Below are 230,686 nucleotides of genomic sequence, written 5' to 3'. Positions count from 1 at the left end.
GAAGCCCAGTTGTGCTCCTTGGATTCCCAGTTGTCCAGGATGTCCTCGTTGGCGAACTTTTCCGTACCGACCAGGTTGACGTGGCGAATCTTGGCCGCCTTGCCTTCCTTGATCGCGATGGCTACATCAACGCGGTTGCGGTCCAGCGGGCTCACCGTCGGAGTGATCTCCACGTTGTACTTGCCGCGGTTGTTGTACTGGCGGGTCAATTCCTGGGTGACGCGATCCAGGCTTAGACGGTCGAAGGTGCCGCCCTCGGTCAGGCCGATGTCGCCCAGGCCCTTGAGCAGTTCCTCGGACTTGATGTCCTTGTTGCCGGTTACGGTGAGCTTGTTGATCGCCGGGCGCTCCTTGACCGTGATCACCAGGATGTTGCCCTGGCGGTCCAGTTGCACGTCCTCGAAGAAGCCGGTGCGGTAGAGCGCACGGATCGAGTCGGCCACCTTGGCATCGTCCACGGTGTCGCCGCGGTTCACCGGCAGATAAGTGAACACGGTGCCGGAGGCAATGCGCTGCAGGCCGTCGACGCGGATGTCGCTGGCAACGAACGGCTCGGCGGCCAGGGCAACGGCCGGCAGGCTGAGGCCGGCGGCAAGAGCGAGGGCAAGCAGGCGGCGAGTGGGAAGACGCGTCATGTCACATCCGGTTGGAGTCGTATTCGGGTGTTGCTGGATGCCGGCGTATGACGACGACAACAGGCGGAAAGAGTGGAGCAGCTTCATCGTGGAACCAAGCCGAGGATGTCGTTGTAGAACGCCAGTCCCATCAACCCGGCCAGGACCGCCAGGCCGACGTATTGTCCGGCAATCATGGCCCGTTCGCTGATCGGGCTGCCCTTGATCAACTCGATAAGGTAATACAGCAGATGCCCCCCGTCCAAGATCGGGATGGGCATCAGGTTGATGATCGCCAGGCTGAGCGACAGCAATCCCAGAAAATACAGGAACCAGTCGAGCCCGCGTTCGGCCGAGGCATTGGCGGCGCGCGCAATGGTGACCGGGCCGGAAATGTTCTTGACCGAGGCCTGGCCGGTCAGCATGCGCTTCATCATGCCCAGCGAATCGGCCGTCATCCTGCCGGTTTCGCGGATCGCCGCCGGCACGGCGGCGAACAGCCCGTATTGCTGACGGGTGTCGTATTCCGGGGCCACAGTGGCCGCAAATCCCACGCCCAGCATCCACTGGCCTTCGGGCGACTTGCGCGGCACGATTTCCAGCGCCAGCCGGTCCTCCTGACGTGCGACCTCGATCATGCCGGCGCCCCCGTGTGTGCCCAGCGCCTGGAGTTGGGCAGGCACGTCGCTGGCCGAGCGGATCGGCTGGCCGTCGATGGCCACAATGCGGTCACCGGGCTTGAGCAGGCCATCTGCCGCCGAGCCGGCGACCACCTTGTCCACGACCGGCGGCTGCAGCATGAACTGCCAGCCGATGCCGGCAAGCGCAGCCACGCGGCGCTCGTCGAAACCCGCCGGCAGCTGCGACAGGCGCAGAGTGTGTTCGGCACTGCTTGCCGTGTCGGAAGCGGTCAGGACGCGGACATCGCGCTTGTCCATCGCCGCGGTGGTGAGCTGCATGCTGGCATCGCTCCAGCTGCTCACGCTGCGGCCGTCGATGCGCACGATGCGCTCGCCCGGCGTCAGCCCGGCTGCGGCGGCCAGACCATCGGCGCGGCCAACGGTCGCCGAATAATCCTGCTTGCCCACCACAAACATCGCCCACAGCATTGCCATGCACAGCAACAGGTTGGCGATGGGGCCGGCCGCAACGATGGCGATGCGCTGCCACACGGTCTTGTGATTGAAGGCCTGGTCCAGCTCGGCCGGATGCACGTCGCCTTCGCGCTCGTCGAGCATCTTGACGTAGCCACCCAGCGGAATCGCGGCAACCACGAACTCGGTGCCATGGCGGTCGCGGCGCATCCACAACGGTTTGCCGAAGCCCACCGAAAAACGCAGCACCTTGACCCTACAGCGTCGCGCGACCCAGAAGTGCCCGAATTCATGGAAAGTCACCAACACGCCCAGGCTGACGATCATCCACCAGACCGAACCGATGAAGTCACCCATGTGTGCAGCTCGCGGACGTGGATCGATCAGGCATGAAGGGCGTGGTGGGCGAGGGCGCGTTCAGTGATTTGCCGGGCTTGCGCATCGGCAAAAAGCAGGGTGTCGAGGGTGTCGGCATTGTGCCGCGGCAGCGTTGTCAGCGTGTGTTCGATCAACGCATGGATCGCTAGGAAACCCACCTGGCCCTGAAGAAACGCTGAAACCGCCACTTCGTTGGCCGCGTTCAGTATTGCCGGCGCGGTGCCGCCAGCGCGTAATGCGTCCCAGGCCAGGCGCAGGCACGGGAATGCGGCGGTGTCGGGCGCCTCGAAATCCAGTCGCCCCTGGGCCAGCAGGTCCAGCCCGCCGACCCCGGATTCGACCCGCTCCGGCCACGCAAGGCCTACCGCCAACGTGGTGCGCATGTCCGGCAGGCCAAGCTGGGCCAGGGTGGAACCGTCGACGAATTCCACCAGCGAATGCACCAGGCTTTGCGGGTGCACCAGCACATCGATCTGCTCGCCAGGCAGGCCGAACAGGTAATGCGCCTCGATCACTTCCAGGCCCTTGTTCATCAGGGTGGCCGAATCCACCGAAATCTTCGGACCCATCGACCACTTGGGATGCGCCACCGCCTGCGCAGGCGTGACCGCTGCCAGCGCGGCGCGGTCCCAGCCGCGGAACGGGCCGCCGGAGGCGGTCAGGATCACCCGCCGCACGCCGCGGCTGGCGTCGCAGGAGCGTAGGCACTGGAAGATGGCGCTGTGTTCGCTGTCGATCGGGATGATTTCAGCGCCAGCGGCGGCTGCGGTGCGGGTCAGCAGCTCGCCGGCCAGCACCAGCGATTCCTTGTTGGCCAGCAACAGGCGCTTGCCGGCGCGCGCTGCGGCCAGGGTAGAGGGCAGCCCGGCCGCGCCAACAATCGCTGCCACCACGGTGTCGCAGGCGTCGCTGCCGGCCAGTGCGTCCAGCGCCTCGGCGCCGGCGTGCGCCTGCGTCGCCAGGCCAAGCGCGCGCAGGCCATCGCGCAGCGCCGGATACAGCGACGCCTCGGCGATCACCGCATGCGCCGGCCGGTGGGTGGCGCAAAGGGCCAGCAGGTCATCGACCTTGCTGCCGGCCGAGAGAACGCTGGCGCGCAGCCGCTCGGGGTGGCGCGCGATCACGTCCAGCGCCGATGCGCCGATCGAGCCGGTGGCGCCGAACACGGCGACCTGACGAAGAGAAGTGCCCGTCATGCCTAGAATCCGAGAATCTCCTTGCCGAGCGCGAACACCGGCAGGGCGGCGAGCACGCCGTCGATACGGTCCAACACGCCGCCGTGGCCCGGGATCAGGGTGCCCGAGTCCTTGGCGCCGGCGTGGCGCTTGAGCAGGCTCTCGAACAAGTCGCCGAGCACCGATGCCAGCACTGCCAGCGCGGAAACCAGCACCAGCTGCGGCACATGCGCCAGCGTCAGCCCGGCCAGCCAACCAAACGCGCAGGCCACCGCAACGCCGGCGAGCAGGCCGCCGAGCAGGCCTTCGATGGTCTTGTTGGGGCTGACCCGCGGCGCGAGCTTGCGCTTGCCGAACGCGCGGCCGGCGAAGTAGGCGCCGGAGTCGGCCGCCCACACCATGGTCAGCGACGTCAGCAGCCACAGGTTGCCCTTGTCCGGGCTGGCATGCAGTAGCACCAGCGCCGCCCATGCCGGCAGCACCGCCAAAGTGCCGGCGGCCAGCTTGAGCGCACGTGCCTGGCCGTTGCCATGATCGGCGCCGAAGGTGAAAAAGCGCAGCCACAGCAGCGCCAGCAACCACCACGCCACGCCCACGAGCGATGCAATCTGGAACAGCACCATGGAGCCGGCCGAGGCCCACACCATCAGCACCATCAGCAGCAGATTGAGCATCAGCAGCACGGTGCGCGGCAGGCTGTCGTCGATGCCGGAGAGCTTGAGCCACTCCCACAGGCCGGTCAGGAACAGGATCGCCGCCACCGCTGCCAGCCATTGGGTGGGCAGCAGCACGATCGCGCAAATCGCGAGCGGCGCCATGATCAGCGCGGCAATCACGCGGGTCTTGGTCATGCGGAGGACGTCTCCGTCGCCTTGTCGGCGATCTGTGCGCTGGTCAGGCCGAAGCGGCGTTCGCGCCCGGCATAGTCGTCCAGCGCTTGCTGCAGCACGCCGGCATCGAACTCCGGCCACAGGGTTTCGGTAAACCACAGCTCGGTGTAGGCCAGCTGCCACAACAGGAAATTGCTGATGCGGGTATCGCCACCGGTGCGGATGAATAGATCCGGCGCCGGCAGGTCTGCCAACGCGACCCGGCTGGACAGCAGCGCTTCGTCGATCTGCTCTGGCTGCAAGCGGCCGGCGGCCACGTCTTCGGCCAATGCGCGGGCAGCCGCGGCAATGTCCTGGCGGCCGCCGTAACTGGCCGCGATGCTCAGCACCAGCCGCGAATTGGCGGCGGTGCTGCGCTCGGCGCCAGCCATCCGGTCGCGCAAGGGTGCGGCGAAGCGGCTGCGGTCACCAATGAAGCGCACCTGCACGCCACGCCGCTGCAGTTCTTCAACCTCGCGGTCGAGCGCATGCAGAAACAGCTTCATCAGCGCATCGACCTCATCCTGCGGACGGCCCCAGTTTTCACTGGAGAACGCGAACAGGGTGAGCGCCGAAACGCCTTTTTCCAGGCAGAAATCGATCGTGCGATTGACCGCGCGCGCGCCGGCACGGTGGCCGATCACGCGCGGACGCCGCCGGCGCTGCGCCCAACGCCCGTTGCCATCCATGATGATGGCAATGTGGCGCGGTACGTCTGCGGCAGAAGGGACTGGATGCATGGCAGGCGATGCCACGATCAGACCGTCATCAATTCCTGTTCCTTGGCCTTGACGACCTCATCCACATCCTTGATGGCCTTGTCGGTGAGCTTTTGAATATCGTCTTCGGCGCCGCGGGCTTCGTCTTCGGTGACGGCCTTGTCCTTGAGCAGATCCTTGACCTGCTGGTTGGCATCGCGACGGATGTTGCGGATGGCCACCTTGCTGTCTTCGCCTTCGCCATGCACGGACTTGCTGAGCTCCTTGCGGCGCTCCTCGGTCAGCGGCGGCAGGTTCAGACGGATCACGGTGCCGACCACGGTCGGGGTCAGGCCCAGATCCGAGGCGTAAATGGCTTTTTCCACGTCCTTGATCATGCCCTTGTCGAACAGGCTGATGACCAGCGAGCGGCCTTCGGACACGCTGATGCTGGCGACCTGATTCAGGGGCGTGTCGGTGCCGTAGGCCTTGACCTTGATACCGTCCAGCAGCGCCGGCGAGGCACGGCCGGTACGAATGGTGGTCAGGGAATGGCGCAGAGCATCGATGCTCTTGGTCATGCGCGTCTGCGCGTCTTGTTTGATCTGGTTGAGCATCGCCGGAATCCGTGTGGAGCTGAATCCGGGGATTATAGCCGGGACTGGGGTTCCCGACTCGCAAGCCGCCAGGACCTGGGCAGCCGGTTCACTTGCAGCAGCGTTTCACAGCGGCTACCGATCTTGATCAGCCATCAGCGCAGTGCATCGCACCACGCTTTTACGAATCCCAATCCCGACTCTCGAACCCGAACCTCAGCTACGGCCCTGCACCAACGTGCCGATCTGTTCGCCGTGCAGGATGCGCAGCAGCACGCCCGGCTCGCTCATGCCGAAGATGCGCAACGGCAAGTCGCTGTCGCGTGCCAGTGCGAAGGCGGCGGTGTCCATCACTTCCAGGCCCTGCATGATCACCTGATCGTAGGTCAGGCTGTCGTAGCGCACCGCGTCGGTGTGCTTCTTCGGGTCCTTGTCGTACACGCCGTCGACCTTGGTTGCCTTGAGCAGCAGATCGGCACCGATCTCGATCGCGCGCAGCGCTGCGCCCGAGTCGGTGGTGAAGAACGGGTTGCCGGTGCCGGCGGCGAAGATCGCGATGCGGCCCTTTTCCAGATGACGGATTGCGCGACGACGGATGAAGTCTTCGCACACGTCGTTGATCTTGATTGCGCTCATCACGCGCACCTTGGCGCCGAGCTTTTCCAGCGCATCCTGCATTGCCAGCGCATTGATCACGGTGGCCAGCATGCCCATGTGGTCGCCGGTGACGCGGTCCATACCGCTGGCAGCCAGGCCGGCGCCGCGGAAGATGTTGCCGCCGCCGATCACCAGTGCCACCTGCGCGCCGGCCTGCTGGGCTTCGATCACTTCGTGTGCAAGGCGATTGATCACCTTCGGGTCGATGCCGTAATCCCCGTCTCCCATCAGCGCCTCCCCGGAAAGTTTGAGAAGAATGCGGCGATAGGAAAGTTCAGACATGGGGAGGCCTCGGGGTAGGGGATCTGCAAACGCCGGCAATTCTAGCGGAAGCCCGTCACCTGGCGTGGTAAAAATTCCTTTGTTGGCAGCGGCGTGATCGGCTGCTCAGTGCGCGCGCGAGTTTGGCGGTGTGGCGACGTCGTTCGCATCGTACGCAGTGACGCGGTTGCGGCCGCGATGCTTGGAGCGATACAGCGTGCTGTCTGCCGCCTGCAACAAATGGTCGATGCTTTCGAACTGGCGCTCAACACCGCCGTGCGTGGCAAGGCCTGCAGAGAAGGTGATGTGCAATGGGCCGCCCGGCAGTTGCGCCATCGGCGTGCGTGCGGTTTCGGTCAGGATGCGTTCGATCACCATCAGTGCCGCATCTGCAGGTGTCTTGGGCAGGATCACCAGAAATTCTTCGCCGCCGTAGCGGGCAACCAAATCGCTGGTGCGGACCATGCGTTGCAGCGTCTGCGCGAAGTTGCGCAACACTTCGTCGCCGACCAGATGCCCGTGCGCATCGTTGACGCGCTTGAAGTCGTCCAGGTCGATGAAGGCGATCGACAGCGGCCAGCCCTGGCGCGAGGCCAGTTCGAATTCATGCGTCAGCGCGGTGCCGAGTTGATGCCGGTTAAACACCCCGGTCAGCGCATCGCGGCTGGCCTGTTCGGCCAGATGGCGCATGCGGTTTTCCGATTCGCCGGCATGCCGGCGCGCCTCTGCCACATCCTGCAATTCACGCAGATTGCGCAGCATTGCCAGCTCGCGCGCCTGCTCGAAGATCATCTGGATGTGCTCGGGTTGCGGCACGCGAATGTCGAACAGCGCTTCCAGTTCCGGCAGCGATTCGGCGATGCGTTCGATCACTTTCTCGAAGCGCTCGGCATCCAGCTCCAGCACATCCTGTGCCTGCCGCTGCGCATGTTCGGTGGCGGTGACCGCGCCGGCCGAGAGCCAGATATCGGCCAAGCGTCCGGACAGCGCCACGCAGGCCATAAAAGGCTCCAGACCCGCCGGTTCTTCTTCGCTCTGTGCGATCGCATTCTGCAGATACGGCGGCAATTGCCACTGATGCGCGAGCCACGCGCCGACTTCGGCATGGGTGGCGCCCAGGTGCTCGCGTTCGGCGTCCAGCAATGAGGCGTTGTCGGGCGCCTGTTCCAGCAGCGGTCCGTACAGTTCCGGCGCGCCTTCCAGCAGGGCTAGCTTGCCGATGTCCTGCAGCAGCCCGGCCAGCATCAATTCTTCGGGTTTGCGGATGCCGTAAGCCTGGCCAAGGATGCGGCTGGCCAGCGCGCACAGGCCGGCGCGACGCCAGATACGCTCATGCAATGGATGCGCGATGAAGGTGCTGCGCACGCCGTGCACCATCGAAAACCCTAGTGCCAGGCTCAGGGTTGCGTTGAGGCCGAGCATGGTGAGCGCTTGGCCGAGGTTGTCGATGCGACGTCGGCTGGCGTACAGCGGCGAATTGGCCACCCGCAGCATGCGCGCGCTCAATGCCATATCCATGCCGATGACGTTGGCCGTGGTGGTCATGTCCACGTCCGGGTCCTGCGCAAGTTCGATGATGCGCAGCGCAACGCCGGGCGGCGATGGCAGGTTACGGCAGTAGTGCAGGGCGGCCTGAAGATCTGGTTGCATTGAGTCATCGCCGACAGTGACCGCAAGCATACAGCTGCGGTCGTTGAGTGGGGCGCGCCATGCTCCGCCATTGCCACACGGCAATATGGACGCTCAAAGCCTGGTCGGTGTCTTGAGGTAACGGCAACGCCGACCACATCTGTAGAGTTGGGGGCGCGTGATGGCGTGGCGGACGCGTTCGCTTCAGGATCGCGCCGCGCTGCGGATGCGTGACGTGCAGGCAAAAAAAAACCGCGGCATGCCGCGGTTTTTTCTGAGTGGCGAAGATCAGGCCAGACCGGCCTGCTTCATCACTTCGGCGGCGTAGTCTTCCACCACCTTCTCGATGCCTTCGCCAACGGCTAGGCGTTGGAAGCCTATCACTTCGGCGCCAGCGGCCTTGACTGCCTGCTCGACGGTCTGGTCGGTGTTCAGCACGTACGGTTGGCCGTACAGCGTCACTTCGTTGACGATCTTGCTGATCTTGCCGCTGATGATCTTTTCCAGGATCTCGGCCGGCTTGGACTTGTCCTTCTCGGACATCTTGGCCAGTTCGATTTCCTTTTCCTTGGCAACGAATTCGGCCGGAACGTCGGAGGCCTTGACGTGCGGCGGGTTCATCGCCGCGATGTGCATGGCAATGCCGCGCGCCAGCTCGATATCGCCACCCTTCAGCTCGACCAGCACGCCGATACGGCCGCCGTGCACATAGGCCGCGACGTTGTTGGCGCTGTCGATACGGACCAGGCGACGCACCTGCAGGTTTTCGCCGACCTTGGCGATCACCGCAGCGCGACGCTCTTCGATGGTCTCGCCGCTGTCGAGCTTGACGCTCTTGAGCGCTTCGGCATCGGCAGCGTCCGAGTTCAGTGCGGCATTGGCCACAACCTGGGTGAAGGCCAGGAAGTTCTCGTCCTTGGCAACGAAGTCGGTCTCGGAGTTGACTTCGACCAGTACGGCCTTGCCGCCGGCCTGTGCGGTGGCGATGCGGCCTTCGGCGGCAACGCGGTCGGCCTTCTTGTCAGCCTTGGCAAGACCCGACTTGCGCAGCCACTCGGCCGCGGCGTCGATGTCGCCTGCGTTTTCGACGAGTGCCTTCTTGCACTCCATCATGCCGGCGCCGGTGCGCTCGCGCAGCTCTTTGACCAGGGAAGCAGTGATTTCCATGGAATTACCTCATATGGACGAATGCGTGCGGCGGAAGTGTTTCCGCCAGTAGGAGACGGTGCAGCGTGCCGCCGCCCCCGTAGATGTAGTCAGTGGCCTCAGCGACGGGCCGCGAGGGCGCCGTCGGGGCTGCGGCCGCACAGCATGGTGCGGCCGCATTGCATGCCGATTACTCGGCAGCCGGAGCGTCTGCCTTCTTCTCGCCCTTCTTGGCCGGAGCGCGACGGCCCTTGCCTTCGTCGGCGGCTTCGGCCGAAAACTCTTCTTCACGCACCGACGCCGAGTTCGGCGCAGCAGCCTTGCCTTCCAGCACGGCATCAGCAGCGGCGCGTGCGTACAGCTGCACGGCACGGATGGCGTCGTCGTTACCCGGGATGGCGTAGTCGACCAGGGCCGGGTCGTAGTTGGTATCGACCACAGCGATCACCGGAATGCCGAGCTTCTTGGCTTCCTTGATGGCGATGTCTTCATGGCCGATGTCGATCACGAAGATCGCGTCGGGCAGACGGTTCATTTCCTTGATGCCACCCAGCGAGGCGTCCAGCTTTTCGCGCTCGCGACGCAGGCCCAGCACTTCGTGCTTGACCAGCTTTTCGAAGGTGCCATCGGTCTCGGCTGCTTCCAGTTCCTTCAGGCGGGCGACCGACTGCTTGACGGTACGGAAGTTGGTCAGCGTGCCGCCCAGCCAGCGCTGGGTCATGAACGGCATGTTGCAACGCTCGGCTTCTTCCTTGATGGACTCGCGCGCGCTGCGCTTGGTGCCCAGGAACAGCACGGTGCCGCGCTTCTGCGCGATCGAGGAGAGGAAGTTCATCGCGTCATTGAAGAGCGGAACGGTCTTCTCGAGGTTGATGATGTGGATCTTGCCGCGCGCGCCGAAGATGTACGGCGCCATCTTGGGGTTCCAGTAGCGGGTCTGGTGGCCGAAATGGACGCCGGCTTCCAGCATCTGACGCATGGTGACTTGGGGCATTGCAGTAACTCCTGAGAGCGGAATCGCTATGCGCGGACCTGACTTTTTGAAGAGTCCGCACATGGATGTGCGGGCCCTTGCGATAAGGATGCGCACACGATTCCGGGGTTGGGCTTCCCTGTTGCCTCCGCGACGAACCCTTTGTGAGGGCACCCCGGCGCGGATGGCGGCAGCAGGTGTGAATTCGTCGGTGACGTCCGACGTAAACGACGCAGTGCGTGAGAGACGCAAAACAGCCGGCGGAGTATAGCGGGCGGCGTGGTCTGGTGCAATTGGCCTGGTTCTAAGGCAGCTGACAGTGATCGCTGGGCGATTCGGGAGTCGGGATTAGAGATTGGTTTAGAGCGGATCGCGAATGACCGGTTGTGTCGCACAGCCGAAGGACGGTGAGGCCAGCAACGCTTTTGCGAATCCCTGATCCCGGATTCCCGATCTCAGCCCTCAGGGCTCCAACGCCAGCGTGGTTTCGATATCGCTATTGATACGCGCGACAAAGCGGCCGCTGCCTGCGGGCAGGTTGGCGGGCAGGGCCCATTGGCGGGTCTGGCCGGGCAAGACGTAGCCGGCCAGGTCGTTGCGGATGCTGCGGCGGGTGCCGCCGGCGTCGATATAGGCAAGATCGGCCAGGCGTGCATGGCTGACCCCGGGATTGTAGATGCGCAGCGTGCGGTCGCTACCATTCCCGGCGAGGGTGGCCTGCAGTGCCGGTTGCTGTGCGCTGGCTTGGCTGGGCTGTGCAAACACCGGGGTGGAATAGCGCAGCAGTTCGGTCTCGTTGCCGATGGCGTGCTGGGTGACGACGAGGCGGTAGCTTTCTTCGGCCTGGGTGGGGCTGGGGCCGAGGCGGATCACGCGCAGCAGCTGCCGGCCTTGCGACGGAATTTCGAAATGCGCCGGGCTGACGGTGATGCCGGTCGCCGGCTCAAGCAGTTCGCGTTCGCCGTCCTGACGCCAGCGGTAGAGCTTGGCATCGGCACGCCATGGTTGCGCGGCCTGGTTGTAGAGCCAGACGGTGGCCTGGTCACTGTCAGCCGGAATATGCGCGGTGGTCGGGGCGATGGCGATCTCGGCAGCGCCGGCGGCGCCGCTTCCTGCCGCACCGGCCATGACCAAGAGCGAGGTCAGCAGGGCGCGAAGGTGGCGGGGCGCGGCCATGCTCAAAACGCGATGGTGGTGATGCGCGCGCTGCCGGCGGGCGCCGGCCCGGCGAGTGCGCTGGCGTCCTGGCCCGTGCTGGTGACAGAGGGGGCTTCGCTGCTGCCGACCGGCGCGGCGATTGCCATCGGCGTGCCCCTGGAGCAACTGGCGCGCGGCGGCGTGGTGCGCAGTTCGCAGCCGCTGAGCAGGCGCAGGCCGATGTGCAGCGTGGAGTTTTCCGGCCCCTTCGCGGTGGTCGCGCTCGCTGCAGTCGAGGTAGCGGCGCAAGCGAGGGCAACCAGAATCAGGCGCTTCAGTAAGGTGACCAGCGTCATGAAAGCAATCGTTTGCATTGGAGACGTAACAAATAGCGACGCCCCCGATGTGAACTTTATTAATTGTCAGTAAGTGATCGAGACAGTCACCGTGTCGGTGTAGGCGCCGGCAATGGGCAGTTGTGGGGCCGGCGCGCGGCCGTAGACCGTGACTGTCTGCGCCGTGCCATTGCCGGTGCCCGATAGCGTGTCCACCCCGGTGACGGTGCCCCACCGCGTACTGCGGCCGGCGTTGCTGTAGAGCTCGTAGGTAATGTAATTGGCGCTGCTGGCGTGGCGCATGCGTCGGACGCTGCCGGTAGCATTGCTGCCATTGTCCAGCCCGATATTCCAGGCGGTGCGGTTGGTGCAGGCCAGGCTGATGGTGGAGGTGCGATCAATGGCGGCGTCGATGGTGCCGGCGATGCTGCCGAAATCCAGGTCGGTGGTGACGTAGGTATCGCAGCGTGCCGGCACGTTGGCCGAAGCGGTGAACGGAAATGCGTTACTGGCAGTCTTGGAGCCGCTGCCGCCAGCTGTGCAACTGCTCGGCGCAAGCGGCACACCGGTGATGCTTTCGTTATAGGAATAGCGCAGCACGGTGTCGGCGCCGCCAAAGTTGCTGGTGTGGTTGCCGACCGACAGAATCTGGCTGGCCGGAATTCGCCCGTACACGGTAATGGTGGCCGTCTGCGAGCCGCCGGTGATCACCGGGACGTTATAGGAAAGTGTCAGCGTGCGTGGCGAGGGTGCTGCTGACCCGGTGGCGCCCCAGATCTGCGTACGCGTTGCCTCGCTGTAGATCTGAAAGTCCAGACCGTCGCTGGTGGAGTTGAGCATGCGGCGTGGTGCGTACACGCCACTGCTGGCACTGCCCGGGCCAAGGTCCAGGCAAAGGCTCACTTGTGCATAGCCCAGCACGCTGAGCGCGGCGGTCGCGCAGGACACAGTGAGCGTTGCCACTGCATCGGTGGTGCCGTTGGCCGCCACGTTGCCAAAGGCCAGTGGAGTGCCGAGGGTGACAGTACACGTGGTGTCCGCGTGCGCACGCTCGCTGGGCGCGAGCCATGACAGCGCGATCATCAGCGCAAGCGCCAGGTGCCAAAGCGTGGACATCTTCATGGCGTTGTCTGCTCAAGGATGCACGGCAGCGGACCTACCCGCGGAATGCCGCCCGGGTCGACCGGATACGCGAACTGCGCGACACAACGGCCCTGCGGCAGGTCCACCAGAATGCGGTTGTCGCGTTGCAGGTTGTCCAGATAGGTTTCGCCGTCGTAGCCGACCACGACGCGTTCGGAACTGCCGTCGCGCTGCACCACGCTGCCAACTGGCAGCGGCGCGCCCTGCACATCGTGCAGCACGACGATGGCGGCGCGCACGCGGGTGATGCCGAAGTGCACGGCGACGCCGGATTGCTGGCGCGGCGTCACCGCCGTGTCGACACGGTCCACGCGCAGGTCCGCCGGCAGGGTCAGGGTATCGATGGATAACTGGTTGCGCTGCCACGATTGCAACGGCGTCACCAGCAGGGTGCCGCGTGCATCGGTGACCCCGATCAAGCGGTTTTCCAGCCGCACCGGAATGCCGGGCTGGCCGTCGGTGGAGACCACCGCGAAGGCGTCCTGAATATCGCGCGCGGCGAAGGCGCGTCCGTTCATCCATACCAGGCTGCCGCTGGCGCTGGCATAGCCGAAACTGTCGCCGTCCTGGGTTGCTGCGCCGAAGTTGTAACGGCCGACCCGGTTCAACCAGCCCAGTTCGGCCAGTCCGCCGCTGGCATCGTCGCCGGCACGTCCCTGCAGGCGCCAACCAATGCCGCCCAGATCGCCATCGCCGGGCAGTGGCTGGCTGATATCGGCCACAAAGCCGGTGCGGTTGCCGTTGCGCTGCATCGATGCGCTGGCCTGGCGCAGTTCGCCGAAGGTGGTCGACAGTGACAGGTACAGGCTGCGATCACTGGACACATCCAGATTCTGATTGCCCGACAGGTTGGCAGCCCAGTTGCGCCCGAAGTTGCGCGACCAGAACACGCTGGCATAGCGCGAGGTATCGCCCTGCGGATAGCTCAGCCGCACATAACTGGTGCCGAGCGAACCGATCTGGCCGACGTTGACGCCCAGCGCTGCACGGTCGCTGACGCGCGCCGGCAATGCGCCTTGCAACGCGCCCAGGTCGCGGTAATCGCCATGGGTGCGCTGGGTGCCCAGATTGACGTTGAAACGCCGGTTGTTCCAGCCGTAGCCCAGCACGTACTGGCCACCACGCAGCGCGTCCATCCGGCTGTGCGCGTAGGCGGCATTGAACACACCGCCTATGCCCAGCAACCACACGCCGCCTGCGCCGGCATTGATCACGCCGCCGCCGGTTTCGGCATGCGCTTCGATCGTGAAATCGTCGCGTAGGCCTTTGCGAAACGTGGCACTGGCCACACGACGTGGATCATAGGAAAACGAGCGCACACCGTATTCGCGGCGCAGATGGCCGATGCCGGCCGACCATTCGGAAATGCCGCGTGCCAGCAACTGCGGTGTGCCATAGAACGCGAAATCCAGCCGGCGCACGCGGCCGAAGGCATCGGTCACCACGATCTGCGCCTGACCGGTGCCGCTGATGCCCGGCTGCGCTGCCAGCTGAAATGGGCCGGCCGGCACCTGGCCGCTGTATTGGCGCAGCCCGTCCACGTACAGCTCCACGGTGGAGGGCACTGTCGCTTCGCCGAGAAAGCTCGGCGTCGGCGTCAGCACGCGATACGGCTGCAAGGCGTAATTGCGGCCGATCTGCACGCCGCCCAGGCGGAGCGAACGGCTCCAGTCGACAAAGCCGCTATAGAAATCGCCCACGCTGAGGCTGGTGGCGCTGTCCGGGAAATCCATTTGCCAGGCGCTGTCCAGACGCACTGCTTCGGTCCGCCAGCGTTCGTCCTCTGGGCGGTCGTAGGCCAGGAAAATGGCGGTAGTGTCGACCATGCCGCGGCCAATGCCGAAGGCGCGCAGTTCGGTCGCCAGCGACGCGCTGCTGGTGCCGGCATTACGGGTGGCATACAGGTCGTAATTGAGCAGCAGGCCCGGCGATGCGGTGGCGCTGGGCGGGGCCACTTGTTCGGCTTTCAGCACCGTGGTGGACAGCGACAGCTGCGCCAGTGGCACCTGCAGCGCGAGCCGCTGCAGCGCGGCGTCGTAACGCACTTCCACATCGGGCAGGCGGTCCAGATCGACCAAGTCGGCAGGCGCGCGGTCGGCCAGGATAAAGCCGAGTTTGCGCAAAGTTTCCACCGAGCCGCGCAGCCGGCCATCGACCAGTTCGAATGGCGCCAGGCCGCGGTCGGCCTGGTTCAAGGTGACGTCCAGATACAGTGTTTGCGCCTGTAGCGTGGCGCCTGGCGGCGGCTGATCGGGAAGCGATGTCACATCGGCCAGATCGCCGGCTGCGGCGGTGCCCAGGCAGGTGGCGGTCGCCAGCAGCGTCATCGCCAGCCGAACCGCATCACGGCGCCGTCGGCGTAGCCAACAGAGTGCGTTCGTCAGCCTCACCATTGATCCTTGCGATGATGGTGCCGCGGCCGAACTGCGCCAGCGGCGCACCTAGCGACCAACGCATGGTCTGACCGGGCAGCACATAACCAACCAAACCATTCAATGTGGTCTTGGTCGCGCCATCGATTTGGTGCCGCAGGTCGGCGACTTGGGCATGTCCGTTGCCTGTATTGCTGATCTGGATCTGCGCCTTGCCATCGCTGCCGGCAACCACTTGCGCGCTCAATGTTGGTGTGGGTTCGGTGGTGCCGGGTGGCAGCAGGAAGATTGGCACCGAATAACGCAGCACGAACTGCATGCCCTTGCGGTCGGCATCGGCGCTGGGCAGCTCGTCGACGATGATGCGGTAACAGTGCTCCTGCCCGGTGGGCGCAGGTCCGGCGCGGATCACCCGGATCAACTGGCGCTCGCCGGCGGCCAGGGTGCGCATCGGTGGGCTGACCAGCAGGTCTTGGGTGGGTTCCAGCTGATCCTGCCCATCGCGCTGGGTCCAGCGATACGCGCGGGTCTGCACCTGTACCGGCGCGCTGCCGCTATTGCTTAGCCATAAGCCGTCGGCGGCCTGCTGCGCGTTCAGGCTCAGCGAGGTCGGCGCCAGCTGCAAGCTGGCGGCGTGTGCCGGCGTCAGCAAGACGCCGTTGACCATGACCAGCGTCATCGCCAGTCCGGCTGACGTCAGCCAGGCGGGGAAGCGTGACAACAGGCGGTGATGCACAAGCATGCGCGTGCTCAATAAACGATCGTGGCAGTGATCGTGTCCTGGTAACTACCGGTCGCGGCATTGCTGGCTGCCGGGTTGGTCACACGACCGTAGACCGGGTAGACCTGGTTGATACCGGTGGCGGTACGACTGAGCGTATTGGTGCCGGTGGTGCTGCCCCAAACCGTGCTGCGAGTTAAGTCTTGGTAGAGCTGGTAGGCGATGAAGTTGTTGGTGGTCACCAGCGGGTCCGTATTTTTCATGCGGCGGGTGGTGACGTCATTGGCAGTGCCGGCATTGCCACCGGCGCTCAGTGCGATGTTGTAAGGCGTCAATGCGGTGCATTGCGCGGTGACGCTGCCGTTGGCGTCGACGTTGGTGGTGGAGGTGGAGAGCACCGAACCGAAGTCGACGTCCGTGGCGGACGCGGCGGTGATCGTGCAGGCCTTGGTGACCGCGATCTTGACGTTGAAGGTGGTGGTATCTGCCGCGCTCGCCATGCCAATGGTCGAGAGGAGGCCGAGGGACAACAGGACAGGGCGGACAGTGCGCATGGACATTTCCTTGACCGTTCTGGTCATCGATGACGCGACGACTCGTCGCATCGCCTGTAATGCATCAGCTGTGCCAAACATAACGCTGAATTCACATGCTATCTAGTTGCCTCAGCTGGTTTTTTTCGTGAAATTGCGATGTCCCACGGATGACTCCGTTAATGCAAGTTTTGACGCTAAATGGACTGCGTCACACATGAATAGGCGAGCGCGACGGTTTTCTGCCGTTCCGTCCGCGTGCGCCCAGCTGATGCGTTCTACAAAAAACCCAGACGCGGGTCGTTCAGATTAGCCCGAATCGGCGATAATCGCGGCCATGAGCGTCAATCTAAAAACTAAAGAAGAAATCGAACTGATGCGCGTCGCCGGCCGCCTGGCCGCCGAAGTGCTCGATGTTGTGGGCCCCCACGTCCAGCCGGGCGTGACCACGGCCGAGCTGGACCGCATCTGCCACGACCACATCGTCAACGTGCAGGGCACCATTCCTGCCAATGTCGGCTACCGCGGCTTCCCCAAAAGCGTGTGTACCTCGGTCAACAACGTGATCTGTCACGGCATTCCGAGCGCCGCCAAGGTGTTGAAGGACGGCGACATCGTCAATATCGACGTCACCGTCATCAAGGATGGCTGGCACGGCGACACCAGCCGCATGTACTACGTGGGCACCCCGTCGGTGATGGCCAAGCGTTTGGTCGAGACGACGTATGAAGCGATGTGGCGCGGCATCCGCGCGGTCAAGCCGGGCGCCACCCTGGGCGATGTGGGCCATGCCATCCAGAAGTTCGCCGAATCCGAGCGCTTCAGCGTGGTGCGCGATTACTGCGGCCACGGCATCGGCAAGGTCTATCACGACGAGCCGCAGGTGATGCATTACGGCCGTCCGGGCGAAGGGCTGGTGCTCAAGCCGGGCATGACCTTCACCATCGAGCCGATGATCAACGAAGGCACCTATCACCATAAGACGCTGCCGGACGGCTGGACCGTGGTCACCAAGGACCGCAAGTTGTCGGCGCAGTGGGAACACATGGTGGCAGTCACCGAAGACGGCGTGGATGTGCTGACGCTGTCGGCCAATTCGCCAGCGCCGGTATGACGGAGACGCCGGCGGAGCGACCCGACCCGGGCGTCGCCGGCGACGCGGAATGGGCCGCGCAGGCCCGTCCGCTGCTGGTGCATGCGGACATGCGCCTATGCAAACGCTTCGATCAGGGCGAACCGATCGAGCGGCTGGTCGCTCTGCGCGCACGCGCGGTCGACCAATTGATGCGCAATGCGTGGACCCGCTGCATTCCGGCCGATAGCGGTTTGTCGCTGCATGCGGTCGGCGGCTATGGGCGCGGCGAACTGTTCCCACGCTCGGATGTGGATGTGTTGGTGCTGGGCGAAAGCGTCGCGCAGCAGCAGCACGAGCAGGCCCTGGCGCGCTTGTTTGCGCTGCTGTGGGATGTGGGCCTGCCGATCAGTCATGCGGTGCGCTCGCCAGCGCAGTGCACGGCGGCAGCGGCCGACCAGACCGTGCTCACTGCCTTGATCGAATCGCGCGCGCTGGTGGCCGATGCCGCCGCGCGCGCTGCACTGGCCGCGGCGATCGCGCCGCCACAGGTGTGGCCGCCGCGCGATTTCTTCCAGGCCAAGCGCGAGGAATTACTGGCGCGCCATCAGCGCTTCGGCGACACCGCCGACAACCTGGAACCCGACATCAAGGATGGCCCCGGCGGCCTGCGCGATCTGCAGACGCTCGGCTGGATGGCGCTGCGTGCGTTCGGGGTCAAGGATCTGGAAGCCTTGGTCGGGCTGGGCCATGTCGGTTTCGACGAAGCCGCCGCATTGCGTCGCGAGCGCGAAGAGCTCGCCCGCCTGCGTTTCGGTCTGCACATCGTGGCCAATCGGCCGGAAGAGCGCCTGCGTTTCGACTACCAAAAGACCCTCGCCGAACGGCTGGGGTTTGCTGACGACCTGGAAAGCCTGGGTGTGGAAAAAATGATGCAGCGCTTTTATCGCAGCGCTGCGTTGATTCGTCGCATCAGCGACCGGCTGCTGCAGCGCTTCGAAGAACAGTTCGATGGCGAAGCGACACCGGAACCGCTGCGCGACGGCTTCAGCCTGCGCCGCGGCTATTTGGCTGCCGACTCGGACAGCTGGCCGGGCGATGATGTGTTGCAGGTGTTTGCACTGTTCGCGCAATGGGCGGCACACCGCGAGGTACGCGGCCTGCATTCGTTGACTGCGCGCGCGCTGGCCGAGGTGCTGCGCGAGTTGCCGGCGTACGACGTGGCAGATGCCACTGCCCGCGAGCGCTTTATGGCGCTGTTGCGCGGCCCGCGTGCGGTGGAAACGCTCAATCGCATGGCGCGGCTCGGTGTGTTGGGGCAGTGGATTCCGGCATTCGCCAGCGTTTCCGGGCGCATGCAGTTCGACCTGTTCCATGTCTATACGGTGGATCAGCACACCCTGATGGTGTTGCGGAACATCGCGCTGTTTGCCGCCGGCCGCGCCGACGAGCGTTTTTCTATTGCGCATGAAGTCTGGCCGCGTCTGCGCAAGCCGGAACTGCTGCTACTGGCCGGCCTGTTTCACGATATCGCCAAAGGCCGTGGCGGCGATCATTCCGAACTGGGCGCGGTGGATGCGCGCGCGTTCTGCCTTGCGCATCGTCTGAGCGAAGGTGATACCGAACTGGTGACCTGGTTGGTGGAGCAGCATTTGCGCATGTCGGTTACCGCGCAGAAGCAGGACATCTCCGACGCGGAAGTGATCCATCGTTTCGCCACTCTGGTCGGCACACGCGAGCGTCTGGATTATCTGTATCTGCTCACCTGCGCCGACATCGCCGGCACCAGTCCCAAACTGTGGAATGCATGGAAAGACCGGCTATTGGCGGATCTGTATTTCGCTGCACGCCGCGCCTTGCGCGAAGGCCTGGAACATCCGCCGCCGCGCGAAGAACGTCTACGCGAAGCACGCGAATCCGCACGTGCATTGATGCAGGCGCAAGGGCATGACGATGCCACCATCGACCGGCAATTCGCCGGCATGCCGGACGAAAACTTCCTGCGCTTCCGTCCCGAGCAATTGGCCTGGCAGGCAGCGTCGCTGATCGAAGTGGACATCGGCCAGACCCTGGTCAAGGCGCGGCGTGCGGTGCCGGACAACGATGCACTGGAAGTGTTCGTGTATTCGCCGGACCGCGATGGACTGTTTGCGGCCATCGTGGCCACGCTCGATCGCAAGGGCTACGGTATTCACCGCGCACGCGTGCTGGACGCGCCGCACGATGCGATCTTCGACGTGTTCGAAGTGCTGCCGCAGGAAACGTATGCCGACGGCGACCCGCAGCGGCTGGCGGCAACGCTGCGCCAGGTGCTTGCCGGCGACCTGCAGAAGGTGCGTCCGGCACGGCGCGCAGTGCCGCGCCAGCTGCGGCATTTCCGCTTTGCACCGCGGGTGGAGTTCAGCGAAAGCGCCGGCGGCCGCCGCACCCGCATCAGCCTGGTCGCGCCCGACCGTCCCGGCCTGCTTGCCGATGTGGCGCATGTGCTGCGCATCCAGCACCTGCGTGTGCACGATGCGCGCATCGCCACCTTCGGCGAGCGCGCCGAAGACCAGTTCCAGATCACCGACGAGCACGACCGCCCGTTGTCCGAATCCGCCCGGCAGGCACTGCGCGATGCGCTGTGTGCCTGCCTCGACCCTGTCTAGCACTCCGGAGAACCCCATGGCCACCAGCAAGAAGACCGCGCGCAAGCAGAGCGCGACCACCGCGACCACTCCCACCAGCGCAACGCCCAAGCGCGTGAGCGCCACAAGCGGCAAGGCTGCGAAGGCGCCCATTGCGGCCGCCTCCAAGCCGGTCGCCGGCGCTGGCAAGAAGAATGCCGCTGGCGCTGCCGGCAACAAGGCCGTTGCATCGAGCGCAGCACGCCAGAAGACCGCTGAGAAGAAGATAGTCGGCAAGACCGCGACTGCCGCTGCGCCGCGCGTGGCCAAGCAGCCGACCAAGGTGGTTGCTGCACCGGCCGCAAAGAAGGCGGCGGCGGCAAAGAAGCTGCCGATTGCCGAGCAGGCCGTGCACAGCGCCGCAGTGCAGGTCGGCAACGATGAACTCAAGTTCGGTATCGAAAGCGCGTTCGAACGTCGCGCCACGCTGACCATGGACGAGATCGACGGCTCCACGCGCGCAATGGTCACGCGCGTGATCGACGGCCTGGAAAGCGGCGAGTTCCGCGTCGCCGAGCCGAACGGGCAGGGCGGCTGGACCGTCAACGAGTGGTTGAAGAAAGCCGTGCTGCTGTATTTCCGCGTCAACGAGATGGCGGTGATCGATGCCCAGCCCGCGCCGTTCTGGGACAAGGTGGAATCGCGCTTTGCCGGCTTCCATGAAGCCGAATTCCGCAAGGCCGGCGTGCGCGTGGTACCGGGTGCGGTGGCGCGTCGCGGCAGTTACTTCGGCAGGGACGTGGTGCTGATGCCGAGCTTCACCAACATCGGTGCGTATGTCGGCGAAGGCACCATGGTCGACACCTGGGCCACGGTGGGTTCGTGCGCGCAGATCGGCAAGCATTGCCATCTCTCCGGCGGCGCCGGCATCGGCGGCGTGCTCGAACCGCTGCAGGCCAGTCCCACCATCATCGAAGATCATTGCTTCATCGGCGCACGTTCGGAAGTGGTGGAGGGCGTGGTCATCGGCCACCACAGCGTGATCGGCATGGGCGTGTTTATCGGACAGAGCACGCGCATCTATAACCGCGCCACCGGCGAGATTTCCTATGGATACGTGCCGCCGTACAGCGTGGTGGTGTCCGGCCAGTTGCCCTCGAAGGACGGCTCGCACTCGCTGTACTGCGCAGTGATCGTCAAGCAGGTCGATGCCAAGACGCGCAGCAAGACCAGCGTCAACGAGTTGCTGCGCGGTCTGGCAGATTGAGTGCCACGCAGCCTGTCGGCGCCATGCTGTCGCGTTCGCCCGGTGGCTGGATCCGTTGGGGCATCCCGACCCTCCGGTTGGGATGGGTGGCGGTCTACATCGCCGGCTCGCTGATGCGCGATGGCATTCCGCAGCAGCTGGACATTCTGCGTTGGCTGGCGCCTGCACTCGTTCCGCCGCTGCGGATGGCGCTGAAATTCCATGGCGAACGCGCCGATGTCGTGTTTCTCCCCGCACGCGGCCTTGAACACCATCAATTGGCAAACACCCTGTCGGCGAGCGCAAGCGTGCGCCGCGCAGTCCAGAAGGGCACACCATGACCACGCTGTACGGATTGAAGAATTGCGACACCTGCAAGAAGGCAACCAAGTGGCTGGATCGCTTCGGCGTGGCCTACACGTTCGTCGATTACCGCGAGCAAAAACCCGAGCCGGAAACGCTGGTCGCCTGGGCCGAACAGGCCGGCGGATTCGATGCATTGATCAACAAGTCCTCGACCACCTGGCGCCAGTTGCCGGACAACAAAAAGACGCCTGGCTCGCAGGCCGAATGGAAGCTGCTGCTGCGCGAGTATCCGCAGCTGATCCGACGGCCCGTGGTCGTCACCGACGACGACGCGTTGAGCCAAGGATTCTCCGATAACGGCTTCAAGAAGCGGTTCGACATCGAGTGAACGTGCGGCCCTACCAGGCCGAGGACTGGCTCACGCTGTGTGCCGTACACGATGCGGCGCGGCAGCAGGCGCTGCGGGCGGCCGGCTTGCCGAAAGCGTTTCTACCCCTGCCGATCGCCGCCGAGCGTGAGTCACCGTTCGACTATATGTTGCGCGTGGCGAGCTCGACGGACGCGTGGTGGGATGCGTGGCCTACGATGCGCAGGAACTCGCCTGGCTGTCTGTGGCGCCGGACGCGCAACGACGCGGCGTGGGCGCAGCGCTGGTTGCAGCGGTCCCGCAGGACCGCCCGAACGTCCTTTCGCTGGAATTGCTGCAAGGAAATGACACGGCACTGGCGTTCTACCAACGCTGCGGCTTTGGCATCACCGGCCGCCACGGCGGCCGTATGCCGGGACACGAGCGTTTTGCGGTGCGCGTGCAGGCGATGCAGTGGCATGGCCCGGATGCTGCCCCAGCGACGCATAAATCAACCGTGTGATCAAAAAGGCCTGACGACATGAACGATGTGCTGAAGCTGACCTGCGATCTGATCGCACGCGCCTCGGTGACCCCTGACGATGCTGGTTGCCAAGCGCTGCTTGCAGAGCGCTTGACTGCCGCCGGCTTTGCTTGCGAGTACTTGCGACTGGGCGAGGTCGACAATCTATGGGCCACGCATGGCAGTGGCGCGCCGGTGCTGGTGCTGCTGGGGCATACCGATGTGGTACCGCCGGGCCCGCGCGAAGTGTGGACCAGCGATCCGTTCGATCCGCAGATCCGCGACGGCGTGCTGTATGGGCGCGGTACGGCTGACATGAAAGGCAGCGTCGCTGCGTTCGTGGTTGCCGCAGAGCAGTTCGTTGCCGCGCATCCCACGCATGCCGGCACGCTGGCAGTGTTGCTGACTTCTGATGAGGAGGGCGATGCCATCGATGGCGTGCGCCGTGTCGCTAACCTATTTCGCGAACGCGGGCAGGCGATCGATTGGTGCATTACCGGGGAGCCATCGTCTACCGAGCGCTTGGGTGATCTGTTGCGCGTCGGTCGTCGCGGCAGCCTGTCCGGTACGCTCACCGTCAAGGGCGTGCAGGGGCACGTGGCGTACCCACAGAAGGCGCGCAATCCGATTCATCTGGCAGCGCCTGCGCTGGCCGAATTGGTCGCGCGGCAATGGGACGATGGCTTCGAAAGTTTTCCGCCGACCAGTCTGCAACTCTCCAATATCCACGCCGGCACAGGCGCCAATAACGTGATCCCCGGCGAGCTGCAGGTGGCCTTCAATCTGCGCTACACGCCCCACTGGGACGCGCCGCGCCTGGAGGCCGAAATCACTGCACTGCTCGATCGGCATGCGCTGGACTATGCGTTGCGCTGGCATCGCAGCGGCGAGCCGTTCTACACACCGGAAGGGCGCTTGCGCAGTGTCGCGCGTGAGGTGTTGGGTGAGTTCGCCGGTGCGCCGCCGGAAGAGAGCACCGGTGGCGGTACTTCCGACGCGCGGTTCATCGCACCGCTGGGCGCGCAGTGCATCGAAGTCGGCCCGGTCAACGCCAGCATCCATCAGGTCGACGAGCACGTGCGTGTGGCCGATCTGCAGGCGCTGCCGGCGCTGTATCGCACGCTGATCGAGCGCTTGCTGGTCGGGTGATCGGGTCACGTGCACGCCGTCGTTGCCGCTGAAACAGTTGCGCCGATGAAACCGAACGGTTAGCGTCGGCCACATGGTCATTCGCTTTGCCAACCTCAATAACGCCAACCGCAACAATCTGCGCACGAATAATCGTGCGCGGCCGATGCGGGTCTGCGACTAGGCGAAATCCACCAATCGCCCAGGAATCAGAAAACCCGCATCGGCCGATGCGGGTTTTTTTTGGGTGTCATTTTCATGCAGCACGGTCTCTCACCGGCCGCCAACCCCCGCAGTTTTTCAGGAGTGTCTCCATGTGTTCCATCTTCGGTATTTTCGGCCTGCAACCCGGTGACGATCTGCAGGCGCTGCGCCGGCAGGCACTGGAATGTTCGCAGCGGCAGCGTCATCGCGGGCCCGACTGGAGCGGCGTCTACGTCGATACCGGTGCCATTCTGGTGCACGAGCGCCTTGCCATCGTCGACCCGGCCGGCGGCTCGCAGCCGCTGCTATCCGAAGACGGGCAGCTCGCCTTGGCGGTCAATGGCGAGATCTACAACCATCGCGAACTCAAGGCCGAACTGCTGCACCCGTACGCCTTCCAGACCGGCTCCGATTGCGAGGTGATCAATGCGCTGTATCGCGAAGATGCGCCGGCCTCGTATCTCAACCGCCTCAACGGCATCTTTGCGTTCGCGCTGTGGGACAAGACGGAAGGGCGGGTGATCATCGCGCGCGACCCGATCGGTGTGGTGCCGCTGTACTGGGGGCACGACCGCGAAGGCCGCCTGCGGGTGGCATCTGAATTGAAATCGCTGGTGGACGATTGCGCCGACGCGGCGCAGTTCCCGCCGGGTCATTGGTACGACAGCGCCACCGGGGTGCTGAGCCGTTACTACGAACGCGCCTGGCGCGAATATGCCGAAGTGGAAGGCGTGCAGGTGCAACTGCAGGAATTGCGCGAAGCCTTCGAGCGTGCCGTGCACCGCCAGCTGATGACCGACGTGCCGTACGGCGTGTTGTTGTCGGGCGGGCTGGATTCCTCGTTGGTTGCAGCAGTTGCTTCGCGCTACGCCCGTCACCGCGTCGAAGAAAACGACACCACCGAAGCGTGGTGGCCGCGCCTGCATTCGTTCGCGATCGGCTTGAAAGGCTCGCCCGATCTGGCTGCGGCGGAAGTTGCTGCCGCAGCGCTGGGCACCGTGCACCACGGTTTCGAATACACCTTCGAAGAAGGGTTGGATGCGTTGCCCGACGTCATTCGCCACATCGAAACCTACGACGTCACCACCATTCGCGCTTCCACGCCGATGTTTTTGTTGGCGCGGCGGATCAAGGCGATGGGCGTCAAGATGGTGCTCTCCGGCGAAGGCAGCGACGAGATCTTCGGCGGCTACCTGTACTTCCATAAGGCGCCGAACGCGCGTGAATTCCATGAAGAGCTGGTGCGCAAGCTCGAGGCGCTCAACAACTACGATTGCCTGCGCGCAAACAAGTCGATGATGGCCTGGGGCGTGGAGCCGCGCGTGCCATTCCTGGACCGCGAATTCCTGGATGTCGCAATGCGCATGGACGCCAGTTTCAAAATGATCGACAAGACCAGCAGCGGCGCCACGCGCATGGAAAAGGGCGTGCTGCGCGAAGCATTCGCGGGCTATCTGCCGGAATCGATTCTGTGGCGTCAGAAGGAGCAGTTCAGCGACGGCGTCGGCTATGGCTGGATCGACGGATTGAAAGCGCACGCCGCAGCGCAGGTGAGCGATCGCGAACTTGCCGCTGCCGATCGACGCTATCCGGTCAACCCGCCGCAGACCAAGGAAGCGTATTTCTATCGCACCTTGTTCGAGCAATTCTTCCCCAGCCAGGCGGCGGCGGAAACGGTGCCGGGTGGCAAGTCGATCGCCTGTTCGTCGCCAACCGCGATCGCCTGGGATGCGAGTTTTGCCGCGATGGCAGATCCATCGGGCCGCGCAATTGCCGGGGTGCACGAGCAGGCGCTGGCCTCGTAAGGCTGCCGTAACTGCAGCGGCCGGGCGTGCATTGCTGCACGCCTGGCCGCTGTTCTTAGTGCACGCGTCTCATTGCTCCAGACGCACGCAGTACCCATAGCGCTGCGGATCGATATCCACACCGGCCATGTCGGCCTGGTTGTTGCGCCATAGATTCGGCTTGAAGTCGGCCGCCGTGCAGTTGGCTGCCCGGTCCACGCCGATGGTGTAGGTGAACGGCATGTTGGCGAAACGGTTGTTCTCGAATACGTTGTCCTGGCTCATGCTGTTGTCCCAGCACAAAATTTCCGGTGTGCGATAACGAATCGCGCAGGCCAGAAACACGCCAGCCACTTTGTTGCCGTCGAATTGATTGTTGCTAAAGCGATTGCGCCGTGCATCCGAGAGATAGATACCTTGGCTGCCATTGCGCTCGAAGCGGTTGTTGCGAATCTCGCTGTCTTCCAGGTGTTCGGTGGTCAAACCAGCAGCCACGTTGTCGTGGATGTAGTTATTGACCATCGTGACCTTGGCGGTGCGGTTGAACGACACGCCGTCCCAGATTGCGCCAGACACATCGTTGTTTTCGATGGTGATCTCACGAGTGTCATACTCGCTCAGCAAGCACGCGCTACGGCACTTGTTGACCTGCAGGCCGGCAAGCCGGATGCCTTGCCCGGACCGCACCACTACTGCGCTATTGCTTAGATAGGGGCGCTCGGGCATGAATTCTTTGTCGCCAGTGCTGGCGACGATCTGCATGTCTTCGATGCTGACATTGCGGATCACGCCGGTGGGCTGCTGGTTTTCGTAATCGCCGACCACCAGAACCGGCTGCTGCACGCCGTCGGCCATGCGCACGATGGTGCTGGGGCCTTGACCGCGCAGGGTGAGGTTGCCGCGGTGGATCGATACCAGGCCATTAAGCGGGAACTCGCCTTTTTCCAGGCACAACACCGCCGGCGTATCGCTTTGCGGCAACTTGTCGATGGCTTTTTGCAGGTCCTGGCCAGGACGTGCTTTGGCGGTGCATGCAGCCACAGGCGCAGCCGGCGGGCCGGATTTGGCTGGCGGCGCGGCAGAGCAGGCAGTCGCAAACATCAGTGGCAACAGGGCGGAAACGGAGCGGGCAAGCGAAGGCATGCGGATTCCGGTCAGTGGGGGGAAGAGGGCGATGTGTGGAGCGAGGCTCGACATCGCGACGGGCTCTAGTGTGTCCCACCGGACGTTAAATTCCAGCCCACATGTGCCTGCGCGATTCGGTACAGGTTCATTCCACTGCTGCAGCCGAGGCTGCATTGGCCATAGCACACAGTCGCATCGGTTGACGTGCGTCACAGTGCTGACGGAACAAGGTGATTTGCGCGATCATCTATCGAACAACGGTGCTGGCAGTCGTGGTGCAGTGTTTGCATGCTGTTTTCGCATGCGTCTGCATGCGCCCAGCCGCAGCCCGTGCGTTATTCGACGCCTGAAGCGAGCGTCATGCCGGTGCTGCGTCAATGCGTATCGCACGCGTGATGCGTGATGCTTGCTGACATCGCAGGTGCCGGCGGATGCAGCGCGTACACCAGCTGCGCCACCGTCAAAAGCTGTATGCCAACTGCGCATAGATGCGGCGCGGCTCGCCAGGGAAATGCCCGGCGCGGGTGTTGAAACCGCTCACCGCATACACCTTGTCGAACAGGTTCTTGACGTTGATCTGCAGTTTCCACGCGTCCCATTGCGTCTGCCAGCTGATGTCGTAAATGGCATACGGTTTGACGCGCTGCCCGTCCAGGCTGACGCGTTCGCCCACGTAGTCGGCACCAAAGGCGATTGCCGAGCGCCACACCGGCAGGTCGTAGCGTGTCCATAAACCGAAGGTGTTGCGCGGCGCATTGGCGAAGCGATCGCCGGCCGCATTGGTGATGCCGTCGGTGCCTGCATCGAGCACGCGTGCATCGTTGTAAGCGTAGGTGAGGTTAAGTACCCAGCGCTCGGTGAGATCGGCCAGCAGGTCTACTTCCAGACCTTCGCTGCGCACCAGGCCAAGTGCAGAGAGCTGATTGACGCCATCGACGATGCGGCCGTTGGCCTGCACGATGTTGCTGCGCTCGATGCGATACAGCGCCGTGTGGAGGGTCAACCCACCGTCGTTGAGGGCAGTCTTCAGGCCCACTTCCCATTGCGTGCTGCGTTCCGGGTCGAACGGGCCGCCCACGCTGCTGTCCTGATTGGCGGCGTCCTGCGGCAAGAAACCGCTGGCGTAACTTGCGTAGGCATTGATGCCCTCGCGCAGCACGACAGTGCTGCCGACGCGCCAACTCATATCGTTGCCGGTAACGCGTGAGCCGTCCAGCAGGTTGTCGTCCCTGAAGCCATCCCAGCGTAGCCCGGCCATTGCATACCAGCGCGGGGTCAGTGTGAGTTCGTCCTGCAGATATGCGCCATAACGTTGACCGCGCGTGCTGGTTGCGCGCCATGGCAAGGTGTCCAAGCCGTAATCGTAGAAGCCGCTGCGCCCGTACACGGGGTTGAACAGATCGATACCCGGCACTGGGCCACGTACGCGGCCGGTGTCGGCGGTATTAGCGGTTTGCGCGCGGAAATCAGCATCCAGGCGGTAGTAGTCCGCGCCCATCAGCAGCTTGTGCTCGATCGCACCGGTGCTGGTGCGGAACACCGCATTGACATTGCTGGAGATCGCATCGTTGTCGCGGTACTGATTGCGCAACTGTCGGGTCATCCATTCGGCAGTGCCATCGCGATCGCGGTCGATCAAGCCCATCGGCTCGTGATAGATCTGATGCTCGTCGTTCTTGAACCAGCGCAGCGCCATGTCCACCTCCCACGCGCTGGACGGTGCGAACCGGTACTGCGCAAACGCCACCTTTGCGCGCATGTCCAGGAAGTCGGTGGGCTCGTTGTGATTCCAACGCCGGTCGGTAAGGAAGTTGCCGGCGTTATCCACCGGCACCCCGCGCAGGCGATTGCCGCCCAGGTTTTGGGTGATGTCGGTGTACTGCAGGGTTAGCTCGCCAGTGTCGCCGATATCGAAGGCCACTGACGCATCGCCGATCTGGCTTTGGCTATCGGTGTTCCAGCGAAACCCATCTTCGCCATCGGCATAGGCGCCGATGCGGTAGCGGACACGGCCATCTTCGCGCACCGGCCCGGTGGCTTCGAACGAGGCCGCGCCGAAGGATTGATTGCCGACCTGCAGTTCTATGCGCCGCTCAGCCTGATGGCCGGGTTTGCGCGTGACATAATTGATGACGCCGCCCGGTTCGCCACCGCCATACAGCGCGCCGGCCGGGCCTTTGAGCACTTCCACGCGCTCTATGTTGAACAGCTGCGGCACTGAGAAGCCGGCATACGGGTCGCCGCGCAGACTATCGTACAGCACGTTTTCCTGGCGGAAACCGCGCAAGGTCACACCGGCATAGCTGAAGAAGCTGATGCCGCTGATGCTGCGATACAAATCGGTGATCTGACGCGCAGCCTGGTCGTCGATCAACTCGCGCGGCAACACCTGCACCGACTGCGGCACCAGCGCCAATGGCGTATCGGTGCGCGTGGCAACGGCAGCGTCTTCGGATTTGTAGAGCGTCTGCGCACGGCCGACGACATCCACGCCGTCCAGCTCGGTTACGGCGGGACTGGCGGTATGTTGAGCGAAGGCAGGCTGGGTATGCAGAGCGAGCGCAGCGGCGAGCGCGGTGACAAGAAGCGTGGGGCGCATTGGTCACTAATGGGAATGGTTATCAAATGCATCTTAGCATGGTGTGTTCGTTGAATTGCAGAGGCCGCTGCAATGATGGGCACGAGGCTTTGTAGTGGAGGTGCGATGTGCTGTGCGCAAATGCACGTACAGGTGCGGAGGTATGCACGCGAGACGCGGAGTCGTAGAAGCCAGAAAATGCAGAAGGCAAGGCGGGTAAGGCAGTCAAATAAGGCAGAGCAGGCAAAGCAGAACGTACGAGAGCGTGGTCTCGCTTTTCCCGCTGGGACATTGTCCTCTTCATGGGGGAGAAGGTGTCCGAAGGGCGGATGAGGGTACGTGCGAAGTCTCATGCGCTTGTGTGCCGAGCGTTTTTGAATGACTAAGGGCAGGGCCACCTTGCGCACTAATCCAATGCTGCGTGATGGCCGTACCCTCACCCCAACCCCTCTCCCGAGGGGGAGGGGCTTTTGCGGAGCGGCGATGCTTGATCGCCTTCGTCCTTCTTCCATTCTCAGGCCGCTGCGTAGCAGAGGGGCTAGCCGCTTTTACTGCGGACGCAATTGCAGCGTGTAGCGCGTGGCAGTGGGCAGAAACGGTGTTGGTCTTCCATGCACCCAATCGTCGTGGCCTGCGCCCCAGAACGGCGATAGCGGGTGTCCGCTCTGGCCGCCGGGCATGTGCACGATGCCGTCCTGCTCGTGGCCGGGCGAGACCACCATGCGTTCGGAGGCGCCAAAAGCCGGGCCTTGCACGCGCGGCATGTCGCGGTCGCCCGGTAGTTGATCCGGCGGCATGCACAGCCAACGCTTGGCGAGGGCGGGCAATGCGCGCGCGATGGGATGGCAGATGGCAGCGGTGTTGCGCTGGCCCCAGGTGTGTTGGCCGCGGTGCTCGCTCTGTGCGTCTTCTGCGATCACGTCTGATTGCGCGTTGCGCGCGGCATCGCTGAGCAATTGATCCCAACTTGCGAAGGCTGGCGGTAGCAGGTTGGCCGGGCGCTGTTGCAGCAACGGCCAGACGATGCCTTCCAGCTGCGCGCGACGTGGCATCAAGAAATCCTCGCCGAGTGCGGCGTGGGCGGGTGCCAGCAGGCCGGCTTCCACGGCATCGATGGTCTTGGTACGGAATTCGCGCACGATGCGATAGCTGGCCGACTGGCTGGAGGCATGCCCATCCCAATCGCGTGTGACGAGGGCGATCTGTTGCAGCGCCGGATCCTTGCTGTGGTCGACCACCCTGCGCAGCAAGTGCCACCAACGCGTAAGCAGCACGGCGCGATTGTCGAGCTGGATGGCAAGCAGATCACGTTCGTTGAAGCGCTGCTTTGCAAAGAGATCATCGCGAATCTGCTGCGCGCGCGCGCCAAGGTCGTAACCGGCACTGCCAAGCGTGGCCAGTTGCTGCGCATCAACGATACGGCTATTGGCGGTCCAGAGCCGGTGCGACGGCGGGTCGATCAGCGCAGGCGCCGCATCGCTGCGCAGCGACCACGGCAGGCAAATGCCTGGCATGGACGGCGTTGCAGCCGTATCCGCAGGTGCGCTGGTTGCTGCGTTTGGCACAGGCGCCGACGTTGCAAGTTCGGCAATCCCACTTGGGCTGCATCCTGCATTGCGTTCTGGGCGCGCACCGATCAGACGCCAGGCGATACGCCCGCTGCGATCGGCCAGCAGCAGGTTCTGCGTCGGAATGCCGGAGCGGTCGGCCACCGCGAATGCAGCTTGCAGATCGCCCGCTGTGCTCATCTGTGCGAAGTCCAGCCGAATCGCCCCCGGGAGCTGCGCGGCCCAGCGCAACGCCAGCACACTGCCGTCCGCGTTGGTGTGCAACACCGGTCCCCACGCCGCTTCGCGCACCTCGAAACGCATCGGCGCCGCGCCAGCCACGCGAATGGTTTCCACATGCGTGGTCAGCGCTTGCCGATGGCCCGGCGTGGGCGCAGGAATGCGTGCGAAATCCGCGGTGTCGATGTAGCTGTTGGTGAACGCCCAGGCCACATGCCCGTTGCTGCCGACCACCACCGCCGGCAGGCCGGGCAGGGTGAATCCGGTGACATCCACCTTGCCATCGGCTGCATTGCTGTCTGCATAGCGCAGGCGTGCGCGGAACCAGATGTTGGGCGCGCACAGGCCCAGGTGCATGTCATCGGCAACGATGGCGCGGCCGTCGGCGGTGAGGCTGCCGTCTACCGCGAAGTTGTTGCTGCCTGGTGTCGGCGTTTCCGCGTGGGGTGCGGTCGCCGGATGCGGCAGGCGCCGTAAGTCCAGCGTGGCGGCATCCGGTAAGCTGGCGTCGCCCTGCGGCGGCCCGAACAACGGCGCGTCCCAGCTGGAGCCCTGATGGTCGAGCAGCGCCGCCAGCGCAGGCGGCACCACGGCGCGGATGCGCGCAGCAGCCAATTCGGTCTGGTTGCTGTTGTCTTGCAGGTCCGCGTACATCGCCAGGCCGGTGAGGATGGAATCGTCCAGCGTCCATGCGCGCGGTGTCTGGCGCAGCAGCAAGTAGGGCCAGGGCCGCACGCGGAGCGCGGCAAGCCCAGCGTTGACGCCATCCGTATAAGCCTGCAATGCGGCGTGCTGGCTGCCGGCGGCGATGTCCAGGTTGGCATGCACGCGGGCGCGCAGGCGGTGCACGCGGTTGCGCTTGTCCAGGTCCACGGCCTTGGGGCCGAACAGTTCGGATAACTCGCCGGCCGGCGCGCGGCGCATCAGGTCCATTTCGAAATAGCGTTCCTGCGCGTGCACGTAGCCGAGCGCCCGCATCACGTCGAGCTGGTTTGTGGCATCGATGGTGACCACGCCCAGCTGATCGCGCTGCACACTGACCGGCGCAGCCAGGCCGCTCAGGGCGGCGTCGCCATCCAGCTGCGGCAAGCTGCCGCGCATCAATAGATAGAGCGCAAGGCTGGCCGTCAGGGCCAGCAGCACGATTGCCAGCAGCAGCCGGCCCAGCCATTTACGCATTGTCGCTTCCTTGAGCCCGGTTGAAGTGTGGCCGGCGGACATGACCGTGGCGGGTCTGGCCGCAAGCGCAACTGAAAGTGATTCCGATTAGATCATTGCCCGCCGGCTTAGGGCACCATGCGCGCATTGCGTCGCTGGAGCACATCATGAAAGGCCATCCCGAAGTCGTCGATTACCTCAAGCAGCTGCTGCGCGGCGAATTGGCGGCACGCGATCAATATTTCCTGCATTCGCGCCGTTACGAGGATCAGGGCCTGATGGCGCTGTACGAGCGCATCAACCACGAGATGGAAGAGGAAACCGAGCACGCCGACGCGCTGCTGCGGCGCATCCTGTTCCTGGAAGGCGACCCGGACATGCGCCCGGCCGAATTTTCGCCCGGCAAGACCGTGGTGGAGATGCTCGAGCGCGATCTGGTCGTCGAATACGAAGTGCGCGCCGCGCTCGCCGCCGGCATGAAATTGTGCGAGGACCACGGCGATTACGTCAGCCGCGACATGCTGCTCAAGCAGCTGCAGGACACCGAAGAAGATCATGCGTGGTGGCTGGAGCAGCAGCTTGGCTTGATCAAGCGCATTGGTCTGGAGCTTTACCAGACCTCGAAGATCGACAAGGGGCACGTTGCAGGTTAAGCCGGTGACCGACGCTGCGTAGCCGCCTGGCTGACGCAGCGGGGGTATCGGCTCGGCATTTAATACGAGTGCTTTGCCATTCCCGGTTATTGCCCGTGCGACCTGCCGGCTATTTGCTGCAGCTGTTTGCCGGATTTATTTTCATTGCTTTGCTATGCAGAACCACCATGTGGCGCGATGCCGCGCGGTCTTGCTTGGCTAGCGGCACTTGCTCCATGCAAACTACTGAGAGCAGCTAACAAAGCGACTGCGCATTCGCCAGACGGTCACCGCCGGCGCTCGGAATCGGCATGTACCGCTCGTACACTGCGGTTCCTCCGCGCCATCCGCGCCCACCGACGACTGCTACGTTTTGTTACCCACTCTTAGCCACCAGCGTCAGTCGCCATGCAGCGTTCGACCACTGCGTTCAGTGGCGTTGCAGGCGATAGACAGCAGTCGATAACCCAGTGACGCCCTCAGCGCGGAAGCGTGGTTCCTGATTGAGGATGTCGCGGTTTTCCAGCTGGTCTAGCTGCCACACGGCATCGAAAAGTGCGTGCACTTCTGTTGCGCCCACCGAGAACGGCGGGCCGGCCTTCTCTGCCTGCGGATATTCCAGGGTGATCAGCAGGCCACGGCAGGGTGTTGGCAACTGCGCGTAGACCGTTTGCAGATAACGCTGGCGCAAATCGACCGGTAGCGCGATCAGTGCGGCGCGGTCGTAGACGGCAGTGCAATCGGCTAACACGTTAGCGTCCAACGCGAATGCATCGCAGCAGATGATCTCGATCGGGCCAGCGATGAAATGCTCGCCTGCAGCGCTGATATGCCGTTGCGGTTGCAGTCCTGCCTCATCGAAGAATTGCGTTACCGCCAGCGGCGATAGCTCCACGCCGAGCACGCGATGGCCTTGCGCTGCCAGCCAATGCATGTCCAGCGTCTTGCCGCATAGGGGAACCGGCACGCGTCCCTTTTTCGGCAATTGCAGCGCAGGCCAGTGCTTTTGCAGTAGCGGCAATACCTCTTGCTGATGAAAGCCGGTCTGTCCGAGCTGCCAACGTTCCAACCAGAAATTCGTGTCCATGCATCGCCTTGTCAGTGGTTGTTGCCCGCTGTGGTCTTTTGAAATGGCGGGTCATCGCGCGTTCTGATGCAGTGCTCAGCGTTGGCGGTGAGCTCAGCGCTTGCAGCTGTTACGCCTGGAAGAGCGGGTGACGCAATGCCGGTGCTGCAGCAATTTTTATCTGCTAAAACGCGACACGTGTTCAGGCACTTGGTCGCATTGCGCAGGAGGAGTGGAGATTCAATTGCCTTGCAGGGTAGACGTGCCCCGTTGAAGACGGATCAGTTCCTCGGCAACCGCAGACTCTTGCGTGTAGTGGACTAGGCCGCAGAAATCCGTATCGACCATGATGCCCTCGCCGAGATATGCCCAGGTTTCCTGTTCCGGAAGGTAATCAGCTGTGTCCATGCAGGCGATGACCTTGCCGCGAGACAGCGTGTCGATCTGAATCAGATCGCCTGACTTCGCTTCATGCCCATTCGAATACTGCATGCATCCTCCTGGCTCAACGAGCGCGCCTCAGGTGCCTTGAGGCGCAAAAATGCCGGTCGCGCCGCCGCGCGCCGATCTGGCGAACAACCGTTACTGCACTCCCGCGCCTCAGCAGCCTAAGGCGACCGCAGTTGTAGCCGCGCCGCCGCGCGCCAGATGAGTGAATCGCCTTTACTGCACTTCCAATCCATCAACCTTCTGCCGCGCCTCAGCAGCCTGGGGCGACCGCAGTTGTAGCCGCGCCGCCGCGCGCCAGATGAGTGAATCGCTTTTACTGCACTTCCAATCCATCAACCTTCTGCCGCGCCTCAGCAGCCTGAGGCGACCGCAGTTGTAGCCGCGCCGCCGCGCGCCAGACGAGTGAATCGCCTTTACTGCACTTCTAATCCATCAACCTTCTGCCACCCTCGCGGCAACAGCGACCCACGGCTTGCACGTGCACCCACATACGTGTCCAGATCCTTGAACGACAGGCTCATGGTGCGTGCGCCGCTGCGTACCAGCAACGTGTTGCCCGGTGCTACCGCGACCACTGCCACCACGCGTTCGGTACCGAGTTTGGCCTTGGGGATCTCGATGATCTTGTTGCCTTTGCCCTTGTCCAACTCAGGCACATCGCTGGCCGGCACTGCAAGCAGATTGCCGGCGCTGGTGACCGCAACAATGCGATCGGTTTGCGGGTTGCTCACCTGCGCCGGCGTCAGCACGTGCGAGCCGGCGGTGAGATTGAGCATCGCCTTGCCGGCCTTGTTGCGGCCAGTGAGGTTTTCAAAGCGGGTGACAAAGCCGTAGCCGTGCGACGACGCCAGCACGAACCGGGTGGCATTGTCGGCACTGGCCATGACCTGGAACGCTGCGCCCGAAGCCGGCGAAAAGCGGCCGGTCAAGGGTTCGCCATTGCCACGCGCCGAGGGCAAGGTATGCACGGCGGTGGAATAGGCGCGGCCTTCCGAATCGAGGAACGCCACTTGGTGCGTGCTGCGGCTGCGTACCGCCGCCAGCAGGCCGTCGCCATCGCGGTAGGACATGCCAGCCGGATCCACTTCATGCCCCTTGGCGGCGCGCACCCAGCCTTTTTCCGACAGCACCACGGTCATCGGTTCGCTGGCGACCATCTCGGTTTCGTCGATGGCCTGCGCGGCGTCACGTTGCACCAGCGGCGAACGGCGCGCATCGCCGAACTTCTTGGCGTCGGCAATCAGCTCGTCCTTGATCAGCTTCTTCAGCTTGGTCTTGCTTTCCAGGATCGCCATGATCTGTGCGCGTTCCTTGGCGAGTGCTTCCTGCTCGCCGCGGATCTTCATTTCTTCCAGGCGCGCCAGTTGGCGCAGCTTGGTTTCCAGGATGTATTCGGCCTGTTCCTCGCTCAGCGCAAAGCGCGAGATCAGCACCGGCTTGGGTTCGTCTTCGCTGCGGACGATGCGGATCACTTCGTCCAGGTTGAGGAAGGCGATCAACAAGCCTTCCAACAGGTGCAAACGACGCTCGACCTTCTGCAGGCGATGGTTGAGGCGGCGGGTGACGGTGTCGCTGCGGAAGGTCAGCCATTCGCTCAGCAACTGGCGCAGATTCTTGACCTGCGGGCGACCATCCAGGCCGATCACGTTGAGGTTGCAGCGGTAGCTGCGCTCAAGATCAGTGGTGACGAACAAGTGGCCCATCAGCTGTTCGGCATCGACGCGATTGGAGCGCGGCACCAGCACCACCCGCACCGGGCTGGTGTGGTCGGATTCGTCGCGGATGTCTTCCAGCCACGGCAGCTTCTTGGCACGCATCTGCTGGGCGATCTGCTCGATCACCTTGGACGGCGACACCTGGTACGGCAGCGCGTCGATGACGATGTTGGCGTGTTCTTTCTTGTAGGTGGCGCGGGCGCGCACGCTGCCGTGGCCGGTTTCGTAGATCGCACGCAGGTCGGCCGCCGGGGTGATGATTTCGGCGGTGGTCGGGTAGTCCGGGCCCAGCACGTGTTCGCACAGTTCGGCGACGGTGGCATCGGGGTTGTCGAGCAGCCGCAGCAGCGCGCTGACCATCTCGTTGAGGTTGTGCGGCGGCACGTCGGTGGCCATGCCCACGGCAATGCCGGTGGTGCCGTTGAGCAACAGGTGCGGCAGGCGTGCCGGCAGCCAGGTGGGCTCTTCCAGGGTGCCGTCGAAGTTGGGCGCCCAGTCGGTGGTGCCCTGGCTGATTTCGCCCAGCAGCACTTCGGCGATCGGGGTCAGCTTGGATTCGGTGTAGCGCATCGCCGCGAACGACTTGGGATCGTCGGTGGAGCCGAAGTTGCCCTGGCCTTCGATCAGCGGGTAACGGTACGAGAACGGCTGCGCCATCAGCACCAACGCTTCATAGCAGGCGCTGTCGCCATGCGGGTGGTACTTGCCGATCACATCGCCCACGGTGCGCGCGGATTTCTTCGGCTTGGCGGCCGCATTCAGGCCGAGCTCGCTCATGGCGAAGATGATGCGCCGCTGCACCGGCTTCAGGCCGTCGCCCAGGAACGGCAGGGCGCGGTCGAGCACCACGTACATCGAATAATCGAGATAGGCGCGTTCGGCGTACTCGCGCAGTGGCAGCTGTTCGAAGCCATGGAAGGTGGGGCGGGTCAGATCGGTCATGTAAAGCCAGGTCCTGCGTGAAGAGGAACCGCACCGGGGCGCGGACTCGAAGAGCGCCGATTATCCGGATGCGGCGGGGGATGCCAAGCCGCGCGCATGGGGGTTGGCTAAATAACGGGCAGGCGGGGCGCCGAAATGGCGGTGGAAGACGCTGACGAAGGCGCTGGGGCTGCTGTAGCCGAGCTGGTCGGCCACCTGTGCCACTGCGTTGCCCTGACTCAGCCGCCGAAGGCCTTCGGTCAGCCGGGCCTGCTGTCGCCACTGCGCAAAACTCAGGCCGGTCTCGTCGCGGAAATGCCGGCTCAGGCTGCGCGGCGAAAGTCCGCCCCAGTCGGCCCATTGCTCCAGCGAACGCGGGTCGGCTGGGGTGTCGAGCAGCTGGCGGGCGATTCGCAGCAGCCGGCGGTCGGCCGGCATTGCCAGGTGCAGGTAGTCGATCTGCACCTGACATAGCTCGTCCAGCAACACTGCGGCCAGGCGTTGCTGGGCGGCGCCCAGCGGCTGATCCAGTGGCCAGTCGGCGGCCCGCATGATGGCCTCGCGGGCCAGTCCGGTGAGTCGGATCACCCCGCCTTGCGCTGGCAAGGCGCTGCAGGCATCCGGGCGCACCACCACGCCCCAGCCACGCAGCGGCCCGGCCAGTTCCACGGTGTGCTGTCGGCCGGGCGGCATCCAGCCGGCGCAGCCCGGCGGCAACGACAAGGTCCCCTGCTCGGTGTGCACGGTCAAGACGCCGTGTTCCACATACATCAGCTGGCCGCGGACATGCGCGTGCCAGGCGGTTTCCGGCGCCCAGACCTCGCGCAGCTCTGCCAGAAACGCGATCAGCACCGGGCCATCGGCTTTTTCGAAGCTGGCGCGTACGCCAGGCGGCAGTGCGTCGATCTGGGTTGGCGGGTTTTCGATACTCATTGGCCGAATTGTATTACCGAGCCAGTCCGCTGGCCGATTAAGGTGGCGATCCTTGCAGGCGGTTTAATCCCTTGTGGGATAATTGCTTTGACAAATATATTTTATGTAACAAAATGTACTGCATGAATGTTTCATCTACCGCTGCGCCGTCGTTTGGCCTGTTGCTGCGTCAGGTGCGTGATGCGCTGATGCGCCAGCTCGATGCCGAGATGAAGGGCGAACTGCCCGATTTTGGCTTCAGCCACTACGTGGGCCTGAAGATCCTGGCAGTGCGCTCGCCGTGTACAGCCAACGAATTGGCGCTGGCACTGGACCAGACCCCGAGCGCGGTGACCCGCCTGCTCGACAAGCTTGAAGCGCTGGGCGCGGTGCGGCGCGAGCCGCATGCGCAGGACCGGCGCGCACTGCAGATCGTCATGACCGAACAGGGCGTGGCGCTCTGGGAGCGGCTGCGCTTGCGCGGCGAACGCGCCATCGAGCACGGCCTGCGCGATCTGTCTGCGCCCGAGCGCGAACTTCTTACCTCACTTCTTATCCGTGTCCGCGATGCACTCAACTCATGAACGCTGCTAGTTCCCCGACCCATACGCTGCGCTCGCGCTCGATGCGCCTGGCGCGGCCGTTCGTTATCACTGCCCTGGCGCTGGCGTTGGCCGCCTGTGCCAGCAGCCGTGGCCTCACTCCGCAAGGCGCCGTGCTGGACCCCGGCACGCTGCACGCCGAACGCACCCTGTCGCAGCAGACCACGCTGAGCCCTGCCGCATGGCCGGCCAGCGATTGGTGGCGTGCGCTGGGCGATGCGCAGCTGGACGCGCTGATCGCCGAAGGCCTGCAACACAGCCCCAGTCTGGCTGCGGCCGATGCGCGCTTGCATCAGGCGCAGGCCCGTATCGACACTGCGCAGGCCAATCGCGGCCCCAGCTTGTCGGTGTCCGGTGGCTACACCGGCCTGCAGCTGCCCGAATCCATGGTCGGCGAAGAACTCGGTGGCAAGTACGGCGGCAGTGCGCAGCTCGCGTTGGATTTCCGCTACGGCGTCGATCTGTGGGGCGGCAAGCGGAGTGCGTGGGAAGCTGCGGTCGATCAGGCGCATGCGGCCGAAGTGGATGCGCATGCGGCGCGATTGAATCTTTCGTCAGCAATCGCCGAAGGCTACGCGCAGCTCGCTTACGCGTGGAGCCTGCATGATCTGGCCAACGATGAATTAAACCGCGCGCAGAAACTGCTGGAGCTGACCCGGCAACGCCGCAGCGCCGGCATCGACAGCGAGTTGCAGGTGCGTCAGGCGCAAGCGCGTGTGCCGGCTGCGCAGCAGCAGGTGCAGTCCGCGCAGCAGCAGATCGACGAAGCCCGCACCGCGCTGGCGGCGTTGGTCGGGCAGGGCCCGGATCGCGGCTTGGACATTGCTCGCCCGGTATTGGGCGCGGGCATCGCCGCCCAGTTGCCGAGCATGCTGCCGGCCGATCTGCTTGGCCGTCGCCCCGACGTGGTCGCCGCGCGCTGGCGCGTGGAGGCGGCCGACAAGGACATCGCGGTCGCCAAGACGCGCTTTTATCCCAGCCTCAACCTCACTGCGTTGGGCGGTGTGATCAACCCGGATGTCGGCAAGTTGCTGGAAAGCGGCTCGGTGTTCGGTCTGGTCGCGCCGGCGCTGAGTCTGCCGATCTTCGACGGCGGCAAGCTGCGCGCCAATCTGGCCGGCAGCGACGCGCAGTACGACCTGGCCGTGGCCGACTACAACCAGAAAGTGATCGCTGCGCTGCGCGAAGTGGCCGACCAGGTCACCGCCGTGCGCTCGCTGGAGCAACGCGCGCAGGCGCAGAACGACGCGGTGCAGACCGCAACGGAGGCCTTCGATCTGGCCCAGCAGCGCTACCGTGCCGGCATTGGCAGCTATCTGGAAGTGCTCAGCGTGCAGGAGCAGCTGCTCGTCGCACGCCAACGCATGGCCGGGCTGCAGTCGCAACAACTCCTGGCCTCGGTGAGGTTGCAGCGTGCGCTGGGCGGCGGATTCACGCCGGAGCCCGCACGCGATACCGCACACACCGCGCCCACTTCCGTACAACCGAATTCCTGAGACATCGACGATGAGCCAGACGACTTCAACTTCTCCTCAACCCGCACCCGCCGCGCCCAACAAGCGCCGTGCTGCGCTGCGCATCGTGGCCATTGTGGTGATCCTGGCGATCATCGGCCTGGTGGTGTGGTACTTCCTGGTCGGCCGTTGGCACGAAGACACCGACGACGCATATGTGCAGGGCAACCAGGTGCAGATCACCCCGATGGTGGGCGGCACTGTGGTCAGCATCGGTGCCGAAGACGGCATGCGCGTGGAGCGCGGCCAGTTGCTGGGGCAGCTGGACCCGGCCGACACCGAGGTCGCCGTGCAGCAGGCCGAAGCCAACCTCGCCAAGACCGTGCGTCAGGTACGCGGTCTGTATCGCAGCGTGGAAAGCGCGCAGGCCGAATTGTCGGCACGCGAAGTCACGCTGCGCAGTGCGCGCTCTGACTTCGCACGGCGCAAGAATCTGGCTGCCACCGGCGCGATCTCCAACGAAGAACTGGCACACGCCCGCGACGAATTGGCTGCGGCCGAAGCGGCGGTGAGCGGCTCGCGCGAGAGCTTCGAGCGTAACCGTGCGTTGGTGGACGACAGTGCGGTGGCCAACCAGCCGGACGTGCAGACCGCTGCCGCGCAGCTGCGTCAGGCGTATTTGAATCATGCGCGCACCGGCGTGGTCGCGCCGGTGTCGGGTTATGTCGCACGGCGCTCGGCGCAAGTTGGCCAGCGTGTGCAGCCGGGCAGCGTGCTGATGGCCGTGGTGCCGCTGGAGCAGGTGTGGGTGGAAGCCAACTTCAAGGAAACCCAGCTCAAGCACATGCGCCTGGGCCAGGAAGTGGAGCTGCATTCGGATCTGTACGGCGGCGGCGTCAACTACACCGGCCGTATCGAAAGCCTGGGCCTGGGCACCGGCAGCGCGTTCTCGCTGTTGCCGGCGCAAAACGCCAGCGGCAACTGGATCAAGATCGTGCAGCGCGTGCCGGTGCGCATTGCGGTGGACAGCAAGCAGCTGGCCAGCAATCCGCTGCGGATTGGGTTGTCGATGAAGGTCGAGGTCAATCTGCACGATCAACAGGGCAGCGTGTTGCCCACCAAGCTGGCCAATGGCGCGGTGTTCTCCACCGAGGTGTATGCGCAGCAGCTCAAGGCCGCTGACGCCGACATCCAACGCATCATCCAGGACAACCTGCCGTCGCAGGCTGCCGGCAAGGCGGGCTAAGCCACCATGTCTTCGCAAGCTTCCACCGCGCCCGGCGGTCCGGCGGCGCCCGCTGCCGGATTTCGCCCGGCCAGCGTGGCGTGGTGCACTGTTGGCCTGGCCATGGCCTCGTTCATGCAGGTGCTGGACACCACCATCGCCAACGTCTCGCTGCCCACCATCGCTGGCAATCTCGGCGCCAGTTCGCAGCAGGCCACCTGGGTCATCACTTCGTTCGCGGTCAGTACCGCGATCGCGTTGCCGTTGACCGGCTGGTTGAGTCGGCGCTTCGGCGAAACCAAATTGTTCGTGTGGTCCACGCTGGCATTCACCATTGCCTCGCTGCTGTGCGGTCTTGCCCAAAGCATGGGCATGCTGGTGGTGGCGCGTGCGTTGCAGGGCTTTGTTGCCGGGCCGATGTATCCCATCACCCAGAGTCTGCTGGTGTCGATCTATCCACGCGAAAAACGCGGGCAGGCGCTGGCGTTGCTGGCGATGATTACCGTGGTGGCGCCAATCGCCGGACCAATTCTCGGTGGCTGGATCACCGACAACTACAGCTGGGAATGGATCTTCTTGATCAACGTGCCGCTGGGCATCATCGCCAGCAGTATCGTGGGTTCGCAGTTGCGGCATCGCCCCGAACAGCTCGAAAAACCGCGCATGGATTACATCGGCCTGATCCTGCTGGTGGTCGGTGTGGGCGCACTGCAGCTGGTGCTGGACCTGGGCAATGACGAAGACTGGTTCTCTTCCGACAAGATCGTGGTGCTGGCCTGCATCGCTGCGGTGGCGCTGGTGGTGTTCGTGATCTGGGAGCTGACCGACAAAGACCCCGTCGTCGATCTCAAGCTGTTCCGGCATCGCAATTTCCGCGCCGGCACCTTGGCAATGGTGGTGGCGTATGCCGCGTTCTTCAGCGTGAGCTTGCTGATCCCGCAATGGCTGCAACGCGACATGGGCTACACCGCGATCTGGGCCGGCCTTGCCACCGCACCGATCGGCATCCTGCCGGTGCTGATGACGCCGTTCGTAGGCAAATATGCGCTGCGCTTCGACCTGCGCATGCTGGCCACCATCGCCTTTATCTTCATGTCGTTCACCTGCTTCTTCCGCTCCAATTTCAACCTGCAGGTGGACTTCAGCCATGTGGCGACTATCCAGCTGGTGATGGGCGTAGGCGTAGCGTTGTTCTTCATGCCGGTGCTGCAGATCCTGCTGTCGGATCTGGATGGGCGCGAAATCGCGGCAGGTTCCGGTCTGGCTACCTTCCTGCGGACACTGGGCGGCAGCTTCGCTGCGTCGTTGACCACATATCTGTGGGCACGCCGCACCCAGGTGCACCATGCGCATATCACCGAGCACATTTCGGTCTATACGCCCGGCATGCAGGAGCAGGTCGCCGCGATGGGGCAGGGCGACCTGCAACGCGGCGCCGCCTTCCTCAACAACAGCATCAACCACCAAGCCTCGCAGATGGGCTTCAACGACATCTTCTATCTGCTTGGTTGGATCTTCCTGGCGATCATCTTCTTGCTGTGGCTGGCCAAACCGCCGTTCGGCGCGGGTGCGGGTGGTGCAGCGGCGGCCGGGGGCCACTGAGCCCCCTGTTGAGGGGCTGCTAGACTCGCGCCGTCAACGCACCTGTGGTGACGACCAGCCACGCGTGTCGAAAGTCACTGCGTCGCACGGTAGGGGCTGGATCACGCTGAAGCTCCGCACTGTCTGCAAGTCGCGACCAGTGCGTTGTGCGCTGACGCGGAGCCGCTTGGCGCTCGCCGGCTTTGGGGCGTCGTCGTCAAACGAGAGTGACGACAGCGAGCCATCTATCAGACAACCGCTAAAACGCAAAAAACCCGCCGAAGCGAGGTTTTTTACGATCTACCGTGAGTCGTGGTGCCCAGGAGAGGACTCGAACCTCCACGAAGTTGCCCCCGCTAGCACCTGAAGCTAGTGCGTCTACCAATTCCGCCACCTGGGCGACTCAGGGGGCGAATTGTGCAAGCTGCGCGCAAGACTGTCAACGCATCCTGCGCATTTTTTCGTGGCGACGTGCGCCGCATGGCAAGCGGACCAACCCGAGCTGGCGCACGCACATGTCAGTGCGTGCGCTGCGTGCGCTTACGGCAACTGTGCCGCCCGCAAAGTGACCTCCGCGCTCTGCACCGGTTCGCTCGCCGAGCGCGCCAGTTGCACGCGGTAGGTGCCCGCCGCAATCGTCCAGCGACGTGCATTGGCGTCGAAGTCGGCCAGCGTCTTGGGCTCTGCAATCACTTGCAGGCTGCGCTTTTCGCCCGGCTTGAGCGTGAGCTTCTGCCAGCCAATCAGACGCAGCGGGGTGGCGTGGCCGTCGGGCAGGGTGACGTAGAGCTGCGGCACGGCAGCACCTTCGCGCCGACCGATGTTTTCCACTTCGAAGCTGGCGGTGAGCTGGCTGCCGTTCGCCTCCACCCGCAGCCCACCCATGCGGAACTGCGTGTACGACAGGCCATGGCCGAACGGATAACGCGGGGTCAGCTTGCGCGCGGCGAACCACTTGTAGCCGACATTGGCGCCTTCGATGGCGTAGTCGATTGTGTCTTCGCCCGGCTTGGCCGGCTTGAAGCCCAGGCCGGGAATCGATGGGCGCGGCAGCTGCGATTCGTCCACCGGCCAGGTCACCGGCAGATGGCCGGAAGGATTGACCGCGCCGGTCAGCAGGTTGGCAATCGCCTCACCGCCACCAATGCCCGGGTACCACGCTTGCAACACCGCCGGCACGCGTTCGGCCCACGGCATGCGCACCGGTCCGTTGGTTTCCAGCACCACGCTGGTCTTGGGGTTGGCCTTGGCCACCGCGTCGATCAGTGCGTCCTGGTTATCGGGCAAGCGCATGTCCGGCAGGTCCACCGATTCGGCCGCCCATTGGGTGGCGAACACTATCGCCACATCGGCCGCCTTGGCGGCGCGTGCGGCAGCGGCGTGGTCCTTGCCGTCCACGTAATCGATCTGCGCGTTCGGCAAGGCAGCACGCAATGCCTGCAGCGGCGAGGACGGATGGATGATCACCGGGCCAGGCCAGGTGGTCGGGGTGATGCCGGGCACCGCGTTGCCGCCGTTGATGGTGTAGTCCACGCGCGAGGAGCCGCCCCCGGACATCACGCCCTTGTCGGCGTAGCCGCCGATCACGGCGATGCGGCGCACGTCCTTGGACAACGGCAACATGGCCTGCTCGTTGCGCAGCAAGACGCTGCCTTCTTCGGCTACATGTTGCGCAGCCAACAGACCGGCCTTGCCATCGATGGGCTGGCGCTGGGTCGGGTAATCGAAGGCGCCATGCGCGAACAGGCTGCGCAAGATGCGCTTGACCATGTCATCGAAGCGCGCGCGCGGCACCACGCCGGCAGACACTGCCATGCGCAACGGCGCATCGAAGAACACCGCCGCATCGAACACTTCGCCGGCCGATTGTTGATCCAGTCCCGCCAAGGCTGCCTTGGAGCCGCTGTGCACGCCGCCCCAATCGGACATCACGTACCCGGGGTATTTCCATTCCTGCTTGAGCACCTGGTTGAGCAGGTAATCGTGCTCGCAACCGTAGACGCCATTGATCTTGTTGTACGAACACATCACCGAGGCCGGGTCGCCGATCTTCAGTGCGATCTCGAAAGCCAGCAGGTCGGATTCGTGCATCGCCTGCTCGCCGATCTGCGCGCTGTGGAAGTTGCGCCGCGTTTCCATGTCGTTGAGGGCGAAGTGCTTCATCGTCGATAGCACATGTTCGCTTTGCACGCCGCGAATCGATTCGCCGACCATGCTGCCGGCCAGTAACGGATCTTCACCGGCGTATTCGAAATTGCGCCCGTTACGCGGGTCGCGCTGCAGATTGACGCTGCCGGCGAGCAACACGTTGAAGCCCTGTTGCCAGGATTCGCGGCCCATGGTCTTGCCACCGGCATACGCCAGTTGGCGGTTCCAGCTCGATGCGGTGGATGGGCCCGACGGCATCGCGGTGGCGTAATCGCCCTTGCGGATGCCGCCGGGGTTGGTCACGCCCACGCCCGCGTCGGCCAGCTGCTGCGCGGGGATGCCCAAGCGCGCAATACCGGGCACATAGCCAGCCGAACCCAGCGCGCCTTCGGGCTTGGGAATCTTGTCGGTGCCCAGGCCGAAATAGCTGCGCAGCATCTGGAATTTTTCGTCTTCGGTCAGTTGCGCCAGCAAGCGGTCGGCGCGTTGATCTGCAGTCAACGCGGTGTCCATCCACGGCTGCGAAGACGGTGCGCCTTGCGCGACTGCCAATGGTGCAGACAGGGCGATGCCAAGCCCCATGACGACCGCAAGAACCAAGGGGCGAGGGCGGTTTTCGCGGGCTGTAAACGTTTTCATATCGAGCTGTGGCACGGGGTGTCCTTGTAGTGCTGGGTCATGACAAATCGTGGCGGGCACTGAAGTGCCCGAATCGGCGACGCGCGACGGTGCCGCGCAGCCGCATGCCGGAATCGGCGGGGCGGTTAGAAGTCGGTCTGCGCGGTGCGGAGTACCGGGTAGAGCTGGTAGCGCTCATCCCACGATGCGTGGCGCTTGGCGAAAAATTCCAGGCGTGCCTGCGGGTTTTTGGCAAAGTCCGAGTCACTGGCAATGCGCTGTTCGAATTGCACCTTCAATGCGGCATCGTGCGCAAGCATGTCGCGCGCCACGTCTTCGGCGACGTAGGCTTCCATGTATTCCTTGCGCTCGAACGCGGTGTTGAAAAAGCCCCATTGCAGCAGCGAATCCGGTGCCTGCGGTTCCAGTATCGCCATCACCAGACGCGCCTTGGGTTGCGCGATCGGCACGAACAAGGAGCCAGCCGGCACTGCGCGAGTTTCATCGCGCCATTGCCCGCTGAGTTCGACGGCCTGATGGCTTTCGTTGGAGCGCGCCGCGAACTTGACGGGATCGGCGCGGAAGCTTTGTACCGGGTGCTCGGCTGCAGTGTTGATCGTCTGAAACGCTAGGCCATGCAGGCGCAGTTTTTCGCCAACCAAGGCGGCTTGCGCAGCGGGTATCAGATAGCCGCCGCGCGGCGCATCCACCACCACATCGGGCTTGATCTGGTCGCGCAGCGGTACTTTCCAGATTTGCGGCTTGCTCTCGTCGTAGTGCGTCATCAGCGCGCCGGAAATCGGCGACGGCGTGCGCGTATACGCGTAGCCACGAAACGCGACCGTGCGCGCGTCCGGGCCGGCCGCAAAGCTCAGCGGCTCGGACGTGCCAGCCAGGTGCCTGGCGCGTTGATCGGCAGCCACTGCATCGGCACGCCACTGGGTGCCATGGCGTGCGGCCTGCTGCAGCACCGAGACAATGGCATTGCGGGTGACCCGCACGCGCGTGGGGTAATCCTTCCACGAATGCGTCTCCACCAACATGCCGAAGCGATTGCGCAGCAGGAAATAGCCGTGCGAGAAACGCGGCGGCGGCACATCGTCGGCAAAGCCGGAGCTGGGGTCGTCTTCGTGCACGAAGGACGGGTAATACGGCAGCGGCAGCGAGCCCTGTTTTTTCAGGTCGGCAAGCACTGCGTCGCGCCAGCGGGTGCCATCGCGCTGCAGGGTCGCATCGCCGGCATGCACCGGTTCCACCTGCACCGAGACATCGTGCTCGAACTTGGCACCATCGGTGACGTGCAGGTCAACGTACATCAGCGGGTCCCACTGTTGCACCAGTTGCAGCATCGCCTGCATTTCCGGCGCATCGGCCTTGACGTAATCGCGGTTGAGATTGAGGTTCTGCGCGGTGGTACGCCAGCCCATCTGTTCGGGGCCACGCTGGTTGGGGCGGTTCCAGGCACCGAAGCGCTCATGCCCATCCACGTTGAACACCGGCACAAACACCCACACGACCTTGTCGAGCACACCGTTGCCGGTCTTGCCGTCGAGCAACTCGCTCAGCGCCAGAAAGCCCGCGTCCTTGCCATCGATCTCGCCGGCATGGATGCCGCCCTGGATCAGCACCACCGGCAGTTTGCGCTGCGTTGCCGATTGCGCGTCGAGCGCGCCACTGGTGGAGGCGACCAAGGCCTTCATCGGCCGCCCTTCCGGGGTGGTACCGAACTGGATGCAGCGCACCGCCTGAGGATAGCGCTGCGCAAACCCATCGCACAGCGCGATGACTTCGTCGTAGCGCCCGGTCTGCACGAAACCGCTGCGCTCTGCCTGCGTGGTCAGCGGCGCGGCAGCCAGGGCGGCAGGGGCGGAAGTCAGTAGCAACAGGCTCAGGGCCAGGCGGGTGAAGCGGGGCATCCAGCGGTCCAGTGTTCCAGGAAAACGTTTGCAATGTAGCCGAGCCAGCGTGCAAGGCCAATCTGCACTGCGTCATGGTGTCACTGCGACCCGTGCAGCACGCGGATCTCAAGCGGGCGCGACAAGTTATGCCCATTGCCACGCGAGCGAGGTGGAAACAGGTGTAGGCAGCGCGAATTCGGCGCAATGGTGATGCCATCAAGATGGCGGGTAACCACAGGATATTGCGATTGCCTGGAGGAACATCGCCATCTGCACCCGCCCAGCGTCGCGCACGGCGGCTCGGGCGAGCAATGGCGGCCGGCGGGTGCGCGCCGGTAGGATAGGGCTTGTTTTCAGCATCGCCGGACTGCCTTTGACCACCTCCATCTCGCCAGGCGTTACTGCCGGCGCGCGGCTGCCGCGCCAGATTCCTTTCATCATCGGCAACGAAGCCTGCGAGCGTTTCAGCTTCTACGGCATGCGCAATATCCTGGTGCAGTTCCTGATCACCTCGCTGTTGCTGCAGGAAATCAGCGGCCCCGGGCGCGAAGCCGAGGCTAAGCACATCCTGCACAGTTTCATGATTGGGGTGTATTTCTTCCCGCTGCTGGGCGGCTGGCTGGCCGACCGCTTTTTCGGCAAATACAACACCATTCTGTGGTTCAGTCTGATTTATTGCGCCGGGCATGCCTGTCTTGCGTTGTTCGAAGGCAGCCGCGACGGGTTCTTCGTCGGCCTCGGCCTGATTGCGCTGGGCGCAGGTGGGATCAAACCGCTGGTGGCCTCGTTCATGGGCGACCAGTTCGACCAGTCCAACAAGCACTTGGCCAAGGTGGTGTTCGACGCCTTTTACTGGATCATCAATTTCGGCTCGTTGTTCGCCTCGCTACTGATTCCGCTGGCGCTGAAGAATCTTGGCCCGGCCTGGGCATTCGGTATTCCCGGCATCCTGATGTTCGTGGCCACCCTGGTGTTTTGGTTGGGGCGCAAGCGCTATGTGCTGGTGCCGCTGCCGCCGAAGGATCCGCATGGCTTCGGCGCGGTGGTGCGTACTGCATTGCTGGCGCATGCGCCGGGGCAGGGCCGTCCTGGCCTGATGCTGGCAGTCGCTTCGGTGCTACTGGCGCTGGCTGGGTTGGCGCTTGTCGAGCAATTGGGCATCGTGGTGTGCCTGTGCATCGCGCTGGTGTTGTTGTTGGCCGGCATCGGCGGCGGCACCTGGTGGCAGCTGGAGCGTGCCCGCGGCACGCATCCGGTCGTTGCGGTGGAAGGCGTGCGCGCACTGTTACGGGTGCTGGTGATCTTTGCGCTGGTGACGCCGTTCTTCTCATTGTTCGACCAGAAGGCGTCGACCTGGGTGCTGCAGGGGCGCGAGATGACCATGCCGGCCTGGTTCACCGCCTCGCAGATGCAGGCGCTCAATCCGCTGCTGGTAATGCTGCTGATTCCCTTCAACAACCTGGTGCTGTATCCGCTGCTACGCCGTGGCGGCTGGGAGCCGACACCGCTGCGCCGCATGACCAGCGGCATCGCCTTCAGTGGCGTGGCCTGGATTGCGGTGGGGGCGATCCAGGTGGTCATGGATGGCGGCGAGCCGATGCACATCGCTTGGCAGATCCTGCCGTATGCGCTGCTCACCTTTGGCGAGGTGCTGGTGTCGGCCACCGGCATTGAGTTTGCCTACAGCCAGGCGCCGCCCTCGATGAAGGGCGTGGTGATGAGTTTCTGGTATCTCACCACCACTGTCGGCAACCTGTGGGTGTTGTTATCGAACGTGGCGGTGCGCAATGAGACGGTGACCGCGCATATCGCCGATACTGGGCTCAGCGAAGCGGCATTTTTGATGTTCTTCTTCGCGGCGTTTGCATTCCTGGCGGCACTGGCCTTCGGCCTGTATGCGCGCCGGTATCGCATGGTCGACAATTACCGTACTGCCTGAGGTCTGCATGATTACCCTGATCCTGATCGCCATCACCGGCATCGTCTCGTGGATGGCGTTCAACAACCGCAAGTTGAGCGACCGGCTGATCCTGTGGCCGCCGGCGGTGGACAAGCACAAGCAGTACGACCGCCTGGTGACCTACGGCTTTATCCATGCCGACCTGGGACACCTGGTCTTCAACATGGTGACGCTGTTTTTCTTCGGCCGGGTGATCGAGAACGTGATGGCCGAGCTCACCGGCAGCGTGCTGACCTATCCGTTGTTCTATCTTGCTGCACTGGTGGTCTCGATCCTGCCGAGCTACCTGAAGAATCAGAAGAATCCGAATTACCTCAGTCTGGGTGCGTCCGGCGCGGTCTCGGCGGTGTTGTTCGCCTTCATCCTGCTGCAGCCATGGACGATCATCCTGGTGCTATTCATTCCGGCGCCGGCGATCCTCTATGCGGTGTTCTATGTGGGCTACAGCCTGTGGATGGATCGCCGTGGCGGCGACCGCATCAACCACAGTGCGCATCTGGCCGGCGCCGCGTTCGGCGTGATGTTCATGCTGATCATGGAGCCGCGCGTGTGGCAGGTGTTTTTGGAGCAGCTGTCCAATCCGCGCTTCGGGTGAGCGGGGCTGGTAAGGCGGTCGCGCTGGTGTAAGGCCGCCGGCCTACCTGCAGTCGTCTGTTGATAGCGGATGTTTCTGAGGCGTCGCTTGGCGCGAACCGTAGTTGCAGCAAGCGCAATGTGGCGCTCGACGGCAGCAGGTTCGAACGGACGGGGCCGTTGCGGGAAGCGGATAACGAGCGGGTTTGACAACGCAGAGCCGGGCCCGATGCGTGATGGTGCGGGGCTTGGCGATGACCGCGGCTTGCAAGAGGGTCGCGCAGTCACGGGGCAGGTGCAGCGATGCCTGACTAGCCTGCACCTCTGCTTTGTTCCGGTTTCAGGCACGCCGTCGGTCTGCAGCCGTCGTCGGCTTGCTGATGTGATCAACGACTGCGCAGCGGACGAGACCGCCACCGCGCAACGACGCCACTCAGGCCGCGTTGCGTTCCTTGTCAGCGCTGGATGCCACGCCGTAGGCCTGCTGCAGGCGCTCGTACACCGTATCGTTGAGCTGCGTGAAATCCGGATTGTGGGTATCGCCTTTGAGGGCGAACTGGAACAAGTTTTCCAGCAACGAGCTGTCGCTGTCTGCGCTGTGTCCGGCCGAATCGTGGTTCATGCGGTGGCTCCTTCTTAGATAGGCGAAGACGTTGGCGGCTTCCGCAGAGCGATTGCAGCGATTGCCTTCGGGTCAGCTATCGGCGCCTTCCGAACGAACTTGAGGGCGCCTTCTGCAAGCTGCGCGGCCGATCACAGCATCGATTCACTTTCACGCAGGCGCGGCATCGCGCTAGTCACACTGATGACCACTGCCTGCTTGGCGCAGACAATGAAAGAGGCGTCGACAGTGCACGCAGAACACGATCTGGCCCAGCAGCGTTTCACCATAGACACCGATGGACATCGCGCCGAGCTGGCGTATCGCCGCGAGGGTGAGATCATGACCATCACCCACACGCAGGTGCCAGACGCGATCGGCGGACGCGGTATCGCTGCAGTGTTGGTCGAGGCTGCTCTGAACTATGCACGCCAAAGCGGTTTGAAAGTGGTGCCGGCCTGCAGTTATGCCGATGCTTATGTGCGGCGACATCCGCAATTTCAGGATCTGCTGGCTTGACTAGCAAACGCGTCTTTTCGTAACACTATGAATCAGGGGAGCGGGCGGTAATGGGGCGGTTGTTTGGAGTGAAGGCAGTACAGGGCTTGTTGGTGCTGGGCGTGTTGGCAGGGTGTACGCAACGCGAACCAGCAACCGCAGAGCCGAGCGAGCCTGCAGCCGATACAGCGGCCGCGGCAGCACCGCCTGCAGAGCCGACCGTCGTAGAGAGCGGACCGCTGCAAGATGTGATCGAACATGCGCCCGCCTACATGATTGGCATCAGCTATCCGCACGGGCTGGATGCGTATCCGGAACTCACTGCGCTGCTTCGCGGCTATGCGCAGGATGCGCGCGCCGAGCTGATGCAGGCCGTGTCCGGCCTGGGCAACGACAAGCCGGCCGCGCCGTATGAATTGTCGCTGGCGTTCGAGACCATGTTGCAGACCCCTGACCTGATCGTGATTTCCGCCGACGGCAGTAGATACACTGGCGGTGCGCATGCCGAGCCGCTGGTGGCGCGCTTCGTCTGGTTGGTCAAGGAGCGCAAGCAATTGACCGCGCAGGCGCTGATTCCTGACCCGGCAGGCTGGGAAAAGATCGGTGGCGAGGTGGCGGCGCAATTACATGCTGCAGCGACCCAGCGCGTCCAAGCGGATCGCGTGCCGGTCGAAGAGCAGGCAGAGCAGGTTGCATCGGCCGATCGCATGATTGCCGAAGGTACTTCAGCGCAAGTGGATAATTTTGCGCAATTCGTCCCGGTCTTGGATGCGAGCGGGCAGATTACTGCGGTGAGGTTCGTGTTTCCGCCATATCACGTGGGCCCATACTCGGATGGCACGCAAACGGCAGAGGTTGCTGCCACCATGTTATTGCCTTGGGTCGCACCGGAATATGTACATCTCTTCGCTCGCTGAGGTGTTGCGCTGAGCATGATGTGATTGAATGGCTGGGCCATTCAGTAATGCAATCCGACGGGTGATATGAGTAGTTTCGATCCAACCGCAAGTCGCGTGGACCATACCTGCGTGCGTTATCCGGCGTTCCCGCGGGAGCCGGCAATGCTGGTGAGACTGATCAAGCATCTCTACAAGCGACTGCATACGCAGGGCTGCACGCTGCTCAAGCCGTATGGCATCAGTCCGCCGGAATACGAGATTCTGATGATGCTTTACGGCACACCTGCGCAAGCGATTACGCCGACCGAGGTAGCCGAAGCCGCCAGCGAAAAACCAGCCAACATTACCCGGCTCACCGATCAGCTGTGCGAAAAGGGGATGATTACGCGTTCGGGTAGCCCGGACGATCGACGCAAAATCGTATTGACCATGCTGCCTGCGGGGTTGGCCTTGATCGAAAGCCTGTTGCCCGATGTCTGCACGTTGGTGAATGCAGAAACGGCCAGCATGAGCGAGGCCGAGCAAGTGCGTTTGGAGAAGCTGTTGAAGAAGATGCTTGATGGTGTAGACGCGATCTCCGAATGAGCACTGCCGGACGGTGCGAACATTGTCGTGCGGTTCGCGGTCGAGGGCCGGTGCGCTACACGCCAGCGCCGGAGTGCATTCGGCGCGCGGGTTAACGCCAGTGATGGTTGCGCGCATTGCGCTCGCCTTCGGCGTTGAGGGCCTGGCCGTCGATGGCATCCAATAAGGCTGTCGGCAGTGTGCTGGAGGCCATGCGCAACTCGCTGTTGTTGCCCTGCGGCTGCAGTGGCGAAACCAGTTCGATGCGCCAACGCTCACCCTGACGACAAGCTAATCCAGCGTGGCTGGATTGCAGCGAAAAGCTGCGGCAATAGCGTCTATCGCGCGCGCGAAAACTCAGGCCCATGCGAACCTTGCCCTGCTGCTCGCTGGAAGGAAGACGGTCCAGCGCCAGCGCAAGTGCAGCGCTGGCATCGTACCCTTGCTCGGCCAGCACGGCAGATGGCGCAGGCTGCGGCGGCTGGCGTTGCCAGAGCCAGAGGCCAATCAGCAGCGCGGCCGCGATCGAACTGGGTACGGCCCAACGCTGCGTTGCGTGCCGCCGCGTTGCCGGCGTCTGCGCTTGAATCTGGGCGGCGCCCGTGATGACAGCGCTCTGCGGCGATGCCGGCGGGCGTTGTCGTGCCGCATCCAGCAAGTGCGCCGGGATGGGTTCCTCGAGCACCGATGCATAGCCGTTACGTAGTCGCGCTTTGACCTGCTGCAACTGGCGCACGTCCGCAGCCCGCTGCGGATCTGCCGCGAGCGCGGCTTCGACGCGTCGGGCCTGGTCGGGTGTCAACGCGCCGTCTGCGTAGGCCTGCAGAGTGGATTCGTTGATGGCCTTCACGATTTTCCGCTAATAACGCTTGTAGCGCGTCGCGGCCGCGTGCCAGGCGACTGGTCACGGTGCCGATCGGGATCTCCAGGACCGCCGCAGCGTCCCGATACGACAATCCCTCGATCAACACCAAGGCGATCGCGCCACCTTTGCTCGTCGGGCAACTGGGCCATTGCCGCCGGTACCGCTATCCACTCCTGCTGGCGCTCCATCGGACTGTCGCCGACCTGTTCTCCTTCTCCTTCTGCGGCGCTGACGAACAGCTGGCGTCTGCGCCGCTGCGCGCGAACTTCATCGAGCCATGCATGACGGATGATGCCAAACAGCCAATATTGCAGCGGCGTTTCCGGTCGCCACTGCGCGTAATGACGCAACGCGCGTTCGATCGCCACTCGCAGCAGATCATCGGCATCGGCCGGATGACCGGCAATGGCGCATGCGAAGCGTCTAAGTCGCGGTAGCAGTGCACAGATGCCGTCGCTGACGGTTGCCACAGGATCAAGCTCGTTCATCCGCTATACGTCTGGCGAAGTGGTGTTCTTCCGCGCACGCTGCAAGGCGTGCACGGTGCGTCTGCGAGGCGTGATTAGTGTGGCATGGCGTGCAACAACAACCATGGTGGGGTAGGCGATCGCAAGAATCCGGGCAATGCGCTGGTGCTGGCTTGCAATACTGGCCTTCGGCCAGCCGGTGTCGGCGCAACTTGCGTTGCCCTCTGTCGGGGGCCTGGCGAATGACGTGACGCAAGCCGTACCACCGCTGTCGGCTGCGCCGGATCGCGTGGTGCAGCAAGCGCAGGGCGATTTGCGGCAGTTGCGCAGGCTGCGCCTGGATGCGCTTGTGCGTGCGCAGCCGCGCGATCTGGATCGCGATGCCGATGGCGCGATCGTGATGCGTGGTCAGATCGTGGCGTTGGCGCCGAGTCCAGCGGCCTTGCAGACAGCGCAGACCGCGGGTTTCGTCGTCGCAGAACAACGCGGCTTCGATGCGCTTGGGTTGCGCGTGGTGGTGTTGCGCGCACCGCCGGGTCTGGCAACGCAACAGGCGATGCAGCGGCTGCGCCAGCTCGACCCGTAGGGCGAATATGTCTACAACCATCTCTATAGCGAGTCCCTGGCCGGCGCGGCGTCTGCTGCACAGGCGCCCCCGGTTCCAGCTCAGGCCGATGCAGCGGCAAGGTTTCGGGTGGGACTGATCGATAGCGGTGTCGACGCGGCGCATCCTGCGCTGGCCGGTGTGCAGGTCCGGCGCTGGGGGTGTGACGGAGAGGCGCCCGCTCAGCTCCACGGCATTGCGGTGGCATCGCTGTTGGCCGGACGCGCGGTCACGCATGGTCCCATCGCGCGCACCTTATATGCGGCCGATCTGTATTGCGGGAAATCCAGCGACGGTGCAGCGGTCGAACTGGTCGCTGCGTGGGCCTGGATGGCGCTGCAAGATGTTGCGGTGATCGATATCAGCCTGGTCGGCGCACCGAACCGGCTGCTGGAACGTGCGGTGGCAGCACTCGTGGCACGCGGTCATGTGCTGGTGGCGGCTGTCGGCAATGATGGACCGGCGGCTCCGCCGCTGTATCCGGCCTCCTATCCCGGTGTGATCGGCGTGACCGCAGTCGACACGCGGCTGCGTGTCCTGCCAGAGGCCGGGCGCGGTTCTCAGGTGGCCTTTGCCGCGGTCGGCGACGTCATTGCTGCCGCGCCGCAAGCGCAGTGGAAACGGCAGCGCGGCACCTCTCTCGCTGCGCCGTTGGTGGCGCGGATCGCGGCGCAATCCCTGGCGCAGCCGCGGCTTTGGGGTCAGCGGCGTAGACACGGTGTACGGCTACGGTGTGCTGGGCGAAGAGCTCCCACTGCAGCGGGCGCCGGGGCGGTGAATGCTTCCTGTCTACGTACGGTCACGGCGGTATGAACGCTTGCGTTCGGTTCGTATGCTTGGGTGAGGCCGCAGATTGTCTGCGGCAGCGGAGGAGATAGCGATGAAGAACAAGACCTTGATCTCCAGTACGGTGATGGTTGCGGTGTTGGCGCTGGGCCCCGGCCTGGCTGGCGCGCAGGCGCTCGGCGGTGCCGGTGGACTCACCGGGGCGGTGGGTGGCACGGTCGGTGGGGTGGGCGGTGCGACGCTTGGCGGTAACGTGGGCGGCGCGGGCACCCTGGACGCAGGGTCTACGCTCGAACACGGGCAGCGCGCGATCGATGCGCAGTCGCGGCATGTGCGTGGCGCAGCGCAGCGCACCGCCGCGCGCGGTGCCGCCGCCGCCTCGGCGACGAAGGATGCGGCCGGCGATGCCGCCATGGGTGCGAAGACCATGACCGAGACCACAGCAGCCAGTGGAGTAGCGACAGCGCGTAACACCGCGCAGATGGCACGTAGCGGCGCGAACCGTGCGGTGGGCAGCGCGCAGACCGCCGCCGCTGCGACCGGGTCGGCGGGCATGCAGACGGTGCAAGGAGCCGCTGCCTCCAGTCGTGCCGGCACGCTAAGTACTCCGGCGCTGAGCGGCAGTGGCGCAGCTGGCGGCAGCGCATCGCACACCGCTAACGCCAACCTGAGCCCGTCGTCGGCACGGGTGTCGGGCGGGGCCGGCGCATACGGGTCCGGTGCTGTGCAGGGCGGGAATGGCCAGGGCAATGCCAGCGGTTCGGTTGGTGCTGGCGTCGATGCCAGCGCCTCGGGCCAGGGGCAGTGACCTGACCTGATGCATCCGCGCGAATAGATGCGCGCTAGTGAGTGCAGAGAAGTTCAACGGCGTCCGGATCACCGGGCGCCGTTGTTGTTTGTGTAGAGCGTCAATGATCGACATGCCATTGAGTGAACGCACTGGGCGTGTCAATTGCACCTGCGCCGATGGCAGTCCGGCATCCATGCCTGCCATGCCGACATGCCGCATCAGCGCATCACTGCGGGAGTCGCTGTTGTCCGCACTTCGGGTGCCTTCCATGCGTAGCAGAAGATCGTTTCGGCAAACTCTGCGATCAAACGCGGTCTGGGAATGCTGGGGCGGTGCACTGCATGCGATGGGTGGCATCTACACGCAAGCATTGTGTGCAGCCCTCTCCCACAGGCGGGAGAGAGCGCACGGGTTGATAGCGGGCCAGCGAACAATGCGTCATCACCCGCGATAATGCGCTTAGCGTTTTGGCGTTTCCGCTGTCTCGGTCAGGCCACGCTTTTCGAGCAGTGGCTCGATCTGCGGCGCATGCCCGGCGAAGTTCTGGAATAGCTCCATCGCATCCACGCTACCACCGCGCGAGAGCAGCGTATTGCGAAAACGATCGCCATTGGCGCGGCTCAGGCCGCCGTGTTGCTTGAACCACTGCTGGGTATTGGCGTCCAGCACTTCCGACCAGATGTAAGCGTAATAGCCCGCCGCGTAACCGCCCATGATGTGGCTGAAATACGGGGTCTTGTAGCGCGGCGGCACCGGTGCATAGGCAATGCCGTCCTGCTGCAGCGCCTTGGCTTCGAATGCCATCACGCCAGCGGCGTCGGGCACTTGGTTGGCGCTAACCTGATGCCAGTTCTGATCCAGCATTGCCGCACCCAGATACTCGGTGGTGGCAAAGCCTTGATTGAACTTGGACGCGGCAATCACCTTGTCCAACAATGACTGCGGCATCGGTGAGCCGTTCTGATAATGCTTGGCGTAGTTCTTCAGAATGGACGGCTCGTCAGCCCACATTTCGTTGACCTGCGAGGGGAACTCGACGAAGTCGCGCGGCACGCTGGTGCCGGAGAAATACGGGTATTTGACGTCGGAGAACATGCCATGCAGTGCGTGCCCGAACTCATGGAACATGGTGGTGACTTCATCCCAGGTCAGCAGCGTCGGCTGGCCAACCGGCGGCTTGGGAATGTTGAGGTGATTGGCCACCACTGGTTTGAAACCGGTCAGCTCCGACTGCGAGACGTACGAGTTCATCCATGCGCCACCGCGCTTGGATTCGCGCGCATACATGTCGGCGATGAAGATCGCCAGCTGCTTGCCGTCGGCATCAAACACGTCGTAGACGGTGATGTCGTCGCGGTAGGTCGGCAGGTCGGTACGCTGCTTGAAGGTCAGGCCGTATTCCTGATTGGCCGCATAAAACACGCCGTTTTCAAGCACGTTCTTCAACTCGAAGTACGGCTTGAGCTGCGATTCGTCGAAGTTGTACTTGGCCTGGCGCACCTTCTCGCTGTAGTACGCCCAATCCCAGGCTTCGAGTTTGAAGGTCGGCTTGCGAGCGGCTTTCTGTTCCTTGTCGATCATCGCCTGCAGATCGGCTGCTTCGCGCTTGGCGTTGGCCACTGCGGCCGGTGCCAGTTTGCCCAGCATCGCGTTGACCGCTTCAGGCGTCTTGGCGGTCTGGTTTTCCAGCGAATACGCCGCGTATGTCGGGAAGCCGAGCAGCTTGGCCTTGTCGGCACGCAGCTTCATGATGCGCGCCACCAGCGCGGTGTTGTCGTACTGGCCGCCGTGGCTGCCGCGCGATACCGAGGCGTCGTAGATCTTCTTGCGCAGCTCGCGATTCTTCAGCTGGGTCAGCGGCGGTTGGCCGGTGGTATTGAGCAGCGCGATGACGTATTTGCCGTCGAGCTTGCGTGCCTTGGCGGCTTCGGCGGCAGCGGCAATCTGCTCCTCCGACAAACCATCCAACTGCTTGACGTCATCGACAACGACTGCGGCGGCATTCACTTCGGCCAGCACGTTCTGGCTGAAGGTGGTACCTAGGTTCGCCAGCTCGGCGTTCATCGCCTTGAGCGTGGTCTTGTCGGCGTCGGAGAGCTTGGCGCCGTCACGCACGAAGTCGCTGTAGTACTTCTCGACCAGGCGCACGCCTTGCGCGTCCAGCCCCAGCTTGGCGCGTTGGTCGTACAAGGACTGGATACGCACGAACAGCTTGCCGTTGAGCGAAATCGCATCGCGGTGCGCTGCAAACTTGGCCGAGTAGTCGGCCTGCAGCTTCTTGCGTGCGTCGTTGGTGTCTGCGCCCACCAGATTGAAGAACACCGTGGTGGCGCGGTCGAGCGTGGCGCCGCTCTTTTCCAGCGCGACGATGGTGTTGTCGAAGCTCGGCTTGGCTTTTTGATTTGCGATCTTTTCCACTTCCTTCAATTGCTCGGCCATGCCGGCATCGAAGGCAGGTGCGAAATCGCTGTCCTTGATCTTGTCGAACTGCGGGTAGTGCAGCGGCAGCGTGCTGTCGGCAAAGAAGGGGTTGGCTTGGGTGGCGGCCTGCGTGGCGGCGGGTGCGGCGATGCTGTAGGACGGCATGGCGAGTCCCAGGGAAGCGGCCAGGGCAAAAGCGAGACGGGTGGTCAAGAGCGTTGCTCCAAAGTGCGAGCCGCGGAGGCTAACCCAGCCAGGCGGGACAGGCGTGTGACAAAAGGCATGGCGGCAAGGTCACAGTGCGGCCAATTGGCGAATGTCGTTGAGCGAAGGGGCGAGCGCGACCGTATAGCCGGCGGCAATGGGTACGGCTGCCGAGCATGCAGGACGACGGCAGTGCTGCACGCCGACAGCTGCGCTACGCTGGCGTCCCTGTGAACAACCGAGCCCGGCATGAGCGATCTCTCCACGTTTGAATTCACTGACCTTGAGGGTCGCACGCAGACGATGCGCGACTACGCCGGCAAGGTGCTGCTGGTGGTGAATGTGGCATCCAAATGCGGTTTTACGCCGCAGTACGCCGGTTTGCAGGCTTTATGGCAACGCTATCGCGAGCGTGGGCTGGTGGTGATCGGATTCCCGTGCGATCAGTTCGGGCATCAGGAGCCGGGCGATGCGGCGCAGATCCGTCAATTCTGCTCGCTCGACTATGCGGTGGACTTTCCGCTGGCGGAAAAAATCGAGGTCAACGGCAGCGGTGCGCATCCGCTATGGCAATGGCTCAAGCACGAACAGCGCGGCGTGCTCGGATCCGAAGCGATCAAGTGGAATTTCACCAAATTTCTGATCGGCCGCGACGGCACGGTGTTGGAGCGTTATGCGCCGACCACCAAGCCCGAAGCGTTGGCCGCGGATATCGAACGCGCGCTGGACGCATGACATTGCAGGGCGTGTTGGTCAGACGTAGGAGCGCGCCTGGGTGCGATGAGGTGTTACCGGGAATGCTTCATCGCGCCCAGGGGCGCTCCTGGGACGCACGTGCTGGAGATGCGGTCTACGTAAAACGCCGCACCATCGCTGGCGTTTCATGCGCGGTGCATCACTTCTCGACGAACGCACGCTCGAACACGTAATGCCCGGGCGTACCGATGCGCGGCGACGTCTGGAAACCGCGGCTATCCAGCAGAGTGCGCAGGTCGGCCAGCATTTGCGGGCTGCCGCAGATCATGAAACGGTCGTTGGCCGGATCCAGCGTCGGCAACCCAAGTGTCTGCTGCATGCGGCCATCGGCCATCAGCTCGGTCAAACGGCCTTGATTGGCGAAGTCTTCGCGCGTGACCGCCGGGTAGTACAGCAATTTCTCGCGCAGCAAGTCGCCTAGGAATTCATGCTGCGGCAACTCGCGTTCGAAGTAATCGCGGTAGGCCAGATCCTGCACAAACCGCACGCCCTGGGTGAGGATCACCTTGTCGAAGCGCTCGTAGGTTTCCGGGTCCTTGATGATCGACAGCCATGGCGCCAGACCGGTACCGGTACCCAGCAGATACAGATTGCGTCCAGGGTGCAGGTCGCTGATCAACAGCGTGCCGGTGGGCTTCTTGCCGACCAATACCTTGTCGCCGGGCTGGATGTGCTGCAGCCGCGAGGTCAGCGGTCCGTCCGGCACCTTGATGCTGAAGAACTCCAGATGTTCTTCCCAATTGGCGCTGGCGATCGAATACGCGCGCAGCAACGGACGCGTTTCGGTTTCCAGCCCGATCATCACGAACTGGCCGTTTTCGAAACGGAAACCGGCATCGCGGGTCGTGGTGAAGCTGAAGTAGGCATCGGTCCAATGACGGACCTCAAGCACCGTTTCGGCGCCGAAAGCGGAAGACATACCGATAAGTTCGTGGGAGGAGTACCGGTCAATTCTACCTCAAGCTGGCCAAATGAGATGAAATCTCATTTGGGTGCCGCGATTTGGGAGTCGGGATTGGGATTCGCAAAAAGCGGATCCTTGGGGTCTGAACGGTATGGGGCTAACGGGTGCGTTGTGGCTCAAGCCAATCCCCACTCCCGAATGCCCAATCCCCAAAATCACCGATACCCCGCAGCCTGCAGCTCGAACAGCTCCGCGTAGCGCCCGCCCTGCGCCATCAGCTCTTCGTGGGTGCCGTTGGCTTCGATGCGGCCTGCTGCCAGCACCAGGATGCGGTCGGCCATGCGCACGCTGGAGAAGCGGTGCGAGATCAGCACGGCGGTGCGGTTGTCCGACAATTCCTTGAAGCGCTGGAATACCTCGAATTCGCTGCGCGCGTCCAGTGCGGCGGTGGGCTCGTCCAGGATCATCAGCTGCGCATCGCGCATGTAGGCGCGCGCGATGGCGATCTTCTGCCATTGCCCACCGGACAGATCTACGCTGTTTTTGAAACGGCGTCCCACCAGTTGGTTGTAACCGTCCGGCAGGCTGTCGATCAGCTCGCCGGCCATCGCGCGCCGCGCGGCGGCGTGGATGCGCGGCGCATCGTCCATTGCATCGACCTGGCCGACGCCGATGTTCTCGCCCACGCTCAGGTGATAGCGCACAAAGTCCTGAAAAATCACGCCCAGATTGGCGCGCAGATCGTCCAGATCGTAATCGCGCAGGTCGTGGCCATCGAGCAGGATGCGCCCTTCATCGGGGTCGTACAGACGCGCCAGCAGCTTGACCAGTGTGGTCTTGCCGGCGCCGTTTTCGCCGACCAGCGCCAGCACTTCGCCGGCGCGCAATTCGAAATCCAGATGCCGCACCGTCCACTGTTCGGCATCCGGATAACGAAAGCCCACATCTTCGAACACGAAGCCCTGGCGAATCGGGCGGGGCACCGGCAGCGCGTTCGGGCGCGAGCGGATTTCCGGCACGATGTTGAAGAACGAATACAGATCGTCCAGATATAGCGCCTGGCCCGCGACCTGCGAAAAACCAATCAACAAGCCTTCCAGCAACTGCCGCAAGCGCAGGAAGCTGCCGGCCAGAAAGGTCAGGTCGCCGATGCTGAAATCGCCGCGCACGGTACGCCAGGCGATGTAGCCGTAGGCCATGTAATAGCCCAACGTACCCAGCGCGGCCAGCAGCGCGCCCCATAACGCACGCTTGCGTGCCAGCGCGCGGTTGGCCTGGAAAAACTTGTTGGCCAGCCGGCGATAGCGCGCGATCAGGAACCGATGCAGGTTGAGGATTTTGACTTCCTTGGCCGTCTCCACGCTGGCGCCGACCTGGCGCAGGTAATCCAGCTGCCGCCGCTCCGGCGTCCACTGGAAATTGAGCGAATACCCCAGCGCATTGAAGTGCGCCTCGCCGATGAAGGCTGGAATCAGCGCGACCGCCAGCAGCACGATCAACCACGGCGCATAGACCACCAGGCCCACCGCCAGGCTGACCACGGTGATGGCATCCTGCACCTGGCCGAACAGCTGGCTCATCAGGTTCATACGGTTCATGGTCTGGCGCCGCGCACGATCCAGCTTGTCCTGCCGATCGGGGTCTTCGAAATCCTCCAGATCCAGCTGCGCGGCGTGTTCCATCAGGCGCACGCTGGCGGCGTTGTTGAACAGCTCCGACAGCAGTGCATCGGCATAGCCGACCAATCGCCCGAGCAGGTCCGAGCCGATCGCCAGCGCCAGTTCCAGCGCCAGCAATTCCAGCAAGCGGTTCAGGCGGCCACTGCCCAGCGCCTGCGCGAAGGACTCGAACGCCGGCGGTTGGCCGACCAGGTGGATCGCCTCGTCGATGATCAATTTGCCGATGTACAGCGTCGCCACCGGCATCAGCGCGCGCAGCACGCGCAAGCCGATGCTGCTGGCACTCAGCCAGCGGCTGGTCTGCCAGATCTGGCGCAGGAACGGCGGGAGATTACGCAGCGCATCCAGGCGCTCGCGCAGGGTGGGGCCGGTACGGGGAGCGGCAGGCGCAGTGGCGCCGGAACGGGAAGCTGACATCGCGCTAGTGTGCCGCGCCCGGCGTGGGCGCGCGGTGTTGGACAACGGATAAGGGGCAGGGTCGGATGCGTGCTTGCCCATCGGGGCGCCGGGCGTAGCCCCAGCCGCTGCACCGGCAGCGGTGAACGGATTCTTCGCCTGCCACCCGGCGACACCGGCGCAGCAGTGCATCGCCGCCAGGGCAATATCTCGCCCAGCTCAATCGCAGCGATAGACGCCGCGCCCGGACGCGCCTGCTGTTTGCTCTAAAATGCCCGGATTGCACCCCCGCCAGCCGTAGAGCCAGCCGTGACCTCGATCAAGCAGGAAGACCTCATCCAGTCCGTCGCCGATGCGCTGCAGTACATCAGCTACTACCACCCGGTCGACTACATCAAGAATCTGTCCGCCGCCTATGAGCGCGAAGAATCGCCGGCCGCCAAGGACGCCATCGCGCAGATCCTGATCAATTCGCGCATGTGCGCTGAAGGCCACCGCCCGATCTGCCAGGACACCGGCATCGTCACCGTGTTCTTGGAAATCGGCATGCAGGTGCGCTGGGACGACGCCACGATGGGCGTGGAAGACATGGTCAACGAAGGCGTGCGCCGCGCCTACAACCACCCCGACAACAAGCTGCGCGCCAGCGTGCTGGCCGACCCGGCCGGCAAGCGCACCAACACCCGCGACAACACGCCGGCAGTGGTCAACACCAAGATCGTGCCGGGCGACCACGTCGAGGTGATCGTGGCGGCCAAGGGCGGTGGTTCGGAGGCCAAGAGCAAGTTCGCCATGCTCAACCCGTCCGATTCCATCGTCGATTGGGTGCTCAAGACCGTGCCGACCATGGGCGCCGGCTGGTGCCCGCCGGGCATGCTCGGTATCGGTATCGGCGGTACTGCCGAAAAGGCGATGCTGCTGGCCAAGGAGGCGCTGATGGAGCCGATCGACATCGTCGACCTGCAGGCGCGTGGCGCCTCCAATCGCGCCGAAGAGCTGCGGCTTGAGCTGTATGAAAAGGTCAACGCGCTCGGCATCGGTGCGCAAGGCCTGGGTGGCCTGACCACGGTGCTGGACATCAAGGTCAAGGATTACCCGACCCATGCCGCCAATCTGCCGGTGGCGTTGATTCCCAACTGTGCGGCGACCCGCCACGCACACTTCACCCTGGACGGCAGCGGCCCGGTAATGCTGGATCCGCCGTCGCTGGAAGACTGGCCCAAGCTCACTTACAACCCGACCAATGCACGCCGGGTGGATCTGGACACCATCACCCGCGAAGCAGTCGCCAGCTTCAAGCCGGGGGAGGTGATTCTGCTCAACGGCAAGCTGCTGACCGGCCGCGATGCCGCGCACAAGCGCATGATCGACATGCTCAACCGTGGCGAAACGCTGCCGGTGGATTTCACCAATCGCTTCATCTACTACGTCGGTCCGGTCGACCCGGTGCGCGATGAAGTGGTCGGCCCTGCCGGCCCGACGACCGCCACGCGCATGGACAAGTTCACCCGCCAGATGTTGGAGCAGACCGGCCTGCTGGGCATGGTCGGCAAGTCCGAGCGCGGCGATGCGGCCATCGATGCGATCCGCGACAACAAGGCCGTGTACCTGATGGCAGTCGGCGGTTCGGCCTACCTGGTGTCCAAGGCAATCAAGGCCGCTCGCGTACTCGCGTTCGAAGACCTCGGCATGGAGGCGATCTACGAATTCGAGGTCAAGGACATGCCGGTCACCGTGGCGGTGGATTCCACCGGCGAGTCGGTGCACAAGACCGGCCCGCGGCTGTGGCAGTCGCGCATCGGCAAGATTCCGGTGGTAGTGGAATAAGCGCGGCTAGCAACACGTAGCGCGCAGTCGTCAGGCGGCATGGACGACGCACATTAATCGCAGTGCACGAATGGGATATGTCGGCTCAGCGCATCAGCCGCCTCTACCGGGCGGCTGTGTAGTAGGTTTGGTACGCGCTCACACTCAGGAATCTGCATGGCGACGACGCTTTACCACACCCCCAGCACCGCAGCGTTCGTGGTGCATTGGCTGCTGATCGAACTGGATGTGCCGCACGAGCTGCACCCGCTTGATTTCGAGCGCGGCGAGCACAAATCGCCGCAGTATCTGGCGATCAATCCCGCCGGCGTGGTGCCCACCCTGTTACTGGATGGGCACGTGCTCACCGAGGCTGCGGCCATCGCGCTCCAGCTGGCCGATCTGCATCCACAGGCAAAGCTGGCCCCCGCGCTCGGCACACCCGAGCGTGCGGCGTACTACAAATGGATGTTCTTCTGCGCCAACACCTTGCAGCCGGCGTACCGCGCCTGGTTCTACCCGAGCGAGCCGGCCGGTGCCGAGCATGCCGAGGCTGCGCAGGTTCAAGCCCGCCGCAAACTCGAAGCGGCCTGGACCCAAGTCGATGCGCATCTGCAGGCCCATGGTCCGTATCTGCTCGGGCACACCGTGTCGGCGGCCGATTTCATGTTGACCATGCTGATGCGCTGGTCGCGCAACATGCCACGCCCGACCGATACCTGGCCGGCGCTGCAGGCACATGCAACGTTGATGAAGGCGCGCCCAGCTTTTCAGGAAACCTATCGCCGCGAAGGCCTGACGGACTGGACCTGAGCCCGCGTCGCGGACTGCGTCCTCCTGTTTGCAGAATCTCGACTTGGGTCATTCTGCTGCGTTCGCCGCCGATTAGGATCGCCATACCAACCAGAGAGCAGGAGCTCGTCCATGTCGCATTCCGCATCGCGTCGAAAATTGCTGCAATGCAGCTGTTGCGCGCCGATCGCGGCCGCTGCCGCTTCCCTGCCGTTCGCGTTGCGTGCGGCGCCGTCCAGAAAACCGATCTGAATGCCGAGCAGGCGCTACAGATCCTGCGCGACGGCAACACCGCGTTCGTCGAAAACCGCCCCAAGAAGGTGATCTCCGACAGCAAGCGCCGTCTGGAACTTGCGCTGGGCCAGACCCCGTTCCTCATCCCAGTGTCGTGTTCGGATTCCCGGGTGCCGCCGAATTGCTGTTCGGTCGCGGCCTGGGCGAGATGTTCGTCGTCCGCAACGCCGGCAATACCGTCGACACCACGGCGCTGGGCTCGATCGAATATGCGGTCAGCCAACTCGGCGTGCCACTGGCCGTTGTGATGGGCCACGAAAGCTGCGGTGCGGTGGTGGCGGTTTCGGTGGTGGAGCAGAACACGTTCTTCCCCGGCGCGATGGCTCCATGATCGAGCCCATCGTCCCGGCCGTGCTGACAGCAAAGGCCAAAGGCGGCGCCAACTTGCTGGCTGATTCGGTCAAAGCCAACGTCAAGCGCACCGTCGACCGCCTGCGCCCTGCATCCGAACCTGCCCTGCTCGAACCCGAACCGTTGCGCGCTGGCGAAGTGCATGTGGTCGCGTATTACACCCTGCAGGACGGCAAAGTAGATTTCTTCGACGTCTGAGTCGGACTGCAGAAGCCGCGGCGACAGTGATGTTGACGGAGCTGGGCAAGCAAAGTGCTTGCAATACGGTTGTAAGTAAAAAAGCCGGCATGCGCACATGCCGGCTTTTTCTTGGATTAACTCGGGGCAATTTTTCGATGAAGTCCATCGCCCGATTTGCCGGGCGCCTGGCGCATGCGATAGATCAGCAGTATCAGTGCCCGCCTGACGACTGCTCAGTAGCGTTGCTGCATGCGCTTAGAACCACTCCAGCAACGACACGCCCAGGCCGACGTAAGTTGCCTTGTGGTTGTAGTCGATCATGCTTTCGCCGTAGCCATCGAACACTTGCACATGGCCGCGCAATAGGTTGGTGATCGGGAAGCCGTAATCCAGCTGCACCGAGCCATGCGAGCGGTCGCCGCCACGCAGCGAATGGCGTGCGATCAGCGCGAATTCGTGGCCATCCTTGTTGTACACCAGCGTTGCATCGCCGCGGCCCATGTAATCCTCGATATCGGGATTGTTGTCGTCGGCGCGGTCTTCCTTGATGCGGAACCACGGGCGCAGTGTCAGGGCCCAGTTCTCGCGATCCAGGCCGAAGTTCAGGATGACCCGGTTCCAGGAGCGCGACAGCGGGTCGGCACGCCCATTGGACATGTGATTCAGGCTGATGCCGCTCATGCGGCCCTTCCAGCCGAAGATGCTGTAACTGTTGCGGAACACCAGCATCGCTTCGGGCTCGTAATTGGTCTCGCGAAACGGGCGCGACGCATCGGCGTTGTAGGCCTGCCAGCGCGAGCTCTGGGTGTAGCCCATCCAGATATCGCCGTTGTCGCCGAACAGATCCTCGACCACCTTGGTCTTGAAGCTGAGCTGGAACTTCAGCTCGGTGCTGTCCAGTTGCTGCGGCGTGTTGACCGAGTTGGCCGGATTCGGCGACTGCGGGGTGCGGTTGGTGTCGCTGGTCCAGAACGCCGGCAACAGATACACCGGCTTGTAGCCACGCAGCTGGAAGGTGCCAAGTTTGGAGTCCTTGGCCAGTTCCCAACGGCGATCCAGCAACGAGCCGCGGCCGGCATTGGCCACCGCTTCTTCTTTCGGTTGGTCCTGGCCGTCGGCGCGGAAGAAATCGCCGACCCGGCTGATCGCACGCGTATCGTCGGACTTGGCTTCCTTCTGCTTGGCCAATTGCGCGGCGGCATCCGCCTCCGCGGTTAGCTGCGGTGTATTGCCCAGCGCCTTGTCGTAACAAGCCAAACGCGCGGCATCGGAGCTCACCGAGGTGCAGGCTTGCGGCGAGGCCGGCTGGGGTGCGATTTCCTGCGCCTGGGCCAATGGCGCAGCGGCCAGGGCGATGAGCATCAATGGGCGGGTGCGGTGCTTGGACATGAGCAGTCTGGCCGAGGTAAAGGCGCCAGGCAGGCGCAGAGACACGTAGCTTAACGGTCGCGTCTGCATGCGCAGTGTGTACACGGTGGCCTAACATCCGATCAGGTCGTTTCGCCAGGGCGGTCCTTGCAGTTCCTTGGGGAGGCGCGTGCGCGTCCGGCAAGCGCCTGGGATGCAGGTCAGCCGGATGACCTGCTCGGTTACTGCGCTCATCCTCGACGGAAACCGTGTGCCACCGCCAGGCCATTCGGAAGCCCTAGAAAAACCAGCCGATGGCAAATACGCCGAGCATGCACAGACCCAGCGCCAGCTTGGTGGCGGTGCCAAGCATGATGCCCACCCAGGTGCCGATGCCGACCTTGGTGGCCTGGCCGGTCTTGCGCGTCTGGTAGTACTCGCCGATCCATGCGCCAGCGAACGGACCGACAAACAGCCCGATCGGCATGAAGAAAATGCCGGCAATGCCGCCGATCACCGAGCCCCACAACGCCATCTTGCTGGCGCCCACGCGCTGCGCCCCGTAGAGCGTGGCCAAGAAGTCGATGAGAAACGAAAGCGCGGTGATCAGCCCCAAAACGACCAGCGTGACCCAGCCGACGTGGGTGAAGTGGTCGGCCCACGCCGCGACCAGCAGACCGGCAAACACCAGTGGCAAGCCCGGCAGGGTCGGCAGAATTACGCCCGCAAGGCCGATCAGCACCAGTGCTGCAGCCAGAAGGTAGTAAACGACGGTGGTGTCCATGATGGTTTGGAAATGTCCTATTTCAGGCTTGACAGAAAGGTGCAAAAGGTGCTTGAAAATTGGTTTGGTGCGGGTTAAGTTGCAGCCGCTGTTGTTTGCAAAGGTCACCGTGAATCGTGGCCTGATGCGGTAGATCGTCCGATCCGCTACATCCTTGTACCTCGCTTCCTCCTTGCAATCACAGCCACCACCGCCAGTCCATCACAGTGTCGTAGGGAGTCAGTCGAGATGTCCAACATCGAACGCGAGAATGGTGTCGTGAAGTGGTTCAACGATGCCAAGGGTTTTGGATTCATTAGCCGCGAAAATGGCGAAGACGTCTTCGTCCATTTCCGTGCGATCCAGATCCAGGGCTTCAAGAGCCTCAAGGAGGGTCAGAAGGTCAGCTTCACGGTCGTGCAAGGCCAGAAGGGCCTGCAGGCCGACGCAGTGCAGGTGGTCTGAGTCCACCCCCTGCGCAAGGCGCATCACGCAGACAGCAGAAAGGCCCGTGATCGGGCCTTTCTGTTTTTGCGGTTTTATCTTGTCGCCGCACTCAGCCTGTATGGCGAAGTGAGCTTCCGATGCGGCCACGAGGGGCGCTTGAGATCAGCTTGCCTAGGTCATGTCGGGCAAGACGCTTAGCTGGTTTCTGGCACGCGTCGTGTCTGCCGGCGATGCGGCAGCGATACCGCATTCGCACACACGCATGGATCAGCGCAGCACGACCTTGCCGTTGACCACGCGCACATACGCGTTTTCTTGCACGCCGGCCAGGTCGCGCTGGTTCACTACGATCACGCGGCCGTCGTCCATGCGCACCTGCACGTCGAAGCTGGAGCTGGTGACGTTGTTCTGGATCGCGTTACCCGCCAGCGCACCGGCCGCAGCGCCGGCGACCGCCGAGACGTTCTTGTTACCCGTGCTGCCGCCGGTGTCCTTGGAAATCTGGCGGCCGGCGACGGCGCCCACAATGCCGCCGAGGACCGCGCCGGCGCCGGTGGGCGCAGAGCGGGTCGGGGCAACTTCGTCGATCCGGGTCACGATGCCGCAATCCACGCAGCGCTGGCTCTGCTGCGAATACCCCTGGTCGTAACCGCGGTCGCCGCGATAGCTGCCGTACTGGGGCTGAGAGGTGGCGCAGCCAACCAGGGTCGCGGTTGCAGCCAGGCCAATGACAAGCAGTCGGGTCTTCATGAGGTCTCTCCGGGGTGGTTCGAGAAGGCGGACAGGGCCGCGGCGACGTCATCCTGTGATGGTCCAGGTGAACGGTCTGCCAACTGGTTCACCGCAGGCTTAACGAAGCCCGAGCGCCGTATTCATCAAACCTCAGCGAAAGTCGCGATGACAGGCCTCGCAGGCATCGGAAATGCGTGTGTGCATCTGGCCCATCGCTTTGCAATCGGCCAGCGGCACGCGCTGCGCCTGACCCAGCACGGCGCGCAGTGCGCGTGCGTGCTCGCCGAAGCGACGGTCTTCGCCAATGCCGGGAAATGCCGGCTCGACCTCGTCGGCCAGCAGGCGTAGCGATTGCAGTCGTCGCTGTTGCAGCGCCGGCGTGCAGGAAGCACCTGTGTCGTGTCGCAGCGCGCGTAACTGGTAGGCCATGACCTGCATCAGGCTGTCGGGCACCGGGTCGCGCCGCGCCTGCAGCGCGTTAGCCACCATGGCGGTGGCGACCAGCCCGATCAGCACGCCCAGCACCAGCATGAGGGCGTAACGGGCCGCGCGGGATTGGTTGGGAGGCGGGGTCTGCATCGGTGGCTCCTGGGACGCAACGTTCGTCGCGGCGGCGTGGGCGCGCCTTTGGCGAGGCGCGTAAAATGGGCCGATGAAAGCACAATGGCGTGAACGCTTTGCCGGTATCGACCGGCTGTATGGAGTCGGCACGGTCGAGCGCTTGTCGGCGTGCCGCGTGGCCGTGGTCGGGATGGGCGGCGTGGGCTCGTGGGTGGTCGAAGCGCTGGCGCGCACCGGGGTGGGACACATCCGCCTGATCGATGCCGATGATCTGTGTGTTTCCAATACCAACCGGCAGTTGCCGGCACTGGCCGGGCAGTACGGGCGCAACAAGGCGCGCGCAATGGCCGAGCGCTGCGTGGCAATCAACCCGGACATCGAAGCCGATGCGGTGGAGGCGTTTCTGACCTCCGGCAATATCGAAACGCTGCTGGGCGAGGGCTTCGATCTGGTGATCGATGCCTGCGACAGTTTCCGGGTCAAGGTAGAAACCATTGCCTGGTGTCGGCGGCGCAAATTGCCGCTGTTGACCGTGGGCGCGGCTGGCGGGCGCACCGATCCGACCCTGGTGCGCGTGCGCGACGTCTCGCGCACCGAGCACGATGCAATGCTGGCGCTGATCCGCAAGAAGCTGCGCAGTGAATTCAATTTCCCGAAGAATCCGCAGCGCTACTTCGGTGTGCCGGCGGTGTATTCGCTGGAAAACGTCAAATACCCACAGGCCGATGGCAGCGTCTGCGGCATCCGCCCGCAGCTCGATGCCGATGCCACGCTCAAGTTGGATTGCGGGGCAGGGCTGGGCGCGGCCACGCATATCACCGGAACCTTCGCATTCGTGGCGGTGGGCAAGGCGTTGGAGATGCTGCTCAAGCCCAAGGCTGCAGTGTCGACTTCGTCGGTTGAGGCGGTCGCCGCCTCCTAATGTCGCGTGTGCATTGCGCGGTCGCCTTGATTACGCGGCGGCAGTGACGCACCTGCTCCGCTCAGTGCGGTAAGCCGAACAAGCTGCGCGCGTTAGCGGTGGTTTGCGCAGCGATGTGCGCGGGATCTTCGCCACGCAGTTCGGCGATGCAGTCCAGCACCGTGCGCAGGTATGCCGGTTCGTTGCGTTGGCCGCGGATGCTGGCGTCGGGCTGATCGGGCGCGTCGGTTTCCAGCAGCAGATGTTGCAGCGGCATGCTCGCCACCAGCCCGCGCAGGCGATTGGCGCGTTGGTAGGTCACCGGGCCGCCAAGGCCAATCATGAAATCCAGTTTCCACAACTGTTGCGCTTGCTCTGGGCTGCCGGCAAAGCTATGCACCACGCCGCGCAGGCCACCCACCACCTTGATGCGGGCAATGACCTCCTCGGTGGCGCGGCGCGCATGCACGATCAGCGGCAGGTCGAAGCGCTTGGCCAGCTGCAACTGGCCGTCGAAGTAGTCGCGCTGGGTCTGCGCATCCAGCCCGTCGACAAAAAAATCTAGTCCGCACTCGCCGATCGCGCAGGGGCGCTCGCGGTCGATCCACTCGGCCAGCAGCTCCAGATGCTCAGGGCGGTGTTGGTCCAGAAACAGCGGATGCAGGCCGTAGGCAGGGTAGAGGCCGCGCGCCTGGGTGCAGACCGCGCGTAAGCCCGGCCAGCTGGCAGCGGTAATCGCCGGCACCACTTGCTGGATGACTCCGGCGGCCTGCGCGCGCGCGATCACCGCTGCCCGGTCGTGGTCGAATTCGCCGGCGTCTAGATGGCAATGGCTGTCGATCAACTGCATCAGTCGCGGCGCACCGGTGCCGGCAGTGGGGCCTTGCGAGTTTTCCAGTTGGCCAACAGCAGCGTGGTCAGGCCGAACAGCAATTCGTCCAGGAACGGGATTGGGTCTGGCATCACCAGATCCACCAAAAACAGCGCGGCGGCCAGCTTGAACAAAGTGGGGTAGCGCAGCTTGCTGGCCCAATCCAGGGCGCGTGCGGTGAGTGGATTTCGCATGCGAATGCTCCGGCTGTTAGAGATGCATGAAGTAACCGCTAGCTGAACTTAACCGTCGTGTTCATGAGCGAGGGTGTTTTCGTTCAGGGTTCCCGTGCTGGAATCACGGCCGTCAACAACGCGGTGCGTCCGCAGGGAGCTGGTTATGAAGAGCAATACGACAACTATACTGGTCGCTGCTGGTGCCTTGTTGGTCGGAGGCGTGGCCACTGCCGCTTTCATGAATAACCGTCCGTCGTCCGGCGACTTTGTGGCCAATGGCCAGCCGGCGCCGCGTGGCCTGGAATATGCCGACGTGGTCAATGTGGCCCCGATCAGCCAGCGTGAGCCGCAATATGCGCAGGTGATCAACAGCAACGCCATCCGCGAAACCACCACCAGCACCTCGCCGCGCCAAGTGTGCCGCGATGTGGTGGTGCAGGAACGTCTGCCGGAGCGTGACGGCAATGTCGGCGGCACTGTGGTCGGTGCAGTCATTGGTGGCCTGCTCGGCAACCAGGTGGGCGGCGGCAACGGCCGCAAGCTGGCAACCGCTGCAGGCGCCGTGGGTGGTGGCTTCATCGGTAACCGCATTGACCGCGACCACGTCGGTGGCCGCGTGGTCGATCGCACCGAGCGTCAGTGCCACACCGAAAATGCCAATTCGCAGTCCTCGCGTGTGGTCGGCTACGACGTGACCTACCGCAATGCCGATGGCACCACCGGCACCATGCGCATGGACAGCAAGCCGGGCGAGCGCATTTCGCTAGGCGATGCCGACAACGTGGTTGCCTATGACGTCACCTACCGCTACGACGGTTTCGAAAAGACCGTGCGCATGAACGACAAGCCGACGAGCGACCGTCTGCCGGTGGTCGATGGTCAGCTGGTGACGCAGATGGCATCGACGGCCGGCGATTCCAACATGCGTCAGGACAGCATGAGCACTCGTCAGTAACGGGCAAACCGAAGCGTGGCGCGAGTAGCGCAGTGGTGAGAAAAGAGCCGGCATTGCCGGCTCTTTTCATTTGTGCCATTCCCGTGCCGGCTGGCAGCACGATGTTCGGCCGGCAACTGGCAGATAATCGCGTCTTACGCTTGCGATGGAAGCCAACATGCCGGTACGCCCTGATGACCTGTTCGACGTACGCGCGCTGCTCACCGACGAAGAGCGGGCGGTGCAGGAGGCGGTAGCGCGTTTTACCGATACGCGGGTAGTGCCGGCGATCGGCGATGCCTTCGATGCTGGGCGCTTCCCGCGCGAGTGGATTCCGGAACTGGCGCAACTGGGCTTGCTGGGCGCCAGCCTGCCGGTGCGCGACGGCGATGCGGGCCTTGGTGCGGTCTCCTACGGATTGATTTGCCAGGAACTGGAGCGCGGCGACAGCGGGCTGCGCAGCTTCGTCAGCGTGCAGTCTTCGTTGTGCATGTATCCCATCCACGCCTATGGCAGCGACGAACAGCGGCAGCGCTGGCTGCCGGAGATGGCGGCCGGCCGGGTGATCGGCTGCTTCGGCCTGAGCGAGGCGCAGGGCGGGTCGGATCCCGCCGCGATGACGACGCGCGCGGTGCGCGAGGGCGACGGCTGGCGCTTGAATGGCGCCAAGATGTGGATCACCAACGGTAGCATCGCCGGGCTGGCGATCATCTGGGCGCACACCGACGATGGCGTGCGTGGCTTTCTGGTCGAGACCTACAGCCCCGGCTTCAGCGCGCAGGACATCAGCCATAAGATGAGCCTGCGCGCATCAGTCACTTCGGCCCTGTTCCTGGATAATGTCTTCGTGCCGGAGCAGATGCGGTTGCCGGAGGCGGCTGGTTTGAAGGCGCCGCTGAGTTGCCTCAACCAGGCGCGCTACGGCATCGCCTGGGGCGCGATCGGCGCGGCGGTGGCCTGCCTGCGCGAGGCGCTGTCCTATGCCGGCGAGCGCATCCTGTTCGGCCGGCCGCTGGCGGCCACGCAGAGTGCGCAGATCAAACTGGCCGACATGGCGCGGCGGATTTCCACCGCCCAGCTACTCGCCTTGCAGCTCGGCCGCTTGAAGGAAGCCGGTACGCTGCGGCCGGAACAGATCTCACTGGCAAAATGGAACAATTGCCGCATGGCGCTGGATGTGGCGCGCGAATGCCGCGACCTGCTGGGCGCGGCCGGCATCACCACCGAGCATGTGGCGATCCGGCATGCGCTGAATCTGGAATCGGTGATCACCTACGAGGGCACCGAAACCGTGCATCAGTTGGTGGTGGGGCGTGCGCTGACAGGACTCAATGCGTTTTGACGAGGAGTGGGTGATTGATCAGCAAGGACGTGATGCGACGCCTGCGCGGCGTCTTTTGGAGCGTGTGTTCGCTCGCCGGCATGGCAATTGCGCCAGCGCAGGCCAACGAAGCGCCACGCATGGCGCCGACGCCGGTGTGGGTGGTGGCCGATGCCGTGCCCGACAACGTGCCTGGCGCCACCGGGCTGCGCTATGAGCTGGTGTCCGACCAGGTCGATCTGACCGGCCGCGTGCCGCAGGCCTACCGCCGGCTCAGTTACACCGTGCAGCGTGCCAAAAGCCTGGAGGAAGCCGGGCAGATTTCCATCGATTACCAGCCGCAGTATCAGCAGCTGGAACTCAACAGCCTGGATGTCTGGCGCGCCGGCAAGCGCATCGATATGCGCACCTCGGCGCATTACGCCAAATTGCGGCGCGAAAGCGGCCTGGAGAACGGCTTGATCGATGGCGCGCTGACGCTGTCGATCACCTTGCCGGACCTGCGCGTGGGCGACCGGGTCGACTACGGTGTGACCATCAGCGGCAGCAATCCAGTGTTCGGCAAAGGCTATTACGACGTGTTCGAAGCGCGCTACGGCGTGCCGCTGGGCGAGCGCCGGGTGCGGGTGCGCTATCCCTCCCGCATGGCGTTGCAGTGGCGGATCAGCGCGCCGGGTTTTGGCCGTAACGTGCGCACGGTTGATGGCGTGACACTGTTGAACATCGGCGCGAGCAACATCGCGGCGGTGCAGGAGGAAAAAGACGCGCCGGACGATCTCGACCCTTACGGTTTGATTGAAGTGTCCAGCGCCGGCAGTTGGGGCGCGGTGGCTGCCTGGGCGGCGCAGCTGTATCCGGAGGCGTTCAAGGACGCGCAAGTGGCCGCCAGGATGGTGCAGAGCCTGAAATTGCGCAGCGACGACCCGCAAGGTGCACTGCTGCGCGCCGTGGCGTTCGTGCAGGGCGAGATCCGCTACGTCGGCCTGGACATGGGCGAAAACTCGCACGCCCCGCACGCGCCCGAAGTGACGCTGCGTAACCGCTACGGCGACTGCAAGGACAAGGCGACGCTGCTGATCGCACTGCTGCAATTGGCCGGCATCCGTGCCGAGCCGGTGCTGGTCAACAGCGACCAGGGCCACGGGCTGGAGAAGCGGCTGCCCAGTCCGTACGCCTTCGATCATGTGGTGGTGCGCGCGCATCTGCCGCAGGGCGAGGTGTGGGTGGATGCCACACGCGACCGCGAGGACGGTCCGTTGGCGCAACGCCGGCCGCTGCCTTTCGTGCGCGGCTTGCCGGTGATGGCAGGGCAGGACAGCTTGGTCGAAGTGCCAGCGCCGATGCCTGCGTTGCCGCAAATCGAAGTGAACGAAGACATCACCATTTCGCTGCGCAAGCCGCAGCGCTGGGCGAGCTTCACCGTGGATACCCTCTATCGCCAGGGCCGCGCCGAGCGTGTCGCCAGCAGCTTCGACGACGATGGTGCGCAGACGGTGGGCGAGCACTATCTGGAATTCATGCAGCAGTACTACACCGCGCTGACGCAGGTGAGCGTGCCGAGCATCGATGATGCCGACCCGCTGAATGTGCGCACGCACGAGGCCTACCGGCTGGAATGGCCGGCGAACGAGGGCGATGAACTGGGCTTCCCATTGTTCCAGCTCGGCGAGTGGATGGATGCGCTACCGAAGCAGGCGCGTAAAGGTCCGCTGGCGCTGGGCGGCCCGCGGCTGGCGCGGCAGACCGTGCGCGTGCACAGCGACCCGGCGACGCAGGTAGAAGCGGACACGCAAGTGGTTGCCAACCCGTGGTTCCGCTTTTCGCGCAGCATCGCGATGCGCGACGGCAAGCTGGTCATCGTGGGCGAATGGCAGCGCTTCACCGACCGCATTCCGGCCAACGGCGTGGCGCGTGCTGCGGCCGACATGGAATGCGCGCGCGACCTGTTGTACTTCAATCACGATCTCAAGCCGCAGCGACGCGCCCAGCCGCCCGACTGGCGCGCGCTCAGCTACCCGCTGGCCGGTTTGATCGCCCTGGTGGTGCTGCTGGTGGCGTGCCTGCTCTGGTGGCGCGGCGGTGGGCTGGGCGAAATCATGTTCGATCCTTATGCCACGGTGACGCGGATGCCGCAGCACGCCGGGCTGCGGTGGAGCACCTGGGCCGTGTTCGCGACGACCACGCTGTTGTCGGCATGGGTGTGGCTGCACGCGTTGCCGTGGTGGGCCAAGGCCGGTGGCGTCATCGTGGTCGTGGCAATCGCCGTGCTGGGATGCGTGCTGCTCAAGCTGATCTTGCGCTGGATGGGCAGCGGCACGCGCCTCACGCACGTGTTGCCGGCCATGGCGGGCTGCGCTTTGCCGTGGCTGGTGTGCCTGCTGGCAGCCGTGGTCGCGCTTAAGGGTCAAGTGGCGTTGCTGCGCACCGGCGCGACCGATCCGGCCGGCATGGCGCAATTGGCGACATGCATCTTGCTGCTGATGCTGGGCGCGCTGTGGTGTTCGGTCTGTGCAGTGCAGGCGGTGGCTGCCGCCAGTGGCTGTGCGCGTCCGCGCGCATTCGGTGCATGGGCGCTGACGGTGGCGGCACTGGGCATCCTGATCGCCGTCTTGAGTGTGCCGGTGGCGGTGCTGGCATTCGCCTGAACGGGTTGGCGCGACAGCGCGTGCACGGCCCGGCGGCGGCAGCGCACGCAAGCGTGACATCGGCGTGCCGCCGCTGTGTGCAGGGCTTTGCAAAGGCACGCCGGGCTGTGACACTGCCAACCCTTGTTGCTGCCGCGGAGCCAGCTAGATGTTGACCGTGCGTCCCCCGTTGACCGTCCATGGCATGTCCAGTTCCGGCAACTGCTACAAGGTGCGTTTGCTGCTGGAGCAACTGGGCAGCCGCTACCACTGGGTTGAGGTGGACAGCGTGGCCGGGCAGACCCGCACGCCCGAGTACCTGGCCAAGAATCCCAACGGCAAGGTGCCGATGGTGGAACGCGACGACGGCCGCGTGCTGACCGAGTCCAATGCGATCCTGTTCTGGCTGGCCGAAGGCACCCCGTATCTGCCCACCGATGCGTGGCAGCGCGCGCAGGCACTGAGCTGGATGTTCTTCGAGCAGTACAGCCATGAGCCGTATGTGGCGGTGGCGCGTTTCATCAGCTTGTGGACGCCGCGCGATGCCGCACGCCGCGCCGAGTTGCCGCAGTTACGTGCGCGCGGCGAGCAGGCGCTGGCGGTGATGGAGCAGTACCTTAAGCAGCACGCCTGGTTTACCGGCAGCGACTACGGCATCGCCGATATCGCGCTGTTTGCATATACCCATTGCGCTGAAGACGGCGGTTTCGATCTGGAGCGCTGGCCGGCGATCACGGACTGGTTGCAACGCGTGCAGGCGCTGCCGCGCTTTGTGCCGATGCCGGCAGTTGTGTCGGTGACGGCATGAGCGGCGCGCGCGATCTGCATGACGCTGCCGGCAGCACTGCTGCGTGTTTGGTGGATGCCCGTCTTAATTCTTTTTCATCCGCATCCGCATCCGCATTCGCCGCGCACTTGCACGGGCGCGCGCTGCGCGTGACGCGTGTGGGCGACCTCCGGTTACTCCCCGTTACCGGCAGGCAGGAGCACTGACGATGTGCGGATTGGCAGGACTATTGCTGGCGTCGCCGCGTCTGCATGGCGAACAGCTCGATGCGCTGGTGCGGCCGATGGGCGCCACTGTGCGCCATCGTGGCCCGGACGATGCGGGTACCTGGTGCGATGCGCAGGCCGGCGTTGCGCTGGCGCATCAGCGCTTGAGCATTCTGGATCTGTCGCCGCTCGGCCATCAGCCGATGCGCTCGGCCGATGGCCGCTACGTACTGGCCTACAACGGCGAGATCTATAACTTCGCGCAGCTGCGCGCGGCACTGTCCGCGCTCGGGCATCGCTTCCGCGGCCACTCTGATACCGAAGTATTGCTGGCGGCCGTAGTGGAGTGGGGCCTGGACGACACTCTGGCCCGCTGCAACGGCATGTTCGCCATTGCCTTGTGGGATGAGCGCGACAACTGCCTGTTTCTGGCCCGCGACCGCGTCGGCAAGAAGCCGCTCTACTACGGGTGGGCCGGCGACACCTTGGTGTTCGGTTCCGAACTCAAGGCCTTGTGGCAGCACCCGGATTTCGACAACGGCGTCGACCGCAATGCGCTCACGCTGCTGTTGCGGCTGGGCTATATCCCCGCACCGGCCTGCATCCACGAGCACACCTTCAAGCTGATGCCTGGCCGCGTGCTGCGCATGGATGCGCAGGCGGTGGCAGCCGGCGCTGCCGCGCATCGCCCTGATCAGGCGCAGCAACCGTTCTGGAATGCGCGCGAAGCGATGCAACGCGCGCTCGCCGCACCGTTCACCGGCACCGACGCGCAGGCCGAAGACCAATTGGATAGCGTGCTGCGGGATGCGGTGGCCTTGCGCATGGTGGCCGATGTGCCAGTGGGCGTGTTCCTGTCCGGCGGTACCGATTCGTCCATCGTCACCGCAATGATGCAGGCGCAGAGCGCGCAGCCGGTGCACACCTTCAGCATCGGGTTCGAGGGCTCGCACCACGACGAAGCGCCGCTGGCGCGTGACGTCGCCACGCACCTGCACACCGACCACACCGAGCTCTATGTCAGCGGCGCCGATGCGCTTGCGGTGGTGCCGAACCTGCCGGACATGTTCGACGAGCCCTTCGCTGACGCCTCGCAAGTGCCGACTGCATTGGTCGCACGCCTGGCGCGCGGCGGAGTGACGGTGGCGCTGTCTGGTGACGGCGGCGACGAATTGTTCTTCGGCTATGGCCGTTATCAACGTGCGCTGCGCAACTGGCGCATGCACGGCCTGGTGCCCGGTCCGCTGCGTCGCCTGATGGCGGTGGCGGCACGCAGTACTGGCGAGTCTTCGCGCACCGGTGGGTTGGCCGCACTGGTGGCCGAGGCCGGCGCGCGCGGCATCGGCGATATCTATCGCAACCGGATTTCGCGCTGGCGCGACCCGGCCGCGGTGGTGCTGGGTGCCACCGAACCCGATAGTTTTTACAGCCTGGCCGACCCGTTGCATGGGTCCGGCACGCCGGCCGACGCGATGATGCTGGCGGACTTCGCCGCGTATCTGCCCGACGATCTGCTGTGCAAGGTGGACCGCACCACAATGGCGGTGGGGCTGGAAGCACGCGCACCGCTGCTGGACTGGCGCGTGGCCGAATTCGCCTGGTCGCTGCCGCTGTCGCTGAAGTACCGCGATGGAGTCAGCAAATATCTGCTCAAGCGCGTGTTGTGCCGCTACCTGCCGGACACGATGGTGTACCGCGGCAAGCGTGGCTTCGGCGCTCCGGTCAGCGCATGGCTACGTGGCGATCTGCACGGCTGGGCCGACGATCTGCTGGCCCACGGCGCGCTGGAGCGCGAGGGCGTGTTCGCCGCCGATACGGTGGCTGGCTTGTGGCGTGACTTCAACGGTGGTGAGCGCAAATGGCATACGCACCTGTGGACGGTGCTGATGTTCCAGGCCTGGCAGTCGCACTGGCGCGAACAGCGCGTGGCGGTGGTGCGCTGACGCCTGGCGCTGCGGTGTGGACATTGGTTGGCAGTTGCTCACGCCGTCTGTGAACGCAGACGCCACCGGGCGCGCGCACTGGTGTTTGAGCCACAGATACCGGCGACGTTTCACCAGCTCTGAGCATTGAGCTGAGTAGGGTGGGGGCCTGTTTCCACGGAGATTCCCATGAGCAAGCTCACCATTGCCGTGCTGGTCGGCAGCCTGCGCGCAGAGTCGTATAACCGTCAGCTGGCGCGTGCACTGGAGCATCTGGCTGGCGACAAGGCCGTGTTCGAGTACCTGGAGATCGGCGATATCCCCCTGTACAACCAGGACCGCGACGGCGATTACCCGGCCGAAGGCACGCGTCTGAAGCAGCAGATCCGCGCTGCTGATGCGGTGCTGTTCGTGACCCCCGAATACAACCGCTCGATTCCCGGCGTGCTCAAAAATGCCATCGACACCGGCTCGCGCCCCTATGGCGATAGCGCGTTTTCCGGCAAGCCGGCGGCGGTGGTCGGCATTTCGGTCGGCGCGATTGGCACCGCCACCGCGCAGCAGCATCTGCGCAACGTGCTGGCGTATCTGAACATGCACGTGCTCGGTCAGCCGGAAGTGTTTCTGCAGTACAAGGACGGCCTGTTCGGCGCCGACGACCAGATTGTCAATGCCGACAGCCGCAAGTTCCTGCAGGGTTTCATCGACCAGTTCCTGGACCTGATCAGGCACCGCAAGCGCTGAGTTGACCACAGCGGCGCCGCGCTCGCGTGCGGCGCTCCGCTGGGCTTGGGGGCAGGGCGGAAGGCCAATAGGCGCAAGGGTCTCGGCATCTGCGACGGCCGGCGCGTAGAACGCCGGTACACGGCTATCCACCAGTTATCCACAGAGTTGTGCATAGTCGCCGGCGCCGCCGATGACTATGCTTCCTGCCCTCGTCTCCCCGCGTCAGGTTTGTTTGTCCATGTCCGCTCGTCCTGGTTTCCGTTCCAAGCGCAATCGCGATCGCGACGACGACGATTACGATCGTCCCGAGCCGCGTCTGGACCAGTTGCGGGTGCCGCCGCATTCGGTCGAGGCCGAGCAGGCGGTGCTGGGTGGCTTGATGCTGGCGCCGGACGCGTTCGACCGGGTCAACGATCAGCTCACCGAAAACGACTTCTACCGACGCGACCATCGGCTGATCTACCGCGCCATTCGCGAATTGAACGAAAAAGACCGTCCGTTCGATGCGGTGACGCTGGGCGAATGGTTCGAATCACAGGGCAAGCTGGAGCAGGTGGGCGATGGCGCCTACCTGATCGAGTTGGCCAGCACCACACCGTCGGCGGCCAACATTGCCGCGTATGCGGAAATCGTGCGCGACAAGGCGGTGCTGCGGCAGCTGATCGAAGTTGGCACCACGATCGTCAATGACGGTTTCCAGCCGGAAGGCCGCGAGAGCGTGGAGCTGCTGGCCTCTGCAGAAAAAGCGGTGTTCAAGATCGCCGAAGCCGGCGCACGCGGGCGGACCGATTTCGTCGCAATGCCGGGCGCCCTGAAGGACGCCTTCGAAGAGTTGCGTAACCGCTTCGAAAACGGCGGCAACATCACCGGTCTGCCGACCGGCTACACCGATTTCGATGCGATGACCGCCGGCTTGCAGCCGACCGATCTGATCATCCTTGCCGCACGTCCGGCGATGGGCAAGACCACGCTGGCGCTGAATATCGCCGAATACGCGGCGATCAAGTCGAAGAAAGGCGTGGCGGTGTTTTCGATGGAAATGTCGGCCTCGCAGCTGGCAATGCGTCTGATCTCTTCCAATGGCCGCATCAATGCGCAGCGCCTGCGTACCGGTGCGTTGGAGGACGAGGATTGGGCGCGCGTGACCGGCGCGATCAAGATGCTCAAGGAAACCAAGATCTTCATCGACGACACCCCGGGCGTGTCGCCGGAGGTGCTGCGTTCCAAGTGCCGCCGCCTCAAGCGCGAACACGACCTGGGCTTGATCGTCATCGACTACCTGCAGCTGATGTCGGTGCCCGGCAACAGCGAAAACCGCGCGACCGAAATCTCGGAAATTTCGCGTGGCCTCAAGGGTCTTGCGAAGGAACTCAACGTGCCGGTGATCGCGTTGTCGCAGCTCAACCGCTCGCTGGAAACGCGTACCGACAAGCGCCCGGTGATGGCCGACTTGCGCGAATCCGGCGCAATCGAGCAGGACGCGGACATGATCGTCTTCATCTACCGCGACGATTACTACAACAAGGAAAATTCGCCGGACAAGGGCCTGGCCGAGATCATCATCGGCAAGCACCGCGGCGGCCCGACCGGGTCGTGCAAGCTCAAGTTCTTCGGTGAATACACCCGGTTCGACAATCTTGCGCACGATTCGGTGGGCAGTTTCGAGTAAGCGCAGTGGACCCGCTGGGCGGCCACCCGTCGCCCGGCATCGCGCCATCGTTGCGCCCGCTGGCTTATGCTGCGCAGCCTCATCGTTCGCTGCCGAGTTCGTATGTCACACGCCATCGTCTGGTTCCGTCGCGATCTGCGTCTGGAAGACAACCCGGCTTTGCGTGCCGCACTCGACGCCGGGCACCACCCGATTCCGCTGTATATCGACGCACCGCACGAAGAAGGCGAATGGACGCCCGGCGCCGCATCGCGCACCTGGCGGCATCGCTCGCTTGCAGCGCTGGATGATGCGTTGCGTGCGCGTTGCAGTGGCTTGGTCATCCGTGCCGGCGATAGCGCACAGGTGCTGGATGAGGTGATCGCGCAGACCGGCGCGGTGGCGGTGTATTGGAACCGCAAATACGAACCGGCCACGCAGCCGCGCGATGCGCAGATCAAGCGCGCATTGCGCGAGCGTGGCATCGAGGCACAGAGCTGCAATTCCGCATTGCTGTTTGAACCGTGGCAGCTGTCCACGCAGCAGGGCGGCCCGTATAAGGTGTTTACGCCGTTCTGGCGCAATGCGCTGACGCAGCTGCACTTGCCCGCCGCCGTGCCTGCGCCGCGCAGCCTGCCGCCGCTGCCTGCGGCGTTGAAGACGGATGCACTCGACACGCTGCAGTTGGTGCCCAGCTTGAACTGGGACCAGGGCTTCTGGGAGCACTGGCAGCCTGGTGAAGCCGGCGCGCACGAAATGCTGGAGATCTTCATCGATGGCGCGCTGTCCGGGTATCGCGAAAACCGCGACCGCCCCGATCGCGTTGGCACCTCGCAACTCTCGCCGCATCTGCACTTCGGCGAGATCGCGCCGTGGCGCATTGCCAGCACGCTGGAAGCGCATCGCACTGCGCGCAATGGCGCAGAAATCGATGGCTATATCCGCCAGCTGGGCTGGCGCGATTTCGCCTATCACCTGCTGCATCACTTCCCGGACACCACCAACCAGAACCTCAATCCGCGCTTCGAAGGATTCGACTGGACGAAGGTCGATCCGGTTGCGCTGCAGGCCTGGCAGCGCGGCCGCACCGGCATTCCGATCGTCGATGCCGGCATGCGTCAGCTCTGGCACACCGGCTGGATGCACAACCGCGTGCGCATGATCGTCGCCAGTTTTTTGTGCAAGCATTTGCGCATTCACTGGATCGAAGGCGCGCGCTGGTTCTGGGACACGTTGGTGGATGCGGACATGGCCAACAACACGTTGGGCTGGCAGTGGGTGGCCGGCACCGGCGCCGATGCAGCGCCCTATTTCCGCGTGTTCAACCCGGTGACGCAGGCGGAAAAATTCGATCCGCAAGCCACGTACATCACACGCTGGGTGCCCGAGCTGGGCAAGCTTGCGGTGAAGGAACGCTTTGCGCCCTGGCTGCACCCATTATCGTTGGCGCGCTTTGCGCCAGAGTACCCGCGCACACCGATTATTGGCCTGGCCGAAGGGCGCGATGCGGCACTTGCAGCCTATGCAAAATTGCGCGCTTAGTCGCTGCTGAATGATGCGGGTGTGCCTGTTGCTACAGCGCGCGCCGCGTCGTCCCAAAAGATATTACGGGGGCAGGGAGCGCAGGTATTTGTGGGCATGCGCTGGCGAAGTTGATGGCGCAATGTGGCGTTTCATGCCGAAAACGTTTTCCTGAATGACACACCTGCTACGCGTTTGTTTCGGCGCTTTCATCATGCGGCAGTCGCGTGGGCCTGTTTATCCTCGCGCACACGATTGAGTGCCGGATGGTCCGGCCATAGGAGAACACCATGTCCCCAGCAGCCACCAAGAGTCTTGCCGTTGCCCTGGCTAGCGCCATTGCGCTGTCCGCCTGCGCCACCGGCGGCTCGTATGTGCAGCGTGATCAGTACGGCGACCAGACGCAACAGCAGAATCGGACCGGCCGCAATGCGCTGATCGGTACGGCTATCGGTGTGGCTGCGGGCCTGCTCACCGGCGACAGCGCCACCGAGCGTCGTCAGCACGCAATGGTCGGTGCCGGTATCGGTGCGCTGAGCGGCGCGGCAATCGGCCAGTACCAGGATCGCCAGGAGCGCGCGTTGCGCGAGCGCACCGCCAACACCGGCATCGAAGTGCAGCGTCAGGGCGACAACATCAGCCTGAACCTGCCGGACGGCATCACCTTCGACTTCGGCAAGTCTGCATTGAAGCCCGAGTTCTATACCGCGCTGAACGGCGTGGCCTCCACGCTGCGCGAGTACAACCAGACCATGGTGGAAGTGGTTGGGCACACCGATAGCGTCGGTAGCGATGCAGTGAATCAGCGCTTGTCCGAAGAGCGCGCCGGTGCAGTGGCGCAGTACCTGACAGCGCAGGGTGTGCAGCGTGAGCGCATGGAAACCATGGGCGCGGGCAAGCGTTATCCGATTGCCGACAACAACACCGATGCCGGCCGCGCGAAGAATCGTCGCGTCGAAATCCGCCTGATTCCGTTGCGTGCCGAAGGCGCTGCCAGCAACACCGGCATGCGTTGAGTGTGATGCAGTGAATCGCGGCGAGTCGGATGACTCGCCGCGATGTGCTGATGTATTGAAAACAGGTCGCGGAAGCGGCCTGTTTTTTGTGCTGCATGGTGTGATCAAGGGCAGCTAACCCAATCGTTTGGGTTTAAAGCGGCTGGTCTGCATGGTTTTGAGGTCTCGATCCTTCTTGCGTTCGGCTGGTGCGTCTGCGGAACTGTAGAACTTCAAAACTGCGCATCTGAGTGTTGCTGTAGGGCCCTTGCCCGCTCACCATCGCAGGACACGCCGCAACGACGTCCATGTCAGCTCCGTGGCGGCGTCCGCCAAGGGTCCCGCGACGGTGAGCGGACAAGGACCAGTCGCGATGGTCGGTGTGTTGATGCATGCGATGGGCAACGTTCGCTGGTAGTGGCGAGTTACGGCTAGTTCGCAGTGCCCAAGCAACAAGCCGGTCTTCACCATTCCTTCAACATTGGCGCGTCGCCATCCTGCGTTTCGCTTGGGTAAAACGAGCACTTTTTCTCGAAGCAACGACCAACGTGCTGGTGCGGTGCCTCGCCGATTGCGGACTGTTGGCGGCATGGATGCCGCCATCGCGCCCCCATGGACGGGTTTACGGCGTGTCCCGCGAGTGGCGAGGGCAGCGCACGCCCGACCAAGTTTGCTTTCGCGCATCAGGTGATCGCATCCAACGACACCACGACTGACGTCTCTTCTTCCCAACTCACCACTCAGTGCAGTGAGATCATTTGCAAAGCAGCCGATCTGTCGTCGGCTGTGCGCAACTTGGTGACAAAGATGCACTCACGCAGCTACATCGATGAACTTGCGGCCTGCGCCAGACGGCTCATACCGTCGGCGCATTCGATCCGGCACTACGCCGTGACATCTTCCAGAATGCGCTTGCCCTCGGCGCGCAATTTCGCGTCTGCGCCCACGTCGACTTTCGCGTCGTTATCGGCCTTTTGTGCGGCCAGACGGGCAGGGCATTGCGCCATCATGTAGTCCGCGTCGAAGTTCATGCGCGTTACCAAAAAGTCCACGAATGCACGTACTTTTGGCGACACCAGGCGCCCGCCGGCGAACACCGCGTTGAAGTCCACTTCCGGCCCGGTCCAACCGGCCAGCACGCGCCGCACCAGGCCCGATTGCACGAACGGTTTTGCCATCACATCGCCGGTCAGCAACAGGCCTTCGCCGCATAGCACTGCGCCGTTGAGCGCGGCCGGATCGTTGGCCACCATCAGCGGATTGACCGGAAAATCGCGCACATCGCTGCCATCGCTGAGCGACCAGAAGAAGCGGTTGTTGTGCACGTTGCGGTTCTTGCGCAAAGCGAGTGTGCGATGGAATTGCAATTCATCCGGATGCAGCGGCTCGCCATAACGTTCGATGTACGACGGGCTGGCGAATACCTGCGTGCGCAAGCTGCCGAGCTTGCGCGCCACCAGATTGGAATCGGGCAGGGCACCGACGCGCAATGCCAGATCGGCTTCGCCGCCGATGAGGTCCAGCTTCTCGTTGCCCAGATGCATGTCCAACTGGATTTCCGGGTATTGCGCGTGGAATTCGCCCAGCAATGGCGCGATCCAGGTGATGCCCAGCGAATACGGCACGGTGAAACGTAACCAGCCGCGCGGGCCGGATTGCAATTGCCCCACCGCGCTTTCGGCTTCTTCCAGTTCGCGTGCGATGCGCTGGCAATGCTCGTGATACACCGAGCCGGCTTCGGTCAGGCCGATGCGGCGCGTGGTTCGGTGCAACAGCCGCGCACCCAACCGGGTTTCCAGTTCTTGCACCTTGCGGCTGACGGTGGTCTTGGGCAGCCCAAGCGCGTTGGCGGCAGCGATGAAGCTGCCTTGTTCGACCACCTTGACGAAGATCAGGGTGTCGTTGAGATCGTGAGTCATGGGACTGCCTTCCGGGGTCAGGAGGGATTAGACCGCTTGCGGGACGATTATTCCCCTAAATCCAGACTAATCAAGTGCTGCTTTGAAGCCTAACTTATGCGGCATCCCTCCATGCAGGAGCACGGCCATGTGGTTGTGCAAGGTTTTCGGCGCCTCTTCCAATTCCCGCAGTGCCATCGAAAGTGCCTTCGATCCGGTCGTTTCCGCCGGAAATCGGTCTCGCAGCAGCGTTTCGCGCGAATTCTCCAGCTCGCCACGACGCCAGGCTGGCGGCGCGCCGGCGCAGCGGACTGGACTGCAGGCGCGCGGGTTGCAGCGCGGAATTGTCCCGATCTCGAGAGTGAAAGTCCCATGATTGGGATGGTCCAAGCCGAGACGGCCGTCATCGGTGGCGCGGGCAACGTGGGCGCGGGCATCGTCGCTGCGCTGCTCGACGCTGGCATGCCGACCGTGGTGATTGGACGCGACGCCGCCAAGCTGGACGCCCTGCGCGCGCAGCATGGCGACTCGCCACTGCTGGACATCGTGCAGGGATCGGTGGCCGACGATGCGTCCGCGCAGCGCCTGGCCACAGAGCTGGCACAGCGGCACCGACCGCTGGGCGCGGTGATCGCAAGCCTAGGTGGCCCGCCCAAGGCCGGGCGTCTGCTGGATCGGCCGGTGGCCGCGCTGCGTCGCCGCCTGGAGCGCGACGTGCTGCCGCATCTGGCCGCCGCGCGCCATCTGCTGCCATTACTGGCCGAGGCCGATGGCGGTGGCCGCTATCTGCTGCTCGGTAGCCCGTGCGCGCTGCGTGCTTGGTCGGCGCATGGCGATCGCTCGGTTGCCGCCTCCGCCACCCGCATGCTCGCGCAGGTGTTGCACGAGGAAGCCAAACCATTGGGCGTCCGCGTGCATCTGCTGTCGGTCGAGCAGCCGGTGTGTAACCCCGGCCGCGCCAAGGACGCGTGTCCGGAATGGATTCGCGCCATTGATGTCGGTCGCGCTGCCGTTTCCCTCATTGCCGGGCCTGGCCAGCCCGGACAAGCCATCGTGACCGTCAGTCGTCGCCCGCCGGCCGCACCGTCTGCGAGCCGGCTCGCCGGTCTGCAATTTCCCATCCCCACCCGAGAGATTTCCCCATGACCACGAACGCCACCCCGTTCCGTTTTCCCTTACGTACCGTGTTGGCGGGCGCCGTGCTCACGGTCGTGCTCGCCGGCTGCGGCAGCAAGGCCGCCGAGACCGGCGCGCCGCCGCCGCCCAGCGTCAGCGTCGCGCCGGTGTTGACGAAGGAAATCAGCCAGTGGGACGAATTCAGCGGCCGCATCGAGCCAGTGGAAAGCGTCGAGCTGCGTCCGCGCGTGTCCGGCTACATCGACAAGGTCAACTACACCGAAGGTGCCGAAGTGAAGAAGGGCGATGTGCTCTTCACCATCGACGAGCGTAGCTACCGTGCCGAGTTCGCGCGTGCCAATGCCTCGCTGGTGCGTGCCCGCACCCAGGCCACGCTGGCACGTAGCGAGGCAGCGCGTGCCCGCAAGTTGTCCGAGCAGCAGGCGATCTCGACCGAAACCTGGGAGCAGCGCCGCGCTGCCGCCGATCAGGCCGACGCCGACCTGCAGGCCGCCCAGGCCGCGGTGGACACCGCCAAGCTCAACCTGGATTGGACGCGTGTGCGCGCTCCCATCGACGGCCGCGCCGGGCGTGCGATGGTGACCGCCGGCAACCTGGTCACGGCTGGCGACAGCGCCAGTGTGCTGACCACCCTGGTGTCGTTGGACAAGGTGTTCGTCTATTTCGATGCCGACGAAGGCACCTTCTTGCGCTATTCGCAGATGGCCCGCAACGGCGAGCGCCCCGACGAACGTGGCGGCCAGTTGCCGGTGCGCATCGGGCTGGTTGGCGAGCAGGGCTTCCCGCATACCGGGCGCGTGGATTTCCTGGACAACCAGGTGACCCGCAGCACCGGCACCATCCGCGTGCGGGCGGTGCTGGATAACGCGCAGCGGCAGTTCACGCCGGGGTTGTACGCGCACGTGCAGTTGCTGGGCAGCGGCCAGTTCAAGGCGATGCTGGTCGATGAAAAGGCCGTACTGACCGACCAGGACCGCAAGTACGTCTACGTGGTGGACAAGCACGGCAAGGCGCAGCGCCGCGATGTGGAGCTTGGCCGTAGTGCAGATGGTCTGCGCATCGTGCGTAGCGGCCTGGCTGCCGGTGACCGCGTGGTGGTCGATGGCGTGCAGAAGATCTTCATGCCCGGCATGCCGGTGGACGCCAAGACCGTGGCCATGGCGCCGGCGGCGGACAAGCGCACCGCTTCCAATTAGATATCGCCAACGCACGTTGCGCGCCGTCGTGCCTGCCCGGCGACTGCGCACCACCTGCAACGGCTGTACTGATTCATCGCTGCATCGCACCCCATGACTCGTCATCAGGCCGGCCCGGGCCCGCTGTGCCGCGCCGCCACCCGGCGGCAACCTCTTTCAGGACCATCCCAATGGACTTTTCCCGTTTTTTCATCGACCGGCCGATCTTTGCCGCGGTGCTGTCGATCATCATCTTCGCGGCCGGCTTGATCGCCATGCCGTTGCTGCCGATCAGCGAATACCCCGAAGTGGTGCCGCCGAGCGTGCAGGTGCGCGCGGTGTATCCGGGCGCCAATCCCAAGGTCATCGCCGAAACCGTCGCCACGCCGCTTGAGGAAGCCATCAACGGCGTGGAAAACATGATGTACATGAAGTCGGTGGCCGGCTCGGACGGCGTGCTGGTGGTCACCGTGACCTTCAAGCCTGGCACCGATCCGGACCAGGCGCAGGTGCAGGTGCAGAACCGCGTCAGCCAGGCGCAGGCGCGTCTGCCCGAAGACGTGCGCCGGCAGGGCGTAACCACGCAGAAGCAATCGCCGACGCTGACCATGGTCGTGCATCTGACCTCTCCCAAGGGCAAGTACAACTCGCTGTACCTGAGCAACTACGCTACCTTGAAGGTCAAGGACGAGCTGTCGCGGCTGCCGGGCGTGGGCCAGATCCAGATCTTCGGTGCCGGCGACTACGCCATGCGCATCTGGTTGAACCCGGACAAGGTGGCCGCGCGTGGGCTCACCGCCAGCGATGTGGTCGCCGCCATCCGCGAGCAAAACGTGCAGGTCTCCGCCGGCCAGCTCGGTGCCGAGCCCATGCCCAACAAGAGCGATTTCCTGCTCTCGATCAATGCGCAGGGCCGCCTCACCACCGAAGAAGAGTTCGGCAATATCGTCATCCGCAGCGGCAACAGCGGCGAGATCGTGCGCTTGAGCGATGTGGCGCGTCTGGAGCTGGGCGCCGGTAACTACACCTTGCGTTCGCAGCTGGACAACCAGAACGCCGTGGGCATGGGCGTGTTCCAGTCGCCCGGTGCCAACGCGATCGAATTGTCCGATGCGGTGCGCGCCAAGATGGCCGAGCTGCAAAAGCAGTTCCCGCAGGACATGGCGTGGTCGGCCGCGTACGACCCGACCGTGTTCGTGCGTGACTCGATCAGCGCGGTGGTGCACACGCTGCTGGAAGCGGTGCTGCTGGTGGTGCTGGTGGTGATCCTGTTCCTGCAGACCTGGCGCGCCTCGATCATTCCGTTGCTGGCAGTGCCGGTGTCGGTGGTCGGTACGTTTGCCGCGTTGTATCTGCTGGGCTTCTCGATCAATACGTTGAGCCTGTTCGGCTTGGTGCTGGCGATCGGCATCGTGGTCGACGACGCGATCGTGGTGGTGGAAAACGTCGAACGTAATATCGAAGAAGGCTTGAGCCCGCTGGCTGCGGCGCATCAGGCAATGCGCGAAGTGTCCGGGCCGATCATCGCCATTGCGCTGGTGCTGTGCGCGGTGTTCGTGCCGATGGCGTTCCTGTCGGGCGTGACCGGTCAGTTCTACAAGCAGTTCGCGGTGACCATCGCCATTTCCACGGTGATTTCTGCGATCAACTCGCTGACCTTGTCGCCGGCGCTGGCAGCGATGCTGCTCAAGTCGCACGACGCACCGAAGGATGGTCCGTCGCGGTTGATCGACCGTTTGTTCGGCTGGTTGTTCCGCCCGTTCAACCGTTTCTTCAACACCAGCTCGCACAAGTACCAGGGTGCGGTGTCGCGTGCGTTGGGCAAGCGTGGTGCCGTGTTTGTGGTGTATCTGCTGCCGTTGGTGGGTACCGGCTTCATGTTCAAGGTGGTGCCGGGCGGCTTCATTCCGACTCAGGACAAGCTGTATCTGATCGCCGGCACCAAGCTGCCGGAAGGTTCGTCGCTGGAGCGCACCAATGAGGTGATTCGCCAGATCACCCGGATCGCGCTGCAGACCGAAGGCGTGGATCACGCCATCGCGTTCCCCGGTTTGAACCCGCTGCAGTTCACCAATACGCCCAATACCGGCACGGTGTTCCTGACACTCAAGCCGTTCAGTCAGCGCAGCCGGACTGCCGCGCAGATCAATGCGGAAATCAATGCGCGTATCAGCCAGATCCAGCAGGGCTCTGCGTTCGCCTTCATGCCGCCGCCGATTCTGGGCTTGGGCCAGGGCTCGGGCTACTCGCTGTACATCCAGGACCGTGCGGGTCTGGGCTATGGCCAGCTGCAGAGCGCGGTGAATGCGATGTCCGGTGCGATCTCGCAAACGCCCGGCATGCAGTTCCCGATCGGTACCTACCAGGCCAACGTGCCGCAGCTCGACGCCAAGGTCGACCGCGACAAGGCCAAGGCGCAGGGCGTGCCGCTGACCAACCTGTTCGACACGCTGCAGACCTATCTGGGTTCTTCGTACATCAACGACTTCAATCGCTTCGGTCGCACCTATCAGGTGATCGCCCAGGCCGATGGACAGTTCCGCGACAGCGTCGAAGACATTGCCAACCTGCGCACGCGCAATGCCAACGGCGACATGGTGCCGATCGGCAGCATGGTCACGTTGGGCCAGACCTACGGCCCGGACCCGGTGATCCGCTACAACGGCTACCCGGCCGCCGACCTCATCGGCGAAGCGGACCCGCGCGTGCTGTCGTCCACCGAAGCAATGCAGAAGCTGTCCAGCATGGCGCCGCAGGTGCTGCCCAACGGCATGAACATCGAGTGGACGGATCTGAGCTATCAGCAGTCCACGCAAGGCAACTCGGCGTTGATCGTGTTCCCGATGGCGGTGTTGCTGGCGTTCCTGGTGCTGGCCGCGTTGTACGAAAGCTGGACCCTGCCGCTTGCAGTGATCCTGATCGTGCCGATGACCTTATTGTCTGCGCTGTTAGGTGTGTGGCTCACCGGTGGCGACAACAACGTGTTCGTGCAGGTGGGCCTGGTGGTGTTGATGGGCCTGGCGTGCAAGAACGCGATCCTGATCGTGGAGTTCGCTCGCGAACTCGAAATGCATGGCAAGGGCATTGTTGAAGCCGCACTGGAAGCCTGCCGCCTGCGTCTGCGTCCGATCGTGATGACCTCCATCGCCTTCATCGCCGGCACGGTGCCGCTGGTGTTCGGCCATGGCGCCGGCGCCGAAGTGCGCTCGGTCACCGGCATCACAGTGTTCGCCGGCATGCTCGGTGTGACCTTGTTCGGCCTGTTCCTGACCCCGGTGTTCTACGTGGCGCTGCGCAAGTGGGTGACCCGTCGCGGGCCCGCGACGCCGCCTGCGGTTGCGCACGATCACCTGCACGTCAACGCCTAAGCGCGTTACATCCCCCTACAGACATTCGAAGGACTTAGACATGAGCAACACCAAGATCGCATTGGTCACCGGCGCCACCCGCGGCATCGGCCTGGAAACCGTTCGGCAATTGGCCGCCGCCGGCGTGCATACGCTGCTGGCAGGCCGCAAGCGCGACGACGCAGTGGCCGCCGCACTCAAGTTGCAGGCCGAAGGTCTGCCGGTGGAGGCTATCCAGCTCGACGTCAACGACGAGATCAGCATTGCTGCCGCAGTGGGCACGGTTGAGCAGCGTCATGGCCACCTGGACATCCTGATCAACAACGCCGGCATCATGATCGAGGACATGCAGCGCGCCCCGTCGCAGCAGAGCCTGGAGGTGTGGAAGCGCACCTTCGACACCAACCTGTTCGCCGTGGTCGAGGTGACCAAGGCATTCCTGCCGCTGCTGCGTCGCTCGCTGGCCGGGCGCATCGTCAACGTGTCGAGCATGCTCGGCTCGCTGACCCTGCATACCCAGCCGGGCTCGCCGATCTACGACTTCAAGATTCCCGCCTACGACGCCTCCAAGAGCGCGGTCAACAGCTGGACGGTGCATCTGGCCCATGAGTTGCGCGACACCGCCATCAAAGTCAACACCGTGCATCCGGGCTACGTCAAAACCGACATGAACGGTGGTGGCGGCGAAATCGAAGTGGAGCAGGGTGCGCATAGCAGCGTGCAGATGGCGCTGCTCGACGCGCACGGTGCCACCGGCAGCTTCACGCATTTGGGAGAAGTGTTGCCATGGTAAGAAACTTCCTGAGCGTGGCCCTGGCCGCGCTTGTGCTCAGCGGTTGCGCGGTCGGGCCGGATTACCGTCCCGATCCGCCTGCCGCCGTGACGCTTCAAGGCGCGCAGGATCCGGCGTACAGCGCCGAGTCGCCGGTAGGTAATTGGTGGTCTCAGTTCGACGACCCGGTGCTGGAGCAACTGGTGCGCGACGCCTTGTTCGCCAACCACGATCTGCGCATCGCGGTGTCGCGCGTCAAGCAGGCACGCGCGGTGTTCGTCGAACGCCGTCTGGATCAGGCGCCGCACATCACCGCGCAAAGTAGTTTCGATCGTCGCGAACAGCAGCAGGTGGTCGCCGGCAATCAGCGCTTCCTCACCGAGCAGACCACGCTCGGTCTGGATGCGGCCTGGGAGCTGGATCTGTTCGGTCGGCAGCGGCGTGCATCGGAGGCGGCGCGTGCTGACCTGGATGCCGAGCAGGCCAATCTGCAGGACGTGCAGGTCACCGTTGCAGCCGAAGTGGCGCGCAATTATTTCGAATTGCGCGGCACCCAGAAGCAGTTGGAGGTCTCCAAGCGCACGCTGGCCAACCTGCACGACACCCAGAAGTTGACGCAAACGCGTTGGGACCTGGGTGCCGGCAGCGAGCTGGATGTGCAGAGCAGCCTGGCGCGGTTGAAGGCGATCGAAGCGGATATTCCATTGCTGGAAACCGCAGAAGCGCAATACCGTCATCGCCTGGCCGTGTTGCTCGGCCAGCAGCCGGATGCGCTGGACGCCACCCTGGTTGCGCGCACCATGCCCGCGTTCGCGCGCCCGCTGCCGCTGGGCGATACCGCTGGCTTGCTGCGTCAGCGCCCGGATGTGCGCGTTGCCGAACGTCGATTGGCGGCAGCCACCGCGCAAGTGGGCGTGGCCACTGCCGATCTGTTTCCGCGCATCAGCGTAAGCGGCTTTGTCGGCTTCCTGTCCGGCGATGCGGCCCGGTTGACCGAGGGCAACGCCAAGGCATGGTCGATCACCCCATCGATCAGCTGGGCCGCCTTCGATTTCGGCACCGTGCGTGCGCGCTTGCGTGCCAGCAAGGCGCAGGCCGAAGGCGCGTTGGCGCAGTATCAGCAAGCCGTGTTGCTGGCGCTGGAAGACACCGAAAACGCGTTGATTGGCTATGGCCGCCAGCAGGCACGTCTGGCCATCGTGGTGGAGCAGGCCAAAGCGGCGCGGCGTGCCGAGCAGTTGGCGCAAATCCGCTACCGCGAGGGCTCGGAAGACTTCCTCACCCTGCTGGATGCGCAACGCACCCAGCTGGCCGCCGACGATGCGTTGGCGCAGGCCGAAGCGGCAGTGAATGTCGGCGTGGTCGGCGTGTACAAGGCGCTCGGTGGCTGGAAGCAGGACCAAGCACCTGCGGCACCGGTGGCCGTGGTCAACCCTTGAACGATGCAGGCGGGCGGCCAATGGGTCGCCCCGCAGTTTGGTTATTGCGATAGAGCGAGGCAGTTGGTTGTGATCCAACGCGATTACGCATGACCATTGGCAAGATCGGCCGTGCTTCCGTCGACGTGCGTTCGCTCACGCCGGGCTTCGCGCTGCTACCGACACGGTCGACAGCGCAACGTATCCGTGACCGATTGCTTTCACTCCATCTGCCGCGTGCGTCTGCATGCGCAGTCGCATGGACGCTTACTGGTGGCGCTTACTCGGCAACCCGTGCGCTATCGCGGCCGCCGTTCTTGGCCAGATACAGCGCTGCATCGGCACGCGAGAACCAGTCTTGCCAATGCGTTTCGCCGTCGTGACGTGCCGCACCCAGCGAGACCGTGATACGCCCGCCTGGTCCGCGCAGGCCGGTGCGAATCACCTTGCGCAAGCGTTCGGTGGCCGCTTCCAGTTCCGCCAGCGAACCGGCACGTAGCAGCACTACGAATTCTTCGCCGCCAAAACGGAACACCTGATGCGGATCGCGCACTTCGAAGCGCAGGATGGTGGCCAGATCCGAGAGCGCCGCATCGCCTGCGGCATGCCCGTACAGATCGTTGACCTCCTTGAAATGATCCAGATCCAGAATGATCAGGCTGTTGAGCCGGTCGTGCGGTTGGCGTTGATCGATCTGATGGGTGAGTGCGCGTTCGAGCATGCGGCGATTGGGCAAGCCGGTCAGCGCATCCAGCGAGGCCAGCTCTTCCAGATGCACGCGGTCGTCCTGCATCCGCAGCGAAAACGCGTAGCCCACCGCCAGCGTCACCAGTGTCACCACAATCGTCGACACGCCCTGGCCAGGGCTGGTGATCAAGCCGGGCAAGAACAGCAATGCCGCCAGCAGTGGCAAGCTCAACAACACCGCGCGTCGCGGCCCGCACAATAAATAATTGGTGGCCAGGACCGGGAACAGCCAGGGCAGGGCGCCGTCGCCACCTGTCCAGCAAGCCACCAGGCACCCGCCGACATTGATCGACGCCAGCCACACGCCGCCGGCGCCGGTGTCTTCGGCACTGCGCATCTGCCAGCCGCGCCATATCGCCAGCAAGCCGAGCGAGGTGGTGACCAGGCAAGCAACCACCTGACCAGTCATGGCCAGGTACACCGCATAGAGGCAAAGCAACAGCGCAGTGATTGGCCCAAGCATCTTGACGATGCCGAGGCGGAAATCCCGCCGCAGGTGAAGGATCACAGGAAAGGTTCTGTAGGAGTCGGCAACATTATCGGCGGGGTGTCGTCAAAGTTGAGCGTGTCTTCATCTGCGCGTCGGATAGGAAAATGAAGCGTTGCAGCGCAAGGTTTCGCACATCCTTGACGGCCTTGCCGCAACCGTGTCGTTTTGGTCGTCGGAGTCTGCCATGCCCACCCGCGAAGAACTCGAGATGCGCCTGGACGCGTTGCAGGAACAGTTGCCGAAGTTGTCTGCAGATGAAGATGCGGACTTCGACTATTTGGATTTCCAGGCGCGTGCCGAAGCGATCATCAGCAGCGCGACCCAGGACGATGCAGCCTATGTGCGCACGCGCATCGATGGCATGCTGGCCGGCACCGGCCTGATTCCTACCGATGACGCTGGGCACTCCTGCGGTTGATGTTTCGCCCTACGTGCGAGTTCGTATGCTTTAGAGATCATCACTGCAATGCGCCTGGGTGAATGACGCAAGCGTCGTCGTGCAGTCGCTCGCGCCTAGAACCGCATGGCACAAGCGCGTGATGCGGACGCAAAAATCGACCACGTAACCGATGTCTTTGCAGAAGGTCAGCGAGCACGCGTGACGCCTGCGCTCAGGCCGCGTTTGCGAGCACGTGCGCACTCACGACCTGATTGCGGCCACCCTGTTTGGCGCGATACAGCGCCTCGTCCGCCCGCTGCAGCAACTGCGCCACGGTGCCGGCGTGATCGGGGAAGCTGGCCGCGCCGAACGATGCGGTGACCTTGGGCAGTGAGACGCCATCGCCCATCACCTGCAAAGCCTCGATGCCGACGCGCAGCTTCTCGGCCATCATGCAGGCGGTAAGCAGATCCACCTCGGGCAGGATGATCGTCAATTCTTCGCCGCCGTACCGGCAGCAGATGTCCTCGCCACGCGTCTGCGACAACAACAACGCGCCGATGGCCGCCAGCACGCGGTCGCCGCCGCTGTGTCCATGCAGGTCGTTGAACTGCTTGAAGTGATCCACATCGAGCATCAGTACCGACAGCGGCAGCACCCGACGCGTACAGCGCGCCAGTTCGTGATTGAGGGTTTCTTCCAGATAACGGCGGTTGTACAGACCTGTCAGCGGGTCGCGGATCGATTGCTGGCGCAGCGTTTCGCGCAAGCGCAGGTTGTGCAGCGCCAACGACAGTTGTTCGGCTGCCGCCTCGGCGACGGTCAGCGACGCGAGGTCGCTTGGATCTTCGCTGCGCAACGCCAGCATTCCCAATTGCGTGCCTTGCGCCGACAGCGGAATGCAGGCCGTGCCCGCCTGCGGCGGGAGATTGACGCCGGCATGCTGGCACAGCATGCCCTGGCTGGCGTCCATCACCACATGGGTGCGGTCGCGACGCAACGCCCAGCAGTTGTCCGGTGCGATGCTGGCACCGGCGTCGTCGGCCATCGCGCCCCAGGCGACGACTTGTTCGGCGCGGTCGCGCGAGGCACGCAGCAGGTACACCGCGCCTGCTGCACCTGGCATCAGCGGCGCGATCGTGCGGGCAGTGACTTCCAGCGCTTCTTCGGCATCGCGGCAGTTCTGCAGCAATCCTGAGTAGCGCGACAGCGCCTCCAGACCCGCAGAGGTGCGTTCAAGCGCCGCAAACGATTCGGTCAGACGCTCGCTGGTATGGCTGGCTTGGTCTTCGGCGCGCGTACGCCGTTCCAGCTCGCGCGACAGCAAGCGGTAGGCCAGCAGCATCACCAGCAGCCCGCTGACAATGCCGATCACGGTCACCCACAGCACCCATTGCGCACTGCGCGTGGTGGCGTCGTTACGAAGTACCAACTGCCGACGCTCCAGCTCCGCCATGGTCTGCACTTGGCGGCGCAGCGACGAAGAGGTCTGGAACATGCCGCGCGCAATCGAGGTGCGTGCGCCGTCCAGGCCCTGCGTCCGATAGCTGTGCAATAGATCGTCGATCTGCACCAAGCGCCCATCCACCAGCCGGCTGAGCGTTGCGACATTGCGCTGCTGCTGCGGGTTGTCCTGCACCAACGCATCCAGCCGCACGAGACGTTCGGGCAGGCGGCCGATCGCATCGGCATAGACCCCTAAAAAGGCCTCGTTGTCGGTTAGCACATAGCCGCGCACCGACGATTCCGCCGACAGAATGCCGGCCTGAATCTCATCGATGCTGGCAATCACCTCCTGCGTATGCGTCACCCAGCTGGCATCCGACAGCGACTGCCGCGTCGTGAAATAACCACCCACGCCGATCAGCACAAAGATCAGCCCGCCCACCAGCAGTGCCCCGGCAGCGCGGCGTTTCGTTCGTTTAGTTACCACCGCGTTCCCCGGCACGATTGTCTGGTCGAGGCCGATGCAAGCCGCGTGCCTACGCTTCACTCTGCTTACTGAGTCAGCTGGCAGACGGCACAGCGCGCCCGGTCGGAGCGACGTGGCGGTATCCTCCTAGGCACCTATTCAGAAGAACGCCCGTGGTCATTTTCCTAGGTAATTACCAGCTCACCTGTCACGCCGCCAAGGGCGACACGCTCGCCCACGGCTGGGTTGCCGGCTGGGATGTCGCGCAGATCGGCGTCGGCCGGGCCGCGAATTTGGCAGGTGCGGCGCTCTCGTCAACCTTCCCCGACCACCGAAGCGCCATGGCCGCCGCCCGCATCGCCGGCATGGTCACGCTCGAAGCCATGTACGCCAAGGCGCAAGAGCAGCGCGCGCACGTCTGAGCGGCACGTTATGAGGCTGGCATGCGGTTTGCTCCGACGTGCTCAGGACGCCGCCGAGTGAACCGCCCCGGTTTTGTCGGAGGCCGTTTGGTTTGAGTCAGGCCGCCTCGGCCTGACGGGTTTGCTGCCGATAATAAGCCGCTTCGGCTTCCGCTGGCGGGATGTATCCGATCGGCCCCAACAGGCGTTTGTGGTTGTACCAGGGCACCCAGTCCAGCGTGGCCAGTTCCACCTGCTCGCGATGGCGCCACGCTCTGCGGTGGATCACCTCGGCCTTGTACAGTCCGTTGATCGTCTCGGCCAGTGCGTTGTCATACCAGTCGCCCACGCTGCCGACCGACGGTTCGATCCTGGCCTCGACCAGCCGTTCGCTGTAACGGATGCTGAGGTATTGCACGCCACGGTCGCTGTGGTGGATCAGTGTCTGCTCGTCGCTTCGCTGCCGGGCATGTACGGCCTGCTCCAGCGCGTCCAGGACAAAGTCCGTCGTCATCGAACCGGACACCTTCCAGCCCACGATACGGCGGGCGTACACATCGACCACGAAGGCCACGTACACCACCCCCTGCCAGGTCGACACATACGTAAAATCGCTCACTCACAGCGCATTCGGTCGCGCGGCATGGAACTGCCGGTTCACCCGGTCCAAGGGACACGGCTGCGCCTTGTCGCTGTCGATGGTCCTGACTGCCTTGCCGCGCACCACCCCGCGCAGGCCCAGCCGCCGCATCAGCCGCTCCACCGTGCACCGCGCCACCTCCACGCAGTCGCGCTGCAGCTGTCGCCAGACCTTGCGCACGCCGTAAACGCGGCGGTTGTCTTCCCAGATCCGCCCAATGGCTGCGCACAGCTGCGTGTCTGCCTGCGCACGCGCCGACGCCCTGGAGGGATCGGCACGCCGGGCCGCATGCAGGTGTACGTCGAGGGGGCGATCGGCAATACCTTGCAGATCGGCTCGACCCCGTAGACATTGCGGTGTTCGTCGATAAACCCCGTCATGGCTTGAACCGGCGGTCGAGCTCCGCCTGGGCAAAATACGCTGATGCCTTGCGCAGGATCGCGTTGGCCTGCCGCAACTCCCGCACCTCGCGTTCCAGCGACTTCATTTTCTCGCGCTCGGACGTGCTCAGCTTCTCACGCCGCCCCTGGTCGCGCTCGGCCTGCCGTACCCAGTTGCAGAGCGTCTGCGCCGTGCAACCGATCTTCCCGGCGATCGATGCGATCGCCGCCCCACTGCCAGGTGTGATCCTTCTGGTGCTCAAACACCATCCGCACCGCTTGCTCACGAACCTCTGGCGAATCCTTCATTGCTTTGCTCATGACTCCATCCTCTCAAGAGTTGGAGCCTGCGGGAATCCCGGGGCGGCTCAGATCCGATCGCTGAAGGAGCAGTGCGTACACCGGCATCGCTTCGAGAGCCAAACCCACGCGCTGCGCGTGATTGCTGACTGGACCGCCTTCTACAACCAACAGCGCCCTCATCAGGCACTGAAGATGATGACCCCAAACGCGGCCTATGCCGCTACATTAACCGCATGACCTGTGCAGAAACCGGTGGGTCATTACATTTCACAGAAGCCAGTTGCTGAAAGGGGAGGTATTTCTGTGCGTCCAGCAGCCGCGCATGATCGTCTGCTCTGTTGGCAGAGAGCTCCACGCCACCGACCTTGATGGTGTAGGGGCGTGCTTCGTTCCCTTGCAATGCGGCCAGAGCCTGGCTCAGCAAATCGTCCTGCATGCCCGCTCCTTGCCGCATCTGATCGAATGCTTCCGAGAGTGCCACAGCAGTTCGTGCCACGGCCAGACGGGCAGCATCACCCAGGGACAAGCGAACGGGACGGACAAGGTAGCGCGAGCCAATGAGGGCTTGCACGTCAGTCGGGACGAAGAAGCGCACATACAGCCCAGCAGGGCGGCGCAGAAAATACGGCTTCGGCACGGGGTTTGATACCTCGTTTGATACCTAACGCAGGCTCAAACTGAACATCAAACCCCGGGCCTAACCTTCGCGAAATCAAGCACTTACTGCTCTTTTCCGCGATCAGATGGTGGAGGTGGGCGGAATCGAACCGCCGTCCGGAAGCACTCCATCCCCAGCACTACATGCTTAGCCCTCCGTTAGATCTCATTCCCAGGCAGCACGGTTGGCAAAGCGCACCTGGAAACCAGCCTGCTTTATCTAACCGGTAGCTGACAGGCAGCCACTACCGATGGTTCCGTGATAATGACCCTACACCTACGAGCACGGGCACAAGTAGGTTCGGGGGTTCGCCTTAGGCGGCTGTAGAACTACAACTAAAGCCAATTAAGCGGCGATAGCGAAGTCCGAACCGTAGTTGTCATCGTTGGCAACTAAAAGTTTGCTGCTGGATTAACGAGGAAAGCTGCCCCCTCGGCATGCGCCAAGCGACTTCGCGACCCCCGTCGAAACCAGTGCACCCCCGGGGAAAGCTTTAAAACGCTGACTCGCCCAGTGTAGGGATCGGCGCGCCCTCTCACAAGTGGCGAGATGCGAAGCGCTTACAGTGGCTTCAGTCCGTACCGAACGGAACAATCTGCAAACGAAGGAGCGATGCGATGGCGACAGGCAAGCCCCCACGTTCGACGCCTGCGCGCGCAGCACCGCGCAAGGCGGCTGCAAGCACGGAAAAACCGGCACGGCCGCGTGCAAGGCGCGCGCAGCAGGCCGAGCCGCAGGAGCCCAGCGTGACCCGCGTGCAGGGCAAGGCGCGCACGGTGATTTACATCCATGGTATCGGCAACAAGCCGCCGGCCGATGTGCTGCGGTGTCAGTGGGACAAGGCTTTGTTCGGGCGGCCGATGGGCGAGCGCACGCGGCTGGCGTACTGGGTCAATCGCGAGCGCTATCCGGTGGCCGAGCCAGGCAATTGCGATGCGCGCGATGTGGGGCCGGCGCTCAATCAGAGCGTGCAGCGCGCCCTGAGCACGCTCGGCCCGGTAACGGGCGAGCAGGACCTCCACCTGTTGGCCGATGCGCTGGCGCGGAGCGAGCAGGAACGCGCGGATCTACATCAGTTGTTGGACGAACTGGAGGGGGCGTCCACACCCGGCAGCGTACGAGCCATGGGCGCCATCGATGCGATCAACCGGATGCTGCTACGGCTGATTTCCGCTGCATTGTTGCAGGATGTACACGACCTGTTCTTCGTGCCGGAGCGTGCGGCGCTGATGCGCGAAAGTCTGGCGCAGCGGCTGCGCGCAGGGGGCGGGCCGTTCGTGGTGGTGGCGCATAGCCAGGGCTCGATGATCGCCTTCAATGTGCTGCGCCAACTGAAGGCCGCCGACTGCCAGGTCAGTCTGTTCGTCACTCTGGGCTCGCCACTGGGGTTGCCGCAGGTGCGCAGCATGTTCAAGCGCTGGACCGGTACGCGCAAACTGCCGTTTCCCGAGTGTGTGCAGCGCTGGATCAATGTTGCAGAAACGCGCGACCCGATCGCGCTGGACCCGGATCTCACCGGCGACATCGCCAACGCAAAAGGACGCTTCGAAAATTTGGCCGCTGCGCGTTTGAATCCGGACTGGCAGCACAACCCGCATTCCGGCTCTGGGTATCTGTCGATTCCGCAGGTGCGGGCCGCAGTGCGTCAGGCCGTGGGTGTGGGCTTCGATCAGCCGGTGTCCAATGCAGTGCTGATCAAGGATCTGAGCGAGCAGCTCGAAGCGCATGGCCCGGGGCACCGACACGACGTGCTGATCGAGCTGGATCGGCGCGTGTTGGGCAACGACCCGGCTGGCGTGCGCGCGTTGCTGTTGCAGCACGTGCGCGAAGCGGCCGCGCGCACCACTGGTTTGAGCGGCGATGCACTGGACGAGGCGATCGAACTGGAAGACAGCCTGCAGCGTTTCGTGTCCGCGCGGTTGACGCGATTCGAGATCGAATCGCTGCAGGATCGCTATCGCGCGTTGGGCTTTCGACGGGTGTGGCGCGATGCCGGCAAACGCGCGCTGATCCATGAATCCGGCAATGTGCTGCATGCCGATGCGGCGCGCACGGCGTATCGCGCGCGTGGTCAGCAGATTGGATGGGCAGTACTGGATACCGGCATCGCGGCCAGTCACCCGCATTTTTTCGTCAAGGGCGAGCGCGACAACGTGGTGGCGCAGTGGGACTGCACGCGGCGTGGTGCGCCCAAGCGACTGACCCGCGCCGACGGCGCCGCGTTTACCCGGCTCGATCGGCATGGCCACGGCACGCATATTGCCGGGATCATTGCCGGTCAGTGTCGCGCTTCGATTCCCGATGCGAGTGGCGTGCCCGGCCGCACACTGGACTTTGCCGGCGTGGCGCCTGATACCCAGTTGTACGGCTTCAAGGTGCTCGACGATGTTGGAAATGGCCGCGATTCGTGGATGATCAAAGCAATCCAGCAGATCGCTGTAATCAACGAGCGCGCCGGCGAGCTCGTCATTCATGGCGTCAATCTGAGCCTGGGTGGCTGTTTCGACCCGGAGAGCTATGGCTGCGGGTTTACGCCGCTGTGCAACGAATTGCGGCGGCTGTGGCGGCAAGGCGTGCTGGTGGTGATCGCTGCCGGCAACGAAGGCCTGGCCTGGTTGATGCGCAACGATGGCGATGCGTATGCGGCCAACATGGATCTGTCGATCAGCGACCCGGGCAATCTGGAAGATGCCATCGTGGTCGGTTCGGTGCACAAGAGCAGCCCGCACAACTATGGCGTGTCGTATTTTTCCTCGCGCGGGCCCACCGCCGATGGTCGCGGTAAGCCGGATGTGGTCGCGCCGGGGGAAAAAATCCTCTCGGCCTACTACGACTTTGACCCAAACGATCCGGCCAGTTTGATGGTGGAAATGAGCGGCACCAGCATGGCCGCACCGCATGTCTCCGGCGTGTTGGCGGGTTTTTTATCGGCACGCCGTGAGTTCATCGGCTTCCCGGACCGCGTCAAGCAGCTGCTGCTCGAGACAAGTACCGACCTGCAGCGCGACCGCTATGTGCAGGGCAGGGGCGTGCCGAATTTGATGCGGATGCTTGGAGCGACGTGATTCGGAGCCGGGAGTCGGGATTGAGATTGGGCGTTCGCAAGAGCAGCGGGGCTAGCCTCGCCGCTGTGCATGTGTGGATCGCAAGCCAGCAGTGCGAAAGGCCACGCACAACCGCTGTAGCCAATCCCTAATCCCGAATCACCAATCCCCGCCACTTACGCATCACGATTATGCCGCCGCATCACGCGCTGCTTGTCGCGCTGCCAGTCGCGGTCCTTGGCGGCGTCGCGCTTGTCGTGGTTCTGCTTGCCCTTGGCCAGGGCGATCTCCAGCTTCACCTTGTTGCTGCTCCAGTACAGCGCGGTGGGCACCAGGGTGTAGCCCTCGCGCTCCACGCGGGTGAGCACCTTGTCGATCTCGGCCCGGTGCAGCAGCAGTTTGCGATCCCGGCGTTCCACCGGCACGGTATGGGTAGAGGCCTGGATCAGCGGGGTGATCTGCGCGCCGATCAGGTAGATCTCGCCCGAGCGAACATAGGCGTAGCCGTCGACGATGTTGGCGCGGCCGGCACGGATCGCCTTGATCTCCCAGCCTTGCAGCGCCAGGCCAGCTTCGTAGCGTTCTTCAAGGTGGTATTCGTGGCGCGCACGCTTGTTCAACGCGATGGTTTTCGTGGCCTTCGCGCCGTTTGCTTTATCCTTGGTTGGTTTCTTGCTCATCCGCCCATTGTCGCCGATTCGGTGTCGTCAAACGATCTTCCGTCTTTCACAAGTTAGCGAATGCCTATCATCCGTCGCAGCGCCCTGGTCGAACACAGCGCCACCCGTATGTTCGATCTGGTCAATGATGTCGCCGCCTATCCGCGCCGCTTCGGCTGGTGCGACGCTGCCCAAGTGCTCGAGCAGGACCAGGCGCATATCGTGGCGCGCCTGGATCTGGGGCTGGGGTCGTTCCGCACCTGGTTCACCACCGATAACATCCTGGAGCGCCCCGAGCGCATCGTCATGCATCTGCGCGACGGCCCGTTCAAGCGCCTGGAAGGGCTGTGGGAATTCCAGGCGCTGGGCGAGAACGCTTGTAAAGTGCGTCTGACCCTGGAAGTGGAGACCAGCTCGCGCCTGCTGGGCCCGGCGCTGGCGCTGGGGTTCCAGGGCCTGGCCGATCGCATGGTCAACGATTTCGTGCGCGTCGCCGATCGCGGCGACGGATAGGCACCACTGCAGTATGCGCATCGAGGTCATTCTGGCCTGGCCGGATCGCTATAACGTGGTGCAGCTTGAGTTGCCCGATGGCGCAACCGTGGCAGAAGCAGTCGCCGCATCCGGTTTGGCGTTGGAGCAAACGCCTGTGGCACTTGCAGTGCACGGGCTCATCGCGCGCCCGGAGCAGGTATTGCGCGCAGGCGACCGGGTCGAATTGCTCAGGCCGCTGCTATTGGATCCAAAGGAGGCGCGGCGTCGGCGTGCCGGACCAAGCAAAAAGGCCGGCCCCAACACCTAACCGGTTTGCCGGTGCTGCGGTATGCGTGCGCTGTGCGGTAGAGCGAGCTCTTCCGATCACTGCCCCGCAGTGGGCCGAACGTATTCGTTGTCGTTGGATTCGAGCACTCGCTTTTCGACATGCAACGCCTGGCGAACGTGCGAGGTTTTGGTCGGCAGGAAGCAGCTCGTCGAAGAAGCGATGCGGTATTACGAACCGATCTTCGGAGACGCCAGCCAGTTCGGTGCTGCAACTCTATCGAGCATGTTTTCCGATCATGCAAATGAAAAACGCATCCGTTCGACGGGATGCGTTTTCTGGTCCCGCCAGCCTCAGGCGATCGCAAGACCGCCCAGCAACCGCATCAACGGCCGCGCTGCTTCTTCTTGTCACGTGCCAGGTTGCGGCCGAACTGCTTGGGCGCGGCTTTGGCCAGCTGCTCGTCCTGCGACGGGAAATAGTCGCCTTCCCAGCGCACAACTTGCTCGTTCTCGAAGAACACGGTGAAGTTCTTGACCTCGGTGTGCGCCAGACGGTCCACACGCTGCGTGGAGGTGTAGTCCCAGCGCTGTGCATGGAACGGGTCGGGAATCGAAGGGGTGCCCAGCAACGCGCTGACCTGCTGCTTGCTCTGGCCTACCTGCAGTTGCTCCACGGCGGTCTGTTTGATCAGATTGCCCTGGTAGATCGGCTGCTTGTAGATGATGCCGCAGCCAGCGGTGGAAAGAGCAACGGCGGCGACCAGCAGAAGATTACGCATCGGGGATTAAGTGCTGAGGAAATCACGCCGATGATACACTTCCGTCGGTCGCCGCGACCCGTTTGATGGCAGCTGGCGCTAAATCGCCAATGAACGGAGAACATATGGAAACCCACGACCTGCGCAAAGTCGGGCTCAAGGTGACCCATCCGCGCATGCGGATCCTGGAATTGCTCGAGCAAAAGAGCAATCACCACCACCTCAGCGCAGAAGACATCTATCGCCAGTTGCTCGACCACGGCGACGAGATCGGTCTGGCCACGGTGTATCGGGTGCTGACCCAGTTCGAGGCCGCCGGCCTGGTGCTGAAGCACAATTTCGAAGGCGGGCAGGCTGTGTACGAGCTGGATCGCGGCGGTCACCACGACCATATGGTCGACGTGGATACCGGCCATGTAATCGAGTTCGAGAGCGAGGAAATCGAGGCGTTGCAACGCCAGATCGCCGCCAAGCACGGCTATGAGCTCGAAGAGCACTCGCTGGTGCTGTACGTGCGCAAGAAGCGCCCGCGCTGAGTTCCGCGTTCTGCAGGTGCAAGCACAAGGCGGCTTCGGCCGCCTTTTGCATTTGTGGGGCGCGGTGGTGGATTCGCTGCATGGCCCGCGGCTCAATCGGGCCTCCGGCCGCTTCCCCGTTGGCGGGGGCGATGGAGCCCCGTTAGCGGGGAGTCTGACCTCGCTGACGAGAACAGGGAGTCTCGTCAGTAGAGACCTCGCGGGCAGGGAGGGCGCCTTGCGAACGGGACAAGCGAACGGAGCTTGGGATGGGGCCTCAATGCATGAAGCCTGCCCAGGCGGCCTCAGGGGCGCCGATCAGTTACAGCACTGCATGCATCGAAAACGTCGGTGGAGCTACGCGTGTCTAGCGTTGCCGCCATCGCACGGGCGTAGCAGCACCGGTGCAGCGCTGCCGGCCCGATCAGTTGCTTTACAACAGTTTGCGAGCTATTTGCCTGGATCAGGCGCTCTGCAACAGCTTGCGGGCTGCCGCGCGTGCTTCCTTGCTCACTTCCACACCGCCTAGCATGCGTGCCAGCTCTTCCTGGCGGGCCTGCGGGCCGAGCAGCTCGACCGCGCTCTGGGTCATGCCGTCCACCGGCGCCTTGCTGACCCGGTAATGCGCGTGGCCCTTGGCGGCCACCTGCGGCAAGTGGGTGACGCACAGCACTTGGCGCTCTTCGCCAAGCGCGCGCAGCTTCTGCCCGACGATGTCGGCCACTGCGCCGCCGATGCCCGAATCCACTTCGTCGAAGACCATGGTCGGCACGCTGTCCAGGCCGAGCGCCGCCACTTCGATGGCCAGCGAAATGCGCGACAGTTCGCCGCCGGAGGCGACCTTGCGCAACGCGCGCGGCGGTTGGCCGGCGTTGGCGGCGACCAGGAATTCCACCCGTTCGGCGCCGTTGGGGTCCGGCCGCGCGCTGTCGTGCGGCTGCAGTTGGATCAGGAACTGCCCGCCGCCCATGCCGAGCTCGCCGATGAGCGTGGTGGTGGCGGCCGACAACGCTTCGGCGGCGGTGCTGCGGCTGTCGCTGAGCACGCCGGCGGCACTGCGCCAAGCCGCGGTAGCGGTTTCGATGTGCTTGTCGAGCTGCTGCAGGCGCTCGTCGGCGCCGCGCAGGCTCTCGACTTCGGCGCTTAGATGGTCACGGTGCGCGGCCAACTCGTCCGGGGTGACGCGGTGTTTGCGGGCCAGGTCGTGCAGGCGGCCCAGGCGGCGCTCCATGGCGTCGAACTGGGCCGGGTCGGCCTCCAGGTCGTCGCGCACGCGGTCGAGCAGGGCCAGCGCTTCTTCGATCTGGATGACGGCGCTGTCCAGCAGTGCGTCCACTTCGCCCAGCCGCGGTTCGTGCTCGGCGACACGGGCGATATCGTGGCGGCTGTCCTGCAACAGACCCAGCGCGCTGGCGCCGTCGTCGCCGTTGAGCTGCTGGGCGACGCTGTCGCAGGCCCCGATCAGCGCGGTGGCATGCGCCTGGCGGCGATGGTTGACGTCCAGCGCGGCGATCGCGGCCGGGTCCAGGTCCTCGCGTTCCAGTTCGGCCAGTTGGTGCTCCAGAAAGCCGATCCGGTCGGAGACATCGCCTTGCGCCGACAGCGCATCGCGCTCGTCCAGCAGCGCTTGCCAGCGCTGGCTGGCCTGGCGCACCTGTTCGCGCTGGGCGCTGTTACGGGCATAGGCATCGAGCAGGGCGAGCTGGCTGTGGCGGGCCATCAGCGCCTGATGTTCGTGCTGGCCGTGGATTTCGACCAGCCTGGAGGCCAGTTCCGCCAGCTGCGAGGAAGTGACCGGGCGGCCATTGATCCAGGCGCGCGAGCCGCCGTCGGCGCGGATGATCCGGCGCAGCTGACATTGCGCCTCGTCATCGAGTTCGTTGTCGGCCAGCCAGCTCAGGCCCGGATGCTCGGCCGGCAGCTGGAATTCGGCAGACAGTTCGGCGCGGTCAGCGCCGTGGCGGACCACGCCGCTGTCGGCGCGCAGGCCCGACAGAAAGCCCAGCGCGTCCACCATCAACGACTTGCCGGCACCGGTTTCACCCGAGACCACGGTCATGCCTGGACCGAATTCGAGTTCGGTGGCGCGGACAACGGCGAAATCCTTGATCGAGAGGTGTCTGAGCATGAGGTCGAGTGTGAACGCTTTGGGGAAGCTTAGGGTGGAAGGGGGCAGACAAGGAATCGGACGCTTGCCATCCCCGGGGCCAGACATTATCTATGCCCAGTCTCACCGGATGATCCCATGCGCGCGTCCCAGTCCCCAATGCTCGACCCCCGCGCCCGTCAGTTGCTGCGCACGCTGATCGCGCGCTACATCCGCGATGGCGAGCCGGTGGGCTCCAAGACGCTGGCCCAGCATGCGGGGCTGGATGTCAGTCCGGCCACCATCCGCAATATTCTGGCCGATCTGGAAGACGTGGGCCTGCTCAGCTCCCCGCACACCTCGGCCGGGCGCGTGCCTACTGCGCATGGCTACCGTGTATTCGTCGACAGCCTGGTGCAGATGCAGCCGCCCGGCGAAGAAGAAGTGCGCCGCCTGCGCGCGGAACTGGCCAGCGGCAACGGCACCCAGTCGCTGCTGGGCAGCGCCTCGCAGATGCTGTCGGCGATGAGCCACTTCGTCGGCGTGGTCAGTGCGCCGCGGCGCGAGCAGTTCGCGTTCCGGCATATCGATTTCGTGGCGCTGGACGCACGCCGGGTGCTGGCGATCCTGGTGTTTGCCGACAACGAGGTGCAGAACCGGGTGATCGAGCCACGTCGCGCCTACGAGCCTGCCGAGCTGGAACGGGTGGCCAATTATCTCAATGCGCAGTTCGCCGGGCGCGCGCTGGCGGACATCCGCGCCTGCCTGCTGCGCGAGCTGCGCATGGCCAAGAACGAAATGGAACAGCTGTTGGCGCATAGCGTTGACCTGGCCAGCGAGGCGCTGGTGCCGGCCGATGCCGACGATATGGTGATGGCCGGGCAGACCCGGCTGATGGGCGTGCAGGACCTGTCGGATCTGGACCGCCTGCGCGAACTGTTCGAGGCCTTCGCCAGCAAGCGCGAGATCCTGCAGCTGCTCGAACGCACCATCCAGGCGCCGGGCGTGCGTATCTTCATCGGCGAGGAAACCGGCGTGGTTTCGCTGGAAGGCGTCTCATTGGTCACCGCGCCCTACGCCGCCAACGGCCAAGTGCTGGGCGTGCTGGGGGTCATCGGGCCCAAACGCATGGCCTACGACCGGCTGATTCCGCTGGTGCAGACCGCCGCCGACGTGCTGGGCGCGGCCATGGAGTCGCCCGGCACGCGATAACCGGCATCGATCGGCGCGATCGTGTTTGCTTGAAACGCGCGCGAGCGCCCATATACGGGGTGACGTTGGGGCGGGCGTTCCGCTTGCCCGGGAACTGCACATGAACCAAGACCACCCCGAATTCGACTCCGAAGACCTGTCCCAGAACCCGCCCGAGACCGATCCGCTCAAGGCCGAGATCGAATCGCTGCGCAGCGAGATCGCGCTGGTCAAGGCCGATGCCCTGCGCGAGCGCGCCGACCTGGAAAACCAGCGCAAGCGCATCGCGCGCGATGTCGAGAACGCGCGCAAGTTCGCCAACGAGAAGCTGCTGGGCGAACTGCTGCCGGTGTTCGACAGCCTGGACGCCGGCCTGACCGCAGCCGGTACCGAGCCCAGCCCGCTGCGCGATGGCCTGGACATGACCTACAAGCAATTGCTCAAGGTCGCCGCCGACAACGGCCTGACCCTGCTCGATCCCGTCGGCCAGCCGTTCAACCCGGACCAGCACCAGGCGATCAGCCAGGGCGAGGCCGAGGGCATCGCGCCGGGCCACGTGGTGCAGGTGTTCCAGAAGGGCTACCTGCTCAACGAGCGTCTGCTGCGCCCGGCCCTGGTGGTCGTGGCCAAGCACGACTGAACCGAAGTGCCGGCTGAACTGCCAGGCGCAGGCATGAAACACAGATGTGCGCCGGTGGCTTGAACACCTGCGCACCACCCCCACATCTCAGCCAGACCCGGCGTCGCCGGACACAGCTGAAGAATCATCAGGAGCATATCCATGGGCAAGATCATTGGTATTGACCTCGGCACCACGAACTCGTGCGTGTCGATCATGGACGGCGGCAAGGCCCGCGTCATCGAAAACTCCGAGGGCGATCGCACCACGCCTTCGATCGTCGCCTACACCAAGGACGGCGAAGTGTTGGTCGGCGCCTCGGCCAAGCGCCAGGCGGTGACCAACCCGAAGAACACCTTCTACGCGGTGAAGCGCCTGATCGGCCGCAAGTTTACCGACGCCGAAGTGCAGAAGGACATCTCGCACGTGCCGTACGGCATTCTCGCCCACGACAACGGCGATGCCTGGGTGCAGACCAGCGACGGCAAGCGTATGGCGCCGCAGGAAATCTCTGCGCGCGTGCTGGAAAAGATGAAGAAGACCGCCGAGGATTTCCTGGGCGAGAAGGTCACCGAGGCCGTGATCACGGTGCCGGCCTACTTCAACGACAGCCAGCGCCAGGCCACCAAGGACGCCGGCCGCATTGCCGGTCTGGACGTCAAGCGCATCATCAACGAGCCGACCGCGGCTGCCCTGGCCTATGGCCTGGACAAGAAAGGCGGCGACCGCAAGATTGCCGTGTACGACCTGGGCGGCGGCACCTTCGACGTGTCGATCATCGAAATCGCTGAAGTCGATGGCGAGAAGCAGTTCGAAGTGCTGGCCACCAACGGCGACACCTTCCTGGGCGGCGAAGACTTCGACAACCGCGTCATCGAGTACCTGGTCGACGAATTCAACAAGGATCAGGGCATCGATCTGCGTAAGGATCCGTTGGCACTGCAGCGCCTGAAGGACGCCGCAGAGCGCGCCAAGATCGAGCTGTCGACCAGCCAGCAAACCGAAGTGAACCTGCCGTACGTCACCGCCGATGCATCGGGCCCGAAGCACCTCAACATCAAGCTGACCCGTGCCAAGCTCGAAGCGCTGGTGGAAGACCTGGTCAAGAAGTCGATCGAGCCGTGCCGCACCGCGTTGAACGACGCCGGCCTGCGCGCCAGCGACATCAATGAAGTGATCCTGGTCGGCGGTCAGACCCGCATGCCGAAGGTGCAGCAGGCAGTTGCCGATTTCTTCGGCAAGGAACCGCGCAAGGACGTCAACCCGGACGAAGCCGTGGCCGTAGGAGCTGCGATCCAGGGCGGCGTGCTGGCCGGCGACGTCAAGGACGTGTTGCTGCTGGACGTGACCCCGCTGTCGCTGGGTATCGAAACCATGGGCGGCGTGTTCACCAAGATCATCGAAAAGAACACCACCATCCCGACCAAGGCGTCGCAGACCTTCTCCACCGCCGAAGACAACCAGTCGGCCGTGACCGTGCACGTGTTGCAGGGTGAGCGCGAGCAGGCCCGCTTCAACAAGTCGCTGGCCAAGTTCGACCTGTCCGGCATCGAGCCGGCGCCGCGCGGCATGCCGCAGGTGGAAGTGTCTTTCGACATCGACGCCAACGGCATCCTGCACGTGTCGGCCAAGGACAAGAAGACCAACAAGGAACAGAAGGTCGAGATCAAGGCCGGTTCGGGTCTGTCGGATGAAGAGATCCAGCGCATGGTCGCCGATGCGGAGGCCAACCGCGAAGAAGACAAGAAGTTCCAGGAACTGGTGCAGGCCCGCAATCAGGCCGATGGCTTGATCCACGCCACCCGCACCGCGATCACCGAGCATGGCAGCAAGGTCGGTGGCGATGTGATCGGCAAGGTGGAAGCGGCATTGTCGGATCTGGAAACCGCCATGAAGAGCGACGACAAGGCGCAGATCGAAGCCCGCAGCAAGACCCTGGAAGAAGCCGGCCAGTCGCTGTATGCAGCAGCTGCGGCAGCAGAGCAGGGCGGCAACGCCGATGCCGCCAGCGGCAACGCACAGGCCTCCAAGGCCGCCGATGACGTGGTGGACGCCGAGTTCACTGAAGTCAAGGACGACAAGAAGTAAGTCGTGGTTTGGGAGTCGGGGAGTGGGGATTGGCAAGCGCTAAAGCTTGCCGATCCCCATCCCGATATCCTTTACGCGTCGCGTCGCCAAGGCGGACCAGCACATGCTGTCCGCTTTTGCGTTTCAACGAATCTCAAATCACGAATTCCAAATCCCCGCTTATGAGCAAACGCGATTACTACGAAGTGCTGGGCGTTGCCCGTGGCGCCAGCGACGAGGAGCTGAAGAAGGCGTACCGGCGCTGTGCGATGAAGCACCACCCGGACCGCAATCCTGGCGATGCTGCTGCCGAAGCGGCGTTCAAGGAATGCAAGGAAGCCTACGAAGTGCTGTCCGATGGCAATAAGCGGCGTGCCTACGACGCGCACGGCCATGCGGCCTTCGAGCACGGCATGGGCGGTGGTGGAGGTGGGCCGGGTGGCCCGGACATGGGAGATATCTTTGGCGATATCTTCGGCAATATTTTCGGCGGTGGCGCCGCCGGTCCGCGCGCTGCGCGACGTGGCGCCGACGTCGGTTACGTGCTGGAACTGGATCTGGAAGAAGCCGTCGCCGGCATCGAGCGACGCATCGAGATTCCGACCTTGATCGAATGCGTACCCTGCCATGGCAGCGGTTCGGAAGACGGCAAGATCGAAACCTGCGGCACCTGCCATGGACGCGGCCAGGTGCGTATCCAGCGCGGCATCTTCGCCATGCAGCAGAGCTGCCCGCATTGCGATGGGCGCGGCACGCTGATCCAGAACCCGTGCAAGGTCTGTCACGGCGCCGGTCGCGTTGAAGAAGACAAGGTGCTGTCGATCAAGGTGCCGGCCGGTGTGGACACCGGCGACCGGATTCGTCTGGCAGGCGAAGGCGAGGCCGGCCCGGCCGGTACACCGCCGGGCGATCTGTATGTGGAAGTGCGCGTGCGCGAGCATGCGATCTTCCAGCGCGACGGCGACGATCTGCACTGCGAAGTGCCGATCCGTATTTCGCAGGCGGCACTGGGCGACACCGTGCGCGTGGCAACGCTGGGCGGCGAGGCGGAAATCCGCATCCCGGCCGAGACCCAGACCGGCAAGCTGTTCCGCCTGCGTGGCAAGGGTGTGCGTTCGGTGCGTAGCCGCAGCGAAGGGGATCTGTATTGCCGTGTGGTGGTGGAAACCCCGGTCAATCTCACGGCCGATCAGCGCGAACTGCTGCAACAGTTCGAGGCGACGTTCACCGGTGAGGATGCACGTAAGCACTCACCCAAGTCGGCTACATTCATCGACGGCGTCAAGGGTTTTTGGGATCGGATGACGTCCTGATTTAGCCTTCTGATACACCGATGGCCAGGCGTGCAGCAGACTGCACGCCGGGCCATTTTTTTGCTGGCTGCAAGACATCACGCGCATGCAAACGTGTGTGCGTGAAGCGACGGAAGCAGCCGGGGTTGCTCGCGTGACACATGCCCGTTTGACGCACCCGCGGCTCTTCCTGGCCGAGAACACTGTCGCCTGCAACGCTAGCGAAGCTGTGCCTTGAATGATGCAAGCCGGGCCAGCGGGGTGCATCATAATCGGGCAAAATTTAGCGGTTTCGTTGGGAATATCTGCGGTATTGCGCACCGCTGCGCCGGTTGGCGTCGGCATCTGGTTTCGATATGGTGAGATCGCCCGTGCACCATTTCCAAAACGCTAGGTGCCGATTGCAGCGTGCATCCACAGCACACTTGCAGGGTTGCGCGGATAATCGTTGCCATCTTTCTCCAGAACGGCCGCCTTTATGAGCGATGCAACCGACAGCCACCTCGTCCATGGTCGCCGCCAGCGTCCGGATGGTCCTTCGCCGATCGATGTGATCTCCGTGCAATCGCAGTTGGTCTATGGCCATGCCGGTAATAGCGCTGCGGTGCCGCCGCTGCGCGCGCTGGGGCTGCGTGTAGCGGAGGTGCCGACCACGCTGCTGAGCAACGCGCCGTTTTACGCAACCCTGCGCGGGCGCATCCTGCCGGCCGACTGGCTGGCGGATCTGTTATTGGGCGCTACCGAGCGCGGGCTGCCGCAGCGTGCGCGCATGCTGGTGTCCGGTTATTTCGGCAGCCTGGCCAACGGCGAAACATTCGCCGATTGGCTGGAGCAAACCTTGCCGCAGGCGCCGCAGCTGCGCTATTGCCTGGATCCGGTGATCGGCGATACGCACACTGGCCCGTATGTGGAACCCGGGCTGGAACGCGTGTTCGCCGAGCGCTTGCTGCCGCATGCCTGGCTGGTCACACCGAATGCGTTTGAGTTGGGTCGGTTGACCGGCTTGCCGAGCCTGCAACAGGACGATGCCATCGTTGCTGCGCGCGCGTTGCTGGCGCGTGGGCCGCAGTGGGTGCTTGCGCATAGCGTGGCCGGTGCCGCGGGTGAGCTGGTGACCTTGGCGGTCAGCGACGCGGCGGTGTATCGCTGGGCCAGCCCGCATCTGCCGGTGGATGTTGCCGGCACCGGCGATGTGCTGATGGCGCTGCTGATCGGCCTGCTATTGCGCAATGTGCCGTTCGAGCAGGCGGTGGGGCACGCACTCAGCGGCGTGCATAGCGCGCTGGAAGCCACACTGGCGGCGGGTTACGAAGAGTTCGACGTCATGGCTGCTGCGCCGGCAGCACTTGCCGCTGCGCCGCGATTCGCCGTCGAGCGATTGGCATGATCGCGCAGCCGGTGGTCGGCATCGTCGGCATCGCCGGCGCGTACGGGCGCTGGCTGGCACAGTTCGTGCGCGCGCGCATGCAGCTGGAGGTGATCGGGTTCGACCCGGCCGACAGCGGCAGCATGGACGAGGCCACGCTCGCGCAACGCGCGGACGTGCTGATTTTTTCCGCGCCGATCCGGCACACCGCTGCATTGATCGAGCGCTATGTGGAACTTGCCGGCGTGCGCGCTGCCTCGCAGTTGTGGCTGGATGTCACCTCGATCAAGCAGGCGCCGGTCGCTGCGATGTTGACCTCGCAGGCGGAAGTCGTCGGCCTGCACCCAATGACCGCTCCACCCAAATCGCCGACCTTGAAAGGGCGCGTCATGGTGGTCTGCGCGGCGCGGTTGCAGCACTGGTCGGCATGGGTGCAGCGCTTGTGCGGCGCGCTGCAGGCCGAATGCGTGTACGCCACCCCCGAGCACCACGACCGCGTGATGGCGCTGGTGCAGGCGATGGTGCACGCCACCCATCTGGCGCAGGCCGGCACCTTGCGCGACTACGCGCCGCTGCTGGGCGAGCTGCGCGCGCTGATGCCGTATCGCTCGGCATCGTTCGAACTGGATACCGCGGTGATCGCGCGCATTCTCTCGCTCAACCCATCGATCTACGAAGACATCCAGTTCGGTAACCCATATGTTGGCGAGATGCTCGACCGGCTGCTGCTGCAATTGCAGCAGCTGCGTGCCTTGGTGGCGCAGGGCGACGATGCGGCGCGTGCGCAGTTCCGCAGCCAATTCCTGCACGACAACGCGCAAGCGTTGCAGCAGGACGCACTTGCGGCAGGCAATTACACCTATGAGCGTGTGGGCTACCTGCTGGCCGATCTCACCGAACCGCTCACCTTGAGCGTGTATCTACCCGAAGACCAGCCCGGTTCGCTGCGCGCCTTGCTGCATGTGTTCGAGCGACACGGCGTGAACCTGTCGTCGATCCATTCATCGCGCACGCCGATGGGCGAGCTGCATTTCCGTATTGGCTTTGAGGCTGAAAGTGATCGCGCGGCATTAGCGCAAGCGGCGAGCGAGATTGATCGCAGTGGGATTGGCCGTGTGCTGGAGCGATCCGATTCCTGATTGCGATGCAGCGATACGAGGACGGCTTTCTGCCGCCATCGATTTCATCCACACAGGGTGTGGATGAAGCTTGCACAAGCATGTGGATAAATGCGCACAGCCCCTGCCGCGCAAGGGTTGCGCATTCAGTGGTGAAAAATTGACCAGTGCCGTGTAGAGCACGCAACGCATCTGCTGCGCAGTTGTCAGTCGGGCGCGGCTGGTGCTCGGAATCGGCGACGCTCTTGTACACCGGTCCCCACGCGCGCCGTCCAGGCCCAACAGACAACTGCTCGCTACCGTTAACTGCCGCTTTAGAGCGTAGAAAGGCGCAGCTCGCCGCCATCGGTGACGAAGCGCTGCCCCTGCCGTTGCAGGTGTCGTCCGTCAGGGAGCTCGTAACGCGGCGCCGATTGCGCATTTGCGCGTGGTTGCTGTTCGTCGCGGAATTCGACGATGACGTAAGACTCGCCATCTGCACCGATTGCGGGAAATTGCCGGAAAGACATACGCACCTCCGAAAGTTCCTAAGGTTGCAGTGCAGATCGCTCGGACCCGCACGCCACCGGCGCCAAGCCGGTAGGGCGAGCATGCGCACGTATTTGTTACCCAGACGTCGTTATGTGGTGAGGTACGAATGCGTGCAAGTTGAGCTCGTCAGCAGAGCCACCAAGCCACTCGTTACATCGTCACGCCGTGACGCTTGAGTGGGTCAGATCGGCGGCGCGCGTAGCAGCAATCAAGCAGTTACCTGCATTGCGCAGGCTCGATTGGGTGGTGAACGTTTTGAAACGAGGTCATTGCGGGCAGTAATCAACCGACTGTGTGGCTTGAGACGGGGCGGATGCAACGCTTTATATGGCCTCAACAGATGCCCAGCCGAGAAATTGCAAAGGCAGCACTGCGCAAGCATCGCCCATTGACTGCACCGTCGCGTATGCACGACGCGCAGCCAAGCATTCAACGACTCAGCTGCAACGCATTCCGGTCGGCTGTGGCTGCGGCCAGTTCTGCACGCGCGGAGGCGATGCGTGCTTGTGCATCGATCAGGCGCACGCGCGCGTCGTTGGCGGTTTCCTCGCGCTGGTTGACCAGGAAAAAGTCACCCGATCCCAGCTCGAAGCGCCGCCGCTCGGCTGCGGCCAGGCGATCTGCCAGGCCGCGTTCCTCATCGGCGATCGTGGCCAGCCGTTCGGCGGCGTTGAGCGAGATGACGATCGATTCGACCTCGATCGAAATCTGGTCGCGCAGAAAACGGCTGCGCTGATCCAGCGCTTCGATCTCGGCACGCGCCTCGGCCACGCGGCCCTTGGCGGCGCGGTTTTCCAGCGGCACGCTGAAACGGAAGCCGATGATGGCATCGGTCAGCGAGCGATTCGGTCCGCCAACGCCGGGTGGGCCGAGATCCTTGCTGACTTCCACGCTCACATCCAGGCGCGGTTTCAGATCGTTCTGCGCCAGCATCAAACGTGCGGTGGCCTGGTCGATGCGGGTGAGCACGGCGCGATAATCCGGGCGCTCCACCGGTGCGGTGATCTTGCTGGCGCCGGCTAATCCTTCCAGCGCCGAGGTGTCGGCCGGCAGGCGCTCGGCGGAGACGATCAGCGGCATGCCGGCGTCATCGCGCAGATACAGCGACAACGCGTTGGCGGCGCTGGCGAAATCCTGTTCCGAGCGCACCACCAACGCATGCCGACGCACCAGATTCTGGTCGTTTTCGGTGAGCAAAATGGTCGGTCGCGCACCGAGCGTGACCTGCCGCGAAATCGCATTGCGGCGTTGCTCGGCCAGTTGCAGCAGGTCGTTGTAGGCGCGCAACTTCAGCCCGGCGGCGACCCAGTTCTGGTAGGCATCTACCGCGCGCCGTTGCACGCCGATGGCCACCATTTCCGCTTCGTACTTGGCCACATCGATATCGGTGCTGGCAATGCTGCGCTTGGTGCGGCGTTCGTCGATCACGCGGTCGCGCAACAGCGCATACAGCGCGCCGACCTTCACTTCGCCGCCGCGGTCGGTATAGGACTTGTCTTCGTAGACGGGAAAGGAACCGCGCGAGGAGCGGTAGCCGCCGTAGTAATAGCCGCCGTTTTCTTCGAACGGCCGCTTGGCGCCGGTTTCGATCGTGCTGCCGTCGTAATAACCGGCCTCGCGCGAGCGGCCTTCGATGTCGAACACAGTGTCGAAGGAGCCGTCGGCCGAGATGCCTTTGCCCTCGGCCTGGCGCACCTTTGCCAGCGATTCGATGATCTGCGGTGCAGAGCGGGCCGACGACTGCAGCACTTCGTCCAGCGTCAGCGCATCGGCCTGGGCGAATGCCGCACCGGGGCAGAGTGCGATCAGCAGGACAACAAGACGGCCGATCATTTCTTGCCCGTCGCTTCGTCTTCGGCCTTGGGCGCGGCCGGTTTGGCCTTACCGTCTTCCTGCGTGGTCGCAGCCGGGCGCCGGCCGAATTCCAGCGGGAAGTTGTTGAGCTGGCGCCACAGTTCGTAGCCGACCTTGACAGTTTCGCCTTGCACCCAGCCGCGCACCTTGCCGCCCTGGCGGGCGAATTCCTGCGCGGGCCACGCCGGCTTGTCCGGCATCGGTTCGACCAGGATGCGGAACAGACCATCGGGCGCAGCGTTGGGGTCGATCGCGCGCACGCGGCCATCGAACATGCCGTGCGCCACCGACGGCCAGCCACTGAACTGAATCGCCGGCCAGCCTTCGAACTCCAGCCGCACCGGGCGGCCGGGACGGATCAGTGGCACGTCGCGGCCGTCGATGTAGAGCTCGACCGCGCGTTCCACCCGTTCCGGTGCGATCACCGCCAGCACCGTGCCCGGCGAGACCATGGCGCTGCCGCTGGCGGCGTTGAGCTGCTGCACGCGGCCGTCGCGCGGTGCGCGCACCAGCTGTGCAGACTGACGATTCAACTGGATATCGATGCGGGTCAGCTTGGCGCGCGATTCGGCCAGCTTGGCATCGGCTTCGGCCACCTTGATCTGGGTCAGCTCGAAGTCGCGGCGGCCGGCCAGGCCTTCGGCGAGCAACTGCTTGCTGCGTGCCACATCGATGCTCGCGACTGCGCGTGCCTGCTGGATGGCGGCGATTTCTGCCTGCGCCTGCGCGCGTTCGCTGGCCAGGCGGGTGAGCAGGTCCGGGTCCAGATCGCCGACACGCGCGATCGGGTCGCCTTTCAACACATGCTGGCCATCGTGCACATACCAGCGTTCGACGCGGCCCGGCACGAAGGCGGTGACCTGTTGCTGGCGGTCGCCCGGATCCAGCGAGACCACCTGGCCCTTGCCGCTGGCGGTCTGCACCCAGGGCGCAAACGCCAGGATCGCGCCGACGATGGCAACGCCGATCAACAGCATCCATGCCAACGCCTTGGCGATGCTGGGCGGCCGCATCGACGCCAGGGTGGGGAAATGCACCAACCGATCAGGGGCGTGCGGCATGCGAAGCCTCCTGTGTGGACGCGATCAATTCAGCACGCGTGGCATAGCGTTGCTGATGCTCCGGTTCCAGGCGGAACCAGCCGTCCAGGGTGATGTCCTCCGGCCGGCCGGTGCACAGCAACACCGTGGTTCCTGCGTCCTTCAAGCGCCGCAGGATGCGGGTCAAACGTTCTGCCGGAAGCAGGTCGTACAACTGCGACAACATCAGCACGCGTGGGCGCACCAGCAGCGCATTGGCCAGCTTCAGCGCCATCACATCGCCAATCCACAGCGGGAAGCCGGACGCGGCAAGCCGGGTATCCAGGCCTTGCGGCAACGTGGCGATGCGCGCACGCAAGCCCACCGTATCGATCGCTTCCAGCATCGCTTCGGAGGTCACATCGGCCGAGGCCATCGCCAGATATTCGCGAATGGTGACCTCCACGATGGTCGGCCGGTCCAGCACGGTGACTTCCGAACGCAGCAGGTACATGTCGAAGGTGGCCAGGTCGGCGCCTCCCACCATGACCAGCCCGCGGTCAGGAACCACGTGGCGCTTGAGCACCATGGCCAGCAAGCGGTCGGCGCCGCCGTCGGCCAGCGTGACCAACTGCTCGCCAGCTTCCAACGCGAAATCGAAACGCGCGCCGTCGATTTCCACACCATCCAGGCGTACGGCGCTGTTGCGCGGCGCCTCGCCGGCGACGGCCACCGGGCGCTCTTGAGGAATGGCATACAGCAGCGACAATTCCTCTGCGCTGGCGACCAGGTCGTAGAACACGTCCAGATAGCTGCCCAGCTGCGCGATGCCGTAAAACACCGCGCTTAAGATCAGTTCGGCCGCCACCAGCTGGCCGATCGACAACTCGCCGCGCAGGATCAGGCTGCCGCCCAGCGCCAGCAGGGCCGCGCTGGCCACCGCATAGGTGAGCAGGAACGCCAGCGTCTGGGTGAAGGTGTAGCGGAAATGGCGCCGATGCCGGTCGACGTACTCCGCGGTCACCGCTTCCGAGCGATCCATCGCGAAGTTGAGATGCCGGCTGGATTTATAGAAGCCGTTGGAGCCGCCGACGCTTTCCAGCCAGTGCGCGGCGTTGTGCTTGGCGTGACTCAGGTCCACCGCGGTGCGGATCGAGCCACGCGACCAGATCATCCAGATCGAGAAGATGGCCAGCAACAACAGCGCGTTGAACCCAAGGAAAAACGGGTGATAGAAGCTGGTGACGATCAGGCCGACCGCCGACTGCAGCACGATGGTGAAGGCGCCAACCGCCAGGCTGGGGACCGCTTTCTGGACGATCACCAGGTCGAAATAGCGGTTGAACACGTCGCCACGGTTCTGGTCGGCGAAGAATGGGTTCTGCGCATGCACTGCGCGCACGGTGATCTCGGCGACCACCCGTGCAAACAGGCGGCGTTCGAATAGCGCCATCACCCACACCCGCATCGCGCTCAGTGCCGCCACCAGCAACAGCAGGCCGAGCAACAGGCTGGACAAGGTCCACAACGGCGTGGGCAATGCGGTGTTGGCGACGCTATTGATCAGCAACTGCACCGAGATGGGTGTGGCCAGCGATAGCAGGCTGATCGCAATGCCATACACCAAGGTCAAGCGTACGTACGGCATATCCGGGCCGAGGACTTCCGCCAGCCAGCTTGCTGCTTCTTGCCATCCGATCCGCTGGGCCGCCATTGGCTATCCGTTGATGAGTTCAGTAAAACATTGACGAGTTGTCAGCCTTCCAACAAGGCCGCAGCGCTTATGTACCGCATAGGATTTTCCTATGCCGCCACCGCACGTAGCAGATTGGCGATCAAACCGAAGGCTGGCGCACGACCGGCGCCCTGCCGCCAGAGCAGACCAATCTCTCTATAGTAGCGTCCGCCTCTGACTGGTCGAACCACCACATCATCGCCTTCGCGGATTTCCTGGCGGACATATAGGTCTGGGAGCAAAGCAAGGCCCATGCCCATGCCGGCCATCTGGCGGATCGCATCCAGGCTGGTGCCTTCGTAATCGCGCAAGACATTCGCGCCGACATCCATGGCGATTGCGGCGACCTGTTCTGCCAATCGGTATTCCGGCATCAAGGTCAGCAGGTTGGCGCCGCGCAGATCGGCCGGGGTGATGCAGGTCTTGGTGCGCAGCGGATGGTCGGCGGCCATGGTCACATGCAGCAGTTCGCGGAACAGCCGCTCGCTATGCAGGCCGCGGCCGGCCACCGGAAGTTGCGCCAGGACCAGATCGTGTACGCCGCTGCTCAGGCCGGCGGCAAGCGCAGTCGGCAGCCCCTCGCGCACATGCACGCGCAGGGCCGGATTTTCGCGATGCAAACGTGCCACCAGGCTCGGCATCAGATAGGCGCCCAGCGTGGGCGACACCCCGAGCCGGATGGTGCCGACCAAGGTGTCGGCGGCGGTGGCGCGCACCTCTTCCAGATCGGTGACGCCGAGCAGGATGCTGCGTGCGCGGTCGAGCAGATCGCGACCCAGCGGGGTCAGGAGCGCCTGCGCGCCGCGCTCGAACAGCGGCGCTCCGATGATGGCTTCCAATGCGCGGATCTGCTGCGACAACGAGGGTTGCGAGACGCCCATCTGCTCGGCCGCGCGGGTGAAGCTGCCGGTGTCGGCCAGTGCGACGAAATAGCTCAGCTGGCGAAGCGTGGTTTTAGGCCGGGGCATGGGTCACATCGGATTGCGTGGGAGCGCACGGCCGGCGTGGCCGGTGAGGCAAGATGGGCGAAGTGTGGCTAACACGTGGAGCGAGCGGTCGTCCGGTGGCTGTGGACTGCGCGTTGGAATTGCAGTGTACGAGTGACGCGGGCCGATGCCGAACACCGGCCGCGCCTGCGTGGCGATGAGCGCCGTCTTTTGTTCGCTGCTCCAAGTGCCAAGCGCTGGTAGCGCAGCGTCAGGCAACTCTTAATTGATCGATGAACTGCAGCCGCGCCAGCTCCGCGTACAGGCCGCCTTCGGCGATCAATTGCGCATGCGTGCCCTGTGCGACGATGCGGCCGGCATCCATTACTACGATGCGGTCGGCCTTGAGCACGGTGGCCAGGCGGTGCGCGATGACCAGCGTGGTGCGGCCTTCCATCAGCCGGTCCAGTGCCTGTTGCACGGACCGTTCGCTTTGGGCATCGAGCGCGCTGGTGGCTTCATCCAGCAGCAGGATCGGCGCGTCCTTGAGCAGCGCACGCGCAATCGCCACGCGTTGCTGCTGGCCGCCGGACAGTCGCGTGCCGCGTTCGCCCAGTTCGCTGGCGTAACCCTGGGGCAGGGCGCGGATGAAGGCATCGGCTTCGGCCGCGGCGGCGGACGCTTCCACTTCGGCATCGCTGGCTTGCAGGCGCCCGTAGCGGATGTTGTCGGCGGCACTGGCGGCAAAGAGCGTGGGTTGCTGCGGCACCAGCGCGATGCGTTCGCGCAGCAGTACCGGGTCGGTGTCGCGCAGGTCGATGTCGTCGATGCGCACCTTGCCGCTGACCGGGTCGTGGAAACGCAGCAGCATCGCCAGCACCGTGCTCTTGCCCGCCCCGGAAGGACCGACCAGCGCCACGGTTTCGCCAGGGCTGACATGCAGATCGAAGCCATCCAGCGCCGGCGCGTCCGGACGCTGTGGGTAATGAAACACCACCTGATCGAAATGGATCGCGCCGCGCAGCGGCTGCGGCAAGGGCTGCGGCGTGGCCGGCGCCACGATGGCCGGTTGTTCGTCGAGCAATTCACCTACCCGGCCCATGCCGCCGGCGGCACGCTGCAACTCGTTCCAGACCTCGGCCAGCGCGCCGACCGAACCGCCGCCGATCATTGCGTACAACACGAACTGGCCCAGCGTGCCGGGCGTCATGCGGCCAGACACCACATCATGCGCGCCCAACCACAACACCCCAACGATCGCGCCGAAGATCAGCATGATCGCCACCGCGGTCACGGTGGCCTGGGTGCGGATGCGCAGCTTTGCGGTGTCGATGGCGGTCAGCAGTGCCGTACTGAAACGTTGGCTTTCGTAACGCTCGCGCGCATGCGCCTGCACGGTGCGTACTGCGCCCAGGGTTTCGGCCGCCAGCGTATTGGCGTCGGCCACGCGGTCCTGGCTTGCACGCGAAATCTTCTGCAGGCGGCGTGCGCCCAGCACGATCGGCAGCACCGCCAGCGGGATGCCGATCAAGGTGAAGCCGGCCAGGCGTGGGCTGGTGACGAACAACATCACCACGCTGCCGATCACCGTGGCCACGCTACGCAAGGCCACCGACATGGTGCTGCCGATCAGCCCGCGCAGCAATTCGCTGTCGGCCGACAAGCGCGACACCAGTTCGCCGCTGCGGCTGCGGTCATGAAATCCGGCGTCCAGGCCAATCAGGTGTGCGTACAGCCGGCCACGTAGGTCGGCGACCACTTTTTCGCCCAGCAGTGCGACGAAATAGAAGCGGGCAGCGGTCGCCACCGCCAGCACCACCGAGACTGCGAACAACAGCGCGAACGCCTGGTTGATCTGCGCGTCGCCGGAGAAGCCTTGATCGATCATGCGCTTGACCGCTGCCGGCAGGCTCAGTGTGGCGGCAGCGGAAATCGTCAGCGCGACCATCCAGGCAACGAACAGGCCACGCTGGCGTTGGATGAAGGGCCACAGGGTGCGCAGGCTGCCCAGCTTCCGCAACGGGTTGGGACGTGCAGCGGCTGGCTGGGTCATGCGGCTTCCGGAGTTGAGAGATTGACACGATTGCGAGTGGCGTCGCACAGGCGGGTTTTCAAGCCGGCGAGCTGATCCGCAGGCAGTTGCACGCGCAACGCTGCACCGTTGGCGTCGAAATGTTCATCCAGTTTGTCGGCATGGAAGGCCGCCAGCGCTGCGTGCACCAGGCCCAGATCGTCGAACCGGCACTGCACCTGCACCAGCGACAACGCGATCAGCGGTTGCCGCGTCGCCAGCCGCAAGCACTCGGCCGCCGTGCCGCCATAGGCGCGTACCAGCCCGCCAGCGCCGAGTTTGATGCCGCCATACCAGCGCGTGACCACGACCACTATCCGGTCGAAGCCCTGGCCGTCGATGGCGGCCAGGATCGGCCGGCCGGCGGTGCCACTCGGCTCGCCGTCGTCGCTGGAGCGATAGTCCTGCCCGAACCGATAGGCCCAGCAGTTGTGGGTGGCATCCGGCACGGACACGCGCTGCACGATCTCCAGCGCATGCGCGGGAGTGTCCAGTGCGGCAGCGTGGGCCAGAAAGCGACTGTGCTTGATGTCCAGGCTGTGGTGCGCGTCAGCGGCGAGGGTATCGAGCATCGCCGCCATTCTATGCGAGGCGGTGTTGCGGGTTGCTGCGGCCATCGTGACTGCCGTTGCAAGCTGGCAAAACAGTGCCAGGTGCGCCGTCGTGCAGCACTACCTCAGCAGTGTCGGAGTGATGTTGGCCGACGCGTCCACAGCGGCATCGCGCTTGCCGGCACCGCGGCGGCGGCTGGCATCGTGTGCTGGGCAACCTAGTGAGTCGCGCCTTGGTAACCCAGCAGACTCGCAGTGAGACGACGTGTGTTTTGGCTGCTTTCGGTTACACCAGGGTGGAGCGGCGCTTCTCGTCAATCCACTTCGACGCCTGCGCCGGGGTGTAGTGCTGCATCCATTCCAGCATCTGCTCGATATCGGCGCCATACCACAGGTCGGCACGCTGGTCCGGATGCAGGAAACGCTCTTCGACCATGCGATCGATCATGCCGATCAACGGTGCGTAGAAGCTATCGATATCCAGGAACGCGCACGGCTTGTTGCCGATGCCGAGCTGGCGCCAGGTCAGCATTTCGAAGATCTCTTCCATGGTGCCGAAGCCGCCGGGCAGGGCGACGAACGCATCGGACAACTCGAACATGCGCATCTTGCGCTCATGCATCGAGCCGACAATCTCCAGTTCGGTCAGGCCGCGGTGGGCCACTTCCCAGTCCGCCAGCTGCTTGGGAATCACGCCGGTGACCTGGCCGCCGGCAGCGAGGACGGCGTTGGCCACCGTGCCCATCAGACCAACATTGCCGCCGCCGTAGATCAGTCGCAGGCCTTGCGCGGCGATGCGCGTGCCCAACGCGGTGGCGCGTTCGGCATAGACCGGTTTGTTGCCGGCGTTGGAGCCGCAATAGACGCAGATGCTTTTCATGGGATTTGGGAGTTGGGATTGGGGATTCTTAAAAGCGGGGCGCGGCGCGTCGATGTCATCTGAAATCAGTCGAATACACGTTGCACGATTGTTTTGACTGGACCTGAAAAACACAACGCCGGGCTTTCGCCCGGCGCCATGCCATTGCCGGAAAGATGCGGGACGGGGACGACCGCTCTTGCGAATCCCTAATCCCAAATCCCGGCCTTAGTTCGCCTTATGAATCGCGCGCTTGCTCACTGCCATCGCGGCGTCGTGGATCGCTTCGGAAAGCGTCGGATGCGCGTGGCAGATACGCGCCAGGTCGTCGGCGGAGCCGTTGAACTCCATCGTCAGCACGCCTTCGTGCACCAACTCGGAGACGCCCACGCCGACCAAATGCATGCCCAACACGCGGTCGGTTTCGGCATCGGCGATCACCTTGACGAAGCCAGCCGGCTCGCCCATGGCCACCGCACGGCCGATCGCCGCGAACGGGAAGCTGCCGGCCTTATAGGCGACGCCTTCGGCCTTCAACTGCTGCTCGGTCTTGCCGACCCAGGCGATCTCCGGTTCGGTATAGATGACCCACGGAATGGTGTCGAAGTTGACGTGGCCGGGCAGGCCGGCGATCAGCTCAGCCACTGCGATGCCTTCCTCAAAGCCCTTGTGCGCCAGCATCGGGCCGCGCACGCAGTCGCCGATCGCCCACACGCCGTCCACGCCGGTGTGGCAATGTCCGTCCACCTCGATCTGGCCGCGGTCGGTGACCTTGACTCCCGTGCCTTCGGCCAGCAGGTTCTTGGTCGCGGCCTTGCGGCCGACGGCCACCAGCAGCTTGTCCACGGTCAGGGTCTGCTCGCCAGCGGCGTCGGTGTAGCTGAGCACCACCTGCCTGGCATCGCCGCTGCCGGTGATCTCGGTCTTGCTCACCTTGGCGCCCAGCTTGATGTCCAGACCCTGCTTCTTGAATTCCTTCAGCGCGGTCTTGGCCACTTCGGCATCGGCCAGCGCCAGGAAGTCCGGCAACGCTTCGAGGATGGTGACCTCGGCGCCCAGACGTTTCCACACGCTGCCCAGCTCCAGGCCGATCACACCGGCGCCGATCACCGCCAGACGCTTGGGAACGGCGGTGAAATCGAGGCCGCCGACGTTGTCGACGATGGTGTCGCCGTCGAACTTGGCGAACGGCAGTTCGATCGACTCCGAACCGGCCGCCAGGATCACGTTGGTGCCCTTCAGCTCGATCTCGCCGCCTTCGTGCTGGGTCACCTTGACGATGTTGCCCGGCTGCAGCTGGCCGAATCCGTAGTACGGAGTGATCTTGTTGGCCTTGAACAGCATCGCGATGCCGCCGGTGAACTGCTTCACGATCTTGTCCTTGCGGCCGATCATGGTGGGCACGTCCATCTTGGCGTCGTTGAAGCTGATGCCGTGGTCGCCGAACAGGTGACCCATGTTCCAGAACTGGCGCGAGGAATCCAGCAGCGCCTTGGACGGGATGCAGCCCACGCGCAGGCAGGTACCGCCCAGCGCCGGCTTGCCATCCTTGCCGAGGGCCGCGTCGATGCAGGCGACCTTCATGCCCAACTGCGCCGCACGGATGGCGGCGTGATAACCGGCCGGACCGGCACCGATGACGACGACGTCGTAGTTTTCAGCCATTTTCTAGAGTCCTTTGCCTTTCCCTTCTCCTGCGGGAGAAGGTGGCGCGTAGCGCCGGATGAGGGTGCTGTGGTCGCCTGCCCGGTATTCCCGACATGAAGCAAGCCACTGCGAAGTGGAGTTAGTGAACAGCCGATAGTTCGCCTCTGTGACTCGCGGCGGCTCGTTCTTCATTGCTGAGTCGGACGCAGTTGCCTGGCGTCCCCAACCCCTCTCCCGGTGGGAGAGGGGCTTCAAGGCTTACAGACCGAACAACATGCGGCCCGGGTTTTCCAGCTGATTCTTGATGTCGACCAGGAACTGCACCGAATCCTTGCCATCGATGATGCGGTGGTCGTAGGACAGCGCCAGATACATCATCGGGACGATCACGACCTGGCCGTTCTCGGCGATCGGGCGTTCCTTGATCGCGTGCATGCCCAGGATGGCGCTCTGCGGCGGGTTGATGATCGGGGTGGACAGCAGCGAGCCGAAGGTGCCGCCATTGGTGATGGTGAACGTGCCACCCTGCAGATCGTCCAGGCCCAGCTTGCCGGCGCGCGCCTTGGCGGCGTAATCGGCGATGCCCTGTTCGACATCGGCGAACGACTGGCGCTCGACGTTACGCAGCACCGGCGTGACCAGACCCTTGTCGGTCGACACGGCGATCGAGATGTCGCTGTAGCCGTGATAGATGATGTCGTCGCCGTCGATCGAAGCATTGACCAGCGGGAAGCGCTGCAGCGCGTTGGCGGCGGCCTTGACGAAGAAGCTCATGAAACCGAGCTTGATGCCGTGTGCTTTCTGGAACTCGTCCTGCAGTTCCTTGCGCGCAGCCGACACCTTGGCGAGGTTGACCTCGTTGAAGGTGGTCAGCATCGCGGTGGAGTTCTTGGATTCCATCAGGCGCTTTGCAATCGTCTTGCGCACGCGGGTCATCGGCACGCGCTCTTCCGGACGCGCACCAGAGGCCTTGCCCACGCCGCCGGCCTTGGCGAAGTTGACGATGTCTTCCTTGGTCACCGCGCCACGACGGCCGGTGCCCTCGACCTGCGACGGATCCACACCCTGGGTGATCGCAGAGAAACGCGCACCCGGCGGCAGCGCATCGGCAGCCGACTTGGATGCAGCGGCAGGCGCAGCTGCGGCAGCCGGGGCCGGAGCGGCAGCCGGAGCTGCTGCAGCCGCCGGTGCAGCGGCCTTCTTCTCTTCAGCCGGTGCAGCCGCAGCCACAGCGCCTTCTTCGATGATCGCCAGAATCTGGTTGCTGGTCACCGTGCTGCCGGCTTCGAACTTGATTTCCTTCAGTACGCCGTCGACCGGCGAAGGAACTTCCAACACGACCTTGTCGGTTTCCAGGTCGACCAGATTCTCGTCGCGCTTGACCGCTTCACCGGCCTTCTTGTGCCAGCTGGCGATGGTGGCGTCGGAAACGGATTCGGGCAGTACCGGAACTTTGACTTCGGTGGCCATTCGGGGAGCGTCCTAGGGTTTTCGTTCTTTGGGGAAGAGGAGTTATTCAGCGACTTGGTCGTTGAACGGATTAAGTAGCGCATCGGCGACCAGCTTCTGCTGTTCGATGATGTGGTCGGCCATGTGGCCGGCGGCAGGCGAGGGCGAACGGGCGCGGCCGGCGTAATGCAGGCTCTGGCCGCTGGCCAGGCAGAAGTTGAGGTGGTGGCGGATCTGGTACCACGCACCCTGGTTCTGCGGTTCTTCCTGGCACCACACCACATCGGTGGCGTTGGCATAGGCCTTGAGCTCGGCAGCCAGCTGCGCACGCGGGAACGGATACAGCTGTTCGATGCGCACAATGGCGACGTCGTCCTGGCCGCGCTTGGTCTGGTCTTCCAGCAGGTCGTAATAGACCTTGCCCGAGCACAGCACCACGCGCTTGACCTTGGCCGCGTCGGCCTTGGCATCCGGGATCAGATGCTGGAACTCGCCCTCGGCCAATTCTTCCAGGCTCGACACTGCCAGCTTGTGGCGCAGCAACGACTTGGGCGTCATCACCACCAGCGGCTTGCGGGTGGTCATGCGCATCTGACGGCGGATCATGTGGAAGCACTGCGCCGGCGTGGTCGGCACGCAGACCAGCATGTTCTCCAGCGCGCACAGCTGCAGGAAACGCTCAAGGCGCGCGGAGCTGTGCTCCGGACCCTGGCCTTCGTAGCCGTGCGGCAGGAACAGCGACAGGCCCGCAATGCGGCCCCACTTGGCTTCGCCAGCGGCAATGAACTGATCGATCACCACCTGCGCGCCGTTGGCGAAGTCGCCGAACTGCGCTTCCCAGATGCACAGCGCATTCGGGTCGGTGGTTGAGTAGCCGTATTCGAAACCCATCACCGCTTCTTCGCTGAGCAGCGAATCGATCACGGTGGCGTCTTCGGGGTTCTGCACCAGCTGGCGCAGCGGCAGGTAGTAGTTGTCGGTCTTCTGGTCATGCAGGATCGCGTGACGGTGGAAGAACGTGCCGCGGCCGGCGTCCTGGCCGACCAGACGCAACTTGTGGCCTTCCGCCAGCAGCGTGGCGTACGCCAGGTTTTCGGCAAAGCCCCAGTCGCCGAGCTGATCGCCGGCAGCCATCTTGACGCGATCTTCGTAGATCTTCGCCACGCGGGCGTGCAGTTCGACGCCTTCGGGGATGGTGGTGATCAGCTTTGCCAAACGGTCTAACTGCTCGCGCTTGACGCGCGTGTCGACCGGATCGGCAGCGGTGCCGACCAGATACTTGGACCAATCGATGGCGAATTCGTCCGGCTTGCGCTTGGCCAGTTCGGTGGTGTATTCGCCCGAATCCAGCTTGTTGCGGTAGCCATCCACCAGCGCCTTGGCTTCGTCGGCGCTCAGCACGCCGTCGCTTTCCAGCTTGGCGGCATACAGCTCGCGGGTGGTCTTGTGCTTGCGGATCGTCTGGTACATCACCGGCTGGGTCGCTGCCGGTTCGTCGGCTTCGTTATGGCCCCAACGGCGGTAGCAGACCAGGTCGATGACCACGTCTTTCTTGAACTGCTGGCGGAATTCATAGGCCAGCTTGGACACGAACATCACCGCGTCGGGGTCGTCGCCGTTCACGTGGAAGACCGGCGCGCCGATCATCTTGGCCACGTCGGTGCAGTACAGCGTGGAGCGCGCGTCGTCGCGGGTGCTGGTGGTGAAGCCGATCTGGTTGTTGATGACAATGTGCACCGTGCCGCCGACTGCGAAACCGCGCGCCTGCGACATCTGGAACAGCTCCATCACCACGCCCTGGCCGGCGAATGCCGCGTCGCCATGGATCAGGATTGGCAGCACGGTCTTGCGTTCGGCATCGCCGAAACGTTCCTGACGCGAGCGCACGCTGCCCACCACAACCGGGTCGACGATTTCCAGATGCGAGGGGTTAAACGCCAGCGCCAGATGCACCTGCTTGTCGGTGCCAACAGCGATGTCGGCCGAGAAACCCATGTGGTACTTGACGTCGCCGGTATGCGCGCGGTCGTCATGGGCGTGCTCGAACTTGCCTTCGAATTCGTCGAACAGCTTGCGCGGGTTCTTGCCCAGCGTATTGACCAGCACGTTGAGGCGGCCGCGGTGCGCCATGCCGATCACGATGTCCTTGACCTGATCGTTGCCGGACCGGCGAATGATCTCGTCCATCATCGGAATCAACGAATCGCCGCCTTCCAGCGAGAAGCGCTTCTGGCCGACGTACTTGGTGTGCAGGTAGCGCTCCAGCCCTTCAGCGGCGGTGAGCCGCTCCAGGGTGCGCTTGCGGTTGGCAGCATCGCCTGCAATCTTGCCGCCGGCATCTTCCAGTCGCTTGTAGATCCACTGACGCTGGTCGAATTCCTGGATGTGCATGAACTCTGCGCCGATGCTGCTGGCGTAGGTCGCCTTCAGGCGCGTCAACAGATCCTTCAGCTTCATCCGCGGCTGGCCGCCGACGCCGCCGGTGCTGAACTCGCTGTCCATGTCAGCCTGCGAGAGGCTGTGGAACGGCAGATCCAGATCGGGCGGGTTGACCGGCGGGGTCAGGCCCAGCGGGTCGAGCTGCGCGCCAAGATGGCCGCGGGCGCGGTAGGCAGTGATCAGACGGCCGACATTGCGCTCGCGCTCGTCACTGACGCCTGCACCGGTGCCGGCGTTGACTGCGTGTTTGGACGCACTGAGGATGTGGGCGATGGCCGCCGAGTGCGGTACGTCACCGGCACTGCGACCTTCGAAACCATCGAAGTAGCTCTTCCACTTCGGATCGACACTGTCCGGGGCGACGAGGTACTGCTCGTACAGATCCTCGATATAGGCGGCGTTGCCGCCGGCGAGCTGCGATGACTGCGCGAACTGCTTTAGGAGATTATCCACGATGGTAAGTCGGGTCTGCTGTGGGGATGATTGTGCGGAAGCGGCAGGGCAAGATGCCCTATCGGTCGGTCTCAAATCTCGAAAAATTATACCCTCTTGCGCCAGTGAGGGGGCGTCTGCGAGCTGACCGGCGGGGTAGGCCAATTGCTCACACGCCTACGTGCGAGGAACGCTGCGGCGTCAGATGCCGAGCGCGCGTGGCTCATTCCAAAGTGCGCTGCGCTCCCATATCTGCGCGAATGCGCGCTCTAACTGGCGGCTACGCGCTGCGCCAGACAACCAGGTTTCGCCATCATCGAAGCGATGACCTGTTGGACGAAAGTAGTAGGCGTCGTCGCCGACGACATAGACCGATGCAAAACTTGCATCGACCGGGTCGCTGACCGCGCGGAACCGGAACACGCTGGGCAGGCGCTGTGCCAGCCTCAGCATTGCACTGCTACCGGCGTTGGCGCTGGTGGGGTCTTGCACCAAGACATGCACGCGCTTGTCGTGGCGGGCGGTGGCGAAACGGCGCAACGCATCGAGCACTGCAGCGTTGTCGAACAGGGGTGGGTCCAGGGCGCGGGTGTAGATCAGCACTTGGCGGCGCGCAGCGCAGAGCAGACCAGTGGTGGCGGCCAGGGCCGCGGTGAGGGTCTCGACGGCCATTGGGCCATCGAGGCGACGGTGCACGACGATGCCGGGCGCAGCGTGTGTCTGGCCGAAGCGCTCGGGGAAGGGAAGTGGGGTGGTGTCGGGCAGGAAGCCCAGGCGCGCGAAGACCGCCTCCGCGTTGGGGCTGGGGCGCGCGTGCAGGCTGGGCCAGCCGTGCTGGCGGGCCGTGTCGACGGCGGCAGCGAGCAGTTGGTCGGCGACTCCGCGGCGGCGCCAGTGGGGGAGAACGCCGAGCCGGTCGAGCCGGCGATCGGCGGTGACTCGCACCGAGCCGATCCACTGGCCGTCCTCGGTGCGCGCTGCCAGATGCAGGCTGAGCGGGTCCAAGGCATCCCATTCGGCACCGCTGGTGGTGCCAGCGGTGTCGGTGGCGCAGGTCAGCCGCAGTGCACGCAGCGCCGCGGCATCGGAAGCCGGGTTCAGCGTGACGATCTGCGGGCTGGCATGCGGAGTCATGCGGGTTTGGTGGTCTCGTCGCTGTCGTCGGAATCGGTGTCGTCGGCACTATGGCTGGCGTCGTCCTGCTCGGCTGCGTCGTCACTCTCGATTTCGGCAACAGCGTCCTGCACGGCATCCAGCGTCTCTGCCGGGTTGCCGGCGTCGTCTGCGACCTGTTCGACATCGGCATCGGCATCGATGGCGTCGTCCGCTTCCGGTGCCTCGTCTTCGGCGTCTGCCTCGTCGTGGTCGGAAGACACGCTCAGGGCATGTACGGCATCGTCGTCGGCGATATCCCCATCGGCGTCTTCGTGGGCGCGCTGGTAATGGCCTTGTGCCAGCAGCTCCAGCACGACCTCACGCCCACGTGGCGACAACTGCCCGTACAGCGTGCCGTCGATCTCTTCGGCCGCGGCCAGACGGGACGCGTCCTTGGCCGACAGCGCAAACTCCAGGCCGCTGCAGAACAGCGTGGCGCCGCGCTTGGCACGCCGCCAGGCCAGCCGCGACCACGGGTGGCGATGCAGCAGCACGCCTTCTTCCAGCGCCTGCTCGACCGCTTCGCGCGGGATGGGTTCTGGCGCCGGCACCACGTCGCCGGAGGCGCGGTAGGTGGTCATGAAACGGCCGAACCAGTCGCCAAGGCGATCGGGATCGTTCATGCGCAACGCGTTGAGCGCTTCAACCACGCGGTTCATTGCGGTGACGTCGATCTCGTACGGGTCTGCCGGCACCTTGAGGTCTTCGTCGTGATAGCGCACGGCCTCGTCGGCATCGGCAATCAAGGTATCCAGGTAATCGCCGATCAGCTCGGCCGAGGACGGCGCGCGGGTGCCGATGGAGAACGTCAGGCAGGCGTCTTCGGCCACGCCGTGGTGCGGGATCAACGGCGGCAGATACAGCATGTCGCCCGGGCCCAGAACCCAATCGTGCGTTGGCTTGAACTCGCGCAGCAGCTTCAGCTCGACATCGTCGCGGAACGCCAGTGGGGTGGGCTTGCGGCCCTGTGCGATGCGCGCATCGATCTGCCAGCGGCGGTGGCCCTGGCCCTGCAGCAGGAACACGTCGTAGTGGTCGACATGCGCGCCCACCGAGCCGCCGGTGGCGGCGAAGCTGATCATGATGTCGTCGATGCGCCAGCGCGGCAGGAAGCGGAAGTGCTCCAGCAGGGCACGCACGTCGGCGTCCCATTTGTCCACGTCCTGCACCAGCAGAGTCCAGTCATGGTCGGGCAGGCCGGGGAAATCGGTTTCCTGGAACGGGCCGCTGCGCACGTCCCAGCTGTCGGTGGTGCGGTCGTGGCTGATCAGACGCGCCAGCACGCCGTCTTCGCAGGCCAGCCCGGCCAGATCTTCCGGCTGCAGCGGCGAGGCGAAATCCGCGAACGCGTTGCGAATCAACAGTGGGTGCTTGTGCCAGTAATTGCGCAGGAAACGCTCGACCGGCATGCCCAGCTGCTGTCCCGGACGGGCCTGGACTTCGATGGCAAGTGGGGTCGCTTTACGTACGGCCATTTTGGGGGTCCTTGAACGGTGTAGAAGAGAGTGCGGCGCGCGGCGTTGGCAGGCGCGAATGGCCTATTGTCGACTGCCTGAGCCGGATGTGCACCTGTGCCGGTGCGGCGCGCACGTGCTGTCGTCCGCCACGCAGCACTGGTCAGGGTGTCCGATGGCACATGAGTGGTAGCGCCTGCACTGAAACACTGCGGCATCGCAGTCTTGGTGTGCTGCTCCCTCGCTTTGGAAACCGGGTGCATGAACCGTCGGACACTGCTGCAGCTGTTGTTGAGTGCGACGTGGGAGTGCACGGCGCCGTGCAGGCCGCCGATGACAAGGCTGGTTCGGCCTGAGTTTCGCGGTGGAAAGCGAGGGATTTTCGTTCAATCCCACGCTGACCTCGGTCACGATCGATTCGGTAAAGCTGGCCTCGCCCGCAGCCACAGCGGGGCTGCAGGTGGGTGATGCGATCGTGTCCGCACAAGGCATCACGGTGGCTGGAAGCAAGGCCGATGTGCTAAAGCAGGCCGTCAACCGCAAGGTCGGGCAGACCCTGCTGTTCGTGATCGTGCGCGGTGCAGCCAAGCCGCGCGAAGTGACGCGGGTGGCCGCCCGGCGGCCCGACTGACGCGCTAGGAACGGCTTAAACGTGGCGAGCCCTCGTCAGGTGGCTGCGTGCGGGCATGCAGGAACCGCAATGTACGAGTGGTTCCTCCGAATTGCGAGCGCCGGCCGCGCCAGCCTGGCGTGTACGCAGTGGGTTGTTAGTCGCACTAAATTCGCATCGTTTGTAAAAGCAATGCCTGCTGGCGTTGCGTGCAGTGCGGTCATGCAGCGACGTGCAGACGGCTGATCTGGAGCGCGTACGCCTGCATTGGCGCGCATCACAGCCGACAGATCACATCACCTTGTTATCGCGGCCGCGGTCGTCCAGCGCGGGCTTGCTGGATGGGTTGACGGTGTTGTCGTTGCCGGAAAACCGCACCTGCTTCATTTCGCGCGCCAGCACAAGATTCTTGTTGCCCTGGATATCCACACTATCAACATGGGTCAGATTGAGCGTGTTGTCGTGACCGGTCACGCTGAGCTGGCCAAGTTGCTTGTTGAGCACCGTGAAGTTGCTTCTTTCCAGGCGAATGCTGCGCGCGGTGTCCAGATTCATGGCGCCACGCGAGGCGGTGCTGGTGACCATGCCGCACTCGCCGTGCAGGATCCATTCGCTGTCATTGCGGTCAGCCGGACATCCTTGCCGGCGCAGTCTGCGCCGCTGGCAGGATCGGTCAACGTTGACGAGACCGCCGACAGCGCCTGCGCGGCAGGGCCGTCGCCGCCGCATCCGCTCAGTGTAAAGACGCTTGCCAGCGTCAACAGCGAAAGTGGGTGAGTGACAGGCATCGCCGATCTGCTGATCAGTTAATCCGGCACGGTAGCAGTCCGCTCGGTCACCCATGTGCAGGCCAGCGTCCGCTGTCCAGGCCGGTAGCGAGGCATGACGCATGCGCCGCGACGTGTGCCGCGGCGCAGGTGTCACTGATTTCGACGGTGCGTCATCGGCATGTGGTGATGCCGATGCCATCTCGTTGATGATCGTCGATGAGCTGATCCACACGGCAAGCCCACAGAGGGCTTGCGGGCGGGTCAGTTCAGATCGCGCGCGCCAGCTGTTCGGCCAGGCCGGTGTAGGCGCCTGGAGTGAGCGCGCGCAGGCGCTGCTTGTCGTCTTCCGGCAATTGCAGGCTTTCCACAAAGGCCTGCATCGAGGCGGCGGTGATGCCCTGGCCGCGGGTCAGTGCCTTGAGTTGTTCGTACGGGTTGGGCAGGCCGTGGCGGCGCATCACCGTCTGCACGGCTTCGGCCAGCACTTCCCAGGCCGCATCCAGGTCGGCATCCAGACGCTCGGGGTTGACGGTCAGTTTGCCCAGTCCCTTGGCCAGCGAATCCAGTGCAACCTGGGTGTGGCCGAACGCGGTGCCGAGCGCGCGCAGCACGGTGGAATCTGTGAGGTCGCGCTGCCAGCGGCTGATCGGCAACTTGGCGGAAAAATGCTCGAACAGCGCATTGGCGATGCCGAAATTGCCTTCGGCATTTTCGAAGTCGATCGGGTTGACCTTGTGCGGCATGGTCGAAGAACCGACTTCGCCCTCTTTCAGCTTCTGCTTGAAATAGCCCAGCGAGATATAGCCCCAGATGTCGCGTGCCAAGTCGATCAGGATGGTGTTGACGCGACGGCTGGCATCGCCGATTTCGGCCACATTGTCGTGCGGCTCGATCTGGGTGGTGTAGGGGTTGAACACCAGGCCCAGGCTCTCGACGAAACGCTGTGCGAACGCCGCCCAGTCCAGGTCAGGGTAGGAGACCAGATGCGCGTTGTAATTGCCGACCGCGCCATTGATCTTGCCGGTCAGCTCGACCGCGGCGATCTGCTTGCGCTGGCGCTCCAAGCGCGCGACCACATTGGCGATTTCCTTGCCCAGCGTGGTGGGCGAGGCGGTCTGGCCGTGGGTGCGCGAGAGCATCGGCTGGCTGGCCTGGGCGTGGGCGAGGCTGCGCAGCGCGGCGGTAATGCCGTCCAGGCTGGGCAGCAACACCGCGTGGCGTGCCTGCTCCAGCAGCAAGCCGTAGCTCAGGTTATTGATGTCTTCGCTGGTGCACGCAAAGTGCACGAATTCCAGCGCCGGGCCCAGCTCGGCGTCGTCCTTGAGCTGCTCCTTGATGAAGTACTCCACCGCCTTGACGTCATGGTTGGTGGTGCGTTCGATCTCTTTGACCCGCGCGGCATGGGCAACGCTGAAATCGTCAGCCAGCGCGCGCAGGCGCTGCGTGGCAGCCGCCGAGAACGGCGCCAGCTCGGCGATCCCCGGCTCGGCCGCCAGGGCCAGCAGCCATTCGATTTCGACCTTGACCCGCGCCTTGATCAGGCCGTATTCGGAGAAGATCGGGCGCAGCGCATCCACTTTGGAGGCGTAGCGGCCGTCGAGCGGGGACAAAGCGAGCAGGGCGGAATCCGACATGGGCAAGAGAGGCAGCGGTGACCGTGGGGCCAATATTCTACGCCGCCGGCGCTGCAGGCAGGCCCGGTGAGCTGCAAGTGGGTCGCCAAGTCCACGCCAGCGTGGGCTGAATGGCGGGCTACCTACGCAGCAGAGGAGCCCGATATAGCGCGATCTGCACTTTATGGTAGAGCTCCCCGCGCTGTTCCGGCCTGCCATGCGCCCGATCTTCGCTCGCCTCGCCATCGCGATCTTGCCCGCCGCGCTGCCCGCCGCCGCGCAGGAGGCCGACTTCGCGGCGCAGGCGGCGGCGCTGTATCGCACCCCGCCCGCGATCGCCGGTTGCCGTGCCGGCGATCTGCAGCCGGCGCAGCGACAACGCGTGCTGGCGCTGATCAACGACATCCGTCGGCTGCACGGTCTCGACGCGGTCGACTACGACCCGGCAGCCGAGCCCGAAGCCACCCAGGCCGCCTTGGTCATTGCCGCCAACGGCCGCCTCAGCCATACGCCGACGCCAGACTGGCGCTGCTATTCCGACATCGCGGCCAAGGGCGCGCGCCGTAGCCTGATCTATGGCGGGGTCAGTTCGCCGCTGCTGGGTTTCTCCAGCCCCGAACAGATCGTGATCGAATGGCTGACCGACGCCAACAATGTCAGCGCCGGTGGACTGGGGCACCGCCGTTGGCTGCTGGATCCGTTTCTGCAACGCGTGGCCTTCGGCATGGTGGCTGGTCGCGACGGCGCTGCGTTCAGTAGCGGCGCCGCGCTGCGCTTCGCTCCGGCGGTCGGCGTCGCGGCGCGGACGCGTGCCGATTTCATCGCCTGGCCGATCGGTGAGTACCCACGCCGTTACCACGCCGACGATGCACTGTTGTCGTTCACCGCCTTGCCGGACCGCAATCGCAAGTTCGCCAATCGCGATGTCGACTACGCCGAGGCGCAGGTGCAGATTAGCGAGCGCGGTGGACGCCAGCTGCAGGTGCGCAACCTGAGCGACGACCACGAGGGTTTCGGGGTGCCCAATAGCCTGCAGTTCCGGGTGCCGCGCTTGCAGCCGGATGTGATCTACGACGTGACCATCCGCGGGGTGCGCTTCGGCGGGCAGTCGCGCGATTACCGCTATTGGTTTCGCCTCGGCGATTCGCCTCGCGCGTCCGTCGACTGAATCGACGGCATCATCCGGCCGGGGCGTCAGCGTCGCCCACCGGACGCACGGTCACTGCCTGGATGCGGTGGCCGGCCATGCGTCGCACAGTCAATAAGTGGCCATCCACCTCCAGCGTTTCGCCCTCCTCGGGCAGCCGCTGCAGCTGATACAGAATCAGCCCGCCGACCGAATTGACGTGGTCCGGCGCGCTCAGATCCTGGCCGAGCAAGCGTTCCAGGCGGAAAATCGACGTGCTGCCGGCGACCAGTAGCGAGCCGTCCTGGCCACGGATCGGGGCATCGCGCACCACGTGGCGATGCTCGTCCTCGATCTCGCCGACCACCACTTCCAGCAGGTCCTCCAGGGTGAAAAAGCCCAGGATGCGGCCTTCTTCTTCAACGCACAGCGCCAGATGGGTGGTGCCGGTGCGGAATTGCTCTAACGCGCTGGGAATCGGCGTTTCCAGAGTCAGTACGGTAGGTGGCCGCAGCAAAGGGCGCAGATCGTCCAGGTCCTGGCCGCGTGCCATCGTCACCAGCAGGTCCTTGGTGTGCAGGATGCCCAGCACCTGTTCGCCATCGGCATCGAACCAGGGGTAGCGGCTGTAGCGCGACTCACTGAATTCCGCCAACACCGCTTGCAGATTCATGCCTTCGCGCAGGCTGCGCATATGCTCGCGCGGACGCATCAGATCGCCGGCCACCAAATCCGGCAATTCCAATGCGTGGCTCATCAAGGCCAGGCCTTGGTCGGACCTGGCCGCGTTCGGGTCCTGGCGGCCAACGATCAGCATCAGCTCTTCTCGCGAATAACGGTGCGAGTGATGTCCCGCATCGCCCCAGCCGAGCAGGCGCAGCAATCGATTCGCGCTGTTATTGAGCACCCAGATCGCCGGATACATGGCCCAATAAAAAACGTAGAGCGGCGCAGCGGTCCACAGCGACATCTGCTCCGGCCGGCGAATCGCCATGGTCTTGGGCGCCAATTCACCCAGCACGATGTGCAGGAACGAAATCAGGCTGAAAGCGATCGCCAGCGCAGTGAATTGTGCCGCTTCCGGCGACAGGCCCAACGTATCGAAGACCGGTTGCAGCAGATGCGCGAAAGCCGGCTCGCCGACCCAGCCCAGTCCGAGCGAGGCCAGCGTAATACCGAGCTGGCAGGCCGACAGATACGCGTCCAGATGTGCGTGCACACCAAGCAGCAATCGCCCGCGCCAGCCGTTGGTTTGCGCCAGGCCCACCGCCTGCGTGTGCCGCAGCTTGACCAGCGCAAACTCGGCGGCAACAAAAAATCCATTCAACAGCACCAGCAACAGCGCCACGAACAGCAGCAGAACGTTACCTAACATGTCCGCCTCCGTGCGCTCTGAAAGCGCTGCTTCTGCGCGCCAATGCACGCCTAGCGGCGGTGCGGTATTGCGCGGACATGGAGTTTGCGTATCTACAGTCAGGCTCGTCGCCCATGGCGGCTTGGTACCTCGTATTGATCAGCATGCAGCCTAGCGGACGGCGCGCGACGACATCGTCGCAACGCGCCGAGCGAGTATCGTAGACAGCCACGCCAGCGTGGGTACGCCCGCTGCCAGCCATCCATCACCACAAACCAACCATGTGCGGAGAGTGCAGATGAGCGAACGTTTCAGGACCGAACACGACAGTATGGGCGAACTGCAAGTGCCCGCCGATGCGTTGTGGGGCGCGCAGACCCAGCGGGCGGTGCAGAATTTTCCGGTGTCCGGGCAGCCGATGCCGCGCGGTTTCATCCGCGCACTGGGCTTGATCAAGGCAGCGGCGGCCGGCGTCAATGCCGAACTTGGATTGCTGCCGAAATCGATCGGCAAAACCGTGCAGACCGCTGCGTTGCAAGTGGCCGAGGGCAGCTTCGATACGCAGTTTCCCATCGATGTGTACCAGACCGGTTCGGGCACCTCGTCCAACATGAATGCTAATGAGGTGATTGCCACATTGGCCACGCGCGCTGGCAAGGACGCGGTACATCCGAACGATCACGTCAATCTGGGACAGAGTTCCAACGACGTGATTCCCACTGCCATTCGCGTGTCGGCATTGCTCGCTGTGCAGGAACACCTGCAGCCGGCGCTCAAGCATCTGCGCAAGACCATCGACAAGCGCGCGAAATCGCTGGACAAGATCGTCAAAACCGGCCGCACACATTTGATGGATGCGATGCCGCTGACCTTCGGACAGGAGTTCGGTGCATGGTCAGCGCAGCTGAGTTCGGCGCAGGAGCGTCTCGACGATGCGCTGAAGCGGTTGCGGCGGTTGCCGTTGGGCGGCACCGCGATCGGCACCGGCATCAATGCCGACCCGCGTTTCGGTGGCAAGGTGAGCAAGGCCTTGTCCAGCCTGAGTGGGGCCAAGTTCGAGAGTGCGGAAAACAAGTTCGAAGGGCTCGCTGCGCAGGACGATGCGGTGGAATTGTCCGGCCACCTCAATGCGCTGGCGGTGGCACTAATCAAGATCGCGAACGATCTGCGCTGGATGAATGCCGGCCCGTTGGCGGGCCTGGGCGAGATCGAATTGCCGGCGTTGCAGCCGGGCAGCTCGATCATGCCGGGCAAGGTCAATCCAGTGATTCCCGAAGCCACCGTGATGGCGTGTGCGCAGGTCATCGGCTACCACACCGCGATCACCGTGGCCGGGCAGACCGGCAATTTCCAATTGAACGTGACGCTGCCGCTGATCGCCTACAACCTGCTGGATTCGATCACGTTGCTGGGCAATGTCTCGCGCCTGCTGGCCGACAGGGCGATTGCCGGGTTGAAGGTGCGTCAGGAGCGTGTCCGCGAGGCGCTGGACCGCAATCCGATCCTGGTGACCGCGCTGAATCCGATCATCGGTTACGAAAAGGCCGCGGCGATTGCCAAGCGTGCCTACAAGGAGCAGCGTCCGGTACTCGACGTAGCCAAGGAAGACAGCGGCCTCAGCGAAGCGGAGCTGCGGCGATTGCTTGACCCGGCCGCGTTGACGCGTGGCGGTATCCAGGCCGGCGGTGGTAGCGGCGGCTGATCACTGCTGCGTGTGTAGGAGCGCACATGTGCGCGACGGGGCATCATCGATAACGCCCTGTCGTGCGCAAGCGCGCTCCTACGCGGCCTTGCGCGAATCCGCGATTTTCGCGCTGCTTCGCTACTACTCAGTGACGCTCGGCCTGCACGTTACCAAAACTCTCGCGATATGGCTGCAGCGACGGAATTTCATCCAGCAACTCGCCACTGAGCTTCTGGATTTCCGGCGTGGCGGTCAGCTTGATCGACTTGTAATCCGGATCCGGTCCAGCATCGTTGACCGCCTGCTGACGCAACATCTGCAGGTGGCCGAACAGCAGTTGCAACTTGGCGCGCGTCGGCTCCTTCTGGGGCAGCGCGATGTCGTCGATCTTGAGCGTGCCGTCGGGGGTGATTTCAGCGTTGGCAGCCGGCGGACGGCGGATCATTACCGATTGCGTGGTGATCGCAACGCGCGGCTTGCCGCGTTCGGCGCGGCGGGACGATTGATCGCCACAGGCGGCGAGCGTGCACAGCAGCAGCGCCATGCAGAGCATCACGAACTTGTTCATGGGGTCGATGGAGTGAGGGAGAGCACACTAGTGTAATCCCGCTCCGGTCTGCGGATTGGCTAAGTGCCAGCGGAGTGCGCGCCAAAATGTCGCAGGGCGTTGCCCGCTTGGTTGCCATGTATGCAGTCTCGCGCCGCTGCGCTTCCCCGACGATCACGATCGAGTGTCGACGATTGATCAGCAGCTGCGCAGGCCCTAGTCCATACGCAGTCACCGAACCGCCGTGTTTGGAGCGGCTTCCAAACAGTAGCGAGCAGTCGCAGCTTTGCGTGGACAGCGCGCTCGTAGACGCAGTGTACGAGCGGTCTACGCCGCACCGGACACCCGGCCGCGCCCGCCTGACGGTGAGCGCAGTCGTATTGCTAACTGCTCTACTTACGGCAGTCGTCGATGTCGTGCTGCGTCAGGCTCGAATACGGCGCAAATGCCGGCACAAGTTGCGCAGCTGCATCCTGTGCGGTACGCAAGCTGGCCAACTGATCGCAGATCTGCATGGCACTGTTCTTGAAGGTATCGGCTTGGGCTTGGATCTTGTCGCCGATCTGATCGGAGTTGCCACTAAGCACGCCCTTGATTGCTTCGCCCGCCGCATGTGCGCCAAATGCCGCGCCCTGGGTGCCGATATCGATGCCCTTCTTGGCCACGCCCTGCACCTGCGCGTAGTAATCGCGCATGGCCTTATGCTGCGCCTCGTTCAAATCCACCGGCTTGCCGTCGATGCTGAGCGCGCCATCTACACTGATCGTGGCCGCGGGCAGGCCATCGCGTTTGAGCGTCAAGCTCTTGCCATTGAAGGTCACGCCGGCACTGTTGGCCTGGCCGGAGACGTTGACGGTGGGTTCGGACTTACCGCAGCCCACCAGCAACACGCTCATCACTACCGCTGAAACAAGTAATTTCATCAGCAATTCCCCCGAAATCTGAAAAGAGTCGTCATTTGTCTGCCGGCACCCGCGTGCTGCCGGTGACATCGCTTACATTGATATCGCCGCTGCCTTTGCGCGCCACGCTCAGATCACCGCGCACCTTGCGCACATTCAACGTGCCGGAAGCGACCGACTCCACGCTGACGTTGCCTTGCACATCGCGGATATCGACATCGCCCGAGCCGATCGTGCCGAGCTTGATGTTGCCTGCGACACCGTGCAGCTCGACCTCGCCAGATTGCACTTTCGCCACCTCTGCCGCGCCGTGCACCTCACGCGCCTTGAGATCGCCGGAGCCCACTGCCAACACGCGCAGTGCGCCCAGATCTTCCAGCTCGACATCGCCGGAGCCGACCTTGGCGGTCACGCGGCCCTTGGTGTGACGCATCGTCATGTCGCCGGAGCCCACGTCGGCGCTCACTGCAGCGGCCCCGTTGATCTGCGCATCGCCGGAACCCACGTCGAATTGCACCAGCATCGTGTTGGGCACGCTGCCGCGCAGATCCAGGTAGGAATAGCTGTTACCGAAGGAAAACCGGCGGTCATCCTTCAAGGTCACCACCAGCTTGTCACCGACGCGCTTCTGGGTGACGGTCAGGCTCTTGAGCAACTCCGCCCTGGCAGCACAGGCGCGCCCGCTCAGTTTTCCGCTGCTGCTCGCTGACGCGTCCAGATGCAGGTCGTTGGAGGCGACCTCGAACAGCACCGACTTCACGCCGGTCAGCTGCAAGTCCAGGCTACGCGGTTCGGAGACTTTGCACTGCTCCTCTGCCGCTGCGGCAAAGGGCAGTGCGAGCAAAATGGCAAAGCTCAAGGTCGGGCGCATGGGATGTCCCTCAGGCTTCGGCGCGCCGACGGCGCAGGTAGATGGAAGCGGCGATCAAGGCGATGCCAATGGCTGCGCCAATCCAGATGTCCGGGCTGCCATAAACGAGCGTGCTGTTGGTGTGCTGCAGCGCCCACTGCACCAAGTCGCTGGGGTTTTGCAGCGCGCTGCTGTCCAGAGTGCCGCTGACGGCAAGTGGCGACCAGGTGCCGGGCAGGGCGCTGAGCAGGCCGCGGTAGCCGACGATGTACCAGATCCAGCCGATCGGCAGCGACACGCCCGGCATCGCCGAAAGAATGCTCAGCATCACGCAGGCCAGTAATGGAAACAACACCGCCCACAGGAACGGCTTGCTGTTGGCCCAGGCCGAGCAGAACATCAGCCAGCCCACGGTCGGCAGTGCCCACAACAGGCTCATCGGCACGGTTTTCAGCAATAGCCACAGCAGCGAGAACGGGTGCGAATGGGTTGCCAATGCCCAAGGGCTGGGCACGCCGGCAATCAAAGCGCCCACGATGGCGATCAACCACAGTGCCAAGCCGACTGCCGCACCAATCACGATGGAGATCAGCGGCGCCAGCAGTAATGCCCAGGCGGCTTTTGACAACACCGTCTGCAGGTCGGACACCGGCAAGGATTTCCAGAACAGCACGCTGCGGTCGCGGCGGTCGTCGTACAGGCTGCCGAGTGCGTAGAAAAACACCACGAATGCGAGCACCACCGAGGCGATCCCGATGCCGCCCAGCAACAGGCCGTCGCCAACCTGGCCCAGCGTGCGCGTGTATTCGGCCAGATCGTCCATGTTGATGCTGTCGCCGACCATGTTGCGGCGTGCACTGATTGCACCGATCACCGCGCCCAGCAGCGCGAAGAACACCGCGATGCCACCGGTGATGAATTGGGCCCACACGAAGCCGCCACGGTGCTCCCAGTACTCGCGTTTGAGCAGCCAGGCGAAGGTGCGTGCGGGTGAAGCTTGGTTGGTCACTGCATTCATGCGTAGGTCCCCTTCATGACCGCAACGAACAGGTCGGCTAGGCCGGGATTGCGGGTTTCGCCGAAACGGGCGAGCTGCGCTTTCGGCGCGCCATCGAACAACATCACGGTCTTGCCGAACGGCAGGCTGCGCTCGTCGACCGGCTTCAAGCCGCGCGCTGCATCCAGATGGTCGGCACCGACCAACACCTCGGTATAGCGCTCGGAGACGCTTTCCATATCGGCGGTGAGCACGATGCGGCCGTCGCGGATGAACATCACATCGGTGAGGATGTGTTCGATCTCTTCGACCTGATGCGTGGTGACGATGATGGTCTTTTGCTCATCGAAGTAATCCTCCAGCAGGCGCTGGTAGAACTGCTTGCGGTAGAGGATGTCCAGGCCCAGGGTCGGTTCGTCCAGCACCAGGATGCGTGCGTCGATTGCCATCACCAGCGCCAGATGCAGCTGCACGATCATGCCCTTGGACAATTCGCGCACCCGCGATTTGCGGTTGAGCTGGGTGTTGGCCAGGAAGCGCTCGCACTTGGCGCGGTCGAAGCGCGGATGCACGCCGGCGACGAAATCGATCGCTTCGCCAACCCGCAGCCAGCGCGGCAGCACCGCGACGTCGGCGATAAAGCAGACCTCATTCATCAGCGCGTTGCGCTGGGTCCGCGGATCCATGCCCAACACGCGCAACTCGCCATCGAAATCGGTCAGCCCCAACACCGCCTTGAGCGCGGTGGTCTTGCCGGCACCGTTGGGGCCGATCAGGCCGATGATGCGGCCGGCGTCGATGGTGAAGCTGGTGTTGTCCAGCGCGAGCCGATGCTTGTAAGCCTTGCGCAGGCCACGTGCGTCGACCACATGGTCGGAGGAGACGGCGGTCATGGTGTTTTTCCCTGTGGCAACAGATCGTCGATGGACAGTCCCAGGCGCTGGATCCTTTCCAGCACCGCGGGCCATTCTTCATTCAAGAAACGCTCGCGTTCGCTGCCACGCAGTTTCTGTGCGGCTTCCGGGGTCATGAACATGCCCAGACCGCGGCGTTTCTCCACCAGGTTCTCGTCGGCCAGTTCTTGATAGGCGCGCGAGACGGTGATGGGGTTGAGTTGGTAGTCGGCGGCCACCTGGCGTACCGAGGGCAGTGCATCGCCGGGCTTGAGGATTCCATCGAGCATCATGGCAATTACCCGTTCCTTGAGTTGGCGGTAGATGGGAGCGCCGTCGCTCCACTGAATGTCATTCATGATCAGCTCCGTGGGCGCAGGGCTTGCGCGAAGGAGAAATAGGGCATCGACAGCGAAGCGCGCACATGCCGGCCAGGCCGCGAACGCGCTTCGGGGGGAGTTGTCGCGTTTTCCGTAACCGCCTCCGAGGCGCCATAATCAGCGCCGGACTCCGTCACCTGACTGGAAGCGGCTCCCAGGCAACCAATGGCAAACAGGGTGCTGCCGAACAGCAACAGCGGAACTGGTCGCGTAAAGCGTGTGCTGTTCATGCTTTCCCCCTGCGTTGGATGACTGGTGTTGTATTCAACTATAACACCGACACGGAGGCAGTCAACTGTTTGTCATCCCCAACTGATGGCACCTCCTCACCGGTGCGCCGCCCCAACTCTCCAAGGCATTGCTCATGTTGCTCAATCGTCTGCTAGCTATTGTATTGACTGGCTTTTTTGCAACCTCGGCGCTTGCCGCTGGCACTCCAGTGCTGGATGTCGACTACCGGCCGCTGGCCGGCAAGGCGCCAATCAACCTGAACCGTACCTACGGCGGCAAGGTCGTCATGGTGGTCAACACGGCCAGCAAGGGCGGCTTCACCCCGCAATACGAAGGCCTGGAAGCGCTCAATCAGCGTTTCGGCAGCCGCGGCTTCACCGTGCTGGGCTTTCCGTCGAACGATTTCCAGGGCCAGGAACCCGGATCTGAGAAACAGATCCAGGAATTCTGCACGCTGACCTATGGCGTCAAGTTCCCGATGTTTGAGAAGGTGCATGTGCTGGGTGCGCAGGCAACGCCGCTGTATCAGCGCTTGACCCAGGTCACCGGCGTGGCGCCGGGCTGGAACTTCCATAAGTACCTGATTAGTCGCGATGGTCGCGTGGTTGCGCAGTTCCCCAGCAAGATCAAACCGGACGATCCGAGCGTGCTGGCAGCAATCGAACGCGAGCTCAAGGCGCCGTCGCGCTGAGTGCAGCGCTCGCATCGCCGCGCGCGCATGCGACAATACGCATTCAGCGCCATCGGTGGCGTGTCTTTTCACTTTTGGGAACTGCATCGAATGAAGATGGGAAAGCGCGGCGCGGCGGCGTCGTTACTGATGGTGGCAATGTCGGCATCGATGCCGGCGATGTCGCAGCAACCGGCCGCAGCGGCCACCAAGGAGAAGCCAGCTTTGAATGCATCGTCTGAGAAGAGCACGCGCGAGAACGTCAGCTACGCCATCGGTATGGACGTGGCACGTTCGTTCGAGCCGATTGCTCAGGACATCGATGTGAACGCGATGCAACGCGCCATCGAAAATGCATTCAAGGGCGGCAAGCCGTTGTTGTCAGATGAGCAGACTCAGGCCACCGATACCGCATTGCGTACCGCGCTCGCTGCCCGTAACGGCCAGCAAGTGCCTGGCATGGCGCCGGGCGCCGCGCCGGCCGCACCGTCCAAGGAAAATGTTGGCCTGATGCTCGGCGATCGCGCGGTCGGTCCGTCGCTGGCCGGCATCAAGGACGAGATCGATCTGTCGATCCTGATGGAAGCGGTGCGTACCGTGTTCGCCAAGGGCACCACGCGTCTGACCCAGCAGGAAGCGATGGCCACCATGCAGGCATTCGCCTCTGCCAAGCAGGGCGCTGCCGGTGCCAAGAATCGCGAAGAAGGCAACGCCTTCCTTGCCAAGAACAAGACCGAGAAGGGCGTGATCACGACCGCGTCTGGCCTGCAGTACATGGTGTTGCGCCAGGGCAGCGGCGAGCGCCCGATGCGGACCAACAAGGTGCGTGTGAACTACGAGGGCAAGCTGCTCAACGGGCAGGTCTTCGACAGTTCCTACCAGCGCGGCCAGCCGGCCGAATTTGGTCTGGATCAAGTCATTCCCGGTTGGACCGAAGGCGTTGCGTTGATGCCGGTCGGTTCGAAATATCGTTTTTGGATTCCATCCAACCTGGCCTATGGCCCGAACGGCACGCAGGGGGGGCCGATCGGACCTGACGCAACGTTGACGTTCGATGTCGAACTGATGGGTATCCTTCCCTGATCCCCCACAGGAGTACCCCCACCCATGCGAGTTGCGATCTTTGGTACCGGTTATGTTGGTCTTGTCACCGGAACCTGTCTGGCCGAAGTCGGTCATCACGTTATCTGTGTAGATATCGATCAGGCGAAAGTTGATGGTCTCAATCGTGGGGTGATTCCCATCTATGAACCCGGCCTGGAGCCGATGGTGAAAGCCAACCACGCCTCTGGCCGGTTGCGCTTCACCACCGATGCTGCCGAGGCGATTGCGCACGGCGAAATCACCTTTATCGCCGTGGGCACGCCGCCGGACGAAGACGGCAGCGCCGACCTGCAGTACGTGCTGGCTGTTGCACGTACGGTCGGTCGCCATATCGATGGGCCCGCGGTTGTGGTGAACAAGTCCACCGTGCCGGTCGGCACCGCCGACAAGGTGGGCGTGGCAATCCAGGAAGAACTGGACGCGCGTGGCGTGGACCATGAATTCGACGTGGTTTCCAACCCTGAGTTTCTCAAGGAAGGCGACGCGGTAGCCGACTGCATGCGTCCTGATCGCATCGTGATCGGTGCCAAGAAGCCGGCGGCCATTGCGCGGATGCGGCGTCTGTATGCACCGTTCAATCGCAACCGCGATCGGATTGTGGAAATGGACGTGCGTTCGGCCGAGCTGACCAAGTACGCGGCGAACGCGATGCTGGCGACCAAGATCAGTTTCATGAACGAGATCGCCAATATTGCCGAGCGTGTCGGTGCGGACGTCGAGCACGTGCGGAACGGCATTGGTTCGGATCCGCGGATCGGCTGGCACTTCATCTATCCCGGCGCTGGTTACGGCGGCTCGTGCTTCCCGAAGGACGTGCAGGCACTGGCCAAGACGGCCGAGCAGTACGGCATGCAGCCGACCCTGCTCAACGCAGTGGAAAGCGTCAACAACGCGCAAAAGGGTCATCTGTTCGAACTGGTGCAGCGTCATTACGGCACCGAAGGCACTGGCAGCGTGGCCGGCAAGACGTTTGCGGTGTGGGGCCTGGCGTTCAAGCCCAACACCGACGACATGCGTGCCGCGTCCAGCCGCCGCTTGATGGAGCAGTTGTGGGAAGCCGGTGCAACCGTGCGTGCCTACGATCCGGAAGCCACCCATGAAGCCAAGCGCATCTTCGGCGAGCGCGACGATCTGACCTTCTGCGAGGATGCTTTCTCCGCACTGGAAGGCGCCGATGCACTGGTCGTGGTCACCGAGTGGAAGCAGTTCCGCAGCCCGGACTTGGGCAAGATCAAGCAGGCCTTGAAGGACGACGTCGTGTTCGACGGTCGCAACCTGTACGACCCGCAGGAAATCGAAGCCGCAGGTCTGGCGTACTACGCCATCGGACGAGGCCGTTCGTTGCATGCATGAGCAACTCTCGCCGCGCGACCAGGCACTGGAAGCGCGGTTGGTTGAACTGGAAACACGCCTCTCCTTTCAGGAGCAGGCGCTCAACGAACTGAGTGAAGCACTTGCGGACGCCCGTTTGACGGGCGCCCGCAATGCCGAACTGATCCGCCACCTGCTCGAGGATTTGGGCAAGGTGCGCTCCACGTTGTTTGCCGATGCAGCGGACGAACCGCCGCCTCCGCACTATTGATTGCAGATTGCCACCGCCATGAGCGATACATTACGTGACCAGTTGCTTGGGTTGGGCTTCAAGTCCACGCCCAAGCCCGAACGCAAACCCGACGCACGGCCTGCCGCGCGTGCGCATGGCAACGGTGGCAAGCCAGGACCCGGCGGCAATCGGCCGGGCCAGGGCAGGGGACCGCAGCGGCCGCATGCCGCTGCGGCGGCCGACGGCAATGGCGAGCGCAAACCCAATGGCAGGCCCAAGCCTCGGCATGACGGCAAGCCCGGCGTAGCGCCGCGCCCGCAGCATGCCGCTGCAGACCGTCGTGGTCCCAGGCCGGCACGCACCCGCGAAGATATCGATCTGGCCAAGGCCTATGCGATCCGTGCGCAGCGCGAGAAAGACGAGCGCATCGAAGCCGAGCGAGTGAAGCAGGAAGAAGCACGCCTGCGTCGCGAAGCCAAGGCAAAGCTCGAAGAGCTGGTGAAGGACAAAGGTTTGAACGATGCCGCTGCGGATATCGCCCGGCACTTTCCGTATGGCGGCAAGATCAAGCGTATTTACGTCAACGCCGATCAACTCAAGGCGCTCAACGCCGGCGAGCTGGGCGTGCTGCAACTCAACGGGCGCTATGTGCTGGTAACTGCCGAGGTACTCACCGAAGCCGAAACGGTGTTCGCCCCATCGGTCGCCTTGAAAGTGGACCCGAACGCACCGGCGGGAGACGACCCGTACGCAGACCCCAAATATCAGGTTCCTGACGACTTGGTCTGGTAAGACTGCACTACCTTGAGTGTGTTGTGAGTGGGCGCCTGCGGGTGCCCATTTTTGTTTGCGTGTCACCGAAAGTCAGAAGGGGCGCAACAGAGCAGCGTCATCACGTGCATCAATCTGTCGGGCGCAGCACGCGTGCGGTGTTGTCGAGCAGGGTTTCCCCTTGAATGTCATCAAGGCGCACCACAGCCGGTAACCCGCGAAAAAAAGGGAAAACAATAGACAAGGGGCCGCTATACAAGCCGGTCACGGCCAGCGCGGCACCATGCGTGCCTCTGCTGGTCGATGCAGGCAGGATTATCTTGCTGTGGCGTCGCCCCTTCTTGCTCGCTCCGTCCTGCCAATGGTGCTGCGTATGTCCATATCGTCGAAATCCTTGAACTCCCATGTCGATGGATTTTTGGAAGCTCGTGCACTTAGTGGCATGCGTGTGCAGGCGACAGGCCGAACGGTCTCGACCGCTGTAGCGCTCGCATTGTGTCTGGCTAGCGGCCACGTCGCGGCACAGGCAGACGATGCACCGGCATTCGATCGCCCGGGTATTCCCTTCTCGGCGGAGGTATTGCAGCCAGGTGGGTTTGCCTGGGAACAGGGCTTGCCGGATGCGAGTGCCGATCGCAGCGACGGGCAGCGCACCAGCCAATACACCGCCGATACGCTGCTGCGGCTGGGGCTGTTCCAGAACGTCGAGTTGCAGCTCGGGAGCGACAGCTATAACTGGCAGCATGGCGGCGGCGCGCGGGTGCGTGGTGGTGGCGACAGCAGTATTGGCTTGAAGGTGGTCTTGCCGTCGCGCTCGGACAGTTTCCATTGGGCTGCGCTGGGCACCTACAGCGTGCCGACCGGCAGCCCGGCCTTTAGCGAGGGCTATTCGCGCGAACTCGGTGTGACCGCGTCCTGGGATCTGCGGGAGCAACGCGCTATCGCGATGTACGTCAATTACGCGCGCGACGATGAGGGCCACACCTTGACCTTCGCGCCCAATTACACGTTTTTTTCCGGCGATCATTTCAGCAGCTACGTGGAAGCGGGGTTCGATACCGGCAGCGAGCAGTCGCGCGTGGCTGGCGTCGGCGGCGCCTGGCAGCTGCCGCATGCGATGCAGCTGGACGTGTCAGTATTGCGCGGACTGACGTCGGAGAGCCCGGATTGGCAGGGCGGAATCGGGGTGTCGATCGCGTTCGAATGAGCGCGAGGAAGCTGTGGCAGCCGCGGTCACTGGTCGAGTCGAGTTTGACGTTGGTGTTCCTGCGGTTGCTCGATTGTCTATGTTGCACTGCCGCATGCATTGATTGCGCAGAAAAGGCCTAATTGGATCGATCCAATTTGATGCCAATGCATGCGCATTTCTTTCACCGCAAGGCTTGCCACATGACGCAAGCCGAGCCGACATCCGGGGCGACTGAAGACATCGACGCGTTACGTGTGCGTCGCGGTGCGGTGACCTTGCGCGATATCGCAGGGGCCATTGGTGTGTCGCGGGCGACAGTGTCGCTGGTGCTGCGCGGTAGCCCGCTGGTGCATGCAAGCACGCGCGCGCGGGTGGAAGCCGAGCTGGATCGGCAGAATTACGTCTACAACCGCGCCGCGGCGAATTTGCGCCAGCGCACCTCGTCCAGCATCGCGTTGGTCATCAATGATTTGTCCAACCCCTTTTTTGCCGAATTCGCTGCCGGTGTCGACGAGGCATTGGGCGTGGCGGGTTATGTGACCTTGCTCGGCAGCACTGGCGAATCGACGCAGCGTCAGCAGGCCGTGCTGACCTCGCTGATGGAGCACACACCGGCGGGCATCATCCTATCGCCAGCCGAAGGTAGCCAGGCGCAGGCACTCGGCCAGGTACTCGGCCGCCAACGTAACGTGGTGCTGTTCAACCGCGAGGTAGAAGGGGCGCAGTGGGATCTGCTGGCGTTGGACAATGCGCAGGGCGCGTTTCTGGCGTGCACGCATCTGATCGCGCAAGGGCATCGGCGCATTGTGTTTTTTGGTGGGCATGCTGCATCTAGCTCCTGCCGCCAGCGCCGCGCCGGCTACGCGCGGGCGATGCAAGAAGCGGGCTTGGAAACCCACTACGTCGAGTCGGCCCCCAATCGCCAGGACGCTGCACTGTGTGGCGTGCGCTTGCTAAGCAGTGAAGCGCACTCGGCGACTGCTGCGGTCTGCTACAACGATAGCGTTGCGCTGGGCTTGATGGCCGCGTTGGCGATGCAAGGCATCATGCCGGGCCGTGACTTTGCGGTGACCGGTTTCGACGACATCGCCGAAGCAGCGTTGTTCACGCCTGCATTGACCACGTTGGCCGCAGACCCGCGTGCGCGTGGCAGACAGGCTGCGCAACTGGTATTGCAGCGGATCGGCAGCCCCGAACTCGCCGCGCAGCAGTTGACCGCAGCAGTCGCCCTGAAAATTCGCGCAAGCAGCGCCTGCGCGCCAGCAGCGCAGATGTCATCACCTCCCCCAAGCAGTCCATCCGCCCATTCCCCCACCAAGGCCTCAGGCCGCTGACCAGGCAACTCCTATGGTTTCCCTTTCCACGCAATCCTCCGTGTCCAGCGGCAACAAGGCGCCCGTCAATAACGGCGTCGCGTCGTCGGTGGTGACCACGATCTTCTTCATGTGGGGTTTTCTCACCTGCCTCAACGACATCCTGATTCCGCACTTGAAAGCGGTGTTCGAGCTCAACTTCGCGCAGGCGATGCTGGTGCAATTCACCTTCTTCGGTGCGTACTTCCTGATGTCGCTGCCGGCCGGTTGGTTGGTAAATCGCTTGGGCTACAAGCAGGGCATCGTGGCCGGGTTGACAGTGGCGGCGGTGGGCGCGCTGGGCTTCTGGCCGGCGGCGGAATTGCGCGTGTACGGTGCTTTCCTCGGTGCACTGTTCGTGCTGGCCACCGGCATCACCATCTTGCAGGTCGCTGCGAATCCCTACGTCGCCTTGCTGGGTCCAGAGCGCAGTGCTTCCAGCCGTTTGACGCTGGCGCAGGCGTTGAACTCGCTCGGCACCGCAATCGCGCCGCTGATGGGTGGCTGGTTGATCCTGTCCAACACGGTGATGAGTGGCGATCAGCTCAAGGCGTTGCCGGAAGCCGAGCAACTTGCCTATCGCGTGCAGGAAGCGCAAGCCGTGCAAGGCCCGTACATCGGGCTGGGCATCGTGTTGTTCCTGCTGGCGATCTTCGTGTTTCTGTTTCGTCTGCCGGCATTGACCGATGCAAGCGCACAGAAGGACGAGAGCAAGCATTCCTTGCTTGATGCCTTGCGTCATCCCCACGTGCGCTTCGGTGTGCTGGCGATCTTTTTCTATGTCGGCGCAGAAGTGGCGATCGGCAGCCTGATGGTCAATTACTTCTCGCTGCCGCAGATCGGCGGTTTCACCGAGCGTGAGGCGACCAAGTATGTGTCGGCCTACTGGACGCTGGCGATGATCGGCCGCTTCATTGGCTCGGCACTGCTGGCTAAATTGTCGCCGCGCGTATTGTTGTCGGTGTTCGCTGCGATCAATGCGGTATTGCTGGGGTTGACCATGGCCAGCGGCGGCATGCTGGCAGTGTATGCGCTGGTGGCGATCGGCCTGTTCAATTCGATCATGTTCCCGACTATCTTCACCCTGGGCATCGAGCGGCTGGGTCCGTTGACCGGTCGCGCGTCGAGCCTGTTGATCATGGCCATTGTCGGCGGCGCCATCGTGCCGTATCTGCAAGGACTGCTCGCAGACAGCATTGGCTTGCATGAGTCGTTCGTGCTGCCCCTGCTGTGCTACCTGTACATCGTGTTCTACGGTATCTGGGGCTCGCGTTTGCGCGGCGCACTGGCGGAGGCACGCGCATGAGTGCGAGCAAGCATCAGGTGGTGTGTTTCGGCGAAGCGTTGATCGATATGCTGGCGTTGCCGCAGGCCAGCCCGGACGAAGCGCGGACCTTCGCGCAATATGCCGGCGGTGCGCCGGCCAACGTCGCCGTTGCGGTGGCGCGCTTGGGTGGCGCTGCACATTTCGTCGGCATGCTCGGGCGCGACATGTTCGGCGATTTCTTGCTGCAGAGCTTGCAGCAGTCTGGCGTGGTGACTGATGGCATTGTGCGCACCGATCAAGCCAAGACTGCGTTGGCCTTCGTTGCACTGGACGAAGCGGGTGAGCGCAGTTTCAGTTTCTACCGTCCGCCGGCAGCAGACCTGTTGTTCCGCCCCGAGCACTTCGCTGCGGATGGGTTTACCCAAGCCGCGGTATTGCATGTGTGTTCGAACAGCATGACCGAGCCGGAGATTGCGCAATGCACGCTCGACGGCATGCGCCGTGCGCGCGCCGATGGCGCCATCGTCAGCTTGGATCTCAATCTGCGGCCGATGCTGTGGCCGCAGGATGTCGACCCGGCGCCATTGCTGTGGGAGGCGCTGGCGCTAGCCGATGTGGTCAAGCTCTCGCGCGAAGAACTCGACTATTTGGCGGGGACGCTCGATGGCGATGCCAGTGCGGTGACGCAAAAGCTGTGGCAGGGCAAGGCCAGCTGGTTGCTGGTCACCGATGGTGGCGGTCCGGTGCATTGGCAGACACGTACCGATTCCGGCCAGGTACCTGCCTTCCGCGTGCAGGTGCGCGACAGCACCGCTGCCGGCGATGCGTTCGTGGGTGGCCTGCTGTATCAGCTTGCCGTGCGCGCATCTTCGCTGGAGCAGCTATGCGGCGATCCGGCGGCAATCAACGAGGTGATTCGTTTTGCTGCAGCTGTCGGTGCGTTGGCGGTGACACGCAAGGGCGCGTTCGCTGCGATGCCGAGCGTCGATGAGGTCCATTCTTTGATCCAGGAACAATCATGAGCCGTTTGCCTGCAACACCTGCACCCGATTTCCGTTCGGCTGACGTCTTGCGCCAGCACATCGCCGACACCATGGCGTTCTACCATCCGCGCGCGATCGATCCGGCGGGCGGGTTTTTCCAGTACTTCCGCGATGACGGTTCGATCTACGATGCCGGGCATCGGCACCTGGTCAGCAGTACGCGCTTCGTTTTCAACTACGCGATGGCCTACCGCGAGTTTGGCGATGCGGCGTATCTGCAAGCAGTGCGCCACGGGCTGGACTATCTACGCAACGTGCATCGCAACCCACAAACCGGCGGTTATGCGTGGACGCTGCGCGATGGCGTAGTCGAAGACGACATGAATCACTGCTACGGCGTGGCCTTCGTGCTGCTGGCGTATTCGTGTGGTTTGAAGGCCGGCGTCGATGAGGCGCGTGCGTGGATGGACGAAACCTGGCAGCTGCTGGAAAAGCACTTCTGGGAAGCGGAGTTCGGGCTGTATCGCGACGAAGCCGACGCGCAATTCAACTTCACCAGCTACCGTGGCCAGAACGCCAACATGCATATGTGCGAGGCGATGATCGCCGCGTACGAGGCTAGCGGCGAGCAGCGTTATCTCGATCGCGCACTGGTGCTCGCGGAGAACATGACCAAGCGCCAAGCGGCCAAGGCCGATGGGTTGGTGTGGGAGCATTACGACCTGCAGTGGAATATCGATTGGGAGTACAACCGCGACAATCCCAAGCACTTGTTCCGTCCGTGGGGCTTTCAGCCGGGCCATCAGACCGAGTGGGCCAAGTTGCTGATGCTGCTGGATCGCTATGCGCCGGCCGACTGGTTGCTGCCGACCGCGCAGCATCTGTTCGATGTGGCAGTGGAGCGTTCATGGGATGCGCAGCGCGGCGGGCTGTATTACGGCTTCGATCCTGACGGCAAGGTCTGCGACGATGACAAGTATTTCTGGGTGCAGGCCGAGTCGCTGGCTGCCGCTGCATTACTGGCTCAGCGCAGCGGCGATGATCGTTACTGGCAGTGGTACGACAAGCTATGGGCCTATTCGTGGGCGCACATGATCGACCATCAGTACGGTGCGTGGTATCGCATTCTGGATGCGGACAACCGCAAGTACAGCGATGAGAAAAGCCCGGCGGGTAAGACCGACTACCACACGATGGGCGCGTGCTACGAAGTCTTGAACGTGTTGCGGCCGGCGGCGTGATCCGATGAGGTCGGCGGGGGTGTGCTGACTTTTGAGTCTGGATCGCCGGGTTTTGCCCGGCGATCTGTTTTCAGCATCCTTATATGTACGCCTATTTGAAAGCTATGTGCGTCGAGTTCGGTCGTAGCGTCGTTCGGATGCAGGCGAAAGCGTGAGTCAGTCGCTTGGGTCAGTTGAGGGCGCGATGCCCTCACCGCTCGCGACACGCCGTAAATCCGTCCGTGGGGCCATGGCGGCATTCATGCCGCCATGGCCCCGCAATCGGGGCGAGTGCAGTCACTGCACCGGCATCACCGCAATCACCGCACCCGATAGTTGTTGGTAGCTTTACTGAAAGCTATGCACACCAGTCATCTCGACTGGTGCCTGCTTACTCATCGTGTGTCCTGCGATGGTGGGCTTGCAGCCCAGCCGCAGGTAGTCGCTCTTATTCCGGGTCGTAATCCAGATTCGATGCCAGCCAACGCTCGGCCAATGCGAGCGTGATGCCTTTGCGCTTGGCGTAGTCAGCGACCTGTTCCTTGCCCAAACGCCCCATCACGAAGTACTGGCTCTTGGGATGGCTGAAGTAATAGCCGGAGACCGCGGCGGTGGGCAGCATCGCGAAGCTTTCGGTCAGCGACATATCGGCGTTGCACTCGGCATCGAGTAGATCGAATAACGTGCGTTTTTCGCTGTGTTCGGGGCAAGCAGGGTAGCCGGGCGCCGGACGAATGCCGCGATAGCGCTCGGCGATCAAGGCTTCGTTGTCCAAGGTTTCATCGTCGACATAGCCCCAGAATTCGGTACGCACGCGTTGATGCAAACGCTCGGCCAATGCTTCGGCCAGTCGGTCGGCCAACGCCTTGAGCAGGATGGAGTTGTAGTCGTCGTGCGCGGCTTCGAAGCGGGCCACATGCGGATCGATACCGATGCCGGCAGTGACGGCGAATGCACCGATCCAGTCCTGCTTGCCACTGCTTTTCGGCGCGATGAAGTCAGCTAGGCAAAAGTCGGGACGGTCGACAGGCTTGTCGACTTGTTGGCGCAAGAAGTGCAGTAGCTGTCGGGATTTGGAATCTGAAAGTGGGGGCCAGCTTTGCTGTTGCGAATCCCCAATCCCGACTAACGAATCCCGGTGGTCCGTCAGGACCACCTCGACATCATCTCCGACACTGTTCGCCGGCCATAGCCCGAACACGGCTTTAGCCGTGAGCCACTTTTCATCGACGATGCGCTTGAGCATGCGGCGTGCGTCGCGATAGAGCTCGCTGGCCTGGGTGCCGACGATCTCGTCGCTGAGAATCGCGGGGAATTTGCCAGCCAGTTCCCAGGCCTGGAAGAACGGCGTCCAGTCGATGAGGTCGATCAGTTCCTGCAGCGGATAGTCATCGAACACGTGGATGCCTGGCTGTCGTGGGGCAGGCGGGGTGTAGGTCTCCCAATCGCCATCAAAGCGCTGCGCACGGGCTTTTTCCAGCGACACCAAGCGCTTTGCGTCGCCGCGATTGCGATGGCGTGCGCGGATTTCGGCGTAGTCGGCATCGTTGGCGGCAACGAAGGCCTGGCGTAGGTCGCGCGAGATCAGCGATTGCGCCACGCCCACCGCACGCGATGCGTCCTTTACCCACACGGTGGGCGCGGTGTAGTGCGGGTCGATCTTCAATGCCGTGTGCGCGCGTGAGGTAGTCGCGCCGCCGATCAGCAACGGAATCTCGAATCCCTGCCGCTGCATCTCGCGCGCGACGTGCGACATCTCTTCCAGCGAGGGCGTGATCAGTCCGGAGAGTCCGATCAGGTCCGCGTTTTCTGCGCGCGCGCGGTCCAGGATGACCTGCGCCGACACCATCACGCCCAGATCCACCACGTCGAAGTTGTTGCACGCCAACACCACGCCGACGATGTTCTTGCCGATGTCGTGCACATCGCCCTTGACGGTGGCCATGATGATCCTGCCGTTGGACTTACCGACATCGCCGGTACGCAGTTTTTCCGCTTCGATGTACGGCAGCAGATACGCCACCGCTTTTTTCATCACGCGCGCTGACTTGACCACCTGCGGGAGGAACATCTTGCCGGCGCCGAACAGATCGCCGACCACGTTCATGCCGTCCATCAGCGGGCCTTCGATCACGTCTAGCGGGCGTGTGGATTGCTGTCGCGCGTCTTCGGTATCGGTTTCCACGAATGCGTCGATGCCGTGCACCAGCGCATGCGCCAGGCGTGCGCGGACCGGCTTGTCGCGCCAGGCCAGGTCTTCGACTCTCGCCGTGCCTTTGGCGCCCTTGTAGCGCTCGGCGACTTCCAGCAGGCGCTCGGTGCCGTCCTTGCGTCGGTTGAGGATGACGTCTTCCACACGTTCGCGCAGTTCCGGGTCCAGCTCGTCGTAGATCGGCATGCCGCCGGCGTTGACGATGCCCATGTCCATGCCGGCCTTGATCGCATGGAACAGGAACACCGAGTGGATCGCCTGGCGCACGGTTTCGTTGCCACGGAACGAGAACGACACGTTGGAAACGCCGCCGGAAACATGGCAATGCGGCAGCGTGTCCTTGATGATGCGGGTGGCTTCGATGAAGTCCACTGCATAGTTGTCGTGTTCTTCGATGCCGGTGGCCACCGCAAAGATGTTCGGGTCGAAGATGATGTCTTCCGGCGGGAAACCCACTTGCTCGGTGAGCACCTTGTAGGCGCGCGTGCAAATCTCGACCTTGCGCGCGCAGGTTTCGGCCTGGCCCGCTTCGTCGAAGGCCATCACCACCGCGGCGGCACCGTAGCGCAACACCTTGCGCGCGTGCTCGATGAACACCGCTTCGCCTTCCTTGAGCGAGATGGAGTTCACCACGCTCTTGCCTTGCAGGCACTTCAATCCGGCTTCGATCACGCTCCATTTGGAAGAATCCACCATCACTGGAATGCGCGCGATATCCGGCTCGGACATGATCAGGTTGAGAAAGCGCGTCATCGCTTTTTCAGAATCGATCAGGCCTTCGTCCATGTTGACGTCGAGGATCTGCGCGCCGCTGTCCACTTGCTGACGCGCGACCTCCACCGCTTCCTCGTAGCGTTCTTCCTTGATCAGTTTGCGAAACTGCGCGCTGCCGGTGACGTTGGTGCGCTCGCCGACGTTGACGAACAACAGGTCCGGCGTAATGACCAACGGCTCAAGGCCAGACAGACGGGTGTAGCGGGGAGTACTCATGCAAAGCCCATGCGGATAGAGGCCTGCGCGGGCCGCAGGGAGAAACGCTGTAGATGTAACGCACCAACCACCTTTGGATCAGCGTTGGGCCCTACAGGTGCATGCGACAAACGCGACCCACGGTGTAGGTGCGTTGTACGCATCACGCCGCCAGCTCCTGCGCACCAGGCAGCTGCCGTGGCGGTAGATCAGCCACTGCCTCGGCAATCGCGCGGATATGGTCAGGCGACGTCCCGCAGCACCCACCCACCAGATTGAGCAAGCCGGACTTGGCAAACTCACGCAAGGTTTCGGCCATTTCCTCAGGCGTCTCATCATATTCGCCAAAGGCGTTCGGCAAGCCGGCATTCGGATGCGCGCTGACATAGGCATCAGCGATCTGCGAAAGCGTCTCCACGTGTGGACGTAGATCCTTGGCACCGAGGGCGCAATTCAGGCCGACCGACAACGGCCGCCCGTGCGCGACGGATGCATAGAACGCTTCGGCAGTCTGTCCGGACAACGTGCGGCCGGATGCGTCGGTGATGGTGCCGGAGACCATCACCGGCAACCGCCCGCCGCGGGCTTCGAAGACTTCTTCGATGGCATACAACGCGGCTTTGGCGTTGAGGGTATCGAAAATGGTTTCCACCATCAGCGTATCCGCACCGCCATCGATCAATCCCTTGATGGCTTCGCGATAGGTTTCGCGCAGCGCATCGAAACTGGTATTGCGGTAGCCCGGGTCGTTGACGTCCGGGCTGATCGAGGCAGTACGGCTGGTGGGGCCGAGCACACCGATGACAAAGCGCGGTTTGTGCGGCGTCAGCGCTTCGACGGCATCGCAGCATGCACGCGCCACCTGGGCGCCTGCCTTGTTTAACTCGTACACCAGATGTTCCAGGTGATAGTCGGCCTGGCTCACCGAGGTGGCGTTGAAGGTATTGGTTTCCAGCAGGTCTGCGCCCGCGTCCAGATAGGCGTGATGGATGCCGGCAATGATTTCCGGGCGAGTCAACAACAGCAGATCGTTGTTGCCCTTGAGGTCGCGGCCTTCTGGTGCATGCGCGTGATCGCAACCGGGGCCGTGCACATGCGCGCTGTCGTAACCGTCGACAAAGCGGGTGCCGCGATAATCGGGCTCCTGCAGATCGTGGCGCTGAATCATGGTGCCCATCGCGCCATCGATGATGAGGATGCGCTCGGCGAGCGCGGCAGTGAGCTTGGCCGCGCGCTCGGGATGCAGCCAGGGCAATGCAAACGGGATCGGGGATTCTGAATTGGGAATTCGCGCGTGCGTCATAGTCCGGTTCTCCGCGCAGCAGTGTCTTTGTTTTCCACGAATCCCGATTCCCGGCTTCACAGCAATCAACGAGATCACTTCGAAATGGGGCGGGCGTTTTTCGCGCGTCACCGTCTCCAGGCTGGAGACGTCCAGCCCGGCTTTTTCCGCAAACTTGCGCAATTCCTTTGCGGCAAACCCGAGATTGACGTGGCCGTATGCATGCACTGCAGCGCGGTGTTCATGCTTGGCCAGGCTGCACAACAGCAGGCGGCCGCCGGGGCGCAAGACGCGTGCCGATTCGGCCACCGCCTGCTCGGGTTTGGCCGCGTAGGTGAGCGCATGCATCAGCACCACCAGGTCGAAGCTGGCATCGGGGAACGGCAGTGCATGCATGTCGCCTTCGCGCACTTCCACGTTGCGCAGTTTGCGCAGGCGCTCGCTGGCGGCCGCGACCACGCGCGCACTGGTGTCGATGCAGATGTAGCGCGTGGCGTGCGGCGCCACCAGTTCGGCCAGCACGCCATCGCCGGAGGCAATGTCGAGCACGTCGCCGGTTTCCAGCAGCGGCAGGGCGGTGCGCGCCAGGGCCTCCCAGGTACGTCCGGGCGAGTAATGGCGTTCCATGTCGCCGGCCACCGAATCGGCCCAGTTCTGGTCGGCTGCACGGTTGGCCAGCACGGCGGCCACGCGTTCGGCATCTTGGCGCAGCAGCGGGTCGTCGCTGCCGGTGCTCAGTGCCAGCCATAGCGCACGCTGGGCCGGGTCCAGTGAGACTTCGTCGAAGCGGTAGTAGGCCGACACCCCGGCGCGGCGGTCGCGCACCAGCGCGGCTTCCTTGAGTTTGGCTAAATGCGTGGACACGCGCGGCTGCGCCAACCGAGTGATAGCTGACAGCTCGGCCACGGTGAGTTCTTCCTGCTCCAGCAAGGTCAACAGGCGAACTCGGGTAGCGTCGGCAAATACCTTCAAGCGGGCCGACCAGTCTTCCAGATCCATGAATATCTCTATATCGCGATATGGAGATATTTTCGACCGGGCAGCAGGTGCGGTCAACTACATACGCATGCGAATGGTTAGCGCTACAATGGGGGCTCAGCTCAGGCCTGGAGGGGTGCGACGTGGATTTCAGCTTTACCGAAGAACAATTGATGATCCAGGATGTGGCGCGCCGCATCGCGCAGGAAAAGATCGCGCCCAGCGCAGAGCAATTCGACCGCAGCGGCGAATTTCCGTTGGAAAACATCCGCTTGCTGGGCGAGAACGGACTAATGGGCATCGAGGTGCCGGCCGAATACGGCGGCGCCGGTATGGACCCGATCAGCTATGCGCTGGCGATGATCGAAATCGCTGCTGCTGACGGCGCGCACTCCACCATCGTGTCGGTCAACAACTCGCTGTTCTGCACCGGCATTTTGAAGAACGGCAGCGAGGCGCAGAAGCAGCTGTACGTACGCGCGATTGCCGAAGGCACGCACATCGGAGCGTTCGCGCTGACCGAGCCGCAGTCCGGTTCGGATGCCTCGGCAATGCGCTGCCGCGCGGTGAAGCAGGCCGATGGCAGCTTCGTCATCAACGGCAAGAAGAGTTGGATCACCTCCGGCCCGGTGGCCAAATACATCGTGTTGTTCGCGGTGACCGAGCCGGACAAGGGCTCGCGCGGGATCACGGCTTTTATGGTCGATACCGAGCGCGCCGGTTTCCACCGCGGCAAGACCGAGCCCAAGCTGGGCATCCGCGCCTCGGCCACCTGCGAAATCGAGTTTGCCGATTACGTCGCGCAGCCCGATGAGGTGCTGGGCGTGGAGGGCGAGGGCTTCAAGACCGCGATGAGCGTGCTGGATGCCGGGCGCATCGGTATTGCTTCGCAGGCGGTCGGCATCGCGCGTGCGGCGTACGAAGCCACGCTGGCCTATGTCAAGGAGCGCAAGGCGTTTGGCGCGGCGATCGGCACCTTCCAGATGACCCAGGCCAAGATCGCCGACATGAAGTGCAAGCTGGATGCGGCGCTGCTGCTGACGCTGCGTGCAGCATGGTTGAAGGGGCAGGGGCAGAAGTTCGGCACCGAAGCGGCAGTGGCCAAGCTCACTGCATCCGAAGCGGCGATGTGGATCACCCATCAAGCCGTGCAGATTCATGGCGGCATGGGGTACTCGAAAGAGATGCCGCTGGAGCGCTACTTCCGCAATGCCAAGATCACCGAAATCTACGAAGGCACTTCGGAAATTCAACGGCTCGTGATTGCGCGCGGCGAGACCGGGCTGCGGTGATATCGGCGGCGCTCCAGCACTGCCGCGGCGCGCGGCAACGCTGGAGCGCTCACCGCAATGCAAGATCACCGAACTCTACGAAGGCACTTCGGAAATTCAACGGCTGGTGATTGCGCGCGGCGAGACCGGGCTGCGGCGATATCGGCCACGCTCCATCACTGCCGAGCTGCGCGGCAACGCTGGAGCGCTCACCGCGAAACTATCACCACCGAGCGCGACGCCAGCGCTTGTCGGGTGCAGTACGCGCGGATCACAATCGGCGCTTCTTCCGTGTCTGGTGCGCGCATGTCCCGGTCTTCGCACGCTGCGTCGTCTCGCGTTTCTTTGTCTGGCCTCTCACGCACGCTGTGCTGCTTCGGGCTATTGCTGATTTGCACTGCGGCAAGCGCGCAAACGCCGCCACCGTCGATCATGCCGACCGATCGCCTGCAAGAAGCCTGGTGGGCGCAGCGGCACGCGCAGGTGCTGGAGCAGGTGAAGCAGCACCCGGAGACCAAGCTGCTGCTGATCGGCGATTCGATCACCCAGAACTACGAAAAGGCCAAGGCGCCGGACGAAGACTTCCAACCCACCTGGCAGACCTTTTACGGCAGCCGCGGCGCGCTCAATCTGGGCTTCAGCGGCGATGGCACCGAAAACGTGCTGTGGCGGCTGGTCAATGGCGAAGTGGACGGGCTGCAGCCAAAGGTCGCACTGGTGCTGATCGGTACCAACAACACCGGTCATCTCGGCCAAACCGCCGAACAGACCCAACTGGGTATCGATGCGGTGGTGGCAGCGATCGAACAAAAGCTGCCGCGCACGCATATCCTGTTGTTGAGTGTGTTGCCCAGCGATATTTCCAGCGAAAAATCGCGGCACGATGCGCAGATCAATCAGGGTTTGGCGGTGCGTTACGGCGACAACCCGCGCGTGACCTATCTGGATGTGAGCTCTATCTTCCAGCGCGACGGCAAGCTACGCACCGAGCTGTTCTACGACACCCGGTTTCGTCCGGCGGCCGGTGCCTTGCATCCGGACACGCAAGGACAGCGCATGCTGGCCGAAGCGATCGAACCTACGCTGGCGCGGCTACTGGGCGAGCCGCCGGTCAAGCCGGTGGCCGAACTTGGCCGTGACGCGGCCACTTCGCTGATGCCGGTCGATTGGTTGGAGCAGGATTCCTATGACTGGTACGCGCGCCACCACGCCGCGCTGGCGGCCGCGCGCAGCTTGAAGCCGGAGGTGGTGATGATCGGCGATTCGATCACGCATTTCTGGTCCGGGCCGCCGCAGGCCACGCGCGTCAGTGGGCCCGAATCGTGGCAGTGGCTGTATGGCAAGCGGCCTGTACTGAATCTGGGCTTCGGCTGGGACCGCACGCAAAACGTGCTGTGGCGCATCCGCCAGGGCGAACTCGATGGCCTGGATCCGCGCTGGGTGGTGCTGCATATCGGCACCAACAACCTCAGTGGCACCGCGCAATCGCGCGCCAGCACCCCGGCCGAAGCCGCATTGGGTGTGCAGGCGGTGGTCAGTGAAGTACGCCGCCGCCTGCCCAACAGCAAGCTGATCCTGATGGCGATCATGCCGCGTGGCCGCAATGCCGACGATGCGCGGCGTGCGCCAATCGCCGAGACTAACCGGCTGCTGGCCGCGCGCTACGCAAAGGATCCGTCGGTGCGCCTGGTCGATATCGGCCCGAAGCTGTTGCAAGCCGACGGCACGCTGCCCGAAGCGCTGCTGCCGGACGGCACCCATCCCAGCGAAGCTGGCTACCGTATCTGGGCACAAGCGCTGCGCGAGGCCGGGATTACCGCAGCGCCCTGAAGCGGGCGGCACCCAAGCGAATGCATCGAAAAGGCGAGCGTGGCCGGTGAGCGGGGCGGTGCGGCCACCCGCGCGATGCACTATCGAGCGCGTCGCTGACAGTCGCGCTTGGCTTATGTGTAGTGGCCGCATTGCGGCGCGGAGGGTGACGATGGCTTCGGGTGGCCTGGCGGCCTCAAGCGAGCCATCGATGCACGAGGCAAGGCGTAGCGCGAACAGGTCGGTTGTATTCAGCGCAGTGGAATCGAAACGCGCTCCGGGTTACCAAGCGAGGCCTCCCAAGGCGAGCAGGCGCAGTGACAGCGCGTTTTCGAACCCCAGAAACCAGAAGACCCCCGATTACTCGGAGGTCTTTTTAAACTGGTGCCCAGAAGAGGACTCGAACCTCCACGAAGTTGCCCCCGCTAGCACCTGAAGCTAGTGCGTCTACCAATTCCGCCACCTGGGCAGGTGAGCCGCGAATTTTGCAGCCTCCCGCCAGGTTTGTCAACGATTCGTGCGCGGCAACTGGCAACGGCTGCGCCGGCCTTGCTGCCCATCTCGCTGCGTCAAGGGGTACCATGTAAGCAATGACAAAGAAAAACACCCCAGATTCCGATCGGCCGAGTCGCCGCAAATCCACCAGCGCAGGCGAGTCCAGCACCGCCGAACAGCAGAAGTTGCCGGGCTGGATGCCAGACTTCCTGGTCCGCGCCGCAGCCGGCGCGTCGACCAAGTCTGCCAACAAGCGCGCCGCTGACAAAGCCGCCGGTGCCGCACCGCAGCCGCTGGACGCACTGCCCACGCCACCAGCTCCGCGCGCACCGCATCCGCGCAAGAGTGGCCCGCTGGCGCCGCCGCCGGAACGCTTCCAGACTCTCTCGCCCCCCGCTGCCGCGACTCCGGCTGCCGAATTCAAGGATCCGCACGCCGACCGCGAGGCCCTGCGTTACGCCGAGCCGATCGCCAGCCGCGAGGCGATCCTGCAGTTGCTTGAAGCCTGCGACGGTCCGCAAACCGCCGAAGAAATTGCCGAGCAGCTCAATCTGAGCGATCGCATCGATGCACTGGGCAAGCGCCTGGCCGCGATGGTGCGCGAAGCGCAACTGGTGCAGAACCGCCGCGGCGGCTACGCGCCGGTGCAACAGACCAGCCTGATCGCCGGCGTGGTGATCGCCAATCCGGAGGGCTTCGGCTTCCTCAAGCCCGACGAAGGTGGCGACGACCTGTTCCTGCCGCCGTTCGAAATGCGCAAGGTCATGCATGGCGACCGTGCGTTGGCCAACGTCACCGGCATCGACCGCCGCGGCCGTCGCGAAGGTGCGATTGCGCGCGTGCTCGAGCGCGGCATGTCGCGCATGCTCGGGCGCTTTTTCTATGAGCACGGCGTGGCTTATGTCGACCCGGATGACAAGCGCATCCAGCGCAACGTGCAGATCGCACCGGATGGTATCGGCGAGGCTCGCGAAGGCCAGTTGGTGGTCTGCGAACTGATCGCACCGCCGGACGCGCGCCGCCCGGCGATCGGCAAGATCATCGCAGTGCTTGGCGACAAACTGACCCCGTCGCTGGTGGTTGAAATGGCCATCCACGGCCATGAGCTGCCGCACGAATTTCCACAGGAAGTGCTGGACGAGGCCGCGGCGGTACCGTTGGTGGTCGAGCCGCAGATGATCGGTGGGCGCGTGGATCTGCGGCAGATGCCGCTGGTCACCATCGATGGCGAAGACGCCAAGGATTTCGACGATGCGGTGTATTGCGAGCCCAATGTCGACGGCTTCCGTCTGGTGGTGGCAATCGCCGATGTGTCCAACTACGTGCGTCCCGGTACGCCACTGGACGACGAAGCGCAAAAACGCGCCACCTCGGTGTATTTCCCGGGATTCGTGGTGCCGATGCTGCCGGAAACGCTGTCGAACGGCATTTGCTCGCTGATGCCCAAGGTCGATCGCATGTGCTTCGTCTGCGACATGCAGGTGGGACGCGATGGCGAAGTGACCGGCTCGCGTTTTTACGAAGCGGTGATGAACTCGCATGCGCGCCTGACCTATAACCAGGTCTGGAAGGCGGTGGGCGAAGATGATGCGGACACCAAGGCCTTCATCGGCCCGTTGCTGCCGCAAGTGCAGCGTCTGCATCAGCTGTATCACGTGCTGTCGAAGGCGCGCACGCATCGCGGCGCGATCGAGTTTGAAACCTCCGAAGTGCGCTTTGTGCTCGACAACACCGGCGAGGTCACTCAGGCCGGCATGCTGGTGCGTAACGATGCGCACAAGTTGATCGAAGAATGCATGATCGCTGCCAACGTCGAGGCCGCGCGCTACTTGTTGAGCATGCATGTGCCTGCGCCGTACCGTGTGCATGAGCGCCCACCGGAGAGCAAGTACGAAGACTTGTTGGAGTTTCTTAAGGAATTCCAGTTGAGTCTGCCGGCATGGAGCAAGGTGCGCCCCGGCGATTACACCAAGCTGCTGAAGAAGGTGCGTGCCCGTCCGGACGCGGCGTTGCTTGAATCGGTGTTGCTGCGCAGCCAAAGCCTGGCGGTGTATTCGCCGGAGAACAACGGCCACTTCGGTCTGGCGTTGGAGGCGTACGCGCACTTCACCTCGCCGATTCGCCGGTATCCGGATCTGCTGGTGCATCGCGCGATCAAGCACGCCTTGACCGGCGCCAGCCCGGAAAAATTCATCTACACCCCGCGCCAGATGGCGGCGTTGTCCCTGCAATGCTCCGAACGTGGCCGGCGTGCCGACGAAGCCGAGCGCGAAGTGGACGAGCGGTACCGCGCCGCGTGGATGGAAAAGCATGTAGGTGGTCAGTTCGACGGCGTGATCAGCGGCGTGACCGGATTTGGTCTGTTCGTCGAATTGACGCAGTCCAAGGTCAACGGCCTGGTGCATGTCACCCAGCTGCCGCAGGACTATTACCAGTTCGACCCGATCCGCAAGACGCTCAGCGGCGAGCGCCGCGGCCGCGAGTTCCGTCTGGGCGACCCGGTACGCGTATTGGTGCTCAAAGCCAGCATGGAAGAGCGCAAGATCGATTTCCGCCTGGCCGAAGATGGCGCAGCGCCCGCAGCGCCAGAAGCGCCGCTGCCGCCACGCGAAAAGCCGACCAAGCGCAAGAAGAAGTCGTACTGAGCCGATGGCGTTGCGGGCGGCCGAGGTGGCGCCCGCGATGCGGCGTAGTAGCCAGCAAGAGCATTTACCGCAACATCGCGAGCCGTCTTCAGGTGGGCGTGGACGGTGCTCAGGAACCGCCGCATGCGAGCGTTTTCCGCCCAATCCGGGAACCGGTCGCTACCGCCTGAGTTAGCGCATTCCTTGCGTGAGCTGATCTAAATGCAGGTGCATCCATTGCGAGCGTTGCTTGTGCGCAATGGCGTCCGTAACAGACTGATGTGCGGAGCAGACGATGGAGACTTCAAGCGAATACAGCGGTGGCTGCCAGTGCGGTGCCGTGCGTTTTCATGTGCGCGGTGCGTTGGTAGACGCGTCGATCTGTCACTGCCGCATGTGCCAGAAGGCCTTCGGGGCGTATTACGCACCGCTGGTGTCGGTGCGCGGCACCGAGTTTCGTTGGACCCGTGGCGCGCCTAAGCGCTTTGCCTCCTCGTCGGTCGTACAGCGCGGTTTTTGCGCCGAGTGCGGTACGCCGTTGACCTATGAAGCGCCCGATGGCGTGGCAGTTGCGGCAGGTACATTCGATACGCCAGAGCAGTTGCCGCCGCATATTCAGTACGGATTGGATCGCAAGCTGCCATTCGTCGATACCTTGGCGCAGCTACCCACGCGCCCACCCGAAGACGATGCCACTGCGGAAGCCTTTTTGGCCAGCGTGGTCTCGTGGCAGCATCCGGATCATGACACCGAGCAGTGGCCGGTATGAGGCGTCGTTTTGGTGGTGTTGTGCTGTTGATCGCGGGACACGAGCATCAACGGCGTTACCGCGCTCGCTGACTTTATTCGCCGCGATGAGACGTGCCAGCGCACCATTTGATAGCTGTCCATCGGCACGTTGATCTACGCGACCGGCATGCGTTCAAGGCAGGCACGCGCTAGCCAGACCCCGCACACTCCCCGCCCCCAGCGCCGATGCCATTGCCCTCGCGGCTCCGTCGGCGTCGCCACCGCTCCTACGCCTCGACCGTGACGTAACCGGCCGCAGGCCCTACCATTCCCCTTTATCTCTTCGTATGCCCGCGCAATGAGCAAGCAGAACCAGTGGATCGTCGGCGTCAATGCTGTCGCCTCGTCCGTCGAGAACGACGCCGATAACGTGCGCGAGGTATTGATCGAGGCCGGCAGCAAGAACCCGCGCCTCACCGAGATCGAGGAACAGGCGCGTCGCAAGGGCATCGATGTGCGCCGGGTCAACACCCAGGCGCTGGACGGCGTAGGCGGGCAGGTGCGCCATCAAGGCGTGGCCGCGCGCTATGCGGCGGCACGGCTGTGGGCCGAGAACGAACTGGAAGGCCTGGTCGAAGCCGCAGAAGGGCGCGCGCTGGTGCTGATCCTCGACGGCGTGCAGGACCCGCATAACCTCGGCGCCTGCCTGCGCAGCGCGGCTGCTGCTGGCGTCACCGCAGTGGTGATTCCCAAGGACAAGTCGGCCACGGTGAACGCGACCGTGCGCAAGACCTCTGCCGGTGCAGCAGACCGCATTCCGGTGGTGGCGGTGACCAATCTGGCGCGCTGCCTGCGCGACCTGCAAAAGCAGGGCGTGTGGCTGTATGGCCTGGCCGGCGAGGCGGAGGCATCGTTGTACAGCGTGGATCTGCGCGGCAATGTCGGGCTGGTGCTTGGTGGCGAGTCCGATGGCCTGCGCCGTCTCACGCGCGAGCATTGCGATGGTTTGGTCAAGATTCCGATGCCGGGCGAGATCGAGAGCCTCAATGTGTCGGTCGCCACCGGTGTGACCCTGTTCGAGGTCGTGCGCCAGCGCCTGGGTGCGTAATCGCCCGCGTGCGGCAGGGTCGGGCGCAGGCGTGTTGGCCTCTGTATGGCACACGTCTCGCGTCAGGTAAGTCAGCCGCAGTTCCCCATCGGCCCATCGCTGACAGGCATCTGCGCACTTCTGCGCAGTTGCCGGGCGCAAGACGTCAGGCGGTCTACACGCAGGGCGTTGCAGCAAGCCTCTCGATCCACAGGCACCAGTGGGCGAACGCGCTGTAGAGTTTTTGCCTACCATATCGCCAGCAAACGGCGCATTGTGTGTGATGAACAATGGGGTGGGCGCCTGGCAAACAGGCGAGATCAGTTGCGGCGCACAGGCGTCAGCACGACGAGCAAACAGACGGTGGCTGCGCTGCTTCGGTACCGGCGCCTGCCTGCTATTGGCGCTTTGTTCGCTCGCAGCGTTCGCGGCATCACCTGGCGCTGCGCGCTTACGCGACTACGCCATCGATAGCTGGAGCTCGCGTAACGGGCTGCCGCACAACTCCTTGCGCGCCATCGCCCAGACCCGCGACGGTTATCTGTGGTTCGCCACCTGGGAAGGCCTGGTGCGCTACAACGGGCTGGAATTCAGCGTGATCGATCGCAGCGCGCGCCCTGGGCTACCCGATAACGGCGTTGGCGCGCTGTATGTAGACCGCGATGGTGCGCTGTGGCTGAGCGATGCGCGTGGCAATCTGGTCCGGCACGGTGCCGATGGGCAGTGGCAGCAGTGGCAACGGCGCGAGCAATGGCCGCAGGCATTGATCCATGCCATGACCATGGACGCCGAAGGGCGCATGTGGCTGTTGTTCGAAGGGCATGGGCTGGGGTGCCTGTGGCCGGATGGACGTTTCGACTATTTCCCGCCGGACGATGACGCGCCGCTGCAGAGCAGCTTTCCGCGCATGGTGTTCGATGGGCAGGGGCGCTTGTTGATCGGCACCTTCGATGGGCTGATCTACCGCGAACCGGATGGGCGTATGCACCGCGCGCCAGCGACATTCGGGTTTCCGCCGGGGCTGGCATGGCCGTATCGCGCGACGGACGGCACGGTGTGGGTGGTCGCGGGCGACCAGCTGTACCGCCTGCAGGGCGAGCGTGCCGAGCTGGTGCATCGGGTGCCGGGGCAGGGCCACTTCACCGCGATGCTGCAGGATCACCATGGCGATCTGTGGCTGGGCAGCGAAAATCAGGGGCTGCTGCGGATCGGGCCGTATGGCGTGGAGCATCTGCCGGCTGGTCGCAGCCTGCCGACCGGGCGCATTGTCAGCCTGCGCGAAGATGCCGAAGGCAGCATTTGGGTCGGCGCCAACGGCGGTCTGTTCCGGCTGCGCGAAATCTTGTTCAGTAGCTACAGTCACCGTGACGGCTTGAGCGGCGACTATAGCCGCGCGCTGCTGGAAGACCGCGACGGCAGTCTGTGGATCGCCGGAACTGCCGGCCTGGACCGGCTGCTGCCGGACGGGCGCATCGTGCCGGTGCCGGTGGTCACACCGTCCGGCCGGCGCCCGTCGGTGCTTAGCCTGGCGCTGGACGGGCATGGCGACCTGTGGGTAGGCACCTACGCCGATGGCGTCTTCGTATTGCGCGATGGACGCTTGCTACGGCATTACGGTGAGGCCGATGGCATTCCCCGCGGGCATATCCGCGCGATTGTGATCGACGACCACGGTGCAGTGTGGCTGGCGACCCAGCGTGGCGTCGTGCGCTTGGTAGACGGCAAGCACGCGCCATTGGCGAACGAAGGATTGCCCACGGGCGTGGTGATGGCGCTGGCCAGCGTCGATGGTGGGTTGTGGATCGGCTCGGTCGACGGCGCGGTGGTGCTACGCAACGGCAAGCTGCAGCAGTTGAATCTGGAAAGCCTGGGCGGCGCGCGCAGCGTGTTCGGTTTTCAGGCTATCGGCGACGCGATGTGGATATCGACCGATCGCGGCCTGTATCGCGAGCGCAACGGCGTGCTTGCACGCGCGGGTCTGGAGCAGGGCATGCCGGTCGACACGGTGTTCCAGATTGTCGAAGACCGGCTTGGCAATGCGTGGATCAGCAGCAATCGCGGCATGCTGCGCACCGAACTCAAGACACTTAATGCAGTGGCCGATGGGCACGGCGCGCTCGTTATCGAACGCTATGGCGAGATTGATGGCATGGGCAGTGCGCAGGCCAATGGCAGTTCCGGCCCCAGCCTGCTGCGGCGTGCCGACGGCACAGTGTGGGTGGTCACAGCCGGCGGCGTGAGCATGGTCGATCCGGCACGGTTGCAGCGCTTCCGCGAACGCCGCACGCCGCCGGCATTGATCGAAAGCGTGCAGCAGGATGGCCGCCCGTTGGCATGGAGCCAGCGCGAGCAGCTGGCTGGCGGGCACCGTTTGAATGTGTCCTATGTCGGCATGAGCTTCTTGCTGCCGGAGCGAATCGAATACCGAACCCGGTTGGAGGGCCTGGACACTACCTGGACCGAACGCGGCCGGCAGCGCAGTGTGGAATTCATCGGCTTGCCGCCGGGGCGTTATCGCCTGCAGGTGGCTGCGCGCCATCCTGGCGGGGCGTGGAGCCCGCACGAAGCGGTGTGGGCGTTCGAGGTATTGCCGCTGTGGTGGCAACGCCAGGATGTGCACATTGCCGCGGTGCTGGGCGCGCTCCTGCTGCTGGCTTTGCTGTATCGCGTGTTGCTGCATGGCTATAAGACCCACAATGCGCGCTTGGCCGAGCTGGTACGCAAGCGCACTGAAGACTTGCAACTGCAGGCAAAGCGCTTGCTGCAGGCCAATCAGGAAAAGAGCGAGCTGCTGACGCGCCTGCGCATCAAGTCCGATGTCTTCGAGCGCCAGGCGCACGAAGATGCGCTGACCGGGCTGCCCAACCGTCGCCACTTCGATGAAGCGCTGGCGCGCGACATCAGCCGTGCACGGCGCAGTGCGCGGCCGTTGGTGCTGGCGATTCTGGATATCGATCACTTCAAGCGCATCAACGACCACTACTCCCACGCCAGCGGCGATGCGGTGTTGCACGAGGTGGGCGTGCTGCTCACAGCGGCCGCACGCGCCTCGGATCTGCCGGCACGCCTGGGCGGTGAAGAATTTGCGCTGCTATTGGCCGACACCACTTTGGAGGAGGCCCAGGCGCTCTGCCTGCGCATCCGTGCGCTGTTCCATGCCCGCCACGACTGGGGCAGCGTGGAGGGCTTGCAGGTGACCTTCAGTGCCGGCGTGGCCGAGCTGCGCGACGACGACACCGGCTCTTCGCTGATGCGGCGCGCCGATCACGCCTTGTACGAGGCCAAGAGCGCTGGGCGCGATCGGATTTGTGTGGGTTAGCGGCGGGGAATCGGGATTTGGGAATCGGGAATCGCAAAAGCGACGCGCCTGCCACTTCCCTTCTCGTGCGGGAGAAGGTGCCCGAAGCGCGGATGAGGGTACGACAGCACGCAGCGGTGCCGCGCTGTGACTAGGCAGTCGTGATTCGTGGTTGGTAGCCGCGCGACCAGCGCTGCCAACTAAGGAAACACAACGCGTTTACCAATCCCAAATCCCAACCCTAAACCGGCCCCGGCCAGGCGTTGGCGATCGTGCAGAACAGGCGTGCGGTCTGTTCGGTGTCGTAGACCGCGCTGTGCGCGTCTGCGGCATTCCAGTCCAGGCCTGCGGCCTGGGCCGCGCGGGCCAGTACGGTCTGGCCATAAGCCACGCCGGCCAACGTCACTGTATCGAACACGCTGAAGGGATGAAACGGGTTGCGTTTGTGGCCCACGCGCGCGACTGCGGCGTTGAGAAAGTTCAGATCGAAATGGGCGTTGTGGCCAACCAGGATCGCGCGCTGGCAACCGTATTTCTTCACTGCCGCGCGTACCGGCGCGAACACATGGTCAAGTGCGTCCTTTTCCTGTTTCGCGAAGCGGAACGGGTGGTCGAGCACGATGCCGGTGATTTCCAGCGACTTCGGGTCGATTTCCAGCCCGGGCGCAGGTACCAGATGCGCGCTGGCAGTGTCGCCGGGAAAGAAGCGTCCGGCGGCATCCATTTCGATCGGCACGCAGGCGATTTCCAGCAGCGCGTGCTTGTTCCAGTCGAACCCGCCCGTTTCGACGTCCACCACCACAGGCAGATACCCGCGAAAGCGGCGCGACATCGGCAAAAAAGAGGGGGCAGGCTGTGCATCGACCGGTTCATTCATCCGCATAGCCTAGCAGGTCGCGCCCCAGGCTCTGCCATGGACACAAGGCTGCAGTTGTCCTGGGGTGGAAGCGCAATGCATTGCAGGGGGCCGCCGTCCCGTGCGCGCGCCTTGCATTTTCAGAGTCGGCACGCATCACTGCTACTTGATACCTGCGCGCCCTTGGCGCCGACCTGATGATCGCAGTGCCGATCACACAACGTCGGTTGCTCCAGCCCGACCATAGCCCGACCATTAAAAAGGCCCGATCCGCGTTGCCACGGACCGGGCCTCCCTAACGACACAGTAGGCGCGCTGTTAGCGACCGGCGACGACGCTGGTGATCAGCCCGGTGGCCACTGCGATCAGCACGTAGGTGTTATCCACGCGACGCCATTCGTGCGCGCGCGGCGGTGGCTTGAGATGGTGCTTGTGGTAGTCGGCAACGCGGTTGCCACGATGGTCCGGTGCCAGACGCTCGCCACGACGATACGGCGGACCGCGGCGGTCGTTGCGATCGTCATGCGCATTGCGTCGATCATCGCGCCGGTCGTCATGTCTGTCATCGCGATGGTCGTCACGGCGGTCAGGGCCATGATCGTCTTTATGCTGCGCGATGCAGCTACGATCATGATCGAGGTCCTCTTGCTGTTGCGGCGCTGCAACCGCTGCGCCAGAAGTCAGCAGCGACAAAGCCATCAAAGATCCAACGAAACGTTTCATCAGCGGACTCCTGCGTCACAGGAACGGCCTGTGCAACTCCACCGTAGGAATTGAAGCTGAAAACGTAATGAAATAGCGCGTTTTGGCGCTTTTTCGCCGGCTAGCGCGGCAGCGATGCAGCGCTGCCGCAGCTTAGATGACGCCGGTGCTGCTGGTGTCGTCGCGCTTCACACGCGGCGGCAGCGGCTGTTCGCCATGCACTAGGAACCACACGTTCTCGGCGATGTTGGTGGCGTGGTCGCCGATGCGTTCCAGATTCTTGGCCATGAACAGCAAATGCGTGCACGGGCTGATATTGCGCGGGTCTTCCATCATGTAGGTGAGCAGTTCGCGGAACAGCGCGGTGTATTGCGCATCCAGGCGCGCGTCTTCATCGCGGACGCGGATCGCCGCATTGGCATCCTTGTCGCGATACGCCTGCACAGCATCGCGCACTGCGGTGGCGGCCATCTGGCCCAGTGCGCGCAGACCAACGGTCTGCGGCAGCGGCGGTGCGGAATTGAGTGCGATCGAGCGCTTGGCCACGTTGGCCGCGTAATCGCCGATGCGTTCGATATCGGCCGGAATGCGCAGGCCGGCGAGAATCTCGCGCAGGTCGCGCGCCATCGGGCCGCGCAATGCCAGCCGCATCACGTCATGGCTGATCGCATGCTCCAGCGCGTCGATCGCCTCGTCGTTGACCACGATGCGATGCGCGGCATTGTCGTCGCGACGCTCCACCACATCCAGTGCGGCTTCCAGCTGCGCCACCGCCGTGTCGCCCATGCGCACGATCTCGGCGATAAGACGGTGCTGCTCCTCGTCGTAGCTTTTCACGATATGGTCGTTGAGGTGCTGGTTCATCGTGATCTCGATTCGTGGCAGTGGTGAATGTCCGCCGTGATCTTGGCGACTTGGCACATGATGCAAATGTCGTGCCGGGCGGCGCGACGGAATTGCTTCAGTGCGGCGTTACGCTGGCGCGGCTTACATCAACCGAAACGACCGGTGATGTAGTCCTCGGTCTGCTGCTTGGACGGCTGCGAAAAAATGGTTTCGGTGCGGTCGTGTTCGATCAGATCGCCCAGGTACATAAAGGCGGTGTAGTCGGACACGCGCGCGGCCTGCTGCATGTTGTGGGTCACGATCACGATGGTGTATTCGCGCTTGAGCTCTTCCACCAGTTGCTCGATGCGGCTGGTGGAAATGGGATCTAGCGCCGACGTGGGTTCGTCCAGCAACAACACATCCGGACGCAGTGCCACCGCGCGTGCGATGCACAGGCGTTGCTGCTGCCCACCGGAAAGACCCAATGCACTTTGCCCCAGCTTGTCCTTGACCTCGTCCCACAGCGCGCCCTGACGCAACGCCTGCTCGACGCGGCTCTGCATGTCGGCCTTGGAGAGTTTTTCGTGGTGGCGGATGCCGTAGGCGACGTTCTCGAAGATCGTCATCGGAAACGGCACCGGCTTCTGAAACACCATGCCCACCTTGCTGCGCAGGCGGTTCATCGGATACTTCGGCGACAGAATGTTTTCGTTGTCCAGCAGCACCTCGCCGCGGGCTTCCATCTTGGGATACAGCGCATAGATGCGGTTGAAGATGCGCAGCAAGGTCGACTTACCGCAACCCGAAGGCCCGATCAACGCGGTCACGCGCTTTTCCGGGATCTCGATATTGATGCTTTTGAGCGCGTGATACTTGTCGTAATAGAAATCCAGATTGCGTGCGGCCACCTTCACTGCCGCCTGCGCCGTTGGCACCCCCTTGGCGGCCGGAACAGCGATGCGATGCATCGGCTTGGCGTTTTGGAGATCGTTCATGTCGGGCGTCCGGAAGAAAGGTCAGTCATTGGAGATCTTGTTACGCAACAGCAGGGCACGCGCGCCCAGGCTGACCAGCAACACAAACACGGTCAGCACCAGTGCACCGGCCCAGGCCAGGGTCTGCCAGGTGTCGTACGGGCTGCCGGCAAATTGATTCATGATCACCGGCACGCTGGCCATCGGCTGGAAGATATTGCTGTTCCAGTACTGATTGCCGAATGCGGTGAACAGCAGCGGTGCGGTTTCGCCGCTGATGCGTGCCAGCGCAAGCAGGATGCCGGTGAGGATGCCGGCCGAGGCGGCGCGATATAACACCTGCACGGTGACCTTCCACTGCGGAATGCCCAACGACAATGCCGCTTCGCGCATCTGCGCTGGCACCAGCCGCAGCATTTCGTCGGTGGTACGCACCACCACCGGCAGCACGATGAAGGCCAGCGACAATGCGCCGGCAAATGCCGAAAAGCGCCCGCCGGTCTGCATCACGTACAAGGTGTAGACGAACAGGCCAAGCACGATCGAGGGCGCCGACAACAGGATGTCGTTGACGAAGCGCACCACCACGCCGGTCTTGCGTGCATTGCCGTATTCGGCCAACCAGGTGCCTGCAGCAATGCCTAGCGGTGTACCGATGGCCAGCGCCAGCCCGCACATCACTGCGCTGCCGAAGAACGCATTAAGCAAACCGCCTTTCTGCATCGGCGGCGGTGTCATCTTGGTAAACAAATTGAGGTCGATGCCAGGAACGCCCCTGGACAACAGCGTCCACAGGATCCAGGCCAGGAAGAACAGGCCGAACAAGGCCGTGACGCACGAGAGCAGCAACGAAATGGCGTTGGTCAACCGGCGGCGGTTGTACAGCGATTGCGACACCGAAGCGGTGGACATCAGTTGCCCTCCCGGCGCGACAGCTGCATCAGCATGAAGCGGGCGATGGCCAGCACGATGAAGGTCACGATAAACAGCACAAAGCCCAGCAGCAGCAAGGCCGAGCGGTAGGTTTCGGTGGCCTCGCCGAAATCGTTGGCGATCAATGCTGCGATGGTGGTGCCGGGCTCCAGCAGCGACGGCGACAAGCGCACCGTGTTACCGACCACAAATGCAACTGCCATGGTTTCGCCCAGTGCACGTCCCAGCCCCAAAAACACGCCACCGATCACGGCCGAGCGGGTGTAGGGCAGCACAATGTCCCAACTCACTTCCCACTTGGTGGAGCCCAGCGCGTACGCCGATTCTTTCAGGCGCGTGGGCACGGTCAGAAACACTTCGCGCATCACCGACGAGATGAAGGGAATCACCATGATCGCCAGCACGAAACCGGCGGTCAGCAGGCCGATACCCAGCGGCGGGCCCTGAAACAACGGGCCGATCAGTGGCAACGTGCCGAGATGATCGTTGAGCCAAGGCGTCACGTGCTCGGTCATCACCGGCACCAGCACGAACAGGCCCCACATGCCGTAGATGATCGACGGGATGCCGGCCAGCAGTTCGATGGCGGTGCCAACCGGGCCACGCAACCAGCGCGGCGCTACTTCGGTGAGAAAGAACGCAATACCGAAACTCACCGGCACCGCGATCAGCATCGCAATCACTGCGGTGACCAGGGTGCCGTAGATCGGTGCCAGCGCACCGTATTTGTTTTCGACCGGATTCCAGTCGGAGGAATAGAAGAAACTCATGCCCTGCATCTGCAGGGCATGGCGTCCGCCCCACAGCATCGACAGCGCCGCGCTGCCGAGCGCCAACAGGACGAAAACGACCGTAGCGGCCAGCGCGAGCTTGAACAGGCGATCGGCGCGTGCATCGCGCAGGTCGCGGCCGCGTGGCGCGGTCATCGCTTCGGGAATGGCGGTGGCATTCATTCGATTGGACTCGTCACCCGCGCAACGGCGGGAGCGTGAGACAGCAGGAACGGCGAGGCACCGTCAGGCACCTCGCCGCAGCGCACCCCGCCGAAAGGGCGGGTGCAGGCATTACTTGAACTCGCTGCCCCAATAGGCTTCGATCTGCTTCACCAGCTCCGGCGGCAGCGGCACGTAATGCAGTTCGCTGGCCTGGGGTTGGCCGTTTTCCAACGCCCACTTGAAGAAATCCAGCGTCGCCTTGCTGCGCGCAGCATCCTTGGGCTGCTTATGCATCAGCATGAAGTTGGTGGCGGTGATCGGCCACGCCTTTTCGCCCGGTGCATTGGTGATCACCAGGTTGAAGTCCTTCGCGTTGGCCCAATCGGCGCTGGCAGCGGCGGCGGCGAAGCTTTCCGCATTTGGCTCGGTCCACTGGCCGGCCGCGTTCTGCAGCGAGGTGTACGGCATCTTGTTCTGCAGCGCGTAGGCCAGCTCGACGTAACCGATCGAGCCCTTGATCTGCTGCACGTACGAGGCAACGCCTTCGTTGCCCTTGCCACCCACGCCGCCCGGCCACTGCACCGACGTGCCTTCGCCGACCTTGCTCTTCCACTCCGGACTGACCTTGGACAGGTAGTTGGAGAAGTTGAAGGTGGTGCCCGAACCATCCGAGCGATGCACCAGGTTGATCTTGGTGGCCGGCAGGGTCACGCCCGGGTTGGCCGCGACGATGGCCGCGTCGTTCCACATGGTGACCTTGCCCAGGAAGATGTCGCCCAGCAGGGCGCCGGTCAGGCGCAGTTTGCCCGGTGCGATGCCTTCCAGATTGACGACCGGCACCACGCCGCCGATGGCGGACGGGAACTGGCCCAGGCCGGCCTGCGCGAGTTCGGCGCTGTCCAGCGGCTTGTCGGTCGAACCGAAGTCCACGGTGCCGGCCTTGATCTGTGCAATGCCGCCGCCGGAGCCGATCGACTGGTAATTGACCTTGTTGCCGGTGGCGGCGTTGTAGTCGGCCGACCACTTGGACACCAGCGGGTAGATGAAGGAAGCGCCGGCGCCGGAGATTTCAGCACCCTTGGTGTCGCTGGCAGTGGCGCCTGCGGTCGGCGCGCCCGTTGCGGCGTCGCCGGACTGTGCGTCCTTGCCGGGCGAGCACGCGGCCAGGGCGAGGGCGATGGTGAGGGACAGGGCGGTCAGGCTGGCCGACTGCAATTTCATGGAAGCTCCGAGGCTGGATTGGCCGGGGTATCCGGCAGGCCACGCTATGAAATGATGTTTTTGTTACACCCGCATGACAGCGCCTTGTGGCCAAGCTGTCACAAAAAAAAGACGCGGACCGCGGAGGGCGTCATACCCTCCGGGATCCGCGTCCCGGGGCCGACGCCGGGAGAGAGACGGCGTCGTTCCTTTGCGCGTTTTCGAATCTGCCGCCAGGGCGGCACTACACGGCACATCTGTATCAGCTGAGGCAGGGGAGACGGATGGACATTTGACACCTCCTGCTCTGGAACATCGCATGCCCCGCCTGTCGCTGTGTTACCGATGTGCGTGGTGCTTAGAGCGGTAACAGAACGTGGCGAGCAGCCGTCAGGTGGGCGGGACGGCGCGGAGGAACCGGAGTGGACGCGTGGTACATGCCGGTTCCAAACACCGGCCGTGCCCGCCTGGCGGTTGTGCAGTAGTTCTGGTCTGCTCTTAGTGCGGCAGATTCTTGGCCCAGTAAGCCTCGATCTGGGTCACCAGCGTGTCCGGCAGCGGCACGTAGTCCAACTGCTTGGCCTGCGCATCGCCCTTGGTGTAGATCCAGCGGAAGAATTCCAGCGTGTTCTTCAGGCCAGCCGGGTTCTTCGGCTTCTTCTGCACCAGGATGAAATTGGTCGCCGTGATCGGCCAGGCGTTGTCGCCCGCCGCGTTGGTCATCACCAGATAGAAGTCCTTGCTGCTGCCCCAATCGGCGCTGTTGGCAGCGGCGGCGAAGGTTTCATCGGACGGCTGTACGAACTTGCCGGCAGCGTTCTTCATTGCGGTGTAGGCCATTTTGTTCTGCAGCGCGTACGACAGCTCGACGTAGCCGATGCCGCCCTTGATCTGCTTCACGTAGGCAGCCACGCCTTCGTTGCCCTTGCCGCCGATACCGGTCGGCCACTGCACGGCAGTACCTTCGCCCACCTTGCTCTTCCAGTCCGGGTTGACCTTGGACAGGTAGTTGGTGAAGTTGAAGCTGGTGCCCGAGCCGTCGGAGCGATGCACCACGGTGATCTTGCCTTCCGGCAGCTTCACGCCCGGATTGAGCGCGGCGATGGCTGGGTCGTTCCAGGTGCTGATCTTGCCCAGGAAAATGTCGCCCAGGGTCTTGCCGTCCAGCTTGAGCGCACCGGCGGCGACGCCCGGCACGTTGACCACCGGCACCACGCCGCCGATCACCGAGGGAAACTGCGCCAGGCCGGCAGCAGCCAGTTCTTCCGGCTTGAGCGGGGCGTCGGACGAGCCGAAGTCCACGCTGGCCGCCTTGATCTGGGCAATGCCGCCGCCCGAACCGATCGATTGATAGTTGACCTGCTTCTTGGTGGCAGCGTTGTAGTCGGCCGACCACTTGGACATCACCGGGTAAATAAACGACGCGCCAGCGCCGGTGACATCGGCAGCCTGGGCGCACAAAGCCAGCGAGGCGGCGAGTACGCCGACCGCCAGACGGGTATTGAAGGAGTGGATCACGGAACAGCTCCAGTAGTGAAGGGATGAGAACGTCCCGCAGTGGCGCCATTGCAGGGCAACGGCATGACCGTGCGGTGTCTGAGAAATGACAAGGCGATGACGGCGTTGCGCCGTCGGATGTTCAGACCGGTAGCAAATGGAGGCCGCCGCGTGCGCTCGACCGAGCACACGCGGTGGCGATGCGCTTACCAATAGAACTGCGCGCGTGCTTCGATGATCGAGGGGTTGTCGTCTACCAGGCCGCGCGTGGTGCTGTTGTAACGGGTGCTGTCGACCTTGGCGTAGTCGAGGGCGAACTTGAAGTTGGAGCGCCAATACCAGTTGGCGCCGACCGTCCAGATATTCATCTTGCCGCCAAGCACGCCATCGACGAACGGCGTGTTGCCGTTGGCGACCAAATGGCCGTCGTTGAGGTCCAGGGTGTCGTAGCGCACTGCCAGCTGCCACATGCCCGATGCCGGCTCGTTGGGCAGCGGGGTGGTCGGCACGCCGGCCTTATAGCCCCAGGTTTCGCCGGTGAGGTTCCAGACGCCGCTCACGTACCAGCCATCACTCCTATAGTCGTGTGCGTTGGCGCCAATGCGATTGGCGTTTTCCTGGAAGTACTCGCTCTGCAGCTTGAATGGCCCGGTGATCCACATCGCCTCGGCACCGGCAACACCGACGTTGTCGACATTGGTGATGGCGCCGCTGTCGATCAGGCGAACGGTGGTCAGGTCGGCGTCGGGACGTGCGCGCAGGCGCAAGGTGTCGTCATCGGTGTCGTAGGTCAGGTAGCTGAGGCCAAAGTGCAGCACGTTGCCGGTCTCGTTGATCGGCGCCCAGGTGCCGCGCGCACCATAGCCACTGCCGTGGGCCTGGTTGCGGGTCAGCTCGCGGCCGAACGCACTGGCGGTCACGCTCCAGTTGTTGTCGCCCATGCCGTAGGCCACGCCCAGCCGGCGCGAGATGCCGTAGGTGTTGGTGACCGACGCCTTGGAAACGAAATCGTTGTTCTTGGTGCTGGACAATTCTTCCAGGCTGTTGGGCTGCTTGAACTGACCGATCTGCAGATAGTTGTTCGCGTTGCCGCCGAACTTGTATTTGATGTTGGTATCCAGGAACCGCCCGGTGCTGCGCACGGTGGTGCCGCGGATGGTGACTTCCTTCAGCACGCTCGGATCGTACCCGGCCACCCATTCGAAGTTGCCTGGGCCCTTGCCCTTGAGCACCAACTCGGCGCGACGGATGCTGAATTCGGTATTGTCACCGTTGGCGCCGATCGCGCCATTGAGGTCCTGGACATCGTTGTGGAACCAGTTGCCGTCGGCCTGGACCAGGCCTTCCAGCGAGATCTCCGAGCCGCCGATCACATCGATGGCGATTTCGGCATGTGCTGCAGGAGCGGCGAGTGCCAGCAGCAGCGCGGAACCAAGCAGGGTGGGAGCGAGTTTCATAGATGCCTTGCGACCTGAGAAAGTGGGCGCAGGCTATGGTGTGAAAGTTGCGTTAATGTGACAAAACAACGGAAACGTAACAATTGATTTTTGCCAAAAATGACAAGAGTTTACGGATATTTAAACTATGTCATTTTGTGTCAGTAGTCTGAACGCATGCAGTCTATGTGTTAGTGCCTTGTTTTTGTCTTGAATCCCCGGATTTGCGTGCTGTATCGCCCCAGCTCTGAATGGCATGCAGCGCTATCTGAACCTGTGTGTCAGTTTGTGCAATGCACCACTTGCATACGCAGTGTCTAACTTGTTAGTTTCGAAGCCATGTTTCCTCGATTCCTGCCATTGCTTCTGGCTTGCTTGCTCGCGCTTATCGCGTGGTCGGCAGCCAGCGCACACGCGCGCATCCATGATGCGTTTGTGAGTGATAGCGCGGCGGCGATCGTGGAAGCCGGCGAAGAACGCGATGCAGCAGAAGATGCGCAGGACGACGGCGAGACACAAAGCCAAGTCGATACACAGTCTGCAGACGATATCCCCTTGCTCTCCCAAGCATGGCCGATGCTGGCGCGGTATTCCCCTTCTTGGCATGCGCATCACGCGCCGGCAAATCAAAAACGCGACCTGATCCCACAGCTGCGCCCTCCAAACGCACTGCTTGGCTGATCCACGCTGTCGCTGCACCCGGTGCGTTCCGCACCGGATTCCCAATTGATTTGTTTGTCTTTGCAATTCGCGGTTTGCGCCGCGGACGGCTATTCGTTGCCCAGAGGAATATCCCATGGAAAGTTTGCTAGCAGGTTTCCGTCATTTCCGTAAGGAAGTCTATCCGCGTCAGAGTGCGCGCTTTCAGGAACTGGCAGGCGGCCAAAGCCCGCATACGCTGTTCATTACCTGCGCCGATTCGCGCGTCATGCCGGAGCTCATCTTCTCCGCGCAGCCAGGCGAACTGTTCGTCTACCGCAATATCGGCAACGTGGTGCCGCCTTACTCGCAACATGTCAGTGGCGTGGTGGCAGCGATCGAATACGCCATCGCAGTACTGGGCGTGCGTCATATCGTGATCTGCGGCCATAGCGATTGCGGCGCAATGAAGGCCGTGCTCAAGCCGGAGTCGCTGGAAGACGTGCCTTCCGTGGCAGCGTGGCTCAAGCACACCGACGCGGCGCGTCATGTCACCGCGCATCACGGGCACGATCCGCAGAGCCAGGACGCGTTGAGCTGCATGACCGAAGAAAACGTGGTCTCGCAGTTGGATCATCTGCGCACGCAGCCGGTGGTGGCCGCGCGACTGGCCGCAGGCACGTTGCGTATCCATGGCTGGATCTACGATATCGCGCACGGGGAGATCCGCGCCTTCGATGCCGAAAAGGGTGGCTTCCGGCCGCTCCTGGCTGAAAGCACTCCCGAAGCCACTCCGCGTCCGCGACTGCAGCAAGTCGTGCGCGCTGAACTCGCTTGACGGAGCGCACCATGAACACATCAGGCATCGGCGGATATTTCCGTCAGGGACTGTTTGGGCGTGATTTATTGGCGTCTGTCGTGGTCTTCCTTGTCGCGCTCCCGTTGTGTATGGGTATCGCGATCGCATCCGGCATGCCGCCGGCCGCAGGCCTGATCACCGGCATCATCGGTGGTCTGGTTGTTGGCTTTCTGGCGGGCTCTCCATTGCAGGTGAGCGGGCCGGCCGCCGGCCTGGCTGTGTTGGTGTTCGAACTGGTCCGTGAGCACGGTCCTGCCGCGCTTGGGCCGGTGATTCTGGTGGCCGGCGCAATCCAGCTCATTGCCGGTCTGTGCCGCGCAGGTGTGTGGTTCCGGATGACATCGCCGGCCGTGGTGGCCGGCATGTTGTCGGGTATCGGGATCCTGATCGTGGCCTCGCAGGCACATGTGTTGATGGATGCCGCGCCCAAGGCGCGTGGTCTGGAAAACTTCGCCGCCTTGCCTGCCGTGTTGTGGCAGGCGATCAGCGAAGGCACCGGCCGCGATGCGTTGTTGGTGGGTCTGGCGACGATCGGCATCATCCTGGCGTGGGACAAGTTGCGCCCGCAGCGTCTGCGATTCTTGCCGGGTGCGTTGATTGCGGTGGTGGTGGTGACGGCGGCCGTGCAGCTGCAGGGCTTGAACGTCAACAAGGTCGATGTTCCGACCAATTTGTTGTCTGCAATCAGCATCCCCAGCATTTCCGACATCTTTGGCGTGTTCAACCACACGTTGCTGGTATCGGCAGTGACCTTTGCCTTCATCGCCAGCGCGGAAACCTTGCTGTCGGCGGCGGCGGTGGATCGGATGCATCAGGGCGCGCGCACGCAGTACGACCGTGAGCTGGCGGCGCAGGGCGTTGGCAATATGCTATGCGGCTTCCTTGGCGCGTTGCCGATGACCGGCGTGATCGTGCGCAGTGCGGCCAATGTGCAGGCCGGTGCGGCAACGCGTGCATCGACCATCCTGCATGGCAGCTGGTTGCTGGTGTTCGCCATGCTGTTGCCGTGGCTGTTGCGGATGACGCCGGTGGCGTGTCTGGCTGGCATCCTGGTCTACACGGGCGTGAAGATGATCAAGATCGGGCAGGTCAAGGAACTGGCGACCTATGGCCGTGGAACGGCTGCGATCTATCTGGCGACCACGTTCGCAATTGTGGCAACCGACCTGCTGACCGGTGTGCTGATCGGATTTGGTCTGTCGTTGTTCCGTCTGGCACTGCATTCCTCGCGTCTGAAGGTCGAGGTGCGCGAGCACGCCGACAAGAAGGACGAGATGCATCTGACCCTGCAGGGCTCGGCCACCTTCCTGAAGGTGCCGGCCATGGCACGCACGCTGGAAAGCGTGCCGCCGAATACTGCGCTGCATCTGGATGTGGCCAAGCTGCACCACGTCGACCATGCCTGCATTGAATTGTTGCGCGATTGGAGCCGGAATGCGGCCTCGCGCGGCTGCGAGCTGGTGGTGGATTGGAAGGAACTGGAGCGACGTGTTGAAGGGCGGCCGACAGTGGAGCGTACGTCGGCGGAGCCGCGCATCGAGCAAGCGAAAGCTGCCTAAGTTGTTGTAAACGCCCGGCGTTCGCGCGGGTGACCCCCATCGTGACCGCATGATGCATGGCGCCGAAAGAGGCATCATCCGGTCGCGATTTTTTTGGCCCGGGAATCGGGAATCGAAAAAGCTTGCGGCTGTGCTTCTGCTGGTGTGCATAAGGCTCTGCCGCGCCGTTATTTTGCCCCGGCCTTGCACTGATGCCGTGGCTGCCTCAGCCTTTGGTCTTTGTTGTGCGCTCCGGGTCCGGCTGGGTCTTGTCGCGATAGCGGCACAGATCGTGGATGACGCAGCCAGGGCAATCCGGTTTGCGTGCCTTGCAGACGTAGCGGCCGTGCAGGATCAGCCAGTGATGTGCGTCGTGCAGAAACTCGGCCGGAATCACCTTGACCAGCTTGTCTTCGACAGCGCGTACGTCTTTGCCTGGCGCAAGGCCGGTGCGGTTAGAGACGCGAAAGATATGTGTGTCCACGGCCATGGCAGGCTCGCCGAATGCGGTGTTGAGTACCACGTTCGCAGTCTTGCGGCCGACCCCAGGCAGCGCCTCAAGCGCAGCGCGGTCGTGCGGTACTTCACCGCCGTAACGCTCCAGCAGGATGCGGCAGGTGGCAATGACGTTCTTGGCCTTGGCATTGAACAAGCCGATGGTGGAGATGTAACGCTTCAGGCCTTCTTCGCCCAGATCGAGAATGTCGCGTGGTGTATTAGCCACCGGATACAGCTTGCGCGTGGCCTTGTTGACGCCGACATCGGTGGCCTGCGCCGAGAGCAGCACGGCGATCAATAACTCGAACGGGGTGGTGTATTCCAGCTCGGTGGTCGGGTACGGATTGAGTTCGCGCAGGCGCTCGAACATCTCCTGTATCTCGGGCTTGCGCATGTTGCTGCCGCGACGCGCCGGTGGCGTTGCTTGCGGTGTGTTCATGGCTGCGCTCCGCCCGCTGCTTTGGCTTTGGCACGCGCCAGGATGGCAGCGGCCAGCGGCGGCAATGCCGGCGTTGCCGGTTGGCTGGGTGCCGGGGCAGGTGTCCTGCGCGCGTCGCGCTCGGCAGCACGGCGTTGCAGGCGTGCTGCGCGTGCGCGATAGCGTTCGCGCGCGGCCCATGCATTGCGCAAACGCTGCTGCGCATCGAGCAACGTAGCGCAGACCTGCGGGCAGTGGGCGTCCAGCGCGTCGTGTTGCGGGTCGGGCAGATACGCCATCAAGCCGAGTGCCAAAGCGCGATCCAGATCGTCCGCCTGCACGCAGTCGAACAACTGCAGTGGCAACGGACGCGGTGCCGGTATGGGGTCGAGCGTCATGGCGATGATCAGCGGTTCTTGAATTGAGCAGGGCGCTTGTCGAGAAACGCACGGGTGCCTTCACGCATGTCGTCAGTGGCGAATAACAGCGCAAATTGCGCGGTTTCCAGCTGCAGACCTTCTTCGATGGCGCATTCGCCGCCGAACACCACCGCATCCAGAATGCCGCGCAGTGCCAGCGGCGCGGCAGCTGCCAGGCGTTGTGCCAGTGCGAGAGTTTCTTCGTGCAAGGCATCCGCTTCGACCACACGATTGACCAAACCCAGTTGCAGCGCGCGCGCGGCGTCGATCGGCAGCCCGAGCAGGCACAGTTCAAGCGCTGCGGCGCGGCCGGTGAGGCGCAGCAGGCGCTGCGTGCCACCGAAGCCGGGGATCAGGCCGAGGTTGATTTCCGGTTGCCCCAGGCGCGCGCTGGCCGCGGCAATGCGCAGATGGCAGGCCATTGCCAGTTCCAGGCCGCCGCCAAGTGCGAAACCATTGATCATCGCGATCACCGGCTTGGGCATGCGCTCGATCCGGCGCATCAGCTGCTGGCCCAGCAGCGAGAATTCGCGGCCCTGGATCGCCGACAGATCGCTCATTTCGGCGATATCTGCGCCTGCCACGAACGCCTTGGGGCCGGCGCCGGTGAGAATCACCGCACGTACGTCGTCTGCGGCGGCTGCGTCCTGAAATGCCTGATCCAGGGCCTGCATGGTCTGCTGGTTCAAGGCGTTCAGTTTGTCCGGCCGGTTGACCGTAATCGTCCGGATGCTGGCGTGATCGGCGATCAGAATGACGTGATTGGACATGTGAACCCTTGCGAACGTAAAAAATTAGTAAATACGGAACTTCCGAAAGCCTTGCTGGTCTTAGCTTTCGTGATAAGTAGCGGTTCGGTATCGCGGCCGCTATCCTAGCGCGTCATCTCAGGCGGCAGACCCGTCCTGTGCCACCACCCTGGAGAATTGTTTGATGAAGTTGCGTTCTATCGCGGTCGCTGTGGCGGCCCTGGCCCTGACGGGCAATGCACTGGCCCAGGACACGACGTCCGAGAAGGGCAAGTTGAGCTACTACTTTGGCTATGACTACGGCAACAACCTTGCCGAGCTCACCGGTCGCGGCGAGCAGCTCGACATCAACTCGGTGGTAAAGGGTCTGCAAGACGCCTATGCCAAGAAGCAGCCGGCGATCACCGCCGACCAGCTGAAGCCGGCAGTTGAAGCGTTCCAGAAGCGCGAGCAGGGTCGTGCCCAGCAGGCCAAGGCCGAGTACGAAAAGGCCGCTGCCGCCAACAAGACCAAGAGCGATGCGTTCCTGGCCAAGAACAAGAGCACCGCTGGCGTGCAGACGCTGCCGAGCGGCGTGCAGTACCGCGTGATCGAAGCCGGTAAGGGCGCCAAGCCGACCCAGGCCAGCACCGTGCAACTGGAAGTGGCCGGTCCGTTCCCGTTCGGCGACCGCGAGAAGGCACGTCCGGCGCAGCAGATCCCGGCCATCAAGGTCAGCGAAGTCGAAATGCAGGCCATGCGCGACACGCTGCTGCAGATGCCGGCCGGCTCCAAATGGGAAGTGACCCTGGCGCCGGACAAGGCCTATGGTGCCGACCCGCGTACCCCGTTCCCGCCGAACGTAGCTGTGCAGTTCGAGATCAAGCTGGTCAGCGTCAAGTAATTTGATTCGATGTTGTAACGACAACGCCGGCCACCAGGCCGGCGTTGTCGTTTTTGGTCGACCGATTGCCTGAAAATGACGATGAAACGATGCAGCAGCCGTAGGACTCAGCAATGAGCAGCAGCGATGTCCAAACGGATGTCGATGCAGATCCCGATGCAGATCCCGATCCCGATTTCGCAGCCGGCCGGCTGCCAAGTCCGTGTATCGGTGTATGTTCGCTGGACGCGCAGTCGCGCTGTGTCGGCTGCTTGCGCAGCCTGGATGAAATTGCACGCTGGATGAGCATGAGCGACGCCGAACGCCAGGACTATCTGCATATGGTGCTGCCCGCACGCGCGCTGACGGCGCAGCTGCCTGAGTACGCGCAGCTGAAGCGAGCGTTGTATCCGCTGGACACCGCGCCCGCCGGGCCGGGCTGGAACCACGCCGAACTGATCGATCTGACCGACGCCGATGCGTCTGCCGAGGCGGCGGTGCTATGCGGGCTGGTGCCGCGCGAACAGGGCACCATGGTGCTGCTGACGCGACGCACCGACAGCCTGCGCCATCACGCCGGGCAGGTCAGCTTCCCGGGCGGACGCATGGAACCGTCCGATGCCGATGCCGCCGCCGCGGCGCTGCGTGAGAGCTGCGAAGAAATCGCGCTGGGTGCACAGCAGGTGCATGCCTTGGGGTATCTGGATCCGTTTCTGACCGTCAGCGGATTCCGGGTGACGCCGGTGGTGGCGGTGATCGACCCGGCGTTCGTGGCGGTACCGCAGCCGGATGAAGTGGCGGACGTATTCGAAGTGTCGCTGGCTTACCTGATGGACCCGGACAATCTGCGCAGTGTGGAACTGGAATTTCGCGGGCGGCCGCGGCGCGTGCTGGAATACGACTGGCCTGGCCACCGCATCTGGGGCGCCACGGCGGCCATTCTTCTCAATCTTCGTCGCCGCCTGGAGCAGGTTGCATGAGTGTCGATCCGAACTGGAGCACGCTGGTCGATGCCGCCACCGTGGCGGCCATGTTGCAGCATCCGCAGCTGCGTCTGCTGGATGCGCGCGCTGCGCTACCGACCGCGCCAGACCCGGACGCCGCGCGCAAGGCTTACGCGCAGGGACATCTGCCCGGCGCGTATTACGCCGATCTCGACCACGATCTGGCAGACCTGTCGCGGCCGGCGCAGGGGCGGCATCCGTTGCCGCAGAGCGCGGCATTTGCGAAACGTCTGGGCGAATGGGGCATCGATCCGCATAGCCAGGTGGTGGTGTACGACGCGGGCGATGGCAGCATGGCGGCCGCGCGCGCGTGGTGGATGTTGCGATTGATGGGGCATCGCCGGGTGGCAGTACTTGATGGTGGCTTGGCTGCATGGCGTGCTGCCGGTTTTGTGGAAAGCACCGAGCCCCCTGCAGTGCATGATGGCGCTGCGTATCCCGGCAGTTTCGATACCGCCGCGATCGTGGATGCCGCGCAGATCGTGGAGCGATTGCAACAGGCGCCGGGCTGGCTGCTGGACGCGCGCGCAGGCGAGCGTTTTCGTGGCGAAGTCGAGCCGATCGACCCGGTGGCCGGGCATGTGCCGGGTGCGGTGAGTCGCCCGTTGGGGCTGAGCCTGCGCGATGGCCGCTTCAAGCCAGCTGCGGAACTGCGCGCCGAGTTGTCCGCGTTGCTAGGTGCGTACCGGCCCGAACAGGCGGTGGTGATGTGCGGGTCCGGCGTGACGGCATGCCATCTGTTGCTGGCGTTGGAAGTGGCGGGGCTATCCGGCGCGCGCGTCTACGCCGGTTCCTGGAGCGGTTGGCTGCAGGACGCGTCGCGTCCGGTCGCGACCGGCGCCTGATTGCAGGCACAATAGCGGCAGGAACGGTGGCCTGTGGGGACGCAGGTTCGCTGCGCGGAGCGCAGTTTCTTGCAGTGGGTGAACCATGCGGTTGCAGTTACGGGTTGGCGCGCTGTGCGTCGCGGTGTGGACGCTGGCTGCCTGTTCGGCGGAATCGCCCGCCGATGTCAGCGATTCGCCTGCTGCCGGTCATCGAAATGTGGCGCAGCACGGTGTGTATCAGGTCGCGTTGGCGCGCGCGCGCGCGGAGCGATTGACCCAGTTGCGTGCACCCGACGGGTGGCTGAGCTATACCGGTTCGGGGCGCGTGCGCGCCGGTCGGTACCGTGTGGGCAGCGACCCGCACAGCGATATCGTCTTGCCTGCCGGGCCTGCGCAGTTGGGGCGACTGACATTGGATGCTGCGGGGCAGGTCCACTTTTGCGCAGACGCCGCCGCGCCGGTGACGCTCAATGGGCAGCGTATCGATGAGGTCCGTCTGGAACCGGAGCAGGCAGGGCAGCGCGGCGATCGGTTGGACGTGGATGGCCGGCAGTTCTATCTGGTGCAGACCGGCGCCTTGTACGGATGGCGCTTCCGCGACCCGGCAGCGCCGGCGCTGACGCAGTTCGAAGGGCTGGAATATTTCCCGACCGATCCGCAGTGGCGCATCCAGGCGCAGTGGCAACCCTATCCGACGCCGCGCACGACCACCTTGCTGACGTCGATCGGCACGCCACTTACCGTGGAGGTACCGGGAGAAGCGGTGTTCTCGCGGAACGGCCGCGAATACCGCTTGCAGCCGCTGCTACAGGAAGATGGACAAGGCCTGTTCTTCCTGTTTGCCGACCGCACCAGTGGCAAGGAAAGTTATGGCGGCGCGCGCTATCTCTATGCCGCGTTGCCCCGCGATGGCCGCGTCGTGCTGGATTTCAATCTGGCCGAAAATCCCCCGTGCGCACTGACGCCGCATGTGGTCTGCCCGATCGCGCCGCCCGAAAATCGACTGGACGTGGCGGTGAATGCAGGCGAGAAGACCTACCGTGCGACGGAGCGTTGAGCGTGCTGCAGTGGTGGGCCGTGCGCGGCGGAGATCCAACGCGACTAACACGTGATGTACGCAGGCATTGGGTCGTTTCTCAATGCTTTCTAACGCGGCGCATGCAACCAGCTTACCGCCGCCTCGATGCGCGGCCACGGAAACAGCGGGCCGGGGTCGAGTTTGCGCTGAATCTTGCGCGCCGGGTCGTCGCTGGCCGTTTCCTGGGTAGTGTCCAGCGCTTGATGGCCGGCGATGCGGCGTACCGCCGGCAGCTGTTGTTGCAGCCATTGCAGCAAGGTGATCAGCGCTGCGATTTGCGCTTCGGGATACGGTTCGGTCATCTCTTGATGGCGCGAATCCAACCAGTGCGGATACCGGCCGCGGTTGACCACTTCGATCCCCAGCGTATGCGGGTTATGCCCGCGCACATGATGCGCAACGCGCTCCAGCGCGACGTATTGCTGGATGCTGCCGTTGCGATCGATGTAGTAATGCCCGCTGTTGCCGGTGCCGCTGTCGTAGAGCACGCGCTCGCCGTATTCGCGCGCCATCGCCATGTCCGGCAACTCGGTGCAATGGATGACCACCATGTCGATCTGGGTGAGCGCGCGTTTGGCCAAGCGCGATTCGTAGGACAACGGCGCGTAGGTGATCGGCGGCGACGGCAGGACGGCATCGGACATGGAGCGGATGCTAGCATTCGGCGATGGCTTTGAATCCCGACAGCCCTCTGGGCAAATTGATGGCGACGCTGCCGCAGACCGGTCAGGTGACCTGGATCGGCGTGCGTCCGGCGCGCGACGTGGCGATGCTGGAGGTGGACGCGGTGCAAGTCACCACCGGTATTGGCCTGGTGGGAGACCGCTACAAGGGCGGCAGCGGCAAGCGCGGCGTGACCCTGATCCAGGCCGAGCATCTGCCGGTGATTGCGGCACTGGCAGGGCACGCGACCATCGCCCCGGCCACGCTGCGGCGCAACCTGGTGGTGTCCGGCATTCCGTTGATCGCGCTGAAAGGGCGGCGGTTTCGGATTGGCGAGGTGGAGCTGGAAGGCACCGACCCGTGCGACCCGTGTTCGCGCATGGAAGATGCCCTGGGCGCGGGCGGCTACAACGCCATGCGCGGCCACGGTGGGCTGTGCGCACGCATCTTGCGCGGCGGTGTGCTGCGTGTCGGCGATACGGTGCAGGCGCTATGACTCGCGGGCACTGCATCCTCTCGCATGGCTTCGAAAGCGGCCCGGACGCCTTGAAAGTGACCGCGCTGGCCAGCGTGGCCGAGCAGTTGGGCTGGACCCACGAACGCCCGGATTACACCGACCTGGATGCACGCCGCGAGGTGAGCACGCTGGGCGATGTGCAAGGCCGGCTGCAACGCCTGCTGGAGATCGCACGCGCGGCCGCGGACAAGGGCCCGCTGGTGCTGGTCGGCTCCAGCCTGGGTTCGTATATCGCCGGGCGGGTGTCGTTGCAGGTGCCCACACGCGGCCTGTTTCTGATGGTGCCGCCGACCAAAATGGGCCCGATGCCGGCGCTGGACGCCGCACCGGTGCCGATCTCGATCGTGCATGCCTGGCGCGACGAGCTGATTCCGGCCGCCGACGTGATTGCCTGGGCGCAGGCACGGCATGCGCGCTTGCTGCTGGTCGACGACGACCATCGCCTGGCCTCGCACGTCGACGCATCGGCACGCGCGTTCGCAGAACTGTTGCAGAGCCTGTGATGCGGACCCTTTCGAGCCAGGGCTGCGTGCGGTGCCAGTCATGAATGTGTTGATTCGCGAAGCGAGCGAAGGCGATGCCGCCGCCATCGAATTGCTGACAATGGTGGCCTTCATGCGCGCCGAACACAGCCGGCATGACGAGCACCAGGTGATTGCCGGCTTGCGCCAGGACGGCGCGCTGGCGTTGTCGCTGGTGGCCGATCACGATGGTTATGTGGTGGGCCACCTGGCCGTGTCGCCGGTGACGCTGTCGGACGATTCGCCCGGCTGGTTCGCGCTCGGCCCGCTGGCCGTGGGGCCGGGGCATCAGCGGCAGGGTTTGGGCACGCGGCTGGTGCAGGCGGCGCTTGCTACTTTGCGCGAGCGCGGCGCTGCAGGTTGCCTGGCGCGGGGCGAGCCAGCGTTTTTCCGGCGTTTGGGCTTTGCGGTCGAACCCGGCCTGGTATTGCCCGACGTGCCTGCATCGGAACTGCAGGCGCTGGCCTTCGGCGACCGGTTGCTGCCGCTGGCCGATGTGGCGTATCACCCTGCGTTCGGGCTGGGCTGAGCGCTCACTGCATGCGCCTGGTGGACCGCGCGAATGTCGTCGTTGGAGCTGCAGGTTAGACTGGCCGCACGTGAATTTTTGAGGAGTGGTCCAATGCGCCATTGATGCCGCCGTCGTGATGACGGCCTAACCCGCTGCTGGTCCGCTTGGATCGGCGCGTGTGCTGGCATGCAATGGAGACCCGTATGACCCGTCCGTCGCTGACGCTGGAAAGCGTTGCGCATGTGCTGCCCGATGGCAGCCCGCTATTTTCCGATCTGAATCTCTACATCGACCAGCGCGCCACCGGCCTGGTGGGGCGCAATGGCGTGGGCAAGAGCGTGCTCGCGCGCCTGCTGGCCGGTGAGTTGTTGCCCAGTGCCGGGCGCTGCGTTCGCAGCGGCAGCGTGCACTACCTGCCGCAGCGGGTGAGCGTTGCGCCGGAGCAAAGCATTGCCGGGTTGGCCGGTGTCGCGCCGCTGCTGGATGCGTTGGACCGTATCGCCTCTGGCAGCGTTGCGCCTGCCGATTTTGAACGCGTCGGCGAGCGCTGGAGCGCCCATGCGGAATTTGCCGCCGAACTCGAACGCCAAGGCCTGGGCGGGCGCGATCCGCGTGCACCGGCCGCGCAATTGAGCGGCGGTGAAGCGATGCGCGTGGCACTTGCTGGCGCATTTCTGACCCGGCCGGACGTTCTGATCCTGGACGAGCCCAGCAATCATTTGGATGGTCCGCAACGCCGGCGGCTGATGGATCAGTTGCTGGCGTGGAGCGGCGGCTTGCTGGTGATCAGCCACGATCGCAGCGTGCTCGACGCGATGCAGCGCATTCTGGAGCTGTCCGCGCAGGGGCTGCGCAGCTACGGCGGCAACTACGCCTTGTATGCGCAGCAGCGCGCCATCGAGCAGCAAGCGGCCAGCGATCTGCTGGCCCAGCGCAAGCATGCACGTGCACGCGGCGAGCAGGCTTTGCGCGAGCAGCTTCAACGTCAACAGCAGCGCCAGGCGCGCGGCGCGCGTGCTGCGGGGCTGGCCAATCAGGCTGCGATCCTGCTGGGCGGGCAGAAGCAACGCAGCGAAGTCAACGCAGGCCGGCTGCAACAGCAGCGTCAGGCCGAACAGGCGCGGCTGCGTGAAGCGACGGTGCAGGCTGCAGCGCAGGTGGAGGCCGACCAGGCGATCGTTTTGCTGGCGCCGACCGCATCAACCAGCGCATCGCGGCGTCTGGCCACGTTGAAACAAGTGGAACTGGATGGGCGGCTTGGCGGGCAGCGGCTGGAGTTGCTGCTGCAGGGGCAGCCGCGGATTGGTCTGGTTGGTCCCAATGGCAGCGGCAAGTCTGGGTTGCTGCAGTTGCTGGCAGGGCGCTTGCAGCCAACTGCGGGCCAGTGCGAGGTGCACGTGCCAGTGGCGTATCTGGATCAGGACCTGGGACTGCTGGACCCGATGCGTTCGGCCGCTGCGCAGCTGCAGGATGCAGACCCGAGTGTGCCGGCGCATGCACAGCGGCTGCGCCTGGCGCTGCTGGGGCTGGACCAGGCGCGTGCCGACCTGCCATGCGGCCAGCTCAGCGGCGGCCAGCGGCTCAAGGCGGCGCTGGCCTATGCGCTGTACCGGGCTCAGCCGGCGCAACTGCTGTTGCTGGACGAGCCGACCAACCACCTGGATCTGGCCTCGGTGGAAGCGATCGAAGCGCTGCTGCGCAGCTACCAGGGCGCGCTGATCGTCGCCTCGCACGACGCAGACTTTCTGCAACGGCTAGGCCTGCAGCAGCGCCTGGACACCGCGCAAGCCCAATGGCGGCTTGCACCCTGGTGAACCGTGCGGCGGGCGATCCGGCGGCCGGGCTGGTAATGCCGGCCGCGATGGCCGACCATTTGCGGCCGTCCACGGCGGCCACGGCATCGCCCTCAAGGCGCCGGCCCGCTGTCCTGTTCTCACGCTCGCCGCCGCGGCCAGCGTCTTTATCGATACCTGCCTACGTGAAATTCTTCGCATCCTGTGCCAAGGGCCTGGAATACCTGCTTGCCGACGAGCTGCTTGCGCTCGGTGCCAGCAAGGCCACCGCCACCATCTCCGGCGTCAACGTCGAAGGCGAACTGCGCGATGCACAGCGCGCCGTGCTGTGGTCGCGCTTGGCCAGCCGCGTGCTGTGGCCGCTGACCGAGTTCGATTGCCCGGACGAAGACGCGCTGTACGCCGGCGTGGCCGAGTTGCCGTGGGACGCGCATCTGTCGGTCGGGCACACGCTGTCAGTGGATGCGCATGTGTCCGGCACCGCGATCACGCACGCCCGCTACGCGGCGCAGCGCATCAAGGACGCTGTGGTCGACACCATGCGCCGGCAGGGCCTGGAGCGCCCGTCGGTGGACGTGGAAAGCCCGGACTTGCGCTTGAACCTGTCGCTGCGCAAGGGCCGCGCCACCATCTCGGTGGACCTGGGGGGCGGCCCGTTGCATCGGCGTGGTTGGCGCATGGCGCAGAACGAGGCGCCGTTGAAGGAAAACCTGGCCGCCGCGGTGCTGATGCGCGGTGGCTGGCCGCGTGCCTATGCCGATGACGGCAGCTTGCTGGATCCGATGTGCGGCAGCGGCACGTTGCTGATCGAAGGTGCGTTGATGGCCGCGGACGTTGCGCCCGGCTTGCAGCGCTACGGCAGCGACGTGCCCAGCCGCTGGCGCGGTTTCGACCGCGATGGCTGGCAGCAGCTGGTCAGTGAAGCGCGCGAACGCGACAGCGTTGGCCGCGCTGCGCTCAAGCAGGTGATCCACGGCAGCGACATGGACCCGCACGCAATTCGTGCTGCGAAAGAGAATGCGCAAGTGGCCGGTGTGGCCGAGGCAATCTGGTTCGGCGTGCGCGAAGTCGGCGAGCTGCAGACGCCGCCGCAGGCCACCGGCGTGGTGGTGTGTAATCCTCCCTACGACGAGCGCCTGGCCGCCGATGCGGCGCTGTATCGCCGCCTGGGCGATACCCTGCAGCGTGCGGTGCCGCAGTGGCGGGCCAGCCTGCTGTGCGGCAATGCCGAGCTGGCCTATGCCACCGGCCTGCGCGCGGGCAAGAAATACCAGGTGTTCAACGGCGCGATCGAATGCGCGTTGATCGTCTGCGACCCGATCGCAGTGCCGCGGCGCACCCCGCTGGCGGCACCTACAACGCTCAGCGAAGGCGCGCAGATGGTGGCAAATCGCCTGCGCAAGAATCTGCAGAAATTCAAGAAATGGCGCGCGCGCGAAGGCATCGAATGTTTCCGCGCCTACGACGCCGATTTGCCGGAATATTCCGCCGCCATCGACGTGTATCAGCAAGCCGATGGTGACCGGCGCATCTTCCTGCACGTGCAGGAATACGCAGCGCCGGCGACGATTCCGGAAGCCGATGTGCGCCGTCGTCTCAACGAATTGCTGGCGGCCGCACGCGAGGTCTTCGAGGTGCCGGCCGAGCGCATCGCGCTGAAGTCGCGCGAACGCGGCAAGGGCGGCAGCAAGTACGGCCGTTTCGAGCAGCGCAACGAATTCGTCCACGTGCGCGAACACGGCGCGTTGCTGCGCGTGAATTTGTTTGATTACCTGGATACCGGGCTGTTTCTGGATCACCGCCCGCTGCGCGGCACCATGGCGCAGCAGTCCAAGGGACGCCGCTTCCTCAACCTGTTCTGCTACACCGGTGTGGCCAGCGTGCAAGCGGCCGTGGCCGGTGCGGCGTCCACCACCAGCGTGGATCTGTCGGCAACGTACCTGCAGTGGTGCGCGGATAATCTTGCGCTGAACGGGCTGGCCGGCAGCAAGCACAAGTTGGTGCAGGCCGATGCACTGGCTTGGCTGGAAGCCGAGCGCGCGCATTTCGACGTGATTTTCTGCGACCCGCCGACCTTCTCCAACTCTGCACGTGCGGAAGATTTCGATATCCAGCGCGAGCACGTGCGCCTGTTGCGCGCGGCGGTGGCACGGTTGGCGCCCGGTGGTGTGTTGTATTTCTCCAACAACTTCCGTCGTTTCAAGCTGGACGAGGAGCTGGTGGCAGAGTTCGCGCAGTGCGAAGAGATCAGCCCGCGCACCATCGATCCGGATTTCGAGCGGCATGCGCGTATCCATCGCGCCTGGCGGTTGACGGCCTGAGTTCAGGCCGGTCGCGTGCGATGGCGTGCTTCACGGCTTCACGGCTTCGCGATGGAGCCAGCAAGCGTGTTTGCCGCGTTCGCATACCGCTGACGCCTAAAGCGGCTACCCAAACGTAGCAAGCAGTCGTCAGGTGGCCTTAGGTGGTCGTGTAGGGCGCACCCAGAGCCACAGGGTGCGACTGGCAAAGTGGCAAATGTTGCACTGAGCACCGGCCGCGTTTGCCGGGCGGCTGCGCATTGGTCGTGCCTAGCCGCGCTTGAACGCGTAGCCCCAATCGCTGCTGCCTATGCGAGGGCAGAGCATGACCACAACAAGCCCAGCACAGGGCTGCGGTATGCTGATTCGCATGCTTTGGAGTCAAAGATGACCGCACCACCTCGCATCGCCTTTCTTGCCAGCCCCGCCGAGCCGGCGGTGGCCGCGCGCGCACGCCTTGTGCAGCGCTATGGTGACCATGCGCTGGATAGCGCCGACATCGTCTGTGCATTGGGCGGCGATGGATTCATGCTGCAGACACTGCATCGGCATGGCGCCTCCGACAAACCGGTATTCGGCATGAAGCTGGGCTCCGTCGGCTTCCTGATGAATCAGTACCGCGACGACGAGGACGACCTGCTGGAGCGCCTGCAACGCGCCGAGCCTGCGTATCTGCGGCCGCTGGAAATGCAGGTGCAGACCGAATCTGGCGCCAGTGCCGGCTCATTGGCCTACAACGAGGTGTCGCTGCTGCGGCAGACCCGGCAGGCGGCGCATCTCAGCATCGATCTCAACGGCCAGACCCGCATTGCCGAGCTGATCGGCGATGGCGTGATGGTGGCCACCCCGGCTGGCAGTACGGCGTACAACTATTCGGCGCATGGGCCGATCCTGCCGCTGGGCTCGCACACGTTGGCGCTGACGCCGATCGCACCGTATCGCCCGCGACGCTGGCGCGGCGCCATCCTCAAGGCCGATACCGAAGTGCGCTTCCGCGTGCTGGACCCGTACAAGCGCCCGGTTAGCGTCACCGCCGATTCGCATGAAATTCGCGATGTGGTCGAAGTGACCATCCGCGAATCCACGCAGCGCCAGGTCACGTTGTTGTTCGACCCCGAACACAACCTGGAAGAACGCATCTTCAGCGAGCAGTTTGCGGTATGAGGGCGGGGATTGGGCAGTCGGGATTTGGGATTGGCAACGGCAGGAGCACGCTATGCCGTCCGCCTGTGATTGCGCCGGCACGTTACGATGCGGCGCACGTGACTGCACGCCTGATTTCACGTTCCCGATTGCTGCTCCAAACCAATCCCTAATCTCCAATCTCCAATCTCCAATCTCCAATCTCCAATCTCCAATCTCCAATCCTAGCTCTCCCAATGCCCGACAACTCCCGAAGATTATTGACCGTCGCGGTGACCTCGCGCGCCCTGTTCGATCTTGAAGAAGGCCATGCGCTGTTCGAGGCCGATGGGGTGGAGGCGTATTCGGCGTTCCAGCGCGAGCACGAGGACGATGTCTTGCAGCCGGGCGTTGCATTCCCGGTGGTGCGCAAGCTGCTGGCGCTCAATCACGATGTGCCCGAAGATGCACCGCGCGTAGAAGTGATTCTGTTGTCGCGCAATTCTGCCGATACCGGTCTGCGCATCTTCAATTCGATCCAGCATTACAACCTGGGCATTGTGCGTGCCACGTTTACCTCGGGCCAGCCGACCTGGCCGTACGTCAAACCATTTGGCACCGATCTGTTTTTGTCGGCGAACCCGGAATCGGTGCGGCGCGCGCTGAGCCATGGCATTGCCGCGGCGACCATCATGCCGCGCGCACCGGGTGAACGCGCCGAGGCCGCCGCAGCCATCGTGGACAACGACGATAGCCGGCTGTCCACGCAGCTGCGCATCGCCTTCGATGGCGACGCGGTGATCTTCGGCGACGAGAGCGAGCGCATCTCGCGCGAACAGGGCGTGGAAGCCTTCGGGCGTCACGAGCGCGAACGTGCACGCGAGCCGTTGTCGGTGGGGCCGTTTCGCAATTTCCTGTCGGCGCTGCACACCTTGCAGGCGGCGTTTCCGCCCGGTGAGGCCTCGCCGATCCGCACCGCGCTGGTCACCGCGCGCTCGGCACCGGCGCACGAACGGGTGATTCGCACCTTGCGCGAGTGGGGCGTGCGTCTGGACGAGGCACTGTTCCTCGGCGGGCGCCATAAAGGACCGTTTCTGGAGGCGTTTGGCGCGGATATCTTCTTCGACGATTCGCAGCACAACATCGACAGTGCGCGCCAACATCAGCACGTGGCCGCCGGCCATGTGCCGCATGGCGTCGCGAACGAGGGCTAAGGCGAAGGCGGTCGCGTCACTCAGTGGCATCTGGCGCCGGTGCTATCCCCAACTGCAGGTCCACTACCTTCCAGCGCAACCCCTGTGGTTCCAGTACCACCTTCAGTGGTGGTTCGCCCGGGTCGCGTTCGACGTCGAGCACGAAGCGGTCCAGCGCCTCGAAGTGATGTTTGGCGTTTTTGAGCGGTCGCGCTGGCTCGGTAGGGCCGAAGGCATCGCTGCCCTGCAGTTCATTGCGGCCGCGCTTCCACAGCACATGCCCCTGCAACAGCGCGCCGACGCCGATCGGCGTCACCAGCGTATCCACCGCCGCACCACCGAGTTGGTTCCCCAGGCCATACAGCAAGGTGCCCCACGCACTGGCGGCGATGTCTGGTCCGGCTTGCCGCACCAGATAATCGTTGAGCTGGGCGCGCAGGCTGCTGCGCACGCGCGGGTAATCGACGTAGCGTTCCAATGCAGCTGTGTCGCGCTGCTCGATGGCCTTGGACACGCCATGCATGGTCACGTAAGGCCCGCCGAACCACCACGCAGTGACGGTCAACAGGACAGCAATGAGGAGGCCGATGGTTTTTTTCATGGCGCCCAGACTGCCGCAATCGCGGCCGCCGCAGGTGAAGATCAGTGACTGGGTGAACCGCGGCCATCGCCGAAGGCGGCGACCAGACGTTGCCGTTGTGCGGTATCCAGTGCCTCTACACGGGTCTGTAGCACTTCATCCAGATTGCCGATGCGGGTGGTGCCCAGGATGCCGCTGGCCACACCCGGGTGTTGCAGGACATAAGCGAATGCCGTTTGCGCGGGGCGCTGGCTATCGATCGAAGCTACTGCACGGCGCATGTCGCGTGAGCACTGCATCAAGGCACGGCTGCTGGGCTTCAGCCAAGCGCGTGCCACATACCAGGCGTCGGCCAGGCGTGGCAGGCGCGCACGCGTGGGCAAGAGGTGGCCCTGCGCAAGCACGGTGCCGGCCAGTACGCCAACGCCCGCATTCTGCAGCTGGTCGATCAGCGGTTCACGGTCCTGCTGCAGCGCGTTGTAGTCAAGCAGCACCACATCGAAGACGTTGGGGTTGGCGATCATCCAGTGCAGGGTCGATGCCGAATGCGTATTGATGCCGATGTGGCGGATCAGGTCGCGCTCGCGCAAACGCTGGATCGCCAGCAGCAGATCGTCATTGATGTCGTGCTCGCTGGCGCCATGTAGCTGGTAGATATCGAGATAGTCCAGGCCAAGATTGCGCAGCGATGCTTCGCAACTGGCAGTGATCGCTGCTGCAGAGAAGTCACGCTGTTCTGCACCATTGATACCGGCCTGGCCGGTCAAGGTACCGCCCTTGCTGGAGACGACAAGCGAATCCCGCGGATATTGCGACAGCAGGGGGCGCAGTATGCGTCCCAGACGCGGTTCCGCATGGAAGACGGAGTAGTTATGGCCGGTGTCGAGCAGGTTCACGCCCCGCGCCAGCGCGTACTCGACCACCCGTGCGGCGGCGCCTTCGTCGAAGCGGCGGTGTCCCCAAAAACCGGAACACCCCAAACCGATCGGCGAGACCACTAGCTGGGTGCGGCCCAACGTCCTGCGCTGCTGGCCTAGCGGTAGCTCCTGCGTCATCAAAATTCCAGATCCAAGGCAGCGCACAGGTAATCGACGAACGGCGCCAGAATCACCAGGTCCGCTTCAATGGTCTGGCGCAGCCGCGGCCCGGTCATGATGCTGTCGTCCAGGTGACGCAAGTACGCCCAGTTGCGGTGTTTAAGATCGTCAATGAACTCGAAATCGTTGGGGAATCCACGCGGCGCACGCACCAGCTTTTCGCTGTCGTCCAGGGTGAATTTGCGCACCAATTTCGGGTTGTGCGCGGCGGCTTTCCAACTGCCGGGGTTATCGAAAATGAACTGGGGCAGCTTGCGTTGCGTGTCTGGTTCCGGATGCCACAAACCCGCGCCGACAAAACTTTCGCCTGGCTGCAGGTGGATATAGAACGAGGGTGCCGGCATCTGGCGGCGGCGCTCATGAAACAAGCGCGCGCCTTGCCAGTTCTTGTACGGCGATTTGTCGTTGGAAAACCGCGCGTCGCGATAGATGCGAAACAGCGAGCCGCCCTGGGTTTTGGGATCGGCGCGATAGTGTTCGCTGACCTGCGCCAGTGCCGGCTGCAGATCGGTAATCAGCTGCAGAAACGGCTGGCGCACATGCGCCTCGTACTGATGCCGATGATCGTTGAACCATGTCTTGTCGTTGTGGCGCGCCAGGGCGCGCAGGAACTTGAAGCTGGCGTCGGAAAAGTAGGTGGTCATAGCGTGCGTTGGAGGTCCGAACCCCAGGCGGCGAGCTGGTCGAGTAGCGCTTGCTTGTTAGCATCGTCGGGGTGAGCAAGCCGTAAATCTGCGATCTGCGCGTGGTATTGCTCCAGGGTGACTTCGCCCAGACCGCGATCTTCGAGCAGGCGCTGGCGGCGGTAGACGTTCCAGCGCTCCTGTTCCTCGAACGACAGTGTCTGCGGCCAGTTGCGCGCGCGATAACGGAACAGCAGTTCGATCAGGCGCGGGTCGCCAAAGCGTGACTCCAACGCGCCCAGTTCGGCCGGTGCGCTGGTGCGGACTTGTGTCAGCAGACGCTTGTCGCCTTCGGCCAGAAAGCCATCGTAGAGCGAGGCGTCGGCATCGTTGGTCGCTGCTGCAGGTGCGCGCTCGCTGCCGTAAACCTGGCGCACCTTTTCGGCAAGCGCAGGCCCCAGTTCGCGCAAGCGTGCCGCCTTGGCCAATACCGCCTCGTGATCTACACCCAGGCGCTGAAAATCCGCAGCGCGCAGATGCTGCCAGGCCACCAGCGCGGGCGACTTGTTCAGATGCACTTCTTTCAGTGGAATGCGCTGCTCGCCTTCCGGCAGATCGGCGGCGCGGATATACAGGCGGTCGGCGATCTCGTCGGGGCTCAGCCGCGACAGCACCTCCGGGTCGCCTTCCAGATCGAACACGATCACGCGGCTGTCGATGCGTGGATGGCGCGTCAGCGGCAGCACCGCAGCGGCGCATAGACGCGAGGCAGGGTAGCGTTGCGAGATATGCAGCACCGGCTGCATGGCAATGACATCCAGCAACGTGGCGGCGAAGCGCTTGTCGCGCAGGCGCAGCGCGTAGTCCCACAACTTTGGCTGATGTTGCTGGAATTTGCGTGCCATGCCGATGGTAGCGTACACGTCCGACAGCGCTTCATGCGCATCGCCTTCGCGCACATCGTTGGCATTGGCCAGGTGTTCCAGCTTGAACGATGTGGCGCCGTCTTCGCGTTGCGGCCAGACGATGCCGTCCGGACGCAGCGCATGCACCATCCGCAACACATCCAGCAGGTCCCAGCGCGAGTTTCCGCCGCGCCACTCGCGCTCGTAGGGGTCGTAGAAATTGCGGAACAGGCCGCAGCGCACGAACTCGTCGTCGAAGCGGATCGAGTTGTAGCCCAGCGTGCAGGTTTGCGGGCGGCTCATCTGTTCGGCGATGCGCGCAAACGCCTCGGCCTCGGTGATGCCTTCGCGCAACGCATGTTGCGGGGTGATGCCGGTGACCATGGTGGCGTAGGGCGAGGGCAGCAGATCGTCGGCCGGTTGCACGAAGAAGCTGATTGGCTCTTCGATCACGCGCAGCTGCGCGTCGGTCCGCACCGCAGCGAACTGTGCGATGCGGGTGCGGCGCGGGTCCTGGCCGAAGGTTTCCAGGTCGTAGAACAGAAAGCTGTCAGGCATGCGGGTGCAACATCCAGATGCGCAGCGCACGGCGTATGCGCTGCCAGTGCCGCCTAGTATCCCTCATCGCGACGCCCGCACGCTTGGGGTAGCTGTGCGGGTTGGGCTGGCCGCCCCTTTAAGCAAAGCGCCGGTGCGGTTGCCGCTGTGCCGGCTGTTGGTTTGGCTCTAGCTGGCTCGCTCGCATGTGGCGGTGGTCAGTGTCCGGGAGCTGCCGCAATGGAGTTAGAGCCAGCGACACATCCATGAGACGTCACCGAGGAAACGGCAGGGAGCCGCGCGCCAGTGTAGGCAGCGACGCCGCAGGCCACACCTGTCGCAGACCTCAGTGCGCGCCGTCCAGCGGCCCCAGGCGCGCATGCACGATCGCTTCCAACGCATCCCAATCGATGCGCGACAGATCGGTGTGTCCGCGCGTGGCCTCGACCAGAATCTCGCGCTGGATCTCGCTGCGCGCCAGCGCAATCGAATAGCGCGTGCGCAGGAACGTCACCATGGTGTAGTGCGGCACGAAGCGGGTGGGCCAGCGCGCCTGCAACTGCTGTTCAAGCTGGCGCTGCAGCAGGAAGTCGGGGTCGTCGACGCGGTCGCGCATTTCCAGGTAATTTTCCAGCGCCATTTGCTGGATCGCCGCCGCATCATCGCGGCGTGCAGCTTCGAAGGCGGCGAACGCACCGGCGAGATCGTCATGCGCATCCAGCTGATCTGCCAGCGCCACGCAATCTTCGAACGCGCAATTCATGCCCTGGCCGTGGAACGGCACCATCGCGTGTGCCGCATCGCCGATCAGCAACGCGCGGCCATCCAGATGCCAGCGGTCCAGGGTCAGGGTGCCAAGCAGTCCAGGCGGATGCTCTTCCCAATGTTCCTTGAGCTGCGGAATCAGCGGCAATGCATCGGGGAAATCGCGCGCGAACAGAGCGAATGCTTCATCGCCGGTACGCGTAGTGGCGAAGCTGGGATCGCCGGCGTTCGGCAAAAACAAGGTGACGGTGAAGGTGCCGCCATCGTTGGGCAGTGCGATGCACATGTAGTGCCCGCGCGGCCAGATGTGCAATGCGTTGCCTTCGATCCGGAAACCGCCGCCAGGCAGTGGCGGAATTTCCAGTTCCTTGTACGAGTGATCCAGGAATTCGGTGCGTTCGCCCAGCGGCGATTTGCGCTGCATCGCCGCGCGCAATGCCGAGCCGGCGCCATCGCTGCCGATCAAACTCTGGAAGTGGATTTCGTGCGGCTGGTCATCGCGGTCGTCGATAAAGCGCGCGTAGCCGGCGTCGAAGTCCACCGTATGCAGGCGGCGGTAGAAATGCACCTGTGCGCCGGCCTGTTCGGCCAGATCGAGCAGCGCGACATTCAACGCGGCGCGGTGGATCGACCAGATCACCTCGCTGTCGTCGCGCCCGTAGCGTTGCAGCTGCGGTTCGCCGACCAGCGGGTGCACCATGCGCCCACGCATCATCACTGCCTTGGCCATCACCGCCTCTTCGGCGCCGGCCTGGCGCAGCGCATGCCGGCCGCGTTCGGCCAGCGCCAGATTGATCGAGCGGCCGGACTCGTAGCCCTTGATGCGCGGATCGCCACGGCGTTCGTACACGGTGACCTGCCAGCCGCGACGCGACAGCAGGATGGCCAGCAGGCAACCGGCCAGACCGGCGCCGATCAAGGTCAGGGAACGCGGAGAAACTGGGCTCAATGCAATGTCCGGCAGCAGCCGGACGCAGTGCCGGCGAAAAGGGGAAGACAGCGACTGACAGTGACAGCCGCCCTCGCATTAGCCCTGGGCGGGCTCGGAGTGTACGTGGGCGTGCGGTGATTCCGGATGCCGGGCGGGTGGTCTGGTGGCAATGCAGTCAGCCTGCCGCGCTCAGGCCGCCGCCCAGGCTTCGACCTGTTCCACGAAGGTGTGCAGATCGCGGAAGCGGTTGTACAGCGGTACCGGCGCAATGCGGATCACGTCCGGTTCGCGCCAGTCGCCGAGCACACCGGCTGCATGCAGATGCTCGAACAGCGAGCGTCCCTGCGCGCGTCCTCCGGCCACCCGCAACGACAGCTGGCAACCGCGTCGCGCCGGTTCGGCCGGGGTGACGATCTGCAGCACCTGCGGCACGCGCGCGTGGATCAATTGCTCCAGATGCCCGGTGAGCTGTTCGGATTTGCTGCGCAGCGCGGCCATGCCGGCTTGATCGAACAACGCCAGCGATGCGCGCAGCGGTGCCAGCGCCAGCACCGGTGGGTTGCTTAGCTGCCAGCCTTCGGCGCCGGGCGAGGGCACGAACTGCGGGTCCATGCGGAATCGGGTCTGCTGCTCATGTCCCCACCAGCCGGCCATGCGCGGCAGATCGTAGTTGGCATGTCGCGTGTGCACGAAACAACCGCCCACCGCGCCGGGGCCGGCGTTGAGATATTTGTAGTGGCACCACACCGCGAAATCGACGCCATCGTCGTGCAGGGTCAGCGGGATGTTGCCCACTGCATGCGCCAGGTCGAAGCCCACCGCCGCGCCTTGCGCCTGCGCCAGCCGCACGATCTCGGCCAGGTCGAAGGCCTGACCGGTGCGGTACTGGATGCCCGGCCACAGCACCAACGCCAGGCGCTGACCGTGCTGCGCGATGGCATCGGCAATGGCAGCCATCGATAACGTGCCGTTGGGTTCATCGGCTTCCACTTCGATCAGATGCGTGGCCGGGTCCAGCCCGTGCAGTCGCAACTGCGATTCCACCGCGTGGCGGTCGGATGGAAACGCGCCGGCTTCGATCAGAATTGCGCCGCGTTCGGGCGTTGGGCGATAAAAGCTCGCCATCATCAAATGCAGATTGACGCTGAGGGTGTTCATCGCCACCACTTCGCCAGGGTGCGCGCCGACCACGCGGGCCAGCCCGTCGCGCACCAGTTGGTGATAGGTCAGCCATTGGGTGGGGCCGGTAAAGTGACCTTCCACCGCCAGCGCGCCCCACTGATCCAGCACCTCGTCCACCATCGCGCGCGCCGCGCGCGGCTGCAGGCCAAGCGAATGGCCGACGAGATAAGTTTGATCCTGATTGCCGTGCTGTGGGAACACAAAGGCATCGCGCAGGCTGCGCAGCGGGTCGGCGGCATCCAGTGCATCGGCATGGGCGCGGGACAGCAGGTCGGTCATCGTCGGGCTCGCAACACGGATCAGGGCGGCAGTTTACCCTCCGGCACCGTGCGCGCCGTCATGCAGGGCTGGTGCCTGGGCCGAGGCCGGTCGGGCAGGGCGCAGCAAGTGGGTGAGCGTGCCGATGCTGTCGGTGACGCGGTCGATGGTGTCGGCCAGCGCGGCGGTAGTTGGCGAGCTGTCGGGCAAGGCGGCCAGCGCATCGGACAGCTGACGCTCGGCATTGCGCAAGGTGGCCGCAGCCGGGACGCCGCCGTTGCGCAGGCAATCGATCAGCTCGGACAGTGCCTGGTCGGCTTGTTGCGCAAAAGCCGGCAACGCCTCCAGCGTGGGCAGCGGGTGGCCGTCGCTTAGCACCGCCTCCAGCGACAAGGTGGCACGGATCAGCCGGTTGCCATTGGCCAGCAGCGATTCGGCCAGCTTGAGTTCCTGCAGATTGCGCCGGCTGCGTGGTTCGCCGCGCAAACGCTCGATCGAGGCCTGCGCATTGGTGCGTGCCACGCGCGCGGCGGCGCGGGTATCGCTCAGGTCGTCCATCTTGCCGAGCAACAGATGGCGCAAATGGTCGCGGTAGGCACTGAGCAACTGCGCCAGCGAGGCGCGAATCTGCCGGCGTTCGCGTGTGGGCCATAACGCGTAGGCAATCAGCGCCAGCGCGCTGCCGGCCACGGTGGCTTGCAACCGCGCGCCGACCGCTTCGCCCGGCGACACGCCTTCGAACGAGAGCAGCAGCACCAGCATGCCGGTCAGAAACGCCACGCCGATGCCGTAGTTCACCTGCGTCAGTAAACGAAACCCAAGGCAAAACAGCGCCAGCAGGACCATGCGGATGCTGGCGCCATCCATGGCCAGGTGCGCAAGCAAGGTGGCCAGCAACAGTCCGACGAAGGTGCCGGCGACACGTAATGCGCCAAAGCTGAAGGTGCCGCCGAAATCCGGCTTGAGCACGATGGCGGTGGTCATCGGAATCCAGAAGCCGTGCGGAATCTGCTGCCAGCGTTGGAAGGCGATGGCCAGTGCCAGGCACACACCGCAGCGCAAGGCGTGCCGGAAGGCCACCGACGACAGGTCCAGATTCGCCCGCAAGGTGGCCCAGGTCGCGGCTGGGCGCAGCGCTGCCGGCAGGCGCGCTTCGGCCAGTTGCGCCTGGATTTCGCCACGGCTGCTGGCCCAGTGTGCGTTGCGGATCAACGCACGCAGCTGGCCGCCCAAACCTTGCGCACGTGCCACTGCCACGCGCACCAAGCGACGTTCGCGGGTATCGGCGTTGTCGTGCTGAAACTGTGCCAAGGCACCGACCAAGTCGTCGAAGCCGGTCATCGACGCGTTGGCGGCCACCGGGTCTTCGCCCACGGTCATCGCATGCGCGAGCTGCTCCAGCACGATGGCGCTGCGTTCGAGCACGCGTTCGATCGCCGGCCGCGCCTGCGAGTCGGTCAGGCGCGTATCGGCATCGGCCAGCGACAGCAACTCCAACCGTACGCGGTCGCAGAGCTCGGCGATGATGCGAAAACTCTGCACCGCAATCGCGCGCGAGCGATGTTCGCCATGCAGCATCACCATCGCATCGAGCACTTCTTGCGTTGCCGGCGGCGCTGCACTGGCTTCCGGGCGCTGCCGCGCGATACCGGCCAGCTGGCGCATCAACTCCGCCAGTGCGAAACGCTCGGGGCGATAGCGCTGCAGCGGCCACGCCGCCAGCGCCAGCAATACCTGCAGTAAGCCGCCGGCGAAGATCAGGCCTGCCACACCGGGTGCCTGCTGCACCGGCAGTTGCATGTCTGCGCTGACGACCAGCAGGATCATGCTGGTCAGGCCGACCCGCGCTGCCACCGGGCCAAGCGCCACCAGCAAGCCGCCGCCCAGGCCGAGCAATAGGCCGGCCAGCACCAACGCTGGCGTGTTGTGGCCGACCCAGATGCCGAGCAATGCAGCCATGCCAGCCGCCAGCGCTGCCATCAGCATGCGTTGCAGGCGTGCGCGATACGGCCCCGGCTGGTCGGAAAACATGGTGTTGAGTGCGCCGCTGCACACCGCCAAGCCGGCGGCAACATGCCCGGTCGCCACGCCGATCGCCAGCGGCAAAACCACTGCGGCAGTGTTGCGCAGCGCGACGCGCAAGGGCACGTCGCGCGGTTTGAGGTCGATCAGTGCGCGCAGCATGGTGCCGATGGCGCAAGTGTCGGCGGGGATTTCATCACCGCCGACTCATTGTTCGGCGGTGGCGTAGCGCTCAGGCGCAGGGTGCACGTGTCCGCACTTGGTGCATGTGCGCAGCCCCAGCGAACGGTAGAAATGATCGAACACAGGCGGGAAGTCGGTTTCGATGTTTTTTAACGGAAACATCGCCTCGTACAACGTGTGATTGCACTGCGGGCAGTACCACTGCAGGCCATCTTGCTCATGTGGCAAACGCACGCGCTCGATCACGATGCCGATCGAGCCGGCAGCGCGTTGCGGCGAGTGCGGCACCTTGGGCGGCAGCAGAAAGATTTCACCGGCACGGATCGGGATGTCGCGCGCCACGCCATCGTCCTGCACCTTCAGCACCATCTCGCCTTCGAGCTGGAAGAACCATTCCGGGCCTTCGTCGTAATGATAGTCGGTGCGCGCGTTCGGGCCACCGACAATCATGATGATGAAGCCATCCTGCTGGATGCACTTGTTGCCCACCGGCGGCTTGAGCAGGTGGCGGTGTTCCTCGATCCAGGCATGCAGGTTGATCGGCGGAATCAGCATCGAGGGTTCCTCGGCGGAGAAGGTGTCCAGCATAGCCAACCGGCAGCCCCACATGGATGCGGCGGTTGGCCGTGCATTTGCGTGCGGCTCAGCGTTCGGCGCGATCGGCCTGGATCTTCGCCAGCGCCGCATCGTAACGCTCCTGCAGCAACTCATGGCGGTCGATCGACATGCCAAGGTCGTGTGCGCGGCCATCGCGCAAGCTATACACCCAGCCATGCACGTACAGTTCCTGGCCGCGCTCCCAGGCATCGCGCACGATGGTGGTGCGGCACACGTTGACCACCTGTTCGAGCACGTTGAGCTCGCACAGACGCGCGTGCTGCACGGGCAGATCGCCGGCGTCGTGCAGGCAGGCTTCGTGTTTGTCGGCCACGTCGGTGACGTGCCGGATCCAGTTGTCGACCAGGCCCATGCGCTTCTGGGTCAGGCTGGCGAACACGCCGCCGCAGCCGTAGTGGCCAACCACCAGCACGTGTTTGACCTTGAGCACGTCCACTGCGAACTGGATCACCGACAGGCAATTCAGATCGGTATGCACCACCATGTTGGCGATATTGCGATGGACGAAGACTTCGCCCGGTGCCATATCGATGATCTGATTGGCCGGCACGCGCGAATCGGAGCAGCCGATCCACAGATATTCCGGGGTTTGCTGGGTCGACAGCTTGGAAAAGAATTCCGGGTCTTCGCGGCGGATACGCTCGGACCATGCGCGGTTGTTTTCAAGTAAATGGTTGAGTTCGTTCATGCGCGAAATTTTCCAGCGACAAGGGGAGAGGGGAGTGCAGAAGAGCCCTGAAACCGTGATGCGAAAAAACTCTCGGCGCGCCGCTCTCAGGCTACGCCATCGCGTGCGCGCAATGCATCGCGCATCAGTGTGGCGACCTCGTGCGAATCGGCCGATGCCTGTTGCGCCAGCGCATCGCTCACTGCTGCGATATTGCCGGCCGGGTGGTTCTGACTCAGCTTGAAGGTCAATTCGATGCGGCTTGGGACGAAGCGGAAGCCAACCAGACCCCGCAGTTGCTTACGATGACTGTCGCGCTCCATGTCGAACTGCCAATCGCTACCGACGCGCTGCTCGAAATGCGCGCGCATGCGTGCGATCAACCCACCCAGCGCGTCTTCATCGCTGACCTGGCTGCAGCGGCCATGCAGATGCGCAACCCGCAACCGCGTAGTTCCAGGTGGGCACGCGCGCCGCCGCTTCCTTGTCCAGATACCAGCTGGGCGACACGTAAGCATGCGGCCCTTGCAGCACGATCACTGCATCGCCAGGAGTGCGCGCCTGCGGATTGGGGCGTGCCCAATGGCCTTCGATCACGACAGCCTGCCCATCGCGTTGATACAGCACCGGCAAATGCGAGATCGCCGGTTGGCCGTCGTCGCCCTGGCTGATCAGGGTGACGAATGCATCGCGTGCAAACAGCCAGTCCAGCAAGGCCAGATCGGTCTGCGCAAACGCGCGCGGGGCATACATATCAGGCGCGGCCGCCCATGTTCACCACCATGCGCGCACGCAGGTCGGCATCGTCGTCGCCCTGCGGCGGCGAGACTTCATGCAGCGAAAAGCCGCGGATCAGCGCGTCTTCTTCATCCAGCCCATCCAGCGCGACGAACTCGGCGTCGAACAATGCCGCGCGTGCGCTGTCTTCGCTGTCGTAGGGCAGCGTCTTGCCATCGCTGTCCAACACTTCGGCGGTGCCGGCTTCATTGACGCGCAGGCGCGCCCAGATCAGGGTGCGGCCGATCGTGGCCAGCCACCAGGAGTCGTGCGCGCCCTGCGTGGTGTCTTCGTACGTTGTCATTGCATTACCTTGGAAAGCAGGCCAAGCAGGGCCGCCATGCCCAGGCCGAAAAAAATGGTGAGCAGCGATAGCCAGGCGGGTGTGGCCAGACCGGACAGTGCACGGTCGCGGTAGCTGCGGTAACGGCGCGCCAGCAACCAGCGCAATGCCACGGGACTGATGAAGGCCGGGTCGCCAAAACTGGCCAACGCCTCCGGATGACGGTCGCGCATGTGCACCAGGGTCAGCGGCCAGAAGATCAGCAGCGCGGTCAACCCGGCGACGGCGACTCCGACGAAACACAGTGCGAAGAACAGAGTCATGTTTCGTGCTCCGTGGGCCGGGCATCGAACTGGCCGATGATGTCATTGAGGCCGGCAATAGTGTCATTCAACGCATCCAACTCTTCGGCCGGGATCCACCACTCGGTGTGGTGTGCGCCGCCGACGTTTTGGATGGCATCGCGTTCGACGAACGCTGCGCGTACCTCGAACTGCGCAACATAGCCAAGCCCGCTGTCCTTGACGTTCCAGCGCGACGCAATTTCCTCGGCGTAGCGCTGGTTGGTGACTGGGTAAAAGATCGGTTGCTCAGGCAACCGTGGCGGCCAGCGGCGGTTGCCTGAGTCGCGCACCAAGGCGTATTCCTCCTGCCCCAGCGGGTGGTACATGGTGACCGTGGCCGCCGCATCCGTCACCTCAGAACTCCGCGCTGCCCGGCGCGCGCGGGTAGGGGATCGCGTCGCGGATGTTGCTCAGCCCGCACACGTACACCACCAAACGCTCGAAGCCCAGGCCGAAGCCGGCATGCGGCACCGAGCCGTAACGACGGAAGTCGCGGTACCAGCTGTAGTGCTCCTTATCCAGGCCAAACTGCGCCATGCGCGCGTCGAGCACGTCCAGGCGCTCTTCGCGCTGGCTGCCGCCGATGATTTCGCCGATGCCCGGCGCCAGCACGTCCATCGCCGCAACGGTCTTGCCGTCGTCGTTCAAGCGCATATAGAACGCTTTGATGTGCTCGGGATAGTTGGTCACCACCACTGGGCGGCCGATGTGTTCTTCGGTCAACCAGCGCTCGTGCTCGGTCTGCAGGTCCAGGCCCCATTCCACCGGAAAATCGAATTTCTTGCCGGAGTTCTGCAGCAACTTCACTGCGTCGGTGTAGTCGATCTGCTCGAACGGTGCATTGATGAACGCTTCGAGCTTGGCGATTGCGTTCTTGTCCACGCGCTCGGCCAGGAACGCCAGGTCGTCGCCACGCTCTTCGAGCACTGCACGGAACAGGTACTTGAGGAACTGCTCGGCCAGACGCGCGTCTTCGGCAAGATCGGCGAAGGCGATTTCCGGCTCAATCATCCAGAACTCGGCCAGATGGCGTGTGGTGTGGCTGTTTTCGGCACGGAAGGTCGGGCCGAAGGTGTAGACCTTGCTCAGCGCCAGGCAGTACGCCTCCACATTGAGCTGGCCGGACACAGTCAGGAAGGTTTCCTTGCCGAAGAAATCGCGGCTGAAATCCACATTGCCGCTGCCATCGCGCGGCAGGTTGACCATGTCCAGCGTGGAAACACGGAACATCTGCCCGGCGCCTTCGGCGTCGGAGGTGGTGATGATCGGTGTGCTGATCCAGTTGAAGCCGTTCTGATGGAAGAAGCGGTGCACCGCCTGCGCCAGACAGTTGCGGATGCGGGTGACCGCACCGAACAGGTTGGTGCGCGGACGCAGATGCGCCACTTCGCGCAGGAACTCCGGCGACATCGGTTTGGGCTGGATCGGATAGGTCAGCGGGTCTTCGACCCAACCGACAATCTCCACACCGCTGGCCTGGATCTCGAACGACTGGCCCTTGCCCTGCGACTTCACCAACACACCCTTGGCGATCAGCGAGCAGCCGCTGGTCAGGCGCTTGACCTCATCGAAATTGGGCAGCGTATCGTTGGCCACTACCTGGATCGGAGCGAAGCACGAGCCGTCGGTTACGTTGATGAAGGCCAGCCCGGCAGATCCGCGCAATGTGCGCACCCACCCCCGTACCGTGACTTCGCCGCCGTCGGGGAGCTTCCCCGCAAGCGCATGTTCAACGCTGACCACCGTCATGACTGTTCCTCGCCGTAGCGACCTTGAATGGTCTGCGAGTTTACTGGCTGCGACTGCGCCGGCGCGAGCGCCTGAACAGGTTGCCGACGGCTGCGCTTGTCGCAGGCGCGTGCTGCCCCCATCTGTTGCAGACGCCGCCGCTCAGCATTGCGCCGGGTCGTTGCGGCCTCGTTATACTTGCCACCACTGTTTTGGAGTGCCCCCATGGCCGTCAGCCTCACCCCCGCCGCGCTGGAGCGCGTGCAGCGTTTCGTGCAGCAGACCCCGGGTGCGTTGGGTCTGCGCTTTGGCGTGACCAAGACCGGTTGTTCCGGCTGGGGCCATGTCACCGACCTGGCGCGCGAGGCGCGCGACGACGACGCGGTATTCGAACAGGGCGGGGTGCGCATCTTCGTCGACCCCACCAGCCTGCCGCTGGTGGATGGCACCTGCATCGACTTCGGCAAGCACGGCCTCAGCGAGACGTTTACCTTCAGTAATCCCAACGCGACCGCCGAATGCGGCTGCGGGGAGAGCTTTACCACGGCGGACGAGCATCGCTGAGCCCGCCAGCGCGCGCTATCCCTTCTCCCTGCGGGACATTGTCCTCCGTCATGGGGGAGAAGGTGCCCCGTAGACGCGGATGATGGTGCGGCGCGAAGCCTCGCGTGTTGAACGAGAACGACATGCGTGGCTTTGCCCCGTACCCTCACCCCCACCCCTCTCCCGCAGGAGAGGGCATTGAAAGTCTCCCCCTGCTCGGTCAGTTGCGGCTAACCGCCTGAACTGCCATAATTTCTTGCTTCCTGCCCGGTTCCGGGTGGGAACCCTTGCTCCACCGGCCGCTTGCGCGGATGTCCGGGGAGCTGTCCGGCCCACGTGGCCACATCCGAAAGGTAAAACAACATGAGTCGTCATTACGAAGTCGTGTTCCTGGTTCATCCGGACCAGAGCGAGCAGGTCCCGGCCATGATCGAGCGCTACAAGTCGCTGATCGAGGGCGGTAACGGCACCATCCATCGTCTGGAAGACTGGGGCCGCCGTCAGCTGGCCTACCCGATCCAGAACCTGGTGAAGGCGCACTACGTGCTGCTCAACATCGAAGTCGACCAGGCCGTGCTGAGCGAGCTGGTGGAAAGCTTCCGCTTCAACGATGCGGTGCTGCGTCACCTAGTCGTCAAGCGCGATGGCCCGGACACCGAGCAGTCGCTGATCATGAAGAGCAAGGACGAGAAGGGCGACAAGCCCGAGCGTAGCGAGCGTCGTCGTCGTGACGATGAAGAGGGCGATGCCCCCGCTGCCACCGATACCGACGGCGACAACGCCGAAGCCGCTTAAGGAGCGCTGTCATGTCCAAGTTCTTCCGTCGTCGCAAGTTCTGCAAGTTCACCGCCGAGGGCGTCAAAGAGATCGATTACAAGGATCTCAACACCCTGCGCCAGTACCTCACCGAGAACGGCAAGATCGTGCCGAGCCGCGTGACCGGTACCAAGTCCAAGTATCAGCGTCAGCTGGCGACGGCCGTCAAGCGCTCGCGTTTTCTGGCGCTGATCCCGTACACGGACAACCACGACGTTTAAGTCGTTGATGTGACTCCCTCACAAAGGCCCGCAAGGCTTTGTGTGAGTCCCTCACAGAAGCCCGCACATCCATGTGCGGGTGATTAAATTGATAGACGCCTGGTGATTGGAGATGCGGTGTTGATCGTGCTCTTGCGATTCCCAAATCCCGATTCCCGAATCCCGTCTTTTCGGACAGCACCCGTTGCGCCCGCCACATGCAGGCGCTAACGAATAACGGAGCACCACCATGGATCTGATTCTTCTGCAGAAAGTGACCAACCTGGGCAACCTGGGCGACAAGGTCAGTGTCAAGCCGGGCTACGGCCGTAACTTCCTCGTGCCGCAGGGCAAGGCCGTGCCGGCCACCGCTGCGAACGTCGAAGCGTTCGAAACCAAGCGCGCCGAGTACGAAGCCAAGGCCAACAGCATCCTTGCCGACGCACAGAGCCGCGCCACCAAGTTCGAAGGCGCCAGCGTCACCATCGGTGCGCACGCGTCGACCGAAGGCAAGCTGTACGGCTCGGTTGGCCCGCGCGACATCGCCGAGGCGTTCACCGCCGCCGGCCTGCCGCTGGAAAAGAGCGAAGTGATCCTGGGCGAAGGCGCATTCCGCAATGTCGGCGAGTACGACGTTGTGCTGCACCTGCACGCAGACGTGGAAACCACGGTCAAGGTCATCGTCGAATCCGACGCCTGATCCAAGCCGCATGTGTCATCCGAAGGGCGCCTTGTTAGGCGCCCTTCGTTTTTGGGGCGCCGCCGCCAGTGCTGGCATGCCCGTTATACTCATGCCCCATTGCCGGTTCCACGGCCCGCAGATCTTATGGATCAAGGGCTTGGGCGCTGGCTTCACAGGAATAAAGCGCCTGCCGGCTTGGTCCGCGCGGTGCCCGGAATCTCCAGTCCCCATGCGCCTGTCTACGATCAAGCTGTCCGGTTTCAAGTCGTTCGTCGACCCGACCACGTTGCACCTGCCCACCAATATGACCGGCATCGTCGGCCCCAATGGTTGCGGCAAGTCCAACATCATCGATGCGGTGCGCTGGGTGATGGGCGAAAGCTCGGCCAGCCGCCTGCGCGGCGACTCGCTGACCGACGTGATCTTCTCCGGCTCTTCGGCGCGCAAGCCGGTGTCGCAGGCGACGGTGGAGCTGATCTTCGACAATTCCGATCACACCATCAGCGGTGAGTTCGCCTCGTTCAACGAGATCTCGGTCAGGCGCCTGGTCAGCCGCGATGGCACCAGTGCGTACTACCTCAACGGCACCAAGTGCCGCCGCCGCGATATTACCGATCTGTTTTTAGGCACCGGTCTGGGGCCGCGCAGCTACTCGATCATCGAGCAGGGCATGATCAGCCAGATCATCGAAGCGCGCCCGGAAGATCTGCGCGTGTATCTGGAAGAAGCCGCCGGCATTTCCAAGTACAAGGAACGCCGCAAGGAAACCGAAACGCGTATTCGGCATACTCGCGAAAACCTCGACCGCCTGGGCGACCTGCGCGAAGAAATCACCAAGCAGCTGGCGCATCTGCAGCGCCAGGCGCGGCAGGCCGAGCAGTACCAAGCGTTGCAGGAAGAGCGCCGGATCAAGGATGCCGAGTGGAAGGCGCTGGAATACCGCGGCCTGGATGGACAGCTACAGGGCCTGCGCGAAAAGTTGAATCAGGAAGAGACCCGCCTGCAGCAATTTATCGCCGAACAACGCGATGCCGAAGCGCGTATCGAGACCGGCCGCGTGCGCCGCGAAGAGGCCGCCGAAGCGGTGGCCAAGGCGCAGGCCGATGTCTACCAGGTCGGTGGTGCGTTGGCGCGCATCGAGCAGCAGATCCAGCATCAGCGCGAACTCTCGCATCGCTTGCACAAGGCGCGCGATGAGGCGCAGAGCCAGCTGCAGGAATTGACCCAGCACATCAGCGGCGACTCGGCCAAATTGAGTGTGCTGCGCGAAGCGGTGGCCGCTGCCGAGCCGCAACTGGAACAACTGCGCGAAGACCACGAATTCCGCCAGGAGTCGCTGCGTGAAGCCGAAGCGCGGCTGGCCGACTGGCAGCAACGTTGGGAGACGCATAACCGCGATACCGGCGAAGCCTCGCGCGCCGGCGAAGTGGAGCGCACGCGCGTCGATTACTTGGACCGCCAGGCGCTGGAAGCCGATCGTCGCCGCGAAGCGTTGGTCAACGAACGTGCCGGGCTGGACCTGGATGCGTTGGCCGAGGCGTTCGAGCAGATCGAACTGCGCCATGAAACGCAGAAGACCTCGTTGGATGGATTGACCGAGCAGGTCGAGGCGCGCAAGCACGCGCTCGGCGGGCTGCAGGAACAGCAGCGTGCCAGCCAGGGCGAGCTGGCCGACGTGCGCAAGCAGGCACAGGCTGCGCGTGGCCGGCTATCGTCGCTGGAAACCTTGCAGCAAGCCGCACTCGGTCAGGAGCAGGGCGCCGCAGTGGCATGGCTGAAGTCGCGCGGGTTGGATTCGGCAGCGCGCGTCGGCGAGCGCATCAGCGTGGAAAGCGGCTGGGAAAATGCAGTTGAAGGCGCCTTGGGGCAGTTGATCGAAGGCGTGCTGGTGGATGCGCCGGAGCAACTGGTCGATGCGCTGGGTGAATTAGGCGACGGCCGCATCGCGCTGGTGTCCAGCGCGACGGATGACGCGAGCTTCGCGCCGACCTCGTTGGCCGCCAAGGTGCAGGGGCCGATCGCGATCCGTCGCCTGCTCGCGCGCTTGCACACCGCTGAGGATCTGGACGCCGCGCGTACTCTGCAACGCAGCCTGCCCGAAGGCGATTCCGTCATCACCCGCAGTGGTGAGCGGCTGGGCGAGGGCTGGGTGCGCGTCTCACGCTCCGGCGCGGCCAAGCAGGGCGCGCTGCTGCGCGAGCGCGAGATTCAGGAGTTGCGCACGCAGATCGAAACCTTGCAGGAGCGCGAAGCCGAACTGGAGCATCAGCTCGCCAGTTTCCGCGAACAACTGCTGGCGGCCGAGCAGCAACGCGAGGACGCACAGCGCCAGCTGTACATGGCGCATCGCAGCGTCTCCGAACTGGCTGGGCAATTGCAGAGTCAGCAAGGCAAGGTGGATGCGGCGCGCACGCGCATCGAGCGCATCGAAACCGAGCTGTCGCAGCTGCTGGAAACCCTGGACACCAGCCGCGAACAGGCACGCGAGGCGCGCGCCAAGCTCGAAGATGCGGTCACCTTGATGGGCGATCTGCAGGGCACGCGCGAAGCGCTGGAAAGCGAGCGTCGTCAGCTCACCGATGCACGCGATCAAGCGCGCGATGCCGCACGCGGCGTGCGCGATGCGATGCATGCACTGGCGCTGACGCTGGAGTCGCAACGTACCCAGATTGCGTCCCTGAGCCAGACGCTGGAGCGCATGGACAGCCAGCGCGGCCAGCTCGACACGCGCCTGGAAGACCTTGTCGCACAGCTCAGTGAAGGCGATTCGCCGGTGGAAACGCTGGAGCACGAACATCAAGCCGCCTTGAGCGAGCGCGTGCGCACCGAACGCGCGCTGGGCGAAGCGCGCACCATGCTCGACAGCATCGACAGCGAGCTACGCAGCTTCGAACAAACCCGTCAGCAGCGCGACGAACAGGCGCTGGCGCAGCGCGAACGCATTTCGCAGCGCAAGCTCGATCAACAGGCGCTGGTGCTCAACGCCGAGCAGTTGGCGGCAGCGGTAGTCAAAGCCGGTTTCGTGCTTGAAGACGTGGTCAACGGGTTGCCCGAGTCGGCCAACCCTGCCGAATGGGAAGCAACCGTCGGCCAGATCGACGGGCGCATGCGGCGCCTGGAGCCGGTCAACCTGGCCGCCATCCAGGAATACGGCGAGGCCGCGCAGCGCTCCGAATATCTGGACGCGCAGAACCTGGACCTCAATACCGCGCTGGAAACGCTGGAAGAAGCCATCCGCAAGATCGACCGCGAAACCCGCGGCCGTTTCAAGGACACCTTCGACCGCGTCAACTCAGGCGTGCAGGCGTTGTATCCGCGGCTGTTCGGCGGCGGGCATGCGTATCTGGAGCTCACTGGCGAAGACCTGCTCGACACCGGCGTGACCATCATGGCGCGTCCGCCGGGCAAGCGCGTGTCGAGCATTTCGCTGCTCTCCGGCGGCGAGAAGGCGATGACCGCGGTGGCGCTGGTGTTTGCGATCTTCCAGCTCAACCCTGCGCCGTTCTGCCTGCTCGACGAGGTGGACGCGCCGCTGGACGAAGCCAATGTCGGCCGACTGGCCAACATGGTGCGCGAGATGAGCGAGAAGGTGCAGTTCCTGTTCGTCAGCCACAACAAGGCCACGATGGAAGCCGCGCGTCAGCTCTCCGGCGTGACCATGCGCGAGCCGGGCGTCAGCCGCCTGGTCAGCGTGGACCTGGAAGAAGCCGCACGTTTGGCGGGTGCGGCATGACGTGCCATGCTTATTGGAATATAGACACCTGTCACTCTTATGCGGAGGCACGCTGAATGTCCGACATGGCCATGATCCGGATCGGGATCCTGATCGCTGGACTGCTGCTGGTCGCGGCCATCTTCCTGTTTGGTCGCCCGAAGAAATCGCCGCAAGGGCGCCGGGTCGACAAGGACGAAGGCCAGCCGCGCGAACGGCGCGAACCGGTGATTTCCAGCGAGTTCGGTGCGGAAGGTGACGCAGCAGAACGCGCGGAAGGCATCGAGCAGAGCGAGCTCAACCTGGAGGGGCAGGATGCTTCCGGCGGCAACGAGGTGGGCAAGCGCCCGAACCAGGATTTCGACAAGATCGTGTCGTTGTTCGTTGCCGCCAAGGCGGGCCAGGTGCTGCGTGGCGAAGACGTGGTGGTGGCCGCCGAGAAGACCGGGCTGGTGTTCGGCCACATGAACGTGTTTCACCGCCTGGTGGAAGGGCACCCGGAGCGCGGACCGATCTTCAGCATGGCCAGCATCCTCAAGCCCGGCAGTTTCGACATGGCCAACATCCGCGAGATGCAGACGCCGGCGATTGCGTTCTTCCTCACGCTGCCGGCGCCGATGACCGCGCTGGATGCCTGGGAAAAAATGCTGCCCACCGTGCAGCGCATGGCCGAACTGCTCGATGGCGTGGTGCTGGACGACAGCCGCAACGCATTGGGCCGCCAGCGTGTGGCGCATATCCGCGACGAGTTGCGTGCCTATGACCGCCAGCATCAGGCACCGCCGCTGACCAAGTCGCCGCGCTGGTGAGTTGAAATGTTGAGTTTGCAGGGCGTGTTGGCGGTGGCGTTGTTGCTGGTCTTGTGGGCGATCTTGGCAATGCCGCTGCTGTGGATATTTACCAGGATCGCCACGCGCCTGCGCAAACGCCCGCGGAATTCACCCTGGCTGGTCGTGGGCTTTGCTGCGGTGATTACGTTGCTGGTCGCGCCGGTGCCAACGCCCTTCGTCAGCGTGTTCATGCCGCATGCCATCGCCCTGTTGGATCGCCGCTACTACCTGCACATCCTGCAAGGCCCACCGATGCTGCGCGAGCTGCTGCTATGGAACGCCGGCTCGATGGCACTGACTTTCGTGATCAGTTATTTCTGGATCCGGCGCACGCTGCGGGCACCGGAGCCTGAGGCGGTTGATCAGTAGAAATCCAGGGACCCTCTCCCCGCGGCAGAGGGGTTTGGGGCGAGGGTCCGGGCGAAGCACTCGTGCAGTTGAACAACGCCAGGCTTCGCTGGCACCCTCATCGGCCCCTTGCGGGCACCTTCTCCCCCGTGGAAGCCGGGCAATATCCCAAGGGAAGAAGGTGAGCGGTCACAGCAAAGCCATTTTCTTCCAAAGAAGAAAGGTTAGCGCTTGGCCTTACCGAACGCCTCGCGAAAGCGCAGCATTTCCGCTTCGGTGCCGACGCTGACGCGCACGCGCTTGGGCCAGATCGGCCAGCTGCGGCCGACGATGACGCCCTGCTTTTGCATCGAATCGGCGAACACGCTTGCATCGCGCTTGACGTCCAGCAGGAAGCAGCTGGCTTGCGAGGGTAGGCAGGTGTAGCCCTTGCCCTTGAGCCAGGCGATGGTTTCGTCGCGCACGCGTGCGTTGTCGGCGCGGCGGGTCTGCAGCAGTAGCGGGTCGCGCAGGCTGGCGATGCCGGCGGCCATCGCCGGAACCGACAACGGGTTGCTGCCGAATGCGGCGAGTTTGGTTTGCAGGCCGGGCGGGGCCAGGGCGGCGCCCAGGCGCAGGCCGGCCATGCCGTACAGCTTGGAAAAGCTGCGCAGCACGATCAGATCCTGGCGCTGACGCACCAGATCGGCCACCGACGGCTCGTTGCTGTAGTGGATGTACGCCTCGTCCACCACCAGCACGGCGCTGGCCGGCTTGTTGGCCAGCAGCCATTCGATGTCGGCGCGCGCAGTGATCGAGCCGCTGGCGTTGCCTGGGTTGCACAAATAGATCAGGCCGGCGGTCGGGTCGGCCTTGGCCATTGCCTTGACGTCGTGCGCACCGTCGGCACGCAGCGGCACCTTGCGCACGGCCACGCCGCGGGCAGTAGCGCTTTCGACCAATGGGTCAAAGCTCGGGTCGGCCACCACAAGCCCGGCGCGCGCGGAGGTCAACAGGCTGGCAGCCCGGTTCAGCGCGTCGCGCGAGCCGGGGAACAGCGACAGGTGATCGTTCGGCAGCTGCAGCTCGCCGGTCATCAGGTTGCGCAGATCCTGCTCCATCTCGAGCAGGTAGCGGCCCGAGCGCGGCAGCGAACGCGTGGCAGCATCAATCGCCGCCGGGGTAGGTCCGAGCGGGTGCTCATTGAGGTTGAGGTACACCGTGCCGGCCGCTGCGGCCACGCCAGGGGTTGCCGGTGCCGCAGCGCGCTTGCGGGCCGCCTCGGCCGTGGGTGCTAGCCCCAGTGCGGAAACCGCCACGCCGGTGGTGGCCAGGCTGAGAAACGAACGGCGCGAGACGGGCAACGACACGGTTGAACTCCAGAGGCGGCGGCAAAGAGGGCGCCACGCTAGCCGGTTTGTGCCTGTCTGCCTATCGGAAAATACCCGCCAGGCCCGTCGTGCAAGCGTGCTTGCTGGAACCGGAGGACGACGTCGGTTGTTCTGATGCTGCCTACAGAAGCGAAATTCTTGCTGGGCTCGCTTTCCGGGCAGTATCTAGATGGGGTTGAATCACCAGCTTAGTCACCAGCCCAGCACCTCCAACTCCAACCGCAATTCAAACCACTCCGCCGGCGATCAACCATCACAACCGAAGCACTCGCCGCTGACCCTTGGTATCGGCATGGCCCGTTAGAATGAGCGGCCCAGAGCCAGCCCAGCGATCGTATGACTGTCAGCCCGGATCCCGCTCAGCGCATTGATGCCCTGCGCCGTCGCATTGAAGACGCCAACTACCGGTATCACGTGCTCGACGAGCCGCAGATGGCCGACGTCGACTACGACCGCCTGATGCGCGAGCTGGAAGCGCTGGAAGCGGAGTATCCGCAGCTGGCATCCGCCGATTCGCCGACCCAGCGCGTCGGCCATCTTGCCGCATCGCGGTTTGCCGAAGTGCGGCATGCCTTGCCGATGTTGTCGTTGGGCAATGCCTTCAACGATGAGGAAGTGACCGAGTTCGTGCGCCGTATCAGCGAGCGGCTGGAGGTAAAACAGCCGCTGTTTTCGGCTGAACCCAAACTCGATGGCTTGGCGATCAGCCTGCGCTACGAAAATGGCGAATTCGTGCAGGGCGCCACGCGTGGCGATGGTGCCACCGGCGAGGATGTCAGTGCCAACCTGCGCACCGTCAAGGCGATTCCGCTGCGCCTGCGCGGCGAAGGCTGGCCGCAGGTGCTGGAAGTGCGCGGCGAGGTCTATATGCCGCGCGCTGCGTTCGAAAGCTATAACGCGCAGATGCGTGCGCAGGGCGGCAAGGTGCTGGCCAATCCGCGCAATGGCGCAGCTGGCTCGCTGCGGCAGCTGGATGCGCGCATCACCGCGCAGCGCCCGCTGAGCTTCTTTGCATATGGCGTCGGCGAAGTGAGCGAAGGCGTATTGCCGCAGACCCATTCGGCCATCCTGGCGCAGCTGCGCGCGTGGGGATTCCCAGTGAGTTCGCTGGTCGAAGTGGTGCAGGGCAGCGATGGTCTGCTGGCGTATTACCAGCGCATCGGTGCGGCGCGCGATGGGCTGGCCTTTGATATCGATGGCGTGGTCTACAAGCTCGACGATCTGGCCGGGCAGCGCGAAATGGGATTCGTCTCGCGCGCGCCACGTTGGGCGATTGCGCACAAGTTCCCGGCGCAGGAACAGTCCACCACGGTCGAAGCCATCGAGAGCCAGATCGGCCGCACCGGTGCGGCCACGCCGGTGGCGCGCTTGAAGCCTGTGCATGTGGCCGGGGTGATCGTCACCAATGCCACGCTGCATAATGCCGACCAGATTGCGCGGCTGGATGTGCGCGTGGGCGATACGGTGATTGTGCGCCGCGCCGGTGACGTGATTCCCGAAGTGGCTGCGGTCGTGGCCGACCAGCGCCCGCCCGGCACCCAGGCGTGGCAGATGCCCACGCAATGCCCGGTGTGCGGTTCGGAAATCGTGCGCGAAGAGGGCCAGGCGGTGTGGCGCTGCTCCGGCGAGTTGACCTGCCCGGCGCAGCGCAAGGAAGCCTTCCGGCATTTCGTTTCGCGGCGCGCGATGGATGTGGATGGTCTGGGCGAAAAATTCATCGAAGTGCTGGTCGACAGCGGCTTGGTGCAAGGTGTGGCCGATCTGTATCTGCTCACTGTGGATCAGCTGCTGCAACTGCGCATGATCAGCACCGCCGAAAGCCCGCATGCGTTCCTGCGCGAAGCGCGCGAGCATCTGGCCAGCGGCGCGTATGCACAGCTGGAAACCACGGTGGTCGGCATCGGCGTGGACATGGCCGGCGAGCGCGAAGTGCCGCCGACCTGGCAGGCCGATCTGCTGCGCGCAGGTCTGCCAAAGTTCGATTGGAATCGCAAAAAAATCGCCACCAAGTGGGCGGAGAATCTGATCGAGGCAATCGAAACATCGCGCGACACCACGCTGGAGCGTTTCCTGTTTGCGTTGGGCATCGAGCATGTGGGCGAAAGCACAGCCAAGGCGTTGTCGGCCTGGTTTGGCGATCTGGAATTGATTCGCCATCTGCCGTGGCCGCTGTTCAAGCGCGTGCCGGATATCGGCGGTGAAGTGGCGCGTGCGCTCGGGCACTTTCTCGACCAGCCCGGTAATCAGCAGGCCATCGACGATCTGCTGCAGCGTGGCGTGCGCATCGGCGACACGCATCCGCCATCGCCCAAGCTGCGCGAGGCATTGAGTTTTGCCAGCGTGCTCGAAGACATGGACATCCCCAAGGTGACGCCGGTGCGCGCGCAGCAGCTTGCCGCTGCGGTGGATTCGTTCGCTGCGTTGCGCACGGCCGGTGCCGATGCCTTGCAACAGGCCGGCGTTCCTGCGCCCGTGGTGGCCGCCTTGCTGCAATGGCTGGATCGCCCAGAAAACGCCGCGTTGGCAAGCGCCGCGCAGCAGGCGATGGAGACAGTGCTGGCGCGTCTACCGGAAGCCGATGCGCTGCAGACCGGCCCGCTCGATGGCCAGAGCGTGGTCATCACCGGGACCTTGGCTGCGCTCACGCGCGATGCCGCCAAGCAGCGGCTGGAAGCATTGGGTGCCAAGGTCGCTGGCAGTGTCTCCAAGAAGACCGCATTTCTGGTGGCCGGCGAAGAAGCCGGTTCCAAGCTCGACAAGGCGCAATCGCTGGGCGTGGATATCTGGGACGAAGCCCGCTTGCTGGCCTTTCTGAGCGAACACGGCCAACAGCCATGAGTGCGGCGCAGGTCGATCTGGCTGCGCTGCAGTTGCGGGCGCAGCTCAATGCCGCGATCCGCGCTTTTTTCGCTGAGCGCAACGTGCTGGAAGTGGAAACGCCAGTGCTTTCGGAGGCCGGCAACACCGAACCGAATATCGAAAGTTTCAGCACGCGCTTTACCGGCCATGTCGATGCTGGCGCGCCGCTGCGCTGGTTGCGCACCTCGCCGGAATATCCGCTCAAACGCTTGCTTGCGGCCGGCGTGGGCGATTGCTACGAACTGGGGCGGGTGTTTCGCAATGGCGAAGCGGGTGGCCGTCACAACCCCGAGTTCAGCATGCTCGAATGGTATCGGGTGGGCTGGAACGATCGCAGCCTGGCGCAGGAAACCATCGCGCTGGTACGCCGCGCGCTGGCGCTGGTCGGCCGCGAGGCCGCAGTGCAGGTGCTGACGTATCGCGACCTGTTCCTGCAGACGTTGCGCATCGACCCGCTGCGCGATCCGATCCAAACGCTACGCGCCGCGCTGCATGACGTGGCCATCGATCCGGTTGGCCTCACCCGCGACGATTGGCTGGACCTGCTGATGACCCATCGCATCCAGCCGGGCTTTGCCAGCGACACGTTGACGGTGGTGCACGATTGGCCGGCCAGCCAATGCGCACTGGCGCGTGTGCGCAACGACGACCCGCCGGTGGCCGAGCGCTTCGAGTTGTATCTGGGCAGCTTCGAGGTGGCCAATGGCTATCACGAACTAAACGATGCGCTAGAACAGCGTGCGCGCTTTGTGCGCGACAACGCCGTGCGTGCAGCGCGTGGATTGCCGCAGCTACCGCTGGATGAACGCCTGCTCGCTGTGTTGTCGCAGTTGCCGGACTGCGCCGGTGTGGCGGTAGGCGTAGACCGTTTGTTGATGGCCTTGCGCGGCACCGCACAGATTGCCGACGTGCTGGCGTTCGACTTCGCCAACGCCTGATTCATCGCGCTGTCATCGGCGCCGTATTGCTTTCTTCACATCGATGATGCTCTCATCTTCGCGTCCACGGGGGCGCGACGAAGATTCGTTTCGGGGTGAGGATTGTCGGCATGAAGTGGCTGATCAGCTTATGCGGTCTGTGGTGCTTGCCGCTGCTGATGCTCGCCGATGCGCGTGCTTCCGACCGCGCCGCCGGCGTGGTGCGCTGCGAGTCCAAGGACCTGGCGCGCGTGCACTGCGCGATGGATACCTCCCAAGGCGTGCAGCTGGTGCGCCAGCTCTCCGAAACCAGTTGCATCCGCGGCAGTGAATGGGATGTCGAACGCGATGGCGTGTGGGTCGAACAGGGCTGTCGCGCCGAATTCGCAGCATCCCGCGCGCAAACCGCAACGGTGATGCGCCGCGTGGTGCGCTGTGATTCCAATGGCGGAACGGTGGCGTGCCCGGTGCTGCTGCGTGGTGCGCCGGTGCGGCTGCTGCGGCAACGCTCGATGTGGCCGTGCAAGGAAGGGCGCACCTGGGGCATGCGCCGCAACGAGATCTGGGTGTCGCGTGGCTGCGATGGCGAATTCGAGGTGGGCGCCGAAGACGGCTCCGGCTTCGTCTCGGTGCCGCGCATGATCACCTGCGAATCGAAGAAGAGCGCGCGCCGCACTTGCGGCGTGTCGGTTGAACGTGCGGTGCGCCTGGGCCGGCAGATGTCCAAAACGCCGTGCGTGGAAGGCCAGACCTGGGGCTGGAGCCGCGACGGGGTATGGGTAAACGACGGCTGCCGCGCCGAGTTCATCGTCGACTGAGCGGGTGGCAAGGCTGCTGCGCTACCGGCACGTCGGTATCGCTAGGCGGAAGATTGACGTCTTCGCTGTGGGGCGATCGATCTGCGGTTTGGCTGCAGGGCTCTTGCCCGCCCAGCGGCGCGGGACTTGCTGCAAGTCCGTCCCTCTAAGCTCTTAGGCGGCATCCATGCCGCATAAGGTCCCGTGATGCTGGGCGGGCAGGGGCCAGTCGAGATGCTCGGCCTGCACGCTTGCAAGGGCAGCCGGCGTGTTGCTTCGATAACACCGCGTTGGATCAGCGTCACAGTGCAACGCGATCGGCAGGTAGGTATTCAAATGCAACCGGCAAACTTTCTGGTGCTGTGCCCTTGCCGCTTGCAGGATCGTATCGCGGCATTGATGCAGCCACAGCGCCGACAAGGACGTGCTTGCGGCGCGTCTGGCGAGTGGCGAGAGCACAGCACCCTCGACCAACCAGGGTGTCGCGCTTGATGGATTGCTGCGCCAGGACGGCGGACTGAGCATTGCCAGTCCACTGACTGGGCTGCCTGCGCGCCTTACAATAGGTCAATGAACGACAGCGCCCATATCGATTACGCCCGCTACGACCACATCCGCCCACTGTTGTGGACCGGCGATGCCCTGGAATTGCTCGACCAACGCAAGCTGCCCTTCGTGGTGGAGCATCTGCGTTGCGACAGTAGCGACACGGTGGCCGAAGCGATTCATTCGCTGGCCGTGCGCGGTGCGCCGGCGATCGGCATTGCGGCCGGTTGGGGCGTGGTGCTGGCCGCGCGCGACATCGACGCTGATGATGGCAGCGCCGCGCTGCAGAAGCTCGAGCCAGCATTGTTGCGGCTCAACGCGGCGCGTCCGACCGCCGTCAACCTGGCCTGGGCGCTGATGCGCATGCGCCGGGTGCTGGCTGCGGCCGGCGCCGACTGGCGCGAGGTGATCGCGCGTGAAGCGCAGGCCATCGCCGATGAAGACCTGGCCGCCAACCGTCATATGGGCGCGCTTGGCGCCGCACTGATCGCGCCAGGCAGCGGCGTGCTGACCCATTGCAACACCGGCTCGCTGGCCACCGCCGGTTTCGGTACCGCGCTCGGTGTGATCCGCGCCGGCATGGCGCAGCAGCGCATCGCCAAGGTGTTCGCCGGCGAGACGCGGCCGTGGCTGCAGGGCGCACGCCTGACCGTGTGGGAGCTGCAGCAGGATGGCATCGACGCCACCCTGATCGCCGATTCGGCCGCCTCGCATCTGATGAAGTCCGGGCTGGTGCAGTGGGTAATCGTGGGCGCCGATCGCATCTGTGCCAATGGCGATACCGCCAACAAGATCGGCACTTACCAGTTGGCGATCGCCGCACGCCACCACGGCGTCAAATTCATGGTGGTGGCGCCGTCGTCGACGGTGGATATGGCCACCGCCAGCGGCGACCAGATCGAGATCGAGCAACGCGATCCGGGCGAATTGTTCGGCGTGGGCGGGGTCCGGACGGTGGCCGACGGCATCCATGCCTGGAACCCGGTGTTCGACGTGACCCCCGGCGATCTGATCGATGCGATCGTCACCGAACGCGGCGTGATCACGCAGCCGGACCTTGCGCGGATGCAGGCGGCCTTCGGCAGCTGAGTCCCGCGCGCCGCCGACAGGCTGCCAACGCCGCTGAAACTCCCTCCAAGTGCTTGTTTCTGGCTGGTAAACCGAAGGCATCGGAGTGGCCTGCCGTGGTACAATCTGGCGCTTGAATCGATCGGCGGGAACGTAGGGAAGGCAGCCTGATGCAAGGGCGCGCCCGACGCGGCTTTCCGGCTCACCCGCCACCTCACTTACGGAACCCGAATGGCAGAAACCGCCAAGGAAATCATCCAGGTTAACCTGGAAGACGAGATGCGCAAGAGCTATCTCGATTACGCGATGAGCGTGATCGTGGGCCGCGCACTCCCCGATGCACGTGATGGCCTCAAACCCGTGCACCGACGCGTGTTGTTCGCGATGCATGAGTTGGGCGCACATAGCAACAAGGCCTACTTCAAGTCGGCGCGTATCGTCGGCGACGTCATCGGTAAATACCATCCGCACGGCGACCAGTCGGTGTACGACACGCTGGTGCGCATGGCGCAGCCGTTCTCGTTGCGTTACATGATGGTGGACGGCCAGGGTAACTTCGGTTCGGTCGACGGCGACTCCGCTGCGGCGATGCGTTACACCGAGTCGCGCATGTCGCGGCTGGCGCATGAGCTGATGGCGGATATCGAAAAGGAAACCGTCGATTTCCAGCCCAATTACGACGAAAAGGAACAGGAACCGACGGTCATGCCGACCCGGTTCCCGAACCTGTTGGTCAACGGTTCGGCCGGTATTGCGGTGGGTATGGCCACCAATATCCCGCCGCATAACCTGACCGAGGCGATCAACGCCTGTATCGCGCTGATCGACACGCCGGAACTGGATGTCGAAGGCCTGATGGAATACATCCCGGGCCCGGATTTCCCCACCGCCGGCATCATCAACGGTACCGCCGGCATTGCCGCCGGCTATCGCACCGGCCGTGGCCGCGTGCGCATCCGTGCCAAGGCCGAGGTGGAAGTGGCCGACAACGGCCGCGAGGCGGTCGTCGTCACCGAGATCCCGTACCAGGTCAACAAGGCGCGGCTGATCGAAAAAATCGCCGAGCTGGTCAAGGAAAAGAAGCTCGAAGGTATCAGCGAGCTGCGCGATGAGTCCGACAAGGACGGCATGCGCATCTACATCGAAGTCAAGCGCGGCGAATCGGCTGAGGTTGTGCTCAACAACCTGTATCAGCAGACCCAGATGGAGGCGGTGTTCGGCATCAACATGGTGGCGCTGATCGATGGCCGCCCGCAGTTGATGAACCTCAAGCAGATGCTGGAGGCGTTCATCCGCCACCGCCGCGAGGTGGTCACCCGCCGCACCATTTTCGAACTGCGCAAGGCGCGTGCGCGTGCGCACGTGTTGGAAGGCCTGACCGTCGCGTTGGCCAACATCGATGAAATGATCGAGTTGATCAAGACCTCGGCCAACCCGCAGGAAGCGCGCGAGCGCATGCTGGCCAAGACCTGGCAACCGGGTCTGGTCGGCGCTCTGTTGGGCGCGGCCGGTGCGGAAGCCTCCAAGCCGGAAGATCTGCCGCCGGGTGTGGGCCTGATCAAGGGTTTTTACCAGCTCAGCGAAGTGCAGGCCTCGCAGATTCTGGAAATGCGTCTGCATCGCCTGACCGGCTTGGAACAGGAAAAGCTGACCGACGAGTACAAGCAATTGCTCGGCGTCATCGAAGGCCTGATCCGCATCCTGGAAAACCCGGATGTGCTGTTGCAGGTGATCCGCGACGAGCTGATCAATATCCGCGAAGAATACGGCGACGAACGCCGCACCGAAATTCGTCACAGTGAAGAAGATCTGGATATCCTGGATCTGATCGCGCCGGAAGACGTGGTAGTGACGCTGTCGCACGCCGGCTATGCCAAGCGCCAGCCGGTGAGTGCGTATCGCGCGCAGCGCCGTGGTGGCCGTGGCCGTTCTGCCGCAGCGACCAAGGAAGAAGATTTCATCGACCAGTTGTGGCTGGTCAACACGCACGACACGCTGCTGACCTTTACCAGCAGCGGCAAGGTGTTCTGGCTGCCGGTGCATCAGTTGCCGGAAGCCGGCTCCAATGCACGTGGCCGCCCGATCATCAACTGGATTCCGCTGGAACCCGGCGAGCGCGTGCAGGCGGTGCTGCCGGTGCGTGAATACGCCGACAACCGTTACGTGTTCTTCGCCACGCGCAACGGCACGGTCAAGAAGACGCCGTTGAGCGAATTCGCTTTCCGTCTGGCACGCGGCAAGATCGCGATCAACCTGGACGAAGGCGATGCGCTGGTCGGTGTGGCCTTGACCGATGGCGACCGCGATGTGTTGCTGTTCGCCTCCAACGGCAAGACCGTGCGCTTCGGTGAATCCACCGTGCGTTCGATGGGTCGCACTGCCACCGGCGTGCGCGGTATCCGTCTGACCAAGGGCGAAGAGGTGGTCAGCCTGATCGTGGCTGAGCGTGCCGGCGGTGTCGAAGAAGAAATCGAAGCCGACGATGTCGATGATGTGGTCGAAACCACCGATGGCGCTGAAGCCGCGGTGATTGAGGTCGCTGATGACGGCAACGTTGCCTACATTCTGACCGCCACCGAGAACGGCTTCGGCAAGCGCACTCCGCTGACCGAGTATCCGCGCAAGGGGCGTGGCACGCAGGGCGTGATCGGCATCCAGACCACCGAGCGCAACGGCAAACTGGTGCGCGCGGTGCTCCTGGGCGCCACCGACGAAGTGTTGCTGATTTCCGACGGCGGCACGCTGGTGCGTACACGTGGTTCGGAGATCTCGCGTGTGGGTCGTAACACGCAGGGCGTCACGCTGATCCGCTTGTCCAAGGGCGAGAAGTTGCAGGCAGTCGAACGCCTGGATGCATCGCTGGACGAGGTGGAGGACGTGTCAGGCGAGGCGGCTGTTGCGAGCGATACGCCGCCTGCAGACGCCTGACGGTCACAGCCAGTCGCAGAGCGACCAAAGCAAACGCCGGCGTAATACCGGCGTTGTTATATGGTGAATGGCAATTTCCGTTCATACGTATACGCCGCCCCGCCGCCAAAGACAGACATGTCTCGGTGCGACAAGCTTTGCGTACCTGAGATGCATGCGAGGACATCGTCATCCGTGCTTGCCGCACCGCGGTCACCGCGGGCAATCCAGTCTTAAATAGTCGCCCCTGAAAAACCCCAGACCACATCCATTGCAAGGCTTCATCTGCGTTATCGGTGTGCTGGAATTGCCAGTTTTCGTTACGCTACGTCCTGGTTTCTGGCAGTTTTCGCCCATGCGTACAC

The 230,686-nt window shown here is 63.9% G+C and carries 194 protein-coding genes, 2 tRNA genes, 4 other RNA genes, 8 pseudogenes and 1 other annotated feature (1 of these 209 cut by a window edge); of the genes and pseudogenes, 102 read left to right on the top strand and 106 right to left on the bottom strand.

The window, feature by feature from the left end; translation table 11 throughout:
- The 16 genes from bamA to NX05_RS06425 all read right to left on the bottom strand — a co-directional run.
- A protein-coding gene (gene bamA, locus NX05_RS06500; protein ID WP_039433501.1) for an outer membrane protein assembly factor BamA crosses the window boundary here: on the bottom strand, positions 1 to 635 show its 5' end (the start). 1,732 nt of this gene lie to the left of the window's left edge; only the first 635 of its 2,367 coding nucleotides appear in the window; it begins with the start codon at positions 633 to 635; its stop codon lies beyond the left edge, outside the window.
- Positions 636 to 718: 83 nt separating this feature from the next.
- On the bottom strand, positions 719 to 2,065 hold the full coding sequence (rseP, locus tag NX05_RS06495; RefSeq protein WP_039433504.1) for an RIP metalloprotease RseP: 1,347 nt from the start codon (positions 2,063 to 2,065) through the stop codon (positions 719 to 721).
- A 26-nt stretch (positions 2,066 to 2,091) separates the two neighbouring features.
- Positions 2,092 to 3,282: a 1-deoxy-D-xylulose-5-phosphate reductoisomerase gene (locus NX05_RS06490; RefSeq protein ID WP_039433506.1), complete on the bottom strand. Its 1,191-nt coding sequence runs from the start codon at positions 3,280 to 3,282 to the stop codon at positions 2,092 to 2,094.
- A 2-nt stretch (positions 3,283 to 3,284) separates the two neighbouring features.
- Positions 3,285 to 4,112 carry a phosphatidate cytidylyltransferase gene (locus NX05_RS06485; RefSeq protein ID WP_010366162.1) on the bottom strand — a complete coding sequence of 276 codons (828 nt, stop codon included), beginning with the start codon at positions 4,110 to 4,112 and terminating at the stop codon, positions 3,285 to 3,287.
- Entirely contained in the window at positions 4,109 to 4,870 is a 762-nt protein-coding gene (uppS, locus tag NX05_RS06480) for a polyprenyl diphosphate synthase (RefSeq protein WP_039433508.1), read from the bottom strand. Before uppS ends, NX05_RS06485 begins: the two co-directional genes overlap by 4 nt.
- A gap of 17 nt (positions 4,871 to 4,887) precedes the next feature.
- Positions 4,888 to 5,445 (bottom strand): ribosome recycling factor, encoded by a 558-nt coding sequence (gene frr / locus NX05_RS06475; protein WP_039433511.1) that lies wholly within the window; start codon positions 5,443 to 5,445, stop codon positions 4,888 to 4,890.
- 195 nt (positions 5,446 to 5,640) lie between these two features.
- Positions 5,641 to 6,363, bottom strand: a complete 723-nt coding sequence (gene pyrH, locus NX05_RS06470; protein ID WP_010366166.1) for a UMP kinase — start codon at positions 6,361 to 6,363, stop codon at positions 5,641 to 5,643.
- A 105-nt stretch (positions 6,364 to 6,468) separates the two neighbouring features.
- On the bottom strand, positions 6,469 to 7,992 hold the full coding sequence (locus NX05_RS06465) for a sensor domain-containing diguanylate cyclase (RefSeq protein ID WP_039433514.1): 1,524 nt from the start codon (positions 7,990 to 7,992) through the stop codon (positions 6,469 to 6,471).
- Between the two features lie 267 nt (positions 7,993 to 8,259).
- Entirely contained in the window at positions 8,260 to 9,138 is an 879-nt protein-coding gene (tsf, locus tag NX05_RS06460; protein ID WP_010366169.1) for a translation elongation factor Ts, read from the bottom strand.
- A 169-nt stretch (positions 9,139 to 9,307) separates the two neighbouring features.
- Positions 9,308 to 10,111, bottom strand: coding sequence for a 30S ribosomal protein S2 (rpsB, locus tag NX05_RS06455; RefSeq protein ID WP_010366170.1), 804 nt, complete (start codon positions 10,109 to 10,111; stop codon positions 9,308 to 9,310).
- Positions 10,112 to 10,552: 441 nt separating this feature from the next.
- On the bottom strand, positions 10,553 to 11,266 hold the full coding sequence (locus tag NX05_RS06450; protein ID WP_039433517.1) for a fimbrial biogenesis chaperone: 714 nt from the start codon (positions 11,264 to 11,266) through the stop codon (positions 10,553 to 10,555).
- Positions 11,267 to 11,268: 2 nt separating this feature from the next.
- Complete coding sequence (locus NX05_RS06445) at positions 11,269 to 11,601, bottom strand: hypothetical protein (protein WP_039433520.1); 333 nt, start codon at positions 11,599 to 11,601, stop codon at positions 11,269 to 11,271.
- 48 nt (positions 11,602 to 11,649) lie between these two features.
- Entirely contained in the window at positions 11,650 to 12,684 is a 1,035-nt protein-coding gene (locus NX05_RS06440) for a Csu type fimbrial protein (RefSeq protein WP_039433523.1), read from the bottom strand.
- The gene (locus tag NX05_RS06435; RefSeq protein WP_039433525.1) at positions 12,681 to 15,032 is read right to left on the bottom strand and encodes a fimbria/pilus outer membrane usher protein; all 2,352 of its coding nucleotides are present in this window, start codon (positions 15,030 to 15,032) and stop codon (positions 12,681 to 12,683) included. Before NX05_RS06435 ends, NX05_RS06440 begins: the two co-directional genes overlap by 4 nt.
- A 16-nt stretch (positions 15,033 to 15,048) precedes the next feature.
- On the bottom strand, positions 15,049 to 15,819 hold the full coding sequence (locus NX05_RS06430) for a fimbrial biogenesis chaperone (protein ID WP_039433868.1): 771 nt from the start codon (positions 15,817 to 15,819) through the stop codon (positions 15,049 to 15,051).
- Positions 15,820 to 15,827: 8 nt separating this feature from the next.
- Positions 15,828 to 16,352, bottom strand: coding sequence for a Csu type fimbrial protein (locus tag NX05_RS06425; RefSeq protein WP_010380360.1), 525 nt, complete (start codon positions 16,350 to 16,352; stop codon positions 15,828 to 15,830).
- A 316-nt stretch (positions 16,353 to 16,668) separates the two neighbouring features.
- Between NX05_RS06425 and map the strand changes: the two genes are divergently transcribed.
- The 8 genes from map to asnB (NX05_RS06385) all read left to right on the top strand — a co-directional run bounded on the left by map (position 16,669) and on the right by asnB (NX05_RS06385) (position 25,567).
- The gene (map, locus tag NX05_RS06420) at positions 16,669 to 17,445 is read left to right on the top strand and encodes a type I methionyl aminopeptidase (protein ID WP_010366184.1); all 777 of its coding nucleotides are present in this window, start codon (positions 16,669 to 16,671) and stop codon (positions 17,443 to 17,445) included.
- Positions 17,442 to 20,051 (top strand): [protein-PII] uridylyltransferase, encoded by a 2,610-nt coding sequence (locus NX05_RS06415; protein ID WP_039433528.1) that lies wholly within the window; start codon positions 17,442 to 17,444, stop codon positions 20,049 to 20,051. Before map ends, NX05_RS06415 begins: the two co-directional genes overlap by 4 nt.
- 16 nt (positions 20,052 to 20,067) lie before the next feature.
- The gene (gene dapD / locus NX05_RS06410; protein ID WP_039433532.1) at positions 20,068 to 21,276 is read left to right on the top strand and encodes a 2,3,4,5-tetrahydropyridine-2,6-dicarboxylate N-succinyltransferase; all 1,209 of its coding nucleotides are present in this window, start codon (positions 20,068 to 20,070) and stop codon (positions 21,274 to 21,276) included.
- Entirely contained in the window at positions 21,273 to 21,596 is a 324-nt protein-coding gene (locus tag NX05_RS06405) for a hypothetical protein (RefSeq protein WP_039433534.1), read from the top strand. The genes dapD and NX05_RS06405 overlap by 4 nt, the downstream gene beginning before the upstream one ends.
- On the top strand, positions 21,593 to 21,949 hold the full coding sequence (locus NX05_RS06400) for an arsenate reductase (protein ID WP_010366191.1): 357 nt from the start codon (positions 21,593 to 21,595) through the stop codon (positions 21,947 to 21,949). The genes NX05_RS06405 and NX05_RS06400 overlap by 4 nt, the downstream gene beginning before the upstream one ends.
- Before the next feature lie 187 nt (positions 21,950 to 22,136).
- Complete coding sequence (locus NX05_RS06395) at positions 22,137 to 22,430, top strand: GNAT family N-acetyltransferase (RefSeq protein WP_230597814.1); 294 nt, start codon at positions 22,137 to 22,139, stop codon at positions 22,428 to 22,430.
- A gap of 18 nt (positions 22,431 to 22,448) precedes the next feature.
- The gene (gene dapE, locus NX05_RS06390; RefSeq protein WP_039433538.1) at positions 22,449 to 23,579 is read left to right on the top strand and encodes a succinyl-diaminopimelate desuccinylase; all 1,131 of its coding nucleotides are present in this window, start codon (positions 22,449 to 22,451) and stop codon (positions 23,577 to 23,579) included.
- A 293-nt stretch (positions 23,580 to 23,872) separates the two neighbouring features.
- Positions 23,873 to 25,567: an asparagine synthase B gene (gene asnB / locus NX05_RS06385; RefSeq protein ID WP_017113238.1), complete on the top strand. Its 1,695-nt coding sequence runs from the start codon at positions 23,873 to 23,875 to the stop codon at positions 25,565 to 25,567.
- 69 nt (positions 25,568 to 25,636) lie between these two features.
- Here asnB (NX05_RS06385) and hpaM read toward each other — a convergent pair whose 3' ends face one another.
- The 3 genes from hpaM to NX05_RS06370 all read right to left on the bottom strand — a co-directional run bounded on the left by hpaM (position 25,637) and on the right by NX05_RS06370 (position 32,215).
- Positions 25,637 to 26,689, bottom strand: coding sequence for a type III secretion-associated outer membrane-bound protein HpaM (gene hpaM, locus NX05_RS06380; RefSeq protein ID WP_039433540.1), 1,053 nt, complete (start codon positions 26,687 to 26,689; stop codon positions 25,637 to 25,639).
- A 442-nt stretch (positions 26,690 to 27,131) separates the two neighbouring features.
- On the bottom strand, positions 27,132 to 29,270 hold the full coding sequence (locus NX05_RS06375; RefSeq protein ID WP_039433542.1) for a TonB-dependent siderophore receptor: 2,139 nt from the start codon (positions 29,268 to 29,270) through the stop codon (positions 27,132 to 27,134).
- Between the two features lie 527 nt (positions 29,271 to 29,797).
- Positions 29,798 to 32,215, bottom strand: a complete 2,418-nt coding sequence (locus NX05_RS06370; protein ID WP_039433543.1) for a penicillin acylase family protein — start codon at positions 32,213 to 32,215, stop codon at positions 29,798 to 29,800.
- A 146-nt stretch (positions 32,216 to 32,361) separates the two neighbouring features.
- Between NX05_RS06370 and bfr the strand changes: the two genes are divergently transcribed.
- Complete coding sequence (bfr, locus tag NX05_RS06365) at positions 32,362 to 32,847, top strand: bacterioferritin (protein WP_010366200.1); 486 nt, start codon at positions 32,362 to 32,364, stop codon at positions 32,845 to 32,847.
- 290 nt (positions 32,848 to 33,137) lie between these two features.
- A non-coding RNA gene (locus NX05_RS21955) (sX9 sRNA) lies at positions 33,138 to 33,208 on the top strand.
- Between the two features lie 48 nt (positions 33,209 to 33,256).
- Here NX05_RS21955 and NX05_RS06360 read toward each other — a convergent pair.
- The 4 genes from NX05_RS06360 to NX05_RS06345 all read right to left on the bottom strand — a co-directional run bounded on the left by NX05_RS06360 (position 33,257) and on the right by NX05_RS06345 (position 37,911).
- A complete protein-coding gene (locus NX05_RS06360; RefSeq protein WP_039433548.1) occupies positions 33,257 to 33,913 on the bottom strand; it encodes a thiopurine S-methyltransferase in 657 nt (218 codons plus the stop codon).
- 219 nt (positions 33,914 to 34,132) lie between these two features.
- On the bottom strand, positions 34,133 to 34,384 hold the full coding sequence (locus tag NX05_RS06355; RefSeq protein WP_039433550.1) for a hypothetical protein: 252 nt from the start codon (positions 34,382 to 34,384) through the stop codon (positions 34,133 to 34,135).
- Positions 34,385 to 34,755: 371 nt separating this feature from the next.
- A complete protein-coding gene (gene parC, locus NX05_RS06350) occupies positions 34,756 to 36,999 on the bottom strand; it encodes a DNA topoisomerase IV subunit A (RefSeq protein ID WP_039433552.1) in 2,244 nt (747 codons plus the stop codon).
- A gap of 60 nt (positions 37,000 to 37,059) precedes the next feature.
- Entirely contained in the window at positions 37,060 to 37,911 is an 852-nt protein-coding gene (locus NX05_RS06345; protein ID WP_039433555.1) for an AraC family transcriptional regulator, read from the bottom strand.
- A gap of 122 nt (positions 37,912 to 38,033) precedes the next feature.
- Between NX05_RS06345 and NX05_RS06340 the strand changes: the two genes are divergently transcribed.
- Genes NX05_RS06340 through NX05_RS06325 form a run of 4 tightly spaced genes read left to right on the top strand, consistent with a single transcriptional unit; the run spans position 38,034 to position 42,773 of the window.
- The gene (locus NX05_RS06340) at positions 38,034 to 38,474 is read left to right on the top strand and encodes a MarR family winged helix-turn-helix transcriptional regulator (protein ID WP_010366221.1); all 441 of its coding nucleotides are present in this window, start codon (positions 38,034 to 38,036) and stop codon (positions 38,472 to 38,474) included.
- Positions 38,471 to 39,988, top strand: coding sequence for an AdeC/AdeK/OprM family multidrug efflux complex outer membrane factor (locus NX05_RS06335; RefSeq protein ID WP_039433556.1), 1,518 nt, complete (start codon positions 38,471 to 38,473; stop codon positions 39,986 to 39,988). Before NX05_RS06340 ends, NX05_RS06335 begins: the two co-directional genes overlap by 4 nt.
- A gap of 10 nt (positions 39,989 to 39,998) precedes the next feature.
- Positions 39,999 to 41,192, top strand: a complete 1,194-nt coding sequence (locus NX05_RS06330) for an HlyD/EmrA/EmrK family protein (RefSeq protein WP_039433557.1) — start codon at positions 39,999 to 40,001, stop codon at positions 41,190 to 41,192.
- 6 nt (positions 41,193 to 41,198) lie between these two features.
- Positions 41,199 to 42,773, top strand: a complete 1,575-nt coding sequence (locus tag NX05_RS06325) for a DHA2 family efflux MFS transporter permease subunit (protein ID WP_039433558.1) — start codon at positions 41,199 to 41,201, stop codon at positions 42,771 to 42,773.
- Between the two features lie 292 nt (positions 42,774 to 43,065).
- Here the strand turns inward: NX05_RS06325 and NX05_RS06320 are convergent.
- The 3 genes from NX05_RS06320 to NX05_RS06310 form a co-directional block, all read right to left on the bottom strand.
- A tRNA-Leu gene (locus NX05_RS06320) sits at positions 43,066 to 43,152 on the bottom strand.
- A gap of 140 nt (positions 43,153 to 43,292) precedes the next feature.
- Positions 43,293 to 45,482, bottom strand: a complete 2,190-nt coding sequence (locus NX05_RS06315; RefSeq protein ID WP_039433559.1) for a beta-glucosidase family protein — start codon at positions 45,480 to 45,482, stop codon at positions 43,293 to 43,295.
- Positions 45,483 to 45,664: 182 nt separating this feature from the next.
- The gene (locus NX05_RS06310; RefSeq protein ID WP_039433560.1) at positions 45,665 to 47,434 is read right to left on the bottom strand and encodes a M14 family metallopeptidase; all 1,770 of its coding nucleotides are present in this window, start codon (positions 47,432 to 47,434) and stop codon (positions 45,665 to 45,667) included.
- 355 nt (positions 47,435 to 47,789) lie between these two features.
- Here NX05_RS06310 and NX05_RS06305 point away from each other — a divergent pair, with 355 nt between their 5' ends.
- Positions 47,790 to 49,355, top strand: a complete 1,566-nt coding sequence (locus NX05_RS06305; RefSeq protein WP_039433561.1) for a POT-type proton-dependent oligopeptide transporter — start codon at positions 47,790 to 47,792, stop codon at positions 49,353 to 49,355.
- A gap of 7 nt (positions 49,356 to 49,362) precedes the next feature.
- Positions 49,363 to 49,971 (top strand): rhomboid family intramembrane serine protease, encoded by a 609-nt coding sequence (locus tag NX05_RS06300; RefSeq protein ID WP_017121837.1) that lies wholly within the window; start codon positions 49,363 to 49,365, stop codon positions 49,969 to 49,971.
- Positions 49,972 to 50,382: 411 nt separating this feature from the next.
- Here the strand turns inward: NX05_RS06300 and NX05_RS06295 are convergent, their stop codons facing one another.
- On the bottom strand, positions 50,383 to 50,571 hold the full coding sequence (locus NX05_RS06295) for a hypothetical protein (RefSeq protein WP_039433562.1): 189 nt from the start codon (positions 50,569 to 50,571) through the stop codon (positions 50,383 to 50,385).
- 183 nt (positions 50,572 to 50,754) lie between these two features.
- Between NX05_RS06295 and NX05_RS06290 the strand changes: the two genes are divergently transcribed.
- From NX05_RS06290 to NX05_RS06280, 3 genes are all read left to right on the top strand, one after another.
- On the top strand, positions 50,755 to 51,069 hold the full coding sequence (locus NX05_RS06290) for a GNAT family N-acetyltransferase (protein WP_010366253.1): 315 nt from the start codon (positions 50,755 to 50,757) through the stop codon (positions 51,067 to 51,069).
- A gap of 50 nt (positions 51,070 to 51,119) precedes the next feature.
- Positions 51,120 to 51,965 (top strand): DUF3298 and DUF4163 domain-containing protein, encoded by an 846-nt coding sequence (locus tag NX05_RS06285; protein ID WP_039433567.1) that lies wholly within the window; start codon positions 51,120 to 51,122, stop codon positions 51,963 to 51,965.
- Between the two features lie 66 nt (positions 51,966 to 52,031).
- The gene (locus NX05_RS06280; protein WP_010366256.1) at positions 52,032 to 52,532 is read left to right on the top strand and encodes a MarR family winged helix-turn-helix transcriptional regulator; all 501 of its coding nucleotides are present in this window, start codon (positions 52,032 to 52,034) and stop codon (positions 52,530 to 52,532) included.
- A gap of 91 nt (positions 52,533 to 52,623) precedes the next feature.
- On the opposite strand, the gene NX05_RS06275 is transcribed toward NX05_RS06280, so the two are convergent.
- The 3 genes from NX05_RS06275 to NX05_RS21950 are packed head-to-tail and all read right to left on the bottom strand — an operon-like array spanning position 52,624 to position 53,864.
- Positions 52,624 to 53,313, bottom strand: a complete 690-nt coding sequence (locus NX05_RS06275; protein ID WP_249027751.1) for an anti-sigma factor family protein — start codon at positions 53,311 to 53,313, stop codon at positions 52,624 to 52,626.
- Positions 53,210 to 53,467, bottom strand: a complete 258-nt coding sequence (locus tag NX05_RS24765; RefSeq protein WP_249027750.1) for a hypothetical protein — start codon at positions 53,465 to 53,467, stop codon at positions 53,210 to 53,212. The genes NX05_RS06275 and NX05_RS24765 overlap by 104 nt, the downstream gene beginning before the upstream one ends.
- Positions 53,358 to 53,864, bottom strand: a complete 507-nt coding sequence (locus NX05_RS21950; protein ID WP_230597818.1) for an RNA polymerase sigma factor — start codon at positions 53,862 to 53,864, stop codon at positions 53,358 to 53,360. The genes NX05_RS24765 and NX05_RS21950 overlap by 110 nt, the downstream gene beginning before the upstream one ends.
- Before the next feature lie 226 nt (positions 53,865 to 54,090).
- Between NX05_RS21950 and NX05_RS24760 the strand changes: the two genes are divergently transcribed.
- The 3 genes from NX05_RS24760 (at position 54,091) to NX05_RS06255 (ending at position 56,041) form a co-directional block, all read left to right on the top strand.
- On the top strand, positions 54,091 to 54,429 hold the full coding sequence (locus tag NX05_RS24760) for a hypothetical protein (protein ID WP_230597820.1): 339 nt from the start codon (positions 54,091 to 54,093) through the stop codon (positions 54,427 to 54,429).
- Between the two features lie 108 nt (positions 54,430 to 54,537).
- A complete protein-coding gene (locus tag NX05_RS06260; RefSeq protein WP_039433571.1) occupies positions 54,538 to 55,260 on the top strand; it encodes a S8 family serine peptidase in 723 nt (240 codons plus the stop codon).
- Positions 55,261 to 55,327: 67 nt separating this feature from the next.
- On the top strand, positions 55,328 to 56,041 hold the full coding sequence (locus tag NX05_RS06255; protein ID WP_039433574.1) for a hypothetical protein: 714 nt from the start codon (positions 55,328 to 55,330) through the stop codon (positions 56,039 to 56,041).
- Positions 56,042 to 56,482: 441 nt separating this feature from the next.
- Here NX05_RS06255 and NX05_RS06250 read toward each other — a convergent pair whose 3' ends face one another.
- Positions 56,483 to 58,657, bottom strand: a complete 2,175-nt coding sequence (locus NX05_RS06250; RefSeq protein WP_039433577.1) for a M3 family metallopeptidase — start codon at positions 58,655 to 58,657, stop codon at positions 56,483 to 56,485.
- 240 nt (positions 58,658 to 58,897) lie between these two features.
- Here NX05_RS06250 and NX05_RS06245 point away from each other — a divergent pair, with 240 nt between their 5' ends.
- Positions 58,898 to 59,383, top strand: a complete 486-nt coding sequence (locus NX05_RS06245; protein ID WP_010380308.1) for a glutathione peroxidase — start codon at positions 58,898 to 58,900, stop codon at positions 59,381 to 59,383.
- 160 nt (positions 59,384 to 59,543) lie between these two features.
- Here the strand turns inward: NX05_RS06245 and NX05_RS06240 are convergent, their stop codons facing one another.
- On the bottom strand, positions 59,544 to 60,323 hold the full coding sequence (locus NX05_RS06240; RefSeq protein WP_010366270.1) for a ferredoxin--NADP reductase: 780 nt from the start codon (positions 60,321 to 60,323) through the stop codon (positions 59,544 to 59,546).
- Positions 60,324 to 60,523: 200 nt separating this feature from the next.
- Positions 60,524 to 62,404 carry an ABC transporter ATP-binding protein gene (locus tag NX05_RS06235; RefSeq protein WP_039433878.1) on the bottom strand — a complete coding sequence of 627 codons (1,881 nt, stop codon included), beginning with the start codon at positions 62,402 to 62,404 and terminating at the stop codon, positions 60,524 to 60,526.
- 288 nt (positions 62,405 to 62,692) lie between these two features.
- On the opposite strand from NX05_RS06235, the gene NX05_RS06230 reads away from it, so the two are divergent.
- On the top strand, positions 62,693 to 64,210 hold the full coding sequence (locus tag NX05_RS06230) for a fumarate hydratase (RefSeq protein ID WP_017118768.1): 1,518 nt from the start codon (positions 62,693 to 62,695) through the stop codon (positions 64,208 to 64,210).
- A 4-nt stretch (positions 64,211 to 64,214) separates the two neighbouring features.
- Here NX05_RS06230 and NX05_RS21940 read toward each other — a convergent pair.
- Positions 64,215 to 64,289: non-coding RNA, sX9 sRNA (locus tag NX05_RS21940), on the bottom strand.
- Between the two features lie 77 nt (positions 64,290 to 64,366).
- Between NX05_RS21940 and NX05_RS06225 the strand changes: the two genes are divergently transcribed.
- On the top strand, positions 64,367 to 65,002 hold the full coding sequence (locus NX05_RS06225) for a glutathione S-transferase family protein (RefSeq protein WP_010366273.1): 636 nt from the start codon (positions 64,367 to 64,369) through the stop codon (positions 65,000 to 65,002).
- Between the two features lie 186 nt (positions 65,003 to 65,188).
- Positions 65,189 to 65,824 (top strand): annotated as a pseudogene (locus NX05_RS06220) (carbonic anhydrase).
- 237 nt (positions 65,825 to 66,061) lie between these two features.
- On the opposite strand, the gene NX05_RS06215 reads toward NX05_RS06220, so the two are convergent.
- A complete protein-coding gene (locus NX05_RS06215) occupies positions 66,062 to 67,195 on the bottom strand; it encodes a phospholipase A (protein WP_039433581.1) in 1,134 nt (377 codons plus the stop codon).
- 256 nt (positions 67,196 to 67,451) lie between these two features.
- Complete coding sequence (locus NX05_RS06210; RefSeq protein WP_039433584.1) at positions 67,452 to 67,937, bottom strand: DUF456 domain-containing protein; 486 nt, start codon at positions 67,935 to 67,937, stop codon at positions 67,452 to 67,454.
- A 228-nt stretch (positions 67,938 to 68,165) separates the two neighbouring features.
- Between NX05_RS06210 and NX05_RS06205 the strand changes: the two genes are divergently transcribed.
- Positions 68,166 to 68,381 carry a cold-shock protein gene (locus NX05_RS06205; protein WP_003483561.1) on the top strand — a complete coding sequence of 72 codons (216 nt, stop codon included), beginning with the start codon at positions 68,166 to 68,168 and terminating at the stop codon, positions 68,379 to 68,381.
- A 249-nt stretch (positions 68,382 to 68,630) separates the two neighbouring features.
- Here the strand turns inward: NX05_RS06205 and NX05_RS06200 are convergent, their stop codons facing one another.
- Together NX05_RS06200 and NX05_RS06195 are read right to left on the bottom strand one after the other, a co-directional pair.
- Entirely contained in the window at positions 68,631 to 69,113 is a 483-nt protein-coding gene (locus NX05_RS06200; RefSeq protein ID WP_010366283.1) for a glycine zipper 2TM domain-containing protein, read from the bottom strand.
- Positions 69,114 to 69,245: 132 nt separating this feature from the next.
- Positions 69,246 to 69,674, bottom strand: a complete 429-nt coding sequence (locus tag NX05_RS06195; protein WP_039433587.1) for a hypothetical protein — start codon at positions 69,672 to 69,674, stop codon at positions 69,246 to 69,248.
- 73 nt (positions 69,675 to 69,747) lie between these two features.
- On the opposite strand from NX05_RS06195, the gene NX05_RS06190 reads away from it, so the two are divergent.
- Positions 69,748 to 70,578 (top strand): tRNA threonylcarbamoyladenosine dehydratase, encoded by an 831-nt coding sequence (locus NX05_RS06190; RefSeq protein ID WP_039433590.1) that lies wholly within the window; start codon positions 69,748 to 69,750, stop codon positions 70,576 to 70,578.
- A gap of 61 nt (positions 70,579 to 70,639) precedes the next feature.
- Here the strand turns inward: NX05_RS06190 and NX05_RS06185 are convergent, their stop codons facing one another.
- Together NX05_RS06185 and NX05_RS06180 are read right to left on the bottom strand one after the other, a co-directional pair.
- Positions 70,640 to 71,407, bottom strand: a complete 768-nt coding sequence (locus NX05_RS06185) for a TatD family hydrolase (RefSeq protein ID WP_039433593.1) — start codon at positions 71,405 to 71,407, stop codon at positions 70,640 to 70,642.
- Positions 71,407 to 71,622: a DUF6116 family protein gene (locus NX05_RS06180; protein WP_010366290.1), complete on the bottom strand. Its 216-nt coding sequence runs from the start codon at positions 71,620 to 71,622 to the stop codon at positions 71,407 to 71,409. The genes NX05_RS06185 and NX05_RS06180 overlap by 1 nt, the downstream gene beginning before the upstream one ends.
- A 145-nt stretch (positions 71,623 to 71,767) precedes the next feature.
- On the opposite strand from NX05_RS06180, the gene NX05_RS06175 reads away from it, so the two are divergent.
- The 9 genes from NX05_RS06175 to NX05_RS06130 all read left to right on the top strand — a co-directional run bounded on the left by NX05_RS06175 (position 71,768) and on the right by NX05_RS06130 (position 84,309).
- The gene (locus tag NX05_RS06175) at positions 71,768 to 72,559 is read left to right on the top strand and encodes a glycine zipper 2TM domain-containing protein (RefSeq protein ID WP_010366292.1); all 792 of its coding nucleotides are present in this window, start codon (positions 71,768 to 71,770) and stop codon (positions 72,557 to 72,559) included.
- Between the two features lie 145 nt (positions 72,560 to 72,704).
- On the top strand, positions 72,705 to 73,880 hold the full coding sequence (locus tag NX05_RS06170; protein WP_010380292.1) for an acyl-CoA dehydrogenase family protein: 1,176 nt from the start codon (positions 72,705 to 72,707) through the stop codon (positions 73,878 to 73,880).
- An 80-nt stretch (positions 73,881 to 73,960) separates the two neighbouring features.
- Positions 73,961 to 76,504, top strand: coding sequence for a DUF3857 domain-containing transglutaminase family protein (locus NX05_RS06165; protein ID WP_039433881.1), 2,544 nt, complete (start codon positions 73,961 to 73,963; stop codon positions 76,502 to 76,504).
- Positions 76,505 to 76,652: 148 nt separating this feature from the next.
- Positions 76,653 to 77,291 carry a glutathione S-transferase family protein gene (locus NX05_RS06160; RefSeq protein ID WP_039433597.1) on the top strand — a complete coding sequence of 213 codons (639 nt, stop codon included), beginning with the start codon at positions 76,653 to 76,655 and terminating at the stop codon, positions 77,289 to 77,291.
- 187 nt (positions 77,292 to 77,478) lie between these two features.
- Positions 77,479 to 79,419, top strand: a complete 1,941-nt coding sequence (gene asnB, locus NX05_RS06150; protein WP_026112509.1) for an asparagine synthase (glutamine-hydrolyzing) — start codon at positions 77,479 to 77,481, stop codon at positions 79,417 to 79,419.
- A gap of 168 nt (positions 79,420 to 79,587) precedes the next feature.
- The gene (locus tag NX05_RS06145) at positions 79,588 to 80,142 is read left to right on the top strand and encodes an NADPH-dependent FMN reductase (RefSeq protein ID WP_039433603.1); all 555 of its coding nucleotides are present in this window, start codon (positions 79,588 to 79,590) and stop codon (positions 80,140 to 80,142) included.
- A gap of 220 nt (positions 80,143 to 80,362) precedes the next feature.
- Positions 80,363 to 81,793: a replicative DNA helicase gene (locus NX05_RS06140; protein WP_010380278.1), complete on the top strand. Its 1,431-nt coding sequence runs from the start codon at positions 80,363 to 80,365 to the stop codon at positions 81,791 to 81,793.
- Positions 81,794 to 81,895: 102 nt separating this feature from the next.
- Positions 81,896 to 83,314 carry a cryptochrome/photolyase family protein gene (locus NX05_RS06135; RefSeq protein ID WP_039433607.1) on the top strand — a complete coding sequence of 473 codons (1,419 nt, stop codon included), beginning with the start codon at positions 81,896 to 81,898 and terminating at the stop codon, positions 83,312 to 83,314.
- 269 nt (positions 83,315 to 83,583) lie between these two features.
- Positions 83,584 to 84,309 (top strand): YiaD family glycine zipper/OmpA-like lipoprotein, encoded by a 726-nt coding sequence (locus NX05_RS06130; RefSeq protein WP_010380273.1) that lies wholly within the window; start codon positions 83,584 to 83,586, stop codon positions 84,307 to 84,309.
- A gap of 863 nt (positions 84,310 to 85,172) precedes the next feature.
- Here NX05_RS06130 and NX05_RS06125 read toward each other — a convergent pair.
- The gene (locus NX05_RS06125; protein ID WP_010366310.1) at positions 85,173 to 86,207 is read right to left on the bottom strand and encodes an XC_2801 family transcriptional regulator; all 1,035 of its coding nucleotides are present in this window, start codon (positions 86,205 to 86,207) and stop codon (positions 85,173 to 85,175) included.
- A gap of 127 nt (positions 86,208 to 86,334) precedes the next feature.
- Between NX05_RS06125 and NX05_RS21930 the strand changes: the two genes are divergently transcribed.
- The 6 genes from NX05_RS21930 (at position 86,335) to NX05_RS06100 (ending at position 94,056) form a co-directional block, all read left to right on the top strand.
- Positions 86,335 to 86,562, top strand: coding sequence for a hypothetical protein (locus NX05_RS21930; RefSeq protein ID WP_080764628.1), 228 nt, complete (start codon positions 86,335 to 86,337; stop codon positions 86,560 to 86,562).
- The gene (locus NX05_RS06120; protein ID WP_017113226.1) at positions 86,559 to 87,332 is read left to right on the top strand and encodes an SDR family NAD(P)-dependent oxidoreductase; all 774 of its coding nucleotides are present in this window, start codon (positions 86,559 to 86,561) and stop codon (positions 87,330 to 87,332) included. The genes NX05_RS21930 and NX05_RS06120 overlap by 4 nt, the downstream gene beginning before the upstream one ends.
- Positions 87,329 to 88,519 (top strand): efflux RND transporter periplasmic adaptor subunit, encoded by a 1,191-nt coding sequence (locus NX05_RS06115; RefSeq protein WP_039433612.1) that lies wholly within the window; start codon positions 87,329 to 87,331, stop codon positions 88,517 to 88,519. Before NX05_RS06120 ends, NX05_RS06115 begins: the two co-directional genes overlap by 4 nt.
- Positions 88,520 to 88,689: 170 nt before the next feature.
- The gene (locus NX05_RS06110; RefSeq protein WP_039438634.1) at positions 88,690 to 91,866 is read left to right on the top strand and encodes an efflux RND transporter permease subunit; all 3,177 of its coding nucleotides are present in this window, start codon (positions 88,690 to 88,692) and stop codon (positions 91,864 to 91,866) included.
- 40 nt (positions 91,867 to 91,906) lie between these two features.
- Positions 91,907 to 92,638: an SDR family oxidoreductase gene (locus NX05_RS06105; RefSeq protein ID WP_010366320.1), complete on the top strand. Its 732-nt coding sequence runs from the start codon at positions 91,907 to 91,909 to the stop codon at positions 92,636 to 92,638.
- Complete coding sequence (locus NX05_RS06100) at positions 92,632 to 94,056, top strand: efflux transporter outer membrane subunit (protein ID WP_039433618.1); 1,425 nt, start codon at positions 92,632 to 92,634, stop codon at positions 94,054 to 94,056. The genes NX05_RS06105 and NX05_RS06100 overlap by 7 nt, the downstream gene beginning before the upstream one ends.
- A 259-nt stretch (positions 94,057 to 94,315) precedes the next feature.
- On the opposite strand, the gene NX05_RS06095 is transcribed toward NX05_RS06100, so the two are convergent.
- A complete protein-coding gene (locus NX05_RS06095; RefSeq protein ID WP_039433620.1) occupies positions 94,316 to 95,290 on the bottom strand; it encodes a GGDEF domain-containing protein in 975 nt (324 codons plus the stop codon).
- A 94-nt stretch (positions 95,291 to 95,384) separates the two neighbouring features.
- On the opposite strand from NX05_RS06095, the gene NX05_RS06090 reads away from it, so the two are divergent.
- Complete coding sequence (locus NX05_RS06090; RefSeq protein ID WP_039433622.1) at positions 95,385 to 95,690, top strand: hypothetical protein; 306 nt, start codon at positions 95,385 to 95,387, stop codon at positions 95,688 to 95,690.
- Between the two features lie 193 nt (positions 95,691 to 95,883).
- Here the strand turns inward: NX05_RS06090 and NX05_RS06085 are convergent, their stop codons facing one another.
- Positions 95,884 to 97,539 (bottom strand): sensor domain-containing diguanylate cyclase, encoded by a 1,656-nt coding sequence (locus NX05_RS06085; protein ID WP_039433625.1) that lies wholly within the window; start codon positions 97,537 to 97,539, stop codon positions 95,884 to 95,886.
- A gap of 197 nt (positions 97,540 to 97,736) precedes the next feature.
- On the opposite strand from NX05_RS06085, the gene NX05_RS06080 reads away from it, so the two are divergent.
- On the top strand, positions 97,737 to 97,985 hold the full coding sequence (locus NX05_RS06080; RefSeq protein WP_039433630.1) for a hypothetical protein: 249 nt from the start codon (positions 97,737 to 97,739) through the stop codon (positions 97,983 to 97,985).
- Positions 97,986 to 98,082: 97 nt separating this feature from the next.
- On the opposite strand, the pseudogene NX05_RS06075 reads toward NX05_RS06080, so the two are convergent.
- Positions 98,083 to 99,305, bottom strand: a pseudogene (locus NX05_RS06075) (IS3 family transposase).
- Positions 98,910 to 99,026, bottom strand: a sequence feature (AL1L pseudoknot). Its footprint overlaps the pseudogene before it by 117 nt.
- Between NX05_RS06075 and NX05_RS24755 the strand changes: the two are divergent.
- Entirely contained in the window at positions 99,228 to 99,524 is a 297-nt protein-coding gene (locus tag NX05_RS24755) for an integrase core domain-containing protein (RefSeq protein WP_338108265.1), read from the top strand. The pseudogene NX05_RS06075 and the gene NX05_RS24755 overlap by 78 nt on opposite strands.
- A gap of 7 nt (positions 99,525 to 99,531) precedes the next feature.
- On the opposite strand, the pseudogene NX05_RS23625 reads toward NX05_RS24755, so the two are convergent.
- Positions 99,532 to 99,924: pseudogene (locus NX05_RS23625) on the bottom strand (integrase); the annotation flags it as partial.
- A 107-nt stretch (positions 99,925 to 100,031) separates the two neighbouring features.
- Positions 100,032 to 100,428, bottom strand: a transfer-messenger RNA (tmRNA) gene (ssrA, locus tag NX05_RS21910).
- A gap of 134 nt (positions 100,429 to 100,562) precedes the next feature.
- On the opposite strand from ssrA, the gene NX05_RS06060 reads away from it, so the two are divergent.
- Complete coding sequence (locus NX05_RS06060; protein WP_039433636.1) at positions 100,563 to 103,010, top strand: S8 family serine peptidase; 2,448 nt, start codon at positions 100,563 to 100,565, stop codon at positions 103,008 to 103,010.
- Between the two features lie 155 nt (positions 103,011 to 103,165).
- Here NX05_RS06060 and smpB read toward each other — a convergent pair whose 3' ends face one another.
- Entirely contained in the window at positions 103,166 to 103,669 is a 504-nt protein-coding gene (smpB, locus tag NX05_RS06055; protein ID WP_010366344.1) for an SsrA-binding protein SmpB, read from the bottom strand.
- A gap of 60 nt (positions 103,670 to 103,729) precedes the next feature.
- Between smpB and NX05_RS06050 the strand changes: the two genes are divergently transcribed.
- Together NX05_RS06050 and NX05_RS06045 are read left to right on the top strand one after the other, a co-directional pair.
- Positions 103,730 to 104,161, top strand: coding sequence for a type II toxin-antitoxin system RatA family toxin (locus NX05_RS06050; protein ID WP_010366346.1), 432 nt, complete (start codon positions 103,730 to 103,732; stop codon positions 104,159 to 104,161).
- A gap of 13 nt (positions 104,162 to 104,174) precedes the next feature.
- Positions 104,175 to 104,450, top strand: coding sequence for an RnfH family protein (locus NX05_RS06045; RefSeq protein WP_010366347.1), 276 nt, complete (start codon positions 104,175 to 104,177; stop codon positions 104,448 to 104,450).
- 343 nt (positions 104,451 to 104,793) lie between these two features.
- Here the strand turns inward: NX05_RS06045 and NX05_RS06040 are convergent, their stop codons facing one another.
- Positions 104,794 to 105,189 (bottom strand): outer membrane protein assembly factor BamE, encoded by a 396-nt coding sequence (locus NX05_RS06040; RefSeq protein WP_010366350.1) that lies wholly within the window; start codon positions 105,187 to 105,189, stop codon positions 104,794 to 104,796.
- A gap of 104 nt (positions 105,190 to 105,293) precedes the next feature.
- Between NX05_RS06040 and fur the strand changes: the two genes are divergently transcribed.
- On the top strand, positions 105,294 to 105,704 hold the full coding sequence (fur, locus tag NX05_RS06035; protein WP_002804358.1) for a ferric iron uptake transcriptional regulator: 411 nt from the start codon (positions 105,294 to 105,296) through the stop codon (positions 105,702 to 105,704).
- Positions 105,705 to 106,146: 442 nt separating this feature from the next.
- Here the strand turns inward: fur and recN are convergent, their stop codons facing one another.
- Positions 106,147 to 107,811 carry a DNA repair protein RecN gene (gene recN, locus NX05_RS06030; RefSeq protein WP_039433641.1) on the bottom strand — a complete coding sequence of 555 codons (1,665 nt, stop codon included), beginning with the start codon at positions 107,809 to 107,811 and terminating at the stop codon, positions 106,147 to 106,149.
- A 138-nt stretch (positions 107,812 to 107,949) separates the two neighbouring features.
- Between recN and hrcA the strand changes: the two genes are divergently transcribed.
- From hrcA to NX05_RS06000, 6 genes are all read left to right on the top strand, one after another.
- On the top strand, positions 107,950 to 108,981 hold the full coding sequence (gene hrcA, locus NX05_RS06025) for a heat-inducible transcriptional repressor HrcA (RefSeq protein ID WP_010366358.1): 1,032 nt from the start codon (positions 107,950 to 107,952) through the stop codon (positions 108,979 to 108,981).
- A 100-nt stretch (positions 108,982 to 109,081) separates the two neighbouring features.
- Entirely contained in the window at positions 109,082 to 109,600 is a 519-nt protein-coding gene (gene grpE / locus NX05_RS06020; protein WP_010366360.1) for a nucleotide exchange factor GrpE, read from the top strand.
- 141 nt (positions 109,601 to 109,741) lie between these two features.
- Positions 109,742 to 111,667 (top strand): molecular chaperone DnaK, encoded by a 1,926-nt coding sequence (gene dnaK, locus NX05_RS06015; RefSeq protein WP_039433644.1) that lies wholly within the window; start codon positions 109,742 to 109,744, stop codon positions 111,665 to 111,667.
- 161 nt (positions 111,668 to 111,828) lie between these two features.
- Positions 111,829 to 112,959 (top strand): molecular chaperone DnaJ, encoded by a 1,131-nt coding sequence (dnaJ, locus tag NX05_RS06010; protein ID WP_010366364.1) that lies wholly within the window; start codon positions 111,829 to 111,831, stop codon positions 112,957 to 112,959.
- A 457-nt stretch (positions 112,960 to 113,416) separates the two neighbouring features.
- A complete protein-coding gene (pdxY, locus tag NX05_RS06005; protein ID WP_039433648.1) occupies positions 113,417 to 114,325 on the top strand; it encodes a pyridoxal kinase in 909 nt (302 codons plus the stop codon).
- Positions 114,322 to 115,443, top strand: coding sequence for a prephenate dehydrogenase (locus tag NX05_RS06000; RefSeq protein ID WP_039433651.1), 1,122 nt, complete (start codon positions 114,322 to 114,324; stop codon positions 115,441 to 115,443). The genes pdxY and NX05_RS06000 overlap by 4 nt, the downstream gene beginning before the upstream one ends.
- Positions 115,444 to 115,736: 293 nt before the next feature.
- On the opposite strand, the gene NX05_RS05995 is transcribed toward NX05_RS06000, so the two are convergent.
- The 13 genes from NX05_RS05995 to NX05_RS05935 all read right to left on the bottom strand — a co-directional run bounded on the left by NX05_RS05995 (position 115,737) and on the right by NX05_RS05935 (position 133,565).
- Positions 115,737 to 115,931, bottom strand: a complete 195-nt coding sequence (locus NX05_RS05995; protein ID WP_010366369.1) for a hypothetical protein — start codon at positions 115,929 to 115,931, stop codon at positions 115,737 to 115,739.
- A gap of 451 nt (positions 115,932 to 116,382) precedes the next feature.
- Positions 116,383 to 117,786: a TolC family protein gene (locus NX05_RS05990; RefSeq protein ID WP_039433655.1), complete on the bottom strand. Its 1,404-nt coding sequence runs from the start codon at positions 117,784 to 117,786 to the stop codon at positions 116,383 to 116,385.
- Positions 117,783 to 118,868, bottom strand: coding sequence for an HlyD family secretion protein (locus NX05_RS05985; protein ID WP_039433659.1), 1,086 nt, complete (start codon positions 118,866 to 118,868; stop codon positions 117,783 to 117,785). The genes NX05_RS05990 and NX05_RS05985 overlap by 4 nt, the downstream gene beginning before the upstream one ends.
- Positions 118,852 to 120,540, bottom strand: a complete 1,689-nt coding sequence (locus NX05_RS05980) for an ATP-binding cassette domain-containing protein (RefSeq protein WP_039433662.1) — start codon at positions 120,538 to 120,540, stop codon at positions 118,852 to 118,854. Before NX05_RS05980 ends, NX05_RS05985 begins: the two co-directional genes overlap by 17 nt.
- 89 nt (positions 120,541 to 120,629) lie before the next feature.
- Positions 120,630 to 121,529: a hydrogen peroxide-inducible genes activator gene (locus NX05_RS05975; protein ID WP_039433664.1), complete on the bottom strand. Its 900-nt coding sequence runs from the start codon at positions 121,527 to 121,529 to the stop codon at positions 120,630 to 120,632.
- A 229-nt stretch (positions 121,530 to 121,758) separates the two neighbouring features.
- Positions 121,759 to 123,540, bottom strand: coding sequence for an ABC transporter transmembrane domain-containing protein (locus tag NX05_RS05970; RefSeq protein WP_039433669.1), 1,782 nt, complete (start codon positions 123,538 to 123,540; stop codon positions 121,759 to 121,761).
- Positions 123,537 to 124,139 (bottom strand): IMPACT family protein, encoded by a 603-nt coding sequence (locus NX05_RS05965; protein WP_017112795.1) that lies wholly within the window; start codon positions 124,137 to 124,139, stop codon positions 123,537 to 123,539. The genes NX05_RS05970 and NX05_RS05965 overlap by 4 nt, the downstream gene beginning before the upstream one ends.
- Positions 124,140 to 124,395: 256 nt before the next feature.
- Positions 124,396 to 124,989 carry an LOG family protein gene (locus NX05_RS05960; RefSeq protein WP_010366391.1) on the bottom strand — a complete coding sequence of 198 codons (594 nt, stop codon included), beginning with the start codon at positions 124,987 to 124,989 and terminating at the stop codon, positions 124,396 to 124,398.
- A 207-nt stretch (positions 124,990 to 125,196) separates the two neighbouring features.
- Complete coding sequence (gene lpdA, locus NX05_RS05955; protein ID WP_017116153.1) at positions 125,197 to 126,633, bottom strand: dihydrolipoyl dehydrogenase; 1,437 nt, start codon at positions 126,631 to 126,633, stop codon at positions 125,197 to 125,199.
- 240 nt (positions 126,634 to 126,873) lie between these two features.
- Positions 126,874 to 128,085, bottom strand: coding sequence for a dihydrolipoyllysine-residue succinyltransferase (gene sucB / locus NX05_RS05950; RefSeq protein WP_039433672.1), 1,212 nt, complete (start codon positions 128,083 to 128,085; stop codon positions 126,874 to 126,876).
- A 42-nt stretch (positions 128,086 to 128,127) separates the two neighbouring features.
- Complete coding sequence (locus NX05_RS05945) at positions 128,128 to 130,956, bottom strand: 2-oxoglutarate dehydrogenase E1 component (protein ID WP_039433675.1); 2,829 nt, start codon at positions 130,954 to 130,956, stop codon at positions 128,128 to 128,130.
- Positions 130,957 to 131,136: 180 nt separating this feature from the next.
- Positions 131,137 to 132,069 carry a GNAT family N-acetyltransferase gene (locus NX05_RS05940; RefSeq protein ID WP_017112798.1) on the bottom strand — a complete coding sequence of 311 codons (933 nt, stop codon included), beginning with the start codon at positions 132,067 to 132,069 and terminating at the stop codon, positions 131,137 to 131,139.
- Entirely contained in the window at positions 132,066 to 133,565 is a 1,500-nt protein-coding gene (locus NX05_RS05935; protein WP_039439080.1) for a ribosomal protein uL16 3-hydroxylase, read from the bottom strand. The genes NX05_RS05940 and NX05_RS05935 overlap by 4 nt, the downstream gene beginning before the upstream one ends.
- A 343-nt stretch (positions 133,566 to 133,908) precedes the next feature.
- On the opposite strand from NX05_RS05935, the gene NX05_RS05930 reads away from it, so the two are divergent.
- Positions 133,909 to 134,175: a PDZ domain-containing protein gene (locus NX05_RS05930; RefSeq protein ID WP_039433685.1), complete on the top strand. Its 267-nt coding sequence runs from the start codon at positions 133,909 to 133,911 to the stop codon at positions 134,173 to 134,175.
- A 270-nt stretch (positions 134,176 to 134,445) separates the two neighbouring features.
- Here the strand turns inward: NX05_RS05930 and NX05_RS24750 are convergent.
- Both NX05_RS24750 and purB read right to left on the bottom strand, forming a co-directional pair.
- Positions 134,446 to 134,942 (bottom strand): annotated as a pseudogene (locus tag NX05_RS24750) (DUF3060 domain-containing protein).
- Positions 134,943 to 135,190: 248 nt separating this feature from the next.
- Positions 135,191 to 136,558 carry an adenylosuccinate lyase gene (gene purB / locus NX05_RS05920; RefSeq protein WP_039433687.1) on the bottom strand — a complete coding sequence of 456 codons (1,368 nt, stop codon included), beginning with the start codon at positions 136,556 to 136,558 and terminating at the stop codon, positions 135,191 to 135,193.
- 163 nt (positions 136,559 to 136,721) lie between these two features.
- Here purB and NX05_RS05915 point away from each other — a divergent pair, with 163 nt between their 5' ends.
- Positions 136,722 to 137,705 (top strand): CAP domain-containing protein, encoded by a 984-nt coding sequence (locus tag NX05_RS05915; RefSeq protein ID WP_080764631.1) that lies wholly within the window; start codon positions 136,722 to 136,724, stop codon positions 137,703 to 137,705.
- Between the two features lie 10 nt (positions 137,706 to 137,715).
- On the opposite strand, the gene NX05_RS05910 is transcribed toward NX05_RS05915, so the two are convergent.
- Complete coding sequence (locus tag NX05_RS05910; protein WP_039433692.1) at positions 137,716 to 139,038, bottom strand: hemolysin family protein; 1,323 nt, start codon at positions 139,036 to 139,038, stop codon at positions 137,716 to 137,718.
- A gap of 277 nt (positions 139,039 to 139,315) precedes the next feature.
- Between NX05_RS05910 and NX05_RS05905 the strand changes: the two genes are divergently transcribed.
- Complete coding sequence (locus tag NX05_RS05905) at positions 139,316 to 140,719, top strand: class II fumarate hydratase (protein WP_039433696.1); 1,404 nt, start codon at positions 139,316 to 139,318, stop codon at positions 140,717 to 140,719.
- Between the two features lie 127 nt (positions 140,720 to 140,846).
- Here NX05_RS05905 and NX05_RS05900 read toward each other — a convergent pair whose 3' ends face one another.
- The 7 genes from NX05_RS05900 to NX05_RS21895 form a co-directional block, all read right to left on the bottom strand.
- Complete coding sequence (locus tag NX05_RS05900; RefSeq protein ID WP_010366424.1) at positions 140,847 to 141,269, bottom strand: hypothetical protein; 423 nt, start codon at positions 141,267 to 141,269, stop codon at positions 140,847 to 140,849.
- Positions 141,270 to 141,640: 371 nt separating this feature from the next.
- The gene (locus tag NX05_RS05895) at positions 141,641 to 142,171 is read right to left on the bottom strand and encodes a DUF2884 family protein (protein WP_017112801.1); all 531 of its coding nucleotides are present in this window, start codon (positions 142,169 to 142,171) and stop codon (positions 141,641 to 141,643) included.
- A gap of 31 nt (positions 142,172 to 142,202) precedes the next feature.
- Positions 142,203 to 143,021: a DUF4097 family beta strand repeat-containing protein gene (locus tag NX05_RS05890; protein WP_039433698.1), complete on the bottom strand. Its 819-nt coding sequence runs from the start codon at positions 143,019 to 143,021 to the stop codon at positions 142,203 to 142,205.
- Between the two features lie 10 nt (positions 143,022 to 143,031).
- Positions 143,032 to 144,018: a hypothetical protein gene (locus NX05_RS05885; RefSeq protein WP_010366429.1), complete on the bottom strand. Its 987-nt coding sequence runs from the start codon at positions 144,016 to 144,018 to the stop codon at positions 143,032 to 143,034.
- Positions 144,015 to 144,890 (bottom strand): ABC transporter ATP-binding protein, encoded by an 876-nt coding sequence (locus NX05_RS05880; protein ID WP_010366431.1) that lies wholly within the window; start codon positions 144,888 to 144,890, stop codon positions 144,015 to 144,017. The genes NX05_RS05885 and NX05_RS05880 overlap by 4 nt, the downstream gene beginning before the upstream one ends.
- On the bottom strand, positions 144,887 to 145,249 hold the full coding sequence (locus NX05_RS05875; protein ID WP_003483692.1) for a GntR family transcriptional regulator: 363 nt from the start codon (positions 145,247 to 145,249) through the stop codon (positions 144,887 to 144,889). Before NX05_RS05875 ends, NX05_RS05880 begins: the two co-directional genes overlap by 4 nt.
- A gap of 2 nt (positions 145,250 to 145,251) precedes the next feature.
- On the bottom strand, positions 145,252 to 145,500 hold the full coding sequence (locus NX05_RS21895) for a hypothetical protein (protein ID WP_080764632.1): 249 nt from the start codon (positions 145,498 to 145,500) through the stop codon (positions 145,252 to 145,254).
- Between the two features lie 134 nt (positions 145,501 to 145,634).
- On the opposite strand from NX05_RS21895, the gene NX05_RS05870 reads away from it, so the two are divergent.
- From NX05_RS05870 to NX05_RS05850, 5 genes are all read left to right on the top strand, one after another.
- Positions 145,635 to 146,192 (top strand): glutathione peroxidase, encoded by a 558-nt coding sequence (locus NX05_RS05870; protein ID WP_039433701.1) that lies wholly within the window; start codon positions 145,635 to 145,637, stop codon positions 146,190 to 146,192.
- Positions 146,193 to 146,282: 90 nt separating this feature from the next.
- Positions 146,283 to 147,254, top strand: a complete 972-nt coding sequence (locus tag NX05_RS05865; RefSeq protein ID WP_026112517.1) for an FKBP-type peptidyl-prolyl cis-trans isomerase — start codon at positions 146,283 to 146,285, stop codon at positions 147,252 to 147,254.
- A gap of 24 nt (positions 147,255 to 147,278) precedes the next feature.
- Positions 147,279 to 148,628, top strand: a complete 1,350-nt coding sequence (locus tag NX05_RS05860; RefSeq protein WP_039433703.1) for a UDP-glucose dehydrogenase family protein — start codon at positions 147,279 to 147,281, stop codon at positions 148,626 to 148,628.
- On the top strand, positions 148,621 to 148,857 hold the full coding sequence (locus tag NX05_RS05855) for a SlyX family protein (RefSeq protein ID WP_010380178.1): 237 nt from the start codon (positions 148,621 to 148,623) through the stop codon (positions 148,855 to 148,857). The genes NX05_RS05860 and NX05_RS05855 overlap by 8 nt, the downstream gene beginning before the upstream one ends.
- Before the next feature lie 18 nt (positions 148,858 to 148,875).
- Positions 148,876 to 149,610 (top strand): DUF2058 domain-containing protein, encoded by a 735-nt coding sequence (locus tag NX05_RS05850; protein WP_338108264.1) that lies wholly within the window; start codon positions 148,876 to 148,878, stop codon positions 149,608 to 149,610.
- Positions 149,611 to 149,719: 109 nt separating this feature from the next.
- Here the strand turns inward: NX05_RS05850 and NX05_RS24160 are convergent, their stop codons facing one another.
- On the bottom strand, positions 149,720 to 149,995 hold the full coding sequence (locus tag NX05_RS24160; RefSeq protein ID WP_146437804.1) for a hypothetical protein: 276 nt from the start codon (positions 149,993 to 149,995) through the stop codon (positions 149,720 to 149,722).
- On the opposite strand from NX05_RS24160, the gene NX05_RS05845 reads away from it, so the two are divergent.
- The 5 genes from NX05_RS05845 (at position 149,951) to NX05_RS05825 (ending at position 155,621) form a co-directional block, all read left to right on the top strand.
- Positions 149,951 to 150,796: a transporter gene (locus tag NX05_RS05845; RefSeq protein WP_164722220.1), complete on the top strand. Its 846-nt coding sequence runs from the start codon at positions 149,951 to 149,953 to the stop codon at positions 150,794 to 150,796. The genes NX05_RS24160 and NX05_RS05845 overlap by 45 nt on opposite strands.
- 140 nt (positions 150,797 to 150,936) lie before the next feature.
- Complete coding sequence (locus tag NX05_RS05840; protein WP_039433711.1) at positions 150,937 to 152,112, top strand: LacI family DNA-binding transcriptional regulator; 1,176 nt, start codon at positions 150,937 to 150,939, stop codon at positions 152,110 to 152,112.
- A 13-nt stretch (positions 152,113 to 152,125) separates the two neighbouring features.
- Positions 152,126 to 153,436, top strand: coding sequence for an L-fucose:H+ symporter permease (gene fucP, locus NX05_RS05835; protein ID WP_039433714.1), 1,311 nt, complete (start codon positions 152,126 to 152,128; stop codon positions 153,434 to 153,436).
- On the top strand, positions 153,433 to 154,419 hold the full coding sequence (locus NX05_RS05830; RefSeq protein WP_039433717.1) for a carbohydrate kinase family protein: 987 nt from the start codon (positions 153,433 to 153,435) through the stop codon (positions 154,417 to 154,419). Before fucP ends, NX05_RS05830 begins: the two co-directional genes overlap by 4 nt.
- Positions 154,416 to 155,621: an AGE family epimerase/isomerase gene (locus NX05_RS05825; protein ID WP_039433720.1), complete on the top strand. Its 1,206-nt coding sequence runs from the start codon at positions 154,416 to 154,418 to the stop codon at positions 155,619 to 155,621. The genes NX05_RS05830 and NX05_RS05825 overlap by 4 nt, the downstream gene beginning before the upstream one ends.
- 427 nt (positions 155,622 to 156,048) lie before the next feature.
- Here NX05_RS05825 and metH read toward each other — a convergent pair.
- From metH to NX05_RS23615, 3 genes and pseudogenes are all read right to left on the bottom strand, one after another.
- A pseudogene (gene metH / locus NX05_RS05820) lies at positions 156,049 to 158,811 on the bottom strand (methionine synthase); the annotation flags it as partial.
- Positions 158,812 to 158,944: 133 nt separating this feature from the next.
- Entirely contained in the window at positions 158,945 to 160,084 is a 1,140-nt protein-coding gene (locus tag NX05_RS23620; RefSeq protein WP_039433884.1) for a homocysteine S-methyltransferase family protein, read from the bottom strand.
- A pseudogene (locus NX05_RS23615) lies at positions 160,081 to 161,062 on the bottom strand (metalloregulator ArsR/SmtB family transcription factor). Before NX05_RS23615 ends, NX05_RS23620 begins: the two are co-directional and overlap by 4 nt.
- A gap of 122 nt (positions 161,063 to 161,184) precedes the next feature.
- Between NX05_RS23615 and NX05_RS05810 the strand changes: the two are divergent.
- Positions 161,185 to 162,333 carry an acyl-CoA dehydrogenase family protein gene (locus tag NX05_RS05810; protein ID WP_080991466.1) on the top strand — a complete coding sequence of 383 codons (1,149 nt, stop codon included), beginning with the start codon at positions 161,185 to 161,187 and terminating at the stop codon, positions 162,331 to 162,333.
- 285 nt (positions 162,334 to 162,618) lie between these two features.
- The gene (locus tag NX05_RS05800; RefSeq protein WP_172645766.1) at positions 162,619 to 164,142 is read left to right on the top strand and encodes a platelet-activating factor acetylhydrolase IB subunit; all 1,524 of its coding nucleotides are present in this window, start codon (positions 162,619 to 162,621) and stop codon (positions 164,140 to 164,142) included.
- A gap of 361 nt (positions 164,143 to 164,503) precedes the next feature.
- Here NX05_RS05800 and NX05_RS05795 read toward each other — a convergent pair.
- A tRNA-Leu gene (locus tag NX05_RS05795) sits at positions 164,504 to 164,590 on the bottom strand.
- A gap of 121 nt (positions 164,591 to 164,711) precedes the next feature.
- Here NX05_RS05795 and rnr point away from each other — a divergent pair.
- The 4 genes from rnr (at position 164,712) to NX05_RS05775 (ending at position 172,375) form a co-directional block, all read left to right on the top strand.
- The gene (rnr, locus tag NX05_RS05790) at positions 164,712 to 167,261 is read left to right on the top strand and encodes a ribonuclease R (protein WP_039433739.1); all 2,550 of its coding nucleotides are present in this window, start codon (positions 164,712 to 164,714) and stop codon (positions 167,259 to 167,261) included.
- A gap of 274 nt (positions 167,262 to 167,535) precedes the next feature.
- Positions 167,536 to 168,009, top strand: coding sequence for a GFA family protein (locus NX05_RS05785; RefSeq protein ID WP_039433742.1), 474 nt, complete (start codon positions 167,536 to 167,538; stop codon positions 168,007 to 168,009).
- Between the two features lie 318 nt (positions 168,010 to 168,327).
- Entirely contained in the window at positions 168,328 to 169,077 is a 750-nt protein-coding gene (gene rlmB, locus NX05_RS05780) for a 23S rRNA (guanosine(2251)-2'-O)-methyltransferase RlmB (RefSeq protein ID WP_010366472.1), read from the top strand.
- A gap of 262 nt (positions 169,078 to 169,339) precedes the next feature.
- Positions 169,340 to 172,375 carry a ligand-binding sensor domain-containing diguanylate cyclase gene (locus NX05_RS05775; protein WP_039433745.1) on the top strand — a complete coding sequence of 1,012 codons (3,036 nt, stop codon included), beginning with the start codon at positions 169,340 to 169,342 and terminating at the stop codon, positions 172,373 to 172,375.
- Between the two features lie 220 nt (positions 172,376 to 172,595).
- On the opposite strand, the gene rnt is transcribed toward NX05_RS05775, so the two are convergent.
- From rnt to NX05_RS05730, 10 genes are all read right to left on the bottom strand, one after another.
- Complete coding sequence (gene rnt, locus NX05_RS05770) at positions 172,596 to 173,237, bottom strand: ribonuclease T (protein WP_017112811.1); 642 nt, start codon at positions 173,235 to 173,237, stop codon at positions 172,596 to 172,598.
- A 291-nt stretch (positions 173,238 to 173,528) separates the two neighbouring features.
- Positions 173,529 to 173,933 carry an RcnB family protein gene (locus tag NX05_RS05765; RefSeq protein ID WP_039433748.1) on the bottom strand — a complete coding sequence of 135 codons (405 nt, stop codon included), beginning with the start codon at positions 173,931 to 173,933 and terminating at the stop codon, positions 173,529 to 173,531.
- A gap of 132 nt (positions 173,934 to 174,065) precedes the next feature.
- Positions 174,066 to 174,776 (bottom strand): phosphate signaling complex protein PhoU, encoded by a 711-nt coding sequence (gene phoU / locus NX05_RS05760; protein ID WP_010366481.1) that lies wholly within the window; start codon positions 174,774 to 174,776, stop codon positions 174,066 to 174,068.
- A 128-nt stretch (positions 174,777 to 174,904) separates the two neighbouring features.
- Positions 174,905 to 175,735, bottom strand: a complete 831-nt coding sequence (pstB, locus tag NX05_RS05755) for a phosphate ABC transporter ATP-binding protein PstB (protein WP_010366483.1) — start codon at positions 175,733 to 175,735, stop codon at positions 174,905 to 174,907.
- Between the two features lie 21 nt (positions 175,736 to 175,756).
- A complete protein-coding gene (pstA, locus tag NX05_RS05750) occupies positions 175,757 to 176,626 on the bottom strand; it encodes a phosphate ABC transporter permease PstA (RefSeq protein ID WP_039433751.1) in 870 nt (289 codons plus the stop codon).
- Complete coding sequence (pstC, locus tag NX05_RS05745) at positions 176,626 to 177,600, bottom strand: phosphate ABC transporter permease subunit PstC (protein ID WP_039433754.1); 975 nt, start codon at positions 177,598 to 177,600, stop codon at positions 176,626 to 176,628. The genes pstA and pstC overlap by 1 nt, the downstream gene beginning before the upstream one ends.
- A 111-nt stretch (positions 177,601 to 177,711) precedes the next feature.
- Positions 177,712 to 178,803, bottom strand: a complete 1,092-nt coding sequence (gene pstS, locus NX05_RS05740; protein WP_010366489.1) for a phosphate ABC transporter substrate-binding protein PstS — start codon at positions 178,801 to 178,803, stop codon at positions 177,712 to 177,714.
- Positions 178,804 to 179,146: 343 nt separating this feature from the next.
- Positions 179,147 to 179,221, bottom strand: a non-coding RNA gene (locus NX05_RS21885) — sX9 sRNA.
- A 59-nt stretch (positions 179,222 to 179,280) separates the two neighbouring features.
- Positions 179,281 to 180,300, bottom strand: coding sequence for a phosphate ABC transporter substrate-binding protein PstS (pstS, locus tag NX05_RS05735; protein WP_039433757.1), 1,020 nt, complete (start codon positions 180,298 to 180,300; stop codon positions 179,281 to 179,283).
- A 185-nt stretch (positions 180,301 to 180,485) separates the two neighbouring features.
- On the bottom strand, positions 180,486 to 181,736 hold the full coding sequence (locus NX05_RS05730; protein WP_010366492.1) for an OprO/OprP family phosphate-selective porin: 1,251 nt from the start codon (positions 181,734 to 181,736) through the stop codon (positions 180,486 to 180,488).
- A 339-nt stretch (positions 181,737 to 182,075) separates the two neighbouring features.
- Between NX05_RS05730 and NX05_RS05725 the strand changes: the two genes are divergently transcribed.
- The 3 genes from NX05_RS05725 (at position 182,076) to NX05_RS05715 (ending at position 184,772) form a co-directional block, all read left to right on the top strand.
- Complete coding sequence (locus tag NX05_RS05725) at positions 182,076 to 182,396, top strand: hypothetical protein (protein ID WP_010366495.1); 321 nt, start codon at positions 182,076 to 182,078, stop codon at positions 182,394 to 182,396.
- Between the two features lie 115 nt (positions 182,397 to 182,511).
- Entirely contained in the window at positions 182,512 to 183,192 is a 681-nt protein-coding gene (locus NX05_RS05720; protein ID WP_010366497.1) for a carbonic anhydrase, read from the top strand.
- An 11-nt stretch (positions 183,193 to 183,203) separates the two neighbouring features.
- Positions 183,204 to 184,772 carry a SulP family inorganic anion transporter gene (locus tag NX05_RS05715; protein WP_017115050.1) on the top strand — a complete coding sequence of 523 codons (1,569 nt, stop codon included), beginning with the start codon at positions 183,204 to 183,206 and terminating at the stop codon, positions 184,770 to 184,772.
- Positions 184,773 to 184,977: 205 nt separating this feature from the next.
- Here the strand turns inward: NX05_RS05715 and nth are convergent, their stop codons facing one another.
- Genes nth through NX05_RS05700 form a run of 3 tightly spaced genes read right to left on the bottom strand, consistent with a single transcriptional unit; the run spans position 184,978 to position 186,856 of the window.
- On the bottom strand, positions 184,978 to 185,688 hold the full coding sequence (nth, locus tag NX05_RS05710) for an endonuclease III (RefSeq protein ID WP_017118803.1): 711 nt from the start codon (positions 185,686 to 185,688) through the stop codon (positions 184,978 to 184,980).
- Positions 185,685 to 186,065 carry a hypothetical protein gene (locus NX05_RS05705; RefSeq protein ID WP_010380133.1) on the bottom strand — a complete coding sequence of 127 codons (381 nt, stop codon included), beginning with the start codon at positions 186,063 to 186,065 and terminating at the stop codon, positions 185,685 to 185,687. The genes nth and NX05_RS05705 overlap by 4 nt, the downstream gene beginning before the upstream one ends.
- A gap of 8 nt (positions 186,066 to 186,073) precedes the next feature.
- A complete protein-coding gene (locus NX05_RS05700; protein WP_010366504.1) occupies positions 186,074 to 186,856 on the bottom strand; it encodes an enoyl-CoA hydratase-related protein in 783 nt (260 codons plus the stop codon).
- A 163-nt stretch (positions 186,857 to 187,019) separates the two neighbouring features.
- On the opposite strand from NX05_RS05700, the gene NX05_RS05695 reads away from it, so the two are divergent.
- From NX05_RS05695 to NX05_RS05680, 4 genes are all read left to right on the top strand, one after another.
- Positions 187,020 to 187,718 (top strand): FKBP-type peptidyl-prolyl cis-trans isomerase N-terminal domain-containing protein, encoded by a 699-nt coding sequence (locus NX05_RS05695; RefSeq protein ID WP_039433762.1) that lies wholly within the window; start codon positions 187,020 to 187,022, stop codon positions 187,716 to 187,718.
- Between the two features lie 113 nt (positions 187,719 to 187,831).
- Positions 187,832 to 188,677, top strand: a complete 846-nt coding sequence (locus NX05_RS05690) for a CoA pyrophosphatase (RefSeq protein ID WP_039433764.1) — start codon at positions 187,832 to 187,834, stop codon at positions 188,675 to 188,677.
- Positions 188,674 to 189,546 carry a sulfurtransferase gene (locus NX05_RS05685; protein WP_039433767.1) on the top strand — a complete coding sequence of 291 codons (873 nt, stop codon included), beginning with the start codon at positions 188,674 to 188,676 and terminating at the stop codon, positions 189,544 to 189,546. Before NX05_RS05690 ends, NX05_RS05685 begins: the two co-directional genes overlap by 4 nt.
- Before the next feature lie 85 nt (positions 189,547 to 189,631).
- Positions 189,632 to 190,585, top strand: a complete 954-nt coding sequence (locus NX05_RS05680; RefSeq protein ID WP_039433770.1) for a DUF1684 domain-containing protein — start codon at positions 189,632 to 189,634, stop codon at positions 190,583 to 190,585.
- Positions 190,586 to 190,674: 89 nt separating this feature from the next.
- On the opposite strand, the gene NX05_RS05675 is transcribed toward NX05_RS05680, so the two are convergent.
- Positions 190,675 to 191,250, bottom strand: coding sequence for an N-acetylmuramoyl-L-alanine amidase (locus tag NX05_RS05675; RefSeq protein ID WP_039433772.1), 576 nt, complete (start codon positions 191,248 to 191,250; stop codon positions 190,675 to 190,677).
- A gap of 23 nt (positions 191,251 to 191,273) precedes the next feature.
- On the opposite strand from NX05_RS05675, the gene NX05_RS05670 reads away from it, so the two are divergent.
- The 8 genes and pseudogenes from NX05_RS05670 (at position 191,274) to NX05_RS05640 (ending at position 199,247) form a co-directional block, all read left to right on the top strand.
- Entirely contained in the window at positions 191,274 to 191,765 is a 492-nt protein-coding gene (locus tag NX05_RS05670; protein WP_039433774.1) for an MOSC domain-containing protein, read from the top strand.
- Positions 191,762 to 192,289 carry an alpha/beta hydrolase gene (locus NX05_RS05665; protein WP_039433783.1) on the top strand — a complete coding sequence of 176 codons (528 nt, stop codon included), beginning with the start codon at positions 191,762 to 191,764 and terminating at the stop codon, positions 192,287 to 192,289. The genes NX05_RS05670 and NX05_RS05665 overlap by 4 nt, the downstream gene beginning before the upstream one ends.
- 40 nt (positions 192,290 to 192,329) lie before the next feature.
- The gene (locus tag NX05_RS05660) at positions 192,330 to 192,836 is read left to right on the top strand and encodes a GNAT family N-acetyltransferase (protein ID WP_039433786.1); all 507 of its coding nucleotides are present in this window, start codon (positions 192,330 to 192,332) and stop codon (positions 192,834 to 192,836) included.
- Between the two features lie 185 nt (positions 192,837 to 193,021).
- A complete protein-coding gene (locus tag NX05_RS05655; RefSeq protein ID WP_039433789.1) occupies positions 193,022 to 194,632 on the top strand; it encodes an ATP-binding cassette domain-containing protein in 1,611 nt (536 codons plus the stop codon).
- A pseudogene (locus NX05_RS23610) lies at positions 194,611 to 194,800 on the top strand (hypothetical protein). Before NX05_RS05655 ends, NX05_RS23610 begins: the two are co-directional and overlap by 22 nt.
- Positions 194,797 to 196,932 (top strand): bifunctional 23S rRNA (guanine(2069)-N(7))-methyltransferase RlmK/23S rRNA (guanine(2445)-N(2))-methyltransferase RlmL, encoded by a 2,136-nt coding sequence (gene rlmKL / locus NX05_RS05650; RefSeq protein ID WP_039433791.1) that lies wholly within the window; start codon positions 194,797 to 194,799, stop codon positions 196,930 to 196,932. The pseudogene NX05_RS23610 and the gene rlmKL overlap by 4 nt, the downstream one beginning before the upstream one ends.
- Before the next feature lie 366 nt (positions 196,933 to 197,298).
- Entirely contained in the window at positions 197,299 to 198,075 is a 777-nt protein-coding gene (locus tag NX05_RS05645; protein WP_039433794.1) for an NAD kinase, read from the top strand.
- Positions 198,076 to 198,290: 215 nt separating this feature from the next.
- The gene (locus NX05_RS05640; protein WP_039433797.1) at positions 198,291 to 199,247 is read left to right on the top strand and encodes a 5'-nucleotidase; all 957 of its coding nucleotides are present in this window, start codon (positions 198,291 to 198,293) and stop codon (positions 199,245 to 199,247) included.
- 16 nt (positions 199,248 to 199,263) lie between these two features.
- Here the strand turns inward: NX05_RS05640 and NX05_RS05635 are convergent, their stop codons facing one another.
- The 14 genes and pseudogenes from NX05_RS05635 to asnS form a co-directional block, all read right to left on the bottom strand.
- Complete coding sequence (locus NX05_RS05635; protein ID WP_039433799.1) at positions 199,264 to 199,827, bottom strand: DUF2939 domain-containing protein; 564 nt, start codon at positions 199,825 to 199,827, stop codon at positions 199,264 to 199,266.
- A gap of 41 nt (positions 199,828 to 199,868) precedes the next feature.
- Positions 199,869 to 200,861 carry an aldo/keto reductase gene (locus NX05_RS05630; RefSeq protein ID WP_039433802.1) on the bottom strand — a complete coding sequence of 331 codons (993 nt, stop codon included), beginning with the start codon at positions 200,859 to 200,861 and terminating at the stop codon, positions 199,869 to 199,871.
- A complete protein-coding gene (locus NX05_RS05625) occupies positions 200,861 to 201,547 on the bottom strand; it encodes a DUF2461 domain-containing protein (protein WP_039433805.1) in 687 nt (228 codons plus the stop codon). Before NX05_RS05625 ends, NX05_RS05630 begins: the two co-directional genes overlap by 1 nt.
- On the bottom strand, positions 201,544 to 202,989 hold the full coding sequence (gene sbcB / locus NX05_RS05620) for an exodeoxyribonuclease I (protein WP_039433808.1): 1,446 nt from the start codon (positions 202,987 to 202,989) through the stop codon (positions 201,544 to 201,546). The genes NX05_RS05625 and sbcB overlap by 4 nt, the downstream gene beginning before the upstream one ends.
- Before the next feature lie 325 nt (positions 202,990 to 203,314).
- Positions 203,315 to 204,682, bottom strand: coding sequence for an FAD-dependent oxidoreductase (locus NX05_RS05615; RefSeq protein ID WP_017113389.1), 1,368 nt, complete (start codon positions 204,680 to 204,682; stop codon positions 203,315 to 203,317).
- Between the two features lie 171 nt (positions 204,683 to 204,853).
- Positions 204,854 to 206,125: a kynureninase gene (gene kynU, locus NX05_RS05610; protein WP_039433813.1), complete on the bottom strand. Its 1,272-nt coding sequence runs from the start codon at positions 206,123 to 206,125 to the stop codon at positions 204,854 to 204,856.
- 33 nt (positions 206,126 to 206,158) lie between these two features.
- Positions 206,159 to 208,288 carry an FUSC family protein gene (locus NX05_RS05605; protein WP_017113390.1) on the bottom strand — a complete coding sequence of 710 codons (2,130 nt, stop codon included), beginning with the start codon at positions 208,286 to 208,288 and terminating at the stop codon, positions 206,159 to 206,161.
- 45 nt (positions 208,289 to 208,333) lie between these two features.
- Positions 208,334 to 208,864 carry a 3-hydroxyanthranilate 3,4-dioxygenase gene (locus tag NX05_RS05600; RefSeq protein WP_104607642.1) on the bottom strand — a complete coding sequence of 177 codons (531 nt, stop codon included), beginning with the start codon at positions 208,862 to 208,864 and terminating at the stop codon, positions 208,334 to 208,336.
- 88 nt (positions 208,865 to 208,952) lie between these two features.
- Entirely contained in the window at positions 208,953 to 209,615 is a 663-nt protein-coding gene (can, locus tag NX05_RS05595; RefSeq protein ID WP_039433818.1) for a carbonate dehydratase, read from the bottom strand.
- Positions 209,616 to 209,701: 86 nt separating this feature from the next.
- A pseudogene (locus NX05_RS24155) lies at positions 209,702 to 210,347 on the bottom strand (FMN-binding negative transcriptional regulator).
- A 1-nt stretch (position 210,348) separates the two neighbouring features.
- Positions 210,349 to 210,675, bottom strand: coding sequence for a hypothetical protein (locus NX05_RS05580; RefSeq protein WP_010366566.1), 327 nt, complete (start codon positions 210,673 to 210,675; stop codon positions 210,349 to 210,351).
- On the bottom strand, positions 210,672 to 210,977 hold the full coding sequence (locus NX05_RS05575) for a hypothetical protein (protein ID WP_039433824.1): 306 nt from the start codon (positions 210,975 to 210,977) through the stop codon (positions 210,672 to 210,674). The genes NX05_RS05580 and NX05_RS05575 overlap by 4 nt, the downstream gene beginning before the upstream one ends.
- Positions 210,974 to 211,324, bottom strand: a complete 351-nt coding sequence (locus tag NX05_RS05570; protein ID WP_052239620.1) for a hypothetical protein — start codon at positions 211,322 to 211,324, stop codon at positions 210,974 to 210,976. Before NX05_RS05570 ends, NX05_RS05575 begins: the two co-directional genes overlap by 4 nt.
- 28 nt (positions 211,325 to 211,352) lie before the next feature.
- Entirely contained in the window at positions 211,353 to 212,747 is a 1,395-nt protein-coding gene (asnS, locus tag NX05_RS05565) for an asparagine--tRNA ligase (RefSeq protein WP_010366572.1), read from the bottom strand.
- A gap of 204 nt (positions 212,748 to 212,951) precedes the next feature.
- Between asnS and NX05_RS05560 the strand changes: the two genes are divergently transcribed.
- The 7 genes from NX05_RS05560 (at position 212,952) to NX05_RS05530 (ending at position 219,878) form a co-directional block, all read left to right on the top strand.
- Entirely contained in the window at positions 212,952 to 213,290 is a 339-nt protein-coding gene (locus NX05_RS05560; protein ID WP_010366576.1) for a HesB/IscA family protein, read from the top strand.
- A gap of 342 nt (positions 213,291 to 213,632) precedes the next feature.
- Entirely contained in the window at positions 213,633 to 214,064 is a 432-nt protein-coding gene (gene rpsF / locus NX05_RS05555) for a 30S ribosomal protein S6 (protein ID WP_005991245.1), read from the top strand.
- A gap of 11 nt (positions 214,065 to 214,075) precedes the next feature.
- A complete protein-coding gene (gene rpsR, locus NX05_RS05550) occupies positions 214,076 to 214,306 on the top strand; it encodes a 30S ribosomal protein S18 (RefSeq protein ID WP_005991243.1) in 231 nt (76 codons plus the stop codon).
- A 229-nt stretch (positions 214,307 to 214,535) separates the two neighbouring features.
- Positions 214,536 to 214,985: a 50S ribosomal protein L9 gene (gene rplI / locus NX05_RS05545; RefSeq protein ID WP_010379584.1), complete on the top strand. Its 450-nt coding sequence runs from the start codon at positions 214,536 to 214,538 to the stop codon at positions 214,983 to 214,985.
- Between the two features lie 211 nt (positions 214,986 to 215,196).
- Complete coding sequence (smc, locus tag NX05_RS05540; RefSeq protein WP_039433831.1) at positions 215,197 to 218,700, top strand: chromosome segregation protein SMC; 3,504 nt, start codon at positions 215,197 to 215,199, stop codon at positions 218,698 to 218,700.
- Positions 218,701 to 218,756: 56 nt separating this feature from the next.
- Positions 218,757 to 219,488, top strand: coding sequence for a cell division protein ZipA (zipA, locus tag NX05_RS05535; protein ID WP_039433833.1), 732 nt, complete (start codon positions 218,757 to 218,759; stop codon positions 219,486 to 219,488).
- Between the two features lie 6 nt (positions 219,489 to 219,494).
- Positions 219,495 to 219,878, top strand: coding sequence for a hypothetical protein (locus NX05_RS05530; RefSeq protein WP_010366588.1), 384 nt, complete (start codon positions 219,495 to 219,497; stop codon positions 219,876 to 219,878).
- A 203-nt stretch (positions 219,879 to 220,081) separates the two neighbouring features.
- Here the strand turns inward: NX05_RS05530 and NX05_RS05525 are convergent, their stop codons facing one another.
- The gene (locus tag NX05_RS05525) at positions 220,082 to 221,206 is read right to left on the bottom strand and encodes a pyridoxal phosphate-dependent aminotransferase (RefSeq protein WP_039433836.1); all 1,125 of its coding nucleotides are present in this window, start codon (positions 221,204 to 221,206) and stop codon (positions 220,082 to 220,084) included.
- Positions 221,207 to 221,563: 357 nt separating this feature from the next.
- Here NX05_RS05525 and ligA point away from each other — a divergent pair, with 357 nt between their 5' ends.
- The 5 genes from ligA to gyrA all read left to right on the top strand — a co-directional run bounded on the left by ligA (position 221,564) and on the right by gyrA (position 230,342).
- Positions 221,564 to 224,065, top strand: coding sequence for an NAD-dependent DNA ligase LigA (ligA, locus tag NX05_RS05520; RefSeq protein ID WP_039433838.1), 2,502 nt, complete (start codon positions 221,564 to 221,566; stop codon positions 224,063 to 224,065).
- A complete protein-coding gene (epmA, locus tag NX05_RS05515) occupies positions 224,062 to 225,024 on the top strand; it encodes an EF-P lysine aminoacylase EpmA (RefSeq protein WP_039433840.1) in 963 nt (320 codons plus the stop codon). The genes ligA and epmA overlap by 4 nt, the downstream gene beginning before the upstream one ends.
- 110 nt (positions 225,025 to 225,134) lie before the next feature.
- Positions 225,135 to 225,821, top strand: a complete 687-nt coding sequence (locus NX05_RS05510) for a DUF3011 domain-containing protein (protein ID WP_039433842.1) — start codon at positions 225,135 to 225,137, stop codon at positions 225,819 to 225,821.
- A gap of 549 nt (positions 225,822 to 226,370) precedes the next feature.
- Positions 226,371 to 227,435 (top strand): S-methyl-5-thioribose-1-phosphate isomerase, encoded by a 1,065-nt coding sequence (gene mtnA / locus NX05_RS05505; protein WP_039433846.1) that lies wholly within the window; start codon positions 226,371 to 226,373, stop codon positions 227,433 to 227,435.
- Positions 227,436 to 227,645: 210 nt separating this feature from the next.
- On the top strand, positions 227,646 to 230,342 hold the full coding sequence (gene gyrA, locus NX05_RS05500) for a DNA gyrase subunit A (RefSeq protein ID WP_039433848.1): 2,697 nt from the start codon (positions 227,646 to 227,648) through the stop codon (positions 230,340 to 230,342).
- Positions 230,343 to 230,686: the final 344 nt, after the last annotated feature.

Source organism: Xanthomonas vasicola (assembly GCF_000772705.2).
In the GTDB taxonomy this organism is placed as follows: Bacteria; Pseudomonadota; Gammaproteobacteria; order Xanthomonadales; family Xanthomonadaceae; genus Xanthomonas; species Xanthomonas vasicola.
Note: the sequence above shows the minus strand (reverse complement) of the source record. Positions and strands in the feature narration are given on the sequence as shown.

Coding starts and splice junctions, on each gene's coding strand:
- rseP (WP_039433504.1), bottom strand. CDS start 2,065: ATGGGTGACTTCATCGGTTCGGTCTGGTGGATGATCGTCAGCCTGGGC.
- NX05_RS06490 (WP_039433506.1), bottom strand. CDS start 3,282: ATGACGGGCACTTCTCTTCGTCAGGTCGCCGTGTTCGGCGCCACCGGC.
- NX05_RS06485 (WP_010366162.1), bottom strand. CDS start 4,112: ATGACCAAGACCCGCGTGATTGCCGCGCTGATCATGGCGCCGCTCGCG.
- uppS (WP_039433508.1), bottom strand. CDS start 4,870: ATGCATCCAGTCCCTTCTGCCGCAGACGTACCGCGCCACATTGCCATC.
- frr (WP_039433511.1), bottom strand. CDS start 5,445: ATGCTCAACCAGATCAAACAAGACGCGCAGACGCGCATGACCAAGAGC.
- pyrH (WP_010366166.1), bottom strand. CDS start 6,363: ATGTCTGAACTTTCCTATCGCCGCATTCTTCTCAAACTTTCCGGGGAG.
- NX05_RS06465 (WP_039433514.1), bottom strand. CDS start 7,992: ATGCAACCAGATCTTCAGGCCGCCCTGCACTACTGCCGTAACCTGCCA.
- tsf (WP_010366169.1), bottom strand. CDS start 9,138: ATGGAAATCACTGCTTCCCTGGTCAAAGAGCTGCGCGAGCGCACCGGC.
- rpsB (WP_010366170.1), bottom strand. CDS start 10,111: ATGCCCCAAGTCACCATGCGTCAGATGCTGGAAGCCGGCGTCCATTTC.
- NX05_RS06450 (WP_039433517.1), bottom strand. CDS start 11,266: ATGGCCGCGCCCCGCCACCTTCGCGCCCTGCTGACCTCGCTCTTGGTC.
- NX05_RS06445 (WP_039433520.1), bottom strand. CDS start 11,601: ATGCAAACGATTGCTTTCATGACGCTGGTCACCTTACTGAAGCGCCTG.
- NX05_RS06440 (WP_039433523.1), bottom strand. CDS start 12,684: ATGAAGATGTCCACGCTTTGGCACCTGGCGCTTGCGCTGATGATCGCG.
- NX05_RS06435 (WP_039433525.1), bottom strand. CDS start 15,032: ATGACGCTGCTGGCGACCGCCACCTGCCTGGGCACCGCCGCAGCCGGC.
- NX05_RS06430 (WP_039433868.1), bottom strand. CDS start 15,819: ATGCTTGTGCATCACCGCCTGTTGTCACGCTTCCCCGCCTGGCTGACG.
- NX05_RS06425 (WP_010380360.1), bottom strand. CDS start 16,352: ATGCGCACTGTCCGCCCTGTCCTGTTGTCCCTCGGCCTCCTCTCGACC.
- map (WP_010366184.1), top strand. CDS start 16,669: ATGAGCGTCAATCTAAAAACTAAAGAAGAAATCGAACTGATGCGCGTC.
- NX05_RS06415 (WP_039433528.1), top strand. CDS start 17,442: ATGACGGAGACGCCGGCGGAGCGACCCGACCCGGGCGTCGCCGGCGAC.
- dapD (WP_039433532.1), top strand. CDS start 20,068: ATGGCCACCAGCAAGAAGACCGCGCGCAAGCAGAGCGCGACCACCGCG.
- NX05_RS06400 (WP_010366191.1), top strand. CDS start 21,593: ATGACCACGCTGTACGGATTGAAGAATTGCGACACCTGCAAGAAGGCA.
- dapE (WP_039433538.1), top strand. CDS start 22,449: ATGAACGATGTGCTGAAGCTGACCTGCGATCTGATCGCACGCGCCTCG.
- asnB (WP_017113238.1), top strand. CDS start 23,873: ATGTGTTCCATCTTCGGTATTTTCGGCCTGCAACCCGGTGACGATCTG.
- hpaM (WP_039433540.1), bottom strand. CDS start 26,689: ATGCCTTCGCTTGCCCGCTCCGTTTCCGCCCTGTTGCCACTGATGTTT.
- NX05_RS06375 (WP_039433542.1), bottom strand. CDS start 29,270: ATGCGCCCCACGCTTCTTGTCACCGCGCTCGCCGCTGCGCTCGCTCTG.
- NX05_RS06370 (WP_039433543.1), bottom strand. CDS start 32,215: ATGCGTAAATGGCTGGGCCGGCTGCTGCTGGCAATCGTGCTGCTGGCC.
- bfr (WP_010366200.1), top strand. CDS start 32,362: ATGAAAGGCCATCCCGAAGTCGTCGATTACCTCAAGCAGCTGCTGCGC.
- NX05_RS06360 (WP_039433548.1), bottom strand. CDS start 33,913: ATGGACACGAATTTCTGGTTGGAACGTTGGCAGCTCGGACAGACCGGC.
- NX05_RS06355 (WP_039433550.1), bottom strand. CDS start 34,384: ATGCAGTATTCGAATGGGCATGAAGCGAAGTCAGGCGATCTGATTCAG.
- parC (WP_039433552.1), bottom strand. CDS start 36,999: ATGACCGATCTGACCCGCCCCACCTTCCATGGCTTCGAACAGCTGCCA.
- NX05_RS06345 (WP_039433555.1), bottom strand. CDS start 37,911: ATGAGTATCGAAAACCCGCCAACCCAGATCGACGCACTGCCGCCTGGC.
- NX05_RS06340 (WP_010366221.1), top strand. CDS start 38,034: ATGAATGTTTCATCTACCGCTGCGCCGTCGTTTGGCCTGTTGCTGCGT.
- NX05_RS06335 (WP_039433556.1), top strand. CDS start 38,471: ATGAACGCTGCTAGTTCCCCGACCCATACGCTGCGCTCGCGCTCGATG.
- NX05_RS06330 (WP_039433557.1), top strand. CDS start 39,999: ATGAGCCAGACGACTTCAACTTCTCCTCAACCCGCACCCGCCGCGCCC.
- NX05_RS06325 (WP_039433558.1), top strand. CDS start 41,199: ATGTCTTCGCAAGCTTCCACCGCGCCCGGCGGTCCGGCGGCGCCCGCT.
- NX05_RS06315 (WP_039433559.1), bottom strand. CDS start 45,482: ATGGGGCTTGGCATCGCCCTGTCTGCACCATTGGCAGTCGCGCAAGGC.
- NX05_RS06310 (WP_039433560.1), bottom strand. CDS start 47,434: ATGCCCCGCTTCACCCGCCTGGCCCTGAGCCTGTTGCTACTGACTTCC.
- NX05_RS06300 (WP_017121837.1), top strand. CDS start 49,363: ATGATTACCCTGATCCTGATCGCCATCACCGGCATCGTCTCGTGGATG.
- NX05_RS06295 (WP_039433562.1), bottom strand. CDS start 50,571: ATGAACCACGATTCGGCCGGACACAGCGCAGACAGCGACAGCTCGTTG.
- NX05_RS06290 (WP_010366253.1), top strand. CDS start 50,755: ATGACCACTGCCTGCTTGGCGCAGACAATGAAAGAGGCGTCGACAGTG.
- NX05_RS06285 (WP_039433567.1), top strand. CDS start 51,120: ATGGGGCGGTTGTTTGGAGTGAAGGCAGTACAGGGCTTGTTGGTGCTG.
- NX05_RS06280 (WP_010366256.1), top strand. CDS start 52,032: ATGAGTAGTTTCGATCCAACCGCAAGTCGCGTGGACCATACCTGCGTG.
- NX05_RS21950 (WP_230597818.1), bottom strand. CDS start 53,864: ATGAACGAGCTTGATCCTGTGGCAACCGTCAGCGACGGCATCTGTGCA.
- NX05_RS06255 (WP_039433574.1), top strand. CDS start 55,328: ATGAAGAACAAGACCTTGATCTCCAGTACGGTGATGGTTGCGGTGTTG.
- NX05_RS06245 (WP_010380308.1), top strand. CDS start 58,898: ATGAGCGATCTCTCCACGTTTGAATTCACTGACCTTGAGGGTCGCACG.
- NX05_RS06240 (WP_010366270.1), bottom strand. CDS start 60,323: ATGTCTTCCGCTTTCGGCGCCGAAACGGTGCTTGAGGTCCGTCATTGG.
- NX05_RS06235 (WP_039433878.1), bottom strand. CDS start 62,404: ATGTCAGCTTCCCGTTCCGGCGCCACTGCGCCTGCCGCTCCCCGTACC.
- NX05_RS06225 (WP_010366273.1), top strand. CDS start 64,367: ATGGCGACGACGCTTTACCACACCCCCAGCACCGCAGCGTTCGTGGTG.
- NX05_RS06215 (WP_039433581.1), bottom strand. CDS start 67,195: ATGTCCAAGCACCGCACCCGCCCATTGATGCTCATCGCCCTGGCCGCT.
- NX05_RS06210 (WP_039433584.1), bottom strand. CDS start 67,937: ATGGACACCACCGTCGTTTACTACCTTCTGGCTGCAGCACTGGTGCTG.
- NX05_RS06205 (WP_003483561.1), top strand. CDS start 68,166: ATGTCCAACATCGAACGCGAGAATGGTGTCGTGAAGTGGTTCAACGAT.
- NX05_RS06200 (WP_010366283.1), bottom strand. CDS start 69,113: ATGAAGACCCGACTGCTTGTCATTGGCCTGGCTGCAACCGCGACCCTG.
- NX05_RS06195 (WP_039433587.1), bottom strand. CDS start 69,674: ATGCAGACCCCGCCTCCCAACCAATCCCGCGCGGCCCGTTACGCCCTC.
- NX05_RS06190 (WP_039433590.1), top strand. CDS start 69,748: ATGAAAGCACAATGGCGTGAACGCTTTGCCGGTATCGACCGGCTGTAT.
- NX05_RS06185 (WP_039433593.1), bottom strand. CDS start 71,407: ATGCAGTTGATCGACAGCCATTGCCATCTAGACGCCGGCGAATTCGAC.
- NX05_RS06180 (WP_010366290.1), bottom strand. CDS start 71,622: ATGCGAAATCCACTCACCGCACGCGCCCTGGATTGGGCCAGCAAGCTG.
- NX05_RS06175 (WP_010366292.1), top strand. CDS start 71,768: ATGAAGAGCAATACGACAACTATACTGGTCGCTGCTGGTGCCTTGTTG.
- NX05_RS06170 (WP_010380292.1), top strand. CDS start 72,705: ATGGAAGCCAACATGCCGGTACGCCCTGATGACCTGTTCGACGTACGC.
- NX05_RS06165 (WP_039433881.1), top strand. CDS start 73,961: ATGGCAATTGCGCCAGCGCAGGCCAACGAAGCGCCACGCATGGCGCCG.
- NX05_RS06160 (WP_039433597.1), top strand. CDS start 76,653: ATGTTGACCGTGCGTCCCCCGTTGACCGTCCATGGCATGTCCAGTTCC.
- asnB (WP_026112509.1), top strand. CDS start 77,479: ATGTGCGGATTGGCAGGACTATTGCTGGCGTCGCCGCGTCTGCATGGC.
- NX05_RS06145 (WP_039433603.1), top strand. CDS start 79,588: ATGAGCAAGCTCACCATTGCCGTGCTGGTCGGCAGCCTGCGCGCAGAG.
- NX05_RS06140 (WP_010380278.1), top strand. CDS start 80,363: ATGTCCGCTCGTCCTGGTTTCCGTTCCAAGCGCAATCGCGATCGCGAC.
- NX05_RS06135 (WP_039433607.1), top strand. CDS start 81,896: ATGTCACACGCCATCGTCTGGTTCCGTCGCGATCTGCGTCTGGAAGAC.
- NX05_RS06130 (WP_010380273.1), top strand. CDS start 83,584: ATGTCCCCAGCAGCCACCAAGAGTCTTGCCGTTGCCCTGGCTAGCGCC.
- NX05_RS06125 (WP_010366310.1), bottom strand. CDS start 86,207: ATGACTCACGATCTCAACGACACCCTGATCTTCGTCAAGGTGGTCGAA.
- NX05_RS21930 (WP_080764628.1), top strand. CDS start 86,335: ATGTGGTTGTGCAAGGTTTTCGGCGCCTCTTCCAATTCCCGCAGTGCC.
- NX05_RS06120 (WP_017113226.1), top strand. CDS start 86,559: ATGATTGGGATGGTCCAAGCCGAGACGGCCGTCATCGGTGGCGCGGGC.
- NX05_RS06115 (WP_039433612.1), top strand. CDS start 87,329: ATGACCACGAACGCCACCCCGTTCCGTTTTCCCTTACGTACCGTGTTG.
- NX05_RS06110 (WP_039438634.1), top strand. CDS start 88,690: ATGGACTTTTCCCGTTTTTTCATCGACCGGCCGATCTTTGCCGCGGTG.
- NX05_RS06105 (WP_010366320.1), top strand. CDS start 91,907: ATGAGCAACACCAAGATCGCATTGGTCACCGGCGCCACCCGCGGCATC.
- NX05_RS06100 (WP_039433618.1), top strand. CDS start 92,632: ATGGTAAGAAACTTCCTGAGCGTGGCCCTGGCCGCGCTTGTGCTCAGC.
- NX05_RS06060 (WP_039433636.1), top strand. CDS start 100,563: ATGGCGACAGGCAAGCCCCCACGTTCGACGCCTGCGCGCGCAGCACCG.
- smpB (WP_010366344.1), bottom strand. CDS start 103,669: ATGAGCAAGAAACCAACCAAGGATAAAGCAAACGGCGCGAAGGCCACG.
- NX05_RS06050 (WP_010366346.1), top strand. CDS start 103,730: ATGCCTATCATCCGTCGCAGCGCCCTGGTCGAACACAGCGCCACCCGT.
- NX05_RS06045 (WP_010366347.1), top strand. CDS start 104,175: ATGCGCATCGAGGTCATTCTGGCCTGGCCGGATCGCTATAACGTGGTG.
- NX05_RS06040 (WP_010366350.1), bottom strand. CDS start 105,189: ATGCGTAATCTTCTGCTGGTCGCCGCCGTTGCTCTTTCCACCGCTGGC.
- fur (WP_002804358.1), top strand. CDS start 105,294: ATGGAAACCCACGACCTGCGCAAAGTCGGGCTCAAGGTGACCCATCCG.
- recN (WP_039433641.1), bottom strand. CDS start 107,811: ATGCTCAGACACCTCTCGATCAAGGATTTCGCCGTTGTCCGCGCCACC.
- hrcA (WP_010366358.1), top strand. CDS start 107,950: ATGCTCGACCCCCGCGCCCGTCAGTTGCTGCGCACGCTGATCGCGCGC.
- grpE (WP_010366360.1), top strand. CDS start 109,082: ATGAACCAAGACCACCCCGAATTCGACTCCGAAGACCTGTCCCAGAAC.
- dnaK (WP_039433644.1), top strand. CDS start 109,742: ATGGGCAAGATCATTGGTATTGACCTCGGCACCACGAACTCGTGCGTG.
- dnaJ (WP_010366364.1), top strand. CDS start 111,829: ATGAGCAAACGCGATTACTACGAAGTGCTGGGCGTTGCCCGTGGCGCC.
- pdxY (WP_039433648.1), top strand. CDS start 113,417: ATGAGCGATGCAACCGACAGCCACCTCGTCCATGGTCGCCGCCAGCGT.
- NX05_RS06000 (WP_039433651.1), top strand. CDS start 114,322: ATGATCGCGCAGCCGGTGGTCGGCATCGTCGGCATCGCCGGCGCGTAC.
- NX05_RS05995 (WP_010366369.1), bottom strand. CDS start 115,931: ATGTCTTTCCGGCAATTTCCCGCAATCGGTGCAGATGGCGAGTCTTAC.
- NX05_RS05990 (WP_039433655.1), bottom strand. CDS start 117,786: ATGATCGGCCGTCTTGTTGTCCTGCTGATCGCACTCTGCCCCGGTGCG.
- NX05_RS05985 (WP_039433659.1), bottom strand. CDS start 118,868: ATGCCGCACGCCCCTGATCGGTTGGTGCATTTCCCCACCCTGGCGTCG.
- NX05_RS05980 (WP_039433662.1), bottom strand. CDS start 120,540: ATGGCGGCCCAGCGGATCGGATGGCAAGAAGCAGCAAGCTGGCTGGCG.
- NX05_RS05975 (WP_039433664.1), bottom strand. CDS start 121,529: ATGCCCCGGCCTAAAACCACGCTTCGCCAGCTGAGCTATTTCGTCGCA.
- NX05_RS05970 (WP_039433669.1), bottom strand. CDS start 123,540: ATGACCCAGCCAGCCGCTGCACGTCCCAACCCGTTGCGGAAGCTGGGC.
- NX05_RS05965 (WP_017112795.1), bottom strand. CDS start 124,139: ATGGCGGCGATGCTCGATACCCTCGCCGCTGACGCGCACCACAGCCTG.
- NX05_RS05960 (WP_010366391.1), bottom strand. CDS start 124,989: ATGAAAAGCATCTGCGTCTATTGCGGCTCCAACGCCGGCAACAAACCG.
- lpdA (WP_017116153.1), bottom strand. CDS start 126,633: ATGGCTGAAAACTACGACGTCGTCGTCATCGGTGCCGGTCCGGCCGGT.
- sucB (WP_039433672.1), bottom strand. CDS start 128,085: ATGGCCACCGAAGTCAAAGTTCCGGTACTGCCCGAATCCGTTTCCGAC.
- NX05_RS05940 (WP_017112798.1), bottom strand. CDS start 132,069: ATGACTCCGCATGCCAGCCCGCAGATCGTCACGCTGAACCCGGCTTCC.
- NX05_RS05935 (WP_039439080.1), bottom strand. CDS start 133,565: ATGGCCGTACGTAAAGCGACCCCACTTGCCATCGAAGTCCAGGCCCGT.
- purB (WP_039433687.1), bottom strand. CDS start 136,558: ATGTCGGATTCCGCCCTGCTCGCTTTGTCCCCGCTCGACGGCCGCTAC.
- NX05_RS05915 (WP_080764631.1), top strand. CDS start 136,722: ATGGTAGAGCTCCCCGCGCTGTTCCGGCCTGCCATGCGCCCGATCTTC.
- NX05_RS05910 (WP_039433692.1), bottom strand. CDS start 139,038: ATGTTAGGTAACGTTCTGCTGCTGTTCGTGGCGCTGTTGCTGGTGCTG.
- NX05_RS05905 (WP_039433696.1), top strand. CDS start 139,316: ATGAGCGAACGTTTCAGGACCGAACACGACAGTATGGGCGAACTGCAA.
- NX05_RS05900 (WP_010366424.1), bottom strand. CDS start 141,269: ATGAACAAGTTCGTGATGCTCTGCATGGCGCTGCTGCTGTGCACGCTC.
- NX05_RS05895 (WP_017112801.1), bottom strand. CDS start 142,171: ATGAAATTACTTGTTTCAGCGGTAGTGATGAGCGTGTTGCTGGTGGGC.
- NX05_RS05890 (WP_039433698.1), bottom strand. CDS start 143,021: ATGCGCCCGACCTTGAGCTTTGCCATTTTGCTCGCACTGCCCTTTGCC.
- NX05_RS05885 (WP_010366429.1), bottom strand. CDS start 144,018: ATGAATGCAGTGACCAACCAAGCTTCACCCGCACGCACCTTCGCCTGG.
- NX05_RS05880 (WP_010366431.1), bottom strand. CDS start 144,890: ATGACCGCCGTCTCCTCCGACCATGTGGTCGACGCACGTGGCCTGCGC.
- NX05_RS05875 (WP_003483692.1), bottom strand. CDS start 145,249: ATGAATGACATTCAGTGGAGCGACGGCGCTCCCATCTACCGCCAACTC.
- NX05_RS21895 (WP_080764632.1), bottom strand. CDS start 145,500: ATGAACAGCACACGCTTTACGCGACCAGTTCCGCTGTTGCTGTTCGGC.
- NX05_RS05870 (WP_039433701.1), top strand. CDS start 145,635: ATGTTGCTCAATCGTCTGCTAGCTATTGTATTGACTGGCTTTTTTGCA.
- NX05_RS05865 (WP_026112517.1), top strand. CDS start 146,283: ATGAAGATGGGAAAGCGCGGCGCGGCGGCGTCGTTACTGATGGTGGCA.
- NX05_RS05860 (WP_039433703.1), top strand. CDS start 147,279: ATGCGAGTTGCGATCTTTGGTACCGGTTATGTTGGTCTTGTCACCGGA.
- NX05_RS05855 (WP_010380178.1), top strand. CDS start 148,621: ATGCATGAGCAACTCTCGCCGCGCGACCAGGCACTGGAAGCGCGGTTG.
- NX05_RS05850 (WP_338108264.1), top strand. CDS start 148,876: ATGAGCGATACATTACGTGACCAGTTGCTTGGGTTGGGCTTCAAGTCC.
- NX05_RS05845 (WP_164722220.1), top strand. CDS start 149,951: ATGGTGCTGCGTATGTCCATATCGTCGAAATCCTTGAACTCCCATGTC.
- NX05_RS24160 (WP_146437804.1), bottom strand. CDS start 149,995: ATGGGAGTTCAAGGATTTCGACGATATGGACATACGCAGCACCATTGG.
- NX05_RS05840 (WP_039433711.1), top strand. CDS start 150,937: ATGCCAATGCATGCGCATTTCTTTCACCGCAAGGCTTGCCACATGACG.
- fucP (WP_039433714.1), top strand. CDS start 152,126: ATGGTTTCCCTTTCCACGCAATCCTCCGTGTCCAGCGGCAACAAGGCG.
- NX05_RS05830 (WP_039433717.1), top strand. CDS start 153,433: ATGAGTGCGAGCAAGCATCAGGTGGTGTGTTTCGGCGAAGCGTTGATC.
- NX05_RS05825 (WP_039433720.1), top strand. CDS start 154,416: ATGAGCCGTTTGCCTGCAACACCTGCACCCGATTTCCGTTCGGCTGAC.
- NX05_RS23620 (WP_039433884.1), bottom strand. CDS start 160,084: ATGACGCACGCGCGAATTCCCAATTCAGAATCCCCGATCCCGTTTGCA.
- NX05_RS05800 (WP_172645766.1), top strand. CDS start 162,619: ATGTCCCGGTCTTCGCACGCTGCGTCGTCTCGCGTTTCTTTGTCTGGC.
- rnr (WP_039433739.1), top strand. CDS start 164,712: ATGACAAAGAAAAACACCCCAGATTCCGATCGGCCGAGTCGCCGCAAA.
- NX05_RS05785 (WP_039433742.1), top strand. CDS start 167,536: ATGGAGACTTCAAGCGAATACAGCGGTGGCTGCCAGTGCGGTGCCGTG.
- rlmB (WP_010366472.1), top strand. CDS start 168,328: ATGAGCAAGCAGAACCAGTGGATCGTCGGCGTCAATGCTGTCGCCTCG.
- NX05_RS05775 (WP_039433745.1), top strand. CDS start 169,340: ATGAACAATGGGGTGGGCGCCTGGCAAACAGGCGAGATCAGTTGCGGC.
- rnt (WP_017112811.1), bottom strand. CDS start 173,237: ATGCGGATGAATGAACCGGTCGATGCACAGCCTGCCCCCTCTTTTTTG.
- NX05_RS05765 (WP_039433748.1), bottom strand. CDS start 173,933: ATGAAACGTTTCGTTGGATCTTTGATGGCTTTGTCGCTGCTGACTTCT.
- phoU (WP_010366481.1), bottom strand. CDS start 174,776: ATGAACCAGCACCTCAACGACCATATCGTGAAAAGCTACGACGAGGAG.
- pstB (WP_010366483.1), bottom strand. CDS start 175,735: ATGAACGATCTCCAAAACGCCAAGCCGATGCATCGCATCGCTGTTCCG.
- pstA (WP_039433751.1), bottom strand. CDS start 176,626: ATGTCCACCGCTTCGGTGTCGCAATCGCTGTACAACCGCCGCCGGTTG.
- pstC (WP_039433754.1), bottom strand. CDS start 177,600: ATGAATGCCACCGCCATTCCCGAAGCGATGACCGCGCCACGCGGCCGC.
- pstS (WP_010366489.1), bottom strand. CDS start 178,803: ATGAAATTGCAGTCGGCCAGCCTGACCGCCCTGTCCCTCACCATCGCC.
- NX05_RS05730 (WP_010366492.1), bottom strand. CDS start 181,736: ATGAAACTCGCTCCCACCCTGCTTGGTTCCGCGCTGCTGCTGGCACTC.
- NX05_RS05720 (WP_010366497.1), top strand. CDS start 182,512: ATGGAAAGTTTGCTAGCAGGTTTCCGTCATTTCCGTAAGGAAGTCTAT.
- NX05_RS05715 (WP_017115050.1), top strand. CDS start 183,204: ATGAACACATCAGGCATCGGCGGATATTTCCGTCAGGGACTGTTTGGG.
- nth (WP_017118803.1), bottom strand. CDS start 185,688: ATGAACACACCGCAAGCAACGCCACCGGCGCGTCGCGGCAGCAACATG.
- NX05_RS05705 (WP_010380133.1), bottom strand. CDS start 186,065: ATGACGCTCGACCCCATACCGGCACCGCGTCCGTTGCCACTGCAGTTG.
- NX05_RS05700 (WP_010366504.1), bottom strand. CDS start 186,856: ATGTCCAATCACGTCATTCTGATCGCCGATCACGCCAGCATCCGGACG.
- NX05_RS05695 (WP_039433762.1), top strand. CDS start 187,020: ATGAAGTTGCGTTCTATCGCGGTCGCTGTGGCGGCCCTGGCCCTGACG.
- NX05_RS05690 (WP_039433764.1), top strand. CDS start 187,832: ATGAGCAGCAGCGATGTCCAAACGGATGTCGATGCAGATCCCGATGCA.
- NX05_RS05685 (WP_039433767.1), top strand. CDS start 188,674: ATGAGTGTCGATCCGAACTGGAGCACGCTGGTCGATGCCGCCACCGTG.
- NX05_RS05680 (WP_039433770.1), top strand. CDS start 189,632: ATGCGGTTGCAGTTACGGGTTGGCGCGCTGTGCGTCGCGGTGTGGACG.
- NX05_RS05675 (WP_039433772.1), bottom strand. CDS start 191,250: ATGTCCGATGCCGTCCTGCCGTCGCCGCCGATCACCTACGCGCCGTTG.
- NX05_RS05670 (WP_039433774.1), top strand. CDS start 191,274: ATGGCTTTGAATCCCGACAGCCCTCTGGGCAAATTGATGGCGACGCTG.
- NX05_RS05665 (WP_039433783.1), top strand. CDS start 191,762: ATGACTCGCGGGCACTGCATCCTCTCGCATGGCTTCGAAAGCGGCCCG.
- NX05_RS05660 (WP_039433786.1), top strand. CDS start 192,330: ATGAATGTGTTGATTCGCGAAGCGAGCGAAGGCGATGCCGCCGCCATC.
- NX05_RS05655 (WP_039433789.1), top strand. CDS start 193,022: ATGACCCGTCCGTCGCTGACGCTGGAAAGCGTTGCGCATGTGCTGCCC.
- NX05_RS05645 (WP_039433794.1), top strand. CDS start 197,299: ATGACCGCACCACCTCGCATCGCCTTTCTTGCCAGCCCCGCCGAGCCG.
- NX05_RS05640 (WP_039433797.1), top strand. CDS start 198,291: ATGCCCGACAACTCCCGAAGATTATTGACCGTCGCGGTGACCTCGCGC.
- NX05_RS05635 (WP_039433799.1), bottom strand. CDS start 199,827: ATGAAAAAAACCATCGGCCTCCTCATTGCTGTCCTGTTGACCGTCACT.
- NX05_RS05630 (WP_039433802.1), bottom strand. CDS start 200,861: ATGACGCAGGAGCTACCGCTAGGCCAGCAGCGCAGGACGTTGGGCCGC.
- NX05_RS05625 (WP_039433805.1), bottom strand. CDS start 201,547: ATGACCACCTACTTTTCCGACGCCAGCTTCAAGTTCCTGCGCGCCCTG.
- sbcB (WP_039433808.1), bottom strand. CDS start 202,989: ATGCCTGACAGCTTTCTGTTCTACGACCTGGAAACCTTCGGCCAGGAC.
- kynU (WP_039433813.1), bottom strand. CDS start 206,125: ATGACCGACCTGCTGTCCCGCGCCCATGCCGATGCACTGGATGCCGCC.
- NX05_RS05605 (WP_017113390.1), bottom strand. CDS start 208,288: ATGCTGCGCGCACTGATCGACCTCAAACCGCGCGACGTGCCCTTGCGC.
- NX05_RS05600 (WP_104607642.1), bottom strand. CDS start 208,864: ATGCTGATTCCGCCGATCAACCTGCATGCCTGGATCGAGGAACACCGC.
- can (WP_039433818.1), bottom strand. CDS start 209,615: ATGAACGAACTCAACCATTTACTTGAAAACAACCGCGCATGGTCCGAG.
- NX05_RS05580 (WP_010366566.1), bottom strand. CDS start 210,675: ATGACAACGTACGAAGACACCACGCAGGGCGCGCACGACTCCTGGTGG.
- NX05_RS05575 (WP_039433824.1), bottom strand. CDS start 210,977: ATGACTCTGTTCTTCGCACTGTGTTTCGTCGGAGTCGCCGTCGCCGGG.
- NX05_RS05570 (WP_052239620.1), bottom strand. CDS start 211,324: ATGTACCACCCGCTGGGGCAGGAGGAATACGCCTTGGTGCGCGACTCA.
- asnS (WP_010366572.1), bottom strand. CDS start 212,747: ATGACGGTGGTCAGCGTTGAACATGCGCTTGCGGGGAAGCTCCCCGAC.
- NX05_RS05560 (WP_010366576.1), top strand. CDS start 212,952: ATGGCCGTCAGCCTCACCCCCGCCGCGCTGGAGCGCGTGCAGCGTTTC.
- rpsF (WP_005991245.1), top strand. CDS start 213,633: ATGAGTCGTCATTACGAAGTCGTGTTCCTGGTTCATCCGGACCAGAGC.
- rpsR (WP_005991243.1), top strand. CDS start 214,076: ATGTCCAAGTTCTTCCGTCGTCGCAAGTTCTGCAAGTTCACCGCCGAG.
- rplI (WP_010379584.1), top strand. CDS start 214,536: ATGGATCTGATTCTTCTGCAGAAAGTGACCAACCTGGGCAACCTGGGC.
- smc (WP_039433831.1), top strand. CDS start 215,197: ATGCGCCTGTCTACGATCAAGCTGTCCGGTTTCAAGTCGTTCGTCGAC.
- zipA (WP_039433833.1), top strand. CDS start 218,757: ATGTCCGACATGGCCATGATCCGGATCGGGATCCTGATCGCTGGACTG.
- NX05_RS05530 (WP_010366588.1), top strand. CDS start 219,495: ATGTTGAGTTTGCAGGGCGTGTTGGCGGTGGCGTTGTTGCTGGTCTTG.
- ligA (WP_039433838.1), top strand. CDS start 221,564: ATGACTGTCAGCCCGGATCCCGCTCAGCGCATTGATGCCCTGCGCCGT.
- epmA (WP_039433840.1), top strand. CDS start 224,062: ATGAGTGCGGCGCAGGTCGATCTGGCTGCGCTGCAGTTGCGGGCGCAG.
- NX05_RS05510 (WP_039433842.1), top strand. CDS start 225,135: ATGAAGTGGCTGATCAGCTTATGCGGTCTGTGGTGCTTGCCGCTGCTG.
- mtnA (WP_039433846.1), top strand. CDS start 226,371: ATGAACGACAGCGCCCATATCGATTACGCCCGCTACGACCACATCCGC.
- gyrA (WP_039433848.1), top strand. CDS start 227,646: ATGGCAGAAACCGCCAAGGAAATCATCCAGGTTAACCTGGAAGACGAG.